At 53.5% G+C, this 230686-nt stretch carries 213 protein-coding genes, 4 tRNA genes and 3 pseudogenes (2 of these 220 running past the window's edge); 125 read left to right on the plus strand and 95 right to left on the minus strand.

Going from position 1 to position 230686, the window contains the following annotated elements; all coding sequences use genetic code 11:
• On the plus strand, nucleotides 1-362 hold the 3' end of the coding sequence (locus tag GBC03_07135) for a helix-turn-helix domain-containing protein (protein ID QFS69992.1). It extends 484 nt beyond the left edge of the window; the window shows 362 of its 846 coding nt (coding positions 485-846); its start codon lies beyond the left edge, outside the window; it ends in the stop codon at nucleotides 360-362.
• A 37-nt stretch (nucleotides 363-399) separates the two neighbouring features.
• Nucleotides 400-990 carry a LysE family translocator gene (locus tag GBC03_07140; GenBank protein QFS69993.1) on the plus strand — a complete coding sequence of 197 codons (591 nt, stop codon included), beginning with the start codon at nucleotides 400-402 and terminating at the stop codon, nucleotides 988-990.
• Here GBC03_07140 and GBC03_07145 read toward each other — a convergent pair.
• The 5 genes from GBC03_07145 to aspA all read right to left on the minus strand — a co-directional run bounded on the left by GBC03_07145 (nucleotide 987) and on the right by aspA (nucleotide 6598).
• A complete protein-coding gene (locus GBC03_07145; protein QFS73939.1) occupies nucleotides 987-1562 on the minus strand; it encodes a transcriptional regulator in 576 nt (191 codons plus the stop codon). The genes GBC03_07140 and GBC03_07145 overlap by 4 nt on opposite strands.
• 35 nt (nucleotides 1563-1597) lie before the next feature.
• A complete protein-coding gene (gene dsbD / locus GBC03_07150) occupies nucleotides 1598-3304 on the minus strand; it encodes a protein-disulfide reductase DsbD (GenBank protein ID QFS69994.1) in 1707 nt (568 codons plus the stop codon).
• Nucleotides 3280-3627, minus strand: coding sequence for a divalent cation tolerance protein CutA (gene cutA / locus GBC03_07155; GenBank protein QFS69995.1), 348 nt, complete (start codon nucleotides 3625-3627; stop codon nucleotides 3280-3282). Before cutA ends, dsbD begins: the two co-directional genes overlap by 25 nt.
• Nucleotides 3628-3745: 118 nt before the next feature.
• Nucleotides 3746-5047, minus strand: coding sequence for an anaerobic C4-dicarboxylate transporter (locus GBC03_07160; GenBank protein ID QFS69996.1), 1302 nt, complete (start codon nucleotides 5045-5047; stop codon nucleotides 3746-3748).
• A 114-nt stretch (nucleotides 5048-5161) separates the two neighbouring features.
• On the minus strand, nucleotides 5162-6598 hold the full coding sequence (gene aspA, locus GBC03_07165) for an aspartate ammonia-lyase (protein ID QFS69997.1): 1437 nt from the start codon (nucleotides 6596-6598) through the stop codon (nucleotides 5162-5164).
• A gap of 340 nt (nucleotides 6599-6938) precedes the next feature.
• Between aspA and fxsA the strand changes: the two genes are divergently transcribed.
• A complete protein-coding gene (gene fxsA / locus GBC03_07170; GenBank protein QFS69998.1) occupies nucleotides 6939-7415 on the plus strand; it encodes a membrane protein FxsA in 477 nt (158 codons plus the stop codon).
• Nucleotides 7416-7488: 73 nt separating this feature from the next.
• On the opposite strand, the gene yjeH is transcribed toward fxsA, so the two are convergent.
• Complete coding sequence (yjeH, locus tag GBC03_07175) at nucleotides 7489-8739, minus strand: L-methionine/branched-chain amino acid transporter (GenBank protein QFS69999.1); 1251 nt, start codon at nucleotides 8737-8739, stop codon at nucleotides 7489-7491.
• A gap of 272 nt (nucleotides 8740-9011) precedes the next feature.
• Between yjeH and groES the strand changes: the two genes are divergently transcribed.
• A complete protein-coding gene (gene groES, locus GBC03_07180) occupies nucleotides 9012-9305 on the plus strand; it encodes a co-chaperone GroES (GenBank protein ID QFS70000.1) in 294 nt (97 codons plus the stop codon).
• Between the two features lie 43 nt (nucleotides 9306-9348).
• A complete protein-coding gene (gene groL / locus GBC03_07185) occupies nucleotides 9349-10995 on the plus strand; it encodes a chaperonin GroEL (GenBank protein QFS70001.1) in 1647 nt (548 codons plus the stop codon).
• 54 nt (nucleotides 10996-11049) lie between these two features.
• Here the strand turns inward: groL and GBC03_07190 are convergent.
• Nucleotides 11050-11249 (minus strand): annotated as a pseudogene (locus GBC03_07190) (hypothetical protein).
• Between GBC03_07190 and GBC03_07195 the strand changes: the two are divergent.
• Entirely contained in the window at nucleotides 11248-11601 is a 354-nt protein-coding gene (locus GBC03_07195; GenBank protein QFS70002.1) for a DUF4156 domain-containing protein, read from the plus strand. The pseudogene GBC03_07190 and the gene GBC03_07195 overlap by 2 nt on opposite strands.
• Before the next feature lie 81 nt (nucleotides 11602-11682).
• Here GBC03_07195 and GBC03_07200 read toward each other — a convergent pair whose 3' ends face one another.
• On the minus strand, nucleotides 11683-12549 hold the full coding sequence (locus GBC03_07200) for a hypothetical protein (GenBank protein QFS70003.1): 867 nt from the start codon (nucleotides 12547-12549) through the stop codon (nucleotides 11683-11685).
• Between the two features lie 162 nt (nucleotides 12550-12711).
• Nucleotides 12712-13740, minus strand: a complete 1029-nt coding sequence (gene epmB / locus GBC03_07205) for an EF-P beta-lysylation protein EpmB (protein QFS70004.1) — start codon at nucleotides 13738-13740, stop codon at nucleotides 12712-12714.
• 41 nt (nucleotides 13741-13781) lie between these two features.
• On the opposite strand from epmB, the gene efp reads away from it, so the two are divergent.
• From efp to ecnB, 3 genes are all read left to right on the plus strand, one after another.
• Nucleotides 13782-14348, plus strand: coding sequence for an elongation factor P (gene efp / locus GBC03_07210; protein QFS70005.1), 567 nt, complete (start codon nucleotides 13782-13784; stop codon nucleotides 14346-14348).
• 324 nt (nucleotides 14349-14672) lie between these two features.
• Nucleotides 14673-14807 (plus strand): lipoprotein antitoxin entericidin A, encoded by a 135-nt coding sequence (gene ecnA, locus GBC03_07215; protein ID QFS73940.1) that lies wholly within the window; start codon nucleotides 14673-14675, stop codon nucleotides 14805-14807.
• A gap of 108 nt (nucleotides 14808-14915) precedes the next feature.
• Nucleotides 14916-15062 (plus strand): lipoprotein toxin entericidin B, encoded by a 147-nt coding sequence (gene ecnB, locus GBC03_07220; GenBank protein ID QFS70006.1) that lies wholly within the window; start codon nucleotides 14916-14918, stop codon nucleotides 15060-15062.
• A gap of 34 nt (nucleotides 15063-15096) precedes the next feature.
• Here the strand turns inward: ecnB and GBC03_07225 are convergent, their stop codons facing one another.
• Complete coding sequence (locus GBC03_07225) at nucleotides 15097-15687, minus strand: helix-turn-helix transcriptional regulator (GenBank protein ID QFS70007.1); 591 nt, start codon at nucleotides 15685-15687, stop codon at nucleotides 15097-15099.
• Nucleotides 15688-15943: 256 nt separating this feature from the next.
• On the opposite strand from GBC03_07225, the gene sugE reads away from it, so the two are divergent.
• A complete protein-coding gene (gene sugE / locus GBC03_07230) occupies nucleotides 15944-16261 on the plus strand; it encodes a quaternary ammonium compound efflux SMR transporter SugE (GenBank protein ID QFS70008.1) in 318 nt (105 codons plus the stop codon).
• Here the strand turns inward: sugE and blc are convergent.
• The 5 genes from blc to frdA form a co-directional block, all read right to left on the minus strand.
• Nucleotides 16258-16791, minus strand: a complete 534-nt coding sequence (gene blc / locus GBC03_07235; protein QFS70009.1) for an outer membrane lipoprotein Blc — start codon at nucleotides 16789-16791, stop codon at nucleotides 16258-16260. The two genes, sugE and blc, sit on opposite strands and share 4 nt — an antisense overlap.
• Before the next feature lie 105 nt (nucleotides 16792-16896).
• On the minus strand, nucleotides 16897-17256 hold the full coding sequence (gene frdD, locus GBC03_07240) for a fumarate reductase subunit FrdD (protein ID QFS70010.1): 360 nt from the start codon (nucleotides 17254-17256) through the stop codon (nucleotides 16897-16899).
• Between the two features lie 10 nt (nucleotides 17257-17266).
• The gene (gene frdC / locus GBC03_07245; GenBank protein ID QFS70011.1) at nucleotides 17267-17662 is read right to left on the minus strand and encodes a fumarate reductase subunit FrdC; all 396 of its coding nucleotides are present in this window, start codon (nucleotides 17660-17662) and stop codon (nucleotides 17267-17269) included.
• Between the two features lie 10 nt (nucleotides 17663-17672).
• Nucleotides 17673-18407 carry a succinate dehydrogenase/fumarate reductase iron-sulfur subunit gene (locus GBC03_07250; protein QFS70012.1) on the minus strand — a complete coding sequence of 245 codons (735 nt, stop codon included), beginning with the start codon at nucleotides 18405-18407 and terminating at the stop codon, nucleotides 17673-17675.
• Nucleotides 18407-20191, minus strand: a complete 1785-nt coding sequence (gene frdA / locus GBC03_07255) for a fumarate reductase (quinol) flavoprotein subunit (GenBank protein ID QFS70013.1) — start codon at nucleotides 20189-20191, stop codon at nucleotides 18407-18409. The genes GBC03_07250 and frdA overlap by 1 nt, the downstream gene beginning before the upstream one ends.
• Before the next feature lie 322 nt (nucleotides 20192-20513).
• Here frdA and epmA point away from each other — a divergent pair, with 322 nt between their 5' ends.
• Nucleotides 20514-21491, plus strand: a complete 978-nt coding sequence (gene epmA / locus GBC03_07260) for an elongation factor P--(R)-beta-lysine ligase (protein ID QFS70014.1) — start codon at nucleotides 20514-20516, stop codon at nucleotides 21489-21491.
• Between the two features lie 91 nt (nucleotides 21492-21582).
• Here the strand turns inward: epmA and mscM are convergent, their stop codons facing one another.
• The 3 genes from mscM to rsgA all read right to left on the minus strand — a co-directional run bounded on the left by mscM (nucleotide 21583) and on the right by rsgA (nucleotide 27116).
• Complete coding sequence (gene mscM, locus GBC03_07265) at nucleotides 21583-24909, minus strand: miniconductance mechanosensitive channel MscM (GenBank protein ID QFS70015.1); 3327 nt, start codon at nucleotides 24907-24909, stop codon at nucleotides 21583-21585.
• A 66-nt stretch (nucleotides 24910-24975) separates the two neighbouring features.
• Nucleotides 24976-25944: a phosphatidylserine decarboxylase gene (psd, locus tag GBC03_07270; GenBank protein QFS70016.1), complete on the minus strand. Its 969-nt coding sequence runs from the start codon at nucleotides 25942-25944 to the stop codon at nucleotides 24976-24978.
• A 95-nt stretch (nucleotides 25945-26039) separates the two neighbouring features.
• Nucleotides 26040-27116, minus strand: coding sequence for a small ribosomal subunit biogenesis GTPase RsgA (rsgA, locus tag GBC03_07275; protein QFS70017.1), 1077 nt, complete (start codon nucleotides 27114-27116; stop codon nucleotides 26040-26042).
• A gap of 82 nt (nucleotides 27117-27198) precedes the next feature.
• On the opposite strand from rsgA, the gene GBC03_07280 reads away from it, so the two are divergent.
• The 4 genes from GBC03_07280 to GBC03_07295 all read left to right on the plus strand — a co-directional run bounded on the left by GBC03_07280 (nucleotide 27199) and on the right by GBC03_07295 (nucleotide 28414).
• A complete protein-coding gene (locus tag GBC03_07280) occupies nucleotides 27199-27744 on the plus strand; it encodes an oligoribonuclease (protein ID QFS70018.1) in 546 nt (181 codons plus the stop codon).
• Between the two features lie 186 nt (nucleotides 27745-27930).
• A tRNA-Gly gene (locus GBC03_07285) sits at nucleotides 27931-28006 on the plus strand.
• Nucleotides 28007-28105: 99 nt separating this feature from the next.
• Nucleotides 28106-28181, plus strand: a tRNA-Gly gene (locus GBC03_07290).
• 157 nt (nucleotides 28182-28338) lie between these two features.
• Nucleotides 28339-28414 (plus strand) — tRNA-Gly (locus tag GBC03_07295).
• 270 nt (nucleotides 28415-28684) lie between these two features.
• Here the strand turns inward: GBC03_07295 and queG are convergent.
• Nucleotides 28685-29824, minus strand: a complete 1140-nt coding sequence (gene queG / locus GBC03_07300) for a tRNA epoxyqueuosine(34) reductase QueG (GenBank protein ID QFS70019.1) — start codon at nucleotides 29822-29824, stop codon at nucleotides 28685-28687.
• On the opposite strand from queG, the gene GBC03_07305 reads away from it, so the two are divergent.
• The 15 genes from GBC03_07305 (at nucleotide 29823) to GBC03_07375 (ending at nucleotide 47639) form a co-directional block, all read left to right on the plus strand.
• On the plus strand, nucleotides 29823-31370 hold the full coding sequence (locus GBC03_07305; protein ID QFS70020.1) for a bifunctional ADP-dependent NAD(P)H-hydrate dehydratase/NAD(P)H-hydrate epimerase: 1548 nt from the start codon (nucleotides 29823-29825) through the stop codon (nucleotides 31368-31370). The two genes, queG and GBC03_07305, sit on opposite strands and share 2 nt — an antisense overlap.
• The gene (tsaE, locus tag GBC03_07310) at nucleotides 31342-31803 is read left to right on the plus strand and encodes a tRNA (adenosine(37)-N6)-threonylcarbamoyltransferase complex ATPase subunit type 1 TsaE (protein QFS70021.1); all 462 of its coding nucleotides are present in this window, start codon (nucleotides 31342-31344) and stop codon (nucleotides 31801-31803) included. Before GBC03_07305 ends, tsaE begins: the two co-directional genes overlap by 29 nt.
• Nucleotides 31804-31819: 16 nt before the next feature.
• Complete coding sequence (gene amiB / locus GBC03_07315; GenBank protein ID QFS70022.1) at nucleotides 31820-33151, plus strand: N-acetylmuramoyl-L-alanine amidase AmiB; 1332 nt, start codon at nucleotides 31820-31822, stop codon at nucleotides 33149-33151.
• 9 nt (nucleotides 33152-33160) lie between these two features.
• A complete protein-coding gene (gene mutL, locus GBC03_07320; GenBank protein QFS70023.1) occupies nucleotides 33161-35023 on the plus strand; it encodes a DNA mismatch repair endonuclease MutL in 1863 nt (620 codons plus the stop codon).
• Nucleotides 35016-35966, plus strand: a complete 951-nt coding sequence (gene miaA / locus GBC03_07325) for a tRNA (adenosine(37)-N6)-dimethylallyltransferase MiaA (GenBank protein ID QFS70024.1) — start codon at nucleotides 35016-35018, stop codon at nucleotides 35964-35966. The genes mutL and miaA overlap by 8 nt, the downstream gene beginning before the upstream one ends.
• 83 nt (nucleotides 35967-36049) lie before the next feature.
• Nucleotides 36050-36358 carry an RNA chaperone Hfq gene (gene hfq, locus GBC03_07330; GenBank protein ID QFS70025.1) on the plus strand — a complete coding sequence of 103 codons (309 nt, stop codon included), beginning with the start codon at nucleotides 36050-36052 and terminating at the stop codon, nucleotides 36356-36358.
• Nucleotides 36359-36432: 74 nt separating this feature from the next.
• Nucleotides 36433-37713 (plus strand): GTPase HflX, encoded by a 1281-nt coding sequence (gene hflX, locus GBC03_07335; protein ID QFS70026.1) that lies wholly within the window; start codon nucleotides 36433-36435, stop codon nucleotides 37711-37713.
• A gap of 189 nt (nucleotides 37714-37902) precedes the next feature.
• The gene (gene hflK, locus GBC03_07340; protein ID QFS70027.1) at nucleotides 37903-39159 is read left to right on the plus strand and encodes an FtsH protease activity modulator HflK; all 1257 of its coding nucleotides are present in this window, start codon (nucleotides 37903-37905) and stop codon (nucleotides 39157-39159) included.
• Between the two features lie 2 nt (nucleotides 39160-39161).
• Nucleotides 39162-40166, plus strand: coding sequence for a protease modulator HflC (gene hflC, locus GBC03_07345; protein ID QFS70028.1), 1005 nt, complete (start codon nucleotides 39162-39164; stop codon nucleotides 40164-40166).
• An 86-nt stretch (nucleotides 40167-40252) separates the two neighbouring features.
• Nucleotides 40253-40450 carry a DUF2065 family protein gene (locus tag GBC03_07350; protein ID QFS70029.1) on the plus strand — a complete coding sequence of 66 codons (198 nt, stop codon included), beginning with the start codon at nucleotides 40253-40255 and terminating at the stop codon, nucleotides 40448-40450.
• Between the two features lie 103 nt (nucleotides 40451-40553).
• Complete coding sequence (locus tag GBC03_07355; protein QFS70030.1) at nucleotides 40554-41852, plus strand: adenylosuccinate synthase; 1299 nt, start codon at nucleotides 40554-40556, stop codon at nucleotides 41850-41852.
• A gap of 217 nt (nucleotides 41853-42069) precedes the next feature.
• Entirely contained in the window at nucleotides 42070-42495 is a 426-nt protein-coding gene (gene nsrR, locus GBC03_07360) for a nitric oxide-sensing transcriptional repressor NsrR (protein ID QFS70031.1), read from the plus strand.
• 156 nt (nucleotides 42496-42651) lie between these two features.
• Nucleotides 42652-45105: a ribonuclease R gene (locus GBC03_07365; protein ID QFS70032.1), complete on the plus strand. Its 2454-nt coding sequence runs from the start codon at nucleotides 42652-42654 to the stop codon at nucleotides 45103-45105.
• A gap of 66 nt (nucleotides 45106-45171) precedes the next feature.
• Complete coding sequence (gene rlmB, locus GBC03_07370) at nucleotides 45172-45903, plus strand: 23S rRNA (guanosine(2251)-2'-O)-methyltransferase RlmB (protein ID QFS70033.1); 732 nt, start codon at nucleotides 45172-45174, stop codon at nucleotides 45901-45903.
• Between the two features lie 113 nt (nucleotides 45904-46016).
• Nucleotides 46017-47639 carry an isovaleryl-CoA dehydrogenase gene (locus GBC03_07375; GenBank protein ID QFS70034.1) on the plus strand — a complete coding sequence of 541 codons (1623 nt, stop codon included), beginning with the start codon at nucleotides 46017-46019 and terminating at the stop codon, nucleotides 47637-47639.
• A gap of 37 nt (nucleotides 47640-47676) precedes the next feature.
• Here the strand turns inward: GBC03_07375 and GBC03_07380 are convergent, their stop codons facing one another.
• Nucleotides 47677-47964 (minus strand): DUF1471 domain-containing protein, encoded by a 288-nt coding sequence (locus GBC03_07380; protein QFS70035.1) that lies wholly within the window; start codon nucleotides 47962-47964, stop codon nucleotides 47677-47679.
• 135 nt (nucleotides 47965-48099) lie between these two features.
• Complete coding sequence (bsmA, locus tag GBC03_07385; protein ID QFS70036.1) at nucleotides 48100-48429, minus strand: biofilm peroxide resistance protein BsmA; 330 nt, start codon at nucleotides 48427-48429, stop codon at nucleotides 48100-48102.
• A gap of 182 nt (nucleotides 48430-48611) precedes the next feature.
• Between bsmA and GBC03_07390 the strand changes: the two genes are divergently transcribed.
• Nucleotides 48612-49361: an esterase gene (locus GBC03_07390; protein QFS70037.1), complete on the plus strand. Its 750-nt coding sequence runs from the start codon at nucleotides 48612-48614 to the stop codon at nucleotides 49359-49361.
• A 99-nt stretch (nucleotides 49362-49460) separates the two neighbouring features.
• Here the strand turns inward: GBC03_07390 and GBC03_07395 are convergent, their stop codons facing one another.
• Nucleotides 49461-49736 carry a DUF1471 domain-containing protein gene (locus tag GBC03_07395; protein ID QFS70038.1) on the minus strand — a complete coding sequence of 92 codons (276 nt, stop codon included), beginning with the start codon at nucleotides 49734-49736 and terminating at the stop codon, nucleotides 49461-49463.
• Nucleotides 49737-50036: 300 nt separating this feature from the next.
• Here GBC03_07395 and GBC03_07400 point away from each other — a divergent pair, with 300 nt between their 5' ends.
• From GBC03_07400 to GBC03_07425, 6 genes are all read left to right on the plus strand, one after another.
• Complete coding sequence (locus tag GBC03_07400; GenBank protein QFS70039.1) at nucleotides 50037-50801, plus strand: TSUP family transporter; 765 nt, start codon at nucleotides 50037-50039, stop codon at nucleotides 50799-50801.
• A 159-nt stretch (nucleotides 50802-50960) separates the two neighbouring features.
• On the plus strand, nucleotides 50961-51356 hold the full coding sequence (rpsF, locus tag GBC03_07405) for a 30S ribosomal protein S6 (protein ID QFS70040.1): 396 nt from the start codon (nucleotides 50961-50963) through the stop codon (nucleotides 51354-51356).
• Between the two features lie 6 nt (nucleotides 51357-51362).
• On the plus strand, nucleotides 51363-51677 hold the full coding sequence (priB, locus tag GBC03_07410) for a primosomal replication protein N (protein ID QFS70041.1): 315 nt from the start codon (nucleotides 51363-51365) through the stop codon (nucleotides 51675-51677).
• 4 nt (nucleotides 51678-51681) lie between these two features.
• A complete protein-coding gene (rpsR, locus tag GBC03_07415) occupies nucleotides 51682-51909 on the plus strand; it encodes a 30S ribosomal protein S18 (protein QFS70042.1) in 228 nt (75 codons plus the stop codon).
• Nucleotides 51910-51950: 41 nt separating this feature from the next.
• Nucleotides 51951-52400 (plus strand): 50S ribosomal protein L9, encoded by a 450-nt coding sequence (rplI, locus tag GBC03_07420; GenBank protein ID QFS70043.1) that lies wholly within the window; start codon nucleotides 51951-51953, stop codon nucleotides 52398-52400.
• Nucleotides 52401-52544: 144 nt separating this feature from the next.
• Nucleotides 52545-53474, plus strand: coding sequence for an EamA family transporter (locus tag GBC03_07425; GenBank protein ID QFS70044.1), 930 nt, complete (start codon nucleotides 52545-52547; stop codon nucleotides 53472-53474).
• Nucleotides 53475-53552: 78 nt separating this feature from the next.
• Here the strand turns inward: GBC03_07425 and GBC03_07430 are convergent, their stop codons facing one another.
• Nucleotides 53553-54197 carry a hypothetical protein gene (locus tag GBC03_07430; GenBank protein QFS70045.1) on the minus strand — a complete coding sequence of 215 codons (645 nt, stop codon included), beginning with the start codon at nucleotides 54195-54197 and terminating at the stop codon, nucleotides 53553-53555.
• Between the two features lie 72 nt (nucleotides 54198-54269).
• Between GBC03_07430 and GBC03_07435 the strand changes: the two genes are divergently transcribed.
• From GBC03_07435 to cycA, 3 genes are all read left to right on the plus strand, one after another.
• Nucleotides 54270-54407 carry a peptidylprolyl isomerase gene (locus GBC03_07435; protein ID QFS73941.1) on the plus strand — a complete coding sequence of 46 codons (138 nt, stop codon included), beginning with the start codon at nucleotides 54270-54272 and terminating at the stop codon, nucleotides 54405-54407.
• 11 nt (nucleotides 54408-54418) lie between these two features.
• Nucleotides 54419-55039 (plus strand): peptidylprolyl isomerase, encoded by a 621-nt coding sequence (locus GBC03_07440; protein QFS70046.1) that lies wholly within the window; start codon nucleotides 54419-54421, stop codon nucleotides 55037-55039.
• Nucleotides 55040-55362: 323 nt separating this feature from the next.
• Entirely contained in the window at nucleotides 55363-56772 is a 1410-nt protein-coding gene (gene cycA, locus GBC03_07445; protein QFS70047.1) for a D-serine/D-alanine/glycine transporter, read from the plus strand.
• A gap of 99 nt (nucleotides 56773-56871) precedes the next feature.
• Here cycA and ytfE read toward each other — a convergent pair whose 3' ends face one another.
• The 4 genes from ytfE to GBC03_07465 all read right to left on the minus strand — a co-directional run bounded on the left by ytfE (nucleotide 56872) and on the right by GBC03_07465 (nucleotide 60464).
• Complete coding sequence (gene ytfE, locus GBC03_07450; GenBank protein ID QFS70048.1) at nucleotides 56872-57534, minus strand: iron-sulfur cluster repair protein YtfE; 663 nt, start codon at nucleotides 57532-57534, stop codon at nucleotides 56872-56874.
• Nucleotides 57535-57661: 127 nt separating this feature from the next.
• Nucleotides 57662-58633: an EamA family transporter gene (locus GBC03_07455; GenBank protein QFS70049.1), complete on the minus strand. Its 972-nt coding sequence runs from the start codon at nucleotides 58631-58633 to the stop codon at nucleotides 57662-57664.
• A 76-nt stretch (nucleotides 58634-58709) separates the two neighbouring features.
• Entirely contained in the window at nucleotides 58710-59534 is an 825-nt protein-coding gene (locus GBC03_07460) for a helix-turn-helix domain-containing protein (GenBank protein QFS70050.1), read from the minus strand.
• An 81-nt stretch (nucleotides 59535-59615) separates the two neighbouring features.
• A complete protein-coding gene (locus tag GBC03_07465; protein QFS70051.1) occupies nucleotides 59616-60464 on the minus strand; it encodes an NAD(P)H-binding protein in 849 nt (282 codons plus the stop codon).
• Nucleotides 60465-60554: 90 nt separating this feature from the next.
• Between GBC03_07465 and GBC03_07470 the strand changes: the two genes are divergently transcribed.
• Nucleotides 60555-60935, plus strand: a complete 381-nt coding sequence (locus GBC03_07470) for a transcriptional regulator (GenBank protein ID QFS70052.1) — start codon at nucleotides 60555-60557, stop codon at nucleotides 60933-60935.
• 38 nt (nucleotides 60936-60973) lie between these two features.
• On the opposite strand, the gene cpdB is transcribed toward GBC03_07470, so the two are convergent.
• Nucleotides 60974-62917: a 2',3'-cyclic-nucleotide 2'-phosphodiesterase gene (gene cpdB, locus GBC03_07475; protein ID QFS70053.1), complete on the minus strand. Its 1944-nt coding sequence runs from the start codon at nucleotides 62915-62917 to the stop codon at nucleotides 60974-60976.
• Nucleotides 62918-63105: 188 nt separating this feature from the next.
• On the opposite strand from cpdB, the gene cysQ reads away from it, so the two are divergent.
• Nucleotides 63106-63846 carry a 3'(2'),5'-bisphosphate nucleotidase CysQ gene (gene cysQ, locus GBC03_07480; GenBank protein QFS70054.1) on the plus strand — a complete coding sequence of 247 codons (741 nt, stop codon included), beginning with the start codon at nucleotides 63106-63108 and terminating at the stop codon, nucleotides 63844-63846.
• Here cysQ and GBC03_07485 read toward each other — a convergent pair.
• Entirely contained in the window at nucleotides 63836-64393 is a 558-nt protein-coding gene (locus GBC03_07485; protein QFS70055.1) for a YtfJ family protein, read from the minus strand. The genes cysQ and GBC03_07485 overlap by 11 nt on opposite strands.
• A 323-nt stretch (nucleotides 64394-64716) precedes the next feature.
• Here GBC03_07485 and GBC03_07490 point away from each other — a divergent pair, with 323 nt between their 5' ends.
• Nucleotides 64717-64923 carry a DUF1107 family protein gene (locus GBC03_07490; protein QFS70056.1) on the plus strand — a complete coding sequence of 69 codons (207 nt, stop codon included), beginning with the start codon at nucleotides 64717-64719 and terminating at the stop codon, nucleotides 64921-64923.
• Between the two features lie 81 nt (nucleotides 64924-65004).
• Here GBC03_07490 and GBC03_07495 read toward each other — a convergent pair whose 3' ends face one another.
• The 6 genes from GBC03_07495 to GBC03_07520 all read right to left on the minus strand — a co-directional run bounded on the left by GBC03_07495 (nucleotide 65005) and on the right by GBC03_07520 (nucleotide 72554).
• Entirely contained in the window at nucleotides 65005-66342 is a 1338-nt protein-coding gene (locus GBC03_07495) for a DUF21 domain-containing protein (protein ID QFS70057.1), read from the minus strand.
• Between the two features lie 144 nt (nucleotides 66343-66486).
• A complete protein-coding gene (locus GBC03_07500) occupies nucleotides 66487-68031 on the minus strand; it encodes an MFS transporter (protein QFS70058.1) in 1545 nt (514 codons plus the stop codon).
• Nucleotides 68032-68101: 70 nt separating this feature from the next.
• Nucleotides 68102-69124: a gfo/Idh/MocA family oxidoreductase gene (locus GBC03_07505; protein QFS70059.1), complete on the minus strand. Its 1023-nt coding sequence runs from the start codon at nucleotides 69122-69124 to the stop codon at nucleotides 68102-68104.
• Between the two features lie 11 nt (nucleotides 69125-69135).
• Nucleotides 69136-70203, minus strand: coding sequence for a gfo/Idh/MocA family oxidoreductase (locus tag GBC03_07510; GenBank protein ID QFS70060.1), 1068 nt, complete (start codon nucleotides 70201-70203; stop codon nucleotides 69136-69138).
• Nucleotides 70200-71384 carry a gfo/Idh/MocA family oxidoreductase gene (locus tag GBC03_07515; protein ID QFS70061.1) on the minus strand — a complete coding sequence of 395 codons (1185 nt, stop codon included), beginning with the start codon at nucleotides 71382-71384 and terminating at the stop codon, nucleotides 70200-70202. Before GBC03_07515 ends, GBC03_07510 begins: the two co-directional genes overlap by 4 nt.
• A 15-nt stretch (nucleotides 71385-71399) precedes the next feature.
• Nucleotides 71400-72554 (minus strand): gfo/Idh/MocA family oxidoreductase, encoded by a 1155-nt coding sequence (locus GBC03_07520; GenBank protein ID QFS70062.1) that lies wholly within the window; start codon nucleotides 72552-72554, stop codon nucleotides 71400-71402.
• A 190-nt stretch (nucleotides 72555-72744) separates the two neighbouring features.
• Here GBC03_07520 and GBC03_07525 point away from each other — a divergent pair, with 190 nt between their 5' ends.
• Nucleotides 72745-73800, plus strand: a complete 1056-nt coding sequence (locus GBC03_07525; protein QFS70063.1) for a LacI family DNA-binding transcriptional regulator — start codon at nucleotides 72745-72747, stop codon at nucleotides 73798-73800.
• Between the two features lie 2 nt (nucleotides 73801-73802).
• Here the strand turns inward: GBC03_07525 and msrA are convergent, their stop codons facing one another.
• Entirely contained in the window at nucleotides 73803-74441 is a 639-nt protein-coding gene (msrA, locus tag GBC03_07530; protein ID QFS70064.1) for a peptide-methionine (S)-S-oxide reductase MsrA, read from the minus strand.
• Between the two features lie 213 nt (nucleotides 74442-74654).
• Here msrA and tamA point away from each other — a divergent pair, with 213 nt between their 5' ends.
• Genes tamA through GBC03_07545 form a run of 3 tightly spaced genes read left to right on the plus strand, consistent with a single transcriptional unit; the run spans nucleotide 74655 to nucleotide 80508 of the window.
• On the plus strand, nucleotides 74655-76388 hold the full coding sequence (gene tamA / locus GBC03_07535) for an autotransporter assembly complex protein TamA (GenBank protein QFS70065.1): 1734 nt from the start codon (nucleotides 74655-74657) through the stop codon (nucleotides 76386-76388).
• A complete protein-coding gene (tamB, locus tag GBC03_07540) occupies nucleotides 76385-80161 on the plus strand; it encodes an autotransporter assembly complex protein TamB (protein ID QFS70066.1) in 3777 nt (1258 codons plus the stop codon). Before tamA ends, tamB begins: the two co-directional genes overlap by 4 nt.
• A gap of 2 nt (nucleotides 80162-80163) precedes the next feature.
• Nucleotides 80164-80508, plus strand: coding sequence for a gamma-glutamylcyclotransferase (locus GBC03_07545; protein ID QFS70067.1), 345 nt, complete (start codon nucleotides 80164-80166; stop codon nucleotides 80506-80508).
• 162 nt (nucleotides 80509-80670) lie between these two features.
• Here GBC03_07545 and GBC03_07550 read toward each other — a convergent pair whose 3' ends face one another.
• Entirely contained in the window at nucleotides 80671-81201 is a 531-nt protein-coding gene (locus GBC03_07550; protein QFS70068.1) for an inorganic diphosphatase, read from the minus strand.
• A 307-nt stretch (nucleotides 81202-81508) separates the two neighbouring features.
• Here GBC03_07550 and ytfQ point away from each other — a divergent pair, with 307 nt between their 5' ends.
• The 5 genes from ytfQ (at nucleotide 81509) to GBC03_07575 (ending at nucleotide 87208) form a co-directional block, all read left to right on the plus strand.
• Entirely contained in the window at nucleotides 81509-82465 is a 957-nt protein-coding gene (ytfQ, locus tag GBC03_07555; GenBank protein ID QFS70069.1) for a galactofuranose ABC transporter substrate-binding protein YtfQ, read from the plus strand.
• Nucleotides 82466-82607: 142 nt separating this feature from the next.
• Entirely contained in the window at nucleotides 82608-84110 is a 1503-nt protein-coding gene (locus tag GBC03_07560) for an ATP-binding cassette domain-containing protein (GenBank protein QFS70070.1), read from the plus strand.
• 13 nt (nucleotides 84111-84123) lie between these two features.
• Nucleotides 84124-85146, plus strand: coding sequence for an ABC transporter permease (locus tag GBC03_07565; GenBank protein ID QFS70071.1), 1023 nt, complete (start codon nucleotides 84124-84126; stop codon nucleotides 85144-85146).
• Complete coding sequence (gene yjfF, locus GBC03_07570; GenBank protein QFS70072.1) at nucleotides 85133-86134, plus strand: sugar ABC transporter permease YjfF; 1002 nt, start codon at nucleotides 85133-85135, stop codon at nucleotides 86132-86134. The genes GBC03_07565 and yjfF overlap by 14 nt, the downstream gene beginning before the upstream one ends.
• Nucleotides 86135-86212: 78 nt before the next feature.
• Nucleotides 86213-87208: a LacI family DNA-binding transcriptional regulator gene (locus tag GBC03_07575; GenBank protein ID QFS70073.1), complete on the plus strand. Its 996-nt coding sequence runs from the start codon at nucleotides 86213-86215 to the stop codon at nucleotides 87206-87208.
• Between the two features lie 7 nt (nucleotides 87209-87215).
• Here the strand turns inward: GBC03_07575 and GBC03_07580 are convergent, their stop codons facing one another.
• The gene (locus tag GBC03_07580) at nucleotides 87216-88649 is read right to left on the minus strand and encodes a sucrose-6-phosphate hydrolase (protein ID QFS70074.1); all 1434 of its coding nucleotides are present in this window, start codon (nucleotides 88647-88649) and stop codon (nucleotides 87216-87218) included.
• A 217-nt stretch (nucleotides 88650-88866) separates the two neighbouring features.
• Between GBC03_07580 and GBC03_07585 the strand changes: the two genes are divergently transcribed.
• The 3 genes from GBC03_07585 to GBC03_07595 all read left to right on the plus strand — a co-directional run bounded on the left by GBC03_07585 (nucleotide 88867) and on the right by GBC03_07595 (nucleotide 92274).
• Entirely contained in the window at nucleotides 88867-89790 is a 924-nt protein-coding gene (locus GBC03_07585) for an aminoimidazole riboside kinase (GenBank protein QFS70075.1), read from the plus strand.
• Between the two features lie 62 nt (nucleotides 89791-89852).
• On the plus strand, nucleotides 89853-91100 hold the full coding sequence (locus GBC03_07590) for an MFS transporter (protein ID QFS70076.1): 1248 nt from the start codon (nucleotides 89853-89855) through the stop codon (nucleotides 91098-91100).
• A gap of 61 nt (nucleotides 91101-91161) precedes the next feature.
• Nucleotides 91162-92274, plus strand: coding sequence for a HAMP domain-containing protein (locus GBC03_07595; protein ID QFS70077.1), 1113 nt, complete (start codon nucleotides 91162-91164; stop codon nucleotides 92272-92274).
• 92 nt (nucleotides 92275-92366) lie between these two features.
• Here the strand turns inward: GBC03_07595 and GBC03_07600 are convergent, their stop codons facing one another.
• Nucleotides 92367-93365, minus strand: a complete 999-nt coding sequence (locus tag GBC03_07600) for a class 1 fructose-bisphosphatase (GenBank protein ID QFS70078.1) — start codon at nucleotides 93363-93365, stop codon at nucleotides 92367-92369.
• A 175-nt stretch (nucleotides 93366-93540) separates the two neighbouring features.
• Between GBC03_07600 and mpl the strand changes: the two genes are divergently transcribed.
• On the plus strand, nucleotides 93541-94920 hold the full coding sequence (mpl, locus tag GBC03_07605) for a UDP-N-acetylmuramate:L-alanyl-gamma-D-glutamyl-meso-diaminopimelate ligase (protein QFS70079.1): 1380 nt from the start codon (nucleotides 93541-93543) through the stop codon (nucleotides 94918-94920).
• Between the two features lie 97 nt (nucleotides 94921-95017).
• Here mpl and GBC03_07610 read toward each other — a convergent pair whose 3' ends face one another.
• Complete coding sequence (locus GBC03_07610; protein ID QFS70080.1) at nucleotides 95018-95569, minus strand: ribosome-associated protein; 552 nt, start codon at nucleotides 95567-95569, stop codon at nucleotides 95018-95020.
• Nucleotides 95570-95662: 93 nt separating this feature from the next.
• Between GBC03_07610 and pmbA the strand changes: the two genes are divergently transcribed.
• Both pmbA and cybC read left to right on the plus strand, forming a co-directional pair.
• Entirely contained in the window at nucleotides 95663-97015 is a 1353-nt protein-coding gene (gene pmbA, locus GBC03_07615) for a metalloprotease PmbA (GenBank protein ID QFS70081.1), read from the plus strand.
• Between the two features lie 53 nt (nucleotides 97016-97068).
• Nucleotides 97069-97458 carry a cytochrome b562 gene (gene cybC / locus GBC03_07620; GenBank protein QFS70082.1) on the plus strand — a complete coding sequence of 130 codons (390 nt, stop codon included), beginning with the start codon at nucleotides 97069-97071 and terminating at the stop codon, nucleotides 97456-97458.
• Between the two features lie 114 nt (nucleotides 97459-97572).
• Here cybC and GBC03_07625 read toward each other — a convergent pair whose 3' ends face one another.
• On the minus strand, nucleotides 97573-98601 hold the full coding sequence (locus tag GBC03_07625) for an alpha/beta hydrolase (GenBank protein QFS70083.1): 1029 nt from the start codon (nucleotides 98599-98601) through the stop codon (nucleotides 97573-97575).
• Between the two features lie 308 nt (nucleotides 98602-98909).
• Here GBC03_07625 and GBC03_07630 point away from each other — a divergent pair, with 308 nt between their 5' ends.
• Nucleotides 98910-99827, plus strand: coding sequence for a LysR family transcriptional regulator (locus GBC03_07630; protein QFS70084.1), 918 nt, complete (start codon nucleotides 98910-98912; stop codon nucleotides 99825-99827).
• A gap of 157 nt (nucleotides 99828-99984) precedes the next feature.
• Here GBC03_07630 and GBC03_07635 read toward each other — a convergent pair whose 3' ends face one another.
• Complete coding sequence (locus GBC03_07635; GenBank protein ID QFS70085.1) at nucleotides 99985-100503, minus strand: ClbS/DfsB family four-helix bundle protein; 519 nt, start codon at nucleotides 100501-100503, stop codon at nucleotides 99985-99987.
• A gap of 391 nt (nucleotides 100504-100894) precedes the next feature.
• Here GBC03_07635 and GBC03_07640 point away from each other — a divergent pair, with 391 nt between their 5' ends.
• The 11 genes from GBC03_07640 (at nucleotide 100895) to GBC03_07690 (ending at nucleotide 108885) form a co-directional block, all read left to right on the plus strand.
• Nucleotides 100895-101215 (plus strand): glycine dehydrogenase, encoded by a 321-nt coding sequence (locus tag GBC03_07640; GenBank protein QFS70086.1) that lies wholly within the window; start codon nucleotides 100895-100897, stop codon nucleotides 101213-101215.
• An 11-nt stretch (nucleotides 101216-101226) separates the two neighbouring features.
• Nucleotides 101227-101589, plus strand: coding sequence for a hypothetical protein (locus GBC03_07645; protein ID QFS70087.1), 363 nt, complete (start codon nucleotides 101227-101229; stop codon nucleotides 101587-101589).
• A 2-nt stretch (nucleotides 101590-101591) separates the two neighbouring features.
• A complete protein-coding gene (locus GBC03_07650; protein ID QFS70088.1) occupies nucleotides 101592-101891 on the plus strand; it encodes a DUF4312 family protein in 300 nt (99 codons plus the stop codon).
• A gap of 22 nt (nucleotides 101892-101913) precedes the next feature.
• On the plus strand, nucleotides 101914-102690 hold the full coding sequence (locus GBC03_07655) for a DUF4311 domain-containing protein (protein QFS70089.1): 777 nt from the start codon (nucleotides 101914-101916) through the stop codon (nucleotides 102688-102690).
• 11 nt (nucleotides 102691-102701) lie between these two features.
• A complete protein-coding gene (locus tag GBC03_07660; GenBank protein ID QFS70090.1) occupies nucleotides 102702-103346 on the plus strand; it encodes a DUF4310 family protein in 645 nt (214 codons plus the stop codon).
• 43 nt (nucleotides 103347-103389) lie between these two features.
• Nucleotides 103390-104523 carry an amidohydrolase/deacetylase family metallohydrolase gene (locus GBC03_07665; GenBank protein ID QFS70091.1) on the plus strand — a complete coding sequence of 378 codons (1134 nt, stop codon included), beginning with the start codon at nucleotides 103390-103392 and terminating at the stop codon, nucleotides 104521-104523.
• Nucleotides 104507-105625: a DgaE family pyridoxal phosphate-dependent ammonia lyase gene (locus GBC03_07670; GenBank protein QFS70092.1), complete on the plus strand. Its 1119-nt coding sequence runs from the start codon at nucleotides 104507-104509 to the stop codon at nucleotides 105623-105625. Before GBC03_07665 ends, GBC03_07670 begins: the two co-directional genes overlap by 17 nt.
• Nucleotides 105622-106362 (plus strand): oxo-acid lyase, encoded by a 741-nt coding sequence (locus tag GBC03_07675; protein QFS70093.1) that lies wholly within the window; start codon nucleotides 105622-105624, stop codon nucleotides 106360-106362. Before GBC03_07670 ends, GBC03_07675 begins: the two co-directional genes overlap by 4 nt.
• Before the next feature lie 18 nt (nucleotides 106363-106380).
• Nucleotides 106381-108291 carry a PRD domain-containing protein gene (locus GBC03_07680; protein ID QFS70094.1) on the plus strand — a complete coding sequence of 637 codons (1911 nt, stop codon included), beginning with the start codon at nucleotides 106381-106383 and terminating at the stop codon, nucleotides 108289-108291.
• Nucleotides 108292-108368: 77 nt separating this feature from the next.
• Nucleotides 108369-108611 carry a type II toxin-antitoxin system RelB/DinJ family antitoxin gene (locus GBC03_07685; GenBank protein QFS70095.1) on the plus strand — a complete coding sequence of 81 codons (243 nt, stop codon included), beginning with the start codon at nucleotides 108369-108371 and terminating at the stop codon, nucleotides 108609-108611.
• A complete protein-coding gene (locus GBC03_07690) occupies nucleotides 108601-108885 on the plus strand; it encodes a type II toxin-antitoxin system mRNA interferase toxin, RelE/StbE family (protein QFS70096.1) in 285 nt (94 codons plus the stop codon). The genes GBC03_07685 and GBC03_07690 overlap by 11 nt, the downstream gene beginning before the upstream one ends.
• An 8-nt stretch (nucleotides 108886-108893) precedes the next feature.
• Here the strand turns inward: GBC03_07690 and nrdG are convergent, their stop codons facing one another.
• From nrdG to treR, 5 genes are all read right to left on the minus strand, one after another.
• Nucleotides 108894-109358 carry an anaerobic ribonucleoside-triphosphate reductase-activating protein gene (nrdG, locus tag GBC03_07695; GenBank protein QFS70097.1) on the minus strand — a complete coding sequence of 155 codons (465 nt, stop codon included), beginning with the start codon at nucleotides 109356-109358 and terminating at the stop codon, nucleotides 108894-108896.
• Between the two features lie 121 nt (nucleotides 109359-109479).
• Nucleotides 109480-111618: an anaerobic ribonucleoside-triphosphate reductase gene (nrdD, locus tag GBC03_07700; protein ID QFS70098.1), complete on the minus strand. Its 2139-nt coding sequence runs from the start codon at nucleotides 111616-111618 to the stop codon at nucleotides 109480-109482.
• Between the two features lie 409 nt (nucleotides 111619-112027).
• Complete coding sequence (gene treC / locus GBC03_07705; GenBank protein ID QFS70099.1) at nucleotides 112028-113683, minus strand: alpha,alpha-phosphotrehalase; 1656 nt, start codon at nucleotides 113681-113683, stop codon at nucleotides 112028-112030.
• Between the two features lie 47 nt (nucleotides 113684-113730).
• On the minus strand, nucleotides 113731-115149 hold the full coding sequence (treB, locus tag GBC03_07710; GenBank protein QFS73942.1) for a PTS trehalose transporter subunit IIBC: 1419 nt from the start codon (nucleotides 115147-115149) through the stop codon (nucleotides 113731-113733).
• A 146-nt stretch (nucleotides 115150-115295) separates the two neighbouring features.
• Complete coding sequence (treR, locus tag GBC03_07715; GenBank protein QFS70100.1) at nucleotides 115296-116243, minus strand: HTH-type transcriptional regulator TreR; 948 nt, start codon at nucleotides 116241-116243, stop codon at nucleotides 115296-115298.
• Between the two features lie 272 nt (nucleotides 116244-116515).
• Between treR and mgtL the strand changes: the two genes are divergently transcribed.
• The 5 genes from mgtL to GBC03_07740 all read left to right on the plus strand — a co-directional run bounded on the left by mgtL (nucleotide 116516) and on the right by GBC03_07740 (nucleotide 122647).
• A complete protein-coding gene (gene mgtL, locus GBC03_07720) occupies nucleotides 116516-116569 on the plus strand; it encodes a mgtA regulatory leader peptide MgtL (GenBank protein QFS73943.1) in 54 nt (17 codons plus the stop codon).
• A gap of 146 nt (nucleotides 116570-116715) precedes the next feature.
• Complete coding sequence (gene mgtA, locus GBC03_07725; protein ID QFS70101.1) at nucleotides 116716-119424, plus strand: magnesium-translocating P-type ATPase; 2709 nt, start codon at nucleotides 116716-116718, stop codon at nucleotides 119422-119424.
• A gap of 358 nt (nucleotides 119425-119782) precedes the next feature.
• Nucleotides 119783-120760 (plus strand): DctP family TRAP transporter solute-binding subunit, encoded by a 978-nt coding sequence (locus GBC03_07730; protein ID QFS70102.1) that lies wholly within the window; start codon nucleotides 119783-119785, stop codon nucleotides 120758-120760.
• 60 nt (nucleotides 120761-120820) lie between these two features.
• A complete protein-coding gene (locus tag GBC03_07735) occupies nucleotides 120821-121330 on the plus strand; it encodes a TRAP transporter small permease subunit (protein ID QFS70103.1) in 510 nt (169 codons plus the stop codon).
• A gap of 30 nt (nucleotides 121331-121360) precedes the next feature.
• Nucleotides 121361-122647: a TRAP transporter large permease subunit gene (locus GBC03_07740; protein ID QFS70104.1), complete on the plus strand. Its 1287-nt coding sequence runs from the start codon at nucleotides 121361-121363 to the stop codon at nucleotides 122645-122647.
• A gap of 52 nt (nucleotides 122648-122699) precedes the next feature.
• On the opposite strand, the gene GBC03_07745 is transcribed toward GBC03_07740, so the two are convergent.
• The 11 genes from GBC03_07745 to arcA all read right to left on the minus strand — a co-directional run bounded on the left by GBC03_07745 (nucleotide 122700) and on the right by arcA (nucleotide 131520).
• Complete coding sequence (locus GBC03_07745; protein QFS70105.1) at nucleotides 122700-123086, minus strand: 2-iminobutanoate/2-iminopropanoate deaminase; 387 nt, start codon at nucleotides 123084-123086, stop codon at nucleotides 122700-122702.
• A gap of 76 nt (nucleotides 123087-123162) precedes the next feature.
• Nucleotides 123163-123624, minus strand: a complete 462-nt coding sequence (gene pyrI / locus GBC03_07750) for an aspartate carbamoyltransferase regulatory subunit (GenBank protein QFS70106.1) — start codon at nucleotides 123622-123624, stop codon at nucleotides 123163-123165.
• Nucleotides 123625-123638: 14 nt separating this feature from the next.
• On the minus strand, nucleotides 123639-124574 hold the full coding sequence (gene pyrB / locus GBC03_07755) for an aspartate carbamoyltransferase (GenBank protein QFS70107.1): 936 nt from the start codon (nucleotides 124572-124574) through the stop codon (nucleotides 123639-123641).
• Nucleotides 124575-124576: 2 nt separating this feature from the next.
• Nucleotides 124577-124630, minus strand: coding sequence for a hypothetical protein (locus GBC03_07760; protein QFS73944.1), 54 nt, complete (start codon nucleotides 124628-124630; stop codon nucleotides 124577-124579).
• On the minus strand, nucleotides 124611-124712 hold the full coding sequence (pyrL, locus tag GBC03_07765; protein QFS70108.1) for a pyr operon leader peptide: 102 nt from the start codon (nucleotides 124710-124712) through the stop codon (nucleotides 124611-124613). Before pyrL ends, GBC03_07760 begins: the two co-directional genes overlap by 20 nt.
• Before the next feature lie 98 nt (nucleotides 124713-124810).
• Nucleotides 124811-125290 carry an ArgR family transcriptional regulator gene (locus GBC03_07770; protein QFS73945.1) on the minus strand — a complete coding sequence of 160 codons (480 nt, stop codon included), beginning with the start codon at nucleotides 125288-125290 and terminating at the stop codon, nucleotides 124811-124813.
• Nucleotides 125291-125541: 251 nt separating this feature from the next.
• Nucleotides 125542-127017 (minus strand): arginine-ornithine antiporter, encoded by a 1476-nt coding sequence (gene arcD / locus GBC03_07775; protein ID QFS70109.1) that lies wholly within the window; start codon nucleotides 127015-127017, stop codon nucleotides 125542-125544.
• A gap of 33 nt (nucleotides 127018-127050) precedes the next feature.
• Complete coding sequence (locus GBC03_07780; protein ID QFS70110.1) at nucleotides 127051-128130, minus strand: alanine/ornithine racemase family PLP-dependent enzyme; 1080 nt, start codon at nucleotides 128128-128130, stop codon at nucleotides 127051-127053.
• A gap of 111 nt (nucleotides 128131-128241) precedes the next feature.
• Nucleotides 128242-129246 (minus strand): ornithine carbamoyltransferase, encoded by a 1005-nt coding sequence (argF, locus tag GBC03_07785; GenBank protein QFS70111.1) that lies wholly within the window; start codon nucleotides 129244-129246, stop codon nucleotides 128242-128244.
• A 110-nt stretch (nucleotides 129247-129356) separates the two neighbouring features.
• Nucleotides 129357-130289, minus strand: coding sequence for a carbamate kinase (gene arcC / locus GBC03_07790; GenBank protein QFS70112.1), 933 nt, complete (start codon nucleotides 130287-130289; stop codon nucleotides 129357-129359).
• 10 nt (nucleotides 130290-130299) lie between these two features.
• Nucleotides 130300-131520 (minus strand): arginine deiminase, encoded by a 1221-nt coding sequence (gene arcA, locus GBC03_07795; protein ID QFS70113.1) that lies wholly within the window; start codon nucleotides 131518-131520, stop codon nucleotides 130300-130302.
• Nucleotides 131521-132197: 677 nt separating this feature from the next.
• Here arcA and GBC03_07800 point away from each other — a divergent pair.
• The 3 genes from GBC03_07800 to GBC03_07810 all read left to right on the plus strand — a co-directional run bounded on the left by GBC03_07800 (nucleotide 132198) and on the right by GBC03_07810 (nucleotide 136705).
• Nucleotides 132198-132650 carry a YhcH/YjgK/YiaL family protein gene (locus tag GBC03_07800; protein QFS70114.1) on the plus strand — a complete coding sequence of 151 codons (453 nt, stop codon included), beginning with the start codon at nucleotides 132198-132200 and terminating at the stop codon, nucleotides 132648-132650.
• Nucleotides 132651-133129: 479 nt separating this feature from the next.
• A complete protein-coding gene (locus GBC03_07805; GenBank protein ID QFS70115.1) occupies nucleotides 133130-134230 on the plus strand; it encodes a cytochrome C in 1101 nt (366 codons plus the stop codon).
• A gap of 27 nt (nucleotides 134231-134257) precedes the next feature.
• A complete protein-coding gene (locus GBC03_07810; protein QFS70116.1) occupies nucleotides 134258-136705 on the plus strand; it encodes a molybdopterin guanine dinucleotide-containing S/N-oxide reductase in 2448 nt (815 codons plus the stop codon).
• A 94-nt stretch (nucleotides 136706-136799) separates the two neighbouring features.
• On the opposite strand, the gene argF (GBC03_07815) is transcribed toward GBC03_07810, so the two are convergent.
• The gene (argF, locus tag GBC03_07815) at nucleotides 136800-137804 is read right to left on the minus strand and encodes an ornithine carbamoyltransferase (GenBank protein ID QFS70117.1); all 1005 of its coding nucleotides are present in this window, start codon (nucleotides 137802-137804) and stop codon (nucleotides 136800-136802) included.
• Nucleotides 137805-137967: 163 nt separating this feature from the next.
• On the opposite strand from argF (GBC03_07815), the gene rraB reads away from it, so the two are divergent.
• From rraB to GBC03_07830, 3 genes are all read left to right on the plus strand, one after another.
• Nucleotides 137968-138393, plus strand: coding sequence for a ribonuclease E inhibitor RraB (rraB, locus tag GBC03_07820; protein ID QFS70118.1), 426 nt, complete (start codon nucleotides 137968-137970; stop codon nucleotides 138391-138393).
• A 60-nt stretch (nucleotides 138394-138453) separates the two neighbouring features.
• On the plus strand, nucleotides 138454-139218 hold the full coding sequence (gene miaE / locus GBC03_07825; protein QFS70119.1) for a tRNA isopentenyl-2-thiomethyl-A-37 hydroxylase MiaE: 765 nt from the start codon (nucleotides 138454-138456) through the stop codon (nucleotides 139216-139218).
• A gap of 81 nt (nucleotides 139219-139299) precedes the next feature.
• Nucleotides 139300-140130 carry a topoisomerase II gene (locus tag GBC03_07830; protein ID QFS70120.1) on the plus strand — a complete coding sequence of 277 codons (831 nt, stop codon included), beginning with the start codon at nucleotides 139300-139302 and terminating at the stop codon, nucleotides 140128-140130.
• A gap of 6 nt (nucleotides 140131-140136) precedes the next feature.
• Here GBC03_07830 and GBC03_07835 read toward each other — a convergent pair whose 3' ends face one another.
• A complete protein-coding gene (locus GBC03_07835) occupies nucleotides 140137-140640 on the minus strand; it encodes a GNAT family N-acetyltransferase (protein ID QFS70121.1) in 504 nt (167 codons plus the stop codon).
• Between the two features lie 179 nt (nucleotides 140641-140819).
• On the opposite strand from GBC03_07835, the gene GBC03_07840 reads away from it, so the two are divergent.
• Nucleotides 140820-142010, plus strand: coding sequence for a DUF898 family protein (locus tag GBC03_07840; GenBank protein QFS70122.1), 1191 nt, complete (start codon nucleotides 140820-140822; stop codon nucleotides 142008-142010).
• A 72-nt stretch (nucleotides 142011-142082) separates the two neighbouring features.
• On the opposite strand, the gene GBC03_07845 is transcribed toward GBC03_07840, so the two are convergent.
• The 3 genes from GBC03_07845 to pepA form a co-directional block, all read right to left on the minus strand.
• Complete coding sequence (locus GBC03_07845) at nucleotides 142083-144938, minus strand: valine--tRNA ligase (GenBank protein QFS70123.1); 2856 nt, start codon at nucleotides 144936-144938, stop codon at nucleotides 142083-142085.
• Complete coding sequence (gene holC / locus GBC03_07850) at nucleotides 144938-145420, minus strand: DNA polymerase III subunit chi (protein ID QFS70124.1); 483 nt, start codon at nucleotides 145418-145420, stop codon at nucleotides 144938-144940. The genes GBC03_07845 and holC overlap by 1 nt, the downstream gene beginning before the upstream one ends.
• Nucleotides 145421-145517: 97 nt before the next feature.
• Nucleotides 145518-147029, minus strand: coding sequence for a leucyl aminopeptidase (gene pepA / locus GBC03_07855; protein ID QFS70125.1), 1512 nt, complete (start codon nucleotides 147027-147029; stop codon nucleotides 145518-145520).
• A gap of 266 nt (nucleotides 147030-147295) precedes the next feature.
• On the opposite strand from pepA, the gene lptF reads away from it, so the two are divergent.
• Nucleotides 147296-148396, plus strand: coding sequence for an LPS export ABC transporter permease LptF (gene lptF / locus GBC03_07860; GenBank protein ID QFS70126.1), 1101 nt, complete (start codon nucleotides 147296-147298; stop codon nucleotides 148394-148396).
• Nucleotides 148396-149478 carry an LPS export ABC transporter permease LptG gene (gene lptG, locus GBC03_07865; GenBank protein QFS70127.1) on the plus strand — a complete coding sequence of 361 codons (1083 nt, stop codon included), beginning with the start codon at nucleotides 148396-148398 and terminating at the stop codon, nucleotides 149476-149478. Before lptF ends, lptG begins: the two co-directional genes overlap by 1 nt.
• Before the next feature lie 138 nt (nucleotides 149479-149616).
• Here the strand turns inward: lptG and GBC03_07870 are convergent, their stop codons facing one another.
• The 5 genes from GBC03_07870 to GBC03_07890 form a co-directional block, all read right to left on the minus strand.
• On the minus strand, nucleotides 149617-151119 hold the full coding sequence (locus tag GBC03_07870) for a DUF853 family protein (GenBank protein QFS70128.1): 1503 nt from the start codon (nucleotides 151117-151119) through the stop codon (nucleotides 149617-149619).
• Nucleotides 151120-151197: 78 nt separating this feature from the next.
• Nucleotides 151198-152196 carry a LacI family DNA-binding transcriptional regulator gene (locus GBC03_07875; GenBank protein ID QFS70129.1) on the minus strand — a complete coding sequence of 333 codons (999 nt, stop codon included), beginning with the start codon at nucleotides 152194-152196 and terminating at the stop codon, nucleotides 151198-151200.
• Nucleotides 152197-152256: 60 nt separating this feature from the next.
• Nucleotides 152257-153576 carry a gnt-II system L-idonate transporter gene (gene idnT / locus GBC03_07880; protein QFS70130.1) on the minus strand — a complete coding sequence of 440 codons (1320 nt, stop codon included), beginning with the start codon at nucleotides 153574-153576 and terminating at the stop codon, nucleotides 152257-152259.
• 63 nt (nucleotides 153577-153639) lie between these two features.
• Nucleotides 153640-154404, minus strand: coding sequence for a gluconate 5-dehydrogenase (idnO, locus tag GBC03_07885; GenBank protein QFS70131.1), 765 nt, complete (start codon nucleotides 154402-154404; stop codon nucleotides 153640-153642).
• A gap of 11 nt (nucleotides 154405-154415) precedes the next feature.
• On the minus strand, nucleotides 154416-155459 hold the full coding sequence (locus GBC03_07890; protein ID QFS70132.1) for an alcohol dehydrogenase catalytic domain-containing protein: 1044 nt from the start codon (nucleotides 155457-155459) through the stop codon (nucleotides 154416-154418).
• A gap of 217 nt (nucleotides 155460-155676) precedes the next feature.
• On the opposite strand from GBC03_07890, the gene idnK reads away from it, so the two are divergent.
• Entirely contained in the window at nucleotides 155677-156219 is a 543-nt protein-coding gene (gene idnK, locus GBC03_07895) for a gluconokinase (protein QFS70133.1), read from the plus strand.
• 24 nt (nucleotides 156220-156243) lie between these two features.
• Here idnK and GBC03_07900 read toward each other — a convergent pair whose 3' ends face one another.
• Entirely contained in the window at nucleotides 156244-157263 is a 1020-nt protein-coding gene (locus GBC03_07900; protein ID QFS70134.1) for an alcohol dehydrogenase catalytic domain-containing protein, read from the minus strand.
• Between the two features lie 199 nt (nucleotides 157264-157462).
• Between GBC03_07900 and GBC03_07905 the strand changes: the two genes are divergently transcribed.
• Nucleotides 157463-157547, plus strand: a tRNA-Leu gene (locus tag GBC03_07905).
• 198 nt (nucleotides 157548-157745) lie between these two features.
• Nucleotides 157746-158993, plus strand: coding sequence for a DUF4102 domain-containing protein (locus GBC03_07910; GenBank protein QFS70135.1), 1248 nt, complete (start codon nucleotides 157746-157748; stop codon nucleotides 158991-158993).
• A gap of 56 nt (nucleotides 158994-159049) precedes the next feature.
• Here the strand turns inward: GBC03_07910 and GBC03_07915 are convergent, their stop codons facing one another.
• From GBC03_07915 to GBC03_07955, 9 genes are all read right to left on the minus strand, one after another.
• On the minus strand, nucleotides 159050-160096 hold the full coding sequence (locus tag GBC03_07915) for an RNA-directed DNA polymerase (protein ID QFS70136.1): 1047 nt from the start codon (nucleotides 160094-160096) through the stop codon (nucleotides 159050-159052).
• A gap of 251 nt (nucleotides 160097-160347) precedes the next feature.
• Complete coding sequence (locus GBC03_07920; GenBank protein ID QFS70137.1) at nucleotides 160348-160704, minus strand: hypothetical protein; 357 nt, start codon at nucleotides 160702-160704, stop codon at nucleotides 160348-160350.
• Complete coding sequence (locus GBC03_07925) at nucleotides 160704-161564, minus strand: hypothetical protein (protein QFS70138.1); 861 nt, start codon at nucleotides 161562-161564, stop codon at nucleotides 160704-160706. Before GBC03_07925 ends, GBC03_07920 begins: the two co-directional genes overlap by 1 nt.
• Before the next feature lie 356 nt (nucleotides 161565-161920).
• Nucleotides 161921-162997 carry a DUF4263 domain-containing protein gene (locus GBC03_07930; GenBank protein ID QFS70139.1) on the minus strand — a complete coding sequence of 359 codons (1077 nt, stop codon included), beginning with the start codon at nucleotides 162995-162997 and terminating at the stop codon, nucleotides 161921-161923.
• A 35-nt stretch (nucleotides 162998-163032) separates the two neighbouring features.
• On the minus strand, nucleotides 163033-166164 hold the full coding sequence (locus tag GBC03_07935) for an HsdR family type I site-specific deoxyribonuclease (protein QFS70140.1): 3132 nt from the start codon (nucleotides 166162-166164) through the stop codon (nucleotides 163033-163035).
• Nucleotides 166165-167403: an FRG domain-containing protein gene (locus GBC03_07940; GenBank protein QFS70141.1), complete on the minus strand. Its 1239-nt coding sequence runs from the start codon at nucleotides 167401-167403 to the stop codon at nucleotides 166165-166167.
• Nucleotides 167400-168845, minus strand: a complete 1446-nt coding sequence (locus GBC03_07945; protein ID QFS70142.1) for a restriction endonuclease subunit S — start codon at nucleotides 168843-168845, stop codon at nucleotides 167400-167402. The genes GBC03_07940 and GBC03_07945 overlap by 4 nt, the downstream gene beginning before the upstream one ends.
• A gap of 26 nt (nucleotides 168846-168871) precedes the next feature.
• Nucleotides 168872-169903 carry an IS630-like element ISEc33 family transposase gene (locus tag GBC03_07950; protein QFS70143.1) on the minus strand — a complete coding sequence of 344 codons (1032 nt, stop codon included), beginning with the start codon at nucleotides 169901-169903 and terminating at the stop codon, nucleotides 168872-168874.
• 83 nt (nucleotides 169904-169986) lie between these two features.
• Entirely contained in the window at nucleotides 169987-171696 is a 1710-nt protein-coding gene (locus tag GBC03_07955) for an N-6 DNA methylase (protein ID QFS73946.1), read from the minus strand.
• Nucleotides 171697-171910: 214 nt separating this feature from the next.
• Here GBC03_07955 and GBC03_07960 point away from each other — a divergent pair.
• A pseudogene (locus tag GBC03_07960) lies at nucleotides 171911-172888 on the plus strand (TIR domain-containing protein).
• 186 nt (nucleotides 172889-173074) lie between these two features.
• On the opposite strand, the gene GBC03_07965 reads toward GBC03_07960, so the two are convergent.
• Nucleotides 173075-173281, minus strand: coding sequence for an AlpA family phage regulatory protein (locus tag GBC03_07965; protein ID QFS70144.1), 207 nt, complete (start codon nucleotides 173279-173281; stop codon nucleotides 173075-173077).
• Nucleotides 173282-173373: 92 nt separating this feature from the next.
• A complete protein-coding gene (locus GBC03_07970; protein ID QFS70145.1) occupies nucleotides 173374-173952 on the minus strand; it encodes an inovirus Gp2 family protein in 579 nt (192 codons plus the stop codon).
• 563 nt (nucleotides 173953-174515) lie between these two features.
• On the opposite strand from GBC03_07970, the gene GBC03_07975 reads away from it, so the two are divergent.
• The 14 genes from GBC03_07975 to GBC03_08040 all read left to right on the plus strand — a co-directional run bounded on the left by GBC03_07975 (nucleotide 174516) and on the right by GBC03_08040 (nucleotide 184138).
• Nucleotides 174516-175658 (plus strand): hypothetical protein, encoded by a 1143-nt coding sequence (locus tag GBC03_07975; GenBank protein QFS70146.1) that lies wholly within the window; start codon nucleotides 174516-174518, stop codon nucleotides 175656-175658.
• 101 nt (nucleotides 175659-175759) lie between these two features.
• Nucleotides 175760-176623 (plus strand): hypothetical protein, encoded by an 864-nt coding sequence (locus GBC03_07980; protein ID QFS70147.1) that lies wholly within the window; start codon nucleotides 175760-175762, stop codon nucleotides 176621-176623.
• 91 nt (nucleotides 176624-176714) lie between these two features.
• Nucleotides 176715-177536: a DUF932 domain-containing protein gene (locus GBC03_07985; protein ID QFS70148.1), complete on the plus strand. Its 822-nt coding sequence runs from the start codon at nucleotides 176715-176717 to the stop codon at nucleotides 177534-177536.
• Between the two features lie 215 nt (nucleotides 177537-177751).
• Entirely contained in the window at nucleotides 177752-178453 is a 702-nt protein-coding gene (locus GBC03_07990; protein QFS70149.1) for a WYL domain-containing protein, read from the plus strand.
• A gap of 38 nt (nucleotides 178454-178491) precedes the next feature.
• A complete protein-coding gene (locus GBC03_07995) occupies nucleotides 178492-179331 on the plus strand; it encodes a hypothetical protein (GenBank protein QFS70150.1) in 840 nt (279 codons plus the stop codon).
• A 21-nt stretch (nucleotides 179332-179352) separates the two neighbouring features.
• A complete protein-coding gene (locus GBC03_08000) occupies nucleotides 179353-179826 on the plus strand; it encodes a hypothetical protein (protein QFS70151.1) in 474 nt (157 codons plus the stop codon).
• A gap of 77 nt (nucleotides 179827-179903) precedes the next feature.
• The gene (locus GBC03_08005) at nucleotides 179904-180143 is read left to right on the plus strand and encodes a DUF905 domain-containing protein (GenBank protein QFS70152.1); all 240 of its coding nucleotides are present in this window, start codon (nucleotides 179904-179906) and stop codon (nucleotides 180141-180143) included.
• Between the two features lie 95 nt (nucleotides 180144-180238).
• Nucleotides 180239-180691, plus strand: coding sequence for an antirestriction protein (locus tag GBC03_08010; protein QFS70153.1), 453 nt, complete (start codon nucleotides 180239-180241; stop codon nucleotides 180689-180691).
• A gap of 15 nt (nucleotides 180692-180706) precedes the next feature.
• Nucleotides 180707-181183, plus strand: coding sequence for a DNA repair protein RadC (radC, locus tag GBC03_08015; GenBank protein ID QFS70154.1), 477 nt, complete (start codon nucleotides 180707-180709; stop codon nucleotides 181181-181183).
• Between the two features lie 8 nt (nucleotides 181184-181191).
• Complete coding sequence (locus GBC03_08020; protein ID QFS70155.1) at nucleotides 181192-181413, plus strand: DUF987 family protein; 222 nt, start codon at nucleotides 181192-181194, stop codon at nucleotides 181411-181413.
• Between the two features lie 18 nt (nucleotides 181414-181431).
• Nucleotides 181432-181749: a type IV toxin-antitoxin system YeeU family antitoxin gene (locus GBC03_08025; GenBank protein ID QFS70156.1), complete on the plus strand. Its 318-nt coding sequence runs from the start codon at nucleotides 181432-181434 to the stop codon at nucleotides 181747-181749.
• A gap of 20 nt (nucleotides 181750-181769) precedes the next feature.
• Complete coding sequence (locus GBC03_08030) at nucleotides 181770-182087, plus strand: toxin (GenBank protein ID QFS70157.1); 318 nt, start codon at nucleotides 181770-181772, stop codon at nucleotides 182085-182087.
• Between the two features lie 137 nt (nucleotides 182088-182224).
• Complete coding sequence (locus GBC03_08035; protein QFS70158.1) at nucleotides 182225-183061, plus strand: DUF4942 domain-containing protein; 837 nt, start codon at nucleotides 182225-182227, stop codon at nucleotides 183059-183061.
• 87 nt (nucleotides 183062-183148) lie between these two features.
• Entirely contained in the window at nucleotides 183149-184138 is a 990-nt protein-coding gene (locus GBC03_08040) for a restriction endonuclease (protein ID QFS73947.1), read from the plus strand.
• A gap of 336 nt (nucleotides 184139-184474) precedes the next feature.
• On the opposite strand, the gene GBC03_08045 is transcribed toward GBC03_08040, so the two are convergent.
• From GBC03_08045 to lsrA, 7 genes are read right to left on the minus strand one after another with little or no spacing between them, the layout of a single operon-like run.
• The gene (locus GBC03_08045) at nucleotides 184475-185221 is read right to left on the minus strand and encodes an epimerase (protein QFS70159.1); all 747 of its coding nucleotides are present in this window, start codon (nucleotides 185219-185221) and stop codon (nucleotides 184475-184477) included.
• Nucleotides 185222-185232: 11 nt separating this feature from the next.
• Complete coding sequence (gene lsrG, locus GBC03_08050) at nucleotides 185233-185523, minus strand: (4S)-4-hydroxy-5-phosphonooxypentane-2,3-dione isomerase (protein QFS70160.1); 291 nt, start codon at nucleotides 185521-185523, stop codon at nucleotides 185233-185235.
• Between the two features lie 48 nt (nucleotides 185524-185571).
• Nucleotides 185572-186447 carry a 3-hydroxy-5-phosphonooxypentane-2,4-dione thiolase gene (lsrF, locus tag GBC03_08055; protein ID QFS70161.1) on the minus strand — a complete coding sequence of 292 codons (876 nt, stop codon included), beginning with the start codon at nucleotides 186445-186447 and terminating at the stop codon, nucleotides 185572-185574.
• Between the two features lie 28 nt (nucleotides 186448-186475).
• Nucleotides 186476-187498, minus strand: a complete 1023-nt coding sequence (lsrB, locus tag GBC03_08060) for an autoinducer 2 ABC transporter substrate-binding protein LsrB (GenBank protein ID QFS70162.1) — start codon at nucleotides 187496-187498, stop codon at nucleotides 186476-186478.
• A 26-nt stretch (nucleotides 187499-187524) separates the two neighbouring features.
• The gene (gene lsrD / locus GBC03_08065) at nucleotides 187525-188523 is read right to left on the minus strand and encodes an autoinducer 2 ABC transporter permease LsrD (GenBank protein ID QFS70163.1); all 999 of its coding nucleotides are present in this window, start codon (nucleotides 188521-188523) and stop codon (nucleotides 187525-187527) included.
• Complete coding sequence (lsrC, locus tag GBC03_08070; protein QFS70164.1) at nucleotides 188523-189572, minus strand: autoinducer 2 ABC transporter permease LsrC; 1050 nt, start codon at nucleotides 189570-189572, stop codon at nucleotides 188523-188525. The genes lsrD and lsrC overlap by 1 nt, the downstream gene beginning before the upstream one ends.
• Nucleotides 189566-191119, minus strand: a complete 1554-nt coding sequence (gene lsrA, locus GBC03_08075) for an autoinducer 2 ABC transporter ATP-binding protein LsrA (GenBank protein ID QFS70165.1) — start codon at nucleotides 191117-191119, stop codon at nucleotides 189566-189568. Before lsrA ends, lsrC begins: the two co-directional genes overlap by 7 nt.
• A 249-nt stretch (nucleotides 191120-191368) precedes the next feature.
• Between lsrA and lsrR the strand changes: the two genes are divergently transcribed.
• The 6 genes from lsrR to GBC03_08105 all read left to right on the plus strand — a co-directional run bounded on the left by lsrR (nucleotide 191369) and on the right by GBC03_08105 (nucleotide 199948).
• Nucleotides 191369-192325 carry a transcriptional regulator LsrR gene (gene lsrR, locus GBC03_08080; GenBank protein QFS73948.1) on the plus strand — a complete coding sequence of 319 codons (957 nt, stop codon included), beginning with the start codon at nucleotides 191369-191371 and terminating at the stop codon, nucleotides 192323-192325.
• Nucleotides 192326-192433: 108 nt separating this feature from the next.
• Nucleotides 192434-194026 carry an autoinducer-2 kinase gene (gene lsrK, locus GBC03_08085; protein QFS70166.1) on the plus strand — a complete coding sequence of 531 codons (1593 nt, stop codon included), beginning with the start codon at nucleotides 192434-192436 and terminating at the stop codon, nucleotides 194024-194026.
• A 12-nt stretch (nucleotides 194027-194038) separates the two neighbouring features.
• Nucleotides 194039-194389, plus strand: a complete 351-nt coding sequence (locus GBC03_08090) for a cupin domain-containing protein (GenBank protein QFS70167.1) — start codon at nucleotides 194039-194041, stop codon at nucleotides 194387-194389.
• Between the two features lie 255 nt (nucleotides 194390-194644).
• A complete protein-coding gene (locus GBC03_08095; GenBank protein QFS70168.1) occupies nucleotides 194645-196612 on the plus strand; it encodes a YjhG/YagF family D-xylonate dehydratase in 1968 nt (655 codons plus the stop codon).
• A gap of 329 nt (nucleotides 196613-196941) precedes the next feature.
• Entirely contained in the window at nucleotides 196942-198321 is a 1380-nt protein-coding gene (locus GBC03_08100) for an MFS transporter (protein ID QFS70169.1), read from the plus strand.
• A 10-nt stretch (nucleotides 198322-198331) separates the two neighbouring features.
• Nucleotides 198332-199948, plus strand: a complete 1617-nt coding sequence (locus GBC03_08105; GenBank protein ID QFS70170.1) for a family 43 glycosylhydrolase — start codon at nucleotides 198332-198334, stop codon at nucleotides 199946-199948.
• Nucleotides 199949-199959: 11 nt separating this feature from the next.
• On the opposite strand, the gene GBC03_08110 is transcribed toward GBC03_08105, so the two are convergent.
• Entirely contained in the window at nucleotides 199960-200721 is a 762-nt protein-coding gene (locus GBC03_08110; GenBank protein ID QFS70171.1) for a helix-turn-helix domain-containing protein, read from the minus strand.
• 216 nt (nucleotides 200722-200937) lie between these two features.
• Nucleotides 200938-202863, minus strand: a complete 1926-nt coding sequence (locus GBC03_08115; protein ID QFS70172.1) for a PAS domain S-box protein — start codon at nucleotides 202861-202863, stop codon at nucleotides 200938-200940.
• A 235-nt stretch (nucleotides 202864-203098) separates the two neighbouring features.
• Here GBC03_08115 and GBC03_08120 point away from each other — a divergent pair, with 235 nt between their 5' ends.
• From GBC03_08120 to GBC03_08130, 3 genes are read left to right on the plus strand one after another with little or no spacing between them, the layout of a single operon-like run.
• Entirely contained in the window at nucleotides 203099-204295 is a 1197-nt protein-coding gene (locus GBC03_08120) for a CoA transferase (GenBank protein QFS70173.1), read from the plus strand.
• A gap of 11 nt (nucleotides 204296-204306) precedes the next feature.
• Nucleotides 204307-205224 carry a hydroxymethylglutaryl-CoA lyase gene (locus GBC03_08125; GenBank protein ID QFS70174.1) on the plus strand — a complete coding sequence of 306 codons (918 nt, stop codon included), beginning with the start codon at nucleotides 204307-204309 and terminating at the stop codon, nucleotides 205222-205224.
• Nucleotides 205225-205244: 20 nt separating this feature from the next.
• Nucleotides 205245-206594, plus strand: a complete 1350-nt coding sequence (locus GBC03_08130; GenBank protein QFS70175.1) for an MFS transporter — start codon at nucleotides 205245-205247, stop codon at nucleotides 206592-206594.
• 59 nt (nucleotides 206595-206653) lie between these two features.
• On the opposite strand, the gene GBC03_08135 is transcribed toward GBC03_08130, so the two are convergent.
• From GBC03_08135 to GBC03_08160, 6 genes are read right to left on the minus strand one after another with little or no spacing between them, the layout of a single operon-like run.
• Nucleotides 206654-207046: a DUF4280 domain-containing protein gene (locus GBC03_08135; protein ID QFS70176.1), complete on the minus strand. Its 393-nt coding sequence runs from the start codon at nucleotides 207044-207046 to the stop codon at nucleotides 206654-206656.
• Nucleotides 207043-207963, minus strand: coding sequence for a type VI secretion system protein TssA (gene tssA, locus GBC03_08140; protein ID QFS70177.1), 921 nt, complete (start codon nucleotides 207961-207963; stop codon nucleotides 207043-207045). The genes GBC03_08135 and tssA overlap by 4 nt, the downstream gene beginning before the upstream one ends.
• Nucleotides 207951-211514, minus strand: a complete 3564-nt coding sequence (locus tag GBC03_08145; GenBank protein ID QFS70178.1) for a hypothetical protein — start codon at nucleotides 211512-211514, stop codon at nucleotides 207951-207953. The genes tssA and GBC03_08145 overlap by 13 nt, the downstream gene beginning before the upstream one ends.
• Entirely contained in the window at nucleotides 211511-212257 is a 747-nt protein-coding gene (locus tag GBC03_08150; protein QFS70179.1) for a T6SS protein Cts2U, read from the minus strand. Before GBC03_08150 ends, GBC03_08145 begins: the two co-directional genes overlap by 4 nt.
• Nucleotides 212241-213578 (minus strand): type VI secretion system baseplate subunit TssK, encoded by a 1338-nt coding sequence (locus tag GBC03_08155; protein QFS70180.1) that lies wholly within the window; start codon nucleotides 213576-213578, stop codon nucleotides 212241-212243. The genes GBC03_08150 and GBC03_08155 overlap by 17 nt, the downstream gene beginning before the upstream one ends.
• Before the next feature lies 1 nt (nucleotide 213579).
• Nucleotides 213580-214050 carry a T6SS protein Cts2N gene (locus tag GBC03_08160; GenBank protein ID QFS70181.1) on the minus strand — a complete coding sequence of 157 codons (471 nt, stop codon included), beginning with the start codon at nucleotides 214048-214050 and terminating at the stop codon, nucleotides 213580-213582.
• Nucleotides 214051-214419: 369 nt separating this feature from the next.
• Between GBC03_08160 and tssB the strand changes: the two genes are divergently transcribed.
• The 14 genes and pseudogenes from tssB to GBC03_08230 form a co-directional block, all read left to right on the plus strand.
• Nucleotides 214420-214932: a type VI secretion system contractile sheath small subunit gene (gene tssB, locus GBC03_08165; protein QFS70182.1), complete on the plus strand. Its 513-nt coding sequence runs from the start codon at nucleotides 214420-214422 to the stop codon at nucleotides 214930-214932.
• 17 nt (nucleotides 214933-214949) lie between these two features.
• On the plus strand, nucleotides 214950-216431 hold the full coding sequence (gene tssC / locus GBC03_08170) for a type VI secretion system contractile sheath large subunit (protein QFS70183.1): 1482 nt from the start codon (nucleotides 214950-214952) through the stop codon (nucleotides 216429-216431).
• Nucleotides 216432-216449: 18 nt separating this feature from the next.
• Complete coding sequence (gene hcp / locus GBC03_08175) at nucleotides 216450-216935, plus strand: type VI secretion system tube protein Hcp (GenBank protein ID QFS70184.1); 486 nt, start codon at nucleotides 216450-216452, stop codon at nucleotides 216933-216935.
• Nucleotides 216935-217315: a type VI secretion system baseplate subunit TssE gene (gene tssE / locus GBC03_08180; protein ID QFS70185.1), complete on the plus strand. Its 381-nt coding sequence runs from the start codon at nucleotides 216935-216937 to the stop codon at nucleotides 217313-217315. Before hcp ends, tssE begins: the two co-directional genes overlap by 1 nt.
• 18 nt (nucleotides 217316-217333) lie before the next feature.
• Nucleotides 217334-219055: a type VI secretion system baseplate subunit TssF gene (tssF, locus tag GBC03_08185; protein ID QFS70186.1), complete on the plus strand. Its 1722-nt coding sequence runs from the start codon at nucleotides 217334-217336 to the stop codon at nucleotides 219053-219055.
• A complete protein-coding gene (locus tag GBC03_08190) occupies nucleotides 219019-219990 on the plus strand; it encodes a type VI secretion system baseplate subunit TssG (protein ID QFS70187.1) in 972 nt (323 codons plus the stop codon). Before tssF ends, GBC03_08190 begins: the two co-directional genes overlap by 37 nt.
• Nucleotides 219923-222439, plus strand: a complete 2517-nt coding sequence (gene tssH / locus GBC03_08195) for a type VI secretion system ATPase TssH (protein QFS70188.1) — start codon at nucleotides 219923-219925, stop codon at nucleotides 222437-222439. Before GBC03_08190 ends, tssH begins: the two co-directional genes overlap by 68 nt.
• Nucleotides 222440-222448: 9 nt before the next feature.
• Nucleotides 222449-222865, plus strand: coding sequence for a hypothetical protein (locus tag GBC03_08200; protein QFS70189.1), 417 nt, complete (start codon nucleotides 222449-222451; stop codon nucleotides 222863-222865).
• Between the two features lie 109 nt (nucleotides 222866-222974).
• The gene (locus GBC03_08205) at nucleotides 222975-223160 is read left to right on the plus strand and encodes a hypothetical protein (protein ID QFS70190.1); all 186 of its coding nucleotides are present in this window, start codon (nucleotides 222975-222977) and stop codon (nucleotides 223158-223160) included.
• Between the two features lie 137 nt (nucleotides 223161-223297).
• Entirely contained in the window at nucleotides 223298-225262 is a 1965-nt protein-coding gene (tssI, locus tag GBC03_08210; GenBank protein QFS70191.1) for a type VI secretion system tip protein VgrG, read from the plus strand.
• Entirely contained in the window at nucleotides 225262-225783 is a 522-nt protein-coding gene (locus GBC03_08215) for a hypothetical protein (protein QFS70192.1), read from the plus strand. Before tssI ends, GBC03_08215 begins: the two co-directional genes overlap by 1 nt.
• A 180-nt stretch (nucleotides 225784-225963) precedes the next feature.
• Nucleotides 225964-226309, plus strand: a pseudogene (locus tag GBC03_08220) (hypothetical protein).
• A gap of 871 nt (nucleotides 226310-227180) precedes the next feature.
• The gene (locus tag GBC03_08225; GenBank protein QFS70193.1) at nucleotides 227181-228494 is read left to right on the plus strand and encodes a TolC family outer membrane protein; all 1314 of its coding nucleotides are present in this window, start codon (nucleotides 227181-227183) and stop codon (nucleotides 228492-228494) included.
• Between the two features lie 82 nt (nucleotides 228495-228576).
• A protein-coding gene (locus GBC03_08230) for an Ig-like domain-containing protein (protein QFS73949.1) crosses the window boundary here: on the plus strand, nucleotides 228577-230686 show its beginning. Its footprint extends 10892 nt past the window's final position; 2110 of the gene's 13002 nt are visible here — the first part of the coding sequence; it begins with the start codon at nucleotides 228577-228579; the stop codon falls past the right edge of the window.

Genomic DNA, 230686 nt, shown 5'->3' on the forward strand with positions numbered 1-230686 from the left:
GTCTTCCTTCACAGATACAGAGCGCAGCGATAGCCCATCGCGCCCGTGATTATCTGCATGCGCATATGGGCGACAATATTGGCCTTTCCGATCTGGCGCGCGAAACCGGAACGGACCGTTTTACGCTGACGCGCAGCTTTAAACGCGAGTTTCACCTGGCGCCGCACGCGTGGCTGATTCAGCTTCGGCTGGCAAAGGCACGCCAGATGTTGGGGAAGGGTGCGCTGCCGGTTGATGTGGCGGCGGCGCTGGGGTTCGCCGATCAAAGCCACCTTGGGCGCTGGTTCCAGCGTGCGTATCGCATTTCGCCTGCGCACTACCGTCGTTTGTGCACAAACCTTCCAGACGGTTGCAGGAAATAAGGTCACAGTCAGAACTCAACTAAAAAGGAGTCTGCCTGTGAGTATCGCGCCATTTTTGCTGTTTGCGTTTGTTGCCTCTATCACCCCCGGTCCCACCAATATCCTCATCCTGGCGAACAGCCAGCATCATGGTGTGAAAGCGACGCTGCCTGCGTTGATCAGTGGCTGTGTGGCGGCGAGTATGATTGTGTTGATTTCAGGTGCCGGGGCAGGGGAAATACTGCGTCAGTATCCGCTGGTGCGACAGGTGATGAGTTGGGGGGGCGTGGCGTGGTTAAGCTGGATGAGCTGGCAATTATATAGCGCCCCGGCCGCGAATTTGTCCGCAAAGCAATCTCATCGTTTTACCGCGCGGGCGGCGGCGCTTTTGCAGGTGGTGAATCCGAAAACGTGGATGATGGCGCTGGCGGTGGTGAGCCTGTTTGCGCCGACGGGGAGTCATGCGCTGCGCGATATTGCGTTCATGGCGCTGTGGTTTTTGCTGATCTCTATCGGATGCCTGCTGTGTTGGGCGTGGCTGGGGAAGGCAGTGAACAGGGTGTTTCGCACCACCGTGGCGATGGTGCGTTTTCAGCGTCTGATGGCGCTGTGCCTGCTGATTTCAGCGTGGGCGGGAGGGCTGGCTTAGGTCAGCGCGCCACCCTGACGGCACTGGGCAAAGCGCAGAATATCTTCCGCCAGACGATGCGCCGTCTCTACATCCGCATGGCTGCGATTGACCAGCATGCGGCTCAGACAGCCTTCCAGCACCAGTTCCATCTGTTTGGCAACCATCGCCGGATCGTCAATCTCCAGCGTGGTCAGCAGTTCGTGGGTAAAGTCGTGCGCCGCGCTTTTCTGCTGATCCGCCAGTTGATGAATGGGGTGTGATGGATCGGGATAAAACGTACAGGCGGCGATAAACAGGCAACCCGGGTAGCGATTATTACTCACGCATTCTGCCAGCGCATTGTAGCGGGCCAGCAGCTTTTGTTCAGCACTCAGGGAGTCATCAAGCAACAGCTGGCGACGCCAGATATCCACCTGCTGGCTGAGATAGCGCAGCGCGTCATACAAAATAGCCTCTTTGTCCGGCCAGAAACGCTGCATTTCGTCGAGCGGATAATCAACGCGCTCAGCCACCATTTCCAGCGTGGTGTTCGCAATCCCATGGATCTCGAGTAATTTTAGGGCCTCTCCCAGGACATCTTCACGTTGCACGGTCATTCCTCCGTCTTTACCTCTGAAAGTGTCGCTCACGGTTGGCGATCGTGCAAATGCGCACTAAACGTCGCCGCATCCATAAAGCCCGTTACCCGTGCCTGCGGGTGCTCCTGACCTTGTGCATCAAAGAACAGGATGGTTGGCAGTCCTAATACCTGCAAATGCTTCAGCAGCGCCACATCCTGCGCGTTATTGGCGGTGACGTTAGCCTGTAACAGCACCGTATCGCCCAGCGCCTGCTTTACCTGCGGATGGCTGAAGGTGTACTTTTCAAACTCTTTACAGGCTACACACCAGTCGGCGTACAGGTCCAGCATAACCGGTTTGCCTTTCGCCTCGACCAGCGCCTGATTGAGTTCCTCAACGCTTGCCACCGGTTTGAAGTCCAGATGCGCCTGCGCCTGCGTCACCGTTGTGCCAAACGCCCAGTCCTGGAGCGGACGTACGCTGACCAGCGCCGCCGCCAACAGAATTATCTGTACGAGGCGCATCCAGCCACGTGTTGCTTGCAGACTGGTGATAAACGCCCAGCCAAAGAAGGCCACGCCCAGCAGCGACCACAGGCGTAAACCCCACGTATCACCGATGATGCGCTCCAGCAAAAAGACCGGCAGCGCGAGGATAACAAAGCCAAACGCCGTTTTGACCTGCGCCATCCACGGCCCGCTTTTTGGCAGCAGACGGTTACCAAAAACGGTGACCAGCATCAGCGGCAGCCCCATTCCCAGCGCGTAGAGGTACAGCGTACCGCCGCCGAGCCACAGGTTCCCGCTCTGGGCGATGTACAGCAAGATGGCGCTGAGCGGCGCGGTCGTACACGGCGAACAAATCAGCCCGGCAATCGCGCCCATGGCAAAAACGCCGCCCGCGGAACCGCCCTGCTGGCGGTTACTCATCAGCGTAAGGCGTGTTTGCAGCGACGAGGGCAGTTGCAGGGTGAACAGGCCGAACATCGACAGGGCAAGCAGGGTAAAGACCACTGCCAGACCGATTAAGACATAGGGATGCTGAAGGGCGGCCTGGAATTGCAATCCGGCGGCGGCCACCACCAGACCCAGAGCGGTATAGGTCAGCGCCATTCCCTGCACATAGATGAATGTCAGTAGCAGTGCGCGTCCAGTAGAAAGACGCTGTTTACCGCCAAGTACGATGCCGGAAATCAGTGGATACATCGGCAGCACGCAGGGGGTAAAGGCGATGCCAATGCCGATCAGCAGCGCCCACAGGGCGGAAAAGGGAAGTTGCGCTGGCGCGTTTTCCGGTTGCGGCGGCTGTGCCGCTGCTGGTGTAGCCGGTTTCGGATCCACACTGGCGATCACCGCGCTTAACGGCACGGTTTTGCTTTCCGGCGGATAGCAAAAACCCGCGTCGGCACAGCCCTGATACGTTACCGTTAGCGTCGCGCCTGATTGCGCCTGGTTGATGGTCACCGGGATCGTGAGCGTATTGCGATAAATTTCGCTTTTACCGTAGAACTCATCTTCATGCCAGACGCCCGCCGGCAGAGTGACTTCCGCGATTTCTGCCTGAGCAGGGGTAATACTGATCTGCTTGCGATACAGGTAATACCCGTCTTTCACCTGCCAGGTGAGATTCAGATCGTGTTGGTTTTGCTGAAAGTCAAAGGCAAAGGCCTGGTCAGCAGGGACAAAATTCGAGCGACCCGGCGCGTCGAAAAGTCCGGCAAAAGTTGATGTGCTGCAAAGAAGCAGGATCAGCGTAAGGATGCGTTGAGCCATGAGAGGTAATCACTGTCTCCATGAGTAACGGGTAAAACCAGAAGTTCGGGCGTTTGATACGGGTGATGAGACTTCAGGCAGTCGAGTAAGGCATCCTGATGTATCACCGAGGTTTTTAAGATCATCTGGACTTCGTATTCCTGCTCCAGTTTCCCCTCCCAGTAATACAGCGAGGTTGCACCGGGAATAATCGTGGCACAGGCCGCCAGTTTTTCTGCCAGCACTTTGGCTGCCAGATCCTGGGCTGTGGCTTCATCCGGCGCGGTGCAGAGCACAACAACGGCATCGGGGAGGGAGATATCCTGACGACTAACATCATGCATAAACACCTCGAATGAACAGAATGACCCGCAAAAGAGTGGTCACTATACAACGGACGAGGAAAGGATGTTAGACAAAGGGAGGGAAATGCGGGGCGCGAACACGCCCCGCAGGTAACACTTACAGCATGAAGCTGCCCAGCAGGAAGCCGAAGCAGACCGCCAGTACCACACCCAGCGTACCTGGGATGAAGAACGGGTGGTTAAAGACGAATTTGCCGATACGTGTTGTCCCGGTGTCATCCATCTGTACCGCCGCAACCAGCGTTGGATAAGTTGGCAGAATGAACAGACCAGAAACCGCAGCGAAAGAGGCAACGGCAGTCAGCGGAGAAACGTTCAGCGCCAGCGCCATCGGCATCAGTGCTTTAGCGGTTGCTGCCTGAGAGTACAGCAGCGCAGAAGCAAAGAAGAAGATCACCGCCAGCAGCCACGGGTGGCCCTGAATCACTTCACCTGCAGTGTCTTTGATCCAGTCAATGTTGTGAGAGACGAAAGTATCACCCAGCCATGCAACACCCAGGATACAAATACAGGCGCTCATACCGGCTTTGAAGGTGCTGGAGTTGAGGATAGCGTCAGTTTCCACTTTGCACAGGATAGTGGTCAGCGTCGCGACGCTCAGCATGATGATCAGGATAGCGTTAGTGGTGTTCATCAGCGGTTTCTCAACCAGACCGAGGCTCGGGCTGTTGACGATCGCATAAACGACTACGCACACTACGCCCAGCAGGAACATCCAGACGGAGTTTTTCGCCATCGGTTTGATTTCAACCTGCTTCTCACCGCGCAGTTCAACCAAACCTTCTTCCAGACGCTTGCGGTACACCGGATCGTCAGAGAGTTTGGAGTTGAACAGCATGGTCACCAGGAAAGACATCACCAACACTGCCAACAGCGTGGACGGAATGACCACGGACAGCAGGTGGATGTAGCTAATGCCATGACCTTCCATCACTGAAGACATGTAAACGACCGCTGCGGAGATTGGCGATGCAGTGATCGCAATCTGAGCGGACACCACGGCGGTAGAGAGCGGACGGCAAGGCTTGATGCCCTGTTCCTTCGCAACTTCAGCAATAACCGGCAGCGTTGCCAGGGAGATGTTCCCGGTACCTGCAAAGATAGTCAGGAAATAGGTCACGATCGGTGCAAGGATCGTGATGTATTTCGGGTTCCGACGCAGCAGTTTTTCTGTCTGGTTAACCAGATAGTCCAGACCGCCCGCAACCTGCATCGCGGAGATAGCAGCAATGACCGCCATGATGATGGAAATGACATCGAACGGGATATTACCCGGTTTCACGCCGATAGCGGCAAGAACCAGAACACCCAGTCCACCTGCAAATCCAATCCCGATGCCCCCAAGTCTGGCGCCCAAAAAGATTGCCAGCAAAACAATGATAAGTTCGACAACTATCATATTAGCCTTCCTTGTTGTTTAACAAGTTGATATTAAATTGTTGTTATTTAGTAACTTCTTATAAGAAAAAAGGCACGTCATCTGACGTGCCCTCCTTGGTACTACCCTGTACGATTACTGTTCACTTTCATCAGTATAACGTTTTGCTTTGTAAGCCGGGTGCATCAGGTTCTGTGCGGAGAAAATATCGTCCAGCTCAGCTTCAGTCAACAGACCGCGCTCCAGCACCACTTCACGTACGCTCTTACCGGTTTCGGCGCAAATCTTACCAACGATGTCGCCGTTGTGGTGGCCGATGAACGGGTTGAGGTAAGTGACGATACCGATAGAGTTGTAGACATACCCTTCGCACACTTCTTTGTTAGCGGTGATACCGTTAACACATTTCTCCAGCAGGTTGTAGCAGGCGTTGCTGAGGATGTGAATGGATTCAAACATCGCCTGACCAATCACGGGTTCCATCACGTTCAGCTGCAGCTGACCGGCTTCAGACGCCATGGTGACGGTGATGTCGTTACCGATGACTTTGAAGCACACCTGGTTGACGACTTCTGGTACGACCGGGTTCACTTTCGCCGGCATGATAGAAGAGCCCGCCTGCAGTTCCGGCAGGTTGATCTCGTTCAGGCCAGCACGTGGGCCAGAGGAGAGCAAGCGCAGGTCGTTACAGATTTTGGACATCTTCACAGCCAGGCGCTTCAGGGCACCGTGTACCATAACGTAAGCGCCGCAGTCAGAGGTCGCTTCGATCAGGTCTTCAGCCGGAACGCAGGCAAAACCGGTCACTTCAGCCAGTTTCTGTACGGCTAGCGGAGAGTACTCTTTCGGAGTATTCAGACCAGTACCGATAGCCGTTGCGCCGAGGTTAACCTCCAGCAGCAGTTCAGCGGTACGTTCGATGTTTTTCACTTCTTCTTTCAGCAGTACGCTGAAAGCGCGGAATTCCTGACCCAGGGTCATCGGAACCGCATCCTGCAACTGGGTACGACCCATTTTCAGGATGTCCTGGAACTCGACAGCTTTACGCTCGAAACCTTCACGCAGTTGGTTGATGGCGTCGACCAGTTTAACGATAGAAGCGTAAACGGCGATGCGGAAACCGGTTGGGTAAGCGTCGTTAGTAGACTGACATTTGTTCACGTGGTCGTTCGGGTTCAGGTACTGATATTCACCTTTCTGGTGACCCATCAGCTCCAGCCCGATATTGGCCAGCACTTCGTTGGTATTCATGTTGACGGAGGTGCCTGCACCGCCCTGGTAAACGTCTACCGGGAACTGGTCCATGCATTTGCCGTTATTCAGGACTTCATCACATGCGGCAATGATGGCATTCGCTACACTCTTAGGAATGGTCTGCAACTCTTTGTTTGCCAGCGCAGCTGCCTTCTTAACCATTACCATGCCGCGCACAAACTCAGGGATGTCACTGATTTTGTTATTGCTGATGTAGAAGTTTTCAATCGCTCTCAGAGTGTGAACACCATAGTAGGCTTCGGCTGGAACTTCCCTGGTACCCAACAGATCTTCTTCGATACGAATGTTGTTTAACATGTGAACCTTCTTTATTTAAAGCTGCCAATGAATGCACTAAACACACAGAATATATGTGGTTTCGATTGTTTCTTGACCGACGATTATCCCCTACATCGGTCTGGTCAACGAGATCATATTCTGCTCCAGAAATTGTGCCGTAATCTGGATCACTTTAAGTGTGGTAAATTACTCCTTAATTATTATTTTGTGAAATAGGTCACCGCTTTAGGATTAACTCTAAAAATAAGTGCGTAAACAGCTTGAAATTTTGTGAACTACCCCTACATCCGACTAATGCGAATCGCAACTATTTTCGGGCCGACGTGCGCATCACGGCGGCCGTTTGAGGAGAAACCTTTTGCGCTGGATACCGTTACTTGCAGTCTTTCTCTATGTTTATATTGAGATTTCTATCTTCATCCAGGTCGCCCATGTTATGGGTGTACTGATGACGCTCATCCTGGTGATTTTTACCTCAGTCATTGGGATGTCGCTGGTACGTAATCAGGGATTTAAGAACTTTTTGTTGATGCAGCAGAAAATGGCGGCAGGAGAGAGCCCTGCTGAAGAGATGATTAAGAGTGTTTCGCTGATCATCGCGGGCCTGTTGCTGTTGCTGCCAGGCTTTTTCACCGACTTCCTCGGTCTTCTCCTTTTACTACCGCCTGTGCAGAAGCACCTGACGATGAAGCTGCTGCCGCATTTGCGTTTTTCCCGGATGCCAGGTGGCGGCTTTAGCGCCGGAACGGGCGGTGGCGATACCTTTGACGGCGAGTTCCAGCGCAAAGACGACGAGCGTGACCGTATCGAACATAAAGACGATCGTCGCGACTGATGACATCTAAAGACATTGTAGACTTGTCGGCCCGGTAAGCATAAACGCCACCGGGCTCTTGCGTTTATCCGGTCTATCCCTGATGTTCAGCCATCTTCCGTTTCGGCAAAAACAGCCACAGTATTGCCAGCATAATCAGCGCATACAGACTCTTCCAGCCGACCATCGCCAACAAAAGAAGGCATAATAATCCACCCACCATCGCCAGCGCGCGATACCGACCTTTCAACAAGCGACAGCCTGCCAGCATGCACAACAGATAGATCATAATAAAGATGCCGTTCGCGTAGACGATGAGCGCATCGAGATTGATCGCCAACGCATAGATGCACAGCGTACTGACCACGCAACAGCCCAGCACGGCATTGAGCGCGTTGCGCGGAATATGGCGGTGAGAGAGGCGGGCAAGGTAATGGTCTGGTTTGTACTGCGCCTGTGACCACACCAGACGGGCAAAACTCTGTATATAAATGTTGAGACTGGCAAAACAGGCCAGATAACCGATCACACAGGCTACCCACAACGCCTGAACGCCAAACAGTTGCACCACGATTTTCGGCAACGAGGCCGCTGCCGCCATCGTTTCGCCATAGGCGTCAAAATGCAGAACGACAACGGTGCAGGCCCAGTAGACTGAACCGGCCAGCAGCAGACCAATCATCAGCGCACGCGGGAAATCCCGTTCGGGATCCTTGAATTCAGAGGCCAGATGGGCGAACGCTTCCAGACCGACGAAACACCAGAACATCACCGACAGCGCGGAGAACAGCCCTGACATCTCAATATCGCCTGGCGCAGGGAAAGATATTTCTGTCGGTTTGAGGTCGCCTGCCCACCAGATGGCGACAATCAGTGCCACAATTAGACCCGCAATCACCGTTTGCAGGTTTGCACTGGAGCTGGCCCCGCGTGAGCCGATGAACCACACCAGCGCCAGGGTGCCGAGCTCGGCCAGCAACAGTTGCCCGTCGTGCCAGCCAAACATCGCCTGACCAAACCCGGCAGCAATGTGCAGCGCCGCGGGAAGCCCCACGGGGATAACGGACAGAAACAGCCAGCCGGTGACCCGTTCGAGATGTGGGCCAAATGCCATACCGACGAAATGGGCGACGCCGCCTGCGCTGGGATAGTGGCGGCCTAACAGGGCAAAAACAATCGCAACGGGAAACACCAGAACAATCAAAACGGGCCAGGCCCACAGGCTGTTATTACCTGCCACCAGTGCCGCCAGGGCCGGGACGGCAAACACGCCTGTTCCTAATAATGATGTCGACAACAGGCCAATGCCCTGAGCCAGTCCAAGCTCTTGTTTCAGTCCACTCATGAGTTGTTATCCGTTTGCGCCTGGATTCCAGGCAACTGCGCAGGTTTTCGATGTTATCACAATCAGATTTGCTTATGACGCCAGCGATTAAATAGGCGAGAAATGTGAGATAAGTACGGTTTTTGCAGGATTTTTGCCTGAAGAAAATTTTTTTTCACATTGCCCCTTGAAGGGGCAAAACCCCATCCCCATCTCTCTGGTCACTAGCCGGGAACCTTAACGGGCCGGCGTCACCCATAACTGATAAAGACCTTCTCAAAGGAGAGCTATCAATGAGTATTCGTCCGTTACATGATCGCGTGATCGTTAAACGTAAAGAAGTTGAGTCCAAATCTGCTGGCGGCATCGTTCTGACCGGTTCTGCAGCGGGTAAATCAACTCGTGGCGAAATCATCGCTGTCGGTAAGGGTCGCATCCTGGATAACGGTACCGTGCAACCGCTGGATGTGAAAATCGGCGACATCGTGATTTTCAACGATGGTTACGGTGTGAAATCTGAGAAGATCGACAATGAAGAAGTGTTGATCATGTCTGAAAGCGACATTCTGGCAATTGTTGAAGCGTAATCCGCGAACGACACTGAACATACGAATTTAAGGGAAAGAGAAAATGGCAGCTAAAGACGTAAAATTCGGTAACGACGCTCGTGTGAAAATGCTGCGCGGCGTAAACGTACTGGCAGACGCAGTGAAAGTTACCCTCGGTCCGAAAGGCCGTAACGTGGTTCTGGATAAATCCTTCGGTGCACCGACCATCACCAAAGATGGTGTTTCCGTCGCACGTGAAATCGAACTGGAAGACAAGTTCGAAAACATGGGCGCGCAGATGGTGAAAGAAGTTGCCTCTAAAGCGAACGACGCAGCGGGCGACGGTACCACCACCGCGACCGTACTGGCTCAGTCCATCATCACTGAAGGTCTGAAAGCCGTTGCTGCGGGTATGAACCCGATGGATCTGAAGCGTGGTATCGACAAAGCGGTTGCGGCTGCGGTTGAAGAACTGAAAGCGCTGTCCGTACCGTGCTCTGACTCTAAAGCCATTGCTCAGGTGGGTACCATCTCCGCTAACTCCGACGAAACCGTGGGTAAACTGATCGCTGAAGCGATGGATAAAGTCGGTAAAGAAGGCGTGATCACCGTTGAAGACGGTACCGGTCTGCAGGACGAACTGGACGTGGTTGAAGGTATGCAGTTCGACCGTGGCTACCTGTCCCCGTACTTCATCAACAAGCCGGAAACTGGCGCAGTAGAACTGGAAAGCCCGTTCATCCTGCTGGCTGACAAGAAAATCTCCAACATCCGCGAAATGCTGCCGGTTCTGGAAGCCGTTGCGAAAGCAGGCAAACCGCTGCTGATCATCGCTGAAGATGTGGAAGGCGAAGCGCTGGCGACCCTGGTGGTTAACACCATGCGCGGCATCGTGAAAGTGGCTGCGGTTAAAGCTCCTGGCTTCGGCGATCGTCGTAAAGCGATGCTGCAGGATATCGCAACCCTGACTGGCGGTACTGTTATCTCTGAAGAGATCGGTATGGAGCTGGAAAAAGCGACTCTGGAAGACCTGGGCCAGGCAAAACGCGTTGTGATCAACAAAGACACCACCACCATCATCGATGGCGTGGGTGACGAAGCGGCAATCCAGGGTCGTGTGACTCAGATTCGTCAGCAGATCGAAGAAGCGACTTCTGATTACGACCGTGAAAAACTGCAGGAACGCGTAGCGAAACTGGCAGGCGGCGTGGCCGTCATCAAAGTCGGTGCAGCGACCGAAGTTGAAATGAAAGAGAAGAAAGCCCGCGTTGAAGATGCCCTGCACGCGACCCGTGCTGCGGTAGAAGAAGGTGTGGTTGCCGGTGGCGGTGTCGCGCTGATTCGCGTAGCAAGCAAACTGTCTGAACTGCGTGGTCAGAACGAAGACCAGAACGTGGGTATCAAAGTTGCGCTGCGCGCAATGGAATCCCCGCTGCGTCAGATCGTGCTGAACTGCGGCGAAGAACCGTCTGTTGTGGCTAACACCGTGAAAGCGGGTGACGGTAACTACGGTTACAACGCTGCAACTGAAGAATACGGCAACATGATCGACATGGGTATCCTGGATCCAACCAAAGTGACCCGTTCTGCTCTGCAGTACGCGGCATCTGTGGCTGGCCTGATGATCACCACTGAGTGCATGGTGACCGACCTGCCGAAAGGCGACGCGCCTGACTTAGGTGCTGCTGGTGGTATGGGCGGCATGGGTGGTATGGGCGGCATGATGTAATTTAATCTTCATACTTCAAGCCGCAGGTGCGTTGGCTGCGTTTATTCACCCCGGTCACTTACTAATGTAAGCTCCCGGGGAATCATAAACTTGCCGCCTGCCTGCAACCTGAATTATTCGATTAAATCAGCATTTCGCGAAAAATGAGAAACCCTCGGGCAGAAATGTTCGGGGGTTTTTCTTTTGGTCATCTTTTTAGTATAAGATTCAGTGACGGACAAAACGTCCAGCTCATTGATTATGGGGAATAACATGCACGCGAAATATTTTGCAGGGATTGTCGGTGCCGCGCTACTGATGGCGGGTTGTAGCTCCAGCAGCGAACTGAGTTCTGCAGGACAAAGCGTTCGCTTTGTTGAAGATAAGCCTGGCGCTGAATGTCAGCTAATTGGCACGGCAACCGGTAAGCAGAGCAACTGGCTTTCAGGTCAGCACGGTGAAGAAGGCGGCTCTATGCGTGGTGCGGCAAATGACCTGCGCAACCAGGCGGCAGCCATGGGCGGCAACGTGATTTATGGCGTCAGCAGCCCGAGTCAGAGCATGTTATCCAGCTTTGTCCCAACGGCCAGTGAGATGATTGGTCAGGTTTATAAGTGCCCTAACTAATAGACTTTGTGTCTGTGGTTGCCGGGTATTCCTCTTATCAGGCCTGTGCTCACACCTGTAGGCCTGATAAGCGTCGCGCCATCAGGCGTGTTGTGCTGTCGTATTAACGGACTGAACCCGTAAATGATGCAGCGCGCGCAGGCATTGCTCCTGGGTTAGCGTTTGCGTTTTATTCGCCGTCAGCGTTCTGACAAAGACCTGACACGGCTTACCTGCCAGCTTTTTCAGTCTCGGGCTAAAGTCGAGTAAACGCCGTAAAATGGCTTCCGTCTCCTGGCTACCAGACTGAACGCGGGTTTTCACGATGGCGCCGCTGAACTGCTCCTTTCCTGTTTCACCCGTAAAACGGTAGAGCACCGCAAGATAATGTGTGAAAAGCGAGTGCTTCCACTCTGGCTGCGTATAGGCGTCGTATTCCAGTCGCTCATGGTCCAGGCAGTCCGCATCATACAGCGGTAAAAAGTCCAGCAGCGAAGAGATTCGCAGCGCCAGCTCCCGCATGCCAGCGTTCTCTATCGCCCGAATAATGGCGTACACCAAAATCTCAATCTGCAATTCGTTCACCTGCAGGATGCAGGTATTGCCATCGTGAAGCGTGAAGGTCAGCGTTAAGGTGTCGCTGCTTCCATCGGTTAAGGCGACGGCGGTGACGCGGCGATGAATATCTGCATGTCGAAGTTCGTCTTCCACCATCGCAGGTATGTTTTCCTGCATTTTCTTGCTGATAACATCGCGCGTTTTTTCGTAATGCTGACGTTCAGCGACGCCCAGTTGCTGCTTCTGATGCAGACGACTCTCTACGGCGATCAGCAGATCGCGTAATTCCAGTGCGGGCAGAAAAAACAGCGATTCCTTGTTCCTCGGTTCTTTAATTTTCAGCGCCAGCGCTATGAATTCGTTAGCTTTACGGATAACACCCGTATTAACCCCTTTGATACTAATAGCCATAAAGGTTCTCCCTCACCAATGATAAATTCAGCGATTGGTTGTGACTTATAGATATGATTTTTAAATATATAGTTCGCAAGGCGACGCTAAAATAACATACAGGGAGGGGGGAACCGGGGGTTTTGGTAGCAGGTGTCCGGAAGTGGACACCTGTTTGAGAAGTTATTGCTGACGCAGCTGTAAATCCAGTGGCGTTTTACTGGGCTCGCCGCCAATTTCCCGCGCCAGTTTGGGCACCATATAGCCCGATATCAGCGTGAGCAGTTCGCGCATAATCTGGCGGGCTTCATCGTCTGTCACCATGAAATGCGCGGCGCCCTGAACCTTATCCAGCACATGCAGATAATAGGGCATGACGCCCGCATCAAACAGTGCGTTGCTGAGGTTCGCCAGCGTCCGGGCGTTATCATTGACGCCGCGTAGCAGAACGCTTTGATTGAGCAGCGTAACGCCTGCGGTGCGCAGTTTTGCCATCGCCTGCCGGAAGGACTCATCGACTTCGTTGGCGTGGTTGATGTGATTCACCAGCAAGATTTGCAGCGAAGAACGGGTGAAGCGGTCAACCAGCTCCCCGGTAATTCGCGCAGGGATGACAATGGGCAGGCGACTATGAATACGCAGGCGTTTGATATGGGGAATGGCTTCCAGTTGCGTGAGCAGCCAGTCCAGCTCATGATCTTTGGCCATCAGCGGATCGCCGCCGGAGAAAATGATTTCATCCAGCTCGGTATGCGCGCTAATGTAGTCCAGCGCGGCCTGCCAGTTTCGCTTATTTCCCTGATTTTCCGCATACGGGAAGTGGCGGCGGAAGCAATAGCGGCAATTTACCGCACAGCCACCTTTCACCAACAGCAGCGCCCGGTTACGGTATTTATGCAGCAGTCCCGGTACGACGCTGTGTTGTTCCTCAAGCGGATCGGTGGAGAAACCCGGCGCGGCAATAAACTCATCCTCGGAGGTAAGTACCTGACGTAAAAGCGGATCGTCAGGATTGCCTTTTTCCATTCGCGCGATAAAGGCACGTGGCACGCGCAGAGCGAACAGACGTCTGGCATCACGCCCGGCCAACAGTTTTTCATCTGCGTCTATATTCAAAAGACGCAGGAGTTCATCGGGATTGGTCACAACATCGGCAAGTTGCGATAACCAATCTTCTCTGGATGGGGTATTTAGGGTTACAATATGCGCCATTTTGTGGCTTAGCTACCAGTTAACAATTTTCAGAGGGCCTTATGGCAACGTACTATAGCAACGATTTTCGTGCTGGTCTTAAAATCATGATGGACGGTGAACCGTATGCGGTTGAAGCCAGCGAATTCGTTAAACCAGGTAAAGGCCAGGCATTCGCGCGCGTTAAGCTGCGTCGCCTGCTGACCGGCACCCGCGTTGAGAAAACCTTCAAATCCACCGACTCCGCCGAAGGCGCAGACGTGGTCGATATGAACCTGACTTTCCTGTACAACGACGGTGAGTTCTATCACTTCATGAACAACGAAACTTTCGAACAGCTGGCTGCTGATGAGAAAGCGGTAGGTGATAACGCGAAATGGCTGCTGGATCAGGCTGAGTGCATCGTGACCCTGTGGAACGGTCAGCCTATCTCTGTGACGCCGCCGAACTTTGTTGAACTGGAAATCGTTGATACCGATCCGGGTCTGAAAGGCGATACCGCAGGTACGGGTGGTAAGCCGGCCACGCTGTCTACTGGCGCAGTGGTGAAAGTGCCTCTGTTCGTTCAGATTGGCGAAGTGATTAAAGTGGATACGCGTTCAGGCGAGTACGTCTCCCGCGTTAAATAATCCGCGTTATTTCCATTTATACCCTAAATAATTCGAGTTGCAGGACAAAGCCTAAAGGGCTTTGAACAGCGCTAGCGCTGGCCCCGGAGGGGCGAAGCCGAAGGCTGAGTCACGCGGCAAGGGAGTGACAAATTCGTCGGGAACGAATTTGACCAGCCGTAGGCTGGCCTTCGGTGAGAGACAGGATGTCTCTCATTTATCCCCAGGAGCTTACATAAGTAAGTGACTGGGGGAACGAGTGCAGCCAACGCACATGCAACTTGAAGTATGACGGGTATAATGGTGCAGCAGCTTTTGCTGCGCCATTATTTCTCCAGGGCAGGAATGATGAAACGTCTTCTCGGTCTTGTAACACTGCTCCTTCTCACCAGCTCGTTGCTGGCGGGTTGCAATACTGCACGCGGCTTTGGTGAGGATATTAAGCACCTCGGTAATTCCATTTCCCACGCGGCCAGCTAATTTTCTTCTCGTCGTCCTAAAAAGCGTCTATCTCCCGCCATTGTTCGGGATCTTGTCTATGATTAAGTGGCACTACACAAACAACATAGGCTAGAAAAGGAAGACGTTATGGTTAAAAAGACAATTGCAGCGATCTTATCTGTGTTGGTACTTTCCTCCGTGTTAACTGCCTGTAATACCACGCGCGGCATGGGTGAGGATATTTCCGACGGCGGCAACGCCATTTCGGGCGCCGCAACCAAAGCTCAGCAGTAGCCGCGTAAACGGTACGGCGAGTTTTGTCGTGCCGTTAATTTTTCAGCTCGGACGGCGCAAGAAACGGCGAAAAGCGATTATCCATGTGTAATTTCATGCGGATATTGCGTTTGTAGGTGTACACCGTTTTGCCATGAATGCTGAGCGCACAGGCAATCGCGTTGTTACTCGCCCCTTCCATCCACATCGTCAGCACTTTCTCTTCCTGTGGCGTAAGCAGCGTCGAGGCGTTGCCGGGCGCTTCGGATACCGAACCGGTTAGCAGCGCGTTGTGAATATTTTCAGCCAGCTCCGCCAGAGAAACCTGTTTGGTTAATGACGCACAGACCGGATAGCGCAGCGTCTCCGCCATCGCACCACCAGACTCCAGTAATATCAACGGACTGCCACCGCAGGCGAGAAAAAACGGGGCAATATACTGGGCCGACTGGGTGTCGTTGAGAAAACCGTACAAGTCCGCGATCACCAGGTGAGGTTTCCACTGCTGGATGTGCTCTTTAACCAGTAAGAGGTTATTGAGCCCAGAGACCAGAAACGACGTATTAAAGAGTTCGGAATGATTAATCCATGCCTCGATCCCTGTGCGGGTGAAGTGGCAACGGTCAATCACTAATATTTTCAACATAGCGTTTTCGCATTCAGAAGTAAGGCAAATGGCTTCCTGACTTCAGAAAGCGTCCCATCATAGAGAAGTCGGATGAGTGCTGAATGGGCAAAATGCGCTGCGAAATGCGCCTAATTCAACCTTTTAGGTGCGAAAAGATAAAAATGTTGAAATTCACCGCCGCTCGGGCAAGAATGTTTTTTCTACCATCAGCGTTACAGGACGACCTGCTAACGCTTCTTTCACCGGGGACGGCCCCATTTCTCTGGAGCCTGATATGTCCTGGATAATCTTACTCATCGCGGGTCTGCTTGAAGTGGTTTGGGCCGTGGGTCTGAAATATACCCACGGTTTTAGTCGCCTGACGCCGAGTATCATCACCATTGCCGCGATGATCGTCAGTATGGCACTGCTTGCGTGGGCGATGAAAACGCTCCCCGTGGGCACTGCATATGCCGTGTGGACGGGGATTGGCGCCGTCGGTGCTGCCATCACCGGCATTCTGTTGCTGGGTGAATCGGCTAATCCCATGCGTCTGGCAAGTCTGGCGTTAATCGTAGTCGGTATTATTGGTCTGAAATTAAGCACCCACTAAGCACCGGGCTGCTTCACCCAGATTAGCTTACTGACATCAAACCCTTCCCGGGTCGCGACGGCCAGCATCTGCTGCTTCATTTCGTCAGAAAGCGTCGGCGTGCGAGAGAGTATCCACAGGTAGTCGCGATCCGGGCCGCAGACCAGCGCGTGCCGGTACTCTCTGTCGATCGCGATAACGTTATAGCCACCGTAGAACGGACCGAAGAAGGAGACTTTCAGCGCGGCGCGGCTGGGGTCGCCGGTGAAATACGCTTTCCCCTCGCTTTTCTGCCACATCGCTCTGTCCGGGTTCCAGCCTTTATTGATCACGTTGAGACCGCCGTCATCGCGCGGACTGTAGGTCGCTGTGACCTTTTCCAGTCCCCGTTCGAAGCGATGATCAAAACGGGCAATTTCGTACCAGGTCCCGAGATAGCGTTTGGCATCGAAGTTATTCACCACGGTGACGCCCTGTGGCGGAGTAGGGGTACTACAGGAGACCACCAGAAACGCAGTCGTCACAGCGGCAACGATAGGGAGCAGGCGCATAGGTTTATCCTTAGGGTGTTTTTCCTAAGTGTAGAACCTGGTGGAGAAAATAACGGTGGGGACGAAAAAACGCCCTCTTATCAGCAGATAAGAGGGCGGATTGCTTTAGACAGACAGAATGCCAATCGCCGTTACGACGGTCAGGATGGCTGCCAGACCGTAGAACACCCATTTGCCAGCCGGCACATGGATTTTCAGGTCATGCATCGCGTGGTGCATACGGTGTAAGCCACACCACAGTGGCAGGACAATCATCAGGAACAGGAAAGCACGGCCGATAAAGCTCTGAGCAAACGCCAGTACGCGCTCATAGCTCAGGGCATCGCCCGGGAACAGACCCAGCGGCAGCAGAATCCCCACCAGCAGAACCATCACTGGCGCGATAATCGCACCCCACATACCGCCTGCGCCAAACAGACCCCAGAATACGGGTTCGTCAGAACGTTTTGGATTTGGATTAATCATCCCGGACTCCTTACCAGAACAGGGCAACAAACAGTATGACTACGGTCGCCACCACAGTAACCGCCCAGAGACCTTTGATGATCGGCTCTGGCCCCATTTTTTCGCTTTTTACGATGATGTTGGCTGCTTTCGGCGCCAGCTCAAACCAGGTTTTGGTGTGCAGCAGTGCTGCCGCCAGGGCGATCACGTTGAGGATCACCACCACCGGGTTTTGCAGAAAACCAACGAAGCCTTCCCAGGATTCCACACCGTGCTTCAGTGCGAACAGGCCGAAAATCAGCTCAATGCTAAACCAGACTGCCGGAACGGCTGTGCCTTCGCGCAGCATGTAAAAGCGATAAAACGGCAATTTCTTCCACCAGGTGGACGTCATCGGCCGCACATAGGGTTTGCGTTTAGTCGTCATGTTGCACTCCTTAGCGTGGTTTCAGGGTGGCGATAAGAAAGTCTTTCGAGCTTTCCACTTTACCCTGCTGAATGGCAGCCGCCGGATCGACGTGCTTCGGACAAACTTCGGAGCAGTAGCCCACGAAAGTACAGGTCCATACGCCGTTCGGACTATTCAACTGCGCCATACGCTCCTTCTTACCATGGTCGCGACTGTCTTCGTTGTAACGATGCGCCAGGGTAATCGCAGCCGGTCCGATGAACTCAGGGTTCAGGCCGAACTGCGGGCATGCGGCATAGCACAGACCACAGTTGATGCAACCAGAGAACTGGTGATACTTCGCCATCTGCGCCGGGGTCTGGGTGTTTGGACCCTGATCCGGCGTACGCGGGTTACCGATGATGTACGGCTTAATCGCTTCCAGACTTTCGATAAAGTGCGTCATGTCGACGACCAGATCGCGCTCAATCGGGAAGTTGCCCAGCGCTTCAACCTTAATGCCGTTGGTGTATTCACGCAGGAAGGTTTTGCACGCCAGTTTCGGTACGTTGTTGACCATCATGCCGCAGGAGCCGCAGATCGCCATACGGCAGGACCAGCGATAGCTCAGGTCTGGCGCCAGGTTATCTTTGATGTAGCCCAACGCATCCAGCAGTGACGTTGTTTCATCATAAGGCACTTCATAGAAAGCACTGTGCGGCGCGGTGTCGGTCTCAGGGTTATAGCGCACCACCTCAACTTTCAGGTTTTTCATCTCAGCCATTACGCCTTCTCCTTCTTATCGGCTGCTTCCGCTTCCGCACCGTAAACACGTTTTGCAGGCGGCAGCGTAGTGATTTTCACGTCGCTATAGTCGAGGCGAGTCGTGCCATCAGCATCGCGGAAGGCGAGAGTATGTTTGAGGAAGTTGACGTCGTCACGCTCGGTGCAACCTTCGTCCAGACGTTGGTGTGCGCCACGTGATTCCTTACGAGCCAGCGCGGAATGCGCCATACATTCAGCGACGTTCAGACCATGACCCAGCTCAATGGTGTACAGCAGGTCGGTGTTGAATACGCTGGAGGTGTCGGTGATGCGAACGCGCTTGAAGCGCTCCTGCAATTCGGCCAGTTTATCAACCGTTTTCTGCATGAGTTCCGGCGTACGGTAGATACCGCAACCTTCTTCCATGGAGAGCCCCATTTCGTCGCGAATCTTCGACCAGTTCTCGTTACCTTCCTGGTTAACCAGGTTTTTCAGCCGTTGTTCAACGCCCGCAACCTGTGCGTCGAGCGCGGCGTCGTTAGCGGTGCCCGCTGTCGATGCACGCTCCATCGCCTGCTCACCTGCCAGACGGCCAAAGACCACCAGTTCAGCCAGTGAGTTAGAACCCAGACGGTTCGCGCCGTGCAGACCCACAGAAGAACATTCACCGACGGCAAACAGACCTTTGATGCGGGTTTCGCAATTCTGATCGGTTTCGATACCGCCCATGGTGTAGTGCGCGGTCGGACGAACCGGAATCGGCTCTTTCACCGGATCGACGCCCACGTAAGCTTTTGCCAGTTCACAAATGAACGGCAGACGTTCCAGCAGTTTCTTCTCACCCAGATGACGCAGGTCGAGGTAAACCACATCGCCACGCGGCGTGGAGATGGTGTTGCCTTTACGCCATTCATGCCAGAAGGCCTGAGAAACTTTGTCGCGCGGACCCAGCTCCATGTATTTGTTTTTCGGCTCGCCCAGCGGTGTTTCCGGACCCATGCCGTAATCCTGCAGATAACGGTAGCCGTTTTTGTTGACCAGAATACCGCCTTCACCACGGCAGCCTTCGGTCATCAGGATACCGGAACCCGGTAGGCCGGTCGGGTGATACTGAACAAATTCCATATCACGCAGCGGAACGCCGTGGCTCAGCGCCATGCCCATGCCGTCGCCGGTAACGATGCCGCCGTTGGTGTTATAGCGATACACACGGCCTGCGCCGCCTGTTGCCATCACCACCGCGTTAGCACGGATTTGCATCAGCGTGCCTTCCATCATGTTCATCGCCACCAGGCCGCGAGCATGACCATCATCGACCAGGATATCCAGCACAAAGTGTTCGTCAAAGCGCTGGATCTGTGGGAACTGCAGAGAGGTCTGGAACAGGGTATGCAGCATATGGAAGCCGGTTTTATCCGCAGCAAACCAGGTACGCTCAATTTTCATCCCGCCAAAGCGACGAACGTTGACGCTACCGTCTTCACGGCGACTCCACGGGCAGCCCCATTGTTCCAGTTGGGTCATCTCGGTAGGACAGTGGTGGACAAAATAATCCACGACATCCTGTTCACACAGCCAGTCTCCGCCCGCTACCGTATCGTGAAAATGGTAGTCGAAGCTGTCATGATCCTGGGCGACAGCGGCTGAGCCCCCTTCGGCAGCAACGGTGTGGCTGCGCATTGGGTACACTTTTGAAATCAGTGCGATTTTCGCATTAGGATTTGCCTGCGCTGCGGCAATTGCAGCACGTAATCCCGCGCCACCGGCGCCTATAATGGCAAGATCGGCTTGAAAGGTTTGCACGACATTCCTCCAGATTATTGTAATTTCGCCACCACATATCTCGTAAAAGAGCCTGAAAAAGGTGGGTAGCGAACGTGTTTCCACTGCTCCTTTATAGGTACAACAGTATAGTCGCTGCTATGTGCTGGAAATTTGACGTGTTCGATTTTTTTGGCGTGTCGGAAGGGTGAATTATCATTGATTTTGATTAATTTAATTACTAAACCATCCTTCTACGGTTTTTTAACTCTTTAGCCGCGCTTGAGTATTCCTGAGCAAAATTTGTTTCATTGCCGCGTTACGAGTAGACTTCGTGCCCTTGTCTTAAACTGGAGAAAGAACCATGAGCGAAACGGCAACCTGGCAGCCGAGCGCGTCCATACCTAACCTGTTAAAACGCGCGGCAATTATGACGGAAATTCGTCGTTTCTTTGCCGATCGCGGAGTGCTGGAGGTTGAGACGCCCTGCATGAGTCAGGCGACGGTCACAGACATTAATCTGTTCCCGTTCGAAACGCGTTTCGTCGGCCCCGGCCATTCGCAGGGGATGAACCTCTATTTAATGACCAGCCCGGAATACCACATGAAACGTCTGCTGGTGGCAGGGTGTGGTCCGGTCTTTCAGCTGTGCCGTAGTTTCCGTAATGAAGAGATGGGGCGCCATCACAACCCTGAGTTCACGATGCTCGAGTGGTATCGTCCGCATTACGACATGTACCGGTTGATGAACGAGGTGGACGATCTGCTGCAGCAGGTGCTGGAATGCCCGGCGGCGGAGAGCCTCTCTTATCAGCAGGCGTTCCAGCGTCATCTGGAGATAGACCCACTCTCTGCGGATAAAACGCAACTGCGCGACGTCGCCGCGAAGCTGGATTTAAGCAACATTGCCGACACTGAAGAAGATCGCGATACCTTACTGCAACTGCTGTTTGCGATGGGCGTTGAGCCGCACATTGGCAAGGATAAGCCGACGTTTGTTTATCACTTCCCGGCAAGTCAGGCATCACTGGCGCAGATCAGTACGGAAGATCACCGCGTGGCGGAACGTTTCGAGGTCTACTTCAAAGGTATTGAACTGGCGAATGGTTTCCATGAACTGACGGATGCGCGTGAACAGCAGCAGCGTTTTGAACAGGACAACCGCAAGCGCGCCGCGCGCGGATTGCCGCAGCAGCCTATCGATAACAATTTGATCGAGGCGCTAAAGGTCGGCATGCCGGACTGCTCGGGTGTTGCGCTGGGCGTCGATCGTCTGGTGATGCTGGCGCTGGGCGCGGAAAGCCTCGCGGAAGTGATTGCTTTTACGGTTGATCGTGCATAACGCGTTCTGATGTGATGAAAAGCGGTGCGTTGTGCACCACTTTTCATCTCTACAAGCCCGTTCCGTCTGCCCTGCCGGGTATGACGAAGACTTACAAACTCCCCGCCGGGCGACTTCTTCTGCCGGCAGAACTGAGCGTTTTCCCCGTTTGTCTGCCATTCAAACTCTCCAGACGCATCTGGAACGGTGGGAACGGCATATCGATACCGTGCTCGCGGAAGCCTGCCAGAATCAACTGGTGGATTTCATGGCGCAGCGGCATACGGTGACCCATCTCGGCGGCATAGATACGCAGCTCAAAGATCTGGATCCCTTGCTGGAGATCGACCAGGAAGACTTCCGGTGCCGGGTTGTCGATCACCAGTGAGCAGCGGTGCGCGGCGGTCAGCAGGATCTGCGTCACCTCTTCGCTGTTCACATCGGACGGTGCCGGAATGGTCAGCACCACACGCGTCACGGAATCGGACAGCGACCAGTTGATGAACTGCTCGGTGATAAACGCTTTGTTCGGCACGATGATCTCTTTGCGATCCCAGTCGCTGATGGTGGTCGCGCGGGTATTGATCTTCGTTACGCTGCCGGTCAGATCGCGAATGGTCACCGTATCGCCAATACGAATCGGTTTTTCGAACAGGATGATCAGGCCGGAGATAAAGTTGGCGAAGATTTCCTGCAAGCCAAAGCCCAGACCAACACCGAGTGCCGCCACCAGCCATTGCAGTTTTGCCCACTCAATCCCAATCATCGAGAAGCCCACCAGACCGCCAATCAGCATCAGCAGGTACTTGGTGATGGTAGTGATGGCGTAGCCGGTACCCGGCGTGAGATCGAGGTGTTGCAGCAACGCCAGTTCGAGAAGCGCAGGCAGATTACGCACCAGTTGGGTGGTGATGATAAACACCAGAATGGCGATCAGCACCGCACCCAGCGTAATGGGCTCTAAACTTTCGACCCCCTGTACCGTAGAGGTGACGTCCCACAGCGAGATGTTTTCGAGGAAGCCGAATGCGGAATGAATTTCCGACCACAGCACAATGACCGACAGCAGGGCGATCAGCATCAGAATGGAACGTACCAGACGTAGCGACTGGGTGCTGATGGCGTCAAGGTCGACTTCGCTCTCGTCAACGTCAATGGTCCCTTCCAGGCTGGTTGAATGGGCTGGTTCCTCTTCGCCACGCGCGCGCTGGGCCAGCATTTCCGCGCGACGATGCTTGGCGCGGTCAAAGGCCAGTCTGCGGCGTTGAATGAGCATCCAGCGGCGAATGACGTGGTAAATCACCAGTAGCAGGAACCAGATGGCAACGGAGGTTTCCAGTCGCGCCAGCAGCGCCTGCGATGTCGCCAGATAACCCACGGCAGCCGCCAGTATCGCGACCACCGGTGCGCCAATCATCAGGTTCCACAGCATGCTGTTCACAATATTATCGCCGCTGCCCTCTTTATCGAGATAGAGCGGAATGCCGGCTTTTTTCAGGCTCAGGGTAACCAGCGCCAGCGCACCGCAAATCAGAATAAAGCACAGACGACCGAGTGAGCCGGAGAACTCACGATCGTTCAGATTATCGAACATGATGAGCGCCATGATCAGCGGCACAATAAGCCCGATACTCATCAGGTAATAACGCATTGCGCGTGACACGCGTTCGCGCGGCCAGCCGAAGTGGGCAATAAACAGGCCATTTGGCCGGGCAAACGCCGCACAAATCATCACGACCCACAGCAGCGGTACTGTCGCCGTGACGCCATCGCCTATCGCAACGGCAAGAGGATAAGGCCAGGCTTCGCGCAGTCCATATCCCAGCGTCATCCACAGTACCGGCAGCGGAGAGGCCACCAGTATCGACCAGAACACGGTACGCAGCGTGAGCCAGAAGTGGTCCTGCGTCACCTTGCCCACTCTGGCGGCGGAACGTTCCAGAAAACGGGTGAAGTGGCGACGTGAGTAAATACTGAAACCGACCAGAATCAACGCGCCAAACAGCGGTAGCAGGGTATCCCTGCTGGTCAGCATCATCAGACTGGCCTGACCTAACTGGCTGAAGGTGTCGAGTGAGATCAATCGACGCAGATCCTGCACGATATCTATCGGCCACGAGAAAGACATTGGGCGAACATCAGAGGTCCAGAACAGATAGCGGTGGGTCGCTTCGTTCACCTCTTTCAGCGCATCCTCAAGCTGACTATTGGACACTTTCAGTTTGGTCAGCTCGAGGATTAACGTGTCGCCGCCCTGTAACAACGAATTCAGCAGTTCGCGTTGGGTGCGCAGCTGCGCTTCAAGAATACGGTTTTGTTCCGCAGTGAGCGGTTGTCCGTCCGCCTGATGGAGCTGGCGCAGCTGAGGCTGTTTGTTGAGTTGATCTTCATAGCGCAGACGCTGGACGCGCAGTTGCGCCATTTCGGTATCCAGCTGCTGGGGTTTAGGCATTTCCGGCAGACGCGCCACCTGAGCGCGTAACGCTTCGCCCAACAGGTTAGACGAACCTAACCACTGCGACTGTTCGCGAAGTGTCGTTAATGCCTGACGTACCTGCTGAGTCTGACTGGCGGCCTGACGTTGCTGAGAGGCGACGAGATCCATGCGCTGAGCCTGCTGATTCAGCGCGGCTGACAGTTCCCGGTTCACTTTGAACTGGGCAACAATGTCCGGCGGTAAATCAGCGCTGTTCTCTGCCAGGAGCTCGGTGCTTTCCAGCGCGCGTTCAGCTTCACGCTGACGCTGGCTGTTGAGCTGATTGCGCAGAGCCTGTAAATACGCATCCAGTTGCTGACTCTGTTTTTCCGCCAGTTCGGAGCGCATACGCGCCAGTTCCTGACGGTTGTTAGCCGAAAGCTGCGCCAGCTCCAGCTCATCAACCAGCGCTTTCAGGCGGGCGGATTCCGCCTGCATACTGAAATTTTGTGCCTGGTTGAGCGGGGTGTTGCCGGTGGCGGTACCGATGCGGCGCTCAATCTCATTGAGCTGTCGACGGGCATCGGTTTGCTGCTGGGGCAGTTGGCTCAGCGAGTCGGCAATCTCACGGGCGCGCTCTTGCTCCTGCTGGGCCTGACGGCTTTTTTCCAGCAGTTGACTGCTAACCTGAAGGATTTCCTGATTCAGCGCATCGGTCGTCATGCCCGGCGACACGCTGCGGGGTTCATCGCGCAGGTTGGTTAACTGCGCGCGCAGACTGGCGGACATTTTCGGGAAGTTATCGATAACCTGCTGGTATTGCTGAACGCGCTCGAGAGAACCTTTGCGTTCATCAAGCGCGTTCAACGCAGACTGAAGGGCTTCGACGACATCGGGCTGGGCAGGCTTTGCGGATTTTGCCTGCTCCAGTTCCTGGGTGATTTGTTTGGCGTCGGGGGCGGTTGCAGCGTACGCCCCCAGGCTGAGGCACCAGGCCATCAGAAACGTTATAATCAGGCGCACAGCAGCTTCCCTCTACACGTCATCATTTAAGCGGCTTGATGCTTCTCGCATGATGCTATGTATGTATTAAGTTTCGTCTTTCTTATCGTCGACCAGCGGACTGGCGTCGTGCTCGGCGTTAATTTCTTCTTCCGGTAACGGTGCAGGTTCCGCTTCTGGCATCACAAACGTTTCGGTAGATATCGCCAGCGGCTGACCAATTTTGGTCACGGAAAGGCTTTCAAGCTGCTCGACCAGATTCACTTTGCCCGGTGCGAACAGATTGATTACGGTGGAACCCAGCTTGAAGCGGCCCATTTCCTGACCTTTCAGCAGTGCAACCGAACCTTCACTTTCGCCCGCAGGCCAGGTCCAGCGTTTGATCACGCCTTCGCGCGGCGGCGTGATGGTCCCTGCCCAGACGGTTTCGATACTGCCAACAATCGTAGCACCGACCAGAATTTGCGCCATTGGGCCAAACTCAGTATCGAACAGGCAGATAACACGTTCATTACGGGCAAACAGGTTTGGGACGTTCTGGGCGGTCAGATGGTTGACCGAGAACAGATCGCCCGGCACATAGATCATCTCACGCAGAATACCGTTGCACGGCATGTGTACGCGGTGGTAGTCGCGCGGTGACAGATAGGTGGTCACAAACGAACCGTTGCGGAAAAGATCCGCCATCAGGTAGTTGCCTGCCAGCAGGGCTTCCAGACTGTAGTTGTGGCCTTTAGCCTGCAGGAGCTTATCTTCTTCGATAGCGCCTAACTGGCTGATGACGCCGTCAGCCGGCATGACCAGTACGTTTGGATCGGTATTCAGCGGGCGAACGTCGTCACGCAGTGGACGGACAAAGAAATCATTGAATGAGCGGTAGCTGGCGGTATCCGGCTTCTGCGCTTCTTTCATATCGACCTTGTAGTACTTCACGAACAGATCGATAACCAGTTTAGTCAGCCATCCCGCTCGTTTGCTCGCGCCCCAGCCCGCCAGGCGAGTGAGCCATAGTTTCGGCAGAATGTATTGTAGCGAAAGTTTAAATGAGTTTAACAAGGTAGCCTCCAGGCCATTGTTTTATCGTTCCTGATCCGGCGTTCGCACCGGATCCTGAAAAAGGGGGACGATTCTAGCGATGCTTAGCTTAGTTGTCAGTCATCGGTATCAGAAAAGTTTTTACGCGTTTTTACCTGCGACATACTTTCAAGAATACGGTGATAATTTTCGAAACGGGTTTCCGCAATTTTCCCGTCTTCAACGGCAGCACGGATGGCGCAGCCTGGGTCTGCGTCGTGCTTACAGTCACGATATTTACACCGTCCCAGATAGTCATGAAATTCGACAAAGCCGTGGGTGATTTGTTCCGGCTCCAGGTGCCACAGACCGAACTCTCGCACGCCAGGGGAATCAATGACATCGCCGCCATGCGGGAAGTGATAGAGACGGGCAGCGGTGGTGGTGTGCTGTCCCAGACCGGAGTTGTCGGAAACATCGTTGGTAAGAATGGCTTTCTGCAGCCCCAGCAGCGCGTTGAGCAGGCTGGATTTGCCGACGCCGGACTGGCCAGCAAAGATGCTGATACGCCCTGTCAGCGCTTCTTCCAACGGTTTCAGACCATCCTGAGTATGGCTGGAGACCATCAGCACGCGATAACCGATATGACGATAGATATCCATCTGCTCATTCACAAAAGCGAGGCTTTCGTCATTCAGCAGATCGATTTTGTTGAGCACGATGATGGGTTCAACCTGCAATGTCTCGCAGGCCACCAGATACCTGTCGATAATATTGAGTGACAGCTCCGGTAAAATCGCGGAGACAATGACAATCTGGTCGATGTTGGCGGCAATCGGTTTTACGCCATCGTAAAAGTCCGGGCGCGTCAGTACCGAGGTACGTTCATGTACCGCCTCGACGATGCCTTTGACGTTGACACCTTCCGCCGCCGTTTTACCGGGACGCCAGACCACGCGGTCGCCGGTTACCAGCGAACGGATTGTGCGACGAATATTGCAGCGATGAATTTCACCGTCGGCAGATTCGACGTCGGCGTGCATGCCAAAACGGCTAATGACGATACCTTCAGCGGTCTCGCCAAACAGGTTGTCATCGTAGTCTGGCTTCTCCTTAGACGTTTTAAGACGACGCTGGTGATTAGCGTTCACGCGGCGCTGTTGGCCTTTGGAGAGTTTATTTTTACTCAATCGTACTGGCTCCTGGTCGCCCATGTTGGGCAAAACATCTATGATACACACAATTCTAGATGAGAGTAGTCACACTGAATGTGACGTATGAGGGGTGGAAAATAGCATGAGTGCCAATGAAAACAACCTGATTTGGATTGATCTTGAGATGACCGGTCTGGATCCCGAGCGCGATCGCATAATTGAAATCGCCACGCTGGTCACCGATGCCAACCTGAATATTCTGGCAGAAGGGCCGACCATCGCTGTTCATCAGTCCGATGAACAACTGGCGCTGATGGATGACTGGAACGTGCGTACCCATACCGGCAGCGGGCTGGTGGAACGTGTGAAGGCGAGCACGATGGGCGATCGCGAAGCGGAACTGGCGACGCTTGAGTTTCTGAAAGCGTGGGTGCCGGCGGGTAAGTCACCGATCTGCGGGAACAGCATTGGGCAGGATCGCCGCTTTTTGTTTAAGTACATGCCGGAACTGGAAGCGTATTTCCATTACCGCTACCTGGATGTGAGCACGCTGAAAGAGCTGGCGCGTCGCTGGAAACCCGAAATTCTGGACGGTTTGAGCAAGGAGGGATCGCATAAGGCGATGGACGATATCCGCGAGTCGGTGGCGGAACTGGCTTATTACCGTGAGAACTTTATAAAGTTGTAAGTTTGCTACCCGACAGGCTTGCACTGTCGGGTTTTTGTCGCTAAATTGTGCAGCCTGCTGCTTAATTAATCACTTGAACCTGATTTCAAAAAAATCGCTTTTAGAGGGGTTGCAGGCGGGAAGATTTCTCGTATAATGCGCCTCCCGTAACGACAGAGAATTACACGTTACGACAGCAACAAATTTGCGGGAATAGCTCAGTTGGTAGAGCACGACCTTGCCAAGGTCGGGGTCGCGAGTTCGAGTCTCGTTTCCCGCTCCAAAATTTGAAAGTGCTTGTTTAGCACGGACCACCCAATCGCAGGATTTCGAATTGCGACAAGGCAGTCAACGCCGTAGCGGTTCGAAAGACAAAGATTATGCGGGAATAGCTCAGTTGGTAGAGCACGACCTTGCCAAGGTCGGGGTCGCGAGTTCGAGTCTCGTTTCCCGCTCCAAAATTTGAAAGTGCTTGTTTAGCACGGACCACCCAATCGCAGGATTTCGAATTGCGACAAGGCGGCAAGAAAACGAATCCTTGAGAGCTTACAAAAGTAAGTGACTAAGGTGAGTGAAAGCAGCCAGCACCGTAGCGGTTCGGAAGACAAAGATTAAGCGGGAATAGCTCAGTTGGTAGAGCACGACCTTGCCAAGGTCGGGGTCGCGAGTTCGAGTCTCGTTTCCCGCTCCAAATTTCTTATCTCCAGAAAATCAACCACAGTACATTTTTGTATTGGGGTCATTTTATTTTGCCTTTGTCACATTCTTGTGAACAGAGTTATCCACAGCTTAAGATTTTTCTTTGGAATAATCAGATACTTCGCCGGGTGAATAGTTTTTCTTTAACTGTCTGAAATCATAGTTAAAATTAAGATTGCAAATTGTTAATGCGATCACTTGACGATTTTCTCGTTCTTGAATAGCAATGTGTTTTTATTTTTATTCACAGCCTGTGGAAGATTCAGGCGTCCCGCGGGAGTCCCCTCTCGATAGCGTTGACCAGTCGCCTTTGCTTCGGGGATTGCACGTCAACCACGCAGGCGTTTCGCTTCGCGATTTGCTGCGCGACAGCCCATTCAATATGCTCATCAAGAAGTGGGTGCTCACCCCGACGGCTTTCCAGCGCGGAAAGGGCGGCGTCACTCCAGGGGGCATTGCCGAGGGCGACAGCAATATTACGCAGCCAGCGCAGATGACCAATACGGCGAATAGCCGATCCTTCCGTAATTTTTAAAAACGTTGCTTCACTCCAGGCAAACAGCTCAATCAACTCGGGCGCATGAAGTGCCTTGCGTGGGCTGAAATCGTCTTCGCTGGTCAGGTATGAATAGCGGTTCCACGGACAGATCAACTGGCAGTCATCACAACCGTAGATCCGGTTGCCCATGAGTGGCCGCAGGGCTTCAGGGATCGCGCCTTCCAGTTCGATGGTGAGGTAAGAGATGCAGCGACGTGCATCCACCGTGTAAGGGGCAACAATTGCACCGGTCGGGCAGGTGGTGATGCAGGCGACGCATTTCCCGCATCCTTCCTCCACGGGATCGTCAACCGGCAGGGGTAAATCAATCAGTAACTCACCGAGAAAGAAAAACGACCCCGCTTCGCGGTTCAGGATGAGTGAGTGCTTACCTGTCCATCCAAGACCGGCTTTTTCCGCCAGCGGGCGCTCAAGTATGGGCGCAGAGTCGACAAAAGGTCTAAAATTCAGCGTGACACAATGCTGCTGAATCATCTCGCCCAGCTTTTTGAGGCGGTTACGTAAAAGCTTATGGTAGTCGCGCCCCAGGGCATAGCGACTGATGTAGCCCTGTGCGGGGTTTTTCAGCGTACTGGCAAACGCGGCGTGGGCGGGAAGATAGTTCATGCGCACGCTGATGACGCGTAGCGTGCCGGGCAACAGCTCATGGGGACGCGCGCGCATCATGCCGTGGCGCGCCATCCAGTCCATTTCGCCATGGTATTGTTTGTCCAGCCACGCCTGCAGTTTGGGTTCGGACTCGCTCAGGTCGGTATCGGTAATACCGACCTGCTGAAAGCCCAGTTCCAGCCCCCACTGCTTAATTTTTCGCACTAACTGATTGAGATCGAGGGGCTCTGACATGACGGACCATACAATGAAGAAAAACCCCATCAGTATACCACACTCCATCTGGCCCGCCGATGACATCAAACGACTGGAGCGAGAGGCCGCCGACGCGCTAGGGCTCACGCTGTTCGAGCTGATGCTGCGGGCGGGTGAGGCGGTGTTTGATGTGGCTCGAGAGTCCCGGCCTTATGCCCGGCGCTGGTTGGTGCTCTGCGGTCACGGTAATAACGGTGGCGATGGCTACGTGGTGGCGAGGCTGGCGAAGGCGGCTGGGATTCTGGTCACCTTGATAGCGCAGGAGAGCGACAAACCGCTCCCCGAGGAAGCCGCACAGGCGCGAGAGGCCTGGCTGAACGCAGGCGGTGTTATTCATTCCCCGGCGATCGCCTGGCCGGAAAATATCGACCTGATTATTGACGCGCTGTTAGGGACTGGGTTAACCCAGGCGCCGCGCGAACCGTTGTCTACGTTAATCGAACGGACAAACGCCCATCCTGCACCTGTTGTCTCGATAGACATACCTTCCGGGTTGCTGGCACAAACGGGAGCGACGCCCGGTGCGGTCATCAGGGCCGAACGCACGGTTACCTTTATCGTCCTGAAACCGGGCCTGCTGACAGGAAAAGCCCGTGATGTCACCGGGCGCGTCCATTTTAATTCGCTAGGACTGGACGACTGGCTGGCGGGGCAGGATGCGCCGATTCAACGCTTCGACGCCTCGCAACTTGCGCACTGGCTCTCTCCGCGTCGTGCAACGTCGCATAAAGGCGATCACGGTCGGCTGGTGGTGATTGGCGGCGATCACGGTACGGCAGGCGCGATTCGGCTGGCTGGCGAAGCGGCGCTGCGTGCCGGGGCGGGACTGGTACGCGTGCTGACGCGCAGCGAGAATATCGCCCCGCTGTTGACCGCTCGTCCCGAACTGATGGTGCATGAGCTGACGCCGCAGTCCCTTGACGAAAGCCTCGCATGGGCGGATGTCATCATCATTGGTCCTGGGCTTGGACAGGCGGAGTGGGGCAAAAAAGCGCTGCAAAAAGTCGAGAATTTTCGTAAACCGATGCTCTGGGACGCGGATGCGTTGAACCTGCTGGCAATCAACCCCGATAAACGTCACAATCGCGTCATCACACCGCACCCGGGAGAAGCCGCGCGGTTACTGGGGTGTTCTGTCGCAGAAATTGAAAGCGATCGCTTACATTCTGCTCAGCGTCTGGTAAAACGTTACGGAGGTGTTGCGGTGTTGAAAGGGGCGGGAACGGTAGTTGCCGCACAACCAGAGGCATTGGGAATTGTCGATGTCGGGAACGCGGGCATGGCCAGCGGCGGCATGGGCGATGTGCTCTCCGGTATTATTGGCGCATTGCTCGGACAGAAGCTTACCCCGTATGATGCAGCCTGTGCTGGCAGCGTGGCCCACGGTGCGGCGGCAGATGTTCTGGCGGCGAGCGTAGGTATGCGCGGTATGTTGGCAACCGATCTTTTTTCCACGCTACAGCGTATTGTTAACCCTGATGTGATTGACGTTTATCATGATGAATCGAGTAATTCCGCTACCTGACGAACAGGCAACATTAGACCTGGGACAACGGGTAGCCAAGGCCTGCAATGGCGCGACCGTTATCTACCTCTACGGTGATTTAGGTGCGGGTAAAACCACCTTTAGTCGGGGATTCCTGCAGGCGTTAGGCCATTCCGGTAATGTAAAAAGTCCAACCTATACGCTGGTCGAACCCTATTCTCTCGATAACCTGATGGTCTATCACTTCGATCTGTATCGTCTTGCCGATCCCGAGGAACTCGAATTTATGGGGATCCGCGATTATTTTGCCAACGATGCCATTTGCCTGGTGGAATGGCCACAACAGGGTAAAGGTGTACTCCCGGACCCGGATGTCGAAATACACATAGATTACCAGGCGCAAGGTCGTGAGGCGCGCATCAGTGCTGTCTCCTCATCAGGTGATTTGTTGCTGGCGCGTTTAGCCGGTTAACCTTAAAGGTGGCGGGATGATTTATCGCATCAGAAATGGGTTGGTGGCTATGCTGGTTCTGCTGTGCGCGCAGGCCGGGGCTGCCAGCCTCTCCGATATACAGGTCTCCAACGGCGATCGGCAGGCGCGTATTACGCTCAGCTTTATTGGCGATCCTGATTATGCCTTTTCCCATGAAGGCAAACGTACCGTTGCGTTGGATATTAAGCAAACGGGGGTCATTCAGGGGCTTCCGCTGATGTTCAGCGGTAACAACCTGGTGAAGACCATTCGTTCCGGTACGGCGAAAGATCCGCAGTCACTACGACTGGTGGTGGATTTAACTGAAAATGGGAAGACCGAGGCGGTAAAACGGCAGAATGGCGGAAATTACACGGTGGTCTTTACCATTAACGCCGATACCCCCCCTCCGCCCCCTCCTGCGCCCGTTGTCGCTAAACGCGTGGAGACGCCGGTGGTGACGCCACGTCCGAGTGAACCTGCACGCAATCCGTTTAAAGCCAGTGACGATCGAACCACCGCCGTGACCAGTAGCAATACGGCAACACGCCCTGCGGCCAGGGCGACATCCAGCAGTGGTGACAAAGTGGTGATCGCCATCGATGCCGGGCACGGCGGACAGGACCCCGGCGCGATTGGTCCTGGCGGCACGCGAGAGAAAAATGTCACTATCGCGGTGGCCCGTAAACTGCGCACATTACTCAATGCCGACCCGATGTTTAAAGGCGTGTTAACCCGCGATGGGGATTATTTTATCTCCGTGATGGGGCGTTCCGACGTGGCGCGAAAGCAAAACGCCAACTTCCTGGTGTCAATTCACGCCGATGCTGCGCCCAACCGAAGCGCCACCGGTGCTTCCGTATGGGTGCTGTCGAACCGGCGCGCCAACAGCGAAATGGCGAACTGGCTGGAAGAACATGAAAAACAGTCAGAGTTGCTGGGCGGTGCGGGGGATGTGCTGGCAAACAGCCAGTCCGATCCTTACTTAAGCCAGGCGGTGCTGGATTTGCAGTTCGGCCATTCCCAACGCGTAGGGTATGATGTGGCAACCAACATGTTAGGCCAGCTCGAACGGATTGGTTCACTGCACAAACGGCGTCCTGAGCATGCCAGCCTGGGCGTTCTGCGCTCGCCGGATATTCCGTCGGTGCTGGTGGAGACCGGCTTTATCAGTAATCACAGTGAAGAACGTCTGTTGGCGAGCGATGCGTATCAGCAGCAGCTTGCCGACGCGATCTACAAAGGGCTGCGTAACTACTTCCAGGCGCATCCGATGCAGTCGGCCCCGCAGGGAAGCGCGGCGCAAACCGCGAGCGCCGCGACGCCGGGTGAGTCGTTGATCAACTAAGGAATTTGCATGCCGATTCAGGTGTTACCGCCACAACTGGCGAACCAGATTGCCGCAGGTGAGGTGGTTGAACGACCTGCATCGGTGGTCAAAGAGCTGGTGGAAAACAGTCTCGATGCCGGGGCGACGCGGATCGATATTGATATCGAGCGCGGCGGCGCGAAGCTTATCCGCATTCGTGACAACGGCTGTGGGATCAAGAAAGATGAACTGGCGCTGGCGTTGGCGCGTCATGCCACCAGTAAAATCGCGTCGCTTGACGATCTGGAAGCGATCATCAGCCTCGGTTTTCGCGGCGAAGCGCTGGCGAGTATCAGTTCGGTGTCTCGCCTGACGCTCACATCGCGCACTGAAGAGCAGCAGGAAGCCTGGCAAGCCTACGCCGAAGGGCGCGATATGGATGTGACGGTCAAACCGGCCGCACATCCGGTAGGGACCACGCTGGAAGTGCTCGATCTGTTCTATAACACTCCCGCCCGGCGCAAGTTTATGCGCACCGAGAAAACCGAATTCAACCATATTGACGAGATCATTCGACGCATTGCGCTGGCGCGTTTTGATGTGACGATCAACTTGTCGCACAACGGCAAAATGGTGCGTCAGTACCGTGCGGTAGCGAAAGACGGGCCGCAAGAGCGTCGTCTGGGGGCCATTTGCGGCACGCCGTTTCTTGAGCAGGCGCTGGCGATTGAGTGGCAGCATGGCGATCTGACCTTACGCGGCTGGGTCGCCGATCCCAATCACACCACGACGGCGCTGGCGGAAATTCAGTACTGCTACGTTAACGGACGTATGATGCGCGACAGGCTGATCAACCATGCGATTCGTCAGGCGTGTGAAGATAAGTTGGGTGCCGATCAGCAGCCCGCGTTTGTGCTGTATCTCGAGATTGACCCGCATCAGGTGGATGTCAACGTGCATCCGGCCAAGCACGAAGTGCGTTTTCATCAGTCGCGCCTGGTGCATGACTTTATCTACCAGGGTGTACTGAGTGTGCTGCAACAGCAGCTTGAATCGCCATTACCACTGGAAGCCGAAGGTGAGCCTGCGCCCCGACACGTTCCCGAAAACCGCGTGGCCGCCGGGCGTAACCATTTTGCCGAGCCGGCGCCGGTGCGTGAACCTACGGCACCACGCTACGCCTCCGCGCCGTCAGCGGGCAGTAGCGCTCCGCGCCCGACAGCGGCAAGCTGGCCGCATGCCCAACCGGGCTACCAGAAACAGCAGGGCGAAGTGTATCGCCAGCTCCTGCAAACGCCGACGGCGGCGACAAAATCGCCCGCGGCGGAACCTGCGGTGTCAGCACTGGCGGGACACAGTCAGAGCTTCGGTCGCGTGCTCACTATCGTTGGCAACGACTGCGCGCTGCTGGAACGCGAAGGGAACATTTACCTGCTGGCGCTGCCCGTTGCAGAACGCTGGTTGCGTCAGGCGCAGCTCTCTGCGCAAGAGGGAAAGGTCTGTGCCCAGCCGTTGTTGATTCCGCTGCGGCTAAAAGTCTCTGCGGATGAAAAGGTCGCGCTGGAAAACGCGCAGGGCGCGCTGGTGGAATTAGGGATTGAATTTCAGGCAGATGCCCAGCATGTGACCATTCAAGCGGTGCCTTTACCCTTACGCCAACAAAATTTACAAATCTTGATTCCTGAACTGATAGGCTACCTGACGCAGCAGCCAGCGCTTGAACCTGGCAATCTGGCGCAGTGGATTGCGCGTAATCTGATGAGCGAGCATGCGCAGTGGACAATGGCTCAGGCCATTACCCTGTTGGCTGATGTGGAGCGGCTTTGCCCGCAGCTCGTGAAGGCACCGCCGGGTGGTCTGTTGCAACCTGTTGATTTACATACGGCGATGAATGCCCTGAAACATGAGTGATATCAGTAAGGCGAGCCTGCCAAAGGCAATTTTCTTGATGGGGCCAACGGCCTCGGGCAAAACAGCGCTAGCGATTGAATTGCGTAAAGTTTTGCCAGTAGAGTTGATAAGCGTTGATTCCGCCCTTATTTACAAAGGGATGGATATCGGGACGGCGAAACCGGACGCTGAAGAGTTAAAAGTGGCTCCGCACCGATTGCTGGATATTCGCGATCCGTCGCAGGCGTATTCTGCCGCGGATTTCCGCTGCGATGCGCTGGCGCAGATGAGTGAGATCACTGCGGCGGGGCGTATTCCGCTGTTAGTGGGCGGTACGATGTTGTATTTCAAGGCATTGCTGGAAGGTCTCTCGCCGTTACCGTCGGCAGACCCGCAGGTCAGGGCCAAAATTGAGCAACAGGCGGCTGAGCTTGGGTGGGATGCGTTGCACCAGCAGTTGCAGACAATCGATCCGGTTGCTGCTGCGCGTATTCATCCGAATGATCCGCAAAGACTTTCCCGGGCACTGGAAGTTTTTTTCATTTCGGGTAAAACTTTAACGGAACTGACGCAAACGTCAGGTGATGCTTTACCGTACCAGGTGCATCAGTTTGCTATCGCCCCAGCGAGCCGTGAGCTATTGCATCAACGCATCGAGCAGCGTTTTCATCAGATGTTGGCTTCAGGATTTGAAGCAGAAGTTCGGGCGCTCTTTGCCCGCGGAGATTTGCATACGGACTTGCCTTCCATTCGTTGTGTGGGATATCGCCAGATGTGGTCATACCTTGAAGGCGAAATATCATACGATGAAATGGTTTATAGAGGTGTTTGCGCCACGAGGCAGTTGGCAAAGCGCCAGGTAACCTGGTTGCGCGGTTGGGAAGGGGCGCACTGGCTTGACAGTGAGAAACCTGAGCAGGCGCGGAACGAAGTATTACAGGTTGTTGGTGCTATCGCGAACTGAATGTGTACAATTAAGGCGTATCGTGCGCAATTTTCAGAATCGAAAGATTCAAAGTACAAATAAGCATATAAGGAAAAGAGAGAATGGCTAAGGGGCAATCTTTACAAGATCCGTTCCTGAACGCACTGCGTCGGGAACGTGTTCCAGTTTCTATTTATTTGGTGAATGGTATTAAGCTGCAAGGTCAAATCGAGTCTTTTGATCAGTTTGTGATCCTGTTGAAAAACACGGTCAGCCAGATGGTTTATAAGCACGCGATTTCTACTGTTGTCCCGTCTCGCCCGGTTTCTCATCACAGTAACAATGCCGGTGGCGGTACCAGCAGTAACTATCATCACGGTAGCAGCGCGCAGGGTTCTGCTGCGCAACAGGACAGCGAAGAGACCGAATAAGGTTTTTGACTGTTTTACACACGGGGAGCCAGAATTTCTGCGTTCCCCGCTGATCTATATCGAGGGGTTGACGCTTGTTTGACCGTTATGACGCCGGTGAGCAGGCGGTACTGGTACACATCTATTTTTCGCAAGACAAAGATATGGAAGATCTCCAGGAGTTTGAGTCTCTGGTCTCTTCCGCCGGTGTCGAAGCAATGCAGGTGATTACCGGTAGCCGTAAAGCACCGCACCCGAAGTACTTTGTTGGTGAAGGTAAAGCCGTTGAAATTGCGGAAGCCGTAAAAGCGACAGGCGCTGCCGTCGTATTATTCGATCATGCATTGAGCCCGGCCCAGGAGCGAAACCTGGAGCGCCTGTGTGAGTGTCGTGTTATCGACCGCACCGGCCTTATCTTAGACATTTTTGCGCAACGTGCACGTACCCATGAGGGGAAATTGCAGGTTGAGCTGGCGCAGTTGCGCCATCTGGCTACGCGTCTTGTCCGTGGCTGGACCCACCTCGAAAGACAGAAAGGCGGGATTGGTTTGCGCGGTCCGGGTGAAACCCAGCTCGAAACCGACCGTCGTTTATTGCGAAACCGTATATTGCAGATCCAGTCGCGCCTGGAAAAAGTTGAAAAGCAACGTGAGCAGGGGCGACAGTCGCGCATTAAGGCGGATGTCCCGACCGTCTCGTTGGTGGGATATACCAACGCCGGAAAATCCACCCTTTTCAACCAGATAACCGAAGCCAGGGTCTATGCGGCAGATCAACTGTTTGCCACTCTGGATCCGACGCTGCGACGCATTGACGTGGCGGATGTCGGGGAAACTGTGCTGGCGGATACCGTTGGATTTATCCGCCATCTTCCGCACGATCTGGTGGCGGCGTTTAAAGCGACCCTCCAGGAAACGCGTCAGGCGACGCTGTTGCTGCATGTGGTTGATGCAGCGGACGTGCGTGTGCAGGAAAACATCGACGCAGTGGATACGGTTCTCAAAGAGATCGATGCTCACGAGATCCCGTCCCTGATGGTGATGAACAAGATCGATATGCTGGATGACTTTGAACCGCGTATCGACCGGGATGAAGAGAACAAACCGATCCGTGTCTGGCTTTCCGCGCAGACAGGGGTTGGGATACCACAGCTTTTTCAGGCTTTGACGGAGCGACTTTCCGGCGAGGTGGCGCAGCACACGTTGCGTTTGCCGCCGCAGGAAGGGCGTCTGAGAAGCCGTTTTTATCAGCTTCAGGCAATAGAAAAAGAGTGGATGGAGGATGACGGTAGCGTAAGTCTGCAAGTTCGCCTGCCGATCGTTGACTGGCGTCGCCTCTGTAAACAAGAACCGGCACTGAAAGACTATGTTGTCTGACCTGACGGATATGGCCTGAAGATTTTTTCGCCTCTGTACCTTGTGGATGTTGTGCGTCAGGAAGGCGGCAAGTCCTGAAGGCCCCTGGAATATAGTCAACTATGTGACTGGGGTTGAGGGATGTAGCCAACGCATCTGTAGCGCAAAAGACACAGGTATAGCATCGCATAACAAATATGGAGCACAAACATGGCGTGGAATCAGCCCGGTAATAACGGACAAGACCGCGACCCGTGGGGAAGCAGCAAACCAGGCGGCAACTCTGAGGGAAATGGAAACAAAGGTGGTCGCGAGCAGGGGCCACCTGATCTCGATGACATCTTTCGCAAACTGAGTAAAAAACTCGGTGGTCTGGGGGGCGGTAAAGGTACCGGCTCTGGCGGCGGAAGCTCATCGCAAGGCCCGCGTCCGCATCTGGGCGGGCGTGTCGTCACCATCGCGGCGGCAGCTATCGTCATTATTTGGGCGGCAAGCGGTTTCTACACCATCAAAGAAGCAGAACGCGGCGTGGTGACACGCTTCGGTAAGTTCAGCCATCTGGTTGAACCGGGCCTGAACTGGAAGCCAACGTTTATCGACGAGGTTACGCCGGTGAACGTGGAAGCCGTCCGCGAACTGGCCGCTTCCGGTGTGATGCTGACCTCGGATGAGAACGTCGTGCGCGTTGAGATGAACGTGCAGTACCGTATCACCGATCCGCAGAAATATCTGTTCAGCGTGACCAGCGCAGATGACAGTCTGCGTCAGGCGACCGACAGCGCACTGCGTGGCGTAATCGGTAAATACACCATGGACCGTATCCTGACCGAAGGGCGTACCGTTATTCGTAGCGATACCCAGCGTGAACTGGAAGAGACCATTCGTCCGTACAACATGGGTATTACCCTGCTGGACGTCAACTTCCAGGCAGCGCGTCCGCCGGAAGAGGTGAAAGCGGCGTTTGACGATGCAATTGCTGCACGTGAGAACGAACAGCAGTACATCCGTGAAGCGGAAGCGTATACCAACGAAGTTCAGCCGCGTGCGAACGGTCAGGCACAGCGTATCCTCGAAGAGGCACGTGCCTACAGAACGCAAACCATCCTGGAAGCACAGGGTGAAGTGGCGCGCTTTGCTAAGATCCTGCCGGAATATAAAGCCGCACCGCAGATTACTCGCGAGCGTCTGTATATCGAGACGATGGAAAAAGTGTTGAGCCATACTCGCAAAGTGTTGGTTAACGACAAAGGTGGCAACCTGATGGTTCTGCCATTGGATCAGATGCTGAAAGGCGCGAGCACGCCAGCGGCAAAGAGCGATAGCGGTTCAAACCTGCTGCGCCTGCCTTCCACGTCTTCTTCCAGCAGCACCGGAGCAAGCAACACCTCGTCCACCAGTCAGGGCGATATTATGGACCAACGCCGCGCCAACGCGCAGCGTAACGACTACCAGCGTCAGGGGGAATAACGATGCGTAAGTCAGTTATTGCGATTATCATCATCGTGCTGGTAGTGCTGTACACCTCTATTTTCGTGGTGAAAGAAGGTGAGCGCGGAATCAAGTTCCAGTTCAGCAGCGTCGTGCGCGATGCTGACAAAAAACCGTTGATTTATGAGCCTGGTCTGCACTTTAAGGTTCCCTTTATTCAGTCGGTGAAAATGCTCGATGCGCGTATCCAGACGATGGATAACCAGGCCGATCGCTTTGTCACCAAAGAGAAGAAAGACCTGATTGTCGACTCTTACATCAAGTGGCGCATCAGCGATTTCAGCCGTTACTTCCTGGCGACGGGCGGCGGCGATATTTCTCAGGCTGAAGTGTTGTTGAAACGTAAGTTCTCTGACCGTTTGCGTTCTGAGATTGGTCGTCTGGATGTGAAAGACATCGTGACTGACTCCCGTGGTCGTCTCACCCTGGAAGTTCGTGACGCGCTGAACTCTGGTTCTGCCGGAACGGAAGACGAAGTGGCGACGCCAGCCGCGGATAACGCGATTGCGGAAGCCGCTGAGCGCGTGACCGCAGAAACCAATGGTAAAGTGCCGGTGATCAACCCGAACAGTATGGCGGCGCTGGGGATCGAAGTTGTCGACGTACGGATCAAGCAGATCAACCTGCCGACCGAAGTGTCTGAAGCGATCTACAATCGTATGCGCGCTGAGCGTGAAGCGGTAGCGCGTCGTCACCGTTCACAAGGTCAGGAAGAAGCGGAAAAACTGCGCGCGACAGCCGACTATGAAGTGACCAAAACGCTGGCGGAAGCTGAGCGTCAGGGTCGTATCATGCGCGGTGAAGGGGATGCTGAAGCGGCGAAACTGTTTGCCGATGCGTTCAGCCAGGATCCTGACTTCTACGCCTTTATTCGTAGCCTGCGTGCTTACGAGAAGAGCTTCGAAGGCAATCAGGATGTCATGATCATGAGCCCGGACAGCGATTTCTTCCGCTACATGAAGACACCGAGCACCGCAACGCGATAATATCGTTCCAACGGTTTTAGGTTAGACGCATAAAACCACCGGCATCCTCAGGGATGCGGTGGTTTTCTTTTTTATAAGGACGTCCAATGAACTCAACAATCTGGTTGGCACTTGCCCTGGTGTTAGTGCTTGAGGGTTTAGGCCCGATGCTCTATCCGCGAGCATGGAAGAAGATGATTTCTGCCATGACGCAGTTGCCCGAAAATACGTTACGTCGTTTTGGCGGCGGACTTGTGGTTGCGGGCGTTGTGGTCTACTACATGTTGAGGAAAACGATTGGCTGATCAAAAAGTGTGCGAAATTAGCTGATTTTTGCATGCAAAAAGTGCTGTATATCTGAAAAAGCGATGGTAGAATCCATTTTTAAGCAAACGGTGATTTTGAAAAATGGGTAACAACGTCGTCGTACTGGGCACCCAATGGGGTGACGAAGGTAAAGGAAAGATCGTCGATCTTCTGACTGAACGGGCTAAATATGTTGTACGCTACCAGGGCGGTCACAACGCAGGCCATACTCTCGTAATCAACGGTGAAAAAACCGTCCTCCATCTTATTCCATCAGGTATTCTCCGTGAGAACGTCATCAGCATCATCGGTAACGGTGTTGTGCTGTCTCCGGCTGCATTGATGAAAGAGATGAAAGGACTGGAAGATCGTGGTGTTCCTGTTCGCGAGCGTCTGCTGCTGTCTGAAGCGTGCCCGCTGATTCTGGACTACCACGTTGCGCTGGATAACGCGCGTGAGAAAGCTCGTGGCGCGAAAGCGATCGGCACTACCGGTCGTGGTATCGGGCCGGCTTACGAAGACAAAGTCGCACGTCGTGGTCTGCGCGTTGGCGACCTGTTCGACAAAGCCACGTTCGCTGAAAAACTGAAAGAAGTGATGGAATATCACAACTTCCAGTTGGTTAACTTCTACAAAGTTGACGCGGTTGACTACCAGAAAGTGCTGGATGATGTGATGGCGATTGCCGACATCCTGACCGCAATGGTAGTTGATGTTTCCGATCTTCTGGACCAGGCGCGCAAGCGTGGCGATTTCGTCATGTTCGAAGGTGCGCAGGGGACACTGCTGGATGTTGACCACGGTACTTATCCGTACGTAACCTCCTCTAACACCACTGCAGGTGGCGTGGCGACCGGTTCAGGTCTGGGTCCGCGTTACGTGGATTACGTTCTGGGCATCATCAAGGCTTACTCCACTCGCGTGGGTGCGGGTCCGTTCCCGACTGAGCTGTTTGATGATATCGGTGAGTTCCTGTGCAAGCAGGGTAACGAATACGGTGCCACTACCGGTCGTCGTCGTCGTACCGGCTGGCTGGACTCCGTTGCTGTGCGCCGTGCGGTACAGATCAACTCCCTGTCGGGCTTCTGCCTGACCAAACTGGACGTACTGGACGGTTTGAAAGAGGTGAAAATCTGTGTCGCTTATCGTATGCCGGATGGCCGTGAAGTGACCACGACACCGCTGGCGGCTGACAATTGGGAAGGTATCGAGCCGATTTACGAAACCATGCCGGGCTGGTCTGAATCCACCTTTGGCGTGAAAGAGCGTAGCGGTTTGCCGCAGGCAGCGCTGAACTACATTAAGCGTATCGAAGAACTGACCGGTGTACCGATTGATATTATTTCTACCGGCCCGGATCGTACTGAGACCATGATTCTGCGCGACCCGTTCGACGCATAATTTGGGTTCGTGGCGCAGTGCCTGATGGCGCTGCGCTTATCAGGTCTACAGAGTGTAGTAGGCCGGATAAGACGCAAAGCGTCGCCATCCGGCTTAATCGTGCGTTAAATCCTCGCTTTTTCCTTCCCGAGTGAAATAAATTGGCAGTCGGACAGATGGCTGGTTTATCATCAATATATAAGATGTATCCCGTTCCCCCCTTTTCCCTGAGGTCGATGTGCAGTTAACGAGTTTCACCGATTACGGACTACGAGCGCTAATCTATATGGCGTCACTCCCGGAGGGTCGCATGACCAGTATTTCGGAGGTGACGGATGTCTACGGCGTTTCCCGTAATCATATGGTCAAAATAATCAATCAACTTAGCCGGGCGGGCTTTGTGACTGCTATTCGGGGGAAAAATGGTGGGATCCGCTTAGGTAAAGCCGCGAATACCATTCGGATTGGCGATGTCGTGCGCGAACTCGAACCGCTGTCGTTGGTGAACTGTAGCAGCGAGTTTTGCCACATTACCCCTGCCTGTCGACTCAAACAGGCACTTTCTAAGGCCGTGCAAAGTTTTCTTACGGAACTGGATAACTACACGCTTGCCGATTTGGTTGAAGAAAATCAACCGCTTTATAAATTATTGCTGGTGGAATAATGAAGTCCGCAGTATTTCGCGTCGTATCACAGCGGCAACTGAGCGAATCCCCACGCGCTTACAAAAGCAAGTGACTGGGGAGAGCAAAAGCAGCCAACAAAGAGACGGCGAGAAAGACGACGGAATTCCACCGGAGCTGACAATGGAGGAACCTCAATGTCACAAGATCCTTTCCAGGAACGCGAAGCTGAAAAGTACGAAAATCCTATCCCAAGCCGGGAATTTATCCTCGAACATTTAACAAAACGTGAAAAACCGGCCAGCCGTGATGAGCTGGCTGTGGAACTGAACATTGAAGGCGAAGAACAGCAGGAAGCCCTGCGCCGTCGTCTGCGCGCGATGGAGCGTGACGGACAGCTGGTCTTCACCCGTCGTCAGTGCTATGCGCTGCCGGAACGTCTCGATCTGCTGAAAGGTACCGTTATTGGCCACCGTGATGGCTACGGCTTTCTGCGCGTCGAAGGACGTAAAGACGATTTATATCTCTCCAGCGAGCAGATGAAAACCTGCATCCATGGCGATCAGGTGCTGGCGCAACCGCTGGGTGCAGATCGTAAAGGCCGCCGCGAAGCGCGTATCGTACGCGTGCTGGTGCCGAAAACCAGCCAGATTGTCGGTCGTTACTTCACCGAGGCAGGCGTGGGCTTTGTCGTTCCGGATGACAGTCGCCTGAGCTTCGATATTCTGATCCCGCCGGAAGAGGTGATGGGCGCCCGCATGGGATTTGTGGTGGTGGTTGAACTCACCCAGCGTCCGACGCGCCGCACCAAAGCGGTAGGTAAAATCGTTGAAGTGCTGGGCGATAACATGGGTACCGGTATGGCTGTCGATATGGCGCTACGGACCCATGAAATCCCGTACATCTGGCCTGCCGCCGTTGAAAAACAGGTTGCCAGTCTGAAAGAAGAGGTGCCTGAAGAGGCAAAAGTCGGTCGTGTGGATTTACGCGATTTACCGTTAGTCACCATCGACGGCGAAGACGCCCGCGACTTTGACGATGCGGTCTATTGCGAGAAGAAACGCGGTGGCGGCTGGCGTTTGTGGGTGGCCATTGCCGACGTGAGCTATTACGTGCGTCCGCCGACGCCACTGGACCAGGAAGCGCGTAATCGCGGGACGTCCGTGTACTTCCCGTCGCAGGTGGTACCGATGCTGCCGGAAGTGCTCTCCAACGGCCTGTGCTCACTGAACCCGCAGGTTGACCGCCTGTGCATGGTCTGCGAAATGACCGTGTCGACCAAAGGACGTCTGACAGGGTATAAATTCTACGAAGCGGTGATGAGCTCGCACGCGCGTCTGACCTATACCAAGGTCTGGCATATATTGCAGGGCGATCAAGAGTTGCGCGAGCAGTATGCGCCGCTGGTTACGCATATCGAAGAACTGCACAATCTTTACAAGGTGCTGGATAAAGCCCGTGAAGAGCGCGGCGGTATCTCGTTTGAAAGTGAAGAAGCGAAGTTCATTTTCAACGCGGAACGTCGTATTGAGCGGATTGAGCAAACCCAGCGTAACGATGCGCACAAGCTGATTGAAGAGTGCATGATTCTGGCAAACATCTCGGCGGCGCGTTTCGTTGAGAAGGCCCAGGAGCCTGCGCTGTTCCGTATTCACGACAAGCCGACCACCGAGGCTATCACCTCCTTCCGTTCCGTTCTGGCGGAACTGGGGCTGGAACTGCCGGGCGGTAACAAGCCGGAACCACGTGACTACGCGGAACTGCTGGAATCGGTTGCCGATCGTCCCGATGCCGAAATGTTGCAAACTATGCTACTGCGCTCGATGAAGCAGGCGATTTACGATCCGGAAAACCGCGGTCACTTTGGTCTGGCGCTGCAACAGTATGCGCACTTTACGTCGCCAATCCGTCGTTACCCGGATCTCTCGCTGCACCGCGCCATTAAGTATCTGCTGGCGAAAGAGCAGGGTCATAAGGGCAACACCACCGAGACCGGCGGTTATCACTATTCGATGGAAGAGATGCTGCAACTGGGCCAGCACTGTTCGATGACCGAACGTCGTGCGGATGAAGCAACCCGTGACGTTGCTGACTGGCTGAAGTGCGACTTCATGCTGGATCAGGTTGGCAATGTCTTTAAAGGCGTGATTGCCAGCGTCACCGGCTTTGGCTTCTTTGTACGTCTGGACGAGCTGTTTATTGATGGTCTGGTGCATGTCTCTTCGCTTGATAACGACTACTACCGTTTTGACCAGGTGGGGCAGCGCCTGACCGGCGAATCCAGCGGTCAGACTTACCGTCTTGGCGATCGCGTGGAAGTGCGCGTAGAAGCGGTCAATATGGATGAGCGCAAGATCGACTTCAGCCTGATCTCCAGCGAACGAGCACCGCGTAATGAAGGTAAAACGGCGCGCGAAAGAGCGAAAAAAGGCGATGCGGGTAAAAAAACCGGGCGTCGTCGTCAGGTCGGCAAAAAAGTGAACTTTGAGCCTGACAGCGCTTTCCGCGGCGAGAAGAAAGGCAAGGCCGGGGCTAAGCCTGCGGCTGAGAAGAAAGGCGATAAAAAAGCGAAAAAGCCATCGACAAAAACGCTTAAAATCGCAGCAGCCACGAAAGCAAAACGCGCCGCGAAAAAGAAAGACGCGCAGTAAGCCACACAGTGTAAGCCGGGGACGCATAGCGTCACCCGGCATGATTAACTATTAACGAGTAATTTCATGAGTGAAATGATTTACGGCATCCATGCGGTGCAGGCCCTGCTGGAGCGTGCTCCTGAACGTTTTCAGGATGTCTTTATTCTCAAAGGCCGTGAAGATAAGCGCCTGCTGCCGCTGATTCACGCCCTCGAAGCGCAGGGTGTGGTCATCCAACTGGCGAACCGTCAGTTTCTGGATGAGAAAAGCGAAGGGGCCGTACATCAGGGCATCATCGCCCGCGTGAAGCCGGGCCGTCAGTATCAGGAAAACGATCTGCCGGATCTGATCGCCTCACTGGATCAACCTTTCCTGCTGATCCTGGATGGCGTGACCGACCCGCATAACCTCGGTGCCTGTTTGCGTAGCGCCGATGCCGCCGGCGTCAATGCGGTGATTGTGCCGAAAGATCGTTCTGCCCAACTGAATGCCACAGCGAAGAAAGTCGCCTGCGGCGCAGCGGAAAGCGTTCCGTTGATCCGGGTGACTAACCTGGCGCGTACCATGCGTATGTTGCAGGAAGAGAATATCTGGATTGTCGGCACGGCGGGTGAAGCTGACCATACCCTCTATCAGAGTAAAATGACGGGGCGTATGGCGCTGGTGATGGGGGCAGAAGGTGAGGGAATGCGTCGTCTGACGCGTGAACATTGTGACGAACTGATCAGCATTCCGATGGCCGGTAGCGTCTCATCACTTAACGTTTCTGTCGCCACAGGTATCTGTCTGTTCGAGGCCGTTCGCCAGCGTAGCTAATGTCGTATCCCCGAAGCCATCCAGCAGGATGGCTTTTTTGTGCCCTCCTTTCCAGGCATTCTCCGCTCAGACTGACCATACTTACTGAGATGCCATTGAAGGAGGGAAACATAATGCATTGGCAAACTCACACCGTTTTTAATCAGCCGTTACCCCTGAATAACAGTAATCTGTTCCTGTCTGATGGTGCGCTCTGCGAAGCGGTGGCGCGCGAGGGGGCGGGCTGGGACAGCGAACTTCTCGCCAGTATCGGTCAACAACTCGGCACCGCCGAATCTCTTGAACTGGGACGGCTGGCAAACGCCTGGCCGCCGGAGCTGCTGCGTTACGACCCTCGGGGGCAGCGACTGGACGACGTTCGCTTCCATCCCGCATGGCACCTGCTGATGCAGGGGTTGTGTACCAACCGTGTACATAACCTGCCCTGGGAGGAGGAGGCGCGCGCCGGATCGTTTGTTGCCCGGGCCGCGCGCTTTATCTTGCATGCGCAGGTGGAAGCCGGGACGCTCTGCCCCATCACCATGACCTTCGCCGCCACGCCGCTGTTGCAGCAGATGTTGCCCGCTACGTTTGCCGACTGGCAAACGCCTCTGCAAAGCGATCGCTATGATTCGCACCTCGCACCGGGTGGGCAAAAGCGTGGCCTGCTGATTGGTATGGGGATGACGGAAAAGCAGGGCGGTTCTGATGTGCTGAGCAACACCACCCGCGCCGAGCGGCTGGAGGATGGATCGTACCGGTTGGTAGGACATAAATGGTTTTTCTCTGTGCCACAAAGTGATGCCCATTTGGTACTGGCGCAGGCAAAAGGCGGCCTCTCCTGCTTCTTCGTCCCTCGCTTTTTACCTGACGGTCAGCGCAATGCGATCCGCCTCGAACGGCTAAAAGACAAGCTGGGGAATCGTTCTAATGCCAGTGCGGAAGTGGAGTTTCAGGATGCCATCGGCTGGCTGCTGGGAGACGAGGGCGAAGGCGTTCGTCATATTCTGAAGATGGGCGGTCTGACGCGTTTTGACTGCGCGCTTGGCAGCCACGGCCTGATGCGTCGCGCCTTCTCGGTTGCTGTCTACCACGCACACCAGCGTATGGTGTCTGGCAAGCCGCTGATCGAGCAACCGATGATGCGCCAGATGCTCAGCCGCATGGCGTTACAGCTGGAAGGGCAAACCGCGTTGCTGTTTCGTTTGGCTCACGCCTGGGATCGGCGTAGCCATGCCAATGAACGGCTCTGGGCGCGGCTGTTCACCCCCGCTGCGAAATTCGTCGTCTGTCAAAGCGGCATCCCGTTTGTGGCGGAGGCGATGGAGGTGCTCGGCGGGATAGGGTATTGCGAAGAGAGCGAACTGCCGCGGTTGTACCGGGAAATGCCGGTTAACAGCATCTGGGAAGGCTCTGGCAATGTTATGTGCCTCGATGTTCTGCGGGTCATCGGTAAACAAACGGGTGTCGATGAGATGCTGAGCGAAGCGTTCTCTGACGTCAGGGGTCAGGACAGACACTTCGATCGCGCGGTACGTCAGCTTTTGCCGCGACTGCGCAAGCCTTCTGAAGAACTGGGCCGCGATATCACTCAGCAGATTTTTCTGTTGGGATGCGGAACGGAAATGTTGCGACATGCGTCACCGCCTGTTGCACAAGCCTGGTGTCAGATGATGCTGGATACGCGCGGTAGGATGTTGCTATCAGAACGGGTACAGGACGCGCTGTTGCTACGGGCGACGGGGGGATTGCGCTGATACTTTGCCGGATGCGCCTGTGCCATCCGGCAATCTGTTACGCGTAGAGAATAGCCTGTACGCGCCAGTTATCGGGCTGCTGATCTTCGTACATCTGAACGATGCGATACCATGATGCACCTTGTTCATCGGCTTTTAGCGCCACGATACGCTCCACATCCTGTGGGTTTCCGGAAATATTACTGACAGAGATCAGGCCAATTTCATTGAGGCCAGTCACGCAATCCGCACTTGCGAATTCTGCAGACTGCGCCGTCGTACTCACCAGTCCGGCAGTTAACAGCAGTGAGGATAAGGCAAGAGATTGTTTCATCGTCAGCTCCATTTTATGTTTCCCCGCAATGCGCAGGGCATTCCATCGCCGAAATAAACGTCCAGCCTCCTGCTGTCGGTTTATTGTGCACAGGTAAACGTATAGAGGCGTAAAGCTACGTGAAATTGCCTTAAATTCCCTCAATGACTATTTACGATATAAGATGGCCTGTGAATACCACTGGCCCGTCACGATGGTTTCATCAACCAGGACAATAACGTAATAATCGGCTTTCGCTGCGGCGGCTTTCGCTTTGACTTCATCGACTGCATCATCCGGAGAGCCTCTGACCAGAGAGGTCACCGTTCCCATCCGTTGCAACCCTTGTGTCTGATCGCGACGAATTTCTTGCGGATGATCGGCGACGGGTGGCGCTGGCTGCGGCGTTCCCTGAAGAATGCTACATCCACTTAAGAGCATCACCAATATCAATGAGGTAAACCGACGCATCACTCTATCTCGTTTCCTGATAGCCATAGTGTAGTGCCTTATTAATTTCCCTTTGGGGGAATGTTCCCAAAATGTTACCTTCCGCGCGATTTTCGAATGAAAATGTCGCGAAAGCGTAATCCAGTTCTCAACATTATGAATCGTTGTTGAACACGCTACCTTGTTTAATAATGTGACCCGTGGCATACCAGAGCCAAAAGGGGACGCAAATGATTGAAATTGAAACACGTCAGTTGGCGGAACATCACCTGCTTCACGCCTTTCCTGCGGGGCAGCGCAATACACCTTTGCCGTGTATTGTTTTCTATCACGGATTTACCTCTTCCAGCCTGGTCTACAGCTACTTTGCCGTTGCGCTGGCGCAGGCCGGATTTCGGGTCATTATGCCAGACGCCGCCGAGCATGGGGCGCGGTTCAACGGTGACGCACAGGCGAGAATGGGGCATTTCTGGCAGATTTTGCAACAAAACATGCAGGAATTTACGGCATTACGAGCGGCTCTGGACGCAGAAAACTGGCTGCTGGATGACCGCCTCGCGGTCGGAGGCGCGTCAATGGGGGCAATGACTGCGCTGGGGATTATGACTCAGCATCCGGAGGTCAACTGTGTCGCCAGCCTGATGGGATCGGGCTATTTCACCCGTCTGGCGCGAACGTTGTTTCCCCCTTCCGCCCTGGACACACCCGCCCGGCAAGAGGCGTTCGCCCGCATTATTGCGCCGTTGGCGAAGTGGGACGTGTCGCAGCAGCTTGACCGACTGGCCGACAGACCGTTGCTGTTATGGCATGGCCAGGACGATGACGTGGTTCCGGCGGCGGAAAGTTTCCGTTTGCAGCAGGCGATGATTCAGGCCGGGCTGGACCAGAATCTGACCTGCCAGTGGCAAGCGGGCGTGCGCCATCGCATTACGCCCGAAGCCCTGAGCGCAACGGTGTCTTTTTTCCGTCAGCATCTCTGACTCCCGTCGCTAACTCACAATACGTCATCACGCAAAAAAAGCCCCCTGAACAGGGGGCAAGTCAAACTATGGCTCTCTTTTCGTTGGACTTTCCTGGTGCTAGCGATAAATATCCGCGCTGGCGTGGATGTTGCCGTTGCTACCGGGTTCCCGAATCAGGATCACGTGGTAGTACTTTGCGCCTTGCGCGTCGGTCTCTTCATTCAGGGCCTGATCTGCTTCACTTTCAGTGGCGAAGTTATGATTGATGTAAATCACGCCTAAGCTCTGCACATCATCCATGTTTCTGGCTTGCTGGTGGTCTATTTCAATGGCGGCGAGTGTATTTGCACTGAGCAACAGTCCCGCCAGAAGGGTGACAAAACGGATTCGCATACCTACCTCCTCGACAGCTGACTCTGGTGAGTGATTTCTCCTGTAAGCCGATAACGTCTGATTTAATTTTAATCGCTACTTTGTCGGTCGATAGCGACCATTTCTGATGCAGTTGTTCAAAAAAATACCGCAACCCGTTCTTCTTGTGAGTTAACAATCGGCTAACCCGCTTCGCTGTGGCTAAAAATACCTGTTTTTCTGGCAAGAACTCTTACCGAATCGTCAATATCGCTACCGGCCATCGCCGCTTATAGTGAGCCGAAACATAAAGTTAACTTTATGATAATAAGGCAAAAAGATATGGATACTTCATTCATGGATTTCAGCTACTTCGCCATCATGTTTATGGTGGCGCTGATAGCGGGTTTTATTAATGTAGTTTCAGGCGGCGGTGGGTTTTTATCAATTGGAGCGCTATTGATCTCAGGATTGCCGCCGGCCAATGCGCTGGCGACCAATAAGATTCAGGCGCTGGGCAGTTCACTCACGTCGGGGATCTACTTTCTGCGTCGTGGGCATATCAACGTTCAGCAACATAAGTACGTCTTTTTAGCGGCGTTTGTGGGATCGGCGTTGGGGACGACACTGATCCAGTTCATTGAACCGGAACTGCTGAAAAAGCTGTTGCCGGTACTCATCATTGCGGTGGCGCTCTACTTTATTTTTGCCCCCAATCTCACCGAGCCGAAAAAGAAGCAGCAGGTATCACTGTTTCTCTTCTCCCTGGTGGGGGGAGGGTGTGTCGGTTTTTATGACGGATTCCTTGGCGCTGGCGCCGGTTCCTTTTATACCCTGTGCTACATCCTGCTGTGGGGTTACAGCATCGATAAGGCGCAAATTCACTCTAATTTCATCAACCTTGCCTCCAACATCGCTTCTATTCTGTTTTTCATTTTTGGCGGCAAGATGATCTGGTCGCTGGGGCTGGTGATGTTCGTCGGACAGGCGCTTGGCGCACGTCTGGGGGCGACGGTCGTACTCACGCGCGGCAAGAAAGTTATCAGGCCGATGATCGTGATTGTTTCCATCTGCATCAGCGGCAAGATGCTGTTGGATATGTATTAAGGGCGTCCTGACAAATATTCCTGGAATCACCTTGAGTTTGCGGCCTGTCACCAGTATTATGACGCGTCAATTTTTCAGCCGACCTTTAACACGTTCCTTGCCTCCATGGGCCGCGGCTGACCCAGACAGGAGGCTGAATAATCCGTAAGGAGCAATTCGATGCGTCATTACGAAATCGTTTTTATGGTCCATCCTGACCAGAGCGAACAGGTTCCGGGTATGATCGAGCGTTACTCTGCTGCCATCACTGGTGCAGAAGGCAAGATCCACCGTCTGGAAGACTGGGGCCGCCGTCAGCTGGCTTACCCGATCAACAAACTGCACAAAGCACACTACGTTCTGCTGAACGTTGAAGCTCCGCAGGAAGTGATCGATGAGCTGGAAACAACTTTCCGCTTCAACGACGCCGTTATCCGCAGCATGGTAATGCGTACTAAGCACGCTGTTACCGAAGCATCTCCGATGGTTAAAGCGAAAGACGAGCGCCGTGAGCGTCGCGATGATTTCGCAAACGAAACCGCAGATGATGCTGAAGCTGGGGATTCTGAAGAGTAATTTCTGATGACCAACCGTCTGGTGTTGTCCGGCACCGTGTGCAGGACCCCCCTTCGAAAGGTCAGTCCATCAGGAATTCCGCACTGCCAGTTCGTGCTTGAGCATCGTTCTGTGCAGGAGGAAGCCGGATTTCACCGGCAGGCGTGGTGCCAAATGCCCGTTATTGTTAGCGGACACGAAAACCAGGCCATTACTCACAGTATAACGGTCGGTAGCGCAGTGACCGTTCAGGGGTTCATCTCTTGCCACAAGGCAAAGAACGGCCTGAGCAAAATGGTTCTGCATGCCGAGCAGATTGAATTGATAGATTCTGGAGACTAGCCATATGGCACGTTATTTCCGTCGTCGCAAGTTCTGCCGTTTCACCGCGGAAGGCGTTCAAGAGATCGACTATAAAGATATCGCTACGCTGAAAAACTACATCACCGAAAGCGGTAAGATTGTCCCAAGCCGTATCACCGGTACCCGTGCAAAATACCAGCGTCAGCTGGCTCGCGCTATCAAACGCGCTCGCTACCTGTCTCTGCTGCCGTACACTGATCGTCATCAGTAATCGGTCACGGTCCATTAATACGACTTTGAGAGGATAAGGTAATGCAAGTTATTCTGCTTGATAAAGTAGCAAACCTGGGTAGCCTGGGTGATCAGGTTAACGTTAAAGCGGGCTATGCTCGTAACTTCCTGGTACCACAGGGTAAAGCTGTTCCTGCTACCAAGAAAAACGTTGAATACTTCGAAGCACGTCGCGCTGAACTGGAAGCTAAACTGGCTGACGTTCTGGCTGCTGCAAATGCACGCGCAGAGAAAATCAACGCACTGGAAACTGTTACCATCACGTCTAAAGCAGGCGACGAAGGTAAACTGTTCGGTTCTATCGGTACCCGCGACATCGCTGATGCAGTAAATGCAGCTGGCGTTGAAGTGGCTAAGAGCGAAGTTCGTCTGCCGAATGGCGTTCTGCGTACCACTGGTGAGCACGAAGTGGACTTCCAGGTTCACAGCGAAGTATTCGCTAAGCTGACCATTAACGTTGTTGCAGAATAAGTTTTTATTCTGACAATCTCGTAAGAAACGCCGGCCTCGTGTCGGCGTTTTACTTTTCTGCTCACCTCATTTTTCGCTCTGGCTATTCCTTATCCTTTTCGGGATAATCACTAAAAATAAAACACAATTTCAATGTGGTGATGAATGGATACTCCGCACCCGCAACCTCTGTTTGCGCGTAAAAATGTCGTCTGGCTGAGCGCAGCGTTTTGTTGTTTGCTCTGGGGCAGCGCCTATCCGGCCATAAAAAGTGGCTATGAGATTTTCCAGATAGCCGCTGACGATATCCCCTCCAAAATTGTTTTCGCCGGATACCGCTTCCTGTTCGCTGGCCTGCTGTTACTCCTGCTGGCAATGGCGCAGCGTAAGCCGATAGGCCGCCTGAGTTCCCGGCAGTTTGGGCAACTGACGCTGTTGGGGGTGACACAGACTTCGCTGCAATACATCTTCTTTTACATCGGCCTGGCGTTCACTACCGGCGTGAAAGGGTCGATCATGAACGCCACGGGCACCTTCTTCAGCGTGCTGCTGGCGCACTTCATCTACCAGAACGATAAGCTGAGCTACAACAAAACGCTGGGTTGTATTCTCGGTTTTGCAGGCGTGATGGTGGTGAACTTCAACAGCGGGCTGCTGGATTTTAGTTTTACTCTGGCAGGCGATGGTTCGATTGTGCTGGCGGCATTTATTCTCTCCGCCGCGACGCTTTACGGTAAGCGAATCTCTCAGACAGTCGATCCGATGGTGATGACGGGCTACCAGCTAGGGATTGGCGGTCTGGTGTTGGTCATTGGCGGTTATGCCTTTGGCGGCACACTGGCGGTCCACGGTCTCGCGTCGGTGGCGATTCTCGGTTACCTGACGTTGCTTTCTTCGGTGGCGTTTGCGCTGTGGAGCATTTTGCTCAAGTACAACCGCGTGGGGATGATTGCGCCGTTTAACTTCCTGATCCCGGTCTCTGGCGCGGTGCTGTCCGCGATTTTCCTCGGCGAGAATATCCTGGAGTGGAAATACGCGATGGCACTGCTGCTGGTGTGCTCGGGGATATGGTGGGTTAATAAGGTGAAGCGGTAACGCCACCAGTGAAGGTGTAGGCCGGATAAGGCAAAGCCGCCATCCGGCACTGCGCTGATATGCCTGATGGCGCTGTGCTTAGCGTGCGCGGATAAAGCTGCCGTCAGGCTGACGGGTAAACAGCACCTGCTGGTTGTTTCCGGTATCGATGGTCAGCCCGGTTACCACACCATTCGCATTTTGACGAATTTGCACCATCTGCCCATTTTGCAGATTACTGAGCGGCTTGCCCGCACCTTCAACCTGCGCCATCGCGTACACGTCCGTTGGCGGCAGTCCGTGATCGCGGAACAATTGCGCCATCGTTTTACCTGGCTCGACGCGATAAGAGCGCCACTGCTGGTCAATGCCGCTGTTTTGCTGGAAAGGCTGGGTTTGCGGTTGCTGTGCCTGGGGCTGCTCTTCCGGCTGGCCTTCCTGAATGGGTTCCGGCGCGACGGGAGCGACTTGCCCCGGATCGTTTTGCGGGGTAACCAACTGGGCCTGAAGCTGTGCTTCGGTCGGCGGTTGAGACTGCGACTGGAGATCCAACTGCGCGTTGCGGGTTACTACTGGCGCATCGTTCGTGTCATTTGAGGGGAGCAGGAAACCGATGACCAGCACGATCGCCGCAATGATAATGCCGCGGCGATGCATAGACGGAAGCGGATCCATAATGCGAAAATTGTCCGGTGCATGCCAGATTTTCGCCAGGGTTGGTTTTAATTCAAAGCGCCCGGGCATGGCTTTCCTCCTGCTCCGCGTCTCGTTCCTCAATCATAGAGTATAGACAGCTAACGCTATGATGTTCGTGATATTCCCCGCTTTTGGCTCATATCCAGGGGGATATCCCTATTGTTTCTTTTTCGTCGTGATTTGTCATCCTCCCCGAGACAACATTTTACCGGGAGAGGCCTGGCTGTTATGCTGCCCGCTACTTTTTATATCCGATGAAAGGAAATACGATGGCAACCCCGACTTTTGACACTATCGAAGCGCAAGCAAGCTACGGCATTGGTTTGCAGGTAGGACAGCAACTGAGCGAATCCGGACTGGAAGGGCTGTTGCCTGAAGCGCTGGTTGCCGGTATTGCTGACGCGCTGGAAGGCAAGCAGCCAGCCGTGCCGGTTGATGTGGTACATCGCGCGCTGCGTGATATTCATGAACGTGCGGATGCCGTACGTCGCGAACGCTTCCAGGCCATGGCTGCGGATGGCGTGAAGTATCTGGAACAAAACCGTGAGAAAGACGGTGTGAACAGCACGGAGTCGGGTTTGCAATTCCGCGTGTTGACCCAGGGCGAAGGCGCTATCCCGGCCCGTACTGACCGCGTTCGCGTTCACTACACCGGCAAGCTGATCGACGGCACCGTCTTTGACAGCTCCGTTGCGCGCGGCGAACCGGCAGAATTCCCGGTAAACGGTGTTATTCCTGGCTGGATTGAAGCCCTGACCCTGATGCCGGTTGGCTCTAAATGGGAACTGACCATTCCTCAGGAACTGGCTTACGGCGAACGTGGCGCTGGTGCAGCGATCCCACCGTTCAGCACCCTGGTGTTTGACGTAGAACTGCTGGAAATCCTGTAAGCAGTCACTTCTGTTCCCCTCCACGCTGGAGGGGGACGAAAAATACGTAATAACGCTGCCTGTTTGTCTGATATCGGAATTTTATCTTGCAAATGCATGGGTTGCGTGTATTTTTGTGAGCTAATTCGCGTTGCCAGAGTGATATGACACTCACTTTAAACATATAATTAACATAATATTTAAATCTTAGTATTCATCCCGCCGATTCTTACCTAATATCGATGAGTCCTGAAAACAGGATCGTCGTATCATAGCGATACACAACAGACGCACTAAAGGCCGTAGAGCCCGCACAACACAGACAGGTACAGGAAGAATAAAACATGGTAGATCAGGTAAAAGTCGCTGCCGACGAACAGGCTCCGACTGAACAGTCGCTACGGCGCAATCTCACAAACCGACATATCCAGCTTATTGCTATCGGCGGCGCCATTGGCACGGGTCTGTTTATGGGGTCGGGTAAAACCATCAGTCTCGCCGGGCCGTCGATCATTTTTGTTTATATGATCATCGGCTTCATGCTCTTTTTCGTGATGCGTGCAATGGGAGAATTGCTGCTCTCGAATCTGGAATACAAATCTTTTAGCGACTTTGCTTCGGATCTGCTGGGACCGTGGGCAGGTTATTTCACCGGCTGGACCTACTGGTTCTGCTGGGTGGTTACCGGGATGGCGGACGTCGTTGCCATTACCGCCTACGCGCAGTTCTGGTTCCCCGGCCTTTCCGACTGGGTCGCCTCACTGGCGGTAGTCGTCCTGCTGCTGAGCCTCAACCTCGCCACCGTGAAAATGTTTGGTGAGATGGAGTTCTGGTTCGCGATGATCAAAATCGTCGCCATCGTGTCGCTGATCATTGTCGGCCTGGTGATGATTGCCATGCATTTCCAGTCGCCAACCGGTGTGGAAGCCTCGTTTGCGCATCTGTGGAATGACGGCGGCTGGTTCCCGAAAGGCATTAGCGGCTTCTTTGCCGGTTTCCAGATTGCGGTGTTCGCCTTTGTCGGGATCGAACTGGTCGGGACGACGGCAGCGGAAACCAAAGATCCGGAGAAATCCCTGCCGCGCGCCATCAACTCGATTCCGATTCGTATCATCATGTTCTACGTCTTTGCGCTGATCGTCATTATGTCCGTGACGCCGTGGAGTTCCGTGGTGCCGGATAAGAGCCCGTTCGTTGAGCTGTTCGTGCTGGTGGGCCTGCCTGCCGCTGCGAGCGTGATTAACTTCGTGGTCCTGACGTCTGCCGCTTCTTCAGCAAACAGTGGCGTGTTCTCCACCAGCCGTATGCTGTTTGGTCTGGCGCAGGAAGGTGTGGCGCCGAAAGCGTTCGCCAAGCTGTCTAAACGCGCGGTACCGGCAAAAGGGCTGACCTTCTCCTGTATCTGCCTGCTGGGTGGCGTGGTCATGCTGTATGTCAATCCGAGCGTGATTGGCGCGTTCACCATGATCACCACCGTGTCGGCGATCCTGTTCATGTTCGTCTGGACCATCATCCTGTGCTCATACCTGGTGTATCGCAAACAGCGTCCGCATCTGCATGAGAAGTCGATCTACAAAATGCCGCTGGGTAAGGTGATGTGCTGGGTCTGCATGGCGTTCTTCGCCTTCGTTCTGGTGCTGCTGACCCTTGAGGACGATACCCGTCAGGCGCTGATCGTCACGCCGCTGTGGTTCATTGCGCTGGGTCTGGGCTGGTGGCTGATTGGTAAGAAGCGGATGGCAGGCGTTCGTTAATTTGATTGCCGGATGGCGCTGCGCTTATCCGGCCTACAAAACGTCTATACGGTGAGTTCCCGTAGGCCCGGTAAGCGTTAGCGCCACCGGGCATTTTATTTACTCCCCCGCTAACGCCCGAGGAAACAATACATTATTTTCCAGGCTGATGTGTTCCATCAGATCATCAATCATCTCATTGATGCCGTTGTACATCGCTTTCCAGGTGGTGCACGCTTCTGGCGGGATCGTCACATTCTGGGTGGTATGTTTAATCACTTCCAGCAGTTCCCCCGCGTCATCATGTTCACTTTCCATGACGCTGATCGGCCCCATCGCCTGGCTGCCCATGCCCTGTTTGATCATCGGGAACAGGATCTGCTCCTCTTTCATCATGTGGTTTGAAAGCTCCTGATGCAGCATGGTCAGATACTTCGCCAGACCTTTCGGTACATTGGGCTTATCGGCATGAACGCGTTCAACTTTGGTGGCCTGTAGGATCAGTTCCGGCAACTGCTCGCGGTGTCTGTCGTGATAGCGCACGATGATGTGGTCGATAATGTCGGCCAGCGGCGCGCTGCGCCAGTCCTTATCGACCGGCTGTTGTGCCAGTTGTGCCAGTTGCGCTTCGATGGCGTCAACATCCAGCTCTTTACGGGCGGCAGCACGCGCCAGCGTCTGCTTACCGCCACAGCAGTAATCCATGTCGTACTTACGAAACAGTGCCGAAGCGCGAGGAATAGAAAGCGCCAGTTCACCTAAAGGTTGATCGCGATAAGCCATAGCCGTTACCTCATTCTCAATAATATAAGGTGTATTTTAAATGCACCTTTAATCGGGCGCTATAACTCTTTCGGGGCAGGACCTTTTGTGATGGCGCAATGACGAACGAGAATGCGGGGGGGAAGGGTTAACTGCCCGGCTCAGAAAGTGGAATGACGCGCGGTTTTTCCGGTTTTGCTTTGACCGCCACCACCACGCCGACCATCAGCAAGGCGATACCGCTGAGAGTCAGCGCGGGGGGAAGAGTCTGGCGTAAGATGAAGGTATACAGCAAACCTGCCAGCGTTTCGAACACGATCAACGGGCCGAGGATCACCGTCGGTAACCGCTGGCTGGCAATATTCCAGCATAGCGCACCCACCCATGAGCACAGCACCGCAATCGCCACCATCAGGCCGACAAACACCGCCGGGCGCGGCCCGAACGGTAGGGTGAAGTCGGGCGTTTGCCCGTGCAGCCAGAGACAGGCGGCGAGGTAGCCCAGCAGCGACACGGGCAGCGTCACCAGCGCCTGCGCGGTCGCCCACATCATCGGGTGTTTATCCGGATTCTCCCGCAGCCAGCGGGCGTTGCGCAGCGCATACCAGGCCCAACACACCACCGACACCAGCGCCAGCGCAATACCGGAACCGTAACGCCAGCCGCTGAAATCAGGCAAGCCCTGGTTGAGTTCCGCAATGTTCACGCACAACAACCCGATGCCAATCAGCACCAGCGCGGGCGCCAGTCGTCGCCAGGAGAGCCTGCCGTCGCGATGGCTGTACAGCAGGTTTGCAAACACAGGAATGACGACCGGCAGCGTACCGATGATCATCGTTGAGACCGGCGCGCCGGTACGCTGAATGGCGCTGGCAAGGCAGACGTAGTAAATCAGGTTGCCCATCATGGTTAGCGTCAGCGCGGTCAGCCAGTCTTTCGGTGACAATTGTCGCAGGCGCACGCGCCCGAACCATGCCAGCGGCAGGGCAATCAAGCCTAATGCCAGGTAGCGCCCCATCGACTGCAGCACTGCCGGATATTCCGGCACGATCAACGGCCCGACAAAAATCAGTCCCCACATCAACCCTGCCAGCAGGGCGTACAACACACCGCTAATCATGCTTTACATCCACAACGTTAAACATGACGAAAAGTGTAGGCGGGGAACAGGCTTGCGTATTGTATGAGCTTGCGCATTAGCGCGAATAAACCTGCTTTTGATAGCGTACAGGAGTAATGCCATAGCGATGGGTAAAGGCGCGGGTGAGGTGGGACTGATCGGTCAGGCCGGTCGCGGCGGCAACATCCGCTGCCGGCATGCCGAGAGTCAGAAAACCTTTCGCTCGCCACAGGCGGATTGCCATCAGCATCTGATGCGGCGTCACGTGGAAATGGGCTTTGAACTGACGTTGAAAATGCCAGGGGCTTAGCGAGGCAACGCGTGCCAGTTCGTCGAGAGCGATCGGACGCATGTAGTTGTCATGCAAATAGTCGCGCACGCGATCAAAGCGATGCGCACCTTCCCGCGACACCGGAGCATGGCGCGCCAGCGGCTGGAAGGTGTCTATCAGATCCAACAGCAACCCTTTTTGCGCTAAGGGATCGTCGGTGTGCCACAGGCCGTGGATTAGCGAACAGATCTGACGCGAGCGGAGCGGATCGTGACGCGTGACGTCATGAAACCACCAGTGACGGACCCCGGTCACTTTTTCCAGCAGGTCGGGCTCCAGATAGATCATCCGGTAGCGCCAGCCGTCGGCGGTTTCGGCCTCGCCGGTATGCAACTCATCCGGATTCATCGTCACGACCGAGTGGGCAGGGGCAACGTATTGTGTGCCGCGATAGCGAAAACGCTCGGCGCCAGCTTCTATCGCGCCAATGCCGAACGCTTCGTGGGTGTGCGGTTCAAAGGCGTAGCGTGAAATGTGCGCGTGATACAGCTCAACGCCCGGTACCTGCGCCAGATGGCGAAAGCGGGCTCGGTCTTTTTCATCGCTAAACTGCTCAGGTACACCTTGCACGTTTTCTCTCCCCACGCATCATCCTGTCATTATCAGAGAGGATGCGCGGGGATGCCACCATAATTAACCGATTTGTAACACTTACAGAATGCCTTTGATGCTTTCGGCCAGCGGAGTGGTTGGGCGACCGATCAGTTTGCTCAGCGTGTGGCTGTCATCGAACAGACCGCCTTTGGATGCCCCGGTGTCTGAATCGGCCAGCATATCCGCCAGACCCGCTGGCAGGCCAGCGCCCTTCAACGCGGCGGCGAAATCAGCTTCGCTCAGGTTCTGATAGACGACCTGTTTACCGCTTTGTTTGCTCAGTTCAGCGGCCAGCTGGCTCAGCGTCCAGGATTCATCGCCTGCCAGTTCATACACGTTACCGGCATGACCTTCTGTACTGATGACCTGTGCGGCGGCTGCGGCGTAGTCAGCGCGGGTTGCGGAGGCAATTTTGCCTTCGCCTGCGGCACCGATAAACACGCCATGCTCCAGCGCGGGGGGGACGCTGGCAAGATAGTTTTCGGTATACCAACCGTTACGCAGCAGCGCGTGGGCAATACCGGAGTCTGCCAGCATCTTCTCGGTTTCGACGTGTTCGACGTGCAGGCCCAGCGGAGAACGGTCGGCATGCAACAGGCTGGTGTAAGCGATAAATTTCACTTTCGCCGCCTTTGCCGCATTAATGACGTTACGGTGCTGAGCGGCACGCTGTCCCACTTCACTGGAGGAAATCAGCAGCAGCTTGTCGACACCCTGCAACGCCTGGGTAAATGTGGTTTCGTCGCGGTAATCCGCCTGACGTACGGTGATTCCCTGCTGGCTTAATGCGGTGGCTTTCGCCGGGTTACGAACTATCGCAACAATCTGGCTGGCTGGAACGGTTTTTAGCAGATTCTCAATAACGTGTTGGCCCAGTTGGCCCGTCGCGCCGGTAATGGCAATCATGGGATGACTCCTTAATGTGTCGCTTGTGTTTTATAAAGCTAGCACTTAAACTTACTTTTAGTAAGTACGCACAAAAAGGTAAGTATAAAGATGAGTGCATCAACCCTTTCTCAACAACTGCGTGACGGCAATTTGTTTGCCGAGCAGTGTCCGTCGCGTGAGGTGTTAAAGCATGTGACCAGCCGCTGGGGCGTGTTGATTCTGGTGGCGCTACGCGACGGCACTCACCGTTTCAGCGATCTGCGCCGTAAAATGGGCGGCGTGAGCGAGAAGATGCTGGCGCAGTCTTTGCAGGCGTTGGAGCAGGATGGGTTTATCAACCGGGTATCGTATCCGGTTGTGCCGCCGCACGTGGAGTACAGCCTGACTCCGTTGGGCGAGCAGGTCAGTGACAAAGTTGCCGCACTGGCGGACTGGATTGAGTTAAATTTGCCACAGGTGTTAGCACAACGGGAAGAACGGGCGGCGTAAAACGTTGCCGGATGGCGGCGTGCCCTCCGGCATTAACGTTATTTGCTTAAATCTATCTGATAAATCGCGAAACCAATATCATCGGTGGCGACGTGCTGCATAGGGTATTGCCCTTTCTCTTTGATAAACGCGGTGGCTTTATCACTCGGCGACGTTTCGAAACGGATATCCAGTTTCGTCTTGCTGTGAATCGGTGCCAGACGCCAGTTGTTATCGGCAGCCGGATGAATTTCCCCGGCGCGTTTAGACTCCGCGCCAATCCATGCCGCCAGCACCGAGCGGTTCTCATCCGGTGACGCAAAGGCAATATGATTGTCACCGGTTCCGGCAAACTTACCGCCATAGGCGCGATAGTTATTGGTGGCGACCAGGAAGGTGGCATTGGGATCAATCGGCTTGCCGTTGAAGGTCAGATTTTTAATCCTTTCCGCTGTCGGATTGACCGTCTGGCATTCGCCGTCATAACGTGCGGGCTGCGAGACATCAATCTGGTATTCCACACCATCGATGACATCGAAGTTATAGGTGCGAAAACCCTCCCAGTTAATGAGCGACTGCGGCTTGCTGCTGGTGCTATCGATTTGATTAAACTGTCCGGCTGAGCACTCAAGCCACTCTTTCACCTCTTTGCCGCTGGCTTTAACAACCACCAGCGTGTTCGGGTACAGATAGAGGTCGGCAGCATTACGGAAGGTCAACTGGCCTTTTTCGACCTCGACAAAACTGGCCGGATCGTTCTTGCGCCCGCCGACTTTAAACGGCGCAGCGGCGGAAAGCACCGGCAGTTTCGCCAGGTCCGGGTCGCCCTGAATGAAGTGTTCGACATAGGCTTTCTGCGCGTTGTTGACCACCTGAACGGTCGGATCGTCCTGCACCAGCGCCAGATAGCTGTACATATTATCGGCGGATTTACCGATAGGCTTACTGACGAATTCACGGGTGGCGTCGTGGTCGGCTTTCAGAATATCCACCAGTTTGCTGTCTTCGGCAGCGAGTGATTTCTTCGCGGCCGCGTCGTAAATGGGGCGCGCTTCGGCTTTGGCCTGCGTCACCTGCCATTTGCCGCTGTCGTTATTGAGCACCAGATCCACCACACCCAGATGATCGCCCCACATGCCTGGCATCACCGCCGGTACGCCGTTCAGCGTCCCTTTCGCGATATCTGCGCCTTTGATGCTGGCAAAGTCTTTACCGGGGAAGACCGCGTGGGCATGACCAAACATGATTGCGTCCACGCCGGGCACGTCGCTGAGATAATAAACGGAGTTCTCCGCCATGCTCTGGTAGGGGTCAGCAGAGAGCCCTGAATGCGCAATCACTACCACCACATCGGCCCCTTTTTCGCGCATTTCCGGGACATACTGGCGCGCGGTGGCGGTAATGTCGTTAACCGTCACTTTACCGCTCAGGTTCGCTTTATCCCAGGTCATGATCTGCGGAGGAACAAACCCGATATAGCCGATGTTCAGCGTCTGCTTGTGGCCTTCCTGATCGACGACGTCAGTCTTTTTGATGAGATAGGGGGTAAACAACGGCTTTTTGGTCTTAACGTCGATGATATTGGCGTTAACGTAGGGGAACCTGGCGCCAGCCAGCGCCTTTTGCAGATATTCTAGTCCGTAGTTAAATTCATGGTTACCGAGGTTACCCACTGCGTAATCCAGCGTATTCAGCGCCTTGTAGACCGGATGGATATCACCGTCTTTCAACCCTTTGGCCGCCATATAGTCGCCCAGCGGACTGCCCTGAATCAGATCGCCATTATCGACCAGCACGCTGTTTTTTGCTTCATTGCGCGCGGCGTTAATCAGGCTTGCGGTACGTACCAGTCCGAATTTTTCGGTTGCGGTATCTTTGTAATAATCGAAATCCATCATGTTGCTATGTAAATCAGTGGTTTCCATTATCCGCAGGTCGACGGTTGCGGCATTCACGCTGGCCGCGATCAGCGTGGCCAGGAGCGTTGCACTAAACTTAATCATCAGGGGGCATCCTTTTCAGATCTAAGCCACAAAAGAAAATGTATATAAATCTTCTTGCTTACAGAACTGTGAATCATGCATCAGTTTAGCAAGCAAAACCGCAGGCACTATCACAGTTGGCGGATTCGCCTCTGATCGGGTATAAGTAAAACAATGAGTTAACGCCACTGCCACAAACGAGGTGGAGAATGTTAGAACACGTATGCCAGCTTGCACGGAACGCGGGCGATGCCATTATGCAGGTCTATGATGGAGTCAAACCGATGGAGATTGCCAGCAAGCAGGACGATTCTCCGGTAACCGCGGCCGATCTCGCCGCGCACGCAGTGATTCTCGAAGGCTTAACGACGCTGACGCCGGATATTCCGGTCCTCTCAGAAGAAGATCCGCCGGCCTGGGAAGTACGCCAGCACTGGCAGCGCTACTGGTTAGTCGACCCGCTGGATGGCACCAAAGAGTTCATCAAACGTAACGGTGAGTTCACCGTGAATATTGCGCTTATCGAGAAGGGTAAGCCGGTACTGGGCGTGGTCTACGCACCGGTCATGAAGGTGATGTACAGCGCGGCAGAAGGTAAAGCCTGGAAAGAAGAGTGCAACGTGCGCAAGCAAATTCAGGTCCGCGACGCCCGCCCGCCGCTGGTGGTAATTAGCCGTTCCCATGCCGATAACGAACTGAAAGAATATTTGCAGCAACTGGGTGAGCACCAGACGACGTCGATTGGTTCGTCGCTGAAGTTCTGCCTGGTGGCGGAGGGACAGGCGCAACTGTACCCGCGTTTTGGACCGACCAACGTCTGGGACACGGCGGCAGGCCATGCCGTTGCGGCAGCCGCCGGGGCACACGTTCACGACTGGCAGGGTAAGCCGCTGGACTACACCCCGCGTGAATCGTTCCTGAACCCCGGCTTCCGGGTCTCTATTTATTGAGCAACTTGTGCAGCAGGGCAATCACCTGCTGCACCTCTTCCTGGGTCAGCGCCCCGTCCTTCGCCCACTGTACGCGACCGTCTTTATCGAGCACCGCGATAGCTGAACTCTCTTCATCCAGTTGCCAGGCCTTACGGGCCACGCCGTCACTGTCGACGATAAACTGCGACCATGGGTAGAGCTTCTTATTGCTCTCGAGGCTGCTGCGCACAAACATACCGGAGCCTGGAATGGCATCGTCGGTGTTGACGACAGTCGTGGTCTGGTAAACGTCATGGGGCAGTTTTGCCGCTTTGATGGCTTCAATCAGCGTCGCATTTTTTTCTTTGGCGGAGGTGCGTCCGGCGATGTGCTGAAGGATGCGCACCTTCCCGGGCAACTGCGCGCTGTTCCAGCTTTTATAGCTGAATTTATCATTTTCAAGAATCAATTCGCCGCGATCGGCAATCCCTACCGGCGGGACGCGCTGGCCCGTTTCGAAGCTATGCGCGGAGGCCATCATCGGCGCTAACAGGCACGCCAGCGCCAGAATCTTACGTAAGGTCATGGTGTTTCCTTCTTATTGTTTGCAGGTGATCCGACCACTTGGGTCTGATTTTTAATCATATGTGCGAATGATGCTTTTTCCCGCAAGAGCGATGCCAGTTTGCGGACGGGCGCACAAATCCTGCGAAAAACGAAGGCTTATACTGAGGACAGCGCCGTGATTCAGAGATGATTCTGATTAACTGTAATGAAAAGGTAAATAAACTTATACGCGCTGGAAACATCGTACAGATAGTCTATAGTCAAATGGCATTAAATTTTGCGCCTTAGAACGGTTGGACCGATTGTGGAGCCACAAGGGCGTGACTTAAGCAGGAGATAACAATGAAAATTTTCCAACGGTACAACCCACTGCAAGTGGCGAAGTACGTGAAGATCCTGTTTCGTGGACGGTTATATATCAAGGACGTTGGCGCTTTTGAGTTTGATAAGGGCAAGATTCTTATCCCAAAAGTGAAGGATAAACAGCATCTGTCTGTGATGTCCGAAGTCAACCGTCAGGTTCTGCGTCTGCAAACTGAGATGGCTTAACCAAAGTGCTATGCAGTAGTTTAAAAAACGGCTCCCACTGGGAGCCGTTGATGTTTCTGAAGCAGGCCTGACGGGCGCAAACTACGCTTTCACGTCTTCCTGCGCATCCGGCAGTTTTGGTACCAGTACGCTCGGTTTACTGTCAAGACGGGTCACCAGCAACTGATCGATACGGTAGTTATCAATATCCACCACTTCGAATTTGTAGCCCGAGAACTTCACGGAATCGGTACGTTTGGGGATTTTACGCAGCATGAACATCATAAAGCCGCCAATCGTCTCGTAGTTGCCCGACTGCGGGAATTCATCGATATCCAGCACTCGCATCACGTCATCGATCGGCGTACCGCCGTCAATCAGCCAGGAGTTCTCGTCGCGCGCCACAATCTGTTCTTCCAGCCCCTGGCCGACCAGATCGCCCATCAGCGTCGTCATGACGTCATTCAGGGTGATGATACCCACGACCAGCGCGTATTCGTTCATGATTACCGCGAAGTCTTCACCGGCCGTTTTGAAGCTTTCCAGCGCTTCTGAAAGGGTCAGCGTGTCTGGAACAATCAGGGTGTTACGGATCTGCACGCCGCTGTTCAGCGCCATGCTCTGATTCGCCAGGACGCGATTCAGTAAATCTTTCGAGTCGACATAACCAATGATGTGGTCAATATCTTCGTTACAGACGAGGAACTTGGAGTGCGGATGTTCCGCCACTTTATTCTTCAGACTCTGCTCGTCTTCATGCAGATCGAACCAGATCACGTTTTCACGCGACGTCATGGATGACGGTACGGTACGCGACTCCAGCTCGAACACGTTCTCAATCAGCTCATGTTCCTGTTTACGCAACACGCCTGCGAGCGCGCCAGCTTCCACCACGGCATAGATATCATCAGACGTGATGTCATCTTTGCGCACCATCGGCAGCTTGAAGATGCGGAAGATCACGTTCGCTAACCCATTGAAGAACCACACCAGCGGCGTGAAAACAAACAGACAGAAGCGCATCGGGTTGATGATACGCAAAGCCACAGCTTCTGGCGCAATCATACCGATGCGTTTCGGGGTTAAGTCCGCGAAGAGGATAAACATACCGGTGACCAGCGAGAAGGAGAGGATAAAACTCAACTGCTCAGAGAGCTCTGGCGATATGTAGCGAGAAAATAACGCGTTGAAGGCGGGAGAAAATGCGGCGTCGCCCACGATACCGCCAAGAATAGCGACCGCGTTCAGACCGATTTGCACCACCGTGAAGAACATCCCTGGGTTTTCCTGCATTTTCAACACGCGTTGCGCATTGAGATTGCCTTCATCGGCCAGCAGTTTGAGCTTAATTTTACGTGAAGCGGCAAGTGAGATCTCGGATATCGAGAAGAACGCACTCACGGCTATCAGGCAAAGAATAATGAAAATACTGTTTAACATATTTTATCTAACCGTTCAGGTCAGATCCTCGGAAGGGAAATTGATAAATCCATGTGGTAATGCTTATTGAAAACCGGCTCGTAGAGGTGAGCCGGTAAGTTCAGGGGCTAGTATAGCGTAAGGGACTGTAAAGCCGCCAGAGGGTTAATTTTCAGCGGTAGCCGTCCGATGCTTATTTCGTGCGCCAGGCGCGGCATCCCATATTTCATCGTAGGCGAAGCCGGTGAGTGACTTAATGACGGCGCGGGTCTCTTCGTCGCAGTCTTCACATTTACCGCCGAGTTTGCGGCGCGCCACCTCTTTGATCAGGATTTTGTGCGTCTTTTGCGTCAGCTTAAAGCGGAACGTGGTGTAAAAGCTGACGGCCAGCAGGGCTGCGGTCGCAAATATCATCAGACCAATAATGGCATGTAGCGCACTGATGGGTTGCGAACCGCCGCCTTTGACAAAGCCGCTCTCTTCCAGCACCACGCCAATCAACATAATCGCCAGCGCAACGGTGCTTTTTCGGGTCAGCACCATCACCCCGGCAAAAATGCCTTCCCGACGCTGACGAGTGACTATCTCATCCACATCCGGAATAAAGCTGTAGATATTCCACGGGATGTAATACAACCCGGCTTTTGCCAGGCCGAACAGGACAAATATTGCGGAAAAGAGCAGGGCCGGGAGCTGGATATCGCCCAGATAAAGGGTAAAAAGACAGGCCAGGACGAAGAAAATACTGCCATAGGAGAGGCGCAGTGCCGCAGAAGGCGTCATGTTGAGCTTATTCATCAGCAGCATAAAGCCGAACGTGCCAGGGACCGAAACAAACGCCGCAATACTTAACAGTCCGGAAACTGTGGCCGCATCCTGTTTTAATCCATAGATCACGTAATAAGTGAAAACGGAACCAAAGACATCCAGGGCAGTGAATGAACAAATATAGATAAGAATATGCTGGCGGAAAATACGCAGTTTAAAGGCAGAAAAAAGATCCACGACCAAATACTTCAGGTGGTTTAATAATCCGGTACTGCGCTGCGTGTCCGGTGTGAATTCATATTCTTCCCGCACATCTTTTGCTTCCCAGGTCGTTGCCCAGGTTGTGAATACGGCGACACAATAAATAATCGCAAACACGATCCCGGTCAGGGTATAGGTCAATGAATTATCTTTACCCGTATATTGCATAATAATGCCGGGTACGGAAACCGCTAAAAAGCCGCCCAGTTGTGAACACATCATGCGCACGCCAGAGAGGCGCGTACGTTCGCTGAAGCGGTTGGTCATCTCTGCTGACAGCGTCTCCCAGGGCACCAGCACCATCGCCGAGAGCAGTTCGATGGAAAGATACGTTCCCAGGTAATACCAGTAGCTCATGTCGGTAATCCACACCAGCGCATAGAGAAACATGAGCGGAGCGCTTATCAATAAAAAGAAACGCCGACGGCCAAATTTTCTGCCAAGCCAGGTGTTGCCGAAGTTGTCGGTAATATAACCCATCACCGGGCTTAATATTGCATCGATGATACGTGCAATAGCAAATATAGAACCGGCTTCCAGTACAGACAGTCCACAGTAGGTGGTGTAAAAAAATAACAGCCAGGTGCCAATAACTGCGAATGCACCGCCACCAAATAAATCGGTTACGCCGTAGCCAATTGCTACGCCGTAACCTACTCTACGTTCAGTAGGTTTCGCCATATGATTATTCCTGTAGTATGACTTGATTGCCGGATGTGCCTTATCCGGCCGGGATTCACTTTCTGCGGATTTATTTCTCCAGGTTTATCCAGGTATGTAATTGCGACGAACGATAAATGGCATCGACGATCTGCAATGATTTAGCGGCTTCGTGAATGTTGCATACGCTCCCGGTGGTGGGATGGTGTAGGGCATAATAGAACTGACGGATCGCTTCACGATGACCGACGCCCCAGTAGCTTTTGCCGCTGCCGTCAGGGGCTGCGTCGGTTGCCAGCTTTTGTCGCGTCTCCCCGTTGATATGCCACAGCTCGCTCCCCTCAAGAAGCAACGTGCCTTTTTCACCGTGTATTTCCAACTGGAGCGGTGAGTTGGTGGTGTGGCAGTTGCTGGCATAAAACAGTCCACGCGCGCCGTTGCGAAAGGCAAAGGTCGCCATGGCGCTGTCTTCACCGTCGATGGTACTGGCAAGCCAGGTGCTGTCGACCACTCCCTTGACCCGCGTCACGCCCTCGGCAAACCATTGCATCAGATCGAGCGTGTGGATCGCCTGGTTGATGAGCAGACAGCCGCCTTCGGTGGCGGCTTTTCCACGCCAGGGACTGGCGGTGTAATAACTGCCGCCACGCGACCAGGTCAGCACGGCTTTAATGGCGAGCATCTTGCCTATCGCGCCCTCCTGCAACTGCTGCTTAATGGTGAGACTGGTGGGATTGAGCCGGTTCTGATAACAGATCCCAAGCGTGCCCCGCGCATGGGCGAGGGCCGTCTCGACTTCTGCCACGTCCAGCGCGCGCATCACTGCCGGCTTTTCGCAAAACACATGTTTCCCTGCCGCCAGCGCGGCAAGGATCATCGGTTTATGCAGATAGTGCGGGGTGCAAATATGCACAACGTCGATCGCGTCATCCCAGAGCATTTCGCGGTAGTCATGATAAAAATGGCAATCATAAAGCGCCGCCAACTGTCGTCCTTTGTTGATGTCCGTTTCGGCAATCGCGCGCAGCCTGACGTTGGGCAACTGCTGCAGCGCCTCAGCGTGGATGGCATGGATAGCACCCCCGCCGATAATGGCGGCATTCACTGTGTTCATGGTGCCTCCCGTCACGCGCTCGCGTTTGCCCGCATCTGCGCCTTAACGCACAGCTCCGCCGCCTTAAAGGCGTGCTCCTGCGTCATGGCGTTTTCAGTACGCCGGATACAGTCGAGGATGAGCTGGCCAAAGTACGGAAAGCCCACCTTACCGGCGACGGGATAACGAAATTCCCCCTCTTTGTTGACCAGATAAACCACATCCTGCTCGCCGCGAGTGATATCGACATATTTGCGGATTTCGATATAGCCCTCGGTGCCGAGCAGCGTCAGGCGTCCATCGCCCCAGGTCGAGAGGCCGCCTGGTGTGAACCAGTCGCAACGGAAGTAGCCCGTTGCGCCGTTATCGCCTGCCAGCATGGCGTCGCCAAAATCTTCGAACTGAGGATATTGCGGGTGATTCACGTTGCGTACCTGGCTTGCCACAATATGCGCGTCGCTGTTGCCGGTATAGAACAGAAACTGTTCGATCTGATGGCTGCCGATGTCGCAGAGAATGCCGCCGAAATAGCGTCGCTCGTAGAACCAGTCCGGGCGACCGCTGCCTTCACGGTGCGGGCCGGTGCCGAGGGTTTGTATCACCCGGCCAATTGCGCCCTGTTTGATCAGATCACCCACAAAGACGGCGCTTTCCACATGCAGACGTTCGCTGTAGTAGACCGCGTATTTACGTCCGGTTTTTGCCACCATTGCTCTGGCGTCTTCCAGTTGCTCCAGCGTGGTCAACGGTGCTTTGTCGGTGAAATAGTCTTTCCCGGCGGCCATCACCTTCAGCCCCAGCGGGCAACGTTCCGAAGGGATCGCCGCACTGGCGACCAGGTCAACCGTTGCGTCAGTGAGGATCGTTGCCAGTGAGTCAGCGACCTGCGCCTGAGGATACTGTTGTAGAAAGCTTGCCACTTTTGCCGGATCCGGGTCGTATACCCATTTCAGCGTCGCGCCGGCCTCAATCAGCCCGTTGCACATGCCATAGATATGGCCGTGATCGAGCGCTGCAGCGGCAATGATAAATTCGCCGGGCTTGACGACCGGCTGTGGTTTGCCGGTCGGGGCGTAGTTCATTCCGTCATGCTTGTTCATTCTTCCACTCCTGAATCTAAATCTTTACCCAGCGGGATCGCGCCCACTTCTGCAAAGTTGCTCACCGAGGCGGATTTCTCATAAAAATGTGGGGCCTTCTCGAGCAGGCCTCCCGTGCGATAAAACGCGTCGTCGCGCTGAACAGGTAGGGTCACGACCGACCGGGTGATCGCCGATTTGTAGATAGCGGCGATCAGTTCCAGCGAGCGTTTGCCCTGTTCGCCATCTACCAGCGGTTCGATTTGTTGCTCAATAGCGGTTAGCACATTGTCAATTTGCCCGGTATGCAACGTCCATTGCAGGGCCGGAGTGGCGTGAAACCGCGTTGTCAGACTGTCTTCTCGCGCAGAGTCGTTTCCTGCCTGTGGGAAACCATTGTCTGCGGACTGGCTGGCGAACACGTTCCATGGCGCGGAAATACGCGCCTTCTCACCCTGAATCACAATTTTCTGATCTTCACCGTGATGTACCACGGAGGCGGTCAGTTGGGTCAGCGCGCCATTGGGATACCGGAAGATGGCGGCGCTGAGATCTTCCACTTCCGCATTGTCATGGGCGACGTTGGTCATCATTGCCACCACTTCGCTGGGAAAACCGAGCATCCACTGGATGGCGTCGATATGGTGTACCGCGTGATTGAGCGTGCAGCCACCGCCTTCCTTCTCCCACGTGCCGCGCCACCACAGGTCGTAGTAGCAGTGTCCACGCCACCAGAAGGAATCCACCTGAGCGTGACAAATCTTGCCCGCCAGGCCGGAATCCACCACCGTTTTCAAACGCCAGAAGGCGTCGGTAAAACGGTTTTGCGCGATGATCGACAGCGTTTTGCCGCTGGCCTGTTGCGCAGCAATCATCGCGTCACACTCTTCCAGCGACGCTGCCATCGGTTTTTCACAGAGGACGTGTTTGCCGCGGTTCAGGGCATCAATGGCGATTTCCGCGTGAACATAGGGCGGCGTGCAGACATCCACCAGGTCAACCGTCGTCCCGGCCTCCAGCATTGCCTGATGGCTGGCGTAAACCCGTGCGTCGTGCAGTCCGTAACGCGCTTTTTTCTCTTCGGCCTTTTCGGGAAAAATATCCACCAGGGCGACAATCCGACAGCGCTCAGGAAACGTCAGATAGCCCTGAATGTGCTGATGAGAGATATTCCCCGTTCCGATAATTGCGATGTTCAGCATGATCACTCCTCGCCGTTACCAGGTTCCGGAGGCGTCCAGCGTGCGGCTGGCAACCGTTTTTTCGACCGATGACGCAATACGTTCCTGCAACAGCTGGTAATAGCGCTGCTCGTCAATGGGCAGCGCGACCCAGTCATCTATCCAGGTGGAGAGATGCATAGCATTGGAAAGCGTCAGGCCGTGAATGCCCTCCAGACCGGGGGCGATGAGTGGTTCGCCATGCAGAATGGCGGCGGTGAAATTGCGGGTAATAACAACGTGTTCGCTACACTCCGGGGCGGTGGGGATGGAAACTTCCCAGCACTTCGGTTCGCCGAAACCGTTTTGCCAGCGAGCGTTAAATTCTGTTTCGGATTCACGTAATCGCCAGAAACGCAGGCGACCCTCTTCGACAACCACTTTGCCGCGATCGCCGACAATTTCCAGACGGTTGGTGCCCGGCGCTTCGGCGGTGGTAGTGATGAAAACCCCCGTCGCCCCGTTCGCGTACTCGGCATACGCCGTCACCTCGTTTTCGACTTCAATCTGCCGATGCTTACCGAACTGGCAGAAAGCGCGCATCCGCACGGGCATACCGACCAGCCACTGCCAGAGATCGAGTTGGTGCGGATCCTGGTTCAGCAACACGCCGCCCCCTTCGCCTTTCCAGGTTGCGCGCCAGCCGCCGGAGTTGTAGTAACTCTGCGAGCGATACCAGTTGGTGATAATCCAGTTGGAGCGTCGCAGTTCGCCCAGCTCACCGCTGTCGATCAGATCTTTCACCTTCTGATACAGCGGGTTAGGGCGCTGGTTGTACATCATGCTGAAGACCACGTCGCACTCGCGGGCGCAGGCGTTCATCTCCTTAACCTGAGCGGTGTAGACGCCAGCGGGTTTCTCACAGAGCGTGTGGATCCCCAGACGCATGGCCATGATGGACAGCCCAGGATGATCATAGTGCGGCGTCGCGACAATGACGGCGTCAATCAGTCCACTCTCCAGCATGTCGCGCGCATCGCTGAACAGCGTCACGGATTCGCCCACCAACTGGCGGATGGCGACATGCTTAGCGGCGTTGTTGTCGCAGACGGCGGTCAGGCAGGCGTCATTCACGGTTCCCGCCAACAGATAACGGGCATGGACGGTACCGATGTTACCCACGCCAATAATGCCAAAACGTACTTTTTTCATGTCATGCCTTATTCAGGAACAAGGAGGGATAAGCGGAACATAAGAAACGCCTGGAAGGTCGACAACGTGATTTTGTGAGAGCGCTTGCAGGACGCAAAAGAAGTTAGCGTGCTAATTAAAAAGGTGTTTTAGAATCAACGAAGTATGTCTGCAAAAATTTGCAAAGATACATTGCGAGCGAGGTCACAGAATGCCGGGCAAGCTGAAAATGGATGAAATTGCCGCCTTAACGGGCTTCTCAGTGAGCACCGTTTCGCGGGTGCTAAGCGGGAAGTCCTACACCAGCGACAAGGCGCGTGAGGCAATAGTGAAATGTGCGCGACAACTGGGCGTTCTCGACTCACTCGCCAGTGGACGACTGTTGATTAACGGCATCGCCGTCTTCGCCCCGCAGCGTACGTTCACGGCGCAGGGTGATGCTTTCTACCTTGAAGTGACGCGCGGCATTGCTGAGGCGGTCGCGTCACACGATGTTTGGGTGAGCTATTGTGGCCTGGATGAGCAGCGTGCGGATATCAAAGCTTTTCTGGAAAAAGCCAACCATAAGAACATCAATGCCATCATTTTGATCGGCATTGATGATCCGACGATCCACAAGCTGGCGCTGTCGCTGGAGAAGCCCTGTGTGTTGATCAATACGCAGGACAGGGAAGGGCTGCTGGATTCGGTGTCGCCGGACCATCGGGCAATTGGCAACCGGGCGATGCAGTATCTGTTCGATCAAGGTCACCGGCGCATTCTCAACGTCACCAGCCTCCGGCGGGAGACGATGTACTGGCGGCTGGAAGGCATTAAAGAGGTCTATCGTCAGTACCAGATCCCGTTTGATACCCATTGCGATCTGCTGGTGACGGAAGGGTTCACTGCAGAAGAGTCGGAGCAGGCGATGGGCGAATGGCTGCGCGATACGCCGCGTCACGACTGGCCGGAAGTGATTTTCTGCGCCGGCGCGTCGATGTCCACCGGCATCCTGCAGGTACTGAACGCCCACGGGGTGCGCGTTCCGCAAGAGATGTCGCTGATGACCACGGGCGTACAGGAACTGGATGCCCGCATCGTGGCGACGGTGAGCAGCATGACCATTCCCTGCCGGGCGCTGGGCGTGGAGGCGGTGCATCTGCTGCAACATCGCCTGAACCGGCCCGACGCGCCGGTATTTAATCTGTTGCTGAAAGGGATGCTTTCACAGAGAGGGACTGTCGCCAGCGCCACGCGGCATGCGGCCCGCGTGACGGTGGAACGCTGATCTTACGCGTCAGGGGGTAAACAGACGCCAATCCCGCCGATACCGCAGTAGCCGTACGGGTTTTTGTGCAGATACTGCTGGTGGTCGTCTTCCGCGTAATAAAACGGTGTCGCGTTGCTGATTTCGGTGGTGATGTGGCGATCGTCCCCCGCCGCGCGCATGGCGGCCTGGAAGCGCTCAACACTGGCGCGAGCGGCGCTGTCCTGCTCCGGTGTCAGCGGATAAATAGCCGAACGATATTGGGTGCCGTGGTCGTTGCCCTGTTGCATGCCCTGTGCCGGATCGTGGTTTTCCCAGAAAACCTGCAGCAACTGTTCATAGCTGATGACCGCCGGATCGTACACCACGCGCACCGCCTCGGCGTGGCCAGTTTCACCGGAACAGACTTCCCGGTAGGTGGGATTCGGCGTGTAGCCGCCGGTGTACCCCGCAGCCGTGCTGTAAACGCCGGGCAACTGCCAGAACAACCGTTCTACGCCCCAGAAACAGCCCATCGCGAAAATCGCGATTTCCATCCCTTCAGGGACGTTCGTCATCGAATGTTCGTTGACGGCATGCAGCGTCGCCACGGGCATCGGGGTATTGCGCCCAGGTAATGCATCCGACGGTGAAATCAGGTGCTTTTTATCAAATAGACTCATGGTGCGGTTCTCCCGAAAATCAGTAATTGGGGTTAAGGTTGTAACAAGACGCGTATTTGCACACAATAACCGTTAGGAATGCGTCTACAGTAAACATAAGAAATATTTGGGTAGTCGTCTGTTTTTCAATCCCAGTTGTTGGGTTTTTGTTAAGCCGTGGATCGGCGTTATGATTTTTTCCAGGGTGGAAATAAGGGATATTCAGGAGAAAAAGTGCCACATATCCGTCAGTTATGTTGGGTGAGCCTGTTGTGTTTAAGCAGTTCTGCCTTTGCCGCGAACGTCCGTTTACAGGTCGAAGGGCTATCAGGAGAACTGGAGAAAAACGTCCGGGCACAACTCTCAACCATCCAGGGTGATGAAGTCACGCCGGACCGGCGTTTTCGCGCGCGCGTGGATGACGCCATTCGCGAAGGATTAAAGGCACTCGGCTATTACGAACCGACTATTGATTTCGATCTGCGTCCGCCTCCGGCGAAAGGGCGTCAGGTGCTGGTGGCCAAAGTGACGCCCGGTGAACCGGTGCGCATTGGCGGAACAGAAGTCATTTTACGCGGCGGCGCGCGTACCGACAGAGATTACCTGGATCTGCTGAAAACGCGTCCGGCGATCGGTACAGTGCTCGATCATGGGGACTATGACAGCTTCAAAAAGTCATTAACCAGCGTGGCGCTACGTAAAGGGTATTTCGACAGCGAATTTAATAAGAGCCAGTTGGGTATTGCGCTTGATAGACATCAGGCGTTCTGGGATATCGATTACAACAGCGGTGAACGTTATCGCTTTGGTCACGTCTCTTTTGAAGGCTCGCAGATCCGCGAGGAGTACCTGCAAAACCTGGTGCCGTTTAAAGAAGGGGATGCGTACGAGTCGAAAGATCTCGGCGAACTGAACCGTCGACTGTCGGCGACCGGCTGGTTTAACTCCGTGGTTGTCGCACCCGAATTCGATAAAGCGCGAAAAACCAAAGTGTTGCCGCTGAAGGGGGTGGTGTCGCCGCGAACGGAAAACACCATTGAGACCGGGGTGGGTTATTCCACCGACGTGGGGCCGCGCGTGAAGACCACGTGGAAAAAACCGTGGATGAACGCTTACGGCCACAGCCTGACGACCAGCGCCAGTATCTCGTCACCAGAACAGCAACTGGATTTTAGCTATAAAATGCCGCTGCTGAAGAACCCGCTGGAGCAATACTATCTGGTGCAGGGCGGTTTTAAGCGTACCGATCTCAACGATACCGAACAGGACTCCACCACGCTTGCGGTTTCCCGCTACTGGGATCTTTCCAGCGGCTGGCAGCGCGCCATTAACCTGCGCTGGAGTCTCGACCACTTTACTCAGGGGGAGGTGACGAACACCACCATGCTGCTTTATCCCGGCGTGATGATCAGCCGTACCCGTTCGCGTGGCGGCCTGATGCCCACCTGGGGCGACTCTCAGCGTTACTCCATTGATTACTCCAACACCGCCTGGGGCTCCGACGTCGATTTCTCGGTCTTTCAGGCACAAAACGTCTGGATCCGTTCTCTGTACGATCGTCATCGCTTCGTGATGCGCGGTAATCTCGGCTGGATCGAAACCGGCGATTTCGACAAAGTGCCGCCAGACCTGCGTTTCTTTGCCGGGGGCGACCGCAGTATTCGCGGCTACAAATACAAATCCATCTCACCAAAATACAGTAACGGCGACCTGAAAGGGGCCTCAAAACTGGCGACCGGGTCGCTGGAATACCAGTACAACGTCACCGGTAAATGGTGGGGGGCGATGTTTGTCGACAGTGGTGAAGCCGTCAGTGATATCCGTAAAAGCGATATCAAAACCGGTGCCGGGGTGGGCGTACGCTGGCAGTCTCCGGTCGGGCCCATCAAGCTCGATTTTGCCGTTCCGGTCGGCGACAAAGATGAACACGGTTTACAGTTTTACATCGGTCTGGGGCCTGAATTATGAGTTTATGGAAGAAGATAAGCCTCGGCGTACTGATTTTTATCCTGCTGTTGCTGGGGACGGTGGCGTTTCTGGTTGGAACGACAACCGGTCTGCATCTGATCTTCAATGCCGCGAATCGCTGGGTGCCGGGGCTGGAAATCGGCCAGGTTACCGGCGGCTGGCGCGATCTGTCTCTGAAAAATATCCGCTTTGACCAGCCCGGCGTGGCGGTTAACGCGGGTGAAGTGCATCTGGCCGTGGGGCTGGATTGCCTGTGGAACAGCAGTCTGTGCGTGAACGATCTGTCGCTCAAAGACATTAATGTGGCGATCGACAGTAAAAAAATGCCGCCGTCCGCGCCGGTCGAAGAAGAAGAGAACGGGCCGCTGAATCTCTCCACGCCGTATCCGCTAACGCTTTCCCGTGTGGCGCTGAACAACGTCAATATTAAAATCGATGACACTACCGTGTCGGTGATGGCGTTTACCTCCGGACTGCACTGGCAGGAGAAGGACCTGACCCTGAAGCCCACGTCGTTACAGGGATTGCTGATAGCGCTGCCGAAAGTGGCGGAGGTCGCTCAGGAAGAGGTGGTCGAGCCGAAGATCCAGAACCCGCAACCGGATGAAAAGCCGCTTGGCGAAACGCTGAAAGATCTGTTCTCGAAGCCGGTTCTGCCGGAGATGACGGACGTGCATCTGCCGCTCAATCTCAATATTGAAGAGTTCAAAGGCGAGCAACTGCGCATCACCGGCGATACTGACCTGACGGTGCATAACCTGCTGCTGAAGGTGAGTAGCATCGATGGCAACATGAAGCTCGATGCGTTGGACGTTGACTCTAATCAGGGCACGGTGAACGCCAGCGGGTCGGCCCAGTTAACCGACAACTGGCCGGTAGACATCACCCTGAACAGCACGCTGAACATGGACCCGTTGAAAGGCGAGAAAGTGAAGCTGAAGGTAGGCGGTGCGCTGCGTGAACAGCTGGAAGTGGGCGTGAACCTCTCCGGACCGGTGGCGTTGGATCTGCGTGCCCAGACGCGTCTGGCGGAAGCCGGGCTGCCGCTGAATCTGGAAGTGGTCAGCAAGCAGGTTTACTGGCCGTTTACCGGCGACAAACAGTTCCAGGCCGACGATATCAAACTCAAGCTCACCGGCAAGATGACGGACTACCGGCTCTCGATGCGTACGGCGGTGAAAGGACAGGATATCCCACCGGCGACCATCACGCTCGATGCGAAGGGCAACGAACAGCAGATTAACCTCGACAAGCTTAGCGTGGCTGCGCTGGAAGGGAAAACCGAGCTGAAGGCGCTGGTGGACTGGCAGCAGGCGATCAGTTGGCGAGGCGAATTGACGCTGGACGGCATCAATACGGCGAAAGAGGTGCCGGACTGGCCGTCGAAGCTCAATGGTCTGATTAAAACCCGGGGCAGCCTGTATGGCGGCAGTTGGCAGATGGAGGTGCCGGAGCTGAAGCTGACCGGTAACGTTAAGCAGAACAAGGTTAACGTTAATGGGTCGCTGAAAGGCAACAGCTACATGCAGTGGACCATTCCAGGGCTGCACCTGGAACTGGGGCCAAACAGCGCCGACGTGAAAGGTGAACTGGGCGTTAAAGATCTCAATCTGGATGCGACCATTGACGCGCCGGGACTGGACAACGCATTGCCGGGACTCGGCGGTACGGCAAAAGGGCTGGTCAAAGTACGTGGTACGGTTGACGCTCCGCAACTGCTGGCGGATATCACCGCCCGTGGGCTGCGCTGGCAGGAACTGTCGGTTGCCCAGGTGCGCGTGGAAGGCGACATTAAATCGACCGACCAGATTGCCGGTAACCTCAACGTGCGGGTTGAGCGCATTTCGCAGCCTGACGTGAACATCAGCCTCGTGACGCTGAACGCCAAAGGGAGCGAGAAGCAACATGAACTGCAACTGCGCGTTCAGGGCGAGCCGGTCTCCGGTCAACTGGATCTGACCGGGAGCTTTGATCGTAAAGAAGAGCGCTGGAAAGGCTCGCTGAGCAATACGCGTTTCCAGACGCCGGTAGGGCCGTTAACCCTGACCCGCGCCATCGCGCTCGACTACCGTAACCAGGAGCAGAAAATCAGCATCGGGCCACACTGCTGGGCAAACCCGAATGCTGAACTGTGCGTGCCGCAAACTATCGATGCTGGCGCCGAAGGGCGGGCAGTGGTGAATCTCAACCGCTTTGATCTGGCGATGCTGAAACCGTTTATGCCGGAGGCGACTCAGGCCAGTGGCGTATTCACCGGTAAAGCGGACGTGTCGTGGGACACCACCAAAGAGGGGCTGCCGCAAGGCAATGTCACGCTTTCCGGGCGTAACGTGAAGGTGACGCAGACGGTCAACGACGCGCCGCTGCCGCTGGCGTTCGATACCCTGAACGTGACGGCCGATCTGCGCAACAATCGTGCGGAACTGGGCTGGCTGATCCGCCTGACCAATAACGGCCAGCTTGACGGACAGGTACAGGTCACCGATCCGCAGGGCCGTCGTAACCTGGGCGGTAACGTCAACATTCGCAACGTCAACCTTGCGATGGTGAACCCGATCTTCGCGCGTGGTGAGAAGGCCGCAGGTATGCTGAGCGCCAATTTACGTCTGGGCGGTGATGTGCAGAGCCCGCAGATGTTTGGTCAATTGCAACTGAGCGGCCTGGATATCGACGGCAACTTTATGCCGTTTGATATGCAGCCGAGCCAACTGGCGATGAATTTCAACGGTACGCGCTCGACGCTTACCGGGGAGATACGAACCCAACAGGGGCAGATCAATCTGAGCGGCGACGCCGACTGGAGCCAGATCGACAACTGGCGCGCGCGCGTGGCGGCGAAAGGGAGTCGGGTACGTATCACCGTGCCGCCAATGGTGCGCCTCGACGTTTCTCCGGATGTGGTCTTCGACGCGACGCCGAGTCTGTTTACGCTGGACGGACGGGTAGACGTACCGTGGGCGCGTATTGTGGTACACGACCTGCCAGAGAGCGCCGTGGGCGTGTCGAGCGACGAAGTGATGCTCAATAATGACCTGCAGCCAGAGAAGCCGCAGAGCGCCGGGATCCCTATCAACAGCAATCTGATTGTACACGTCGGTAATAACGTGCGGATGGATGCGTTTGGTCTGAAAGCCCGTCTGACGGGCGATCTGAAAGTGGCGCAGGATAAACAGGGACTGGGTCTAAACGGACAGATCAACATTCCGGAAGGTCGCTTCCACGCCTACGGTCAGGATCTGATTGTGCGTAAAGGCGAGCTGTTGTTCTCGGGGCCGCCGGATCAGCCGTTGCTGAATATCGAAGCCATTCGTAACCCGGAGGCGACAGAAGATGAAGTGATCGCCGGCGTTCGCGTTACCGGAACGGCAGATGAGCCAAAGGCTGAGATCTTCTCTGACCCGGCGATGTCGCAGCAGGAAGCGCTCTCTTATCTGCTGCGTGGCCAGGGCCTGAGCAGCGATCAAAGCGACAGTGCGGCGATGACCTCAATGCTTATTGGTCTGGGGGTTGCACAAAGTGGTCAGGTTGTGGGTAAAATCGGGGAGACATTTGGCGTAAGCAATCTGGCACTGGACACGCAGGGGGTGGGCGACTCCTCCCAGGTCGTGGTCAGCGGATATGTACTGCCAGGTCTGCAGGTGAAATATGGTGTGGGTATATTTGACTCACTGGCGACACTCACGTTACGTTATCGTCTGATGCCTAAGCTATATCTGGAAGCCGTGTCTGGCGTAGATCAGGCACTGGATTTGCTCTATCAGTTTGAGTTTTAGCAATGCGAATATTTGTCTACGGCAGTTTACGAACCAAACAAGGCAACAGCCACTGGATGACCAACGCCCAGTTGCTGGGAAATTACAGTATCGATAACTACCAGTTGTACAGTCTGGGCCACTATCCAGGCGCAGTTCCGGGGAACGGAACGGTACACGGTGAGGTTTATCGTATTGATAATGCGACTCTGGCCGAGCTGGATGCTTTGCGCACCCGCGGCGGTGAATACGCACGCCAGTTGATCCAGACGCCGTACGGCAGTGCATGGATGTACGTGTACCAGCGCCCGGTGGACGGATTAACGCTGATCGACAGCGGTAACTGGTTAGACAGAGACCAGTACTGAAACCTCCGCGCCACCTTCGGGTGGCGTTGTTTTATGCGATGTCACTCGCATTCCGGATTGCCAGCCTTCCGGTGCTCTTTTTCCCCTTTTGCCAAAACGCAGGCATAAAAAAACCCTTACTGACCGGTACCCGGCGTTCAGGGTTTTCAGCGTTCAGCGAACTTATTTCTTCGCGGCGCGCTCGAAGGAGGCAATGATTTCAGCTTTAGCGGCTTCAGCGTTGTCCCAACCGTCCACTTTCACCCACTTGCCTTTTTCGAGATCTTTGTAGTGCTCGAAGAAGTGCGTGATCTGTGCTTTCAGCAGTTCCGGCAGGTCGTTCACATCTTTGATGTGATCGTACTCTTTGCTCAGTTTGGTGTGCGGCACGGCAACCAGTTTCGCATCTTCACCGGATTCGTCGGTCATTTTCAGTACGCCAACCGGACGGCAGCGGATAACGGAGCCAGGTTCCAGCGGATACGGGGTCGGGACCAGAACGTCAACCGGATCACCGTCCAGAGACAGTGTGTGGTTGATGTAACCGTAGTTGCACGGATAGAACATCGCGGTGGACATGAAGCGGTCAACGAACAGTGCGCCGCTCTCTTTGTCGACTTCGTATTTGATCGGATCTGCGTTAGCCGGGATCTCGATAACAACGTAGATATCTTCCGGCAGGTCTTTACCTGCTGGGACGTTGAGTAAGCTCATGTCTGTTTCCTTTAACTGTGTCGTAAACAAGTGGCGAGTATTATAGCGATCTCGCGACGAATGTCTTCGCCTGATTTTGTTTTCACTCGCCTCGTACCGGTCTTTTCAGACCACTTGCATGACAGGAAAATCCATATCTTCAGCCGCTTTTTTCATAGGGAAATGGAAGCGATTACAAACTTGTGATTAACGTTCTATTTACTTTTTTGAAGTGTGATGTAACGCAATCCGTTACATGCTCGATTGTCTATAGTTTTTTCGCGACTGTTTCTTAACCAACAATAACCTACCCTACGAGGACACAGTTATGTGGAAGCGCTTACTTATCGTCACAGCAGTTTCGGCAGCCATGTCGTCTATGGCCATGGCCGCCCCATTAACCGTAGGATTTTCGCAGGTCGGCTCTGAGTCCGGCTGGCGCGCCGCAGAGACCAACGTGGCGAAAAGCGAGGCCGAGAAGCGCGGCATTACGCTGAAAATCGCTGACGGTCAGCAAAAGCAGGAAAACCAGATTAAAGCCGTGCGTTCATTTGTCGCTCAGGGCGTTGATGCCATCTTCATTGCGCCGGTGGTGGCGACAGGATGGGAGCCGGTGCTGAAGGAAGCGAAAGATGCCGAGATTCCGGTCTTCCTGCTTGATCGTTCCATCGATGTAAAAGACAAATCTCTCTATATGACCACCGTCACCGCCAACAACGTGCTTGAAGGCCAACTGATCGGTGACTGGCTGATCAAAGAGGTTAATGGTAAGCCGTGTAATGTGGTTGAGTTACAGGGCACCGTCGGCGCCAGTGTGGCCATTGACCGTAAGAAAGGGTTTGCTGAGGCCATTGCCAAAGCGCCAAACATCAAAATCATCCGTTCCCAGTCCGGTGACTTCACCCGCAGTAAAGGTAAAGAGGTCATGGAAAGCTTTATCAAAGCGGAGAACAACGGCAAGAACATCTGCATGGTTTACGCCCATAACGATGACATGGTGATCGGTGCTATCCAGGCTATCAAAGAAGCGGGGCTGAAGCCGGGCAAAGATATTCTGACCGGTTCTATCGACGGCGTACCGGACATTTATAAAGCAATGATTGACGGTGAAGCGAATGCCAGCGTTGAACTGACGCCGAACATGGCGGGTCCAGCCTTCGACGCACTCGAGAAGTTCAAGAAAGATGGCACGATGCCTGAGAAGGTCACTATCACCAAATCGACGCTGTACCTGCCGGATACCGCGAAAGAAGAGTTAGAGAAGAAGAAAAACATGGGCTACTAAGTTCAGACCCGTTCTGGTGGCATACCTTACACCGTAGGCCTGATAAGCGAAGCGCCATCAGGCAAATGTTCTGCCGGATGGCGGCGTAACGGCCTTATCCGGCCTACGGGCCTACGGCCACGCTTTGTACCGGAGGAAGATCATGACGACTGAACAACACCAGGAGATCCTCCGTACAGAGGGGTTAAGTAAATTCTTTCCTGGCGTCAAAGCGCTGGATAACGTCGATTTCAGCCTGCGTCGCGGGGAAATCATGGCGCTGCTCGGCGAGAACGGCGCCGGAAAATCCACGCTCATTAAAGCGCTGACCGGCGTCTATCACGCCGATCGCGGTACCATCTGGCTGGAAGGCAGCGCCATCTCCCCCAGAAATACCGCTCATGCTCAACAGCTGGGCATTGGCACGGTGTATCAGGAAGTGAACCTGCTGCCGAATATGTCGGTGGCGGACAATCTGTTTATTGGTCGTGAGCCTAAGCGCTTTGGCCTGCTGCGGCGCAAAGAGATGGAAAAGCGCGCCACGGAACTGATGGCGTCTTACGGCTTTTCCCTCGACGTGCGCGAACCGCTGAACCGCTATTCGGTGGCGATGCAACAGATCGTGGCTATCTGCCGGGCGATCGATCTTTCCGCTAAAGTCCTGATCCTCGATGAACCCACCGCCAGCCTCGATACGCAAGAGGTTGAGATGCTGTTCGGCCTGATGCGTCATCTGCGCGATCGCGGCGTGAGTCTGATCTTCGTTACCCATTTTCTCGATCAGGTCTATCAGGTTAGCGATCGGATCACCGTCCTGCGTAACGGCAGTTTTGTCGGCTGCCGTGAAACCCGCGAGCTGCCGCAGATAGAACTGGTCAAAATGATGCTGGGACGCGAGCTGGACACCCATGCGCTACAGCGCGCGGGACGCACCTTGCTTAGCGACAAACCGGTTGCCGCGTTCAAAAATTTCGGTAAGAAGGGGACTATCTCCCCGTTCGATCTCGACGTTCGTCCCGGTGAGATCGTCGGTCTGGCTGGACTGCTCGGATCCGGACGCACCGAAACGGCTGAGGTGATCTTCGGCATCAAACCGGCGGACAGCGGCAGCGCACAGATCAAAGGCAAAGCGCAGACGCTGCGATCCCCTCACCAGGCGTCATGCCTGGGAATCGGTTTTTGCCCGGAGGACCGGAAAACGGACGGCATTATTGCCGCCGCCTCGGTGCGGGAAAATATCATCCTGGCGCTACAGGCCCAGCGCGGTTGGCTGCGGCCGATTGCGCGCAAAGAACAGAATGACATTGCCGAGCGGTTTATCCGCCAGCTTGGCATTCGCACCCCCAGCGCAGAACAGCCGATCGAATTTCTCTCCGGCGGCAACCAACAAAAAGTACTGCTGTCGCGCTGGCTACTGACCAAACCGCAGTTTCTGATCCTCGACGAACCGACGCGAGGGATCGACGTGGGGGCGCATGCCGAGATTATCCGCCTGATCGAAACCCTGTGCGCTGATGGTCTGGCGTTGCTGGTGATCTCCTCGGAGCTGGAGGAACTGGTGGGGTATGCGGATCGGGTGATCATCATGCGTGACCGCAAACAGGTGGCGGAGATCCCGCTGGCTGAACTGTCCGTACCGGCGATCATGAACGCCATCGCGGCGTAAGGAGACTCTTGTGATGCCCCAATCTCTCCCGCAAACCACGCCGCCGAAGCGACGCTTTCGCTGGCCGACCGGCATGCCGCAACTCATTGCGCTGCTGCTGGTGCTGCTGGTGGACAGCCTTGTCGCCCCCCACTTTTACCAGATTGTGTTGCAGGACGGGCGTCTGTTCGGCAGTCCAATCGATATCCTGAACCGCGCCGCCCCCGTCGCATTGCTGGCAATAGGGATGACGCTGGTGATTGCCACAGGCGGCATTGACCTTTCCGTTGGCGCGGTGATGGCGATTGCCGGGGCCACGACCGCCGCGATGACCGTCGCGGGTCACAGCTTGCCGGTGGTGCTGCTCGCCGCGTTGGGGACCGGCGTTCTGGCCGGCCTGTGGAACGGCGTTCTGGTGGCAATCCTCAAAATTCAGCCCTTTGTCGCCACGCTGATCCTGATGGTGGCGGGGCGCGGCGTGGCGCAACTGATCACCTCCGGACAGATTGTCACCTTCGACTCGTCCACGCTCTCCTGGTTTGGTAGCGGTTCGCTGCTGCTGTTTCCCACACCGGTCATTATCGCGCTGATCACGCTGGTGCTGTTCTGGCTGCTGACCCGGCGAACGGCGCTTGGGATGTTTATTGAAGCCGTAGGGATCAACATCCGGGCGGCGAAAAATGCCGGGGTGAACACGCGGGTCATCGTCATGCTCACCTACGTGCTGAGCGGGCTGTGCGCGGCGATTGCCGGGATTATCGTCACGGCGGATATTCGCGGTGCTGATGCCAACAATGCCGGATTGTGGCTGGAGCTGGACGCCATTCTGGCGGTGGTGATCGGCGGTGGTTCCCTGATGGGCGGGCGTTTTAATTTGCTGCTGTCAGTGGTGGGTGCGCTGATTATTCAGGGGATGAACACCGGGATCCTGCTGTCCGGATTCCCGCCGGAGATGAACCAGGTGGTCAAAGCCATCGTGGTGCTGTGCGTACTGATTGTGCAGTCACAGCGCTTTATCAGTCTGCTAAAAGGAGTGCGTGGTCGTGATAAAACGTAATTTACCGTTAATGATCACCCTCGGGGTTTTCGTGCTGGGCTATCTCTACTGCTTAACCCAGTTCCCCGGCTTTGCCTCCACGCGGGTTATCTGCAACATTCTGACCGATAACGCCTTTCTGGGGATCATCGCCGTGGGGATGACCTTTGTGATCCTCTCCGGTGGGATCGATCTCTCCGTCGGATCGGTCATCGCCTTCACCGGCGTATTCCTGGCGAAGGCTATCGGCTACTGGGGGATCTCGCCGCTGCTGGCGTTTCCGCTGGTACTGGCGATGGGCTGTGCGTTTGGCGCTTTCATGGGGTTGTTGATTGATGCGCTAAAGATCCCGGCCTTTATCATCACGCTTGCCGGTATGTTCTTCCTGCGCGGGGTCAGCTACCTGGTGTCGGAAGAGTCGATCCCGATTAACCATCCCATTTACGACACGCTTTCCAGTCTGGCGTGGAAAATCCCCGGTGGCGGTCGCCTGAGCGCGATGGGTCTGCTGATGTTGGCGGTGGTCGTTATGGGGATTTTCCTCGCGCATCGCACCCGGTTTGGCAATCAGGTGTATGCCATTGGCGGAAATGCGATTTCGGCGAACCTGATGGGGATTTCCACCCGCAGCACGACGATTCGCATCTATATGCTGTCGACCGGGCTGGCGACGCTGGCCGGGATTGTCTTTTCTGTCTACACCCAGGCCGGCTACGCGCTGGCGGGGGTTGGTGTGGAGCTGGACGCCATCGCGTCGGTGGTGATCGGCGGTACGTTGCTGAGCGGTGGGGTGGGTACGGTTCTTGGAACGCTGTTTGGCGTGGCGATTCAGGGGCTGATCCAGACCTACATTAACTTCGACGGTACGCTCAGTTCATGGTGGACGAAAATTGCCATTGGCGTTTTATTATTTATTTTCATTGCGTTGCAGCGTGGCCTGACGGTGCTCTGGGAAAATCGACAGAGTTCGCCGGTGACGCGTATTGCTGATTCAGGGAGCAGGAATTGATATCTGTTTGCCGATGCAGTCCAGGACAGAACAGACGGTTTTTGCTACAGTGCCTGTTTTACGGCAAGTGGGTTGGATATGGCTTCATTAAAGGATGTTGCGCGCCTGGCGGGGGTGTCGATGATGACTGTCTCCCGGGTAATGAATAATGCGGAATCAGTACGCCCTGCAACGCGTGACAGCGTGTTGCAGGCTATCCAGACCCTGAATTATGTTCCCGATCTTTCCGCCCGTAAGATGCGTGCCCAGGGGCGTAAGCCATCGACTCTTGCCGTGCTGGCGCAGGATACGGCCACAACGCCTTTCTCAGTCGATATCCTGCTTGCCATTGAACAAACAGCCAGCGAGTTCGGCTGGAACAGTTTTTTAATCAACATTTTTTCTGATGATGATGCCGCGCGTGCGGCGCGCCAACTGCTTGCTCACCGGCCTGATGGCATTATCTATACCACGATGGGGCTACGGCATATCACGCTACCTGAAGTTCTGCATGGCGAAAATATCGTTCTGGCGAACTGTGTGGCGGACGATCCCGCATTACCCAGCTATATCCCTGATGATTACACCGCACAGTATGAGGCAACCCAGTATTTGATCGCGGCGGGATATCGTCAGCCATTATGCTTCTGGTTACCCGAAGGCGCGCTGGCGACAGGGTACCGTCGACAGGGATTTGAACAGGCCTGGCGTAATGCCGGACGGGATCTGGCGGATGTGAAGCAATTTCACATGGCGATGGGTGACGATCACTATACCGATCTTGCAGGTTTACTGGACGCCTGCATTCCATCGGGTAAACCCGATTTTGATGTTCTGATTTGTGGTAACGATCGCGCCGCCTTTGTGGCTTATCAGGTTCTTCTGGCGAAAGGGATCCGCATCCCACAGGATGTTGCTGTTATGGGGTTTGATAACCTGGTGGGCGTCGGGCATCTGTTTTTACCCCCATTAACCACAATGCAGCTTCCACACGATATTATCGGGCGGGAAGCGGCATTGCATGTGATTGAAGGACGTACCGGCGGCGGCCAGAAACGGATCCCTTGTCCGCTGCTGATCCGTTGTTCCGCCTGACCGTTGATTACCCCAGTAGCCAGAGTTCGCCTTGCAGCAATATGGCTTCTCCATGAGCGGCATAGAGAGACAGTTCACGTTCCTCTGGCTGCGGATAGATTCGGCTGCTCATGACCGCTTCCCCACCATTAATGAATACCTCAATGGATGACTTATCGATAAAGATCCTCAGATCAAGTGGTTCACCTTGCGTAAGAGGAATACTACGGTAACCATCTATGTTTTCTTGCGGGTAATACCGCCACAAAACGAGCCGTCCGGACTGATTATCGATATACAGTCGCATCCCTGTGCCGAGCTGTAACCCGTAATGCTCGGCATGACTATTCTGACAATCCCACCGTAATTGAATTTCGATCGCTTGTGCGTTTTCCTGCAAAACGCATTTGCTGACGACGTTATTGGCAGGAATAGGTTGATACCGCTGGCGTAACGACTCTGCTTCCCGCACCGGGCGCTGGATGAGTTTGCCGTTGCTCTCAGAGAGCTCTCGAGCCAGCGTCATGCAACCTGCCCAACCCTCACGTTTTGATGGCATTGATGATTCCCACATATCCATCCAGCCGATGATGATGAGCCTGCCATCTTTAGCGGTAAAACTTTGCGGCGCATAAAAATCATGCCCGTGATCGAGTTCAGTAAAAGGGCCTGACTGGGCAAAGATCCGTCCAGGAGACCAGACCCCAGGTATGACTCCGCTCTGAAAGCGATTCCGGTTACAGTATCCTTCCGCCTTCATTCCTTGTGGTGAAAACATCAGGTAATGGTGTTCACCAGGACGGAAAAAGTCCGGACACTCCCACATATAGCTTTCGCCTGCGTTGGCATGCGCCAGTACGCGATCGAAGGTCCATTCACGCAATGATTTACCACGATAAAGTAAGATCTGCCCGGTGTTACCAGGATCCTTTGCACCTACCACCATCCACCAGGTGTTTGCTTCTCGCCAGACTTTAGGATCGCGAAAATGCATAATCCCTTCCGGCGGGGTCAGCACCACACCCTGTTTTTCAAAATGGATCCCATCCCGACTGGTTGCCAGACACTGTACTTCACGAATGGCGTCATCATTGCCTTCTCCTGCAAGCCAGACATGACCGGTGTAGATGAGCGATAGCACACCGTTGTCATCGACGGCACTGCCCGAAAAACATCCATCTTTGTCATCTTCATCGCCTGGTGCCAGCGCAATAGGCTCATGGCGCCAGTGAATCATATCTTCACTGGTGGCATGTCCCCAGTGCATAGGCCCCCAGTGTTCGTTGAATGGGTGATGCTGATAAAACGCGTGATAGCGATTATTAAACCAGATCAGCCCGTTGGGATCGTTCATCCACCCTGCTGGCGGGGCAAGGTGGAAATGGGGATAAAAGGTGTTTCCACGGCGGGTGTGAAGCTTTTCCAACGCTTTTTGCGCCATGTGTAATCGAGATTGCGTCATCTTAGCTCTTCCTGGTTTAGCAATAATTGTTGAATTGTTAACGTTAACTTTTGCAAAAATAAAGATCTTAATTTCGTCTAATGTGATGATTATCGCAAATGTTAACGTTAACTATGCGGTTTTGTGATCGATTATGCATGTTGGGGCAAATTTATGACGGTTTTGAGAAAAAGCGGTTTATCAATGTGCGTAAGCCAGATGAAGTCGAGGGAGAAACATGTCAGCCAAAGTATGGGTTTTAGGTGATGCGGTTGTAGATCTTATGCCTGAATCAGATGGAAGGTTATTGCCTTGCCCTGGTGGCGCGCCGGCTAACGTTGCGGTGGGGATAGCCAGATTAGGTGGGGCAAGTGGATTTATAGGTCGGGTGGGGGATGATCCTTTTGGCGCTTTGTTAAGAAGAACGCTGAAAGCGGAAGGGGTTGATACTTCACGGTTGAAGCAGGATGAATGGCACCGGACATCGACTGTGCTTGTCGATCTTAATGAACAAGGAGAGCGTTCTTTTACATTCATGGTTCGCCCCAGCGCCGATCTTTTTCTGGAGGCAACCGATTTGCCCGAATGGCGGCACGGCGAATGGTTACATCTCTGTTCAATTGCCCTGTCTGCCGAACCTTCACGTACCAGTGCTTTTATTGCGATGTCAGCGCTTCGACGCGCAGGCGGCTTTGTCAGCTTCGATCCCAATATCCGTGACGATCTCTGGCAAGACAAACAGTTGTTGCGCTTGTGTTTGTTGCAGGCGCTTCAACTGGCAGACGTGGTTAAGCTGTCGGAAGACGAATGGCGGCTTATCAGTGGAAACGCTCAGTGTGATCGGGATATCTGCGCCCTGGCAACGGAGCATGAAATTACCATGCTGTTGGTGACGAAAGGGGCTGATGGTGTGGTGGTCTGCTACCGCGGGGAGGTTCACCACTTTGCCGCGATACCCGCGAATTGTGTAGACAGCACCGGGGCGGGGGATGCGTTTGTCGCCGGATTACTGGCAGGTCTGGCTGCTGAAGGCTTCCCTGCGCATGAGGGCGAATTACAACACATTATAGAACTCGCTCAACGCTGCGGAGCGCTTGCGGTAACGGCAAAAGGGGCGATGACAGCGCTGCCGCATCGACAAGAGCTGGAACGGTGTAAGTAAACAACGAGGCCGATTTTGCCTCTGAACAGGACGTGATTTTTGTTAACGACAGGCAGGTAATTATGGCATTGAAGATTCCATTCAGAAATGCGTACTATCGTTTTGCATCCAGTTATTCATTTCTCTTTTTTATTTCCTGGTCACTGTGGTGGTCGTTATATGCCATTTGGCTGAAAGGACATCTGGGTTTAACAGGGACAGAATTAGGCACACTTTATTCGGTTAACCAGTTTACCAGCATGCTGTTTATGGTGGCCTACGGTATTATTCAGGATAAGCTTGGCCTGAAGAAACCTCTCATCTGGTGTATGAGTTTCATCCTGGTCCTGACGGGGCCGTTTATGATTTACGTTTACGAACCGCTACTGCAAAGCCATTTTTCTGTTGGGTTGGTTCTGGGATCTCTCTTTTTTGGCCTGGGGTATCTGGCGGGCTGCGGCCTGCTTGACAGTTTCACCGAGAAAATGGCGCGGAGTTTTCATTTTGAATATGGAACCGCGCGTGCCTGGGGGTCATTTGGTTATGCCATTGGCGCATTTTTCGCTGGCATCTTTTTCAGTATTAATCCCCATATCAACTTTTGGCTGGTCTCGCTATTTGGCGCCGTGTTTATGATGATCAACATGCGCTTCAAAGATCAGGAGCAGCAGTGCGTAACGGCTGAAGCGGGTGGGGTAAAAAAAGAGGATTTTATCGCTGTCTTCAAAGATCGTAACTTCTGGATCTTCGTTGTGTTTATTGTGGGGACGTGGTCTTTCTATAACATTTATGATCAACAGCTCTTTCCGGTGTTTTATGCCGGTCTGTTCGAATCACACGATGTTGGAACGCGCGTATATGGATATCTGAATTCGTTCCAGGTCGTGCTTGAAGCACTGTGCATGGCGAGTATTCCCTTCTTTGTTAATCGGGTGGGGCCAAAAAATGCATTACTCATCGGCGTGGTGATTATGGCACTGCGCATCCTCTCTTGCGCCTTGTTCGTTAATCCCTGGGTCATTTCGCTGGTGAAGCTCCTGCATGCTATTGAAGTTCCACTTTGCGTCATCTCCGTATTCAAATACAGCGTAGCGAACTTTGATAAGCGACTGTCATCGACAATCTTCCTGATTGGCTTTCAGATTGCCAGTTCGCTGGGGATAGTATTGCTTTCAACGCCAATAGGGATTCTCTTTGACCTCGCAGGCTACCAGACCGTGTTTTTCGCCATCTCGGGTATCGTCTGCTTGATGTTGCTTTTTGGCATCTTCTTCCTGAGTAAAAAACGAGAACCGTCCGTGCCAGAACCTTCACTGAATTCAGCGACATAAACCTAAACTTTTTCCGGTTGTTGTCGATAGTTTCTGTATATCTTACAACCGGAAAATAACGATGCCAAAATCCCTCTCTCTACGAAATACCCTGTTGGTTTTATTGTCGCTTATTACCCTGTTACTACTGCTAACAGGCGGCATGGGGATTTACGCCTCCACGCGTATTATTACCTCATGGGTCTATTACGGGGTGATGACGGCGACGACGCTGACGGCCATCGCTCTGCTGGCGGTGGTTTGGCTGTTATTGCGCAATAAGCTCCTGAAACCGCTCGATAATGTCGTTGAACAACTCGAACGCCTGGCGACAGGGGATTTATCGGCGGCGGAAAGCCGCTATGCCAGCGCCGAGTTTAATCGCCTGCAGGCTGCGCTCGAAGGGATGCGCGTGGCGCTGAGCGAGTCCGTCAAACGCGTCCGCGATGCCAGTTCGCAGATAGACACCGGCAGTCGTGAACTGACGGCGGGTAATATTCATCTGGCGACACGCACCGAATCGACCGCGACCTCGCTGGAACAAACCGCCGCCAGCATGGAGGAGCTCACCGCGACGGTGAAACAGAATGCGGAAAACGCCGATCAGGCGCATCAACTGGCGAAATCAGTTTCTGATACCGCCGATCGCGGCAGTGAAATGGTGTGTTATGTCATTGAAAAAATGCGCGATATTTCCGGTAGTTCTAACCGTATTGCCGATATTCTTGGCGTGATCGACGGGATTGCGTTCCAGACCAATATTCTGGCGCTGAACGCCTCGGTTGAAGCGGCGCGCGCGGGAGAGCAGGGACGCGGTTTTGCCGTGGTGGCAGGCGAAGTGCGCAATCTGGCCAGCCGCAGCGCGGAGGCCGCGAAAGAGATCCGCACGCTCATTGGCGACTCGCAGTCGCAGGTGGGGGAGGGCAGCGACCTGGCAATGCAGGCGGGTGAAACGATGGATGAGATTGCCAGCGAAGTGATGCGGATGACCAAACTGATGCGGGAAATTGCCAGCGCGTCGCAGGAGCAGAGTCGCGGTATCGAACAGGTGAATATCGCGGTGAGCCAGATGGATGAAACGGCGCAGCAGAATGCGGCCCTGGTACAACAGTCCTCCGCGGCAACGCGATCGCTTGAAGAGCAGTCGCACGCGCTTATCGAAGCGATGGCGTCGTTTAAATTGCAGACCGCCTGATGTGAAATGCCGGATGACGACGTTGACACGTCTTATCCGGCCTACGCAGCTATTGTAGGCCGGATAAGCGCTAGCGCCATCCGGCAAGGGTTTTACGCGTCCGGGAACTCCCGGATAAAGCGTTCCACATCTTCAACCATATGGTTGTTACCAACGAAGAACGAACGGCGCTGGTGCAGGCTTTCCGGGGTGATATCCAGAATACGCTCTTTCCCGTCGCTCGCTTTCCCGCCGGCTTGCTCTGCGAGGAATGCCATTGGGTTGCACTCGTACAGCAGACGCAGTTTTCCTTCCGGGTGGCTGGCGGTGCTTGGGTAAAGATAAATCCCGCCTTTCAGCAGGTTACGGTGGAAGTCAGCAACCAGTGAGCCGATGTAGCGCGAGGTGTACGGGCGCTGCGTGGATTTATCCTCTTCCTGGCAGAACTTGATGTACTTCTTCACGCCGTTCGGGAATTTAATGTAGTTGCCTTCGTTAATGGAGTAAGTGTTGCCTTTCTCCGGGAAGCGCATGCGCTCCTGACACAGGCAGAACACGCCCAGCGACGGATCGTAGGTAAAGGCGTGGACACCGCAGCCGGTGGTGTAAACCAGCATCGTGGAGGAGCCGTAAACCACGTAACCCGCAGCAACCTGTTTGTTGCCCGGTTGCAGGAAATCTTCTTCAGTGACCGGCGTGCCAACAGGCGTCACGCGGCGGTAGATAGAGAAAATGGTCCCGACAGAGACGTTAACATCGATGTTGGACGATCCATCCAGCGGATCCATCAGCACCACGTATTTCGCGTGTTCACAGCCTTCGAAAACGACGATTTCATCTTCTTCTTCAGAGGCAATACCCGCGACGATATCACGCGCCTTGAGTGCAGCTTTCAGTTTTTCGTTCGCGAACAGGTCGAGTTTCTGCTGAACCTCGCCCTGTACGTTCTCAGCACCGCTGGCACCCAGGATATCGACCAGACCGGCCTTGTTGATATCGCGGTGGATGATCTTGGCGCCCAGCTTTATTGCCGACAACAACGCAGTGAGCTCACCTGTAGCATGAGAGAACTCGTGCTGCTTCTCGACAATAAATTCACCTAACGTTTTCATAACACTTTCCCTGCAATTAATATGGAGTAAAGCGACCGTAACAATCTTAACAAATATTTCAGTGGCTGCGCTCAGGTGAATCGCGCCAGCAAACTACGGATTATCCTGAAATGCGTTTCTCACTTGCCTGACATATGCGTAAAATGCCCCCTGGGTTAAATTAGGATAGTGACGTATGCGCATTCATATTTTGGGAATTTGTGGCACGTTCATGGGCGGTCTGGCGATGCTGGCGCGCTCGCTCGGTCATGAAGTAACGGGTTCGGACGCCAATGTGTATCCGCCGATGAGTACCTTACTTGAGAACCAGGGGATCTCCCTGATTCAGGGTTATGACCCCAGTCAGCTTGACCCGCAACCGGACCTGGTGATCATTGGCAATGCCATGACCCGTGGAAATCCGTGCGTTGAGGCGGTGCTGGAAAAAAACATTCCGTTTATGTCCGGTCCGCAGTGGCTGCATGACTTTGTGCTGCGCGATCGTTGGGTGCTGGCCGTTGCGGGAACGCACGGTAAAACCACCACCGCGGGCATGGCGACCTGGATTCTTGACGTCTGCGGTTATAAGCCAGGTTTTGTGATTGGCGGTGTGCCGGGGAATTTTGACGTTTCTGCGCGTCTGGGCGAAAGCGACTTCTTCGTGATTGAAGCGGATGAGTACGACTGCGCCTTCTTCGATAAACGCTCCAAATTCGTACATTACTGTCCGCGTACGCTGATCCTCAACAACCTTGAGTTTGATCATGCGGATATCTTTGACGATCTGAAAGCGATCCAGAAGCAGTTCCACCACCTGGTCCGCATCGTGCCGGGTCAGGGGCGGATCATCTATCCGGAACACGACATCAATCTGAAGCAGACGATGGCGATGGGTTGCTGGAGCGAACAGGAACTGGTGGGCGAGCAGGGTCACTGGCAGGCGAAAAAGCTGAATGTTGATGCCTCGGAATGGGAAGTGTGGCTGGACGGCGAGAAGGTCGGCGAAGTGAAGTGGTCGCTGGTTGGCGAACACAACATGCACAACGGCCTGATGGCCATTGCTGCGGCCCGTCACGTTGGCGTGCAGCCGGGCGATGCGGCCAATGCGCTGGGATCGTTCATCAACGCCCGTCGCCGTCTTGAACTGCGCGGCGAAGCGAACGGCGTCACGGTCTATGATGATTTCGCGCATCACCCGACGGCGATTCTGGCAACGCTTGCGGCGCTGCGCGGCAAAGTAGGCGGCACGGCACGCATTATCGCCGTACTGGAGCCGCGTTCTAACACCATGAAGATGGGGCTGTCCAAAGACGATCTGGCACCGTCATTAGGCCGTGCGGATGAAGTGTATCTGCTGCAGCCGCCGCATATCCCGTGGCAGGTGGCGGAAGTGGCGGAAGCCTGCATCCAGCCTGCCCACTGGAGTGGTGATGTGGATACGCTGGCAGAGATGATCGTGAAAACGGCGCAACCTGGCGATCACATTCTGGTGATGAGTAACGGCGGGTTTGGTGGTATTCACCAAAAACTGCTGGATGGCCTGGCGAAAAAAGCCGAAGCGCAAGCCGAAGAGTAATAAAAAGGCCCGGTGGCGCTGACGCTTACCGGGCCTACGTGCTTGTAGGCCGGATAAGACGCTTCGCGTCGCCATCCGGCATTCACGCCGGGTTACATTACGCTTCGTTTTCCGCCAGTTCGCGCAGATACTGGAAGATCTGTCGCGCGGATTTCGGCGGCTTATTCCCTTCTTTCTCTTTCTTCGCGTTGCGGATCAGCGAGCGAAGCTGCTGGCGGTCGGCGTTTGGCCACAGGTTCAGCACTTCCTCTACCGCGTCATCCCCTTCGTCAATCAGACGATCGCGCAGATGCTCAAGCTTGTGAAACAACACCACCTGCTGGTTGTGGCGGTTTTTCAGCTTGTCCAGCGCCTGGCGAATAGGATCAACCTCACGCTGGCGCAGCATTTTACCAATCAACTGCAACTGGCGGCGGCGACCTTCCATTTTGATCCGCTGGGCCAGCTCAATGGCGGCACGCAGGTCCGCATCAAGCGGGATTTTGTCCAGCGCGTTTTTCCCCAGATCCACCAGTTCCGCGCCCAGGCGTTTGAGCTCCTCGGCGTCGCGTTTAATTTCACTTTTACTGACCCAGATAATTTCATCGTCTTCGTCTTCGATGTCATCACCGGGAACGTCGTCGAGCCAGTCTTCGGGCTGCTTAGTCATGTCAGGCTCCTTAAAAAAAGAGGCTAATGTTACCAGTTAAGATGCGCACTGAAAAACGGTTCTCTGTTAGACTTCAGAGAAACTCTCTACATTATGGCATTTGCGATGAAAGTAATCTCACAAGTTGAAGCGCAGCGTAAGATTCTGGAAGAAGCGGTCTCGACAGCGCTGGAGTTAGCCTCAGGCAAATCGGACGGGGCGGAAGTCGCCGTAAGCAAGACGACCGGCATCAGTGTCAGCACCCGTTATGGTGAAGTGGAGAATGTCGAATTCAATAGCGATGGCGCGTTGGGAATTACCGTCTACCATCAGAACCGCAAAGGCAGTGCCTCATCGACTGATTTAAGCCCGCAGGCGATTGCCCGTACCGTCCAGGCGGCGCTGGACATCGCGCGCTACACCTCGCCGGACCCTTGCGCAGGTGTGGCAGACAAAGAGTTGCTGGCTTTTGACGCACCGGATCTGGATCTGTTCCACCCGGCAGAGGTTTCTCCGGATGAAGCCATCGAACTGGCGGCGCGTGCCGAACAGGCTTCTTTGCAGGCCGATAAACGTATCACCAATACGGAAGGCGGCAGCTTTAACAGCCACTATGGCATTAAAGTGTTCGGCAACAGCCACGGCATGTTGCAGGGCTATTGCTCCACCCGCCATTCACTTTCCAGCTGCGTGATTGCCGAAGAAAACGGCGATATGGAGCGCGATTACGCCTACACGATTGGTCGGGCGTTGGGCGATCTGCAAACGCCGGAATGGGTTGGCGCAGACTGTGCTCGCCGCACGTTATCCCGCCTGTCACCGCGTAAACTCTCGACGATGAAAGCACCGGTAATTTTTGCCAACGAAGTGGCGACCGGGCTGTTCGGTCACCTGGTTGGCGCGATTGCAGGGGGCTCGGTGTATCGCAAATCCACTTTCCTGCTGGATTCGCTGGGAAAACAAATTCTGCCTGAATGGCTGACCATTGAAGAGCATCCGCACCTGTTAAAAGGACTGGCTTCCTCACCGTTCGACAGCGAAGGTGTACGTACGCAACGTCGTGACATTGTGAAAGACGGTGTGCTGACTCAGTGGCTGCTAACCAACTACTCTGCCCGTAAGCTGGGGCTGAAAAGCACCGGTCATGCAGGCGGCATTCATAACTGGCGCATTGCCGGGCAGGGGCTGAGCTTTGAGCAGATGCTCAAAGAGATGGGTACCGGACTGGTGGTCACCGAACTGATGGGCCAGGGCGTGAGCGGCATCACCGGGGATTACTCCCGTGGCGCAGCCGGTTTCTGGGTCGAAAACGGGGAAATTCAATACCCTGTAAGCGAAATCACCATCGCCGGAAACTTAAAAGAGATGTGGCGCAATATTGTTACCATCGGTAACGATATTGAAACACGTAGCAATATACAGTGTGGTTCAGTTCTGTTGCCGGAGATGAAAATCGCCGGACAATAATCCCGGATGGCGCGACCTGCCGCGCCAAAACAATAAAAAAGAGGAAGTGAGCAATGCGTAAAAAACTACTGGCGATGCTGGCGGTCTCCACTCTGGTATTGAGTTCGGCAACGGCGTTTGCCGCCGAACTCGAAGACAATATGGAAACGCTTAACGATAACCTGAAGGTGGTCGAAAAAGCGGATAACGCAACACAGGTGACAGAGGCGTTAACCAAAATGCGCGCTGCCGCGCTGGATGCCCAAAAAGCGACGCCGCCAAAGCTGGAAAGCAAAGCCTCCGACAGTCCGGAAATGAAAGATTTTCGTCATGGTTTTGACGTCCTGGTCGGTCAGATCGACGGTGCGTTGAAGCTGGCGAAGGAAGGGAAGGTCAAAGAAGCGCAGGCCGCCGCGGAAGAGTTCAAAACCACCCGCAACGCCTACCACAAGAAGTATCGTTAATGGTCTCCCCTGATGCCTTCAGCCGGGGCTTCAGGGGAAATAATAAAAATAACGGTCTTTTCAACCAGACTCTCCTGAACCAGGCCGCCCTCTTTACAAGGGCGGCCTTAATCATTACTTCAGATTCGTTTTGAAGAACGATGTCAGCTTTTCGAACGGAATCAGGTCGGTACGGTCATACAAATCGACATGACCAGCCCCGGGAACGACATACAGCTCCTTCGGTTGAGCCGCACGTTTCCAGGCATCTTCGCTGAATTCTTTCGAATGCGCCTGGTTCCCGGTAATAAACAGCATGGGGCGCGGTGAAATCGTTTCTATATCGTTGAATGGATAGAAATTCATAAATTTACCAATGCTGCTTAACAGCGGTTTGGTGGTCAGTTCTTCTTTCTCACCCTGCGGGGTGTAGCCGCCTCGCTCGGTACGGTAAAAATCAAAGAACTCACGCTGAATGGCCGGCGTTGAGTCATCCAGTTTGTTAACGGTCCCCGGGATATACGCCTTCTCTGCGCCTTTAAATTCTGCAAATCGCTGCTCGATAGCCGATTTAATAAAGGCCTGACGCTGTTCTGGCGTCTGGGAATGATTCAGACCATGACGGAACGCCGAGCCCATGTCGTACATGCTGACAGTGGCAATCGCCTTCATACGTGGATCGATTTTGGCTGAACTGATTGCAAAGCTCCCGCTGCCACAGATACCCAGTACGCCGATGTTCTCTGGGTCAACATACGGCTGGGTACTGAGGTAATCGACCGCCGCGCTGAAGTCATCTGCATAAATTTCCGGTGAAACCAGATGCCCCGGCTTTCCTTCACTTTCCCCCCAAAAAGAGAGATCGATCGCCAGCGTCACAAAACCCTGCTCTGCCAGTTTTTGGGCATACAGGTTCGAGCTTTGCTCTTTTACCGCGCCCATCGGATGTCCGACGACAATGGCTGGGTTTTTCGCATTCTGATTCAGCGTCTTTGGAATAAACAAATTTCCCACGACGTTCATCTGGTACTGATTCTTAAACGTGACCTTTTGCTGGGTAACGTTATCGCTTTTATAGAAGTTGTCCGCGCCTTTTGACATATCCGCCGCGGTGGCGGCGAATGAACTGATTAACAGCCCCAGCGCCAGTGTCATATTTTTCATGAATTTCATCCTCTCGTGTGCGTGGTGTGTTTTACGTGATGTCAGAATGGTCATCCCTGTTGCGGCGATCGGTCGTCTATCTCCTGCCTCGGCATTATCCGACAACGTGTGCGCTATACAGGTCAGCCATCTTCAGGCAAGCCGGGGCCGGACGTTATTCATGGGAATAACGACAAAAAGTGCATAAATAAACATGCAGTTCACGATGATCTCTTGCGGAAAGTTTTACACGGCAGGCGTAGGTTGACTAGCTAATGAATGCTTAATAGGCTTATAAGATTACCTTATTAATCGGGAAAGCCTGACAGATGAAACGCAATCTCAATGACCTGCTTTATTTTGTCACCGTTGCCCGCGAAGGAAGTTTTACCCGCGCGGCGGCACATCTTGGTGTCACACAGCCGGCTCTCAGCCAGGCGATTTCCGCTCTTGAGAATCGCCTGCAAATTCGACTTCTCACCCGCACCACCCGCAGCGTGTCCCCCACCGCTGCCGGAGAACGGTTGTTGCAGTCCATCGGCAACCGCATTGATGAGATTGAAGCCGAACTGGATATGCTCACTGAGCTGCGAGACAAACCCGCCGGTACGGTACGAATCACCTGTGGGCCGAACGTTTTGCGTACCACACTGTTACCTAAACTGACGCCACTGTTGCGTGAATACCCTGATATTCATATTGAGTTCGACGCCAATCACGGTTTTCGCGATATTGTCGCCGACCGTTTCGACGCCGGAGTGCGACTGGGCGACACGATTGATAAAGACATGATAGCCATACCGATTGGACCAGAACTCCGTATGGCGGCCGCAGCCTCACCGGATTATTTTTCGCGTTATCCCATTCCACAAACCCCCCATGAACTGACGCAACACTGCTGTATAAATCAGAGAATGGTGAGATCGGGTGGGCTGTATGTCTGGGATTTTGATCAGGACGGCGGCGACTTGAACGTGCGGGTGAGCGGGCAAGTGACGTTCAACACGTCAGAACACATTGTCTATGCTGCTCTGGAGGGGATGGGAATCGCTTTTTTACCGGAGGAAGAGTTCGGTGAACATATTGAGAAAGGTCGATTAATCCGTGTGCTTGAACCGTGGTGTAAGCCTTTTCCTGGGTACTATTTGTATTACCCCAGCCGCAAACAAGTCTCTCCCGCGTTTTCACTGGTGATAGATGCTCTGCGCGTTAACCGTAAGCGCCCATCCGTAGAGAAGAAAAAGTGATTCAGGAAAACCAGCCTGTCGCATTGATATAATCCGGATGGCAGCAATATATTTTTATGCCCTAATCTGTCCGCTTGTGGTTCGACGCTACCTGTGACATGTAGACCTGGCAGCGTCGAATAAGAAGGGGGGCAGATTTATAATTTCACTTTGATGATTACTTTAAACTGATATTTTTATTTTTCGCCCACTTTCTTAATCTTCCATTCGCATTGGCGTAAGGCGAAGAGGTGTTAAATGAGATCATTCGCCCCATCGTCCATTTTGTGTACCACGGTTTACCGTACAAAACATCATCAGTACGTTCATTAATAAGCCGCACAATTTCATTTTTTACAGCCTGTAATTCAGCGATCAGGGAGTCATAGCTTAACGCGCTGTAATCCTTGTAAAATTTTTGAGCAAGGAGGCCAAGCTGGTTCCATTTATAACCTGTTTCCGGAAAATCGACCGGCTGACCTTTCGCATCAAAAGTGATCCACTTTACAACCAGAGAATTCCATCCAAGTAGATACGAAACAAGGTCACGAACGCTCATCTCTGTCCCTTTGGCGTGCCCATCCATTGAGTCATCGGAAGTCATTTCGTTCGGGATTGAATTAAGGTAACCGATTAATTTACTGAAATTTTTATCAATGGCTAAAAGTAATTCAGCTTTTGTTTGAGGCACACTCATAAGGAATTCCTTCTCATTTAAGAAAATGACACCATGATGAAACGGTGTGGTGTTTTAACATCGGGCCGTTATTTTCTCTCTCCTTGCGTCATGTCTTGCAAGGATTCGTCATAACTCTTTTCGATAATACGGCTCAAAAGCGCGCTCTGCTCACAGTTTCAGACTTTCTTCTCTGCTGGCGTCGCCACGAAACACCCTCGATATCTGTGAATAAAATCACACTTTCCCAGCGATAAATCATCAAAACCCCCTTTTTTGTGGAACAGATCACTATTGCCACTCGCCTTTCCACTTCGAAGTGGAAAACAACTCGCTACAAACTTTTGACCCCCACCGCTAGTTTTAACTCAGAGCCATTAACGGGGTAAGACGAGTGAATAACGGAGCAGTAATGAACGACATGGGGGACCAGGTGGCGCAGATTGGTGAACTGGCCGATCGCATGCTGGCGCAAGTGTATGCCTTGCTGCGTGAACATCACATCATTCCCAACGCCGTACAGGAACAAATGCTGACGTCTCACGTTCGCGCCATGGCGCACCGGTCGGTGACCGGAGAGCCTTTGCCGGAAGTGGAAGCCAGTTTGTTTGATGAAATTTCAGCCGATTCAATGGCGCTTGCCCGCGACGTGGTCGCAGCGTTTGGCAATCTTCCCGAGGAAGAGGCCTGGCTGCTGTCCGTCCACTTTGAAGTCGCGAAAGACAACCTTTAAGGAGCAACAACATGGAACAGATTACAGTCGTGATTGGCGATCGTCTGGGGAAAGGCCAGAAAGTGGCAGCAGGCGTCGAGAAAGCCGGTGGCCGTGCGGTGGTGGTACCGGGTGTCGCCGCGGATATGAAACTGGGGGACGTGATGAAAGCGGAAAACGCCACGTTCGGCATCTCCTTTTGCGGCAGCGGCGGCGCGGGCGCTATCACCGCACAGAACAAATACGGCTACAAGGCTAAATACGGGATGCGCTCTGTGGATGAAGGCGTAACGGCGATTAACGAAGGCTGCAACGTGCTGGGGTTCGGCTTTATGGATAAAGAAGAGCTTGGCGAGCGTCTGGTTCAGGCGTGGCAGAAAAAATACGGCGCCTAAGTATGAAAGAACAATTCACCACAACGGTGAGAGTCACCGGTAAAGGCGAAGCCAAAACGCGCGCCTTTGCCGATGCCCTGAACCACGTTCAGGCCGCGGTCATGAAGGCATCGCCGCATATTTTACTGCGTATTGAGCCACAGGATGTGCAGGTTGTTCAAGCGCGTGAAGCGGTGCGCAAAGAAGCGTTTTTGTTCTTCTTTCTGCGCCGGGAACGACGCACTTACAGCGTGGAGCTGGATGTGACCGTCAACGTGACAGCCATCAATCTGGACAAGGTGGATTTTGTCTCGCAACGCTGATTCTTGTTAAGAAGGCATAATTATGTTCCTGATAATTTTAATAAAATCGCTCATCATCGGTGCCCTCGTCGGCGTGGGTGTGGGGGCCGGGGCTGCACGCATGTTTCATGCGCCTACCACACAGGGGATGGGTGCGTTTCGAACTCTGGGGGAACTGAACTCCTGTGAAGGGGATCCGGCTTCTCACTTCTCGTTTGGCCTGGGCTTTTTCTTCAACGCCTGGGCCTCATCCGTTGCGGCGGGCTCGTTCACACAGGACGTGGATCACCGCATTATTCCTAACTGGGGCGCGGCAGCGCTGATGATCAAAAACCGCAACGTCGGTGAAACGCTGCATGACCCGAAAAAGATGGCGATTGCCTGCGGCATCATCGGCATGATCGTCGTGACCTTCCTGAACCTCACGGCCTCTTCCGTACCGGAAGCGTTGCAGGTGACCGCCGTTAAGGTACTGGTTCCTGCGGCAAACCTGCTGGTCAACACCGTGATGCCAGTGATCTTCTGGCTGGCGGCAATCGATGCCGGTAAGAAATCGGGCTTCTGGGCAACCGTTTTCGGCGGCGCGGCGCAGTTGATCATGGGTAACGCCGTTCCGGGTCTGGTACTGGGCATCCTGATCGGTAAAGGCGTTGAAGAGAGCGGCTGGAACCATGTGACCAAAGTGATGATGGCGGCGATTGTTCTGCTGTTCGTCCTGAGCGGCTTCTTCCGTGGCTTCGACATGAAGATGATCGAATCCTTCCACATGACCGTGCCGAACTGGCTCGAACTGATCCACAACTCGCTTAGCGGCAAATAACGGAGGCCACAATGGAACAGAATAAAGGTTTTTGGTTTGCCGACTGGTCTTTCCCGATCTTCGTTGGCCTGCTCTCCTCCGGCGTATTTGCCGGGACGCACATGTACTACCTGTACGGGATTGGCGCGTTCAACGAAGTGGCTTTCGTGGCCATGCTGAAAGCGGGAATTGATACCGGATCGTACGGCGCGGTGGCGGCATTTGGCGCCAGCTTCCTGTTCGCCCGTATTATCGAAGGTTCTCTGGTGGGGATTCTGGATATCGGCGGCGCGATTCAGACCGGTGTGGGTCTGGGGGTTCCGGCGCTGCTGCTGGGCGCGGGCATTATGTTCCCGGTTGAGAACTTTATCGCTTCTCTGGCTACGGGGCTGGCGATTGGTCTGGCGATCGGTTACGTCATCATTCTGGCGCGTAAGTTCACCATCAATCAGAGCGATTCGACCTACGGGGCGGACGTGATGATGGGGGCTGGTAACGCCTCGGGTCGTTTCCTCGGTCCACTGATCATCCTCAGCGCGATGACGGCGTCGATCCCTATCGGCGTGGGTTCTTTGGTCGGCGCACTGCTGTTTTACATCTGGCAGAAACCGATCACCGGTGGCGCGATCCTTGGCGCAATGATTTTAGGTTCAATCTTCCCGATTGCGATTAGCTAACCCTCGGCGGGCGTGAAAACGCCCGCACTAACAGGAGAGAGACATGTTTGATTTACTCCTGCGCCGTGCGCGTCTGGTTGACGATACGGTCTGTGACATCGCCCTGAAGGACGGCAAAATCGCCGCGTTAGGTGAGATAAATGACCCGGCGGTGAAAACCGTTGAGCTCAACGGCGAGTGTTACGTCAGCGCCGGATGGATTGATTCCCACGTCCACTGCTATCCAAACTCCCCGATTTATCACGACGAACCGGACAGCGTAGGCATTGCCACCGGCGTGACAACCGTTGTGGATGCGGGCAGCACCGGTGCCGACGATATTGATGATTTTTATACCCTGACGCGCGAAGCCGCGACGGAAGTCTATGCCCTACTGAACATCTCCCGTGTCGGATTGATTGCGCAAAACGAGCTGGCGAATATGGCCAACATCGACGCCGACGCGGTGAAGCAGGCGGTAAAACGTTATCCCGATTTTATCGTTGGCCTGAAGGCGCGAATGAGCAGCAGCGTGGTGGGTGAAAATGGTATTACACCGCTGGATCGCGCCAAAGCGATGCAGCAAGAGAACGGTGATTTGCCCCTGATGGTTCACATCGGCAATAACCCGCCGGATCTGGATGAGATTGCGGAGCGACTGACGGCGGGCGATATCATCACCCACTGCTACAACGGAAAACCCAATCGTATCCTGACGCCGGAAGGCGAACTGCGCGCGTCGGTCACCCGGGCGATTCAGCGCGGCGTGCGTCTGGATGTAGGACACGGCACGGCCAGCCTGAGTTTCGCGGTGGCGAAACGCGCCATCAGCTTAGGCATTCTGCCGCAGACCATCAGCTCTGATATCTATTGCCGCAACCGTATCAGCGGCCCGGTGTATTCACTGGCGAATGTGATGTCGAAATTCCTCGCCATCGGAATGTCGCTGCCGCAGGTCATCGACTGCGTGACGGCCAATGCCGCCGACGGCTTGCGCCTGAAATCTAAAGGTCGCCTCCAGCCTGGTCTGGACGCTGACTTAACCCTCTTTACGCTGAAGCATCAGCCAACCGTGCTGATGGATGCCGAAAATGACAGCTTACAGGCTGAGAAGCTGCTGGTGCCGCTTGCCGCAATACGTGCGGGCAAGGGCTATATGACCGAACAAGGGAGCGCGGAACATGCCTTCGATTTTTGAGAAATACCATTTAAAGCAGGTGATTAATACCTCTGGACGTATGACGGCGCTGGGCGTTTCCACGCCGCGCCCGGAAGTGGTGGAAGCGGCGATGGCCGGCATGAACCAGTACTTTGAAATGAAAGATCTGGTGAATAAAACCGGGGAATACATCGCGAAGCTGCTGGATGTAGAGGGCGCGACGGTGGTCTCCTGTGCGTCTGCGGGTATCGCCCAGTCGGTGGCTGCCGTGCTGGTTCAGGACAGCGACTGGCTGTTGGAAAACCTGCATGTCACGCCGATTGAAAATAACGAAATCGTGCTGCCGAGAGGTCATAACGTCAACTTTGGCGCGCCGGTCGGCACGATGGTGGCGCTGGGCGGCGGCAAGCTGGTGGAAGCGGGTTATGCCAATGAGTGCTCTGCCGCACAACTGGCCGCGGCGATCACCCCGCGTACGGCGGCGATCCTGTACATCAAATCCCACCACTGCGTGCAGAAAAGTATGCTCAGCGTTGAGCAGGCCGTCGTGGTGGCGCGTAAACATAATCTGCCGTTGATTGTCGATGCGGCGGCGGAAGAAGATCTGCAGTGCTACTACCGTTCCGGCGCGGATCTAGTGATCTACAGCGGTGCGAAGGCCATTGAAGGGCCAACCAGCGGACTGGTCATCGGTAAAACGCAGTACGTCGAGTGGGTGAAACGCCAGACAGCGGGCATTGGCCGGGCGATGAAGGTCGGCAAAGAGGGCATTCTCGGTCTGACCTGCGCCATTGAACTCTATCTGCATGCTCAGAAAGAGAGCGGCGCGGAGATGGTTGAAAAAATGACGCCGTTTATTGACGCACTCAATGCACTCAACGGGGTGACCGCTCGCGTGGTGTGGGATAGCGCCGGACGGGATATCGCCCGTGCAGAAATTAAGTTCGATGAAGCCGTTACCGGCATCGCAACGGGCGAACTGGTGGAAGCGCTCAAGCAGGGCGAATACGCGATTTACTTCCGTGGCTACAAAGCCAACGAAGGGATTATTGAAGCGGATGTGCGCAGCGTAGACCGCGCACAACTGGATATTGTGGCGCGCCGTATTGGCGACGTAATTAATCAGGAGAAACAAGCATGAAACTGACCCCGAACTTTTACCGCGATCGCGTCTGCCTGAACGTATTGGCTGGCTCGAAAGAGAACGCTCGAGATATTTACGATGCGGCGGAAGGTCATGTGCTGGTCGGCGTGCTCTCCAAAAATTACCCGGATGTCGAAAGCGCGGTGGCGGATATGCGCGACTACGCGAAGCTTATCAACAACGCGCTGTCTGTCGGGCTGGGGGCGGGCGATCCGAACCAGTCGGCGATGGTCAGTGAAATCTCCCGCCAGGTTCAGCCGCAGCACGTCAACCAGGTGTTCACCGGCGTGGCAACCAGCCGCGCCCTGCTCGGGCAGAGTGAGACGGTGGTTAACGGTCTGGTATCGCCAACCGGCACGCCGGGTCTGGTGAAAATTTCCACCGGACCGCTGAGCAGCAAAGCGGCGGACGGCATTGTCCCGGTCGAAACGGCTATCGCATTGCTGAAAGATATGGGGGGGAGCTCGATCAAATACTTCCCGATGGGGGGGCTGAAATGCCGTGACGAATATAAAGCGGTGGCAGAGGCCTGTGCGCGTCATGATTTCTGGCTGGAACCGACCGGTGGCATCGATCTGGAAAACTACGCTGAGATTTTGCAAATTGCCCTCGACGCTGGCGTCAGTAAAATCATTCCTCACATTTATAGTTCTATTATTGATAAGGTAAGTGGGAACACCCGTCCGGACGATGTGCGCCAGCTGCTTGCGTTTACCCGGACGTGTGTAGGTTAAAATAACGAGGAGAGTGATGTGCGATTCCCCAACCAACGTTTGGCGCAACTGTTTACTATGTTGCAAAACGAGACGCTGCCACAGGATGAGCTGGCGCAGCGGTTGTCGGTTTCCACACGTACTGTTCGTGCCGATATTACTGCGCTCAACGCCCTGCTGACTCAGCATGGCGCGCAGTTTATCCTCAGCCGGGGCAACGGTTATCAGCTCAGGATCGATGACCCGGCAAGCTATCAGTCCCTGCAATCGCAGCAGCCCAGCGCGCTGCGAATTCCGCGAACCAGTCAGGAACGCGTGCACTATCTGATGGTGCGCTTTCTGACGTCCGCTTTTTCTCTCAAACTCGAAGATTTAGCTGATGAATGGTTTGTCAGCCGGGCGACGTTACAAAATGACATGGCGGAAGTACGTGAATGGCTGCAACGCTATCATCTGACGCTGGAAACCCGCCCTCGCCATGGCATGAAACTGTTCGGCAGCGAGATGGCGATCCGCGCCTGCCTGACCGATCTTCTCTGGACGCTGGCGCAGCAGGATCCTGCTAATCCGCTGGTGACTGAAGAGGCGCTGTATGCCGGTGTGCCGTCGCAGCTTCAACCTCTCCTTGAGGAGATCTTCAACCGCTTCCATATTCGCCTTACCGACGAAGGCGAACTGTTTTTGCGGCTGTACTGCGCGGTCGCGGTACGCCGCATCAGCGAAGGGTATCCGCTGTCGGAGTTCACCACCGAAGAGGTGGAAGAGAACGTATGCCTGGCGGCGCGTGAGATTGCCGCTGTGGTGCAGCATCTGGCAAATCATCCGCTCTCGGTATCGGAAGAGAACTGGCTGAAGGTGCATATCGCGGCGCGGCAGGTGCAGGAAATTGCCCCCAGCGCGATCAATGCCGACGATGAAGAAGCGCTGGTCAATTACATTCTGCGGTTTATCAACAGCCAGTACAACTATAACCTGTTGAATGATAAACAGCTTCACGCGGATTTACTCACTCACATCAAAACGATGATCACACGGGTGCGCTATCAGATAATGATCCCGAATCCGCTACTGGAAAACATCAAGCAGCACTATCCAATGGCGTGGGATATGACCCTGGCGGCGGTTTCCAGTTGGGGCAAATACACCCCTTACGCCATCAGCGAAAACGAGATCGGCTTTCTGGTGTTGCACATCGGCGTTGGACTTGAACGTAGTTACAACATCGGTTACCAACGCCAGCCAAAAGTCCTGCTGGTTTGTGACGCGGGAAATGCGATGGTGCGCATGATTGAAGCGGTACTGGCACGCAAATATCCGCAGATTGAAATTGTGCATACGCTGACGCTGCGCGATTACGAACAGCGCGAGAGCATCGCGGAGGACTTTGTGATCGCCACGGCGCGGATCGGTGAGAAAGACAAACCGGTCGTGCAGATCGCCCCGTTCCCTACTGACTATCAACTGGAACAGATCGGTAAGTTGGTGCTGGTGGACAGAACCCGTCCGTGGATGCTGAACAAATACTTCGATGCCGCACATTTTTGTATTATCGACGGTGAGATGGATCAGCAGACGCTGTTTAAAACCTTGTGCGATCGGTTGCAGAGTGAAGGATTTGTCGATGCGGAATTCCTCGACTCGGTAGTTGAGCGTGAGGCGATCGTCAGCACGATGCTTGGTGACAGTATTGCGCTGCCGCACGCCCTCGGACTGCTGGCGAAAAAAACGGTGGTCTATACGGTGCTCGCCCCACAGGGCATCGCCTGGGGTGACGAGACCGCGCACGTGATCTTTTTACTCGCCATCAGCAAAAGCGAGTACGAAGAGGCAATGGCTATCTACGATATCTTCGTCACGTTCCTGCGCGAGCGCGCCATGACGCGGCTGTGCAGCAGCCAGAACTTCGCCGAGTTTAAAGCGGTGGCGATGGAGTGCGTGAGTCGTTTTTGAGAGCCATTATCCAGATATGAATGTAATGCAGATGTAATGCTATAATGCATTACATTTCTTTTTTCTCTGGAGGCATAATGGCCACATTGAACGTCCGTCTGGATGACAAACTCAAAAACGAGGCGTATGCCGTGCTGGAAAAACTCAATATTACGCCTACTGAAGCGGTAAGACTGCTGTTTCAGTATGTGGCTGAAAATGGACGCATGCCGGTAAAGACACTCACTGTCAGTGATAGCGAAGAAGCGTTATTGCGTACTGTCAGGGAGCGACTGGCCGATCCGCAAGAGGCCATTAAGGTCAGACTGGATGCGCTATGAACTGGCGTTTGATCCGCGGGCGCTGAAGGAATGGCAAAAGTTGGGTGAAGCGGTGAAAAACCAGTTCAGGAAGAAATTGGCTGAGGTGCTTTCACATCCACGGCTCTCCTCCGCCCGGCTTCATGACTTTCCTGATTGCTACAAGATAAAACTCAAGGCGTCGGGTTTCAGGCTGGTTTATCAGGTGAAAGGCGCACAGATTCTGGTATTGGTGATTGCGATCGGTAAGCGGGAAAAATCGGCCGTTTATCAGGACGCTGACAAACGGCTTTGACGGGGACGTTACCGCAAATGGTGCACAACCTGGTTGCTGCTGCCGCGCCAGATCAGCGCCGGGTCTTTCAGATCCTGCACATACTTACCGTCGACCAGCACGTTGATGAGATCCACAACCTGCATTTGCGCGGCATTGAGTTCATCCAGCTTATAGCCGGTCCACACCCAGATATCTTTGCCCGCACATTCAGCGCGAATGCGTTGCACCAGTTTCAGAATATCCGGTACGTTCTGCGGATGAAGCGGATCGCCGCCGGAAAGGGAGATCCCCTGGCGGTGGATCCGCGTATCGTTCAGATCGTTAATGATCTGGTCTTCCATTTCTTTCGTGAACGGCTGGCCTGAATTCAGTCGCCAGGTGCTTTTGTTGTAGCAGCCCGGGCATTCGTGCACGCACCCTGAAACAAACAGGGTGCAGCGAGTTCCGGGGCCGTTAACGATGTCGACAGGATAATATTGATGATATTGCATAGAGGATGTCCAGAAAGAATGTAGGCCGGATAAGGTGCTTGCACCGCCATCCGGCAACATTGTGATGCCTGATGGCGACGCGATTGCGTCTTATCAGGCCTACGGCCTTTGCAAACGGAAATTAACCGATCTGCCCATTCCCTAAATGCTTAACGCGACGTTTCACTTCTTCCTGTTTACCGGCGTTAAATGGGCGTGCGTCCGGGCTGCCTAAATAACCACATACGCGGCGGGTAACCGACACGCGTGCGGCGTCGTGGTTACCGCACTTCGGACAGGTGAAGCCTTTACTGGTGCACTCGAACTCGCCGGTAAAGCCACACTCATAGCATTCATCGATTGGCGTATTGGTGCCGTAATACGGCACATGCTGATAGCTGTAGTCCCAGACGTCTTCCAGCGCTTTCAGGTTGTGCTGGATGTTCGGGTACTCGCCGTAGCAAATGAAGCCACCGCTCGCCAGCGGCGGATAAGGCGCTTCGAAATCGATTTTGTCGTACGGATTTACCTTCTTCTCTACGTCGAGGTGGAAACTGTTGGTGTAGTAGCCTTTATCAGTGACGCCCGGCACAACGCCAAACTCGGCGGTATCCAGACGGCAGAAACGGTCACACAGGTTTTCACTCGGCGTGCTGTACAGGCTAAAGCCGTAACCCGTCTCTTCTTTCCACTGATCGACGGCCTGACGCAGATGCGCAACAATGGCGACAGCTTTCGCGCGCAGTACTTCGCTGTCATACAGATGCGTATCGCCAAACAGGGCGTTGATGGTTTCGTGGATACCGATATAGCCTAGCGAAATTGACGCGCGACCGTTTTTAAAGATTTCCGCAATGTCATCATCGGCTTTCAGACGTACGCCGCAGGCCCCTTCCATATACAGGATCGGTGCGACGCGGGCTTTGACGCCTTCCAGACGGGCGATTCGGGTCATCAGCGCTTTACGCGCCAGTATCAGACGATCGTCCAGCAACTTCCAGAACGTCGGCTCATCACCGCCCGCTTCCAGTGCGATACGTGGCAGGTTAAGGCTGATCACGCCGAGGTTATTACGCCCATCGTGAACCTGTTCGCCCTGTTCGTTTTCCCACACGCCGAGGAAGCTGCGGCAGCCCATCGGGGTTTTGAACGAACCGGTGACTTTCACGACCTGATCGTAGTTCAGGATGTCCGGATACATACGTTTGCTGGCACACTCCAGCGCCAGTTGTTTGATGTCGTAGTTTGGATCGCCAAATTTGTGGTTCAGACCGTCACGAATCGCAAACACCAGTTTCGGGAACACGGCGGTCTTGCGATTTTTGCCCAGGCCAGCGATACGGTTACGCAGAATGGATTGCTGAATCAGGCGCGATTCCCAGCTGGTGCCCAGACCGAAACCAAAGGTGACGAACGGCGTCTGGCCGTTGGCGGTATGCAGCGTATTGACCTCATACTCCAGAGACTGGAATGCGTCGTAGCACTCTTTCTCGGTACGGGAATGCGCATAGCCGTCGGCATCCGGAATTTGCCACTCTTCCGCCGTTTTACGGTGCTTTTTGAAGCTGGCGGTCACGAACGGCGCCAGCACTTCATCAATGCGGTTAATGGTGGTGCCGCCGTAAATATGGCTGGCGACCTGCGCGATGATTTGCGCGGTCACGGCGGTGGCGGTAGAGATCGATTTTGGCGGCTCGATCTCCGCATTACCCATCTTAAAGCCCTGCGTCAGCATCCCTTTCAGATCGATCAGCATGCAGTTAAACATCGGGAAGAATGGGGAATAGTCGAGATCGTGATAGTGAATGTCACCGCGCTCGTGCGCCTGCACGACATCACGCGGCAGCAAGTGCTGACGAGCGTAGTGTTTGGCCACGATACCGGCCAGCAGGTCGCGCTGGGTCGGAATGACTTTGCTGTCTTTGTTGGCGTTCTCATTGAGCAACGCGGAGTTGGTTTGCTCCACCAGGCCGCGAATTTCCTGGTTCAGGCGACCGCGTTTTTCACGCTGAATATCACGGTCATGACGGTATTCAATGTAGGCGCGTGCGAGTTGCTTGTAAGGACCCGACATCAGTTGGTTCTCAACCGCAGTCTGGATCTCATTAATATCGACCTGGCTACGCGCGTCCATCTGGCTGCTTACGACTTCTGCGACGGTGGCGCAGTAATCTGCGTCATCGACTCCCGCTGCTTTAGCTGCACGCAGAATGGCTTCTTTGATGCGCTCTGATTTAAACGGCACTTTACAGCCATCTCGTTTCATCACATGCGGTGTCATGATCACTCCATAATTTGTAAGAACAGGTTATCCACAGAGGCTCGGGAAGCATTGATATGGTTATTCATCTCTCTATCCAATCACTTCCCGCAGTCCAGTCCCATGTTATCCACAATGTCACCCTGACTGTGGACATCATCGTTGTTGTAAATGTAGTTGATTAATACAACATGTTGGGGCGGATTGCATTTTAAGTTCTATATATAGTGATTTGCATCAAAAGTGTTTGCGATTTTTTTGATATAGCGCAAAGTAAAAATCAGAGCGTACAGTTGGCGGGCGTTATAGCGATTGTAAATTGTGACATAGAAAAATCTGATTATTTATTCAGCAAAAACAGTTAGCTAAGGCGGGGAGAGGGATTTTGCCCGGGAAGTCTTCCTTCTCCGGGCAAGAGGGGACCAACCGATTACTTCTGAAGCCACCAGATGGCTTCGAAAGGACGCAGCGTCATTGCCGTCGGCTGCGGTGAAACTTCCTCATAGTTGTGCATCAGTACCTGCCAGCTACCACGGCACGACTCCGGTTGCCAGGCCTGACATTCGCCGCTCAGGTTGGCAATGACCAGCAGCGTTTGCCCCTGCCATTCGCGGCGATAGCACCAGAGATACGGGCTGTCTGGCAACAGATCCTGATAGTCGCCCCAGGTGAGTACCGGTTCTGATTTGCGTAGCGCGATCAGCCGTTGGTAGGTGTAAAACACCGACGCGTTATCGCCGAGCGCGTTCTCCACGTTGATGTCCGTGTAGTTATCGCACAACGGGATCCACGGTTCGCCCTGGCTGAAGCCTGCGTTTTTGCGGTTATCCCACTGCATCGGCGTACGACTGTTGTCGCGGGATTTACTGGCCAGGATTGCCAGCAGTTCATTGGCATCGCGACCTTCAGCCCGCAACTCAGCAAACATGTTATGGCTTTCCACATCACGGTAGTCGGTGATCCGGGTGAAGTGCGGATTGGTCATGCCGATCTCTTCACCCTGGTAGATGTATGGCGTCCCCTGCATGCCGTGCAGCACCATCGCCAGCATTTTCGCTGCCGGCACCCGATATTCACCTTCGTCGCCGAAGCGCGACACGATGCGCGGCTGATCGTGGTTACACCAGAACAGCGCATTCCACGCGACGTTGTGCATCCCTTGCTGCCAGTGGCGGAACAGGGTCTTCAGCGCGATAAAATCGGGTTTCGCCAGTGTCCATTTTTCTCCGTCAGGATAATCAACCTTCAGGTGATGAAAATTGAAGGTCATCGACAGTTCGCTACCGTCCAGCGCGGCGTAGCGCTGGCAATGTTCCAGCGTGGTAGAGGACATCTCGCCGACCGTCATCAGCTTGCGCGGCGTAAAGACGTCGCGGTTCATCTCATGCAGAAATTCATGCGCCCGCGGCCCATCGGTGTAAAAGCGGCGACCATCGCCGTCAAGGTCATTGGGGAAGCTCTGATCTTTGGAGATGAGATTAACGACGTCCAGGCGCAGGCCATCCACGCCGCGATCGGCCCAGAATTCGCAGACTTTTTTCAGCTCGGCGCGAACGGCAGGGTTTTCCCAGTTCAGATCCGCCTGTTCCGGGGCGAAGAGGTGCAGGTAATACTGTTCGCTCTGCGCATGCCATTGCCAGGCGTGACCGCCAAACTTGGAACGCCAGTTGTTGGGCAGCGTATCGGGCGTGCCGTCGCGCCAGATGTAAAACTCGCGATACGGGCTGTCTTTGTCGAGCGCCTCACGAAACCAGGCGTGCTGCGTGGAGGTGTGATTAAACACCATATCGAGAATAATGCGGATCCCGCGCGCTTTTGCCTGGGCGACCAGTTCGTCGAAATCGTCCAGCGTACCGTAGGCGGGATCGATTGCCATGTAGTTGGCGACATCGTAGCCATTATCCACCTGCGGTGAGATATAGAACGGCGTCAACCAGATGGCATCCACGCCCAGTTTATGCAGATAGTCGAGGCGCTGAGTCACGCCACGTAAATCGCCGGTGCCGGAGCCGGTCGTATCCTGAAAACTTCTGGGGTAGATCTGGTAGATGACGCCGTTTTGCCACCAGTGGGGAAGGGTATTCATAGTCATTTCCTGGTTATGCGAGGGGCGCAATTGCGCCCCGAATAAAATCAAACAATCTGTAACGTGCCCTGACGGTATTTACGCTGGTAGACCACGGAGGTCAGCACGATCGGGATGACAATGGCGATCGCCATCGCGACGGCGTACACCTGCCAGTAAGTCGGTTGGATAGAGAGGATGCCCGGCAATCCGCCGACGCCGATGCCGTTAGCCATCACCCCGTACAGGCCGCAGAGTAGCCCGGCAAGGCCGGAGCCGATCATCGCGCAGAGCATCGGGAAGCGGTATTTCAGGTTGATACCGTACATTGCCGGCTCAGTGACCCCCAGATAGGCGGAGATCGCGGCAGGAACAGAGATCTCGCGTTCGTTCTGTTTACGGCTGGCGATAATAATGCCCACCACCGCAGAAGCCTGCGCGATGTTGGAAAGGGCAATCAGCGGCCATACCGGGGTTCCCCCCATGCTCTGGATCATCTGCATATCAATGGCGAGCGTGGTCTGATGCACGCCGGTAATCACCAGCGGGGCGTACAGGAAGCCGAACAGCGCAGCGCCAATCGGGGCGAAGCTGCCGGTCATCAGATGGCGAACCGCAAACGCCACGCCGTCGCCAATCATGCGGCCAAACGGACCGATCAGCGCATGGGCGAGGAATACCGCGAGGATCAGCGAACACACCGGTACCACAACAAGGTACAGGTAATCCGGCACGATGCGCTTCAGACGCGTTTCAATCATGCCCAGCGCCAGACCGGCCAGCAGCGCCGGAATGACCTGTGCCTGATAGCCCACTTTGGCGACGCTGAACAAGCCAAAGTTCCACACGTCTGGCACCTGTTGTCCCAACAGATAAGCGTTCATCAACTGCGGAGACACCAGCGTAACGCCAAGTACGATGCCGAGGATCGGCGTGCCGCCCATTTTTTTCACCGCCGACCAGCAGATACCCACCGGCAGATAGAAGAAGATGGCTTCGCCAATCAGCCACAGGAAGTCATAAATGGTTTTCAGCGCCGGATACATCTGCGCCAGCGTCTGGCCGTTGTTCATCGGCAGGTCGCCAATGACGTTACGAAAACCTAAAATCAAGCCCCCGCTGATCAGCGCCGGCAGCAGCGGAAAGAAGATTTCAGCGAAGTGGGAGATCAACTGCTCATGCCATTTCATGTTCTGGCGAGCCGCTTTTTTCGCCTGCTCTTTATCGGCGTGTGCCTGTCCGGTGGTCGCCAGCAGCGCTTTGTAGTAATCGCCGACCTCGGTGCCAATCACCACCTGGAACTGACCGGCGTTGGTAAAGCAGCCTTTGACCATCGGTAATTCTTCGATTTCTTTCGGTCTGGCGTTTGCTGGCTGATTCAGCACAAAGCGCAGGCGCGTAATACAGTGACTCACTGTGGCGATATTCTCTCGCCCACCTACCAGCGCTATCAGCCGGTCAATATCCGCTTGTTTAACTTTGCTCATCATGAAGCCTCGTGGCGATGACTGTGAAAAGGGGGTTGTTGTGCGATGGCCACAGAGTATATCCGGGATAAAAAATTAAAAATGGGAACGTTCCCGAAACGCAGTGAAGATCACAAATTATCGTTCAGAAAGCGATCGACAATGATTCAGGAAAGGGTGGAAGGAATGACGATCTGGCGCAGATCGCTGCGTCCGTTGATCTGCTCGATCAGTTGGGCCGCCGCCTGGCGTCCGGCTTCGGCATAGCCGGGATCGACCGTGACGATCTCCGGATGCAGGAATTTCATCAGCGGCGTATTGCCGACACTCGCCAGCTGCAGGTTATCGATCCGCTGCTCCTGCAAATACTTACTGGCGCCGAGCGCGAGGGTATCAGTGGCGCATACCAGCGCGGTAGTGTCCGGTGTAATGACACTCGCGGCATGCTCATAGCCTTGCTTCATCGCCAGACCTGGCAGGGCTGCGACGGGATGTAACTTATGTTGTTTGCAAAAGCTGAGATAGGCGTCATGGCGGCGCTTGCCGGTGGTGACGTCACTGTGCGGAACGCCGAGGAAACTGATGTGGCGATGCCCCTGATCGTACAGGCGCTGCATCAGGATTTTAATCGCTCCATCGTCGTCATAGCAGACGGAAGCAAAGCCTTTCGCATCACGTGCCAGCAACACCAGCGATGCCTGCCACGGGGCGATCATCGCGTCGGGGATGCCGGTAAAGCCAAACAGCACCACTCCGTCGATGTTGCGGCGTTTCAACATTCCCAGGTGCTCTTCCACTTTTTCTGGGGAAAACTGGCTTTCCATCATGATGGGATCATAACCCTGCTCATAAAACACCGGCAGCATCGTCTGTACGGCAAGGTTTTCCGACAGTGAATCGAGACGAGTCACAATGATGGCGACCACTTTATCGCTTTGGCCGCGCATGGCGCGGGCCGAACGAGAGGGGGAAAATCCGTGCTGATTCATTACTGCTTCGACACGTTCGCGAGTCCGTTCACTGACGCCACTTTCGTTGTTGAGCACACGGGAAACGGTGGATTTCCCCACGCCGCTTAAGCGGGCAATGTCTTTGATTGTCAGCCGATTTTGCATCCTGTTTTCCCGTGGTACGCTGCAAAAGATGATAAGAGGGTAACTTTACTCGTAGAAACCTCAATGGGCAAAGTCTGGTTTATACACGTCATCCTTCACGCTGCCTCTGCGTTGGCGTCGTTCATTCCTTTTCCGCCGGGATGCAAGCCGAATGGTTTTGTGTATATGTTTTGTTTAATTGCCGGGAGTTATTATAACGCCATAGATGCCACAAATATTATGATCTACAACTTATAATCTGCGGGCTAAATCATTCACTTACCGGAGGCTTTATGGATCCCGATCCCACCCCTCTCCCGAAATGGAGAACACGTTCTTTCCGGTAAGCCTGCCCTTCGCTGTCTTACCGGTGATGTAAGACAGTGACGCGTTAACGTCCCTGTTTAAGAAAATCATGTTACCTGCCAGGTAAGGCTTTGCCGCGCCTGAAGGATATTTCTGCGCCCGTCTTGTTGGCGCGGAGGGACTGCCTATGTTTAAAAATATCACTCGCCAGCTGTTTGCCCGGCTTGGCCGCCATCTGCCCGATCGCCTGGTGCATCGCGATCCGTTACCCAATGCACAGTCGATTGTCAGCACCCCGATGCCTGCTTCCCTGAGCGAACACTGCCTGAAAGTGGCCGCGATGGATGAAAAGACGTTGTGGAAAACGTTCAATGCGCATCCGGAAGGACTCACTGCGGCAGAGGTGAACGCCGCCCGCGAACAACACGGTGAAAACCTTCTGCCTACCCAGAAACCGTCGCCGTGGTGGAAGCATCTGTGGGTCTGTTATCGTAACCCGTTCAATATCTTACTGACCCTCCTGGGGGCTATTTCGTATGCCACAGAGGATCTGTTCGCCGCCGGGGTGATCGCCCTGATGGTGATAATCTCCACGCTGCTTAACTTTATCCAGGAAGCGCGTTCCACCAAAGCGGCAGATGCGCTGAAAGCGATGGTCAGTAATACTGCGACAGTGCTGCGGGTCATCAATGAGAAAGGGGAAAATGGCTGGGTTGAGCTGCCAATCGATCAACTGGTGCCCGGCGACATTATTAAGCTGTCGGCCGGGGATATGATCCCGGCCGATCTGCGGGTGATTCAGGCGCGAGATCTGTTTGTCGCCCAGGCATCGTTAACCGGGGAATCGCTGCCGGTGGAGAAAGTGGCGCGCACCCGAGACGTCAATCAAAGCAACCCGCTTGAGTGCGACACCCTCTGCTTTATGGGGACCAACGTGGTGAGCGGCACGGCGCAGGCGATGGTGATCGCCACCGGAGCCCATACCTGGTTTGGTCAACTGGCGGGGCGCGTCAGCGAACAGGAAAGTGAGCAGAACGCCTTTCAGAAGGGGATCAGCCGCGTCAGCATGCTGTTGATTCGCTTTATGCTGGTGATGGCACCAGTGGTATTGCTCATCAATGGTTATACCAAAGGCGACTGGTGGGAAGCGGCGCTGTTTGCGCTCTCCGTCGCCGTGGGCCTGACGCCGGAAATGCTGCCGATGATTGTCACTTCGACGCTGGCGCGCGGTGCGGTGAAACTGTCGAAGCAAAAAGTGATCGTCAAACATCTGGATGCGATTCAGAACTTCGGCGCGATGGATGTTTTGTGCACCGATAAAACCGGTACGCTGACCCAGGATAAAATTGTGCTGGAGAATCATACGGATATCTCCGGTAAGCCCAGTGAACGCGTCCTGCATGCCGCGTGGCTGAACAGCCATTATCAGACCGGGCTGAAAAACCTGCTGGATACCGCCGTGCTGGAAGGCGTTGATGAAGGGGCCGCGCGCGAGTTGTCTACCCGCTGGCAGAAAATTGATGAGATCCCGTTTGATTTTGAGCGCCGCCGGATGTCGGTGGTGGTGGCGGAAGAGACGAATGTCCATCAACTGGTGTGCAAAGGCGCGTTGCAGGAGATCCTCAGCGTCTGTACGCAGGTGCGCCATAACGGCGAAGTTGTCCCGCTGGATGACAACATGCTGCGACGGGTGAAGCGCGTGACTGACACGCTGAACCGTCAGGGGCTGCGCGTCGTTGCCGTGGCGACCAAATATCTGCCGGCACGGGAAGGCGATTACCAGCGTATTGATGAATCCGATCTGATCCTTGAAGGCTACATTGCCTTCCTCGATCCGCCGAAGGAGACTACCGCGCCCGCCCTGAAGGCGCTTAACGCCAGTGGCATCACCGTGAAGATCCTGACCGGTGACAGCGAACTGGTGGCTGCGAAGGTGTGCCATGAGGTGGGCCTGGACGCCGGAGAAGTGATTGTCGGGAACGAGATCGAAGGCATGAGCGACGACGCGCTCGCCGCATTGGCCCAGCGTACCACGCTGTTTGCACGCCTGACGCCGATGCATAAAGAGCGGATCGTCCGGCTGCTCAAACGCGAAGGGCACGTGGTGGGTTTTATGGGCGACGGCATCAATGACGCGCCGGCGCTGCGCGCGGCGGATATCGGCATCTCGGTTGACGGTGCGGTAGACATCGCCCGTGAAGCGGCCGATATCATCCTGCTGGAAAAGAGCCTGATGGTGCTGGAAGAGGGCGTGATTGAAGGGCGCCGTACGTTCTCCAATATGCTGAAGTACATCAAAATGACCGCCAGTTCTAACTTTGGCAACGTCTTTAGCGTGCTGGTGGCGAGCGCTTTTTTGCCGTTCCTGCCCATGCTGCCGCTACACTTGCTGATTCAGAACCTGCTGTACGATGTATCCCAGGTGGCGATCCCGTTTGATAACGTTGACGATGAGCAGATCCAAAAACCACAGCGCTGGAATCCGGCGGATCTCGGTCGCTTCATGCTCTTCTTCGGCCCCATCAGCTCCATCTTCGACATTCTGACGTTCTGCCTGATGTGGTGGGTATTCCATGCCAATGTGCCAGAAGCGCAGACGCTGTTCCAGTCAGGCTGGTTTGTGGTGGGCCTGCTCTCGCAAACGCTGATTGTGCATATGATTCGTACGCGCCGCGTGCCGTTTATCCAGAGTCGTGCCGCCTGGCCACTGATGCTGATGACGCTGGTGGTCATGGTTGTGGGAATAGCGCTACCGTTCTCACCGCTGGCAGGTTATCTGCAATTGCAGGCGTTACCGCTGAGTTATTTCCCCTGGCTGGTGGCGATCCTGGTGGGATATATGACGTTAACGCAACTGGTGAAAGGATTCTATAGCCGCCGCTACGGCTGGCAATAAGCGAAAATAATGGCTGCTTCGGCAGCCATTTTTCTTTTCACCCTGCAAAAGAATATATTCTTTCATCCGTCGTGTTTTATTTTTTTTGAAAAACCAAAGAGGTGTGGTCGATCACAATTTTAGGCCTCTTCAGAACATCTTTTTTCCAGGAAAAAGACCTTCATTGCAAAAATGAAACAGCGTGCTAAAAAAAATTCCATCCCGCATCATTTTATGAACATAATCATCGTAATAATTTGTTACACCGACTCGTCTGTTCGGGCAATGTCATTCCTTACTGTCCCTTTTAATTAAGGTGGCCCTCTATCCTGCAAGTCGTTTGTATTAATGAAAATTATAAACCTCTGGAGATGGAAAAATGAAACTGACTAAAACCTTGTTAAACCTGTGTATGGGTTCCGCCTTAGTGCTGGCCGCTCAGGCGGCGTCTGCGCAAACGCTGCGTGCGGCAGATGTCCATCCGGCGGATTATCCGAACGTGGTTGCTGTGAAGCATATGGGCGAAAAACTCAGCGCCGCTACCGACGGGCGTCTGGATATTAAAACCTTCCCGGGCGGTGTGCTGGGCGATGAAAAGCAGATGATTGAACAGGCGCAACTGGGTGCGATTGATATTATCCGCGTGTCGATGTCTCCGGTTGCCGCAATATTGCCAGAGATTAACGTCTTTACGCTGCCCTATGTCTTCCGTGATGAAGATCACCTGCACAAAGTACTGGACGGGGCAATTGGTCAGGAAATTGGCGACAGGTTGACCGCGAACAGCCAGTCCCGACTGGTGTTTCTCGGCTGGATGGATGCCGGCACGCGCAACCTGATTACCAAGGATCCGGTCGTGAAACCGGAAGACCTGAAGGGGATGAAAATTCGTGTTCAGACCAGCCCGGTATCACTCGATACCTTAAAAGCCATGGGCGCGAATGCGATCGCAATGGGGACCAGTGAGGTGTTCAGCGGGATGCAGACTGGGGTCATTGATGGCACAGAAAATAACCCGCCGACCTTTGTCGCGCATAACTATCTGCCGGTTGCCAAAAATTATACCTGGAGTAAGCATTTCATTATTCCTGAGCTGTTCCTGTTTTCAAAAGCCAAGTGGGACAAGCTGAAAAAAGAAGATCAGGAATTAATTATTAAACTGGCGAAAGAAGCACAAATGGAACAGCGCCAACTCTGGGAAGCGTATAACGCGAAATCGCTGGAGACGATGAAAGCGAATGGTGTGAATTTTCATGATATCGATACGAATTATTTCTATAAAGCCACACAGTCCGTCCGGGATCAATATGGTAAAGACCACCAGGATTTGATCAAGCGGATTCAGGATGTGAAGTAATTCATCAGGCGGGTGACGGAGGTCATCCGCCTGAATCGGTTATTAGTTGAGGTGATGATTATGGGTGAATGTTATTCATCGGTAATGGATGTGCTGTATCGAATTTCAATGTGGATTGCCGGGCTGGCTTTATTGGTGATGGTGGCGGTTATTCCCGTGGGGATATTCGCGCGTTATGTGATGAACAGCGCGCTGTCATGGCCTGAACCGGTCGCCATATTATGCATGGTGACATTTACCTTTGTCGGTGCGGCGGTCAGTTACCGCGCGGGTTCGCATATTGCTGTCAGCATGGTGACCGATCGTCTTGGCGAAATGGGGCGTCGGATCTGCTTTATCGGTGCCGATCTGATGCTGCTGGCGATCAGCATTTTTATTCTTTGGTACGGTTCGACGCTCTGTTACGAGTTGTGGCAACAGCCCGTGGCGGAATTTCCCATTTTAACTGCCGGGGAAAACTATCTTCCGCTCCCTATCGGTTCAGCGATCACGCTGCTTTTCATCATCGAAAAGATCTGCCGTGGCGCTCAGTATCAACGTCCTGTCGTCATGCTGGGTTCAACCAGTTGATGACCGAACCGACTTCATAGGGGAAAGCAGATGGATGCATTTATTCTCGTTTTTACGCTCGGCATCATGCTGGCGATTGGGGTGCCGGTGGCGTACGCGGTAGGGATCAGCGCGATCGTCGGGGCGTGGTATATCGATATCCCGCTGGAAGCGGTGATGATCCAGTTGACCAACGGTGTGAACAAATTCTCGCTGCTGGCGATCCCGTTCTTTATTCTGGCCGGTGCCATTATGGCGGAAGGTGGGATCGCGCGGCGCTTAGTGAACTTCGCCTACATCTTTGTTGGTTTTATCCGCGGCGGCCTGTCGCTGGTAAATATTGTGGCATCGACTTTTTTTGGCGCGATCTCTGGTTCGTCGGTGGCGGATACCGCGTCCATCGGTTCGGTGATGATCCCTGAAATGGATAAGAAAGGGTATCCGCGCGACTTCGCCGCGGCGGTCACCGCCAGCGGTTCGGTGCAGGCAATCCTGACGCCGCCCAGCCATAACTCGGTTATCTACTCGCTGGCGACGGGCGGTACGGTGTCGATTGCCGCGCTGTTCATTGCCGGGATCCTGCCAGGGCTGTTGCTGAGTTTTACCCTGATGGTGATGTGTGTTGGCTTTGCCCATAAGCGCGGCTACCCGAAAGGGGAACGCGTACCGTTCCGACAGGCGCTGAAGATCTTTCTCGATACGCTGTGGGGACTGATGACGGTCGTCATTATTATGGGCGGGATCCTTTCCGGTATCTTTACTGCAACAGAATCAGCGGCGATCGCCTGCCTGTGGGCGTTCTTCGTCACCATGTTCATCTACCGCGACTACAAATGGTCTGAACTGCCGAAGCTGATGTATCGCACCGTGAAGACTGTGACCATCGTGATGATCCTGATTGGTTTCGCTGCGGCATTTGGCGCCATCATGACGTACATGCAACTGCCGATGCGCATTACCGAAGCCTTCACCAGTATCTCGGATAACAAGTATGTCATCCTGATGTGCATTAACATCATGTTGCTGCTGATCGGTACGCTGATGGACATGGCCCCGCTGATTCTGATCCTGACGCCCGTGCTGCTGCCGGTTACCAACGCGCTCAGTATTGATCCGGTACACTTCGGGATGATTATGCTGGTGAACCTGGGGATTGGCCTGATCACGCCGCCGGTAGGGTCGGTGCTGTTTGTTGCCAGTGCGGTGAGTAAACAGAAGATCGAACAGGTGGTGAAGGCGATGCTACCGTTCTACGCGGTGCTGTTCCTGGTGCTGATGCTGGTGACCTATATTCCGGCGATTTCGCTGTTCCTGCCGAAATTCTTTGGCGTGATGTGAGGGGACTGCAGTAACGAAAATCCGGGCATTGATGCCCGGATTTTTTTATCGCTTAGCGACGAACGGCGATCGCTTCGATCTCGATCTTCACGTCTTTTGGCAGACGCGCCACTTCCACGCAGGAACGTGCCGGGAAGGTGGCGTTGTGCTCGGTGAAGAACGCTTCGTAGGTGGCGTTGACGGTTGCGAAATCGTTCAGATCTTTGACAAATACGGTCGTCTTCACGATGTCGCCCACTTTCAGACCAGCGGCTTCAACGATAGCTTTCACGTTTTCCAGCGACTGACGCGCCTGCGCGGAGACGTCTTCTGCCACGCTGCCGGTTTTCGGGTCAACCGGGATCTGACCGGAAGTGATGATCATGCTGCCCAGATCTACGCCCTGAACATATGGACCGATTGCTGCGGGTGCATTTTCCGTCGCGATAGTTTTGCTCATGATTTCTCCTGAAGTACAGCGGTAAAAGAATTTTCCCAGGTATTATAGGTAGCCAGGAATTTATAACCAACCCCAATTAGTTGGCCAGCACCACATAATGAGAAAACTCTTTTTCACAGTATTTGCATTTGAGAGCAATGTCATCTACGCGTTTTTTCACTGCGAAGCTGGATGAAACCGGCTCGGCGTGACTGATACAGTTACTGTTCGGGCAGACCAGCACGCTGTCGATGCGATCCGGCAGGCTTGGGCGCGATTTACCCACCACTTCGTAGTTGTCGATACGGTTAACGGTGGCCTGCGGCGCGTACAGTGACAGTTGGTTAACCTGTTCGGCGGTCAGGAAGGTATTCTCGATTTTAATCAGGTCTTTACGCCCCATTTCACCGGAAGGCAGGTTCAGGCCGATGGTGATGCGCTGATCGGTTTCGGTCAACTTAAACAGGGTCAGCAATTTAAAGCCAACCTGCGCGGGAATATGGTCGATTACGGTGCCGCATTTGATCGCTTCAACCTGCAGTTTATTATCGTGTGTCATCTCGTTATCTCCCCTTACAGTGCCAGATCGCTAGTCAGAACCAGTGCCAGTAACGCCTGGCGGGCGAAAATCCCGTTGCCTGCCTGCTGGAAATACCAGGCGTGAGGCGTTTTATCCACATCCGTGGCGATTTCATCAATACGCGGCAGTGGATGCAGTACCTTCATGTTTTCCCGTGCTCCCGCCAGGTCGCTGGCGCGCAGAACAAACTGGGCCTTAACGTTGGCGTATTCAGAAGGGTCCAGACGTTCTTTTTGCACGCGGGTCATGTACAGAATGTCTACTTCCGCCATCACCTCTTCAATAGAGGAGTGCAGGCTCCAGGCAATGCCTTTTTCGTCAAGCATATCGAGAATGTACTGCGGCATCGCCAGCGCATCCGGGGCGATGAAGTAGAAGCGGTTGCCGTCGAACTTGGCCAGTGCCTGCGTCAGTGAGTGTACGGTACGGCCATATTTCAGGTCGCCGACCATCGCCACGTGCAGGTTATTCAGACGACCCTGCGTTTCCTGAATGGTGAACAAATCCAGCAGCGTCTGGGTCGGATGCTGATTCGAACCGTCGCCCGCGTTCAGTACCGGCACCTTACCGGAGAATTCCGTCGCCAGACGTGCCGCGCCTTCCTGTGGGTGGCGCATCACGATCGCGTCAACGTAGGTGCTGATAACCGAGATGGTATCCGCCAGCGTTTCGCCTTTCTTGCCCAGCGACGTGTTGGCGCTGTCGGAGAAACCGACCACGCTGGCACCCAGGCGGTGCATTGAGGTTTCAAACGACAAGCGGGTACGAGTAGACGCTTCAAAGAAGCAGCTGGCAATCACCTTGTGCTTGAGCAGTTCCGGTTGTGGGTTAGCTTTTAATTTCGCCGCGGTCGCCAGCACCAGATTGAGGTCGTCGCGACTGAGGTCGTTTATGGAAATGATGTGTTTTTGATATAGCGGGTTAGCCATGTTTATCTCCTGACGCCTGGGCAAAAAAAAAGCCCCTCATTTGAGGGGCTGGGAATAGGTTAGCAACGGAAAGAAAAACGGCAGGCCAGCGTCTGTTTTCAGACGCGGTAAGACAGAATGTCGTACACACTGGACCATACTTCCTCCCGGCAAATTGTCCGCGATTATACTCAGCTCCGTTTGCGGATCAAGCAAATAATGCCATTTTTATTCAACGCAAACGGTTTTAATGAATATTAATTCATTTTTAGTAAGTAGTTAATCTGTTTGTGGACAAGGCCAGTCCGCTGTACAACCCGTGGGGCAACCCAGACAATACTGCTACCCGCGATCACTCCCAGAATCTCCGGCAGGGCATGGTAATCGAGGATCCTGGCGACGGCACGACCATAGCCGGCGGCAGTATGGATAAGGATAAATTCGCTGTTGTGCTCCACGCTCACTACCATTTCAGCAATCGAACGGGCGGCATCGGGGGCAGGGCGCAATTGCGGATTTACGGAATAAATTTTTTGTCCTTTCGTATTTCTAATTTTTATGACGCCAAGAATTTTCAGCAGGCGGGAAACCGTCGATTGGCTGATGGTTTCAAAGCCGTAGTTTTGCAGATCGCGGCGGATCTCCTCCTGCGAGAGATAACTTTTTTCGCCAATCAGGCGCTGACAAACAGAGAGCTGTAGTTCTTCTTTTTCTGAAGCGGGTTGGTAAAGTTTCATCATCAGTTAGTCCAGTGTAATCAGCCGAAGATAACAACCAATAGGTCTGCCCAATGTTTCTATTTTTAATTGATGACGCACTAAGCAAACGTTCTCCATTTCAACCGGGATGTATTTGATCGGCTTATTGAAATTCTACTGGAGCTCGCTTCAGCATCCTGACGGATGGCATCTCCATGAGAAAATATTCCACTTAGTCGTCTAAGGGAAGGCGGAGTTTTGCCGCTTCGTCTTCCCTGTGTTGACGTGCATCAACTGAGCGTGAGCACGCCTGTCGCCAACAGGTAGACGGCATAGATCCCCGCCGCCACCACCATAATAGCCAGAACGATCTCTATTGGATTGAAAAGTCTCCCATTTTTCTCTTTCCGCGCCCAGACATAAAAAATGATGCCGAGGGCGTAGAGGATCATCGACATCAGCAGATATTCCATCCCGGCGGCGTAGACCAGCCAGGCGCCATAGAGTGTTGCCAGCGCGCCGATGATGATGTCGCGGGTGATGGAACGCTGTTCATCACTACTGTAACCGTCTCTCTGCCACGCCACTTTCAGGGCATACAGACCACTGAGAAAATAGGGGATCAGGATCATTGAGGTGGCAAGCAGCAGCAGCGCAAGATACCCCGCCTGTTGGAAATGGGCGATGATCAGGAACAGTTGGGTCAGGACATTGGTCAGCAGCAGCGCGTTAACTGGTGCTTTATTGGCGTTTTCTTTGCCCAGAAATTTGGGCATGGTGCCGTCTTTACCGGCCATGTACGCCGTTTCCGCAGATAATAACGTCCAGGCCAGCAGCGCGGCACCGACGGAAACGATAAGGCCGATGTTCATCAGAGCGGCACCCCACGGCCCGACCGCCGCAGCCAGTACGCCCGCAGTCGAGGGGTTCTTCAACTGGGCGAGCTCGGGCTGGGAAAGGACGCCCAGCGACAGAACCGAAACGGCGACGAACAGCAGAATCGAGATGAAAAATCCAATCATGGTAGCTTTACCCACGTCTGATTTTTTCATCGCCCGGCCTGAGTACATGGCCGCGCCTTCAATGCCGATGAAAACCCAGGTGGTGACCAGCATGATGTTTTTCACCTGGTCCATGACGGAGCCGAGCTGTTCATTGCCCCAGAATTCGATCTTAAAGGTGCGAACCTGAAAGGCGACGCTGACCAGTACAACAAACATGATCAGAGGAACCACTTTCGCGACCGTGCCGATCAGATTGAGCAGGGCTGCACCCTGCACGCCGCGACAGATCAGGAAATGCAGGCTCCAGAGCAGAATTGAACCCACAATCAGCGCAGAAAGGGTGGTGCCATCACCAAAGAAGCCGAGCGCGCTGAATGAGCCGAGGGCGGAACAGATCACCACATAGTACGAAACGTTGCCGATCCACGCCGAGATCCAGTAACCCCAGGCGGAGTTAAAACCGATGTACTCACCAAAGCCCGCGCGGGCATAGCCATACACGCCGCCTTCAACGTCGCTTTTACGATGCGCCAGGGTCTGGAAAACAAAGGCGAGGGTTAACATCCCGATAAAGGTAATTCCCCAGCCGATCAGGATCGCGCCGGCGCCCGCTTTGGCCGCCATGTTCTGCGGCAGGGAAAATACCCCGGCGGCAATCAGCGCACTGACCACAAGCGCCGTTAGTGCCGGAAGTTTGAGCTTACCTTCGGACAGGGAGGCCGAAGCGTCCGCAGCCGGTTTGCTGGTATCAAGAGTAGTCATGAAGAGAGTCCTCAATCTGACAGAGAGTGATTTTTAGAAGTAGCTGTATTGCTTGCCGACGTATTCGGAGGTCATGCACTGCAAGACGCCGCTGTATCCCAGGGAGAAATAGACGATGTCGCCCACCTGATATCCCGATGCGGTGTGGGTGACATCGAGGATCAAGTGATCGGAACTGGCGCCGAGCACTTTGACGCCGGGGTCAAATGGCCGGAGCTGGGAGAAGGAGACGTCCTGCTCGCCGAGTGCGGCGAGCGCCCGGTGGTGTACGCCAAGATCTTCGAATACCGGCTTTCTCCCCATGGCATCCAGCGCCGTGGAGTGTCGCGGAACGGAGGGTTTATCTTTCAGCTCGATGATCTCCACGCCGAGCTTGATGGCATCCTGGCGGGTGTCGGGGATCGGCTCGTCATTCAGGCCGAATCCCATAATCAGCGATGCGCCAAGCCGCAGTTGGTTAACGCCCGTCGGTAGCCCACCGTTGATCAGCAGGAACAGGGCAGCGGAACTGGCGCCAGAAATCGTGCGCAGTTCAATACCCAGTTCGTCTTCTATCTCATGGGCGAGATCGACCAGCGCCTGCTGGTTTTCGGTAGTAGGTTCCACCCCGCCGTAGCAGGCGAGATTGGCGCCAAGGCCTTCCAGCGTCAGTCCCGGCAGTTCCTTGTGTACCAGGCGCGCAAGACGTCGCGTCTCCTGTGGATCCATGCAGCCTTCGCGCAGATCGCCCAGGTCGTGCATCAAAATGACCCGATGCGTTTTGTTCTGCGCCGTTGCAGCTGCGGAGAGCGCCTGCAACGTATGCTCTTCGGAATTCAGCGAAATATCCGCATAGGCCACGATGTCGTGCGCCAGGCTTATCTGCGGCAGACGCAGCAGTAGTTTGTCGACGGGCAGATCGGCTATTTTTTTGAGATTCTGGATCCGGGAATCCGCAATCGTGCTGATACCCGCATCAATCATGGCTCTGGCGACATTCGCTGCTTCACAGCTCAGCTTATTGACGCCGACAGGCTCTACGCCGTGCTGGCGGCACAGTGCGATCAGCGTGCGGGTGTTGTCACGAATGACCGAAAGATTAACGAAGAGGCATGGAAAATCCTGGTTTCGCATAATGGGTCTCCTTACGTGAGACGCGGGTCAGGGGGCACCCGCGCCCGGTTCGTTCGGTCCAGTAGCTACCGTGGAGAAAGACGCCGTCCCGGACGGCGCTTTCCGTGTGGGTTAGTCGCCGAGCGTCGCCACCATCACTGCTTTGATGGTGTGCATGCGATTTTCTGCTTCGTCGAACACGATGGAGTGAGCGGATTCAAAAACCTCTTCCGTGACTTCCAGCCCTTTCAGGCCGTAGGCCGCTTCGATTTCACGTCCCACTTTGGTGTGTTCGTTATGGAAGGCGGGCAGGCAGTGCATGAATTTCACGTTGGGATTGCCGGTGGCGTCGATAACCTTCTGGTTGATCTGGTACGGCGTCATTAGGCTGACGCGCTCAGCCCAAGCCTCTTTCGGCTCACCCATGGAGACCCAGACGTCGGTGTACAGAAAATCGACGTCGTAAACGCCCTCTTCAACATCGTCCGTCAGCGTAATGCGCGCCCCGGTGGTGCTGGCGATGTTGCGGCACTGGGCGACCAGCGCTTCATCTGGCCAGAAGGATTTTGGCGCGACGAGGCGAATATCCATGCCCATCTTCGCGGCACCGACCATCAGTGAATTGCCCATGTTGTTACGCGCATCGCCAAGGTAAGCGAAGCTCAGTTCGGGCAGCGTTTTTCCAGGCGCGTGCTCCAGCATGGTCATCAGATCCGCGAGGATCTGCGTAGGATGGAATTCGTCAGTCAGGCCGTTCCACACCGGCACCCCGGCGTATTGCCCCAGTTCCTCAACGATCTGTTGACCGAACCCGCGGTACTCGATGCCGTCATACATCCGGCCCAGTACGCGAGCGGTATCTTTCATCGACTCTTTATGCCCAATCTGCGATCCACTTGGGCCGAGGTAAGTGACCTGCGCGCCCTGGTCAAATGCCCCGACCTCAAAGGCACAGCGGGTGCGGGTGGAGGTTTTTTCGAATATCAGCGCGATATTTTTCCCGGTCAGCGTTTGCTTTTCGCGCCCGGCTTTCTTCGCCGCCTTCAGTTCAATCGCCAGATCGATCAGGAACTGAATTTCCGCCGGAGTAAAGTCGAGAAGCTTCAAAAAGTTGCGATTTTTCAGTGAAATAGCCATCAATGTATCCTTGTTAAAATGAACTGCCTGATGACGCTGCGCTTATCAGGCCTACGGACGTGAATCGGTGTAGGCCGGATAAGGCGAGGCCGCCATCCGGCAAAAAAGCCTTACGCGTCAACATCGGCGGTTTCGCGCCGAATCAGGGTGCCTTTATCTCCGGCGAGAATGGCCGGACCATCGGCCAGCGAACCGATGCCCGCAATGCCGTGGCAGCGGCTGACAAATTCAGCGCAGGCGCTGACTTTGGGTCCCATTGAGCCTGCATCAAACTGCATTTCGCTCAGCAGTTCCGGCGTCACCTGCGCCAGCGGACGTTGGGTGGGTTTGCCCCAGTCGAGGTACACCGCGTCGGCATCGGTCAGGATCAGCAACGCGTCGGCGTGGATCTGGCTGGCAAGCAGCGCGGCGGAGAGGTCTTTGTCGATCACCGCTTCGAGGCCGTGGTAACCGTCCGCTCTCTCGACGACCGGCACACCGCCGCCACCGTTACAGATGACCAGGTGATCGCGGGCGATCAGTGCCTGGATGGCGTCGCTCTCAACAATGCGTTTCGGCTGTGGTGAGGGCACCACGCGGCGAAAGGCTTTACCGTCAGCTTTGAAAACCCAGCCTTTTTCCGCCTGTAACGCATCGGCCTGTGCGTGGTCATAAACCGGGCCGATATACTTGGTGGGGTTGCGAAAGGCCGGATCGTTTGCGTCCACTTCCACCTGAGTAAGCAGCACGCTGATTTCCCGCTGCGGCAGTTGATTTTTCAGCGCCTGTTGCAGCATGTAGCCGATCATCCCCTGGCTTTCCGCCCCGAGAATATCCAGCGGGTACGGGGTGACGCGGTCATAGGCGCTGTTCTGCAATGCCAGTAGACCCACCTGCGGCCCGTTGCCGTGAACCAGCACCACCCGCCATTGCTGAGTGAGTTGGGCGATCGTTTTCGCCGCCAGGATGATGTTCTTGCGTTGGATATCGGCTTCCAGCGGTTCGCCGCGCTTGAGCAACGCATTGCCGCCCAGAGCGACAACCAAAGTCGGTTTGTTTTGCATGGTGGGTTCCTTAAATGCCATCGCGTTCCAGTGGGCAACTCATGCAGCGCGCGCCGCCGCGCCCGCGCCCCAGTTCGTCGCCGGGGATGGGCAGCACGGTGATGCCGGCTTTGTCGTATTTCTCGTTGGTCCAGATGTTGCGTTCGTAGCCCACGACCACGCCGGGGCGCAGCGTGAGGACGTTGTTGGCGTCGTTCCACTGTTCGCGTTCGGCTTCAAAGGCGTCGCCGCCGGTGGTAATCAAGCGCACTTGATCGATGCCGAGTGCTTTCTCAATGGCGTTAACCAGCGTGCGTTCTTCGGTACGTTTCAGGCCGCCGCGGCCGTCTGGCGTCAGGGTCCAGCACTGCACGTCCTGGCGCACCACTTCCGGGTAAACGGAGAAGGTGTCGATATCGATGTGGGTCATGACGGTATCGAGGTGCATACAGGAGCGGTGTTTGGGGAGCTCAACGGCGATCACCCGTTCAGCCTGGCGATGTTTAAACAGAGACTGGGCAAGAAACTCGATCCCTTGCGGGGTCGTGCGTTCAGACATCCCGATCAGCACGGCCCCGCGCCCGATCACCAGTACATCACCGCCTTCTAAGGTGGCATGGTCGTAATTAATATTCTCGTCGCCGAAATATTTAATAAAGTCGCCGTCGGCAAATTGTGGATGCCAACGATAGATGGCTCGCAGATTATTGGTTTCGCGCTGGCGGGCCGGTTTAGCCATTGGGTTAATGGAGACGCCGTTATATATCCAGCAGGAAGTATCACGGGTAAATAAATGGTTCGGCAATGGCTTCATAATAAAGTCATTAATATCGTGGGTATCGACCACCATATTTTTAATTGAGGCGGGAATTTCACCGTAGGTGAGTCCACCGCTTAAATGACGGGCCAGTTCACGATGCGACATATCGGCAAGCCAGGCACGGATATCGGTGGCGAAAGTAGGGCCAAGTCGGTAATCCGAGATTTGTGTTTCCAGCAGCCAGCTTTTCGCATCCGCGATATCCAGCGTTTGTGTCAGTAAATCAGTCAGTAACAGGACTTCGATACCCTGCTCGCGTAACGTGTTGGCGAAAATATCATGCTCTTCACCCGCGCGTTCAACCGACAGTACGTCATCAAACAGGAGCTCCTGGCAGTTAGACGGCGTGAGGCGTTTCAGGCTGAGATTAGGGCGATGCAACATCACACTGCGTAGTTGGCCGATTTCAGAACCGACATAATGTTTTTCCATTACGATACCTTTCACTCTATTTCAGGAATAAAAAGGGGGTGGCTGCGAATAATAAAAATGCTCGCAGTCATAACTGTTCCGATATTTTTCGAGAGGCATCATTGAATTATTAAGACGTCGAGAATGTGATGGGTTTCACATCCATTCGGTTATTTGTTTTTTCTTAATTAATATATGACAGAGGTCTGAGAAATAACAAAAATAAAAAGTATAAAACTGAATTACTACGCAGTTATACGGCAGGTTATTCTTCAGTGTTAATTATTTGTTGGCGAGATCAAATAATGAAAGTAATGTAACACTATGATTTGTATCAAATAATAATGATTCGATGCATAGATATGCGTATTGTGAATTATATTATTTTTACCATAAAGTAAATCGCGCAATAACTATGGTGATTATCATTGATTGAGTAAGGGAAATGAATTGTGATCGCCTGGCGGTTTTTCTTATAACTCTTTTTATAACAGTATGTTATGAAAATTTACCCTTGGTTGAATTTACATTTTATGCACTAAATATGCATAGAACACTGTTTGGTGTTAACAGATAGTCAACAACTTCAGCGATAAACATGCGCTGACGCAAAACTTTGCAAGATAGCGATGGCACGGCAGGGCATTTTTTCGTATAACAATTAAAATTGAAACGCTGTTTTGAATGAGGGGTATAAGATGATCGTTGGTAACATTCACCATCTGCAATCCTGGCTTCCTGAAGAACTTCGCCAGGCGATTGAGCACATCAAGGCAAACGTCACCGAAACGACGGAGAAGGGGAAACATGAGATCGACGGCAGCCGTCTGTTCTATCTGATTTCTGAAGATATGACCGAGCCGTTCGAGAAGCGTCGGGCGGAGTATCACGCGCGCTATCTGGATATTCAGATCGTGCTGAAAGGGCAGGAAGGGATGACCTTCAGCGTTCTGCCTGCCGGTAAGCCGGATACCGACTGGCTGGCTGATAAAGACATCGCGTTTTTAGCGGAAGGTGAGCAAGAGAAAACGCTGATCCTGAATGAAGGCGACTTTGTCGTCTTTTATCCGCAAGAAGTGCACAAACCGCTGTGTGCCGTCGGCGCACCCGCGCCGGTGCGTAAAGCGGTGGTTAAACTGCTGATGGCCTGAAACAGTCAAGGCCGGGACTGAGCAGCCGCTCCCTGAATCGGAGCGGCTGTACCTTTTATCCCTTATCTTAAATTCGGCCGTAAAGTTCCTTGCTCCTGCGAAAGCGGTAAAAAATATCAAAACGGCTGCCTGCATTCATCATTCAGAAGAGAGCCAATCTGTACAGGTCGGTTTATTTCAGCCATTAATAGCGCACCGCGATCACATTATTTCCTTATGTATTTAAATATATAACGAGGGCTCGATTTCAGTTAGTCGTTGTATATTTAATTTTATATCGCTATCGCCATAACTTCAGTCACAACATACGGTTAGCGGTAACCTTTTCGGTTAACTTTCAAAAACTCGATCAATAGCACGTTTAACTCTTTCTGGTTAATAACACTTTTGTGTTACATCAATTCTTGTTTAAAAAGCATCCCGCAAAATATATCCCACAAAATTAAATATTAACTTTTGAATTAATTTCAGGGCAAGGTATGAATAAAAAATGGAAGTGGATAGCAGGTCTTGTTTTCGTGGGCATTATCCTGGGGGGAACTCTCGCGCTGTCATCCATGTGGATGATGCATAAAACGTCTGACACCTCGTTTTGTCTCTCCTGTCACACCATGCAAGCACCCTATGAAGAGTACCAGGGGTCTGCGCACTTTATGAATCAAAAAGGTATCCGCGCTGAGTGCCAGGATTGCCATATTCCGCAATCGGGTATGGATTACCTGATCACGAAAGTTCGGGCCAGCAAGGATATCTGGCATGAGTTTGTCACCGGCAAAATTGATACGCCGGAAAAATATGAGGCGCACCGCCTTGAGATGGCGGAGACCGTCTGGGATCAAATGAAAGCCAACGATTCGGCGACCTGCCGCTCGTGTCACCAGTTTGACGCCATGGATCTGCAAAAGCAGAGCGCCGACGCGCAGAAAATGCATGCGCTGGGCATCAAAGAAAAACAAACCTGTATTGATTGCCATAAAGGTATCGCGCACTTCCCACCTGAAATCACAATTGACTCCAAAGCCCATGATGCACTGATAGAAAGCGCACGCCAGACGCCGGTTGATGCAAAAGAAGTGTACCCCGTCGCGCCTACCTCACTGGGCAATCTGGGCACGGTTTACCCGGCCACCAAACTGAACGTGGTGGGTCAGTCTGGCGATGCGCGTGAAGTGGAGATAATCGGTAGCCAAATGCAGGGAGCCGAGCAGGTGATTTACTTTGCGGCGGGCCAGCGTTTAGTCCTTGCCACGCTTACCGATGAAGGACAAAAAGCACTCAAAATCTCCAGTGACTGGGAAAAAGATCCTTACGGAAACGCGTGGCGCACGGTTTCTCTACGCGCGCCACTGGCTGAACCCGCACTGGGTAAACCCGACGCTATCTGGGACTACGCCAAAACACTCGACAAAACGTATTGCTCCGGATGCCATGCGCCGATTTCTTCTGAACATTACACCTTAAATGCCTGGCCTTCCGTAGCAAAAGGGATGGGCGCGAGAACGGACATCAGCGCTGAGGATTTAGACATCCTTACTCGCTGGTTCCAGTATCACGCCAAAGATTTTACCTCTAAGGAATAACTGAAAATTACGATTAAAGGAAACCCCATGAATCTTACACGACGTAACTTTATAAAGTATGCCGGCGGTTCCGCTGGCGCAATGATGATTACCTCGGCAATCCCGATGCCGACGTGGGCCGCAGGCGCGCCGGGTAACGCGATCCTGACTGCGGGGCGTTGGGGAGCGATGTACATTGAGGTTAAAGACGGCAAAATTGTTTCGTCTCGTGGCGCGCTGGCGAAAACGATTCCCAACGATCTGCAAACTACCGCACCGGATCAGGCACATACCCCGTGCCGTATTCAATCTCCGATGGTACGTAAAGGCTTTCTGAATGCGCCGGGCAAACCGGACGGCAACCGTGGTAAAGACGAGTTCGTCAAAGTGTCATGGGAAGACGCCCTGAAGCTCATTCACGAACAGCACGCCCGTATCCGTGCCGAGCATGGCCCTTCTTCCGTATTTGCGGGGTCTTATGGCTGGCGCTCCAGTGGCGTACTGCACAAAGCGCAGACGCTGCTTCAGCGTTACATGAGCATGGCGGGCGGCTACACCGGACATACCGGCGACTACTCTACTGGCGCGGCACAGGTGATCATGCCGCACGTAGTCGGTTCGGTAGAAGTTTACGAGCAGCAGACGGCATGGCCGCTGCTCCTTGAACATAGCCAGGTGGTGGTCCTGTGGGGCCTTAACCCACTGAACACCCTGAAAATTGCCTGGACCAGTACTGATGAGCAAGGCCTCGAGTACTTCAATAAACTGAAAGCCTCCGGCAAAACCGTTATCGCCATCGATCCGCAACGCTCAGAAACCATCGATTTCTTCGGTGATAAAGCGCAGTGGATTGCGCCGAATATGGGTACCGACGTGGCGCTGATGTTGGGTATTGCGTCCGTGCTGGTAGAAAAAGGCCTGCATGACAAAGCCTTCCTCGATAAATACACCACCGGCTATGGCGAATTCGAAGCTTATCTGACGGGTAAAAGCGACAACACGCCGAAAAATCCGGCCTGGGCCGAGAAGATTTGCGGCGTTCCGGCGAAGCAAATGGAAATTCTGGCGGAAATCTTTGCCAAGAATAAAACCATGCTGATGGCGGGCTGGGGCATTCAGCGTCAGCAGTATGGCGAACAGCGCCACTGGATGCTGGTCACCCTGGCGGCGATGCTCGGCCAGATTGGTACCGAGGGTGGCGGTTTTGGTTTCTCTTACCATTACTCTAACGGCGGCAACCCAACCCGTAGCGGCGGGGTGCTGTCGGCGATTTCAGCGACAATCGCAGGCGGCTCGTCTGCTGGCAACGACTGGGCAACTTCCGATGCGGTTGAAGCGTTCCCGGTTGCGCGTATTGTTGAGGCCCTGGAAAACCCCGGTGGCAAATATCAGCATAATGGTAAAGAACAAACCTTCCCCGATCTGCGCATGATCTGGTGGGCCGGCGGTGGCAACTTCACTCATCATCAGGACACCAACCGCCTGGTAAAAGCCTGGCAAAAACCGGAACTGGTGGTGATCTCCGAGTGCTACTGGACGGCTGCTGCCAAGCACGCTGATATTGTTCTGCCGATCACCACATCGTTTGAACGTAACGACCTGACCATGACCGGCGACTACAGCAACCAGCATCTGGTGCCGATGAAACAAGCTATCCCACCGCAATTCGAGGCCCGCAACGATTTTGACGTGTTCGCGGATATGGCGGAGTTGCTGAAACCAGGCGGTAAAGCTGCCTATACCGAAGGCAAGAGCGAAATGGACTGGCTGCGCGAGTTCTACGACGTGGCGCAGAAAGGCGCTCGCCAGCAGCGCGTCAATATGCCGCAGTTTACCGCCTTCTGGGACGCGAACAAGCTGATCGAAATGCGTAAGAACCCGAAAGAAGAAGCATTTGTGCGCTATGCCGATTTCCGTAAGGACCCGGTGATGAACCCGCTGGGTACGCCGAGCGGCAAAATCGAGATCTACTCGAAAACCATCGAAGGCTTCAACTATAAGGATTGCCCGGCGCATCCGACCTGGCTGGAACCAGACGAGTGGGCTGGCAACGCTAAAGAGGGTGAACTGCAACTGCTGACCGCGCACCCGGCGCATCGTTTACACAGCCAGCTTAACTATGCGTCGCTGCGTAAACAGTATGCGGTGGCTAACCGTGAGCCGTTCTACATCCATCCGGAAGATGCGAAAAAACGTGGCATTGCCGACGGCGATTTGGTGCGTGTCTGGAACGCGCGCGGCCAGGTGTTGACCGGCGCGAAAGTTACCGACGGCATCAAGCAGGGCGTGGTGTGTATCCATGAAGGCGCATGGCCGGATCTGGATTATGCTGGCACCGGGATCTGTAAAAACGGCGGGGCCAACGTGCTTACCAAAGACATCCCGACCTCGCGTCTGGCGAATGGCTGTGCTGGCAACACTGCGCTGGTGATGGCGGAGAAATACACTGGACCGGAGCTGGAACTTACCGCGTTTACGCCACCAATGGGCGCGTAATTCACGGTTGTAATACTGAGCGGAAACGGTGATTTCGTCTCAGACTACTCATGAACCCCACATTGTTATGTGGGGTTTTTCTTTGCAGATAACATTATTGTGCCAGCGTTGCCACCATCACGGCTTTAATGGTATGCATCCGGTTTTCGGCCTGGTCGAACACAATACTGGCCGGGGATTCAAATACCTCATCGGTGACTTCCATCCCGCCATGCAGACCAAATTCCTCCGCCATTTTTTTACCGAGCGTGGTCTGGTCGTCATGAAACGCGGGCAGGCAGTGCAGGAACTTCACCTGCGGATTCCCGGAAAGCGTCATCATCTGGCTGTTGACCTGATAGTCACGCAGCATGGCGATACGCTCCGCCCACTTCTCTTTTGGTTCGCCCATCGACACCCAGACGTCGGTGTAGATAAAGTCCGCACCTTTCACTCCTGCCGCGATATCTTCGGTGAGCGTAATGTTGCCGCCATTTTTCTTCGCCATTGCGCTGCATTCTGCGACCAGCGATGCTTCTGGCCAGCAGGTTTTTGGCGCCACCAGACGCAGATCAAGCCCGGTGAGTGCGGCGGCTTCCAGCATTGAGTTACCCATGTTATTGCGCGCATCACCGGCGTAAACCAGCGTCATGTCGTTGAACGCTGTGCCCGGTAAATGTTCCTGCATTGTCAGCAGGTCGGCCAGCAACTGGGTGGGATGGAACTCATTGGTCAACCCGTTCCATACCGGTACACCGGCATAGTCGGCCAGCGTTTCGACCACTTCCTGACCGTAACCGCGATACTGAATGCCGTCATACATCCTGCCCAGCACGCGTGCGGTGTCCTTAATTGACTCTTTATGCCCAATCTGGCTCCCGCTGGAACCGAGATAAGTGACGCGAGCGCCCTGGTCGTAAGCGGCAACTTCGAAAGAGCATCGTGTACGGGTCGAGTCTTTTTCGAAGATGAGCGCGATGTTTTTGCCTGTAAGTTTTTGTTCTTCTTTGCCATTTTTCTTATCGGCTTTCAGTTTTGCGGCAAGTTGGATAAGTGCGTTGAGTTCAGCAGAGGTGAAATCGAGTAACTTTAAAAAATGCTTCTGATAAAAACCTGACATAGTTCCCTCCCATGGCTGATGCCATCTATTGAATTAAAATTCAATTTATATGGATGATTATGCATTTGCAACCCCGTTTAACAAATCTTTTCTGGAAAGGTGGAGGCAACGACGGTGGTATGTGACAATAAGAGTATCGGCAGGACATTATGAGGAACGAGCCATGGCAAACCCGGAACAACTGGAAGAGCAGCGTGAAGAAACGCGCCTGATTATTGAAGAATTACTGGATGATGGCAGCGACCCGGACGCGCTGTATACCATCGAGCACCATCTTTCCGCAGACGATTTCGAAACCCTGGAAAAAGCCGCGGTTGAAGCGTTTAAACTTGGCTACGAAGTGACCGAGCCGGAAGAGCTGGAAGTGGAAGAAGGCGACACCGTCATTTGCTGCGATATCCTCAGTGAATGTGCGCTGAAAGCCGATCTTATCGACGCGCAGGTTGAGCAACTGATGAACCTGGCAGAGAAATATGACGTTGAATACGACGGCTGGGGCACCTACTTTGAAGATCCGAACGGTGAAGAAGGTGAAGAGGGCGACGACGAAGACTACGTCGACGAAGATGACGACGGCGTGCGTCACTAAGATCCCCGCACGTTAAAAGAGTACGGCAGTTTGCTGCCGTACTCTTTCGACAGGTTACACATGGACTATCCGCAAATTCTCTCCCCGGTACGCCAGTTTCTACACTGTCCTACCCCGCAGGCCTGGATTGACCAGGCGCGCGATCCGCAAAACCTTCCTCTGCTGCTCACCGATCATTTGATTTGCGAACTTAAGGCGGCGCAAACGGCGATGCTGCTGGTGCGTAAGTACGTGGCGGATAAACCGGGTGCGGATGCGCTGCTCGCCTGGCTGCAGCCGTATGAAGCCTTTGCCTTCCGCGAAGGGCCGGAACCGGACTTTGTCGCGCTCCATAAACAGATTGGTAAAAGCGTGATGCCAGAAACGGACGATCCGTGGGGCCGCCAGCTTATCGACAGCATGGTGCTGTTGATAAAAGAAGAACTGCACCACTTCTGGCAGGTGCGCGAAGCGATGCAGGCCAGAAATATTCCTTACGTGAAGATCACCGCCAGTCGCTACGCAAAAGGGATGCTGAAAGCGGTGCGCACGCATGAACCGCTGACGCTGATTGATAAGCTGATTTGTGGGGCTTACATCGAAGCACGCTCCTGCGAACGCTTTGCCGCGCTGGCCCCGTTTCTCGATGACGACCTGCAAAAGTTCTACCTGTCGCTACTGCGCTCCGAAGCGCGCCACTTTCAGGACTACCTGGCGCTGGCGCAACAGGTGTCGCAGGAGGATATTTCTCCCCGCGTCCGTCATTTTGGTGAAGTGGAAGCCGTGCTGATAGCCTCACCGGACAATGAGTTTCGCTTTCACAGCGGCGTCCCCGTCGCCTCTTAATTTCGGTAGTTCTGCCTGCTGTAAGGTGACATCCCGTCGCGAGCAGGGAAAAATGTCTCCTTTTCAGGGCAAGGAATACCGATGAACTGGACACATGTACTTCTCGCAGGCTACGTCGGCGCGGTTATCGCTGCGGTGATTGGGCTGATGCGTAAAAAAGGCTGGGTGGGGAAAGCCTCTGGCGCGGTGCTGATGATTGTGGCGATCGTCGCGTGGAACCTCTTTGACGTGCACTACCTGATCCCGCGAGAAAAAGCGGCATCCGGTCAAACGGAAGAGCAGCAGTTTGATGCCGTGCTACTGCAAATGCCGACGTTTCAGGTACTGAAGGAACAGGAGCCGACATTCTGGATCCATCTTCGTACACAGGCGCTGCAGCTAAAAAATGAAGGTAAAACCGAGCAGCAAATTATCGATACCATTCAACCGCAGGTGCTACAAATTCAGATGTCGCGTTTACAGCAGGCGCCGGACAGCAACGTCGTTGACTATATGAAGATCAATCTCGAACAGATTGCCGCGGTGCAGAAAAAAGGCGACGACGAGTGTTTCCGCTTTCTCTTCCCGCAGGTCAAAGGCGGGATTAACCCGACGCGTCTGATCTCGCAGGATATTCTGAAACGGCGTATGGAAGGCGATGCCACGATGATGCGCGCGGCGTATGGTGTCAATAAACACACGGTGACAGAGGCTGAGAAACAACAGGCCATGGAGGATCTGCAAAACGTCGTACCGGTGCTGGTGCAGCGTTACGGGCAGGATGTACAGCTTATGGCTGAGCCGCAGAAGGGCGTGGGGAAAGAAAAGGTTGTCTGCGATCTGGTGCAGGATATGTGGGTGGAAGTGCTGAAATTGCCAGCCGCTCAGGCCGCTGGCGTGATTCGACTTTCGGTATCGCCTGAGATGCAATAACCTGCTTTACAGGGGTTTGAGCATGCGCACTTCGCAATCGACGTGCCCGGTGCAGCCCAGCGGTTCGCTGATATGCTCAAACCCTAAATGTTCGTACAGGCCAATCGCCTCGCGTAAAAAGGCAGTGGTTTCCAGATAGCAGTGTTTAAATCCCTGCGCGCGAGCGTGGTCCATCGCCATCAGCGCCAGCTTTTTCGCCATGCCTTGTCCGCGCGCCGCGGGCAAAAAGTACATTTTTTGCAGCTCGCAAATATCGGGTTCGCTACACGTTAACGGGGCAATTCCGCCACCGCCCACGATTTCCCCATTACGCTCCACCACCCAATACGCATGGCCTGGCTGAGAGTAGAGCTGATACAGTTCGTCCAGATTCGGATCGGCAACCGTATAGCCTTTGTCAGCGGAGAGACCATATTCGGCGGACACCTGACGGATAACCGCCGCGATGACAGGATTATCCTGTACGCAAAGGGGACGGAGAGTGAGGGACTGATGCTGTTGATTACTCATATTTTCGTTTAATTAAATCTACATATATATAATTATAATTGATATCACTGTCTGTGAAAGCATGCAAGCAGTACGTAAAAAAACAAGCGTTTCTTCACTGAACGGGTTATTCTGCGTTTTCTGATAGTGATATTATTTAATAGTTTTCATTTTTATATTTGGCAAACAAAGGAATTGTTATGGACTCAGTAGTAAAAAACGGGCAGCAGTCTCGTTGGCAGTTTGACTTTCATGGTCGCGCCGGAGAATATTTTATGATCTGCCTGACTAATATCATTCTATGTATCATTACTCTTGGCATTTATACACCATGGGCGATGGTGCGCAGTCGTCGCTATATTTATGAAAATATGGAATTGAACGGTGCGCGTTTTGGCTACCATGCGACGGGACTGGCAATTTTCTTAAGCTGGTTGTTCCTGGTTTTTGTTATTATCTTGATCTCTTTCTTCGCCGCCGTGCCCGCGCTTGAACTGGTGTTACTGTTGGTATTTTTCCTGGTATTACCCCTCTTTATGGTCAAAAGCATAAAATATAATGCCATGATGACCACACTGAATAATGTGCGCTTTAACTTTCACAGCCCATTGGGACGTGCATGGTGGGTGATGATGGGATTACCCGTTGTGCTTTATATTCTGCTGACGGTGATTATTCTCCTGGTGGTGAATATTCCTGGTGACAGCGTTACGGCTATTATTACAAAAGTCCTGTTAGCATTCGTTATTTTCCTGGCAGGCGCCGGCGTTATTGCCGGTGTCGTGTATGCGAAATGGATTACGCTGCTCGGTGAGGGCGGTCAGTTTGGTATTCATCGTTTCGCTGTTGCTGTAAGCGTAAAACAGTGCATTAAAGTGTGTTTCCTGTCGATGCTGATCGTTGTGCCTTTCCTGGCGATGATTGCCTGGCTCTTTTCCGGCATTTTCAGCGCCATCATGATGGCCAGCATGATGGGCGGGATGAGTGAGGAGGCGCAGCTTGCACTGATCCTTGAGTACCAGGGACAAATCATCGCCTGCTACCTGCTCTATTTCGCTGCCATTCTGCTTTCCACTGGGTATATGTGGATGGGTTTGCGTAATCATTTTATGAACAGTCTGACGCTCGCGAACGGCGGTATCCGTTTTCATTCCGGTATCGCATTTCATGCGCTGGTGGTGCAGTGGGTGCTGATTGCCGTGGTATCGTCCATTACGCTGGGGCTGGCCTATCCGTTAATGAAGATGCGCTATCTGCGTTTCCTGGCGGCGAATACCTGGGTTGATGGCGATCTGGATACTCTGGAACTGACTGACCATGATGAACAACCCGAGACAGGGCCGATTGCGGTGCTTTCACGCGGTATGATGCCGCAGGTTCCATTTATTTGATACAACAAGCCTGATACAAAAAGGCCGGAGCATGCTCCGGCCTTTTTACATTACCGTTATCCGGTTATTCGATTACAGCGCGGCGATGACCGCCTGCTGCTCAACCAGCTTCGTTTTCGCTTCGGCGTAGCCTTCCAGCTTCTCACGCTCTTTAGCGATGACCGCTTCCGGCGCGCGCGCCACAAAGCCTTCGTTAGCCAGTTTGTTTTCGATACGGCTGATTTCACCTTCGATTTTCGCCACTTCTTTTGCCAGACGCGCCAGCTCATCTTCTTTGTTGATGAGGCCTGCCATCGGGATCAGCAGTTCGGCACCGTCGATAATTTTGGCGACCGATACCGGACCTTTGTCGTCGGCAGGCAGCACGGAGATGCTTTCCAGACGCGCCAGATTCAGCAGGAAGCTGCGGTTGTCGTTCACGCGACGAATCGCGTCATCGCTGCAACCACGCAGCAGCAGTTCCAGCGGTTTGCCCGGCGCGATGTTCATTTCCGCACGGATATTACGCACAGCGGCGATCGCCTGCTTCAGCCATTCGGTATCGGCAAGGGCTGCTTCATCAACCTGAGACGCGTCATAGGCCGGGAACGGTTGCAGCATGATGGTGTCGGCGGTAATCCCACAAATCACTTTCACGCGCTGCCAGATGGTTTCCGTGATAAACGGAATGATCGGGTGCGCCAGGCGCAGCAAACCTTCCAGAACGGTAACCAGCGTGTGGCGAGTGCCGCGCAGTTCAGCTTCCGTCCCACCGTTCATCACCGGTTTCGTCAGTTCCAGATACCAGTCGCAGAACTGGTTCCAGGTGAACTCGTACAGAATGCCCGCGGCGATATCGAAGCGGAAGTTGTCCAGCGCTTCACGATACGCTTTCGTGGTCTGGTTGAATTCCGCCAGGATCCATCTGTCCGCCAGCGACAGGGTCATTTCGCCGCCGTTGAAACCGCAATCCTGGTCTTCCGTGTTCATCAGCACAAAGCGGCTGGCGTTCCACAGCTTGTTACAGAAGTTACGGTAACCTTCCAGACGCTTCATATCCCAGTTGATGTCGCGACCGGTAGAGGCGAGCGCGGCCAGGGTGAAGCGCAGGGCGTCGGTGCCGTGCGGCTCAATGCCGTCCGGGAACTGTTTCTCGGTACGCTTAGCAATCTTCTCTGCCAACTGCGGCTGCATCATGTTGCCGGTACGTTTCTCCAGCAGGTCTGCCAGGGAAATCCCGTCGACCATATCCAGCGGGTCAATGACGTTGCCCTTGGATTTGGACATTTTCTGCCCTTCGTCGTCACGAATCAGACCGGTCATGTAGACGGTATGGAACGGCACCTGCGGCTTGCCGTTTTCATCTTTGATGAAGTGCATGGTCATCATGATCATGCGGGCAATCCAGAAGAAGATGATGTCGAAGCCGGAGACCATCACAGAAGTCGGATGGAACTGACGCAGCGCGTCGGTGTTTTCCGGCCAGCCGAGCGTGGAGAAGGTCCACAGCGCGGAGGAGAACCAGGTATCCAGTACGTCGTCGTCCTGACGCAGCGCAACGTCGGCACCCAGGTTGTTTTCCTTGCGTACTTCGTCTTCGTTGCGGCCCACATAGACGTTACCGTCGTTGTCGTACCATGCCGGAATACGGTGGCCCCACCACAACTGACGGGAGATACACCAGTCCTGAATATCACGCATCCAGGAGAAGTACATATTTTCGTACTGCTTCGGTACGAACTGAATGTCGCCATTCTCAACCGCTTCCACCGCCGGTTTTGCCAGCACGTCGGCACGGACGTACCACTGGTCGGTTAGCATTGGTTCGATGACCACGCCGCCACGGTCGCCGTACGGGACGGTCAGATCGTGTGGTTTAACCTCTTCCAGCAGGCCCAGTGCGTCGACGGCGGCAACCACCGCTTTACGTGCGGCAAAGCGTTCCAGTTTCTGGAACTCAGCCGGGATCTCGCTTGAGTAAACGTCAGATTCTTCGCCTTTGGTGTCGTACACTTCCGCCGTTTCGCGGATATCGCCATCAAAGGTGAAGATGTTGATCATTGGCAGGGCATGACGACGACCGACTTCATAGTCGTTAAAGTCGTGTGCCGGGGTGATCTTCACGCAGCCGGTGCCTTTTTCCATGTCGGCATGTTCGTCACCGACGATCGGAATGCGGCGGTTTACCAGCGGCAGCACCACGAATTTGCCAATCAGATCTTTATAACGCGGATCTTCCGGGTTGACGGCAACGCCGGTATCGCCGAGCAGGGTTTCCGGACGGGTGGTCGCAACCACCAGGTAATCTTTACCGTCAGCGGTTTTTGCGCCGTCGGCCAGCGGGTAGCGGATATGCCACATCGAGCCTTTAGACTCGCGGTTTTCCACTTCCAGGTCAGAAATGGCGGTGCGCAGTTTTGGATCCCAGTTCACCAGGCGTTTGCCACGGTAAATCAGATCTTCTTTGTACAGGCGGACAAACACTTCTTTCACGGCATTGGAAAGACCTTCGTCCATGGTGAAGCGCTCGCGCTCCCAGTCAACGGAGTTACCGAGGCGGCGCATCTGGCGAGTGATGGTGCCGCCGGATTCCGCTTTCCACTGCCAGATTTTGTCAATGAAGGCATCGCGACCATAGTCGTGACGGGTTTTACCTTCTTCTGCGGCAATTTTACGCTCAACCACCATCTGGGTCGCGATACCGGCGTGGTCGGTACCGACCTGCCACAGGGTATTTTTCCCCTGCATGCGCTGGTAGCGAATCAGGGTGTCCATGATGGTTTGCTGGAAAGCATGACCCATATGCAAACTGCCGGTGACGTTCGGCGGCGGGATCATGATGCAGAAGGACTCTTTGCTTTCATCGCCGTTAGGCTTGAAATAGCCCTGCTTTTCCCAGTGCTCGTAAAGCGGCTGTTCGATATCTTGGGGGTTGTATGTCTTTTCCATTATTTCCAGGTTGCCGTATTCAGGTTAAAACCAGCCACGCGGTAGGCTTTGTAGCGTTCACGCGCCGATTGTTTCAGAGAATCTTCGTAAGGAACGAAGTCTATCACTTCTGTGAAAGCGGTGGCAAAATCTGCAAAGCCAACGCGCAGACTGATGAGCAGATCGCGCGGGCTGCTGTTGCGTTTTTCCGGCCAGGCGATTTCCACCGGCGAGCCGCCGCGCGGTCCTTCACCTGCCAGATTGTGCGGGACGAAACTGTCAGCCGGTCTGGCCCACAGTGCTTCATCCAGGCGAATCGCCTGTTTTTCGTCTTCGCAAGCAATCAACACGCGTTTACCACTGCGCCAACGTTCTGCGGCAATCTCACACACCAGTTGCTCGACGGCACTTAAGCCATCGACGGTGTTTTCGTTGTCCAGAAGGTAGAACGTTGCATTCTTCATATATGGGGCTTCTTGTGGTGGATTTAAACGCGTTGCCATGTTGCACACCGTAGGCCTGATAAGGCGCATTAGCGCCGACATCAGGCATTTTGCCGGATGGCACTGCGCTTATCCGGCCTACGGGGCAATCTCTAACTTACTCTTCGCCGGAAAAACCCGCACGATTGAGCAGGAACTGTGACAGCAACGCCACCGGACGACCGGTTGCGCCTTTGGCTTTCCCGGAGCGCCAGGCGGTACCGGCGATATCAAGGTGCGCCCAGTTGTACTTGCGGGTAAAGCGCGACAGGAAGCAGCCTGCGGTGATCGCACCGCCAGGACGGCCGCCAATATTCGCCATGTCCGCAAAATTGGACTCCAGCTGTTCCTGATACTCATCACCCAGCGGCAGACGCCATGCGCGGTCACCGGCTTGTTCAGACGCGCCGATCAGCTCGTGCGCCAGCGGGTTATGGTTCGACATCAGACCGGTGATGTGGTGGCCCAGCGCAATCACGCAGGCACCCGTCAGGGTCGCCACGTCGATCACGGCTTCCGGCTCAAAACGCTCAACGTAGGTTAAGACGTCGCAGAGTACCAGACGGCCTTCGGCATCGGTGTTCAGCACTTCGACCGTCTGACCGGACATCGTCGTCAGCACGTCGCCCGGACGATAGGCGCGACCACCCGGCATGTTTTCACAGCCCGCCAGCACGCCGATGACGTTGATCGGCAACTGAAGCTCCGCCACCATGCGCATCACGCCGTAAACGGCTGCGGCACCGCACATGTCGTACTTCATCTCGTCCATGCCTTCGGCAGGCTTGATGGAGATACCGCCGGAATCAAAGGTGAGCCCTTTACCGACCAACACGATCGGGCGGACGTCTTCGGACGGACTGCCTTTGTACTCGATTACCGACATCAGCGATTCGTTCTGCGAACCGTGACCGACGGCGAGGTAAGAGTGCATTCCCAGCTCTTTCATCTGCTGTTCGCCGATGACGCGGGTGACCACATTCTTACTGTAGCTGTCAGCCAACTGGCGCGCCTGAGAGGCCAGGTAGGCGGCGTTGCAGATATTCGGCGGCATGTTGCCGAGGTCTTTCGCAGCCTTAATACCGGCGGCAATGGCCAGTCCGTGCTGGATAGCACGCTCGCCGCTGGTCAGTTCACGGCGGGTCGGCACGTTGAAGACCATTTTACGCAGCGGGCGACGCGGCTCGCTTTTGGTGGTCTTCAACTGATCGAAACTGTACAGCGTCTCTTTGGCCGTCTCGACAGCCTGACGTACTTTCCAGTAGTTGTTGCGGCCTTTGACGTGCAGTTCGGTCAGGAAGCAGACGGCTTCCATCGAGCCGGTATCATTCAGAGTGTTTATCGTTTTCTGAATAACCTGCTTATACTGACGTTCATCCAGCTCGCGCTCTTTGCCACATCCGATGAGGAGGATACGCTCGGACAGCACGTTGGGAACATGGTGCAGCAACAAGGTCTGACCTGGTTTGCCTTCCAGTTCGCCACGGCGCAGCAGGGCACTGATGTACCCGTCGCTGATTTTATCGAGCTGTTCTGCAATCGGAGAAAGGCGGCGTGGTTCAAAGACGCCCACGACGATGCAGGCACTCCGCTGTTTCTCCGGGCTACCGCTTTTTACACTAAACTCCATGCACTACGCTCCTGAATCTTAAAGACAACGGCGGCGCCTGCGGTTAGAATTGCAAGCTTTCGTAACTCATGTCCGCAGTTGCGGTGACTTCGTGTTAATCTTAACGTTATTACGGCATTGGCACATCAGAACGCGTTCTGAGTGGCGAATCCGCTGAGTATAATAATTTTAGCGACGATTTCGACGACTCAAGAGAATAAATGACGTTTAAGCCATGAAACAAGCTAAATTCCTGCAAAAGACGAGTTTTTACGGGCGTATTTAAAGTGATAATCATAAGATATCTGGTGCGGGAGACGCTCAAAAGCCAGCTTGCCATCCTCTTCATCCTGCTTTTGATTTTCTTTTGTCAAAAGTTAGTGAGGATCCTCGGCGCAGCGGTTGACGGTGACATTCCGGCAAATCTGGTGCTCTCGTTGCTGGGCCTCGGCGTGCCTGAAATGGCGCAGCTCATCCTGCCGCTCAGCCTGTTCCTCGGCCTGTTGATGACTCTGGGCAAACTGTATACCGAAAGTGAAATTACGGTGATGCATGCCTGCGGTCTGAGCAAGTCCGTGCTGGTGAAAGCCGCCATGATCCTGGCGCTGTTCACCGGTATCATCGCCGCCGTTAATGTCATGTGGGCGGGACCGTGGTCGTCAAAGCATCAGGATGAGGTACTCGCTGAGGCGAAAGCCAATCCAGGAATGGCTGCACTGGCGCAAGGGCAGTTCCAGCAGGCCACCAACGGCGGTTCGGTACTGTTCATTGAAAGCGTTGAGGGTAGCCATTTTAAAGATGTGTTCCTCGCGCAGATTCGCCCGAAAGGTAACGCCCGTCCTTCCGTGGTGGTTGCCGATTCCGGACATTTATCGCAACTGCGCGACGGCACGCAGGTGGTCACCCTGAACAAAGGTACCCGCTTTGAAGGCACCGCACTGCTGCGTGATTTCCGCATCACCGACTTCCAGGACTATCAGGCGATTATTGGTCATCAGGCGGTAGCGCTGGATCCTAACGATACTGACCAGATGGATATGCGTACGCTGTGGTCCACTAATACCGATCGGGCCCGTGCGGAGCTGCACTGGCGCATCACGCTGGTATTCACCGTATTTATGATGGCGCTGATGGTCGTACCGCTGAGCGTGGTCAACCCACGTCAGGGCCGCGTGCTGTCAATGCTGCCTGCGATGTTGCTGTATCTGATGTTCTTCCTGATCCAAACCTCCCTGAAATCCAACGGCGGGAAAGGTAAGCTGGATCCGGTTATCTGGATGTGGGTCGTCAACCTGCTGTACCTGGCGCTGGCAGTGGGCCTGAACCTGTGGGATACAGTGCCGGTGCGCCGTCTGCGCGCCAGTTTTTCGCGTAAAGGAGCGGTGTGATGCAGCCATTTGGTGTCCTTGACCGCTATATCGGTAAAACTATTTTCACCACCATCATGATGACGTTGTTCATGCTGGTGTCGCTTTCCGGCATCATCAAGTTTGTTGACCAGCTCAAAAAAGCCGGGCAGGGGAGCTACGATGCGCTGGGCGCGGGGATGTACACCCTGCTCAGCGTGCCGAAAGATGTGCAGATTTTCTTCCCAATGGCGGCGCTGCTTGGCGCGCTGCTAGGCCTTGGGATGCTGGCTCAGCGCAGCGAACTGGTGGTGATGCAAGCGTCGGGTTTTACCCGTATGCAGGTAGCGCTCTCGGTGATGAAAACCGCGATCCCGCTGGTGCTGCTGACCATGGCCATCGGCGAGTGGGTTGCGCCGCAGGGCGAGCAAATGGCGCGTAACTACCGTGCGCAGGCGATGTACGGCGGTTCGCTGCTTTCCACCCAGCAGGGGCTGTGGGCGAAAGACGGCAATAACTTTGTTTACATCGAACGGGTGAAAGGCGATGAAGAGTTAGGGGGGATCAGTATCTACGCCTTTAACGATCAGCGTCGTTTGCAGTCCGTGCGCTATGCCGCGTCTGCGAAGTTTGATCCGGAACAGAAGGTCTGGCGTCTGTCGCAGGTGGATGAGTCAAATTTGACCGATCCGAAGCAGGTAACCGGTTCGCAAATCGTGAGCAGTACCTGGAAAACTAACCTCACGCCGGACAAACTGGGCGTGGTGGCGCTGGACCCGGATGCGCTTTCCATCAGCGGTCTGCACAACTACGTGAAGTACCTGAAGTCGAGCGGCCAGGAGGCCGGACGCTATCAGCTCAATATGTGGAGCAAAGTTTTCCAGCCGCTGTCCGTTGCGGTGATGATGCTGATGGCGCTGTCGTTCATCTTTGGCCCACTGCGTAGCGTGCCGATGGGCGTGCGTGTGGTGACGGGGATAAGCTTTGGTTTTGTCTTCTACGTGCTGGACCAGATCTTCGGCCCGCTGACGCTGGTGTACGGCATCCCGCCAATTATCGGCGCACTGCTGCCGAGCGCCTCATTCTTCTTAATCAGCCTCTGGCTGATGATGCGTAAGTCATAATCTCCGGCACGTTCTGGCGCAGTGCCTGATGGCGCTGCGCTTATCAGGCCTACTCGCGAATTATGATGCGTAAGTTGTCATCTCTTGTAGGCCGGATAAGGCGGTTACGCCGCCATCCGGCAAACTGCGGCGCAATGCCTAGCGTCTTCTGCCGCCCATCAAACTGCCTAACATCCCGCGAATGATCTGATTGGTCACCTGACGCGCGGCGCTTTTCGCCACGCTCTGCACGACGCCATCACGCTTACCGCCGCGTGGCCCGGTAGTGCCGAACAGAATATCTTTCAGACCGCCAAGAATACCGTCGTCAACGGCCACTTCTTTACCTTTCGCGGGGGGATTACTCTGTTGTTCAGTAGCCACTTGTATGCCTTTTTGCAGCATTTCAAACGCGGATTCGCGATCCAGGTCGTCTTCATATTTACCATAAAGCGCAGAGTGGTTGATCAGTCCGTTGCGCTCATCATCCGTCACCGGTCCCATACGTGAGCACGGGGCAATTACCATCGCCCGCTCAACGACCGACGGGCTGCCTTTAGCATCAAGAAACGAGACCAGCGCTTCGCCGGTACCCAGTTCCTGAATCGCTTTCTCCGTATCAAACGCCGGATTGGCGCGCATGGTTTGTGCGGCGGTTTTCACCGCTTTCTGATCTTTCGGCGTGAAGGCGCGTAGGGCGTGCTGAACGCGGTTGCCCAACTGACCGAGTACGTTATCCGGAATATCCGCCGGGTTCTGCGAAACAAACCAGACGCCAACCCCTTTAGAGCGGATCAGACGGATCACCTGTTCGATTTTATCCAGCAACACCTGCGGTGCGTCGTTGAACAGCAAATGCGCTTCGTCGAAGAAGAAGACCAGCTTCGGTTTTTCCAGATCGCCAGCTTCCGGCAACTGTTCGTAAAGCTCGGAGAGCATCCACAGCAGGCTGGCGGCGTAGAGTTTCGGCATCTGGTAGAGCTTCTCGGCACTGAGAATATTGATGATCCCTTTGCCGTTGGCATCGGTGCGCATCCAGTCTTTGATGTCGAGCATCGGCTCGCCAAAGAAGTGCGTTGCCCCTTGCTGTTCAAGCGTCAACAGCCCGCGCTGAATAGCCCCGACTGAAGCACTGCTGATGTTGCCATACTGATTCTGGAAGGATTTGGCATTGTCGCCGATGTATTGAGTGATGGCCCGCAGGTCTTTGAAATCCAACAGCAACAGACCCTGGTCATCGGCAATGCGGAAGATAATGTTCAGTACGCCGGACTGTACCTCGTTAAGGTTCAGCAGACGCGCCAGCAAGAGCGGCCCGAGGTCAGAGACCGTGGCGCGAACCGGATGGCCTTTTTCACCGAAGATATCCCACAGCACCACCGGGTTGCTGTGCGGTTGCCAGTCGGTAATACCAATATTTTTCAGTCTGGCGAGCAGTTTCTCGGAGGCTTGTCCCTCAGCGGCGACGCCCGTTAAATCACCTTTCACATCGGCCATAAATACCGGCACGCCAATTTCCGACAGCGATTCGGCCAGTTTTTGCAGCGTAACGGTTTTTCCGGTACCGGTCGCGCCAGTAATCAGTCCATGACGGTTTGCCATACCGGGGAGTAAAAACACTTCAGTGTCTGGCGTGCGGGCAATCAGCAGGGGTGAGCTCATTAGATTTCCTCCATTTATCCTGCGTCGAGTATAGGCAATGTGAAGGAAAGAGAATATGCGCAGGGGAGAGAAAATCACTTATAGCGTATTGCCGTGATAAATCTGGTATCCCAAATCGATCGTATTGTGGTTGTGGTCGTTGTTCTTGATTTTACTCAGCAACATCTGCGCCGCCATGCGGCCAATATCAAAACGGGGCGTAATGACGCTGGCAAGGCTTGGGATCATCTGTCGGCCCATCTCCAGACCGTGGAAACCCGCAATGGAGATTTGCTCCGGTACGGACAGTTCGCGCTCCCGGCAAAACAGCAGCGCCCCCATTGCAATATCATCATTGGTGCAAAAAACGCCGTCTAAATCCGGGTGGGCGACGAGCGCGTCGCGCATCAGTTGCGTGCCCAGATGAATCGACGAGATCGCCCGAGGGTTAACGCGCAGAGGCGTCAGGTTTCGCTGCGTCATCGCGTCGCAGTAGCCACAAAAACGTTGTTCATCACGGATATCGTCTTTCGAACCGAGATAGAGAATTTTGCGCCGCTGGCGTTTATCCAGCATGGTGCTGACCATATCAAACGCCGCCTGACGGTTATCAAACCCGACTTCCATATCCAGACGATCGCCCTGGATATCCATCAGCTCGATAATGGGAATCGCGGCCGATCGCAGGAATTTCACCGTGCGCAGGGTGTGATATTTCTCGGAAAGAATGATGCCGTCGATATTGTAGGAGAGCAGATTGATCACCGACTCTTCTTCTGATTCGCGGTCGTAGTTATAGTTGGCAATCAGAGTCTGGTAGTTGTGGTCAGAAGTAACAGATTCAATACCGGCAAGAATGTCGGCGAAGAGCTGGTTCTGAAATGAAGGAATTAACACGCCAAGCGTGTAGCTTTGCGCGTTCAACAGCATGGCGGGCGCACGGTTCGGGATGTAGTTAATCTCCTCCATGATCTGCGCGATACGCTCGCCGGTTTCCTTTGCGACTTTTTTCGGCGAGCGGATATAGCGGCTCACCGTCATTTTGGTCACGCCCGCGAGCGTGGCAATGTCCTGCAAAGAAATTCTGTGGTTCCTCATCTTCTCTCCCGTACCGGGGAGCGGCGGCGACATCGCCCCCCGGTGGTTAATCCCGCCTTCTTAATGCAGAACGGCGTTTAGCGCCAGCACGCCCAGCAGTCCCATAATCGAAATCAGGGTTTCCATCACGGTCCATGTCCGCAGCGTTTCACCGACGCTGAGGTTAAAGTAACCCTTAAACAGCCAGAATCCAGGATCGTTAACGTGCGAAGCGATCACGCTACCGGCCCCGGTTGCCAGCACCATCAACGCCGGATCGGCATGAGTGACGTTAATGATCGGCAGCACCACGCCAGCGGTCGTGATCGCGGCAACGGTCGCTGACCCCAGCGCAATACGCAGCAATGCTGCTACCGTCCAGCACATCAACAGCGGCGACAGCGACGTGCCGGTCATCAACTGCGAAATATACTGGCCCACGCCGCTGTCCACCAGTACCTGCTTAAACGCGCCGCCGCCGGCGATAATAAACACAATCATCGCGATGGCGCCGATAGAATCACCGACGATATCCATGATTTGTTCAATCGTCCGTCCATTGCGTCGGCCAAGGGTGAAAATCGCCAGTACGATAGCGATAAACAGCGCGACGGCAGGGTTACCGATAAACTCAAAGAATACCCGCACTGAGTTGGTTTTTGGCAGCGTAATTTCACAGACTGCGGCAACAGCCATCAGTATGACGGGGATCACCGCCGCAAAGATACTGTTCCAGAAGGACGGCATCTCCTCTTCGGTGAACAGGTGCGGGTTAAACAACCCTTCCGGCGGCGCTTTTTCAAAGCGGGTCAGCAGTTTTGAAAACAGCGGGCCTGCGACAATCACCGTAGGGATGGTGATAATGAACCCGTACAGCAGCGTGGTGCCGAGGTTGGCTTCAAAAATCGTCGCAATGGCGGTCGGTCCCGGATGCGGCGGCAGGAAACAGTGGGTCACCGAGAGGGCGGCGACCATCGGCACGCCGACGTACAGCAGCGGCAAACCGGAAGAGGCCACTACCGTAAATACCAGCGGCAGTAGCAGCACAAAGCCGACCTCGAAGAACATCGCCAGCCCGACGACCAGTCCGGTGACGACCAGCGCCCACTGCACGCGTTTTTTACCAAACGTACCGATCAGGGTAGTGGCAATGCGTTGTGCGGCCCCCGTGTCAGAAATCAATTTACCCAACATTGCGCCAAAACCGAGGATCATCGCCAGTCCGCCGAGCGTACCGCCGATCCCGTTTTGAATGGAATGTAAAACTGCCTGTGCGTCCATCCCTTCGGCGAATCCCACGACGGCAGCGACCAGGACCAGGGCGATAAAGCCATTGACTTTAAAGCCAATCATCAGGACCAGAAGCAGCGCGACGCCTGCCGCAATTATGATTAATGGCATAATCTTATCTCTTATCTGTGCCAAAAAGGCAGCGCTTGCGCGCTGCGTAGGGTTGTTCAGTGGTTACACCGCGACCAGCATGCCGCCATCGACGAACAGCAGGTGCCCGTTAACGAAGTCCGAGGCTTTGGAGGAGAGGAATACCGCTGCGCCAATCAGTTCCTGCGGATCGCCCCAGCGGGCGGCAGGCGTACGTTTGCACAGCCATGAGGTGAAAGCTTCATCTTCAACCAGCGCTTTGGTCATCTCGGTTTTGAAGTACCCTGGCGCGATGCCGTTAACCTGAATGTTATGGCGCGCCAGCTCAACGCACATACCGCGAGTCAGCATCTTCACAGCACCTTTCGATGCGGCGTACGGCGTGATGGTGTCGCGACCCAGTTCGCTCTGCATCGAGCAGATGTTGATCACTTTCCCGGCCTGGCGCTCAACCATCCGACGGGTTACCGCCTGGGAGACGAGGAACACGGCGGTCTGGTTGACCGCAATCACGTCGTTCCACTCCTGCTCTGGAAATTCGGTAAATGGGTGACGGCGCTGGATCCCGGCGTTATTGACCAGTACATCAATCGGGCCAATATCCTTTTCGATATGCTCTATTGCTGCGTCGATATCCTGTTTATGCGTCACGTTAAAGGGGGCGGCAACGGCGCGGATCCCTTCCTGCTGTAGTTTTGCGACGGCGGCTTCTGCCCGTTCCGACGTAATATCGTTAACGATAATCTGCGCGCCATATTTGCCAAGACCCGTTGCCAGCAAATACCCGATCCCTTGGGCGGAGCCGGTGATCAGTATATTTTTACCTGCCAGTGAAAAAAGATCGTTCATGATGTTGCTCCTTATTTTTCATTCTCAAAGACGAGCTGAACTTTCGCCGCCTGGGTTTTGTCGCTGGCGAAAATCAGCGCCTGTTCCAGATCGGTAAACGGATATTCCGCACTCAGCAGCGGCAGCGGATCGATAACGTTATGCGCCAGCCAGGAGACCGCGGTGTTAAATTCGGTGGTAAAGCGGAAAGAGCCTTTCAGGGCGATTTCTTTGCCGATCAGCATCATCATCGGGAAGTCCGGAACGGCGCCGCCCATCCCGACCTGCACCATCACCCCTTTTGCCCGGGTAACTTCCAGACAGGTAGTGATAGAGGAAGGATGGCCTGAGACCTCGAAGCTGATATCGAAATAGCCTTTTTCCGTTTTCCACTGATCGAGCGAGTCATGCAGAGGATTCACCAGCGTATCCGCGCCCATTTGCTGAGCCAGCGACAGCGATCGGGGGCTGACGTCGGCACAGACCACTTCCGCGGCGCCCAGCGTTTTCACCGCGCTGACGATCAGGCAGCCGATGGGGCCGACGCCGGAGATAAACACTTTCTTACCCTGTAGGTCGCCAGCCTCATGCGCGGCATGGATGGCCACCGCCAGCGGTTCGGCAAAGGCCATAACCTTTTCGTCCGCCTGTTCCGGGTAAGGAATGCACTGGGCGGTATCGACCGTTTTAAACTGGGTAAATCCCCCATCGACGTGCGGAAAATACATCGCGCTGCCAAAAAAGCGCATTTCAGTACATTGGTTTTCTTCATGCTGAAGACAATATTTACAATGGCCGCACGGTTTAGACGGATTAATAGCAATTGACTGTCCTTCGCGTAATGTTTCTGAATCGCTGTGGACCACTTTGCCAATAACTTCATGACCTAAAATCATCGGGGCTTTGACGGTGAAATTACCGACTTTGCCTTCCTGATAATAATGTAAATCAGAGCCGCAAATTCCTCCGCGAGTTATTTTTACGAGCGTGCCTTTATTATTCCATTCGATATTCTGTTGTGTAACGGCAACAGAATGCTTACCCGCGACAACGCAGGATTGAGTTTTCACTTCCATAAATGCCTCACTGGGTCAGGTCTTCATCTCCGGTGCATTTAAGCGGTTTTCATTGCCCTTATTTGTGATCAGTGTCACGCTGGAAAATTGTTACACTACAATGTTACGCATAACGTGATGCGCTTTATAATTCTTATCTATGGAAATAAAAAAACGTGAAATTGCCGATTGTGCAGGCGTAGTATCGCGCCATGGAATATGACGCAGAGGGTTTTACATGGCCGGGGAAAGCTATATTTTGATGGGCGTTTCAGGAAGTGGTAAATCGTTAATTGGCAGTAAGGTGGCTGCATTATTATCGGCGAAGTTCATTGATGGCGACGATCTCCATCCTGCCAAAAACATTGATAAAATGTCTCAGGGAATACCGTTAACCGATGAAGACAGGCTGCCGTGGTTAGAACGCTTAAATGATGCGTCCTATAGTCTGTATAAAAAAAATGAGACGGGATTTATTGTGTGTTCATCATTAAAAAAACAGTATCGCGATTTTTTACGCAAAGGCAGTCCTAACGTGCATTTTCTCTGGCTGGACGGCGATTACGACATTATCCTGGCGCGGATGCAGCGTCGGGCAGGGCACTTTATGCCGGTCGGCTTGCTGAAAAGTCAGTTTGAGGCGCTGGAATGTCCGCTGGCAGAGGAAGCCGATATCGCGCGTATCGACATTAATCATGATATTGAGAACGTGACGGCGCAGTGCCAACAGGCGGTGCTGGCGTTTCGCCAGGCGCGGGAGCGACTCAGCGCCTCAATCTGAGCAAGGAGGCGCTGGGTCAGACCGTCAGAAATCGGCTTTTAGCACCACGCGGTAGCGGGCTTTGCCGTCACGCACGTGCTGAATAGCCTCGTTGATTTGCGACATCGGGAACAGTTCGGTGGTCGGCGAGACCTTGCTGCGTCCGGCAAACTTCATCAGCTTACGCAGCTCATATGGCGTACCGGTCGCCGAACCGGAGATGCTGCGATCGCCGGCAATCAGCGTGAATGCGGGTACCGGCAATGGTTTCAGCACCGCGCCGACGGTGTGGAAGTTACCGCCGTAGGCCAGCGCTTCGAAGTAGGGCTGCCAGTCGAGATCGACATTGACGGTGTTGATGATGAGATCGAACTGGCCTGCCAGCGCGGTTAATGCCTGCGGATCTCGGCTGTTCACCACTTTATCGGCACCCATCGCCAGCACTTCTTTCTCTTTCGCCGGGTTAGAGCTGAACGCGGTGACTTCACACCCCATCGCATGCAGCAACTTAATCGCGATATGCCCCAGCCCGCCAATACCAATCACTCCGACGCGGCTGGTGGCGGTGATGTGGTGCATCAGCAGCGGTTTAAACACCGTGATGCCGCCGCACAGCAGCGGACCGGCGGATTCAATATCGATGCTTTCCGGAAGCGGGATCACCCACTGCCAGTCTGCGCGCAGCTTCTCAGCAAAGCCGCCGCGATTGAGAATGGTTGGCACAGCGCCTTCCAGACAGTTGATCTGATTGCCGCTGATACAGGCATCGCAGTGCCCACAGCTGCGTGCCGTCCAGCCAATACCCACGCGCTGGCCGATCTTCAGCCCTTTCCCCTGTGCCGCGCTGCCGAGAGCGACCACGCGACCAATCACCTCATGCCCGGCAACCAGTGGATATTGAGAGAATCCCCACTCGTTGTCGATCATCGACAAATCGGAATGGCAGATACCGCAGTAATCGACCTGTACCTCGACATCTTCCGGCTTGAGTTCGCCCGCATCGTATTCAAAGAGTTCGAGTTCGCTGCCCGCCTCTTTTGCAGCATAGCTTTTTATCATCGACATCGTGTTTCCCTCATGTGGTGTTGAACAGAAAAGTGTAGAGCATGGAAAACGGCGTCGCTTTGCAGAAGAGGGGATAGAGAAGAGGAATAGGGGAAGCGTGCTGATTTTTTCGACACTTAACGGAGAAGACACACGCTAGCGCTTGCATGGTTGCGTGCTACAGGTATAATCCACAACGTTTTCCGCGTACCTCTTCAGTGCCGAAGTGGCGAAATCGGTAGACGCAGTTGATTCAAAATCAACCGTAGAAATACGTGCCGGTTCGAGTCCGGCCTTCGGCACCATCGGAACATCAATAGACGTCAACGGACGTCTTTTTTTGTGCCTGAAATCCAGTATCCGCAAGGCTTTCCTCGCTTTTTCACTCTTCCTAAGTCAACCTGATTCAATCTACATCAACTTACTGTTGCGGGTACAACTGCGGGTATATCCCGGTTCGATAATGTTTGTACCCACACCGAACCCTTGAAAGGATACTCATCATGGCTCTGAGTGATGTGAAGGTTCGTTCGGCTAAACCTGAAGCAAAAGCCTATAAACTAACTGACGGTGAAGGCATGGTTTTGCTGGTTCACCCTAACGGTTCCAAATATTGGCGTCTTCGTTACCGCTTCGGCGGTAAAGAGAAGATGCTGGCGCTGGGGAAATACCCTGAGGTTTCGCTAGCAGATGCCAGGGCACGCAGGGATGAGGCCCGTAAGCTATTAGCTAATGGCGTCGATCCCAGTGAAAACAAGAAAGCCGTTAAGGTAGAGCAGGAGCAAGAGGCGATAACGTTTGAAGTGGTTGCCAGAGACTGGCACGCCAGCAATCAGAAATGGTCTGCATCGCATAGTGCTCGTGTATTGAAAAGCCTGGAAGATAATCTTTTTGCTGCTATCGGTAAGCGGAATATTGCGGAGCTGAAGACACGAGATTTGCTTGTACCCATTAAGGCTGTGGAATCATCCGGACGACTCGAAGTTGCCGCCCGTTTACAACAGCGAACTACCGCAATTATGCGCTTTGCTGTGCAGAGCGGTTTAATCGACTACAATCCTGCCCAAGAAATTGCCGGTGCGGTTGCTACGGCAAAAAGACAGCATCGTGCGGCTCTGGAGCTTAACCGCATACCTGAATTACTTCATCGCATTGATCACTATTCTGGAAGACCGTTAACCCGACTTGCTGTCGAACTAACCTTGTTGGTTTTTATCCGTTCAAGCGAGTTGCGTTTTGCCCGTTGGTCAGAAGTAGATTTTGAAACAGCTATGTGGACGATTCCGGGAGAGCGTGAACCGCTGGAAGGTGTTAAGCATTCTCAACGTGGTTCGAAGATGCGGACTCCACATCTTGTTCCCTTATCGCGGCAGGCTCTGGCTATTCTGGAAAAGATCAAAAGCATGAGTGGGAATCGAGAGCTGATTTTTGTTGGTGATCATGATCCACGTAAGCCGATGAGTGAGAACACAGTGAACAAGGCTCTGCGAGTGATGGGCTACGATACGAAGGTGGAGGTTTGCGGGCATGGTTTCAGAACCATGGCGTGTAGCTCGTTGATAGAGTCGGGATTATGGTCGAGGGATGCGGTAGAGCGGCAGATGAGTCACCAGGAGCGTAGCTCTGTGCGAGCAGCTTACATTCATAAGGCGGAGCATCTGGGGGAGAGGAGGCTGATGTTGCAGTGGTGGGCTGATTATCTGGATGTGAATAGAGAGGTGGGGGTTAGTCCATATGATTTTCGTAATTAAGATTAACCCCAGAAAATTATCAATGTAACTTAACACTAAAGAGAATTATAACAGGATTATATGTTCTTTAAAGTTCGGATGAATACTATCGCTTGTTTTGCATATTCATTATCAGGTTCAACTTGAAGCCAAAAATTCAGTTTACCTTCAAGCACACTTAGGTAGGCCGGATTTCTAATTTTCATTTTTGAAGCATGTGAAAGATATCCAAATTTTTTGATGTAATGTACTTCCTTCCTTATTTCTCTTTTTTTATCTCTTGGTAATGTCATTTTAGAACCAGCTACAGAAACTCCAGTTATTATTCTTTTTCCAGGTTTTGTAATCAGTTGCGTTTTGTCATTGTTAATATGAAGTCCGAAATTATCAATTATTTGAGATACAATTTCTGAGAATTTTAACGGAATATAGTCGCCAGAAAAAGTCATATCATCAGCATATCGAGTGTAGTCCAATTTATATGATTTTGATAAGTTTGTTAACCTTCGATCAAGACTTACTAGCAATATATTTGACAAGTATGGACTAGTGGCACCTCCTTGAGGAAGCCCGTTGTTTAGACAGCAGATAGATGATAAGTAGAATGAAACATTATTAGAGTAACCTAAAGAATGAAAGAAGTTAATAACCCAGTTAATTGGAATGGATGGGAAGAAATCTGACATGTCCATTTTTAAAATACATTTTTTTTCTACGTGCTTCTCTGCATTAGACATAATGGAACGTTTCTTTATGAAACCGTGTGCGGCATCATGAATAGCTATTTTGGATAGTATATTTTTATATATCCATTTTTGGCAATGGAGTAAAGAAGGATATGGAGAAAGAATATTTCTTGTCCCACCTTTTCTTTTGGGAATGTTAAACTCTCTGTAATAGTTTTCCGGTGAATTTATTATTTTTAATAATTCAATGTAATTAATAGAAAGTAGTTTAGATAAATGCTCGAGTTCGAATATTATAGGAAGATTTTTATCTATTAAGGAGATAATGTAAGAAATATATTCATCAATCAAGTCAGATGGTAATCCTCTATTTTTTAAGTAGAGATACCATGAGTTGATTTTTAATTCTTGAACTTTATCTAACTTTTGAAATGTCATGATATGAAATCCGCATTCGTTAAAAAAGCTTACAGAAGATACCTTCAATACTTTGCAACAGATCAGAATGCAATAAAATTTGCGATACGCTAATTTTATTGTGTTCTGATCCCGACACAAAGGACGCAGTCCTTTTGTCAACTCAAGGATGAATTTGGTACAAAATCATCCTTGAGTGTTGGCTATCGCGAACCTTAGTTCGGGGAGCGACTACACTCCAACATACTAGCTTCTGTAAGCTTATAGATATTTTAGCGATTTATTTTGCTTTTTGCAATAGGGAATTTTATAGGGTCAAGTAATCGAAGGTTTGGTAAATATGGTTCATCGATATCATATTCGTTCAATTTAAATGTCGATGGTACTTCTCTCCACTTTTTATCAGTTTTTGAGCTGTACTCTGTGAATGCTCTTACATATCCTGTTTTTGTAAGTTTGATTTTTTTATCTAACTCCTCAATAAGCTTTAACTGTTTGAGGTTGTAAAGTGTCTTGGAAAATTCAGCAAAGCTTATGCGCATTCTTTTAAATGCCGTGAAAGAATCAAGCTGGTTGTGTGATTTTAATAATAAATATAATAGTTGTAGTTCTACGTTATTAGTTTTCATTAAGCATCACCCATTGCTCTAATTAAGAGAACTTTTCTGCCATTTTCATTATTTAGTTGTGGCCACCAGAATATAGGGAAGACATTATTAGGTGTGTTCCCACCCTCTCGAGCATAAAGAGATTCAGCTTCCCCATACCCCATACTAGGTAAGCTTCTATTGTTGAAACTAGTTGAAAGAATACTTTCTAGTTCGAGCATTGTATTTTTTTTATTTTGTATTAAGATTTCATCTTCGTAGAAATCAGTAATCCCTTTTTTTATCCTTATTAAGGATTCAAAGTCTATCCCTGTTTCTTTTATCCTTTTGAACCCTTCATTTGTAGAAACAAGTACCTTTACAAAAATATTATAATCTGTGATTCCTGCTGAAGAAAACTGAGAATTAATAAAACGCACTCTGTTTATTACTGTATCACCAGAACCTACAAATTCATCTACAAGAATAATATTTTTGAGATTAATGTTGTTTCGGTAATTTGAAAATGCCTTTCCACAAACATTAACATGAGAGTATTTGGTCCAGTTGTATTTCTGTAAAATAGGTTTGAGTCCATATAAAATGTATTGAGAACTATCAGCTGAGCCGTCCATAGCCATCGCTACGATTTGCGTATCTCCATCATCTATATTAGGCGTGGTAATTATTGACTCGGCTAAACTTTCAAGCATCGAGAGGAACTCTGAGCTATTAAGATAATTAAATCTATTTAATAGCTCAATAATTAGCGCTCTTTTTTCACCAGAGTCACATTCTTCCGATAATAATGAATGTAATTCCTCTGTCTTATTATTCAACCAAGGTTGACTTTGTGTCAGCTTTAGCAGTGTATGAAATGATTCTGAATCGAAATCAACCATATTAGAAAGTACCTGTTATTAACAAATCAAGGCAACTAATATATTTATTCCGTTAACTTATAATAAAAAAATAGTTATAATTAATTAGAATAAATGGGGTTTGACGTTGGATAGTAAGTATGCTACCGCACGAGATTTACTAAAAAACCTCCTTTTAACGTAAAAGATCAACTAAATTTATGTTATATTGACAGTGTCCTAGAATTAAAGCATATTTACTCTTGAATGTATATCATCTTCATTTTCTAAAATTGTTTTAAAAGTAGATCTATATCACCATTCCCTGATATTTAACTGTGCAAATGTTAAATAGCATATAGTTTTTTTTGATATTACATGAAATGTTATTATGTGCTTTAAAATTTATTAATAAGGCTATCCCAACTTTCTAATCGAATAGGTGGGGATGATGTTATCTCTACATTATGACGCTGTTTACTTTCTTCAAGATCATTATTAGAGCGACCAGCAATAACAACGCTTCTGATGTTAATGTCTTTGTTAGGGTCAACACTTAATTTTCCTCTTGGTCCAAGTAATGCGTTTGAGAAGCCAGAACCAGTTTCGACCTGTTCTCTTATCTCATGAAAGTAGTTTCTATATTTTTCATAATCCCCTCTATATATTACACTAATTCTCTCTCTAACTTGTTGTATCGCCTCATTTGTTTTTTGTGACAAATTACCGTATCCAGATTGGTTCATGAGATTAAAATTAGCACCTTTGATTTCTATGAGAGTAACATCCATTCGTGATCGACCGGAAAAGATGACATAATCAACGAAACCATTAGCAATTTTTAATTCTGATAAAACAATATACTCTTCTTTAGGATTAGCATAAAAACTAGCGAAAAATGATAAATCCTTCTTCAGAAACTCTGCTATTTCACGTTCAGTTGGATTAGTTTTAATGAAATCAGAGATTTCTTTTTTTAATATTGAATGTTCTTTAATTAATAATCTTCTGGTGATTATATTGCTATCTTCAACATATGTTTTTTTAGTATAAGGATAAAGTTGTTGATAAAAATACTCTATTTTTTTAAAAAGCCTTTCATTTTTCAATGTGCCATCTAATAATTCTTCGTAAGAACAGCCAAGCATTAATTGTGCTTTTTTCAGTGTTGTTTTCTCCCAATTAGGAGAGTTATTATGGTCAAATGTTACGATATCAAAGCTTCCGTAGCCAGAAAAGCCCTCTTCATAATGTTCAATGATTTTAGTGTCATTGTAGATAAATCCCTCATCAATTAGCTGCTTACGGATATGTTCCACGGAATTGGTTACACTCGTCGGGCTTTTATCATCTAGATCAGTTAGTAATGAGAATTGAGTGTTCGCATGCAAAAATATCCTGACTCGGCATAAGGAATATTCATGTGAATAGTCATTAGGTTTGAATTTAAAAATAAAGTCACTTACTTTCATCATATTTCCTTATGTGATCAGTTTGTATCTAAATTGCTTCACATCGTCCAATGATTCGAAATAACTTCCGCTTGTTTTAATATTAACTCCACCGCTTCCGGCGTTTTATCTGGCGGATACTTATACCTCCGCAGAGTCTGGCGAACTAGGATACGCAATCTTGCACGAACGCTTTCCCGTACCTGCCAGTCTACGGTTGTAGATTGCCGCAGCTTCAGCGTCACTTCTATCGCCAGTTTCTTAAGTACCTCATCCCCTAACTCTCGGACAGCGCTTTCGTTTTCTGCCAGTGCGTCGTAGAAGGCGATCTCGTCAGGATTCAGGCCAAGCGCATCATCACGCGTCATTGCGGACTGAAAATCCTTCGCCATCTGGATCAGCTCTTCAATCACCTGCGCCGTCTCAATAGCCCGGTTGTTATATTTAATCAATACGGCCTGAAGACGTTCCGAATACTTCTTCTCCTGCACTACATTATTTTTTGTGCGGGACTGGATACCATCATTAATCAGTTTTTCCAGCAACTCTACCGCCAGGTTGCGATATGGCATATCGTGGACTTCCTGTAAGAACTCATCAGAAAGTAGGCCAATATTGGGCTTATCCAGCCCGGCCAGCGTAAAAATATCATCCACGCCATTAGCAATTACGGCATTATCCAGAATCTGTTTTAGCGCAGAGTTCTTCTCGGCCTGGCTTATTTTTTTGTCCACACTTGTAAATTTGCTGATAGCGGCCTTCACTGCAGATAAGAAAGCAATCTCCAGTTTATAAGGCTGTGCCGCATCCAGCGTACAGCAAAGCGACCAGGCTTTAGTAATTGCCAATATGTTATCAAGAAAACGCTTCTTACCATCTTCAAGGCCGAGCACGTAGTTTGCAACGGGCACCAACAGCTTTTGTGCGTGAGCTTCAAAGCCGGTGTAGTCAAAACCCACTGACGTTGCTGTTTTGGCAAACATACCGTGGATGATGTCCAGCTTTTCCAGCATGATTGCCAGCGCTTCTTCGGCATTAATGGTCGCATCGCCTTTACCGTTTGCATCGGTATAGGTTTTCAGTGCCAGTTTCAGTTCATTGGCGATTCTGATGTAATCCACCACCAGCCCGCCGGGTTTATCTTTGAATACCCGGTTGACGCGGGCAATGGCCTGCATCAGGTTATGGCCGCGCATCGGCTTGTCGATATACATGGTGTGACAGCAAGGGGCATCAAAGCCGGTCAGCCACATATCGCGCACAATCACCAGCTTCAGCGGATCGTTCACATTCTTGAAGCGGGATTCTAGTCGTTTTTTAGTTCGCTTGTTGTAGATATGCGGTTGCAGCATGGCCTTATCAGACGCTGTACCGGTCATCACAATTTTGATTTGTCCTTTTTCAGGAGCGTCATCGTGCCACTCCGGGCGTAGCGCGATAATTTCATCGTAAAGATGGACGCAGATTTCTCGGCTCATCGCGACAATCATCGCCTTGCCGTCCATTACGGTATTGCGCTTCTCAAAGTGAGAAATAAGATCGGCGGCAACCTGCTGGAGACGAGGTTTCGCACCAACCAGTTTCTCCAGACGGCTCCATTCACCTTTGGTTTTTTCACGCAGGTCCAGTTCATCATCTTCAATCAGTTCATCAACCTGGTCAGAGAGCGCCGCCAGTTCTTCATGATTGAGATCGAGTTTCGCCAGCCGGGATTCATAGTGAATAGGCACCGTTGCGCCATCATCCACCGCATCCTGAATATCATAAATCGAGACATAATCGCCAAATACAGCGCGGGTATCGCGATCCTCTGCCGAAACCGGTGTTCCGGTAAACCCAAGAAACGAGGCGTTGGGCAATGCGTCGCGCATATGTTTGGCGTAACCGTATTTATAGATACCCGTTTCCCGGTCCAGGTTAGCTTTCATGCCGTACTGGCTGCGGTGCGCTTCATCGGAAATAACAACGATATTGCTGCGTCCATTGAGTACCGGATGGGCGTTTTCTCCTTCTTCCGGGGAGAACTTCTGCACAGTAGTAAAGATAATGCCGCCTGTGTCGCGAGTTGCAAGCAGTTCCCGCAGTGCTTCACGGTTATCCGCCTGTACCGGCATTTGCTTGAGCAGTTCCTGCGCCTGACAGAACGTACCGTAAAGCTGACCGTCCAGATCGTTACGATCGGTTACGACCACAATCGTCGGATTGCCCATTTCCGGCTGTTGTAACAGTTTGCCGACGTAACAACACATGGAGATACTTTTACCGGAACCCTGCGTATGCCAGACCACGCCCGCCTTCTTACTGCCAGGCTGAATGTTGCTGTGCAGGACCAGTTGCTTACCGGTAGCAGCGACGATCGTCGCCTGCACGGCCTCACGCACCGCGTGGAACTGGTGGTAACCAGCTATTTTTTTAATCAGCCTTTCATCGTTGTTCTCGAACAGGACGAAGTAACGGATATAGTCGAGCAGCAGCTCCCGGTTAAAGAACCCCCGCACCATAGTTTCCAGTTGCCATTCCAGCAACGGCTTATCATTTTCATTGCTGATGGTCTTCCACGGCATAAAACGTTCTTCCGTGGCCGTCAGAGAACCCACTCGCGCCAGATAGCCATCGCTGACAATTAGTGCTTCATTGCTGATAAACAGATCGCGGATTTCGTCTTTATAGGTCTGTAACTGATGGTACGCATCCCAGATATCTACTTTGTCGTCGATGGGGCTTTTCAGTTCCACCACCGCCAGCGGAAGCCCGTTAATAAAGCAGATGATATCCGGGCGACGAGGCTGTTTCGTTCCGCTGATGGTCATCTGATTGACCACCATAAAACGGTTGTTTTGCGGCTGGTTAAAATCCACCAGCAGGGCGTGGTCGTGGATAAGTTCTTCGTCTCGGCGGTACTGTACCGGAACACCTTCCAGCAGCCAGTGATGGAAGGTTTTGTTACTGGCAATCAGATCCGGGCTTTCAGCACGGGTAATACGGGAGATAACCTGTTCGATGACGTCAGCGGGCAGATGTGGGTTGATTTTTAGCAGGCAGGAGGTCAACACGGGCGTCAGGAATACATCATGATAACTGGCGCGTTGCGGGTTACTGCCCTCGGGGGCAATATCCGGCCCGTGGTGTATTTCCCAGCCTTGTTCGGCAAACCAGCCCAGACATAATGTTTCAAGCGTAGACTCGTTCATTTATGCCTCCTTGTCATCACTATCTTCAATAGAAAGTATATTTTTAATAACATACTCACGTGCAGACTCTGGATAACCTGCTTTTCTCAATATGATTCTTGTTTTTGCAAGCATACTTTCTTTCAATGAGTCACGCTCTTGCCAGTCTATTAATTTACCTTTTGCAAGAGTGTTAGCTATTTCATTAGCCATGAAATGCAACTTTTCAATATCTATGCCTTTGGCTTCGCTTGGTGTTAATAATAGATCCATTATCGAGTTGGAAGTATTTATTTTGGGGGTGGTACTTTCAAATGAGAGGTGTGGTGCTTCTTGGTGGAACTCTGTGACATCAGGGTTAATCGTTTTAATTACTTTGCTTTTCTCAATTTCAGAAATAAATACGTTGCAATAATCTGCTGCACCAATTAAATCTGGGAAAAGGCTGGCATGGTGTACATTCATGCGACGGAGATATTTTAAGCACTCACCTTGGTTTTCATTTTTGACATAAATTTTGCAGATGTATTTTGCTAAAATATAAGCTTCCTCATCCTCTGAAGCATTAGAAAAATCTTCGCCATGAACTTCTTCGTTGCTTAATATTTCGGCCAGCTTATTTTCAATGGTTGCGTCATGCGGTGAGTAAGTAAATAACCCAGCTTGGCTTACTAACCGACCGTGATCATCTTTTTTTGGCTCAAATAGCCTGATGTCCTGACATATTTCATTGTCTGTGATAAATGTTTTGTTCAAAATATAAATTGAACGATATGGGTTGTCATCCTCCTCAATTTGATCTTCTTTGCAAAAAGCAAAAAAAAGAGCAACATATGGAGAGTATGTCCAATCTAATAAAGGAGTCATTAATCCATGATGCTGACCAATTGACCATAATTCATCATCTTCCGGGCCATCATCTAGTAAACTATGATCTTTTATTCTTCCCCTAATAGCTTTCCTAAAGAGAGTGAGTTGGCGTTCTGCAAGCTCTTTAGTGACAATGCCATTTGACGTGACCCTTCCTAATGTTGGAGTCATACTCCAATCGAAACGCCTGTGGCCTCGGAAAACTAATTGCACATCATGTTGATTAAAAAAATCACTTTCTAATAAATGAGTAAAATCATGCCAGTCATCGATCCGGGTTACAGGTATTCGTCCGCTAAATTCGTCAGCAGTAATAATAAAACTCTGCTTAGGTAAATCGCTGACCCATTTTGGAATCTTATCCCAGTAATTATCTGGTAATTGACTCATTTTATGCTCCTTCCGTACTTATGTTGAGAGTTTTGATCTGCTAAATCAATCTCACCAAATATAAGTTTGGGAAGTAACTTGTCACGGAGTTGAGATAAATAAGCATTACTTACCAAATTGTTTTTAATGCTATTAAATAAAGGTGTGATAATCTCTTCGAACTTATCATTTATTGTTTTATGCGCAGTAAGTATATTTACCGTTTCAAATGTATTTGTTGTTATTGTGTCAAATACAGCACCGTGAGTATTCCGCTTTAATACATCAATACATTGTTTTACTCTGAGATAGGTAAGAAATGGCCCTGAGAAATCCTGTCCAGAGATTCCGTAACATGACTGGTTCATAGCCATCTCCACAGCGACCAACGCTAACTTTCCAACGGTCCCTCTTGCCGAAATTATTGTTGTTCCAACTGGGAGTAATTTTGTAGAACTATTATTTAGCCCCTTTGCGGTAATTTTTTCAACCGTATCAATAACAAATACATCCCCATCACGAGGTGCATCTTTTACTGAGTACCAGCAGATGTCACCTCCCCAATAATCTGATTCAGAACGCTTTGGTGTTCCCCCTCCAATTATTTTAATTTTTTCAGCTAAAGTGGTCATTTCCCATCCATCAGGGATATTACCCAACTTGCTTTCTTGCATAGCAAACGGAAACAACTCTGCGGTTGCCCTAAGCTCAGCATATTTTTCAGGTTGTTCACACTCAAACTCAGCCAAGGAAGCCATATCTTTACCAGAAATAGATGACATAGCAGCAAGTGTCGCATCTACCTGCGAACCACCTGCTTCCAGTACCGCAATTTTGGCTTTTACCGGTTCAAAATCAACAAACCAGCTTTTGAAAAGGGCTTGTGCCATTCGTTCTAGCGTTTGATTAATCTTCTGATTAATATGTATTTTTTCATCTAGGCTGCTAAGGATTTTAGCTATATTTTCTTGTGTCTTTAAAGGTGGCAGAGATAATTCGATAGATTTAAGAGAGGATAATGGTTGTCCGATACCCGGAGTACCAACTTGAGAAGCATTTTTAAGCAATTCATGTCTACCAGTACTACTTTTAAAAAAGTAGTATACAAATTTGGGACATGCTTTATCAGTAGCACAAGTCAGTTTCATCAAGCTGCTGGAAAGGACGTAGCGTTGTTCACGTTCTACAATGCCTACTTCACCTATAGAACCTCTGTGAGGAAATACCAAGTCATTTTTATAAACGTTACATGATGCTAATTCATCAGCTTTTTCTTCTGTTATATATACGAAGTCATTTATAAAATGAGATGTTGGGCCAAGGTTTGTCCCTCGAATTACCGCAATACCCGACTCGGTATAGCAATCACTCTTCATTCGAGACCCAAAAGGACCAATAGTGATAGCATTTTTTCTATCGGCTTTAATGTCATCGATCCGTACAATAGGCCAGTTAGAACTCATATCCTAAATAGCTGTGCCTAATACCGCTACACTTTTGCCTGACCATGTTTTCCTCCGGGGAATGGGCTGGCGGTTTCCATAAAATGGCGGACCTTTTTCAGTAACTGCCACATTGAGCGGCACTGATGATTACGGGTTATCGTGTCATGAAGTGCCTGCCATAGCCGTTCCACATGATTCACCCACGGCGAGTAAACCGGCTGGTAAATTACCCTGAACTTGGGATTTGCTTTCAACCAGCGCTGTGTTTCGCGGCTTTTATGGATAATGTAGTTATCAACGATCAGCGTGATTGTTTTCGCCCGCCGGTAAGTGGCTTTCAGGTGCTTCAGCAGAGCGATAAACAGCGCTGAACTTTTGCTGTTGCCGCCCACGTAGCTGACTTTACCCGTGCCACTGTGCAGTGCGCCGGCCAGATAGTATTTTTCGTTCTGCCCCGGCGTCACTACCCGTTTCTGCTGTCCGCGCAACTGCCAGTCCGCACCGATTTTAGGATTAAGGTGGATATCCACTTCATCTTCATAAAATACCGGATGCTCTGCGCTGCATTCATCCAGCGCTTTGTGGATTACCGCCATCTTTTCATCTTTATGTGGGTCACGGATACGCAGAGTTGGCGCGGCCCTGCGCCATACAAGCCCCGCAGATGGCAACCAGCGGCGAACGGTTCCTGCATGTAACTGGCAACCGGTTATCTCATTGATTTTTATTGCCAGTAATTCGGTGCTCCAGCGTGAACGTTGATAACCAAAATCGCCGGGAGAATGCTTTATCAGCTCACGTAACAGGGTGCAGATATGTTCAAAAGGCCAGCGTCGGGAGCGCCCTGCGGGTAAGGATTTCAGGCCTTCAATACCTGAGTGCGTAAACCAGTTAATCCAGCGACCAACGGATGAACGGGCACAACAGAGAGTTCTGGCAACATCGCTGACCCGTTCACCCCGATGAAGCATCAGCATGGCCGTGAGTCTGCGGGCATGATTTTTATCGCGCGTTTTATGAATAGCTTTCTGCATCAGGCGTCGTTCGCCACGGGGTATTGGTGCTATGATCGGCATCGCTCAGTCCGGTTGGTGGTTTTGGTTGGTTTGGCGATTGATCAGATCGCACAATCCGGGCTGAGTTCCCTTTCAGTGATCTACTATTCCGCGCAGCTATTTAGCCCTCCCAGATTCATCTTTATTTGCTTCTCCAGCTCCGCATTTTCTGCCAGTTGATCTTTTAGTATCGCTGTCAATTGCGCCATCTTCTCTGCAAACGGCTCATCATCTTCTTCTTGTTCAATTGCACCAACATAACGCCCAGGAGTCAGGACAAAATCATTTTTCTTTATATCGTCCAGCGTGGCAGTAAAGCAGAATCCGGCTATGTCTTCGTAATCTTTAGCTGTCTGCCAGGCATGGAACGTATCGGAAATCTTACGAATATCATCCGTTGAAAAATCACGTAGTACGCGATCTTTCATAAAGCCAATCTGGCGAGCATCAATAAATAGAACCTCACCTTTACGATGAGCCTTACCATTACCGCCTGATTTGTCTTTGGTCAGTAGCCAGATGCAGGCCGGGATTTGGGTGTTGGTAAAGAGCTGCCCCGGCAGTGCTACCATACACTCCACCAGATCAGCCTCAATAATCGCCCGGCGAATTGCACCTTCGCTGCTAGTATTGGAGCTCATAGAGCCGTTTGCCAGCAGCAGTGCCATTGAACCTTTCGGTGCCAGATGGTGGATCATATGCTGCATCCAGGCAAAGTTGGCGTTGCCCTGTGGCGGGGTACCGTATTGCCAGCGGACGTCATCTTCCAGCTTCGCATTCCACCACTCTTTCATATTGAACGGTGGGTTAGCCATAACAAAGTCGGCACGCAAATCCGGGTGCTGATCGTTCAGGAATGTATCGGCATTTTGTTTACCGAAATTAAAATCGATGCCGCGAATCACCATGTTCATTGCAGCCAGACGCCAGGTGGTAGGGTTGGATTCTTGCCCGTAAACGGAGATATTGCGCTTTTGCTCGGCAGCGTTGTAATGCTTTTCATCTGCATGCGCTTCTATAAACCGATCGCTGGAAACGAAGAATCCGCCGGAACCCATCGCCGGATCATAAACACGGCCATTATAGGGCTGGAGCATTTCAACAATCAGCGTGACGATGCTTTTTGGCGTGTAATATTGGCCACCCTGTTTGCCTTCCGCCAGCGCGAACTGACCGAGGAAATACTCGTAAACGTGACCGAGAATATCTTTGCTCTTCAAATTGAGCTTCACGCCATTGTATTTAGGTTCGCTGAAACTGGTATCGGAGAAAACGTTAATCAGGCTGATTAACAGGTCATTGCCAAGCTGATAGTGGCCGATACGGTTAAGGATATTTTTCAGTTTAGGATTGCTGTTTTCGATAGTATCCAGAACAATATCAATCAGCTTGGATACTGACGTCATTACGATATCTTTACCGCTATCGTCTTTTCCCAAAACCGTCCCTACAGGCAGGGCTGCGTTGGTTTTGAGAGTTTCCCAGCGAGCCAGTTTTGGTACCCAGAAGACGTTTTTCTCAGTGTAGTAATCCTTAACTTCCAACTCTTCTGTGATCGCCTGCTGGTACGCCTCTTCCGTGTCGTAATCATCACGAGAAAGTGTGTAAATGTTGTCCGGGTTGGACTTGTCTTCAAACAGCCCTCTCAGTTCCATCTGACGGGCATCAAAGGCATCTGAAACATACTTCAGAAAGATAAGCCCCAGTACCACATGCTTGTAGTTGGCCGCGTCCATATTGGCGCGTAGCTTATCTGCGGCTTTCCAGAACTTAGTATCCAGATCGTTAAGAAATTGCTGCTCAGCGTTGTCCATCATAACCTCAAAAAATCATCTGCGTCTGGTTCGGTATCCAGGTTGCGTAAAGTCAGGGTAATTGCCAAGGATCATACCCTGACGTCAGCGCGATACCAAGATGAAGGACTGATTTCCGTATCAATACTTTGTGGCAAGGGGGGATTACTCTTTTACACTTATCGGTGCAAAATGACGGTATTTTTCATTTCCCTACAGGAGCTTCTTACGCGCTATGACCACTCTCGTTTTTTCCTATTCTCATGCAAACGAAGCACTGCGCAATGAGCTTGAGAAGCATCTTTCACCTCTGAAGCGCATGGGCAAAATCACGACATGGCACGATCGCCGCATCGTTCCAGGACAAGAGTTCGAGAACCAAATAGACCACTACTTTTCGCAGGCAGATCTCATCCTGCTGTTAATTAGCAGTGATTTCATCGCTTCTGATTATTGCTATCAGGTAGAAATGACCAACGCCCTGGAGCGACATAAGCGTGGCGAAGCGGTGGTCATTCCGGTGATCCTATGAGAGTGTGCCTGGCATCAGCTACCGTTCGGCAGCATTATGGCTGCGACTACTGACGGTAAACCCATCACCAGATTTACCAGCTATGATGAAGGCTATGTTCAGGTTGTTGATGCCGTTTCCCGCGCGATTGCCAATTTGGAAGCGAAGAAACCACAGCAGAGTGCTTATGTTTCTTCTCCTGCGCCAGTAAACCCAATGTTTCAGGCAACGGATACCGTTTTTATTCCTCGCTCCAGCAATCTTTCACTGCCAAAACGTTTTACCGACCTTGATAAGGATCGTGCCTGTCGTGACGGTTTTGAATATGTCGCCCGTTATTTTGAAGGATCGCTGGCTGAACTCAAAAAACGCCATGCCGGGGTAGAGATCGATTTCCATCGGCCTGATGCAGAAGCTTTCACTTGTGCCGTGTATATCAACGGTAGCAAGGTTGGTCAGTGCGGAATCTGGTGTGGCAGTCGTAATATGGGATTCGGGGATATCTGCTACAGTCAAAGCGGTGTGACTCACAATAGTTGCAATGAAAGTCTTAGTGTTGCGGATAATGGGCAAACACTTGGATTCCGCACCTTGATGGGATTGGGTTACAGCAACTTAAGGGATTCGTTATTGACTAACGAAGGTATGGCAGAGCATTTGTGGGATATGTTCTTTAGTCCTATTCAGCAGCGTAATCGTTAAATGTAATCCGTATCAGTTCTGCTTATACGGGTCATGCTTCTGAGCGGTTAGGTAGTGCCCAGCCAGAGGTAATGGTTGATTTTTAGTATCCTTCGAAGGATTGATATTGACGTATCCCGCTGAGGATATCAGTACTGAATGAAGAACAGCTTTGAATAGAATAAGAATTATAAGGCTGAATTTGATTCATGATCGGGATTCACAAATGCGATAATACAACCACTCTTCTACATCGCTTTTTAACCATCGGGAAGCTCTGCCCAACTTAATTGGCTTCGGGAATAAACCATCCTGTATCAGCTTGTAAAACCATTTGTCGCTCAGGCCAGTAAGATGGGTAATGAATTTCATGTCAATAAACTGATCTTCCAGTAAAGTAGGTTTAGTAATCATATTGATGTGTTCCAGTAAGGTATATTAACCGGAGCGGTAGCAAACGATTTTACTACCGGCTCCTCCACATCAAGGGTTTGTCCTGTAAAAAATCAGAACTGACGCGGTCTGCCTCGATTACTTCTTGCAGATATGTTGTTTCTGTCCACATACACACCTATGTCTTTTTGACTGGTTTTCGCCAGATAACTAATAATGTATCTCAGGTTGTTTATATCTTCCGGGTTGCGATGATCGACAACACGCTCAACGCTGGCAACAAACTCTTTTTTATTTCTGCAATGATGGAAGTATCCCTCATTATCGGTACATACTGCCCACTCATCTCCAATCATCCGAACCAACATGTAAGAATTATTGTGTTTTTGTCCGTTTAGATAAAATACAGTATGGACATGTAACCCTTTATCAGATGAACATTCGATAACCCAGTAATAGCCTGTTATTGATTTGTTGGCTTTAATCCCATTAATCAGGTTATGCATGTCTTTTGCCATTACATCGATACTCTGTTTTTGATATCGCACACTGTTCTTTCTCCAGCCGAAATCAATTCTTACAGCCAAAAGACGTGAGTAACGATTAAACATCGCATCAAGATGCTCATTAATATCACTGATAATTAACGGGTGCATTTCGTAGTTAGGGTTTGCATTGTAGGTAGTTGTCATGATTTATCCTCTGTAGTGTTCAATAGACAGGGGCATCATGTTTATTGTCAGAAGCTAGTTTCTTCAGAGATGAGTTTCATTCAAGCGGGATATATCTGGAATGGAGTAAGCAGGGTAAGAGAGACTACGTTAACACTTCTATAGATAATATTAAAAAACCTTAATTCGATTATCTCCACAGATTGTCCCCCCTTATCAGTTTTCTGACCGTTAAGTAAGGCATTAACTACTCTTGCACCGCCTGCTTAATGGCTCGTGCTTCTACGCTAAAACCCTCCTGCTTAATGACAATGTCACCTTTGATCTCAGATGAAGGCTCTGTCTTGTATAAAAAATTTTCTTTAGTTAGTAAGCTTCACTATTGGCAATGCAGAAATTTCGATTTTGAAGCATCGTTAACCCTATGAAACCACCAGTTATGAACAAATACTGATCATTTTTAATTACCAAAACATTACGATTTTAGCTGTTATTTATTAGTAATAAATTGACATTTTATCGTATGATTGATGTAGTGGTTCTTGATAGTTTTAAGCCTTCTAGTGACGTGACAGGGGAACATAATGACGTTGATGGAGTATGAGCGTTGCAGGAAGTATCATCAGTATGTGAGGTATCTGAGTGAGCATCTCGGTGTGTCTGTTGATATGAAAACCGTCAATTCCTTCTGTTCACCGGCGCAGTACGCACAATTGATTCATTCGAAATTAGATCAGCTTTTTGATAATTCATCTCAGAAAAGAAAAACTATAAGAGAGATGAAACTGTATGCCACAATGCATATTGTGTCTGAAAAACATTTTGACTGGATGAAATCAAACAGGCGCATTGCCTGTTTTGCATGGTTCTGGATTTTTAGCAAACCTAGTTTAGAACAGAGAAAACTTAACTTAACAAATAATAACACTGCAGCATCTAATGCAATACCTTCATTCCTCACTGAGGAAATATTGGGGCAGTATTCAAGCGATGTAGACTTTGAAGCATTAAAGAAACATCAGATCAAAACGTCAGGTGAAAAGAACGTTAAACTCAATGACAGGACAAACGTGAATGATGTTAGCGCGTTGGACACACATGAGGTGATCACTGTATCCCACAGCGCAAACGGTATGAATTTCGAAAGACTTACCCCTGTATATGATTCAAAAGAAAGTTATGTGCTGTCACTGATGAAGGAAATTGATAGCTTCAGCTGCGATGTAAATGAAAAAATTAGTATCATTAATGAGCTCTATCATTCGTGGGTAAATACCTTTAATGAATTCCCTTTACCATTTTCATGGATTGATCTGGATGAAGAAGAAAATGTCTACTGGTTATGGAATTATATGTATAAGGGCTATGTCGGTTGTGATGTACAGCCAGCCACCAGCAGGCAAATGAAGGACTTTGCTGTTGCAACCTTTGATTGTTGGAATGGCTGGAGTGCAGAACAGGCTGTTATTATGAATGTTAAGGATGGTGATTTTACGCCAGGAAGGGAGATGAGCAAGCAGGAGTTTCTCGTGCGAGCACGCAATTCCTGGATACAAAAACGCCATCGGGATAAAAAATCCAAAGACAGTTCAGGTATTAAACTGACAGCGCAATCTAAAAAGAAATTAATGTCTTTGCATAAAGCCACTGGCATTGAGTCAAATGTATTACTTAAATCCTTTATTGATGAAGCATGGAAAAAAATGACATCCGATGGAAAGGAGTAATTAAAAATATTATAGATATATATCATCTCCCTGAAGACTAATCAGTTAAGGCAGAGCCACGAGGTTCTGCCTAATTATTTTATTTCTCCGGAGATGCTTTCATGCATAACTCAGATAATGTTCAAGCAATTCAACAAACACTGTCAGCTCTGCCTGATTGGGTATCGGAACGTATTTTACAACACATAAATAACCTGACAAATTACGAGCCGGTTATAGGGATTATGGGTAAAACAGGAGCCGGTAAATCCAGTCTTTGCAATGCACTCTTTGCTGGGGAGATATCGCTGGTCAGTGATGTGGTCGCCTGTACGCGTGAGGCACTGCGCTTTCGTCTGCAGGTCGGTGAACGTCTGATGACAATCGTTGATCTGCCCGGCGTGGGAGAAAGCAATGCCCGCGATGCCGAGTATGCTGCGCTGTACCGTGAACAACTACCCCGACTCGACCTTGTTCTATGGCTGATTAAGGCTGATGACCGTGCTCTGGCGGTGGATGAACACTTTTATCATCAGGTAATTGATGAGACTTACCGGCATAAGGTGCTGTTTGTTATCAGCCAGTCAGATAAGACTGAACCCACCAGCGGTAGTGGTCAACTGTCCACGGAGCAAAAGCAGAATATCAGCCGCAAAATCTGCCTGCTGCATGAACTGTTCCGGCCTGTACATCCTGTGTGCGCCATTTCAGTTCGGGCTAAGTGGGGATTGCGGATGATGACTGAGCGGATGATTAAGTGTCTGCCGCGAGAGGCCAGCAGCCCGATGGTCGCGCAACTGCAACATCCCTTTCGTACACCAACAGTCCAGAAAAAAGCGCGTGACGATTTTGGTGAAACGGTCGGCGCGGCACTGGATGCGGTGAGTGCCCTGCCGCTGATCCCGGCCCCGGTGCGGGCAGTTATCAGGGCGGTACGCGATACAGTGGTATCGGTTGCCCGTACCGTCTGGAATTTTTTCTTCTGAGTATTTAATCCCGCCTGTTGTTTCCCGAGCCCTGTCGCCTTCATGCGACAGGGCTTTCTTTTATTTGTTTTCCGTTATGAGGAGTCTGCTTATGACCCGTCTGGCTTCGCGCTTTGGCGCTGCAAATCTTATTCGTCGTGACCGTCCGTTAACCCGTGAAGAGCTGTTTCGCGTGGTACCCAGCGTATTCAGCCAGGACAAACACGAATCCCGTAGTGAAAGATACACATATATACCCACCATCTCTTTGCTGGACAGCCTGCAGCAGGAGGGCTTCCAGCCGTTCTTTGCCTGTCAGACCCGCGTGCGTGACCCCGGTCGTCGTGAACATACAAAGCATATGCTGCGCCTGCGTCGGGAGGGGCAGATTACCGGTAAGCAGGTACCGGAAATTATTCTGCTCAACTCCCATGATGGCACCAGCTCGTACCAGATGTTGCCGGGCCTGTTCAGGGCTGTGTGTCAAAATGGACTTGTCTGCGGTGAGTCGTTTGGCGAGGTAAGGGTGCCACACAAGGGGGATGTGGTGAGTCAGGTGATTGAAGGGGCCTATGAGGTGCTGGGGATTTTCGACCGTGTGGAGGAGAAGCGGGATGCCATGCAGTCGCTGATACTATCACCACCTGCTCAGCAGGCACTGGCAAAAGCCGCACTGACGTATCGCTTTGGTGAAGACCACCTGCCTGTTACTGAATCGCAGATACTCTCCCCGCGCCGCTGGCAGGATGAAAGCAATGACCTGTGGACCACTTATCAGCGTGTGCAGGAAAACCTGATTAAGGGAGGAATCAGTGGCCGTAATGCTAAAGGTGGACGGACGCATACCCGTGCTGTGCGTGGCATTGATGGGGATGTGAAGCTTAACCGTGCGCTTTGGGTGATGGCAGAAACACTGCTCACGCAACTGCAGTAGACGTTTCATGTTGCCATATTGTTAATGTCGGACATTACCTGTCCGCATTGCGACGTACTAGCGGTCCTCACTCCCCGGGGATGGCCTGAAACTCCCGTCACATCTGGCTTTTGCAGAAATGAAAAATAGTTACTGCGGTGTCCATACCCTGACCGCGCCCCTCTTTAAAGTAATCACATCATTTTCAGTCAGTTAACTTTCCCGGAGAACTTCTCATGACACAGGCAGAACGTCGCCATGACCGACTGGCGGTCAGGCTGTCGCTGATAATCAGCCGCCTGGTTGCCGGGGAAACGTTGAGTGTGCGTAAGCTGGCGGCAGAGTTTGGCGTATCGGTACGCACGCTGCGACGGGATTTTCGTGAACGTCTTATGTACCTCGACCTTGAGTATCAGTCCGGCTATTGCCGCCTGCGCACCGCTGGCAGTGAGATGCAGATGGTGCCTGATGTGCTTATCTTTGCCCACCGCAGCGGGCTGGCCGGGCTTTTTCCGGGCCTTGACCGCCGACTGGTGAATGCGTTGTTGATGTGTGATGAAGCTCCATGCGTTATACCACCTGCCAGTCCGGCATCCTCACCGTCAGAACCTCTGTCATTCTGGCGACTGGTTCAGGCAATTACTGACCGCAGAAAAGTCACACTGCTTGCTGACGGGCAGCGCTGCGAGCGATTGGCTCCGTGCCGGTTACTCATCCACCAGCAGACCTGGTATCTGATTGCCGAGCATAACGGACATATTGCCGTGTTCACGCTGGATGAAATTCATCTGGTTCAGCCCCTGCAGGAGTCTTTCAGACGTAACGACAATTTATGCCGTCTGGCTGAAGACCCGGTGTTCATTCAGGCCTTACCCCATTTTCGATTTATTCAGCAGTCACTGCTTGCGTTTGTTCCGGTTGATAACAGGCCGGAATAGCGCAACTTTTTATCCACCGGGCAGCAAAGAGGAGTCCGATGCTGTTATCGCCAGAGTTGTCAAAAACCGGGGTATCCAGCCGACTCCTCGCCCTAACACTGCCCACTGATGTACCGGTGGGTATTATCCGGGGCATTTATGTATTCACAAAAACTATTCATCTGATTTCAGTAAGGAAAAAAATGAAACTGATTAAATTATTACCTCTGCTGGCAATGGTTGCTGGCTCCAGCTTTGCTGCATCACCGGAGAGTACGGTCAAAGCATCAGGCTGTCTGGCGGTAAACGATATGCTTGAGAACCTCAATTCGCGGGAGTCTTGTGTTTCAGTCGATATCACCAGAACATTATCTGAAGGCCGTTATCTGGCGGTTGCTAACCTGAGTAACGGCAACATCTACCCGGTCCGCATAACCCTCAGTGAGGGTGTCATTACCGCACGTCCGGATACGGATGAAATTGATAAGCTCAATCAGCAGCAGGCGCAGAAGCGCCGGGAAGAGCAGTTACAGAAAAAGCGCGATTATTACAAAGCTCATCCACAAAAAGAGAGCGACTTCGATAAAGCGAAAAAGGCACATCTGAACCTTACTCAATATCACTCAGCCGCCTGCAGGGCCATTGGTCAAAAAGTATGGGATTCCATTAATGAAGATGTGTCGTGCCTGATGATTGAGAATGCACAGCCGATCAGTGATAACACTCAAACAGGAACAGCCATTCTGAGCGGGCCAGGTGCGAGCAAATTTAAGCTCCCGGTGAAGTTCAGCGTGTTCAGCGAGGATTTTATCCGTGTTGACGCCGATATTGCTCCAGCTGCGCTGGCACAGCTAAAGGCACAGATAGACACATATAAAGAAAAACTGAACCAGCGCTAATGAACTAAAAAGGATAACAGTATGAAAATTAAACACTGTTTGCCTGTCCTGCTGTCTCTGCTGACCCCGGCCATCACTCATGCAACGGTAACTGAACAACAGTGGGGCGAATGGTACGGTAATACGGGCGGTATGGAGTTTGCACTCAGCAGCGACAATCAGGCCGGAGAGAAGCTGACCATCAGTTGCAGCAATAAAAAGATGGTTGTGGCCTGGCAGCTCCCGAAGGAGGATTACCGCGCCACCTCTGATGAAGGAATGAGCGAGGTGTACCTTCTGATAAACGATGAAAAATACTCGCTTGAGAATGAAACTCTGCTCCCGGGCGAGACTGTTCCGGCTCAGGTGGCTTTTGAAGCACTGAAGCACACAGGAGCAAAAGACACACTGGCTTTCACCGCCTTTCAGTCAGGGGAATCGAAACCGTTCAGTGCCCGTGGCTTGCACGATGCGCTAAAAGATATCACCTGGCAGGATTGTCTCGATCAACCCTGACGGCTTTTCACATTAGTCATTCGACCAGCCCTGTTGCACATGTGCAACAGGGCTTTTTACTTTTTAAGGTCTTCAACATGCCTGAATCCCCGTTACTACCACCTGGTTCTTTTACCCGGCAGCAGGCCAAAGTCATTATCAGTCTGTACCACAACGTCACCATCGAAGATGACCAGAACACGCATTTTCGTCTGGTTGTGCGCGACGATGATGGCGGCATGGTCTGGCGTGCATGGAATTTTGAGCCCGATGCCGGTGCAGGACTCAACCCAAATATCCGGCGCTATGGCATCCGCAGGACGTTACTCACCGACTGACAAACCCCATTCCCGACGGCCATTTCCTGACCATCCTTTATTACCCCACACGCCAGCCCTCGCCGCTGGCGTTTTTTATTAACGGAGACATTTACATGACAACGCAGACACAGCACGACCTCGTACTCGCTAACCAATCCGAATTTGAACTGACCGTCACGCAGGTACCCGACGAACAGCGTATCGATTTCTGGCCTCGGCACTTTGGCACCATTCCGCAGTGGATAACCCTGGAGCCACGTATTTTTGCATGGATGGACCGCTTCTGTGAGGCCTACAGCGGCGGTATCTGGTCCTTTTACACCCTCAGCAATGGCGGCGCGTTTATGGCCTCTGACGCTGACGATAAATGGCATATGTTCAACAGCATGAACGGCAATGGTGCCCAAATGAGTGCAGAAGCCGCAGGTATCGCTGTCTGCCTGATTGAATACAGCCATCACGCCTGTCGCACCGAATGCGATGCCATGACGGAGCACTATCGCCGCCTGCGGGACTATGCCCTGCAGCATCCTGAAGCCCACGCCATTTTGCGCATCATTGACTGACCAGAGGAACAACGAATGAAACAGCTGTCCTTTTTACCCGGTGAGATGACGCCACAGGACCGGCGTCTCATTCAGCGTGCTCTCAGGGCTCTGGACCGACACCTGCATGAGCCCGGGGGGGTCTTCACCACCACACATGCTGTCCGTGAATGGCTGCGACTGCATATGGCCGCGCTTGAGCGGGAAGAGTTCCGGGTGCTGTATCTGGACAACCAGAATCAGCTTATTGCCCATGAGACGCTCTTTAGCGGCACGATTAACCGCACCGAGGTGTATCCCCGGGAGGTCGTTAAGCGTGCCCTGTATTTCAATGCCGCAGCGGTGATACTGGCGCATAACCATCCTTCCGGTGAGACGACGCCCAGCCAGGCTGATAAAGCCCTCACGCAGCGACTGGTGCAGGTACTTCAGCTGGTGGATATCCGTGTCCCTGACCATCTGATTGTCGGTGGCAGGCAAATCTATTCGTTCGCGGAACACGGTCTGCTGTGAGGTATGACATGAAAATTATCAGTAAACGCCGGGCGATGACGATTTACCGCCAGCATCCTGAGTCCCGAATCTTTCGATACTGCACCGGCAAATACCAGTGGCACGGTAGCGTCTGTCATTACACAGGCAGGGAAGTTCCGGATATCACAGGAGTGCTGGCGGTATACGCCGAACGCCGCCAGAACCGCAACGAACCGTATGTCTGTCTGATGAGTATCACCCTGAACTGATAATAAAGGAGGTTATAAATGAGCAACATCACATGGGGCCTGCAGCGGGATATCACGCCACGCCTGGGAGCCCGTCTGGTACAGGAAGGAAACCGGCTGCATTATTTAGCTGACCGGGCCAGCATCACCGGCAAGTTCAGTGACGCCGAATGCCAGAAGCTGAATGAAACATTCCCGCACTTTATCAGCCAGATGGAATCGATGCTTACCACCGGGGAGGTGAATCCCCGACAGGCCCACTGCGTCATCCTATACCACAACGGTTTTACCTGCGAAGCCGATACCCTTGGCAGTTGCGGCTACGTATACATCGCAGTTTATCCCACTCAACGCTAACTAATTTCACGAGAGCAAGCATGAAACCTCAACCTGCTACAATTTCGCGGGCGACGAAGCCTTCTCTGTCGCCCCTGACTGTCTGGCAAATCTTACTGACACGCCTGCTTGAACAGCACTATGGCCTGACACTGAACGACACGCCATTCAGTGATGAAACTGTGATTCAGGAACACATTGATGCCGGTATCACACTGGCTGATGCCGTGAATTTTCTGGTGGAAAAATACGAGCTGGTCCGTATCGACAGGAAGGGATTTAGCTGGCAGGAACAATCTCCTTATCTACGGGCTGTAGATATTCTGCGGGCAAGACAGGCAACTGGCCTGTTGCGATAAAGCCGTAATATTTCGACATGCTGAATCTTGCGAACCTCCTTCCCGAATTACATTCCTGATCTGTCTTCCTTATTTACTCATTTCAACATGCGCCTGCTACTCCCGGCAGGCGTGTTTGCTTTTATATGGAAAAAATCATGCAAACAGAAGCTGAAGTCTTAACTGACCATAATGAGCTAATTTGCTCGACCAGTATTGAACGTATCGTCACAGGACGTGATGCTGCGCTGAGCGAAATAGAAGTCCTGATCCATCAGCTTGATGACATCTCTCGGCTAACCTCCAGCATCGGTGGTGATGTGGCAGAGCATTGGGCGATGCGACAGGGCCATTCCTTTGACTGCTGGCTGATGCAACCCGTGGACAAAGCGATGCCGATTATAATCCGCAATATCGATCGCAGCATCTGGCGCGATCTGATGCTGAAGTCCGGGATGTTGACCTTAATGGATGCCGAGGCTCGTAGTCAGTGGGCTAAAAACCTCGAAGAGGGTGATCTTCCGGCCATCAGCGAAGCCAACATCCTGAGTACCTTTGAACAACTCCACCACAATAAACAGGATGTTTTCGAACGAGGGATTATCAACGTATTCAAAGGGCTAAGCTGGAACTATAAAACCAACAATCCTTGCTGTTTCGGTAGGAAGATCATCATCAATAATCTGGTGAAGCATAACCGATGGGGCTACAGCCTGAATTGGGGCTGGCGGCTCGATCAGTTAGCCGATCTGGAGCGGATGTTCTATTTGTTGGATGGTAAAACTCTTCCCGATAATCGGCATGATGTTTCCATCCGGTTTATGGAATTTGTGCGTGATAATCCGGATCAGCAAGTTTTCGAGGACGAACTTTTTATCATTAGATATTTTCGGAAAGGCAGTGGGCATATTACTTTCAAACGCCATGATTTAATTGAATGTATGAACGATATCATCGCAAAACACTATCCTGGATTACTAGGTAGCCGTTATTGAAGATTTTGACGCTTGAGGCTAACAAGCTTATGATCCAGCTTAATTTCTTTTCCTCATGAAGGGACTGGTATGGGCAACAGAATGTGGATGATTCGTGGCGATGGCGGCAAGCTCTATGACGATTTTCGCGATAAGCAAATTGTAGGCATCGGTTGGTCTCAGCTGGCTCCATTAGTCAAACCCGGCCTGTCCCGAGCCCAGTTACTCGCCTTATACCAGGAGGCAGATCCCTTAACAAAGCTGGGAACAGCCCGTTCTGGTGCATCGCAGGTCTGGCGTTTTGTGAATGAGATCCAAAAGGGTGATTGGGTTATTACCTATTCGCCAGCCAATCGTACTTATCTGCTAGGTAAGGTTACATCTGATTTCCAGTACCACCCTGAATGGGTAGAAGAGGGGATGGGAATCGCTCGACAGGTTAAATGGAATACTGAAGAAATCGATCGCGATCGATTGTCTGTTGCTACCAAAAACACATTGGGCTCCACGCTGACGGTTTTCCAGCTTCCAGAATATGCTCTAGAAGAGCTTTTGCAGGATAAGAAACCTACGGTAGATGTGATTACTCAGAATCCAATTGCGATGGATGAAGATGAGGTCGTTTCTGATCCGCTCCGCGATATGGAAATGCTCGCGTTTGAAGGTATCAAAGATCGCATCAACTCTCTTGACTGGGACGAGATGCAAAATCTGGTTGCCGGAGTTTTACGCAGTATGGGCTATAAAACGCAGGTGTCACCTGCGGGAGCCGATCGGGGTAAAGATATCATTGCTTCACCTGATGGATTCGGTTTTGAAAATCCACGTATTATCGTTGAGGTAAAACATCGCAGGGAGCAAATGGGAAGCCAACAGATCCGCAGCTTTATCGGAGGTCGCCATAAAGACGATCGCGGGCTTTATGTCAGTACCGGTGGTTTTACAAAAGATGCTCGATATGAAGCCGACCGTTCTACGATACCACTAACGCTCTGGACGCTTGATGATCTCGTCCGTGCGCTTATTGAGAACTATGAGCAAGTGGATATTGAGACCAAACTTTTGGTACCTCTGAAGAAAACTTTCCTGCCTGCCTGAATCTTGCTTTGACTGCCATATCGGTGTTTTACTGGTATGGCTTTATACCTACTTGCGATGTCTGTTTTTTGTACGGATTTTAACTTGTGGGTACAAGTGCGGGTATAACCATTTATGCCTGTTTATAAATTACATTTGTATCAGTCTATTAGGTGTGAAATTCGAGTCCGGCCTTCGCACCAAAAACGAAAAATAAACGTCAACGGGCTTGCCGGAAACCGCGCCACACAAGATTTGCCATTTCAACAATAGATCGCCTCGCCCTGACTCCCGAACCTCAACTAATTCAACAAGGTAATGCCGAAAATCACGCCCACCCAACAGAACTCCCCCTCATCACCTCTTTGCTGAATGTATCGTCGTTAGCCAGCGGGTGGTGTTTTCAGCCAGAGCATCGTTCCTGAAGAGGGCGCTGCCGGATACCACGCGATCGACGCCGCTGGCAATGATCTCCGGGAGTTCTTCCAGGGTTAGCGAACCGTCAACGGCCAGCAGAATGGAATCTCGCTTGCCGGATGCATTGAGTAATGCGACAACCTGGGCGATGCGCCTCAGCAAGGCTGACCTGCTGAGCTTGCTACCGTAGCCAGGATTCACCGCCAGAATTTGCACGATCTCAACGTCTTCAATAACCGGCAGAATGTGTTCCAGTGGTGTTGCCGGGCACAGGCTAATCCCTCGCAACACCGGCATCGTACCACCGGAGACTTCTGCAGTTTGCTCACCAAGCCAATGGAGCATATGGTGCAGATGCGGCGCGTTTTCCACCTGTAACGTGACGCAGTGCGCGCCCGCCTTTACGCTTGCCTGCACGACGGGCCAGGGATTATCCACCATCAGGTGAACATCCTTAATCATCTGCTGTGGCAGTTGCGCGATAGCCCAGGGACCAACGGTGAACTGAGGGCAAAAATGGCCGTCCATCAGATCCAGGTGAAGAACAGGTTGTTCAAGCGCGCGAAGATGTTGCTGGTACTCATTGAGTTTGAGCCACTGGCCGGCAAGAATACCGATGCTTAACGGGTAGCGCTTCATCAACGATACGCACTCTGCGCGATTCAAACCGGAAAAGGGACGGTTCATTTTTGAGATCCTTATGGCATCAGTCCATTGAAGACGCGTTTTTTTCGTGGGCAGCTCATCAGCGATTCCAGTTTTTCAACGCAGGCGAGGTAGTGGGGCGTTGTTTTATGGAACGCCACGGCGGCTTCATCCTTATAGGCTTCATAAATATAAAAGCGGCTCTTAACCTCCGGATCCTGCAACACATCAAAACGCAGATTCCCCTCTTCACGCACAGACCCCAGATGATTGAGGCGAAATACGTCGATAAATTCGTCAACCTTATCGTCGTGGACGTTAATTTCCACCAGAGTGACATGCATACTGTTCTCCTTGAAACGCATGGGCCCGCCAGGCAGGCCCATGACCTTTTAGTTTTTCTCGCTCAGATAGAGTTCATACGCGCGTTCAGCGGTTTCATTGCGATGTACCACCGCGTGGACGGCCTTCATCATGGCGACAGGGTGATCGGACTGGAAGATGTTACGTCCCATATCCACACCGGATGCCCCCTGGTCGATGGCCTGCCAGCACATCTCAAGCGCTTCACGTTCAGGTAATTTTTTACCGCCGGCGATAACAATCGGGACCGGGCAACCCGCGGCGATGCGCTCAAAACCTTTATCGACATAGTAGGTCTTGATGATCTGCGCCCCCATTTCTGCGGCGATACGGGTGGCGAGTGAGAAGTAGCGCTGATCGCGCACCATGTCTTTCCCCACGCCGGTTACCGCCATCGTCGGCATACCGACTTTGATGCCGGCATCGATCAACTGAATGATATTTTTGATCGACTGGTGCTCGTACTCACTGCCGATATACACCTGTGCCGCCACGGCGCAACTGTTGAGACGAACGGCATCATCAATGGAAAGTGCGACCGCCTCATTGCTAAGCTCGGTGAGAATAGAGTTAGCGCCTGAGGCGCGCAGGACCACCGGCTTGTTGGTGGCGGGTGGCACGACACTGCGCAGGATGCCACGTGTGCACATCAGCACATCGGCGAGCGGGAACAGCGGGGCGATATTGATATCAATACGCTCCAGTCCCGTCGTCGGCCCCTGAAAATAGCCATGGTCAAACGCGAGCATGACCGTTCTTCCCGTCTCAGGATTAAAAATGCGCGACAGTCGGGACTGCATCCCCCAGTCAAGCGCGCCGCATCCCTTAAGCGTGAACGGGGTGTTGCGCTGCGGCGTATCGGTATGGAAATCCTTGCCATCTTTGATGTCATCTAAATCAGCCATTTTTTACTCCATGGTTAAGGAATGAAACTCAGAAATCGTATTTGTCGATGTTCTCTTTGGTGAACACCACGCGTTCAGGCAGAAGCACAATGCCGTTGCCTTTCGCTTCATAGCTGTAGCCCTGAACGCTGTTCGGCGAGACCTCGACCTGGCCCACGCCCGGAATGTCCAGCTTGTCGCCGGTATTCATGTCGCCTTTTTTCAGCAACGCGTCAGCCACGTATACGGAGATCTTGCCCTGCTGGACCACGTCCCAGAGGCCAAACTCTTTCACCGTGCCGCGTTCAACATAAGGACGCATCACGTTTGGCGTACTGAAACCGACAATCGCCACGCTGGTGTTTTTCAGGTTTTCAGCGGCCTGAGCGGCGGCGGGAAGGGCGTTGGCATCCGGTGCGATGATGGCGTCAAGATCGGCATACGCTTTAATGATGCCTTCTGCGGTTTGCAGCGATTTGGTGGCGTCGTTATAGCCAAACTGAGTGGTGACGACTTCCCAGCCCGGATGATCTTTGGCGATTTTGTCTTTTGCCTCTTTCACCCACTGGTTCTGATCGGTCACGGTCGGGCTGGAGTAGAAGAAGGCTACTTTGGCTTTCTCTTTTTTGACCTGGTTTGCGGCCATATCGACCAGCATGCCGCCTAACTGAGCAGGCGTGCCCTGGTTGATATAGTACGAACGGCATTCCGGCTTGGTGTCAGAATCCCAGGTCAGCACTTTCACGCCGCGCTGCATGGCGCGTTTTAACGCCGGACATAAACCATCCGGCGACACGGCGGAAACCACAATGGCGTTATACCCCTGGTTGACGAAGTTATTGATGAGCTGAACCTGACCGGACACGCTGGGCTCCGTCGGACCGTCATAGGTGACATCGACGCCCAGCGCTTTGCCCGCCTCCAGGGCACCGTTACCGCCACTGGTAAAGAATCCCACGCCAACCAGTTTGGGGATAAACGCGATTCGCTCTGCGGCATAAGCGTTGAGGGTGAACGCCGCCAGGCTAAGGGTACTGATTACGGCAATTTTTTTAATGCTCTGAATAGTCATGTACTTTTCCTTTAGGGCAATGGGTTTCAGGCCTGCCGGATAGCGCGACGACGCGCCAGCCAGTCTTTAATTTGCTGACGATGCAGGCTGACGGAACGACCTACGACAACGACAATAAGTAATGCGCCGGAGAGGGCGCTGGATACCTGATTGGGCACGCCAGCCATCTGCAACCCCTGCTGCAGATAGCCCACTAACAGCGCGGCGATGGCAGTACCGAGAATGGACCCGGAGCCGCCGTAGATATTGGCACCACCGAGAACGACCGCCGTGATGGCCGGCATCAGGAAGGAGGCGCCCAGATCGGAACGCGCAGAGCCAAAGTAAGAGACCAGCAGCACCGCGGCGACCGCCGAGGCAAAACCGGTCATCGCGTACAGCGCGTACAGCGTCCGGTTCACCGGGATAGCGCTATACAGCGCCACGCGGGGGCTCTGCCCAATCAGAAAGACATTTCGTCCGGCGTGGGTTCGATGCATCAGTAACCAGAAAAAGAGCACGCTGACGAGAAAGAAGATCAGCGGCACGGGCAGGCCCAACACATCGAGGTTGGCAAAATCGGTGAAGCCCTGTGGGAAGCCGCCGATACCTTCATAACCGGTCGCCCCTGCCATCCCCGAAAGCAGCAATGCGCTGCCGCCGAACAGGTATAACGTTCCCAGGGTGATGACCAGAGGGTTTACGCCCGTGTAGATAATCAGCCCGGCGTTGATCAGTCCGCACAGCGCGCCCAGCGCGAGCGTCAGGACAATGGCCAGCGGCAGCGGGATGCCGCCCTGGAACATCACGCCCAGCGCGATGGCGCACAATCCCATTGTGGAACCAAAAGAGATATCGATCCCACCGCTGACGATCACCATGGTTAAAGGCAGGGCGACAATACCAATGCAGATAAAGTCGCTGGTGCTGAACAGCAGAACGTTCAGATCCAGCAGGCGTGGGTTCAGGGCGCCGAATCCCAGAATTTCAATCACCAGTAGCGCGGCGAGCGCCAGTTCCCAGCCGTAACGATGTAAACGAGTCATCAGGCAACCTCACGTTTTTTGGCGGTGCGCACGGTATCCGCTGCGCTTTTTGCCGACGGATGCGGCTGGGGCGGCGGAGTGAAGCGGGCATATTTTTGCCGGCGGATATTACGTTCCAGCGCGCAGCGCAGGCGGCCATCAAATACCAGCACTGCCAGCAGAACCAGACCGGCAATAAAGTCATTCCACCAGGCCGGAATGCGCAGCAGGACCAGTACGCTATCGATTTGCGTCAGGAAATAGGCACCGAGCACGGCACCAACGATCGTCCCGGAACCGCCCAGCAGGCTGATTCCCCCCAGCACACAGGCGGCAATGGCTTTCATTTCCAGCCCGGTTCCCGTCTGATTAGGGATAAAGCCAATCTGTGAGGCAAAGACGATCCCGGCCAGCGCCGCCATGCAGCCATTGAGCGAGAAGGCCAGAATACGGATGGCTTCGGTACGCACGCCCAGTTGCCGCGCGCCCTGCAAATTATCTCCGGTGGCATAAAAACAACGGCCAAAAGCGGTTTTTGCCAGCAGCCAGGCCATCAGCAGCATCAGCAGCAGGGTCAGCCAGCCGATGGCGGAGATCCCAAGGAAAACCGGAGCAGAGAGTTGCTTAAGCTGCGCCGGCAGTCCTTCAATCCATTTACCGCCCGTCCAGAGCAGCATGACGCCGCGATACAGGCCCAGTGTGCCCAGCGTGGCGACAATCGCCGGGATTTTCAGCCAGGCGACCAGCACACCATTGATAAATCCTGCCAGCAGTCCCAGTAACAGCGTCGCGACGCAGGCCACAGGCAAGGGATATCCTGCGTTCAACAGCAGCCCCAACAGTACGGCGCACATCCCGGTTATCGATCCGACCGATACGTCGATATTGCGGGTCAGCATCACCAGCGTCGCCCCCATCGCCAGCAGCATGAGGATTTGGGCGCTGCTGAAGATCATCGTCAGCGTCTGAACGCTGAGGTACTGGCTGTCAAGCATCCCCGGTAGAACGAACAGCAGCAGCACAGCCAACAGTGCGGTTGCCTCGCGGTTATTCTGGATAAATTTCAACATGGCGCTTCCCCGGAATGTGGTGTAGTCCCTGACGTGCGGTCGCCAAACGCTACGTGCATGATGGTGTCGACATTAATCTCGTCGCCTTGCAGGGCATCGTCGCCCGTTTCCCCCTGGTGCATGACGTAAACGCGATCGGCCATCTGTTCGATCTCTTCCAGGTCAGACGAGATGAACAGCACCGCAACATTCTGCGCCGCAATACTGCGGAGCAACTGATAGATGTCGTTACGGGCAGAGACGTCCACCCCGCGCGTCGGCTCATCGACAATCAGCACCTGCGGCGAGGCTTCGAGGCATTTGGCAATCAGAATTTTTTGCTGATTACCGCCGGAGAGCGTACGGGCAGGCTGTTCGGAATCGTTCAGCTTAATATTGAGCGCGCGACGATAGCGTTCGAGCGTGGCGCTGTCTTTTGCCGGATTTGCCCAGAAACCGCTGTGGTTGTGGGTTAACGCGCAAACATTCCACGCCAGCGAGGCGTCCAGATTCAGCCCTGACGATTGCCGATCTTCCGGCAGATACACCAGGCCGTGTTGCAGACGTTCGCGCGTGGAAAGCGCGGAGATATCTTTGCCGCCGAGCACCACGCTTCCGGCTCGCAGAGGCCGTAGCCCGTAAAGCGTTTCGGCAAGCTCGGTGCGCCCGGCACCGACCAGACCGGCCAGACCTAATATTTCCCCGGCGCGGACCTCGAAGCTGATGTTCATAAACCCTTCGCCGGTCAGATTCTCGAGGCTCAACACCGGCGTGCCCGCGTCGTGCTGCGGACGGTTGCCGGGTAGTTCCAGCCACAGTTTCTGTGTCGCACTTAGCGCGTTTGTGCGTGAGGCGGGCGTGATGGCCTGGATAATCTCGTCAGTGGTCAGTTCCGCCGTTTTCCCGGAAAGCGCAATGGTGCCGTCCCGCATCACGCTAATGTAATCCGCTATCTGGCGTATCTCTGGCAGCTTGTGGGAGATAAAGACGATCCCCACGCCGGTGCTCAACAATTCACGCAGGCGGCTGAATAAGCGATCGGTTTCCGCAGGCGTCAGCGAGGCGGTGGGTTCATCGAGGATCAAAATTCGCGAATCACGCATCAGCCCGCGCATGATTTCGACCATTTGTCGGTCGGCCACATCCAGTGAACCTGCCGGGCTGTTGATATCAAACTGGCAGCCCAGCGCGGCCAGCATTGCGCTCATTTTTTGCGTCGAGCTCTGGTGTTTGGGCAGACCAAAGAGAATGTTCTCTTTTACCGTCAGGCTGGGGAAGAGCAGCGGCTCCTGCGGCACAAGATAGATGCCTAACTGATGCGCCAGGATGGGCGTCAGTTTGGTACAGCGGGATCCCTCAATCTCAATGATCCCGCTATCCGCTGGGGTAATACCGGCGATGATCTTCATCAGCGTGGATTTCCCGGCGCCATTCCCCCCCAGGAGCGCATGGACTTCGCCTTTGCGCAAGACAAAGTCAATGCCTTTCAGTACTTTGACACCAGAGTACTGCTTACAGACAGACTGTGCGCTGAGCAGTGGTGCGATCTTTTCTTGACTCATTTGCATGCCACCTCCGTTCGGCCTGGGTAGAATCAGGTTGAACAAATGTATTGTGCGATTCGAATTGTTCATAACCTTATGACCTAACTGCTCATAAAACCGACGAATAGATCACGTTTTATGCTAAAATGATCATCAATATTAAATTTGTTCAAACGAAAGCCCCTGAAATGTGGGTTTAATCACAGTTATTAACGACCAATGAATGAACAATTGTGTTCAGAAATTCGATATGTTCAAAGTGAAGACAGAATGATGACTATTAATGACCCGATGATTTCCGAGCAAGGGATGTGTGAAGAAGAGCTGGTGGCGCGCATTGCGTGGTTCTATTACCACGACGGTATGACGCAGAGCGACATCAGCAACAGACTGGGGCTGACGCGGCTGAAGGTGTCGCGGCTGCTGGAGAAGGGGCATCAGTCCGGGATTATTCGCGTCCAGATTAATTCTCGCTTTGAAGGCTGTCTGGAATATGAAACCGAATTACGTCGTCGCTTTGACCTGAACAATGTGCGGGTCATCCCGGGACTTCCCGGCGCGGATGCCTGCGTTCGCCTGGGGATCGGCGCGGCGCATATGCTGATGGAGTCACTCCAGCCGCAGCAGATTCTGGCGGCGGGCTTCGGTGAGGCGACCATGAATACCTTAAAGCGGCTGAGCGGATTTATCTCTGCTCAGCAAATTCGCCTGGTGACGCTGTCGGGTGGCGTGGGGCCATACATGACCGGGATTGGACAGCTCAACGCGGCCTGTCCGGTCAGTATTATTCCGGCGCCGCTTCGCGCCTCCTCAGCGGAGATTGCCCAGACGTTAAAAAATGAAAACAGCGTCCAGGATGTCCTGCTGGCCGCCCAGGCTGCCGATGCGGCGATTGTCGGCATCGGCGCAATCAACCAGAAAGATGAGGCCACCATTATTCGCTCAGGCTATATCACTAAGGGTGAACAACTGATGATTGGCCGCAAAGGGGCCGTGGGCGACATTCTGGGTTACTTCTTCGATGGCGAAGGGCAGGTGATTTCGGAGATGAAGATCCACGATGAACTGATCGGGTTAACCCTCAATACCCTGAAGACGATCCCGACCGTGATCGGTGTCGCCGGGGGCGTGAATAAAGCGGAAGCGATCGCTGCGGCGATGAAAGGGGGTTATATCAACGCATTGGTCACCGACCAGGAAACTGCCGCCGCCATTGTCAGCGGGCAGTAATGCGTATCTGCCGTGCAGGCGCCCGGCAGGGGAGTAACAGAATTTCCGTTTGTACCGTGGAGAAAGCATTGACGACCTGACAGATATAATAAGCCGAGGACAAAAACGATGGCCCGACCCTGTACCCTCTCTGAATCAGCACATTACCTGATGGCACTGGACGCCGGAACCGGAAGCGTCCGTGCCGTGATTTTCGACCTTGAAGGCAAACAAATCGCGGTGGGACAAGCGGAATGGCGGCACCTTGCCGTACCGGATGTTCCCGGCTCAATGGAGTTTGATCTGGGGAAAAACTGGCAACTGGCCTGTGAATGCATCCGTCAGGCATTACACAACGCCGGGATTGCGCCGGAAGCGATTGCTGCTGTCTCCGCCTGTTCGATGCGCGAAGGCATTGTGGTTTATGACGCAGAGGGAACGCCCGTCTGGGCCTGTGCAAACGTGGATGCCAGAGCGGCACGGGAAGTCAGCGAACTGAAGGAGATCCACGACTACACCTTCGAAAGCGAGGTTTATCGCAGCACCGGTCAGACGCTGGCGTTGAGCGCCATCCCGCGTCTGCTCTGGCTGGCGCACCATCGTTCGGATATCTATCGTCGCGCTTCGACGGTGACGATGATCAGCGACTGGATGGCCTACATGCTCAGCGGCGAGCTGGCGGTGGATCCTTCCAATGCCGGAACCACGGGCCTGTTGGACCTCAAAACGCGCGACTGGAAGCCGTCATTGCTACAGATGGCCGGACTGCGCTCGGATATTCTCTCACCGGTAAAAGAGACCGGGACGCTGCTGGGAAAAGTGACGGCCCAGGCCGCCGCACAGTGCGGGTTAAAAGCAGGCACACCGGTGGTTGTCGGAGGCGGAGATGTTCAGTTGGGCTGCCTCGGCCTTGGGGTCGTACGTCCGGCGCAAACCGCCGTATTGGGCGGAACATTCTGGCAGCAGGTAGTGAATTTACCCGCGCCGATTGTTGATCCTGAGATGAACGTGCGCATTAATCCACACGTCATTCCGGGGATGGTACAAACCGAATCCATCAGCTTTTTTACCGGTCTGACGATGCGCTGGTTCCGCGACGCTTTCTGCGCCGAAGAAAAGCTGATTGCCGAGCGTCTGGGCGTCGACACCTACACGCTCCTGGAAGAGATGGCCTCCAGGGTACCGGCAGGCGCATGGGGAGTGATGCCGATTTTCTCCGACCGGATGCGTTTCAAAAGCTGGTATCACGCAGCCCCTTCATTTATCAACCTGTCCATCGATCCAGAAAAATGCAATAAGGCCACGCTGTTCCGCGCGCTGGAAGAGAATGCGGCCATTGTGTCGACCTGCAACTTACAGCAAATCGCTGATTTTACGGGGATCCATCCCACGTCGCTGGTGTTTGCGGGAGGAGGCTCGAAGGGCAAGCTCTGGAGCCAGATTCTGGCGGACGTTTCAGGGCTGACGGTCAACGTTCCGGTGGTCAAAGAGGCAACGGCGCTGGGCTGCGCCATTGTCGCCGGCGTCGGGGCAGGGATCTGGTCATCCATGGCTGAGACCGGTGAACGACTGGTGCGCTGGGAGCGGGAGCATGTGCCAGACAAAGAGAAACATGAGCTTTATCGGGAATCACGAGAAAAATGGCAGGCGGTATATCAGGAACAGTTAGGTCTGGTCGATCACGGGTTGACCACCTCGCTGTGGAAAGCGCCGGGTTTATAACAGGAGATCGTCATGATTAAATCGAATGAAGCGCAGCATGAGTACCGTTTTGGCGACAGTGGTCCGAAGTATCTCATTCGCGGTCCGGTATGTGACATGGGCGTCGTCATGCTCCAGCCCGGTCAGTCTTTTCCCAATCATCAGCACATCGAAGCCTGTGAAATTTTTTATACCCTGGCAGGCGAAGTGACGCTGTACCTGAACGGTGAGCCCTACACGTTAGGCTCAGGGGATGTTCTGCACTGCGATCCCGGTGAAGCGCATTTTCTGGTGAACAACGGGGATGTGCCGTGGAAGGGCGTCTTTGTGAAATCCCCCCATATACCGGGTGACAGCCATCCCGTCGAGCCTGCCGGGTATTAGCTTCCGGGATTTGTTAATAGACATCAGCGGTCGGATAGTCATTTGTTATCCGACCGTTTCGCTGCGATTTCCTCCTCGTTACATCTCGTTGCTCACCATTTTGTGATCAAGGCTAAAAAACACACAGACTGCCGCTCTCTCTGATTTACCTCTACGCACGGCCTGCATTACAGTGAATTTATAAATAAGAACGTTGTTCTATAATGTAGAACAACACTGGAGCGCCTGAACCCCGTCGCTCGGGAGAGTGAGAAGATGTCTATCAACACCATTTTTACGCCGCAGGACGAACAGTTCTATGCGGTGAAAACCCACGCAGCCGGCCCCCAGGGCGCGTTGCCGCTGACGCCGCAGATGTTACTGGAATCCCCCAGCGGCAATCTTTTTGGCATGACGCAAAATGCCGGAATGGGCTGGGATGCTAACAAGCTCACGGGCAGAGAAGTGCTATTGATTGGCACCCAGGGGGGGATTCGCCATTCGGATGGTCGTCCCATCGCACTCGGTTATCACACCGGGCACTGGGAGATTGGCCTGCAAATGTCGGCGGCGGCGAAGGAGATCACCCGCCTTAGTGGTATTCCGTTCGCGGCGTTTGTCAGCGACCCGTGTGACGGTCGCTCGCAGGGGACGCACGGGATGTTCGATTCACTGCCTTATCGTAACGACGCGGCGATTGTCTTTCGTCGTTTGATTCGTTCACTGCCGACACGGCGGGCGGTAATTGGCGTGGCAACCTGCGATAAGGGCTTACCCGCGACGATGATTGCGCTGGCGTCAATGCACGATCTGCCGGTGATCCTCGTGCCGGGCGGGGCGACACTGCCGCCAACCTTTGGCGAAGATGCCGGAAAGGTACAAACCATCGGGGCGCGTTACGCGAATAACGAACTGAGTTTGAAAGAGGCGTCCGAATTGGGGTGTCGCGCTTGCGCGTCGCCCGGCGGCGGATGTCAGTTCCTGGGCACCGCAGGGACCTCGCAGGTGGTGGCGGAAGCGTTAGGACTGGCGCTGCCGCACTCGGCGCTGGCGCCATCAGGCCAGGAGGTGTGGCTGGAGATTGCGCGTCAGTCGGCACGGGCAGTGATGGCGCTGGATGAGAAGGGGATTACCGCCCGCGACATCCTCACCGATAAAGCGATAGAGAATGCGATGGTGGTGCACGCGGCCTTCGGGGGATCGACGAATTTGCTGCTGCATATACCGGCTATCGCCCATGCCGCCAGATGTCGCCTGCCGGATGTAGCGCAGTGGAGCGCCATCAACCGCAAGGTGCCGCGGCTGGTCAGCGTGCTACCTAACGGGCCGGATTATCACCCGACGGTGCGCGCATTCCTGGCGGGAGGTGTGCCGGAGGTGATGCTGCACCTGCGTCGACTGGGGTTACTGCATGAAGATGTGATGACGGTGACCGGGCAGACGCTCGGTGAAAATCTCGACTGGTGGGAGCACTGCGAACGACGGGTGAAATTCCGCCAGTGCCTGCGCGATCGGGACGGTGTGGATCCGGATGACGTGATCCTGTCGCCGGAGGGGGCAAAAGCCAAAGGGATGACCTCCACGGTGGCATTCCCGGTGGGCAATATCGCGCCTGAAGGTTCAGTTATCAAAGCGACGGCTATCGATCCGTCAGTGGTGGATGAGGACGGTGTGTATCGCCATACGGGCGAGGCACGCGTCTTTGTCTCCGAAGAGGCGGCGATCAAAGCCATCAAACAGGGGCAGATCCAGCAGGGCGATATCATGGTAATCATCGGTGGCGGGCCATCCGGCACCGGCATGGAGGAGACTTACCAGCTCACCTCGGCGCTGAAGCATATCTCATGGGGGAAAACCGTATCGCTCATTACCGATGCCCGTTTTTCCGGCGTATCCACCGGCGCTTGCCTGGGGCACGTTGCGCCGGAAGCGCTGGCGGGAGGGCCTATTGGCAAACTGCGCACGGGGGATGTGATTGAAATCGTGGTCGATCGCCTGTCATTGAAAGGCAGCGTGAACTTTATCGGCAGTGCGCAAGCACGATTGACGCCGGAGGAGGGCGCGACGGTACTGGCGGCGCGCGAGTTACATCCCGACCTGAAGGCCCATGACTATCTGCCAGATGATACGCGACTGTGGGCCGCGCTGCAGGCAGTCAGTGGTGGCACCTGGAAAGGGTGTATCTATGATACAGATAAAATTATTGAGGTGATTAACGCCGGGAAAAAAGCACTTGGGCTTTGAATAATTAAAATTAATTTACCCGATCGCCGAAAAATTATTTCGGCGACTCATAATATGAACATGAAATATATTATCCTTTACGGGAGGGGTGCCTTTTTTTATTTTTCGGGAAAGTGAATCGTTATCACAGAAGTTAAAATACATAATCACTAAAGCAAATATGACAATTGTTGCCTCATCTAATCTCTCTCTACAATCTTCCTCGTAAGCATCATCTGATAAGCACACGGATAAAGGGTGTATTCCTCACAAAGTTCTCGTTCAGATATTTAATTTTGTAGGTCCCGGTCATTCGGAACGTATTTCTCTCATATGATCTGGAGGTAGAAATGCAGTTAACAATGAAAGATAAAATTGGTTATGGACTGGGGGACACCGCCTGCGGGTTTGTCTGGCAGGCCACGATGTTTTTACTGGCCTATTTCTATACGGATGTCTTTGGCCTGTCGGCAGGCGTGATGGGCACATTATTCCTGATTTCGCGCGTGCTGGATGCGATAACCGATCCATTAATGGGGTTAATGGTCGATCGAACGCGTACCCGCTACGGCCAGTTTCGCCCCTATCTGTTGTGGGGGGCGATCCCGTTTGGCATCGTCTGCGTATTAACGTTTTATACGCCTGATTTCTCCGCTCAGGGTAAAATTATCTACGCGTCTGTCACCTATATTTTACTGACTCTGGTTTATACCTTCGTTAATGTCCCCTATTGTGCAATGCCCGGCGCCATTACCGCCGATCCAAAAGAGCGTCATGCTTTACAATCGTGGCGTTTTTTCCTGGCCGCTGCCGGTTCATTAGCCATTAGCGGCATTGCTTTGCCGTTGGTGAAAATTATCGGCAAGGGGGATGAACAAGTCGGGTATTTTGGCGCGATGTGTGTGCTGGGCATTTGCGGTGTGATACTGCTGTTTGTGTGCTTCTTTACGACCAAAGAACGTTATACGTTCGAGATTCAACCTGAATCCTCTGTTAAGAAAGACCTTAAATTGCTAATGGGGAATAGCCAGTGGCGAATTATGTGCGTCTTTAAAATGATGGCCACCGGTTCGAACGTTGTTCGCGGTGGCGCAACGCTCTATTTTGTAAAATACGTGATGGACCATCCTGAACTGGCAACGCAGTTTCTGCTCTATGGTAGCCTGGCGACCATGTTTGGCTCCCTTTGTTCGTCTCGTCTGCTCGGTCGCTTTGACCGCGTCACGTCGTTTAAGTGGATTATTGGCATTTACTCACTGATCAGCCTGAGTATTTTCTTTATTCCGTCGGACAATATCGCGCTGATATTTGCGCTGAATATTTTGTTCCTGTTTGTCTTTAATACCACCACCCCGTTGCAATGGTTGATGGCCTCTGATGTGGTGGATTACGAAGAGAGCCGAAGCGGGCGTCGCCTCGATGGCCTGGTATTCTCCACCTATCTCTTCAGCCTGAAAATCGGACTGGCCATTGGTGGCGCGCTGGTGGGCTGGATCCTTGCCTTCTCCAGCTACTCGGCAGGTAACGCCGTGCAGCCAGATAACGTCCTGACAACCATCAAAATCCTCTTCTGTATCGTACCGGTCGTACTTTACGTCGGTATGTTTACGCTGCTTTCGTTCTACAAACTGAGCAGCAAGCGTGTGGAAGAGATCAGCCAGCAACTGCAACGTCAGCGCACCGCGCAGCCTGAGAAAAACCCTGCCGATGCCGCTGTGGCGGTGAACTGAGGAGAGAACCATGTATCAGATTGAAAACCCGATCCTGACCGGCTTCAACCCGGACCCGTCTCTGTGCCGCGTGGGGGAAGATTATTATATTGCCACCTCAACCTTTGAATGGTTTCCTGGCGTGCGTATTTATCATTCTCGCGACCTGAAACACTGGTCTCTGGTCAGTACACCGCTCGACAGCGTGGCGCTACTGGATATGAAAGGTAATCCGGACTCTGGCGGCATCTGGGCACCTTGCCTGAGCTATGCCGATGGCAAATTCTGGCTGCTGTATACCGACGTTAAAATCGTTGATTCGCCATGGAAAAATGGCCGCAACTTCCTGGTTACCGCCCCGTCTGTTGAAGGGCCGTGGAGCGCACCCGTTTCAATGGGCAACGGCGGGTTTGACCCTTCACTCTTCCATGACGCGGATGGACGAAAATACTATATCTATCGCCCGTGGGGACCACGCCATCACAGTAACCCCCATAACACCATTGTGCTGCAGGAGTATTTCGCTGACACACAAACGCTTTCGCCGCATCGTTCAACGCTCTTTACCGGTACACCGTTAGGCTATACCGAAGGGGCACATATTTATCACCGCGAGGGCTATTACTATCTGGTGGTCGCGGAAGGAGGAACCAGCTACGAACATGCCGTGGTGGTATTGCGGGCGAAAAATATTGATGGGCCATACGAGCTGCATCCTGATGTGACGATGATGACCAGCTGGCATCTGCCGGAAAATCCGTTACAGAAGAGTGGTCATGGTTCATTGCTGGAGACGCATACAGGCGAATGGTATCTGGCGTATCTGACCAGTCGCCCGCTGCATCTTCCGGGAATCCCGCGATTAGCGGCGGGCGGGCGGGGATACTGTCCGCTCGGGCGTGAGACAGGGATTGCGCGTATCGAGTGGCGTGACGGCTGGCCCTATGTGGAGGGGGGTAAACATGCCGCGCTGACGGTGCCGGGGCCGCGGATGGCGGAGCAGGCCGCCGCCGGAACGGGGGCGTGGCGGACGGATTTTGACAGTGAAAGGCTCGACCCGGAACTGCAGACCCTGCGTATCCCGTTTGATGACCAGCTTGGGTCGCTTACCGCCAGACCCGGATTTTTACGTCTGTATGGCAATGATTCACTGAATTCCACCTTTACCCAGTCAACGGTCGCCCGCCGCTGGCAGCATTTCTGTTTCCGTGCTGAAACGCAGATAGCTTTTTCCCCTCGCTACTTTCAACAAAGCGCAGGGCTAACCTGTTACTACAACAGTAAAAACTGGACATACTGCTTTGTGGACTGGGAAGAGGGGCGTGGGCGGACGCTGAAGATTATTCAGCTCGACCACAACGTGGCGCACTGGCATCTTTACGATAATCCGATTCTGGTGCCGGAGAATGCGGAAAACGTCTGGCTGCGCGTGGATGTGGACCATCTGGAATACCGCTATAGCTACTCATTCGATGGCGATCGCTGGCAGACCATTCCGCTAACGTTTGAGGCGTGGAAACTTTCGGATGATTACATTGGCGGCAGAGGCTTCTTTACCGGGGCATTTGTCGGTTTGCACTGTGAGGATATCAGCGGCGACGGCTGCTACGCCGATTTCGCGACATTCTCTTATCAGCCCAACGTATAGCGAGACGCTGGCTAGGGTTGACGGTAGCCCAGCGTTATCGACAACCCCAGCCCGGCATCCATCAGTTTCTGGCGCCAGGCTGTCAGCTCATTGTCGTTAACGCGAGAAGTGAGGGTTGAGAGGCTCAGGGCCGCGATAACCCGCGATTCATGATTCCAGACCGGTACCGCGACGCAGCGCACGCCGGGCTCATTCTCTTCGTTATCCAGCGCATACCGGTTGCGGCGGGTTTCTTTCAGCTCGGCAAGCAGCGAGGCACGATCGGTAATGGTGGAGGGCGTAAAGCCGTTGAACTGATACCCCTCTAACACCGCGGCAAGTTCTTCATCATCCAGCCAGGCGAGCAGTACCTTACCGATAGCCGTGGCGTGAACGGGCAAACGTCGACCAATTCGCGAGTAGGCGATGGCAGCCTGCTTACCTTCAATTTTCTCTATGTAGACGCCTTCGCTGCCGTCCAGAATACCCAGATGCGTGGTCTGTCCCGTTTCCTGCGAGAGACGGGTCAACCAGCTTTTTGCCTTCTGGCGAATATCCATCGTGCCCACAACAAAATGGCCACGCTCGACCAGCTTCATCCCCAGACGGTATTTCCCGTTTTCCGGGTTCTGATCGATATAGCCATGCAGCTGAAGCGTTTTGAGGAGCGAGTGGAGGGTACTTTTGCTCAATCCCATCAGTTTGCTTATCTCGGTGATTTTGAGTTCCGTCGCCTGTTCATTAAACAAGTCGAGGATCTGCAAAGCACGTTCAACAGACTGAATTATTGGCATAATTTTCCACCGTCCACGAAGGATTTTTCTTGTGTGACCGTACTATTTTCGTTGCGGAAAAGCAATGCCGGACACGCTTGCATGATGCACGTTTTTGGCCGGATAAGCGCAGGATTGCCCGATGCTTGTGTAGTCTACGGGTGGGGCAACTCTCGCTACCCTGGCTGCGTTGAAGGCATCTCGTTGCAAACTTATCCTTCAAGTCTGCAAATTCTCTCATTCCCCCAACTCAAAGACATTCTGATTATACTTGCGCCATAAACTCATTTTGCTGATCCCCAGATGGGCGGCGACTTTCTCCTGATCCTGTTCAAAAAGATCCATATAAAACGCAATAATCTGTCGCTCAAGATCTTTAATCACGGCTTTCAGTTGCCCCTTACTCAGATCCGCGACGATCGTTCCGGTCGCCTGTGACGAGTTGAAGGATTTAAGCGCGTTAAAACCGGTGAGATTTAATATTTCAAACAGCGAAGCGTCGGGGAATCCGGCGGATAATAGCGCCAGCCGTTCAATGATAAAATTCAGTTCGCGCACGTTTCCCGGCCAGTTGTAGGTGGAAAACAGGGCGATGAACTGCGCCAGCTTATGCCCACAGCCCGATTTTTCGAGGAAGTGGTCAGCCAGAAAACGGACATCGCCCTCTCTTTCCCGCAGCGGAGGTACCATCAGCGGTAAGACGTTTAGACGATAATAGAGGTCGCCGCGAAACGAGCCTTCCTCCGCCATTTTCTCCAGCGACCGGTTGGTGGCGCCAATAATCCGCACATCGACAGGAATAATGTCCTTTCCCCCCACGCGCATAATTTCGTATTCCTGTAAGACGCGTAATAAACGGCTCTGAATGGGGAGCGGCAGTTCGCCAATTTCATCGAGAAATAAAGTTCCCTGGTGCGCCAGTTCAATCAGACCTTCTTTTCCTTCGCGCCGCGCCCCGGTAAAGGATCCGCCTTCATAACCAAACAGTTCGCTTTCCAGCAGGGTTTCCGGGATGGCGGCGCAGTTAATGGCGACAAAAGGACCCCGGTGGCGTTTACTCTGGTTATGAATACTTTGCGCGAATAACTCTTTACCGGTGCCGGATTCTCCATAAATCATCACCGGGGAGTGGGTATTCGCATAAATTTTTGCCAGATGAATCACCGACTCCATGTGTTTATTTTGCGTGAGGATATGCTCAAACCGGTAACGGGCGGTGAAGCCTTTTTTCATCAGCTTGCCACGAATAATCCGTTCCACTTTTTGAATTTGCGGCGTATCGGTAAACGAGCACACCACTCCGATACACTGCGTTCCACGAAATATCGGCACCCGACTGGTAATGATGGACGTATTATCCAGATCCATAATCTCCCGAATTTCGGGGGATTTTGTCAGCAATACCTGATTAATCCGCGTATTTTTGATGACGGTATCCACCGGTTTGCCAATCACCTGCGAGGCCATCAGGCCAAATATGTTTTCTGCGGATTTATTGAAAATCTGGATCTCGTTATTTTCATTGGTGACGATGATCCCTTCCGTAATCGAGGAGAGGATGATCTCCAGGCGCGCCATATCCTGCTGCTTGCGGTGAGTTGTCTCAACGATAGCCATCGCCTCGCGCAGGGCACTATTCACCGATTCCAGGCCATTTTCGATCAAAATTCCCTGCATCGCATAGTGCTCCGCCGTGTCTGAGACCGGTAATCCTCCCGCTACAGTCTGGAAATTTCTCGCGCGGCATTTTTTGAGTTTATCGACCATATCGGCGTGCGACAGAAAGATAAATTCTTCAATCTCCACTTCCAGTGCGGTCGCTACCAGATTTACGTCAGATAAATAGTTCTGATAATTAAAAAAAGCGATTTTATGCGGATGTTTTTTCAGCGGTGTGAGCGATTTAAGTAAATCCAGCGCGGACGTGAGAATACGCACCACGGGAATTTTGGTCACGCGATCGATATAGTCCGCCGTACCGCCACGACTAATAATGATGTCATAAAAATCAGGATCGAGATTGCGGGCGATCCCCGCCGCTTTTTCCAGACTGCCGTGAAAGACATGGCAATTAAAAATACCGGCGCATTGTTCAGTAACAACGGCTGCCAGTGCCGGATAGGGGGTAATCAAGGCCAGGTTGGGTAATGTTTTGTGTGACATAAATCACCATGTAAAATTTGTGGCTATCACAAATCAATATCACAACTGTTATAGATTTCAAAATTGAAAGGCGTTTTTCCCTCTTTCAGATAAATAATAAAAATCAATAAGGTCAGTAATATCATCTGGTTATGATGTTCATTTCTGTTTTATTCATTTCTGGCACGCATCTTGGATTGCACAGGGTACAGGCGAGCAGCCTTGTTGCACTATCCAATAAAAAGTGAGGGAAAGAATGAATAAACAGTCTGGTGTATTAAGTGGGGTTCGCGTTCTGGATTTAACCCGGGTACTGGCTGGCCCCTATTGCGGGATGATGCTGGCGGATTTCGGCGCAGATGTCATTAAAATCGAATTGCCGGGAAAAGGGGATGATTCGCGGGCTAACGCGCCGCAGATTAATGGCGAAAGTGCCTATTTCATGAATTTAAACCGCAATAAGCGCGGGATGACGCTGAATCTTAAATCGGAAGAAGGTCGACAGATATTCCTCGATTTAGTCCGCGACAGCGACGTGGTGCTGGAAAACTATCGTCCAGGGGTGATGGAAAAACTGGGGCTCGGTTATGAGGATTTACGCAAAGTAAATCCGGCGATTATTTACGGCGCGGTTTCCGGCTTTGGTCATACCGGACCGTATTCGAAACGCGCGGGCTACGACATTATCGGCCAGGCCATGAGTGGATTGATGAGCACCACCGGTTGGCCTGATACACCGCCTACTCGTACCGGAACAGCCATTGCCGATGTGGTTGGCGGAATGAGTTGCGCCATCGGCGTCCTTGCCGCTTACGTTAATCGTCTGAAAACCGGTGTCGGTGAAAAAGTGGATATTGCGCTGGTCGACTCGATGGTATCGTCACTGGAAATTATCAACATTATTTACCTTAATACCGGACGTATTCCGACGCGTATTGGTAACCGCTATGAAGCGATTTATCCGTATGACTCTTTCCAGGCGCGTGATGGCTACGTCATTATTGCCTGCGGTAATGACAAATTATACGGTCTACTGAAACACGTCCTGCAAATAAGCGCCCTGGAAGATGAGAAATTTAAATCTAACCTCGACCGTGTCGCCCACCACGCCGAACTGAAAGAAATAATCGAATGCTGGACCCGCGATTTAGATATCGACACCATTGTGACGTTGCTGCTGGATGCCGGTATTCCTTCTGCGCCGATCAATACCATCGACCGCGTGACGCAGGATCCACATATTGCCGGAGCCCGCGAAATGTTTGTCGATATTGAACACCCGGTCGCCGGGAAAATTACCATGACTGGCAATCAGGTTAAATTCACGCATAACAAGGCAACCATCAGAATGCCTGCGCCAACGCTCGGTCAACACAATTACGAAGTGCTTAAAGAACGTCTGAACTATTCAGATGAAAAAATTGAGCAACTCATTCGTTCAGGCATTCTGTAAGGGATTTCACCATGTCGACATTTATCCAGATTACGGAAGTGGGACCGAGAGACGGCTTTCAGAATATCAAAACGTTTATCCCCACCGATTTAAAAATAAAAATTATCGATCGTCTGGTTGAGGCGGGTATCGGTGCGATGGAAATCACCTCGATGGTCAGCCCGAAAGCGATCCCGCAAATGCGTGATGCCCGTGAGGTTATTCAGCATGTTCTGACCACGCATCCGCATATTATTCCCTCCGTGTTAGTACCGAACATAAAGGGGGCCAGCCTCGCTAATGAGGCGGGTATTAAAAATATTAACTATGTCGTTTCGGTCAGCCCGGCGCATAACAAGGCCAACATTAACCGGACCCATGCCGAATCGCTGGAGGACCTTTATAACATTCGCCAGACCTTTGCGGATATGACCATCACGCTGTCGCTGGCGACGGTATTTGGCTGCCCGTTTATTGGCGAGACGAGTCGTGAAACGTTGATGGATATGATCAAGTTTGCGGATGACCTCGGGATTTCGGCGATCACCCTGTGCGATACCATCGGCGTCGCCAACCCGACCCAGACGTTGTCCGTGCTGCACGGGATCCAGCAGAAATTCCCCAAAATGGATATTGGTTTGCATCTGCATAATACCCACGGCATGGCGCTGGCCTGCATGTTTGCTGGCGTTCAGTCCGGGATCACGCGCTTTGAGACCGCCGTCGGCGGACTGGGCGGGTGTCCTTTTGCGCCAGGCGCCGCCGGCAATGCGGCGACCGAGGATGCGGTGAATATGTTTAACCGAATGGGGCTCGATACGGGGATTTCCCTGCCTGACCTGCTGGATATCGCAAACCTGATCCGCAGCACGATCGAGCCGATATTGTTGAGCAGTCTTTCGCGTGCCAGAACCTACGGTGAATTTAATTTTTGCAGCGAACAATTCTGACCTCTGATACGGAAACAGACATGATGAATAATAATATCGGGAAACCGAAGATGACCCATTACAGATGGTGGGTCATGAGTTTTATCTTTGTTACCTACACCGTGGCGAACGCCGACCGCGCGAATATCGGCTTTGCTATTCCGTTTATTCAGGAAGAGTTTCAAATCTCGAATACCATGGCCGGGTTGTTGATCAGCCTGTTCTTTGCCGGATATGCTTTTTTTCAGATCCCTGCCGGGTATTTAATTAAGAAATTCGGGATGCGTAATGCCTTTGCGATGGGGATGTTATTAACCTCCGTGTTTACGGGGTTGATGGGGATGGTGAATAACATTTTCCTGCTGAAGATCCTGCGTTTTATGGTGGGCGTTTGCGAGTCGCCGGTGGTCATTGGCTCGACGGTGACCATTAACCAGTGGTTCCCGTCGAAGGAGAAAGGGACGGCGACCGGGCTGTTTCTGGCGGGATCCAAGTTTGGTCCGCTGATTGTCCCGCCGCTGTGCGCATGGATAATCACCGTCTGGGGCTGGCGTTATATCTTTGTCTTCTTCGCTATTCCGGGCATGCTGCTGGCGATCTTCTGGTATCTGATGGTTCGCAATAAGCCGGAAGAAAGCCGCTTCGTTAATGAGCAAGAAGTCGCTTATATCCGCGAAGAACAGCTTCCGGCGACGACCCAGGAAGCTGCCGCACCGGTCGCGCCAGAGTTCAATTATTGCTGGCTCGACAAACTGATTCGCACAAAGCAGGTGGAAGAACTGTCCTGTTCGAAGCAGGTTTTCCGCTGCTGGGATATTTACGGCGTCGCGCTGGGATACTTTTCGATGGTGGGGATCGTCAGCGTGCTGATGTCCTGGCTGCCCAAGTATCTGATCACCGAGCGCGGATTCGATCTGACGAGTTCTGCCGCACTGGCAGCGGCACCGTTCCTCGGGACGGTAATGGGCAACTTTATTGGCGGCGTTCTTTCCGACCGGGTGCTGAACAAGCGGCGTAAACCGCTGATGTTGCTCAGTGCCGGGGCGACGATTTTCACCATGTACTCGCTGGTTTATGCGCCGGAAAGCAAAATCGTTCTGTCGCTGATGCTGTTCCTGTTGGGGCTGATGCTGTCGCTGGGCTATTCGGCTTACTCGGTCTACGCGATGGGACGGGCGAATAAAGACATTTACCCGATCGCTTATAGCGTAATCAACATGGGCGGACAACTGGGCGGAATGTGTATGCCGCTGATTGTGGGCATAATTCTGGATGCCTACAACTGGGATGCGGTGTTCATGGCGATGACCGGGTTCTGTGTTCTGTGCTTTATTCTGGTCTCCACGGTCATTGAACCCTTGTCGAAAAATATGAAGGTCAACTACCGGTAACCGGCGTGATGAAGTGCGGGTAAGCATATGGGCTAACCCGCACTTCGCCGTCCGCGTGTTTAACTCACCATCGTCGTCATCTGTCCCGGAAAACTGATTTGAATCACCCCGCCCCAGGCGCACATAAGTCTGGACTGCGCATTCAGTGCCGGAGCGTTGCCGACCATGATTGTTGGTGAACCGGGCGCCCACGGCGCAACGGTTGCGGGAATACACGGCATGGGGGTAAGCACGCCCAGCGCAGCAGCGGTGGCCGCCGCCACCGTAGGGTTAGCCAGGCTGCTGCACATGCCAAAGGGCAGAATATTAACGAACGGTCGGTTATCCATAATATTTGCCATCGGCAGGCTATTGACCAGCGTACGGTTGACGGGCAGGACGTTCAGCGTCGAAGGCGCAATGCCAAACGAGCACTGCATCATGGCCCCGGTACAAACGGCGGGACAACTCATGGTAGCACCCCCAGTTGCCGCCAGAGTCGGCGGGCGGATTCATCTCCGCTGATTAATTCCTGAAGTAGCTCCGGCAAGGGCGTGTGTCCCCAGGCCCAGGCGCGCTCAAGCAGATAAGGTACCGGACTGTGCGGCTCCGTTCGTTGCAGATAGCTGGCAACCTGGCGAAGCATCTGATAGGCCTCCTCGCGACTGGCGAAAGTGACGGGGGACGATATCGTCGGCGGTTCATTGACGGCCGCCGTCTGCGTGTTTTCAGGTGGTGCGCTGCCCAGCGCCTGTTGGCAGGTTTTGATCTTTTGTTCCAGCACGCGAAAGGAGGGCGCGGACGCTTCCGGCCAGTGCTGGCAGACCGCGTTCAGGCGCTGCAGCCAGTGCAGACTGGCCTCCAGCGCTTCGGCGACAGGGCGGCTGGCCTCGCTGAACGGTGGGCTGGGATGATGACCCTGCTGCCACTGGCCGAGCGTGATGCTTTCGCCGTTGACCGCAAACAGCGGGGCATTGGCAACCAGCATGGCATAATGCTGTGCCACCCAGCTAAGCGGTGCGGCGCGATAATCATAATCCCCGTCTCTGATCTGCGGATGCAACTCGCCCGGGTAATGTTCCAGCGCCAGCGTCAGCAGCGCCAGCGCGCGCGGCAGGGCCGACACTCCGTGCAGGCGAATCCAGGCATCGCCAAGCCAGGCCATCACCACCAGATCTTTACTTCGTGTGGTGGTCAGGTGGCTGGCCAGTCTGGCGACCTCCTCCCAGTCGGCGCGCCGTGGTGCGCTCTGCCAGACGCCGGCGGGCAATGACTCATCGTCCTCCTGGCGCGCGCTGACCAACCGATCGAACTCGGGCGAATAGCGGATGGACTCCCCACAGGGGCTGTCCGGACTAATGGGAATAAGTAACGCGTCTATCTGTTCCATTGATGTTCTCCCGAAAATCCCTGTTCAGTCAGGATGACCCAGGGCAGCGGTGCATTGTCTTGCGCATTCAGTAACGCAAACTGGATATTGACGGTTGTACGCGAGCGCTGTTGTCCGTCGCTCACGGGCAGTGAAAAACGAAGCGGCACAGGCTGCGCCAGTGCGCCGCCGATGCGCTGCTGGTCTGTCATACGCAGCAGCGCCCATGCCCCTTGCCAGCGCCAGCGTGCGGTGTCGCCCGCCACGCTCAGGCCGACGACGGCGGTATCCGGTACGGGACGCCACGCAGAATTTGCCGCCCAGCGCAGGCTGAACGTCAGATTATCGCCGCTGCGCCAGTGCAGATCGGCGCTGGTGCCGCCGGGCCAGATCAGGGTCTGCTGATTACCGCTTAACCGCCAGTCGACGATTTGCTCCGCACCGGCTTCCTGATTGCGCTGCGTCCGCCAGTTCACCCGTACCACCACACCGTCTGGCGAGACCAGTGCGGAAAGCAACGGCTGTGCGGCGGCTAACTGGCGAATCAGCGCGGGTTGGTCTGCGAGCGTTTCCGGCGGCAGTTTCACCAGCAGCGACACCAGTTCGCGAACCCGATCCACATCCGCATCCGGGGCATGGGGTAACGCCGTGAAAGGGAAACGCCCGGCAAGCCAGTTGTTATACAACGTGAAGATGTTTTGCACCACGCCGATGCTGCCCTGCTGGCGCAGTTGCTGACAGTTTTGCGCCGAGGCGCTGAGCAGCGCGTTCAGCGAGGCGCTGTAAAAATCCTGCTGACCCGCTGCATGAAACGAGGCCAGTTCGCTCTGACAATTTTGGACGGTTAATGTGGGTAACGTTGCGGCGAGGGTTTGCAGTTGCGCCGGTGCGCTGGTGGGATCCTGCTGTTGCAGACGCATTAACGTCTCCTGCGAACTGACCCAGCGGGCGATTTGCTGATTTTGCGCGGCGGTCAGCCACGGACGCTGCGTGCTGAGCCATTCTATCGGTTGCTGGTAGCGGGTGAGCGTCGCGGAAATTTGCTCCGTCTGGGCGGCGACCCAGCCCATCACCTGCTGTCCGCTCGCCTGTGCCTGCTCCGGCGTCGCCGTGTTGACCGACGGCGGGCGGATGCCGGGCAGACGTGCGCCGCCTTCATCATTGACCCGCGCAATGATCTGTGCGGCAACCTGCTGGCGCAGCGCGCTGGCGAGGGCCGGGCGATTGATCTGCGTCAGCGCCGCGATGACGCGATCGGCGTTTTCCGTGTTGAGCTCTCGCGCCGGTGCGGTGCCAGGAACGCCGCGGTAGAGCGTCTGACGAATGGCGCGCTCGACGGCATTCTGCGCCAGTTCATTGAGCCGGGGTCGCCAGAGGCTGTCGGGGAGCTGTTCACTATACCGCTGATAGCCGGCAAACAGCGTTGCAGCCTGCTGAATCTGTGGATCGCCGGGATAGCCTAAGCTCTCAGGAGGCGGCTGCCCCGCGCCTCGCTGCCAGAACGGTTGATTCAGCAGATCGCGTAAACTTTTTTGCAGCGCCAGAATGTCGGGGGAAACATGGAATTCGCCCTCTGTGGATTGCGCGGTCAGCGTGGAAAAATGCAGTAGAGAGCGATCAATCTGAGCCACCAACCGCTGACGCAGTTGTTCCTCATCGTTAAGTAGATTATGAATGGCCGTCCGGTCGAGCAGGCGCCGCGCCTGCGTCTGGGTCTGCAAGGTGTTCAGAGCAAGCCGTGCAGGGGAGTGCGCCGCGTCCTGACTGAGACTATTGAGCGTGGTCAGGGCGTTCTGCAGCCGACTTATCTGCCGCATCAGCAGGCGTACGAAATCCGCGTTAATCTCTTCGTTACTGCTGAATGTCAGCAGCAGCTCGTCGAGTTGCCTGGCATAGATTTCCAGGCTGGCGTTATCGTAGATTTGCGCCAGCCAGCGCCGGGTCTCGCGGGTAAACTGTTCGCTGTTGCGCTGGGTCAGTTCGCTGGCATCGGGCAGGTTCATCTGGCTAACGGGGAGTGTGGCGAGCATCTCATTAAGCTCAGATGTGGCGGGCAGGGCAGCGACTTCCACGTTAACCCCCCAGACGGTTGAAGAGACCTCGGCCAGCGTCTGCACCGTGGGGCGTTTGACCTGTGTCAGTTGCAGCAACGGCAGATACTGGGTCTCCATCTGCTTCGTCTGCTCGAGTAAAAACAGGATCTGCCGGTAACGCTCTTCCGCCAGCAGATCGTCCCGCTCGCGCAGGCCATCGCCGCGCGTTGCGCTCTGATGTTGCAGGCAGATGCTGTTCATCGCCGGCACCAGCAGGCTGCGCAGCGTTGCATCATGAAAGGTGGTGCTCAGTTTGCTGTCAGTCCGGCTGAACAGCGATCCTGGCCAGATGAGCGAGCGAAAATGCCACTGCGGGACATCATTCACCATCCGCCAGTACCGCGTGGCAGAACGTTCACCTGGCGTATCGCTGGGGGCAATTTGCGTCGCGAGACTCTGCAACTGGTTATGCAGCAACAGGGCGTTGGTATGCTGAGACGGCCAGCGCCAGAGCATCACCGCCAGCCAGACGACGCACAGCGCGCTGTAGCCCGCGAGGACAATAAAATGGCGGCGCAGATTAAGCCGCAGCAGGCGACGTACCGGCAGCGCCAGCCCTCGTTCCGCGGTGATTTTGTCATGCAGAAGCGTCTGACAGAACGCCATCTGCGGCTTTTCGTCCACCACGTGATGTGCGACAAACCAGATCCCACGCAGTAGCGGCGGTTCATCGCGGGCATTGCTGCTCAGAAGCCCATCGAAACTGGCGTGAAGCGCCGTCGCCAGCGACGGAAAAAACTCCGGCAGACGAAACAGCGATGCTGGCGTACTACCACTGAGCGCGCCAAGTTCAGTGACCGCCTGGCGCAGTGAGAAGCGGGTGTTCTCCAACGCATCGTCAATCCACTGTGGTTTCCAGACGGCTTCCCGGGGACAAGAAATCGCGCTCCCGATGGCGCTTCCCTGAGCCAGGGACGGGAGCTGGCGCAGCAGCGTCCGCACGCCGTCCTGCGCCTCCATACCGCTGATTAACAGATAAACAGGCAGGCTGAGGCCGCACACCTGCTGGATCTGCTGGCAGCGTTCTGACAGATAAGCGTATGCATCACTCTCTAAATCCGCGAGCGGAAGCGTCAGGATCAGCGCATCCAGCGGGCGCTGAGGGCGACTTTTCACCAGTGCCGCCATCATCTTTTGCCAGTCGTTCTGCCGGATAAGCCGTTTTTTCCCCGTGGTTTGCAGCGAATGCGGCACGCAGAGCAGGCTGCACTGTGCATCAAACCACCACTGCCCGAACCAGGACTCCGCGCCGTCGGTTAATGACCAGGTGCGGCACAGCAGACGGTTGTCCTCCTCGTTGCCCAGCATCAGGATCCGGGTGCTGTCGTAAGGATCCTGTCCGCCATTGGCGCGCTGGATCTCCTTTTGCGCGCGGATAAAGGTGTCGTTACGATATTGCCATTGCCACCAGACGCACCACAGCGTGATCGCCAGCAGCACCAGCACGAGGATCGTAAGCGACAGCCACGGCTGCGTCATGGCGTCTCCTCCGGGCAAAGTTGCGTCGCGGAAAAGTTCGGTAGCGTATTCACGCCAATGGCCTCTTCGAGGCCCAGCCACAGATGTTGGCTGAGCAATAACAGCGCCAGCAGCACGATCAGCGCGACCAGATGCAGACGAGAGTGATCGGGCAGACGGCGGCGGGGAGGCAGTTGCAGTGGTGCCCCCAGCGAGTCGGCATTCAGGCGTGCGGCAATGTCATCGGCCCGGGGATCCTGCTGAAAAGCAAAATGCCACAGTAACCGACAGGTCTCCTGATGCGTGGTTTCATTGAAATCGTCGCGGTTGATGCCAAAGCCCAGCGTCAGGCAGCGTAAATAGAGTGCGGCGACATCGCGCTGGCCCGGTTGACGTTCGCTGAGCAGGGTTTGAATACGCTGCGGTAACGCATCCCCCGCGCGATGCGTTTGCCAGAGGTGGTATTCCAGCGGGCACGCCTGCCACTGGAGGTGCGCTGGCCATGACGTGTAGAGCACCGTCTCATCAATCAGCGCGACCAGCGCATACACGGCGGCATCGATCTGCGCCTGAAACGGACTCCCTAACACCCGGTTCAACCGCTGCGTGTAGTCCGCGACGACCTGATTACTCCAGTCGAACGCCTGTTGATACAGCATTTCCGGTGCCAGCGTGCTGGTTTTCCAGTGTTCAAATTGCGCCAGCCAGCGGGTAAAAACCGTATCAAACAGACGGCTTGCGGGCATGTCAGCCGCCATCGGCATGATGTTGCGCCTCCTGCCGATAAAGCATGATCCGCTCAGGTCTGACGCTGGTCTCATGCAGCGGGGCGATGACCAGTAGGGCGTCGTGCTCAAACCATTGCGTGGTGAGCGTAAGGGTAAACAGCGCGATGGTGCTGTCGGTTTCCCACTCCGTCCGCTGTTGTGCCGCAAGCGGTACGACGGACATGCCGTGCATGCGCTGGCGGCGTAAGATCGGCAGAAACGGCTGGCAGGCAATCAGTGACGCCTGTAGCCAGTCGACTGCCGACAGCGGGCTACCGTCGGGCATCAGGATACCTATCACCACCTGCTCACCCGCGCGTGTCCCGCCAGGCAGCGTCAGGGAGAAGTCGTCCTCCCCGGCAGTAAAATTCAGCCGCAGTCGACGGCGATGGATATGTGCCAGTTGCGTGCGCAGCAGCGTAAACAGCGCGGTAAATCCTGGCTGCATATTTTCGTAGTCGAAACCGGGAAGCCAGGGCAAGGGTTTATCCTGAGTCAGGACAGCGGTCTGACCGCAGAATAAACACAGTGTGCGAAACAGATCCGCCGGATGGGTCTTTCCGCTGTTTACCAGACATTCCAGCAGCGGCAGCACTCCCTGAATACTTTGCAGGCAAAGCGTCAGCCAGAGCCAGTTGTGGGTATTGTCGTTCTGCCTGGCAAGTTGCGCTTCACGGCTGAGAAACAGGATCTTCTCTCTGGCCAGCAGACAAAGTTCACGAGCCTGTTGGCAGAGCGTACTGCCCTCGATCACCTGAGGCGACGGGGGAAGCCAGTCGTTGCGGCGAAATCCCCCTTCGGTATAGACCACCTGAATCAGCGGCAGGCAGAGGAGATCGGCGCGTTCATGCAGACTGACCAGACGCGGTGCCGGCTGCCAGCTGGCAATGGATTCGGGAAACTCTCCGCTGGTTAAATCGGGCAGCGGTGCGCTGGTGACGGAACGAAAGCGGGTGGTAAACGGCTGCCACTGACCACCGCGGTTTGCCGACGGCAGCGCCAGCCAGAGCGTGTGTTCGCTGTCAGCGGCAGCCGGAAGCAGGCGAGTGCAGTCAAATTCCAGCGGCGGATCGCGTTGGATATCGTAGTCAATGGGTAAGCCATCGGGCATGATCGCCGTCAGGCGTAAGAGTCGCAGAGTACCGGCGCAAAGCGCGGCATCGTCAATCTCCAGATGGTTCACGCCCCAGAACCACGGGTTAGCATGACCGGCAAGCGCGGCGGCGAGGGCGTCATGGCGCAGCGACTGCAACTGGAAATGCTGCGGCAGCATCGCCATCCCTTCATACCAGCAGACCATTGCCGGAATTGTCGTCATATTACTTTCCTTGTTCAGGAGCCAGTACCGCCTCGTCCGCCATCAGTTGCAGATGCAGGGCGGTGGTTTTGTCCAGTCGCAGGCGGTGCTCGCCTTCGCTGCGATAGCGGGCAAACAGCAGCGTGGCTTCTGCAGGAGCGCCGCTCAGCGGATTGTCATCAGCGGTAAAGCGGGAGCCGGGAACCAGTTCCAGAGACCACACGTGCAAACCGCCAGGGTAATCGCGCTGTAGTTGCGCTCTGGCGTTAAACCACTGCGTTGCCGAAAGCGTCTGCACCACAGGCACAAGTGAGGCATCGGCAATGGCGACAATATCCACGGCGACAGGGGTGTTATCATTCGCTTCCGCGACGGTATCGATGACCACCGTCTTTAATTCCACCTGATTTGACCAGAATGAACAGCCATTATTAAGCAATGCTAAACAAGTAATAAATATTATTCGGGCCAAATGGCATCTGCCGTTAGTCATATAAATTCCTTTTATATCCCCGTTAAGAAAATAATTAATGGTGAGGTTTGTTTAGTTGATTTAAATCATTATTCGGCGTTAATCATTAAATAAACAGGTGAAAATAGGGTGTGCCCGTAGAGTGAATATACCGTATGGAATATTCACTCTATCATCTACTTTTCAGTATCTTATTGAATAATGAATCTTTTGTTCTTTGCATGTGATATTGATCAACCAGGAAGATTCTCATCCAGAAAACAAAAATTGGTTGATATTTATTTTCCATTGTGTTTTTTATAATGGCGATTGATTATTCTGAAATAACGTTTTCAAATAAAGGTGCACGCAAGATTGCACTCGGGATTTTTATTGCGAAAAGGACAAGTTATGGCAGAGAGTATTCAACATAAACTCAGTCGTATTAGACCACCGCGGGTGCAAATTACCTATGACGTGGAAACGGGTGGAGCAATAGAAAAAAAGGAATTGCCTCTTGTTGTCGGTATTTTAGCCGATTTATCCGGCCAGCCGGCGACCCCACCTGAAAAGCTACGTGACCGGCGGTTTGTCGATATCGATCGTGATAACTTTGATGATGTGCTCGCGTCGATCGCCCCCCGCCTGGCGCTCCAGGTGGAGAATCGGCTGGCGAATGATGACAGCAAATTCAACATCGAGCTTCATTTCAAAACCATCGACGATTTCTCTCCTCTCAACATTATCGATCAAGTGAAACCCCTTCAGCGCCTGTTTCTTGCTCGTCAGCGCCTGCGCGATCTGCTGACCAAACTGGATGGCAACGACGATCTGGATGCCCTGCTCCAGCAGGTGGTCAATGACAATGCTGAACTTCAGGCGTTGCGGCCAACAACCGAAGGCAAGCCGGCAGAAAACGCCTAACCGAAGAGGAACGAACAATGGAAACGGTTCAGGAACAGGCTGAAACGGGCGGGCAAACGGTCACGCTGAGCGTATTGGATCGCATCATTCAGGAAGGGCGCATGGCGCGCGATGAGCTGCAGCAGACCTACGCGCGCGACATGCTGGAAGAGCTGGCAACGCAGATCCTTGATGAAGGCATGACGGTGGAAAGCGACACCGTCGCCATGATCAACCACCGTATCGCACAAATTGACGCGCTCATTAGCGCTCAGCTTAATGAGGTGCTGCACCATCCGGATATGCAGCGGCTGGAGGCGTCCTGGCGTGGGCTTCATCAGTTTGTGATGAACACCGAAACCAGTTCCCGACTCAAGCTGCGCCTGCTTAACGTCTCGCGTAAAGCGCTGCAAAACGATCTCGAAAAAGCGGTGGAGTTCGATCAAAGCACGTTGTTCAAAAAGCTGTATGAAGATGAATACGGCACCTTTGGCGGCAACCCCTATAGCGTGCTGGTCGGCGATTATGAATTTGGTCGCCATCCGCAGGATGTGGCGCTGCTGGAGAAAATTTCGCAGGTCGCGGCGGTGGCTCATGCCCCCTTTATTGCCGCAGCCAGCCCACGTCTGTTTGATATGGGATCGTTCGCTGAGCTTGGCGTGCCGCGCAGTCTGGCGAAGATCTTCGAAAGTGCTGAGCTGATCAAATGGCGGGCATTCCGTGAAAGCGATGAGTCCCGCTATGTGACGCTGGTTTTACCCCATGTATTACAGCGCCTGCCCTATGGCCCGGATACCGTACCCGTGGAAGGCGTCAACTTCGTTGAGGACGTCAACGGCCTGGATGCCAGTAAGTACCTGTGGGGTAATGCGGCGTGGAAGCTGGCAAACCGGATCACCGATGCCTTTGCGTTGTACGGCTGGTGCGCGGCGATTCGCGGAGCGGAAGGCGGCGGGCTGGTGGAAGATCTTCCGGCGCATACCTTCAGCACGCCTTCCGGCGACATCAGTTTGCGCTGCCCGACGGAGATTGCCATTACCGATCGCCGCGAGAAAGAGTTGAACGATCTGGGGTTTGTTGCCCTGTGCCACAAAAAGAACAGCAACTCGGGCGCATTTTTTGGCGGGCAAACCACTAATCAGGCACGGATCTACAACACGCCGGAAGCGAATGCCAACGCGCGCATTTCCGCGATGCTGCCTTACATCCTTGCCGCCTCCCGCTTTGCCCACTATCTCAAGGTCATTATGCGCGACAAAGTCGGCAGTTTTATGAGCCGCGACGAGGTGGAAAGCTATCTCAATAACTGGATTGCCGACTACGTTCTGCTGCGCGACAGCGCGCCGCAGGAGATCAAAGCCCGCTACCCGCTGCGTGAAGCGCGGGTTGACGTCAGCGACGTTCCCGGTAAGCCGGGAGTTTATCGCGCCGTCGTTTTTCTGCGCCCGCATTTCCAACTGGAAGAGTTGACGACCTCAATTCGTCTGGTTGCTGAGCTGCCGCCACCGGCAGTCGCCTGATTAATAAGGAGATAAATCATGGATGCTATTTTTTTAAAACTGGACGATATCAAGGGTGAAAGTCAGGCAGATGGCTTTAAAGATCAGATTGAGATCATGTCCTTCAGCCACAACGTGGCGATGCAGGTGACCAACGATGTCAGTAACACCGAGCGTACCTCCGGGCGCGCGCACGTAGGGGAGATGTCGCTAACCAAGTTTGTCGATCTCGCCACCCCGGTGCTCAACGAATACTGCTGTAGCGGCAAAATGATTAAAGAAGCAAAGCTGACGCTGTGCCGCAATGATGACGGCAAAATGCTGCCTTTTATCGTCTACACCCTGAGCAATGTCATCATTTCTCACCTGAGCGTAAGCGGCGGGGACGGTGGAAAACCGGTCGAAACGATGTCGCTGAATTTCACCAAAATCAAATGGGAAATTACCGCGCAGAAATCGGAGGGGACCCAGCAGGGAACCAGTTCTTCGGTCTGGGATATGACGATGAATAAGAAAGGGAGCTAATGATGAGCTCCTCCATACCGGTTGCGCTACTCGACAGGCTGGCGGATGAGGCTATCTCACCACGCGAGTCGGTCTACCGGGAACTGCGCAGGTTGTTCAACACCCGCGCGCCGAAAGACGCCGCGTCGCTCCCCGCGCTGCTCGCCTGGGGCGTTCCCGAATGGCACGGCATCAATGCGGATGATGATCGGGTGCTCGACTGGTTTTGTCGCCAGCTCAGACGCACGATTTTGCATCTTGAACCCCGCATTAAAGCGTTGACGGTGAGTGTCAAAGAGGCGCGCCACACCACGCTGGCGCTCCATCTGGAAGCGCAACTGTGGGATGACGATGCGCTGCTGGCGCTGGATCTGGCGTATCAAAATGGTCGTTGGCGGTAAAGCCAACAGGAGAGAACGATGGACGACAGGTTGCTGGAGGATTATTTGCAGGAACTCCGGTGGTTGCGTGCCGCCAGCGGTGAATTTTCCCGCCAGCATCCGAAGATCGCCGCCCGCCTGCGTTTAAGCGAATTTGACTGTCCCGACCCGCACGTCGAGCGGCTGCTGGAAGGGTTCGCGCTGCAAAGCGCGCGCCTGAACCAGCGGCTGGACGAAGGGTTTAGCGAACTGAGTGAATCGCTTCTGGAACTGCTCACCCCGCATCTGCTGCGCCCCTATCCCTCATTTGCCACCGCCCGTTTTACGCCCGATCCGCTGGCAGGCGATCTGACGCAGGGCTACACGCTGCCCGCCGGTACGCCGCTGTACGCGCTGACGGCAGAGGGCGAAACGGTCTGGTGGCGTACCGCATTGCAGCATACGCTGTGGCCGGTCGCGATCGATGACCTCACCTGGCTCGACGCGAGTGCGGCTCGTCAGGCATGTGGGCTAAGCCAGGCGCGGGGCGCATTGTCGCTTCGGCTTCGTTGTTTACCACCCTATAAGTTTTCCACGCTGACGATGCGCACGTTGCGCATTTACCTGGGGGGTTCTGCGCAGGTTAACGCCGCGCTTTTCGACCTGCTCTATGCCCACACGATAGGCCCACTGCGCCCGCAGCCGGTAGGGCTCGAAAATGCGGAGCACCTGTTGGCGAGCGAGCCGGGCGTCGAGTCGAGCGGGCTGGCGTTGAGCGCCTGGATGCACTGCCCGCAGGCGCTGATGTATTTCGATTTGCCGATCCCGCAGACCCCGCACGGCGACACGATGACGCTCTGCATTCCTTTTCGTCGCGCCCCGGACACGGCGCTGAATCTGACTCGGGACGATGTGCGTCTCAACTGCGTACCGGTGGCGAATCTGTTTACGCGAACCTCGGAACCGCTGCCCGTCGGGCACACGCACAGCGAATACCGGCTGGTCGCCGATCTCTACGACAAAGAGATGCAAATCTACCGCATTGTTCAACTGTGGATGAGCCGACGCGATGAAGCCTGGCCGGTGCCGCCCTATTACGGCGCGCAACAGCATGCTGATGCTCGATGGTTCTGGCATGCGCGGCGACATTATCGGCAGGAGAACGATCTCTGGCTGACGCTGGTGGACAGCCGTTTTGATCCCTTTGCCGCCGATGAAGCGTCCACGCTGACGGCAACGCTTCTGTGTACCAACGGTGAGTGTGCGTCGTCGCTGATGGCCGGAACCCCTCTGGCCTTTGAGTTTCCGGGGCCGATAGCGCAGGCGTGCTTGCTGGGCACGCCGACGAGTCCGGGTCAGTCCGTAAGGCAGCGGAACGCACGCTGGAAGTTGGTTTCCTCGCTGGTGCTCAATCATGTGTCGTTGACCGAAGGCGACGAGGCGCTGGCGTCACTGAAAGAGATGCTCTCTCTGTATGCCTCTTCGGGGGAATCGGCGGCGGTCTGGCAGCAAATCGACGGCATCCGTGCGATGCGCTGCGAACGGGCCAGCGAACATTCTGGTCGTGATGCTTGGCGTGGCTGGCGTAACGGTATTCGGGTCACGCTGACGCTGGATCCTCAGGCGTTCACCGCCAGCAGTCGCCTGCTTTTTGCCGCGATCATCGCCCGTTTTCTGGCGCGTAACGCCACGGCAAACTGCTTTGTACATACCGTGTTGCAGGATGACAGCGAGGAGATCCCGCTATGGCGCGATACCGATCCCAGCCTGCCGATAGTGTGATAGCGCAGCTTCGGCGCGAACCCTGGCGCTTTTCGCTGGAGCAGTGCGTCCGGTTGCTCGAACTGAGCGGCGTGTCGCCTGAACTGCGCGGTGAGCTGGGGCTGACCTTTGCCCCGGCGGAGATTGGCCGTTTGCAGGGGGCGCGCGTAGAAGTGCGAAGCCTCGGCCTGGGCGGAGCGGACGGCGTTTTACCCTACGAGGAACTGGAGGCGCTGCCACAGGCGGCACAGGATTTCCTCAACCTGTTTGAGCAGCGGATGATTGAACACGACTGCCGAAGCCGAAGCGTATATCGGCTGGCGACGCCTTATGCCCGACGAGAGCAGGCGGCAGGCGGCGAACTCATGCAGGCGCTATGTGGATTTTTGACCACGGCGCGTCCGGCGCAGGTGCCGTTATCGCTGATCCAAAGCGGTCTGTTGGCAAACCGCAGGCGCGGTGCCGCAGGATTTGTCGCACTGGCGGCGGCGATGATGAACATCAGCGTGTCGGTGGAAGCGTTTGTGGGGCGCTGGCAGGGATTACCCGCCGATGCGCAGAGCCGCACCGGCTGTCGGCTGGGGCGCAACAGCGTGGCGGGCCGCCACGCCTGGCATCAACACGCGGGCATCCGGCTCCATCTGATCGTCAGCAGTGCCGCGCAATGGCGCACATTTTTACCCGGTGGCGAAGGCTTCACCACGCTGAGCCTGGCCGGACGCCTCTGGTTTGGCGCGGCGATTTCGCTGGAGCTGGTCATGCGCGGGACGTTGACGCTTGACACGCATCTGTCCCGCGCGCGGCCTCCGCGCCTGGGGCGTACTGCACAGCTACAGGGGCGCAAAGCGTCGCCGTGCTGCTGTCGTCTGTTTTTCAGGGAGGATGAACATGGATTTAAACGCGTTGGTACAACGACTGAACCCGAATTGCTTTCGCGCGCTGGAACTGGCGGCTGAACGGAGCCGGGGACAGGGACACTGGTTTGTTGAACCCGAACATTTGTTGTTAGCTCTGCTGGATGAGGAACAGGGCGATCTGGCCTGTTGCCTCAGCGAGGCGGCGATCCCTGCGGACAGGCTGCGTGAAGAGATTCAGCGCACCCAGGCGCAGTTTAAAACCGGCTGTACGCGCATGCCGGTCTTTTCCGTCCAGCTAGTGGAACTGCTGGAAGGGGCGATTCTGCTGGCGACCTTCCAGCGTCTTGCACAGGTGCGTTCGGCGTTACTGTTGCTGGCATTGCTGACCCGCGAACGGCTGCGTAGCCAACTGGCACAGGGGATGCCGTTGTTGCTCGGCATTCAGGCCATGACGCTGGAAAATCAGTGGCGGAACTGGTGCCGACTTTCCGTGGAGGAACAAAACGGGCCGCAGTCTGATGATCGCCCTGACCATGAAAGCGGCGTACTGGAGCAATTTACCCACGACCTGACCCGCGATGCGCGCGAGGGACGGATCGACCCGATCATCGGTCGCGATAGCGAGATCCGCCAGTGTATCGACATTCTGCTACGTCGTCGGCAGAACAACCCGATTCTGGTTGGTGCGCCTGGCGTCGGGAAAACGGCCGTCGCCGAAGGGCTGGCGCGACGCATCGCTGAAGGCAGCGTGCCGCCGCCGCTGCGCGACGTGTCGCTGCTGGCGCTCGATCTTGGCCTGTTGCAGGCCGGCGCGGGCGTAAAGGGCGAATTTGAGCAGCGGCTGAAAGGCGTGATCGACGCGGTCAAAAAATCCTCTCAGCCGATTATTTTGTTTATCGACGAAGCCCATACGCTGATTGGCGCGGGTGGCGCCGAGGGCGGCAGCGACGCCGCCAACCTGCTGAAACCGGCACTGGCGCGCGGTGAGCTGCGAACTCTCGCGGCGACCACCTGGCAGGAGTACAAAAAATATTTCGAGAAGGATCCGGCGCTGGACCGGCGCTTTCAGCGTATCCAGATTGAAGAACCGGACGAGCATCGCGCGGTGGTGATGCTGCGGGCGGTCGCCGATAAGCTGGAAGCGCATCACGGCGTGCAGATCCTCGACAGTGCAATCCACGAAGCGGTGCGCCTGTCGCAGCGCTACATCTCCGGACGACAGCTGCCGGACAAAGCCATCAGCGTACTCGACACGGCCTGCGCACGCGTGGCGCTGGCGCAGCATGACGTACCGCCTGCGCTCGAAGAGATCCGCCAACAACGGGCGGCCATTGAGGAAGAGGGGCAACGGCTGAATCGCGAGCTGCTGATGGGCGTTGATCATCACGACCGGCTGTGCGAGCTGGAGGCGCAGGCGGAGAAACTCCAGATTCAGGCGCGGGAAGTGGAAGGGCGCTGGCAGGATGAGCGCCAGCGGGTCGGCGAGCTGCTCTCCGCCCGTCAGCGGATGCTGAATCTTAGCGAACGACTCGATGAGGATGACGAAGAACTGGAGCAACAGTTGGTGGAATGCGCGGCGCTGATTGGCAAGCTGGAAACCGCCGCCGCGCAGCTGCGCGAGGAAGTACCGCTGGTGGCCGATTGCGTAGACGCCGCCACCGTCGCCGCCGTGATTAGCGGCTGGACGGGGATCCCGCTCGGGCAGATGCTGACCGATGAAGCCCACGCCCTGCGTACGCTGGTTGAGCGGATGAGCGAACGGGTGATGGGACAACAGGCGGCGCTGGAAACCATCGTCCAGCGCCTGCGCGCGTATCGCAGCGGCCTGACCGACCCGCAGAAGCCGGTCGGCGTGTTCCTGCTGGTGGGGCCAACCGGCGTCGGCAAAACCGAAACCGCGTATGCGCTGGCCGATGCCCTGTACGGCGGTGAACGTAACCTCATCACCATTAATCTTTCCGAGTATCAGGAAGCGCACACCGTCAGCCAGCTCAAAGGCGCACCGCCGGGTTACGTCGGCTACGGCAGCGGTGGGGCATTAACCGAAGCCGTGCGCCGTCGCCCCTATTCGGTGGTGCTGCTCGACGAAATCGAAAAGGCGCACCCGGACGTGCTGGAGGCGTTCTATAACGTTTTCGATAAAGGCGTGATGGAGGACGGCACCGGGCTGATTGTCGATTTTAAAAATACGGTGATGCTGGCAACCAGCAATATCGGGGCGGAACTGATTCTGGAGACGCCGCTTTCTGAATTAAATAGCGAGTGGTTTAACGGGGAATTACGGGAGACGCTACTACGTCACTTTCGTCCGGCGTTTTTAGCAAGGATGACCACGGTGGCCTATCGCTCGCTGGATGAAGAGATATTAAAAGGGATTGTGCTGACGAAGCTGGAGAAATTAGCGCAGCGGTATTTAGTGGCGACCGGGGAGCGGTTAAATATGGATGAGGGGTTAATTGCGCGCGTTATGGAGAAATGCCAGGGCGCAGGAGCCAGGGATGTGGAAAACCTGGTGGTAGGGGAAGTGATGGGGATATCTTTTCAGTAAGGATAACGAATGTTGATAAATGATTTTTGTGCATGCGTTGAGGCATGGCGAGCGTCAAAAGCGGGGCAAATTGCACTCCTGGACTCTGCGGGCAATGGCTGGGAAACGTGGGCTCAAAGCGAGATTTGGTTATATTGCATCACCAATCCACTGTTTGTGGTTCACAGAGAAAAACCGGCTTATGGTGCAGCTCACCTCGATACCCGACGGGTAGATTTTGTGGTTACAGGTAAAATTCCGTTTATGAGGCCAACAGGAATCAGTACCGTTGAGCAGATATTTGTGGAATTAAAATGCGGCGCATATGCAACGCCTGCGGCTATCCATGCAGATATCACTAAGTTTAGCAGTTTTTATTATTACTCCACCTTTTCAAGGTATGTCATGTCCATTACCCACGCCGGAGTGGCCTATTACTCTGTGTGAATGACCGCATCAGCCTTATCCGGCCTACAACGGTCGCAAATTCTGTAGGCTCGATAAGCGCAGCGCCATCGGGCATTACATACCCTACAAACAGAAAAGGAATTTCCCGATGCAAGACACCGCCCTCATCAAACTCACCGCCCCGGTCCTTACCGCCACTCTCGCGCAAACCGACTCCCGGATTAACGAAGTGACAACCGCTACAGTCGAGCAAACAGAAGACACCGAACTGAACCGCATTGCCGACGAGAACGAAGGTAGAAAGCGAGTAAAGGTGTCTTTAAACGATCTGTAATTACGTTATTTTGGATGCAGAACTGCCGGATGGCGGCTTCGCCTTATCCGGCCTACAACGGCTGAAAATCCTGTAGGCCCGATAAGCGAAGCGCCACCGGGCATTACATACCCTACAAACAGAAAAGGACTTTCTCTATGCCAGACACCACCCTCATCACACTCACCGCCCCGGCGTTTACCGGCCTGACCGCCGCGACCGTTAATACTGAATCTCAACTTAACGGACTGACCACCGCCACGGTTACCGTCACCACCTCTGCGCCGTTAACGCTTGATACCGCGCTGGCGACCCATCTTACTGCCACAGTCAACAACGCCGACTATGACGGGCTGATTGCGGAGATTCACCAGCTGCCCGCGACGCGTAACGCCGACTGCTATCAGTTTGTGCTGCGTCCCTGGCTGTGGTGGCTGACGCTTTCCAGCCATAATCGCGTCTTTCAGAACCTCAGCGCGCAGGAAATTGTCGAGAAGGTGTTTAAGGACGGCGGCTTTACTGACTACACATTTCAGCTCAAGGCCAAACCGGCAAAGCGCGAGTACTGCCTGCAATACAACGAGAGCGACTTTAACTTTGTATCGCGACTGCTGGAACAGGAGGGGATCTTCTGGTTCTTCACCCATGTCGCGGGCAAGCACACGCTGGTGCTGGCGGATGACAACAGCGCGTTTCCGTCCATCCCCGGCGAGAAAAAGGTGAAGTATCTGGCGGCGCAGAGCGGTGAGCGGGAAGCCGGGGCGATTCGTTCGGCGGCGCTGCGCGTGCAAGCTACCGCGCAAGGATTTCAGACCAGCGATTTCAACTACGAGCAGCCGAAGGCCGCGCTCTTTTCGCAGGCGGGTGAGAAGAAAGGCGGGGTGCATTATCAGCATCCAGGGCGGTTTAGCGTCAAAGTCGACGGTGACGCGCTGGCGGCGTGGAAGGTTAACGCCCTGACGTCGCAGGCGAAGCAACTGGTCGGCGAAAGCGACTGCGCGACGTTAACCGCGGGCCACTGGTTCACCCTGACCGATCATGATGATAAGACACTGAATACCGACTGGCTGGTCACCGCCGTCACCCACGACTACGACGGTGAGCACTACCGAAACCGCTTTACTGCCATCCCGAAAGCCACGCTCTATCGACCGCAAAGCAGCACGCCGAAACCGTTTATGCACACGCAAACGGCAACGGTGGTCGGCAAGCAGGGAGAGGAGATCTGGACCGATAAACTCGGCAGGGTAAAAGTGCAGTTTGCGTGGGATCGGGAAGGCAAACGTGATGAAACCAGCTCCTGCTGGCTGCGGGTGGTGACTGCCTGGAGCGGCAACGGCTTCGGTACACAGTTTATCCCCCGCGTCGGCCAGGAGGTCGTGGTGAGCTTTATCGACGGCGAGCCGGACAAACCGCTCGTCACCGGCTGCGTCTATAACGGCGTCAACGCGCTGCCCTATCCGCTTCCGGCGAATCAGACCCAGTCCGGCGTTAAAACGCAAAGCAAAGCAGGCTTTAACGAACTGCGTTTCGACGACAAAAAGGATGCCGAACTGCTGGCGATGCAGGCGCAAAAGGATTTCCAGCTTACCGTGCTGAACGACAGTAACACGACAGTCGGCCACGATGACATTCAGAGCGTGAAAAACGACCGTACACGCACCGTTGAAGAAGGCAATGAAACCGTCACGCTGAAGAAGGGCAACCGGGTGGTCAACATTGAAAAGGGTAGCGATACGCTGACGGTCAAAGATAAGCGTAGCGTGACGGTGAAAGGCGATCAGGAACACGCGGTGGACGGCAATGAGACGCACAAGGTCAAAGGCGACTACACGCTGAACGTCGACGGCAATCTGACGATTAAGGTCAGCGGTACGCTCACGCTGGAAAGCGGTAAAACGTTGACGGTGAAGAGCGGGGCGGATCTGAAAGCCAGTGCGGCTGCGAGCCTGAATCTTGACGCTACCAGTATTGCCAGCGAAGCGAAGAGTTCGCTCACCCAGAAAGCCGCAACGATAAGCCAGGAGGCGAAAGCCACGCTGACCAGCAAAGCCAGCGCGATGCAGACCCTGGAGGGCGGCGGAATGCTGACGCTCAAGGGCGGGTTAGTGAAGATCAACTAATGAGCGAGCGACTGGACTATCAGCAGGACACCACCCGGCTACAGGCTGGCCTGACGGACGGCCAGCTCAGTGGCGAGATGCGTATTGAGGAGCATGGGCGTCGGCTGATGGCGATGCACTATCAGCAGGGCGTTTTGCACGGCGTCACCGAAAGCTGGTACCCCAACGGTCAACTGGCAATGCAGCAGGAATATCATCACGGCAGGTTGCAGGGCGTGGCGCGCTACTTCAGCGAAGAGGGCGTGTTGATCCGTGAGGAGCACTGGCGGGAAGGGCAATTGCACGGCGAGTGCCGCTGCTTTTATCCGTCCGGGCAGATGCAGATGCGTGAACAGTGGCAGGACGGCCTGCGTCATCAACAGAGTGAACAGTTCTATCCCGATGGGGCCTGTGCCATGCGACAACAGTATGTCCTCGGTCGCCTGGCCCACGAACCCGAGCGCTGGCTACCGGATGGCCGTGCCATCAATGCGTGGGGGCAACCCCAGTCGCGGTTCAGTAAATGGACGGAGCATCTGTAGGCGCGATCGCGGCAGGTCAATGAAAGGTATGAAACTGCACGCGCTGACTACGACTTTCCTGTTATGGAGCGCGGGCACAGAGTTCATAAAAATTAGTGTTACTTCCCTCCGGTTCGTCATCGTTTTACACGAGCGGCTTTCTGTACCTGCATAACGGTGTTTGCGCAAAGGTGATGATGTATGGTTGATCGAATGTACGTTCCGCCACTGGCTTCACGACGGGTGAAGCGAACCCAAATTCGCTCACGCGACAAATGGGTTGAAACGGATCTGTTTGTTGAGCAGGGGGTCAGGTATTTTTTTCGTGTGACCGGTAAGTGGTGCGATATGAACCATTGCTGCGACGCGAATGGTTATACCGCCGACTATCTTAATTTTGCCCGAATCTGGCTGCGTTGCCGCCACGAACCTGCGACCTGGTTTACCTTAATTGGCACTATCGATAAATCAACCGATACCATGTTTGTGATTGGTGACGGTGCCCGACTAAATAACGGCTGGATTGCGCCTCGCAGCGGTGAGTTAGTGGTCTTTGCGAATGATATTTCGGGGATGTACTGGAATAACTTTGGTTCGGTAGTGCTGGAAGTCTGGCGATGAAAAATGTAAGCGCATCGGAGGGTATCAATATGAAAGCTATTTAAGAAAATAAAATATTCTCCTGCTTATTATATTTTACAGAGAATGACGGGAGTTTGTTAAGATGTGCCGAAATCGTGAAATTGTGATTGACCTTTTATTTAAAGCAGTGACCGTTATTTTTTCTTTGTTTTTATTTGGTGAACCAATTGTTTATTAATTGATCTTTTATTGTTTTTTATTTGTACTAATACCCATGCTATTTTTGTGCTATTAGTCACGCTTATTGCTCGTTTTTGCCTCTTAAAAACACATCTGTGCCTTTTTTTTGTACAGATTGTGCGATTTCAAAGTGTTTAAGATATTTTGTTTGTTTCTTAACTTATTGTTTTAATTGTTAATTATTGGCAATGCTAACATCTGGAAATCATTTAAGATGAATTAAGCTTTTTTTTCTTTCCACTCCTCGTCGTAATACTCAGAATATTCCCTATCCAGTGATGTCCGCATTCCTGATAACGCTTACTGCGAATACCCGGGTAAGTGTCATTTTTAGGCTCTGCGAAAGGAAAAGAAAGCACGCTAATAATAGCGTTTTCTAAACAGGTCAACTCTGGAATATATATATCATTATCAGTGTGAGCGTGATTGTCGCTCAGGATGGCGTGAGCCGGAAAAATTGGATATCAGGTCTGCAATAGCACATTGATAATTGTATATCTCATTACAGGTATGTTTACCCCGTATTCTTCCTGGCGGATGTAATACGGTTGCCTGGTATAGCCGAAAATCGTCATTATATTTTTAGGATATTTGTTTTGAGCACTCGTATTGTTTTTTCATGGGTTACTCTGGCTCTTTCTCTCTGGGTAGCCACAACGCCATGTTTCGCCGCATTAGCCAATGTCGAAGAAACGAATCTGAAAGAAAGTATTTTATTTGCTTTTGATCGTGACCCTTCGGTAAGCAGCCAGGCCGCACAAATGGGTATTGGCCAGGCAATGACCGATGAAGCGAAAAGCGGCTGGATGCCACAAATTGGTTTAACCGCCAGCACCGGTCAAAATAAGACCACGGATTCCAGCGGTTCTCTCAATAACTCCGCTGCATGGGGCATTAGCGTCACACAGTTAGTTTATGACTTCGGTAAAACCAACAGCGCGATTGCCCAGTCAGAAGCCCAGTACGAAAGCTATCGCTATCAACTGATGAGTACGCTGTCTGATGTCGCGTCAAAAGCGGCGCTGGGCTACGTTGAAGTAAAACGCTATAGCGCATTGGTTGACGCCGCACGCGAGAATATCGTCGCGCTGGAGAAAATTCAGCATCTGGCGCAACTTCGCGCCAGTGCAGGTTTGAGTTCGACTTCAGACGATTTGCAAACGCAGACCCGTATTGCCGGAATGCGCGCCACGCTGGAGCAGTACTCCGCCGCGCTGCAGAAAGCGAAAGCGGTCCTCGCCGTACAAACGGGTGTCAGTGCTAACCGTTATGCCCGCCTGCCTGAAAACCTTGAAGTTAAACAAGTCACTGTTGAAAACATCGACTACGCGAAGATCCCCTCGGTACTCGCGGCACGGGCGATGGTGACCTCCGCACAACACGGCGTCGAGCGCGCAAAAGCACAGCATATGCCGACGGTGAGCCTGAAAGCGGGCCGTACTCGTTATGAGTCAGACAACCGCGGTTACTGGGACGACCAAATTCAGTTAAGTGTGGATGCGCCGCTGTATCAGGGGGGGGCGGTCTCCGCTCGTGTTGACCAGGCAGAAGGCGCGAAAGCGATGGCCGCCTCCGAAGTGGATCAGGTGCGTTACGAGATTCTGCAAAAAGCCTCTGCGGCGATGGCGGACTGGAAAGGTGCACGAGGCCGTGAAGATGCCGGCAAGTTCCAACTGGTCAACGCCGAACAAACCCGTCGCGTTTATAAGCACGAATACACCCTGAGCAAGAAAAGTATCAATGACCTGTTGAGCGTCGAACAAGACGTCTGGCAGGCGGAGTCTTCACGAATCAACGCTGAATTTGATGGCTGGAATGCGGCTATCAGTTACGCGACGGCAATCGACAACCTGCTGCCCCTGATCGGGATAGAAAAACAGGCGTCGAAAAAGCTGCCTGATCTTCAGTAGCGACGCGAACCCCACTCAACCGACTCTCTCCGGGAAAACACCGGACGACTATTACTGATTAACTGACCTTATGAGCCAGATGATGAATACCTTAAAAACCGCAAACATTATTAATCGTCACACCGCAAAGAAAACCGTACTGTCCGGCGAAGGCAACCTTTCCGTAGCTGTCTCTGGTGCATCTATCATTGAAATCCTGGGTTCCGCTCAGGATGTGGCGCGTTATGTCCGCCAGGGTAATGACCTGCTGATTTACATGAAAGATGGCAGCGTGATCCGTTGCAGTGGCTATTTCACTGAAGAGCCGGAGTCAAAATTGCACTCCGAGCTGGTATTCAGCGATGAAACGGGCCTGACACATGTGACGTTTGACGAGATTGGCGATGTCGCCAGCCTTGATTCCGTGGAACTGACGGCGCACGCGACGCCTGTCGACAGCCTTGAGCCTCTGATGGCGGAAGCGGCCAGCGACGATAATGATTTCCCGTGGGCGTGGCTCGCGGGGGCAGGACTGGGTGGCGGCGCAATTGGCGCACTGCTGGCTAATGATGATAGCGGTAAAACCAAAACTGTCACTGAAACCCAAACCGAAGTGGTTGATAACACCAAAAATACGCCGACGTATATGGTCACCGATAAGAAAGGGGACAAACAGGGCGGACTGTCAGCCAATGACACGACCGATGACAACACCCCAACCTTCAGCGGGACGGGTCATCCGGGCGCCACCATTCAGATTAAAGACAGCCACGGCAACACCATTGCCAGTACGATGGTGGATGCCAATGGCGTCTGGACCGTGCTGCTGCCAGTGCAGACCGACGGGACTCACACCTGGTCTGTTGTGCAGATCAACGGCAACGACACCACTTCCGCCGGTAGCATTACGATCAATGTAGATACCACCATTGCCACATTGACGCTGGCAACCACCGCCGGCGATAACATCGTTAATGCCAGTGAACAGTCCGCTGGTTTTACACTTTCTGGTGCCAGCAGCCATTTGGCACAGGGCACAACACTGACGGTAACGCTGAACGGTAAAACGTACGTCACCACCGTGGGTGCAAACGGCGAATGGCAGGTTAACGTGCCGGCCGCCGATGCGAACGCGCTGGCAGACGGCAGTTGGACCGTCGCGGTTAGCGGACAAAATGCGGCGGGTAATGCGGTCTCGGGCAGCCAGGTTATTACGGTAGATACTCAGCCACCGCTGCTGTCGATGGACAACATCGCCATCGACCAGATTATTAACGCCGCTGAGCATAACGCGTCTCTGGTTTTGAGCGGGAAAACCACGGCTGAAGCCGGGCAGACGGTAACGTTGATGTTCAATGGCAAAACGTACACTGCGACCGTGGCAGCCGATGGCACCTGGTCTATGACGCTGGATGCGGCTGATGTGCAGGCGCTGGCGGACGGTAACCACTCCCTGACGGTATCGGTAAACGATAAAGCCGGAAACGCGACAAACATTTCTGAATTAGTGACCGTTGATACCACGGCGCCGATTCTGACGGTCAACACTGTTGCAGGCGATAACATACTGAATGACGATGAACAGGATGTCGCACAACTGATCTCGGGGATGGCGAATGGTGCCGCGCCTGGCGACGTTGTCACCGTTCAGTTTGGTAACCAGACCTTTACCGGCGTTGTACAAGCGGACGGTAGCTGGAGTGTCGGCGTTCCGGCGTCGGTGTTCAATTCCATGAGTAACGGCCAGCATACGATCACGGTGACCGTGACGGATGCGGCAGGCAATACCAGCACCGCGACTCATGATGTGACGCTCAACAGCATGGCTGTTGGGATCACCGTGGACCCTATCAGTGTTGATAACGTGCTGAATGCGCAGGAGTCTATGCAACCGCTGACCCTCAGCGGCACCAGCACCCTGGCTGACGGCAGCACGGTGACCGTGATGCTCAACAATATCGCCTACACCGCGACGGTCAATAACGGTACCTGGTCTGTTCAGGTGCCGGTTTCTGACGTGCTGAATCTGGCGAACACAATTTATAACGTGACCGTCAGCGGGACAGATTCCATTGGCAACAGTGGGACGACCACCGCATCATTCCTTGTCGACACGACGCTGCCGCAGGTGATTATCAATAATTTCGCCACGGACAACCTGGTGAACAACACCGAAGCCAATAGCGATCAAATCTTAAGCGGTCGCGTGACAA

Origin of the sequence: Citrobacter telavivensis (assembly GCA_009363175.1) — a bacterium.
Taxonomy (GTDB): Bacteria; Pseudomonadota; Gammaproteobacteria; order Enterobacterales; family Enterobacteriaceae; genus Citrobacter_A; species Citrobacter_A telavivensis.

Coding starts and splice junctions, on each gene's coding strand:
- GBC03_07805 (QFS70115.1), top strand. CDS start 133,130: ATGAATAAAAAATGGAAGTGGATAGCAGGTCTTGTTTTCGTGGGCATT.
- GBC03_07595 (QFS70077.1), top strand. CDS start 91,162: ATGCCAAAATCCCTCTCTCTACGAAATACCCTGTTGGTTTTATTGTCG.
- GBC03_07675 (QFS70093.1), top strand. CDS start 105,622: ATGAAACTGACCCCGAACTTTTACCGCGATCGCGTCTGCCTGAACGTA.
- GBC03_08005 (QFS70152.1), top strand. CDS start 179,904: ATGCCTGAATCCCCGTTACTACCACCTGGTTCTTTTACCCGGCAGCAG.
- miaE (QFS70119.1), top strand. CDS start 138,454: ATGGACTATCCGCAAATTCTCTCCCCGGTACGCCAGTTTCTACACTGT.
- mutL (QFS70023.1), top strand. CDS start 33,161: ATGCCGATTCAGGTGTTACCGCCACAACTGGCGAACCAGATTGCCGCA.
- GBC03_07490 (QFS70056.1), top strand. CDS start 64,717: ATGAAAATTTTCCAACGGTACAACCCACTGCAAGTGGCGAAGTACGTG.
- GBC03_07305 (QFS70020.1), top strand. CDS start 29,823: ATGACGGACCATACAATGAAGAAAAACCCCATCAGTATACCACACTCC.
- GBC03_07940 (QFS70141.1), bottom strand. CDS start 167,403: ATGAGTCAATTACCAGATAATTACTGGGATAAGATTCCAAAATGGGTC.
- GBC03_07990 (QFS70149.1), top strand. CDS start 177,752: ATGACACAGGCAGAACGTCGCCATGACCGACTGGCGGTCAGGCTGTCG.
- GBC03_07545 (QFS70067.1), top strand. CDS start 80,164: ATGCGAATATTTGTCTACGGCAGTTTACGAACCAAACAAGGCAACAGC.
- GBC03_07520 (QFS70062.1), bottom strand. CDS start 72,554: ATGAAAAAAGTACGTTTTGGCATTATTGGCGTGGGTAACATCGGTACC.
- GBC03_08025 (QFS70156.1), top strand. CDS start 181,432: ATGAGCAACATCACATGGGGCCTGCAGCGGGATATCACGCCACGCCTG.
- GBC03_07665 (QFS70091.1), top strand. CDS start 103,390: ATGTTTGATTTACTCCTGCGCCGTGCGCGTCTGGTTGACGATACGGTC.
- cutA (QFS69995.1), bottom strand. CDS start 3,627: ATGCATGATGTTAGTCGTCAGGATATCTCCCTCCCCGATGCCGTTGTT.
- amiB (QFS70022.1), top strand. CDS start 31,820: ATGATTTATCGCATCAGAAATGGGTTGGTGGCTATGCTGGTTCTGCTG.
- mgtA (QFS70101.1), top strand. CDS start 116,716: ATGTTTAAAAATATCACTCGCCAGCTGTTTGCCCGGCTTGGCCGCCAT.
- GBC03_08030 (QFS70157.1), top strand. CDS start 181,770: ATGAAACCTCAACCTGCTACAATTTCGCGGGCGACGAAGCCTTCTCTG.
- GBC03_07250 (QFS70012.1), bottom strand. CDS start 18,407: ATGGCTGAGATGAAAAACCTGAAAGTTGAGGTGGTGCGCTATAACCCT.
- GBC03_07730 (QFS70102.1), top strand. CDS start 119,783: ATGAAACTGACTAAAACCTTGTTAAACCTGTGTATGGGTTCCGCCTTA.
- GBC03_07225 (QFS70007.1), bottom strand. CDS start 15,687: ATGTTGAAAATATTAGTGATTGACCGTTGCCACTTCACCCGCACAGGG.
- GBC03_08115 (QFS70172.1), bottom strand. CDS start 202,863: ATGTCACACAAAACATTACCCAACCTGGCCTTGATTACCCCCTATCCG.
- GBC03_07965 (QFS70144.1), bottom strand. CDS start 173,281: ATGATTACTAAACCTACTTTACTGGAAGATCAGTTTATTGACATGAAA.
- lsrD (QFS70163.1), bottom strand. CDS start 188,523: ATGACTCGTTTACATCGTTACGGCTGGGAACTGGCGCTCGCCGCGCTA.
- GBC03_07970 (QFS70145.1), bottom strand. CDS start 173,952: ATGACAACTACCTACAATGCAAACCCTAACTACGAAATGCACCCGTTA.
- cpdB (QFS70053.1), bottom strand. CDS start 62,917: ATGATTAAGTTTAGTGCAACGCTCCTGGCCACGCTGATCGCGGCCAGC.
- tssB (QFS70182.1), top strand. CDS start 214,420: ATGGCAGAGAGTATTCAACATAAACTCAGTCGTATTAGACCACCGCGG.
- rlmB (QFS70033.1), top strand. CDS start 45,172: ATGAGTGAAATGATTTACGGCATCCATGCGGTGCAGGCCCTGCTGGAG.
- GBC03_07395 (QFS70038.1), bottom strand. CDS start 49,736: ATGCGAATCCGTTTTGTCACCCTTCTGGCGGGACTGTTGCTCAGTGCA.
- GBC03_07900 (QFS70134.1), bottom strand. CDS start 157,263: ATGTCGATGATAAAAAGCTATGCTGCAAAAGAGGCGGGCAGCGAACTC.
- GBC03_07525 (QFS70063.1), top strand. CDS start 72,745: ATGCCGGGCAAGCTGAAAATGGATGAAATTGCCGCCTTAACGGGCTTC.
- GBC03_07400 (QFS70039.1), top strand. CDS start 50,037: ATGGATACTTCATTCATGGATTTCAGCTACTTCGCCATCATGTTTATG.
- GBC03_07430 (QFS70045.1), bottom strand. CDS start 54,197: ATGCCCGGGCGCTTTGAATTAAAACCAACCCTGGCGAAAATCTGGCAT.
- GBC03_07735 (QFS70103.1), top strand. CDS start 120,821: ATGGGTGAATGTTATTCATCGGTAATGGATGTGCTGTATCGAATTTCA.
- hfq (QFS70025.1), top strand. CDS start 36,050: ATGGCTAAGGGGCAATCTTTACAAGATCCGTTCCTGAACGCACTGCGT.
- lsrR (QFS73948.1), top strand. CDS start 191,369: ATGACTATTAATGACCCGATGATTTCCGAGCAAGGGATGTGTGAAGAA.
- GBC03_07685 (QFS70095.1), top strand. CDS start 108,369: ATGGCCACATTGAACGTCCGTCTGGATGACAAACTCAAAAACGAGGCG.
- cycA (QFS70047.1), top strand. CDS start 55,363: ATGGTAGATCAGGTAAAAGTCGCTGCCGACGAACAGGCTCCGACTGAA.
- GBC03_07975 (QFS70146.1), top strand. CDS start 174,516: ATGACGTTGATGGAGTATGAGCGTTGCAGGAAGTATCATCAGTATGTG.
- GBC03_08035 (QFS70158.1), top strand. CDS start 182,225: ATGCAAACAGAAGCTGAAGTCTTAACTGACCATAATGAGCTAATTTGC.
- rpsR (QFS70042.1), top strand. CDS start 51,682: ATGGCACGTTATTTCCGTCGTCGCAAGTTCTGCCGTTTCACCGCGGAA.
- rpsF (QFS70040.1), top strand. CDS start 50,961: ATGCGTCATTACGAAATCGTTTTTATGGTCCATCCTGACCAGAGCGAA.
- pyrB (QFS70107.1), bottom strand. CDS start 124,574: ATGGCTAACCCGCTATATCAAAAACACATCATTTCCATAAACGACCTC.
- GBC03_08120 (QFS70173.1), top strand. CDS start 203,099: ATGAATAAACAGTCTGGTGTATTAAGTGGGGTTCGCGTTCTGGATTTA.
- GBC03_07195 (QFS70002.1), top strand. CDS start 11,248: ATGCACGCGAAATATTTTGCAGGGATTGTCGGTGCCGCGCTACTGATG.
- GBC03_07625 (QFS70083.1), bottom strand. CDS start 98,601: ATGAAAAATATGACACTGGCGCTGGGGCTGTTAATCAGTTCATTCGCC.
- GBC03_07910 (QFS70135.1), top strand. CDS start 157,746: ATGGCTCTGAGTGATGTGAAGGTTCGTTCGGCTAAACCTGAAGCAAAA.
- GBC03_07645 (QFS70087.1), top strand. CDS start 101,227: ATGGAACAGATTACAGTCGTGATTGGCGATCGTCTGGGGAAAGGCCAG.
- arcD (QFS70109.1), bottom strand. CDS start 127,017: ATGACTACTCTTGATACCAGCAAACCGGCTGCGGACGCTTCGGCCTCC.
- treB (QFS73942.1), bottom strand. CDS start 115,149: ATGAGCAAAGTTAAACAAGCGGATATTGACCGGCTGATAGCGCTGGTA.
- mpl (QFS70079.1), top strand. CDS start 93,541: ATGCGCATTCATATTTTGGGAATTTGTGGCACGTTCATGGGCGGTCTG.
- GBC03_07875 (QFS70129.1), bottom strand. CDS start 152,196: ATGAGGAACCACAGAATTTCTTTGCAGGACATTGCCACGCTCGCGGGC.
- hcp (QFS70184.1), top strand. CDS start 216,450: ATGGATGCTATTTTTTTAAAACTGGACGATATCAAGGGTGAAAGTCAG.
- tssF (QFS70186.1), top strand. CDS start 217,334: ATGGACGACAGGTTGCTGGAGGATTATTTGCAGGAACTCCGGTGGTTG.
- GBC03_07945 (QFS70142.1), bottom strand. CDS start 168,845: ATGAGTTCTAACTGGCCTATTGTACGGATCGATGACATTAAAGCCGAT.
- lsrA (QFS70165.1), bottom strand. CDS start 191,119: ATGCAAATGAGTCAAGAAAAGATCGCACCACTGCTCAGCGCACAGTCT.
- groL (QFS70001.1), top strand. CDS start 9,349: ATGGCAGCTAAAGACGTAAAATTCGGTAACGACGCTCGTGTGAAAATG.
- queG (QFS70019.1), bottom strand. CDS start 29,824: ATGTCAGAGCCCCTCGATCTCAATCAGTTAGTGCGAAAAATTAAGCAG.
- ecnA (QFS73940.1), top strand. CDS start 14,673: ATGATGAAACGTCTTCTCGGTCTTGTAACACTGCTCCTTCTCACCAGC.
- GBC03_07660 (QFS70090.1), top strand. CDS start 102,702: ATGGAACAGAATAAAGGTTTTTGGTTTGCCGACTGGTCTTTCCCGATC.
- aspA (QFS69997.1), bottom strand. CDS start 6,598: ATGTTAAACAACATTCGTATCGAAGAAGATCTGTTGGGTACCAGGGAA.
- GBC03_07505 (QFS70059.1), bottom strand. CDS start 69,124: ATGAACACAGTGAATGCCGCCATTATCGGCGGGGGTGCTATCCATGCC.
- rplI (QFS70043.1), top strand. CDS start 51,951: ATGCAAGTTATTCTGCTTGATAAAGTAGCAAACCTGGGTAGCCTGGGT.
- ecnB (QFS70006.1), top strand. CDS start 14,916: ATGGTTAAAAAGACAATTGCAGCGATCTTATCTGTGTTGGTACTTTCC.
- GBC03_07655 (QFS70089.1), top strand. CDS start 101,914: ATGTTCCTGATAATTTTAATAAAATCGCTCATCATCGGTGCCCTCGTC.
- GBC03_07635 (QFS70085.1), bottom strand. CDS start 100,503: ATGAGTGTGCCTCAAACAAAAGCTGAATTACTTTTAGCCATTGATAAA.
- argF (QFS70117.1), bottom strand. CDS start 137,804: ATGTCAGGTTTTTATCAGAAGCATTTTTTAAAGTTACTCGATTTCACC.
- GBC03_07390 (QFS70037.1), top strand. CDS start 48,612: ATGATTGAAATTGAAACACGTCAGTTGGCGGAACATCACCTGCTTCAC.
- frdC (QFS70011.1), bottom strand. CDS start 17,662: ATGACGACTAAACGCAAACCCTATGTGCGGCCGATGACGTCCACCTGG.
- GBC03_08205 (QFS70190.1), top strand. CDS start 222,975: ATGCAAGACACCGCCCTCATCAAACTCACCGCCCCGGTCCTTACCGCC.
- GBC03_07670 (QFS70092.1), top strand. CDS start 104,507: ATGCCTTCGATTTTTGAGAAATACCATTTAAAGCAGGTGATTAATACC.
- efp (QFS70005.1), top strand. CDS start 13,782: ATGGCAACGTACTATAGCAACGATTTTCGTGCTGGTCTTAAAATCATG.
- GBC03_08095 (QFS70168.1), top strand. CDS start 194,645: ATGTCTATCAACACCATTTTTACGCCGCAGGACGAACAGTTCTATGCG.
- GBC03_07870 (QFS70128.1), bottom strand. CDS start 151,119: ATGAGCTCACCCCTGCTGATTGCCCGCACGCCAGACACTGAAGTGTTT.
- bsmA (QFS70036.1), bottom strand. CDS start 48,429: ATGGCTATCAGGAAACGAGATAGAGTGATGCGTCGGTTTACCTCATTG.
- lptG (QFS70127.1), top strand. CDS start 148,396: ATGCAGCCATTTGGTGTCCTTGACCGCTATATCGGTAAAACTATTTTC.
- lsrG (QFS70160.1), bottom strand. CDS start 185,523: ATGCATGTCACTCTGGTGGAAATTAACGTCCACGACGATAAGGTTGAC.
- GBC03_08135 (QFS70176.1), bottom strand. CDS start 207,046: ATGAGTTGTCCCGCCGTTTGTACCGGGGCCATGATGCAGTGCTCGTTT.
- arcC (QFS70112.1), bottom strand. CDS start 130,289: ATGCAAAACAAACCGACTTTGGTTGTCGCTCTGGGCGGCAATGCGTTG.
- blc (QFS70009.1), bottom strand. CDS start 16,791: ATGCGCCTGCTCCCTATCGTTGCCGCTGTGACGACTGCGTTTCTGGTG.
- GBC03_07925 (QFS70138.1), bottom strand. CDS start 161,564: ATGGTTGATTTCGATTCAGAATCATTTCATACACTGCTAAAGCTGACA.
- sugE (QFS70008.1), top strand. CDS start 15,944: ATGTCCTGGATAATCTTACTCATCGCGGGTCTGCTTGAAGTGGTTTGG.
- GBC03_07280 (QFS70018.1), top strand. CDS start 27,199: ATGAGTGCCAATGAAAACAACCTGATTTGGATTGATCTTGAGATGACC.
- GBC03_08000 (QFS70151.1), top strand. CDS start 179,353: ATGAAAATTAAACACTGTTTGCCTGTCCTGCTGTCTCTGCTGACCCCG.
- GBC03_07985 (QFS70148.1), top strand. CDS start 176,715: ATGACCCGTCTGGCTTCGCGCTTTGGCGCTGCAAATCTTATTCGTCGT.
- pyrL (QFS70108.1), bottom strand. CDS start 124,712: ATGGTCCAGTGTGTACGACATTCTGTCTTACCGCGTCTGAAAACAGAC.
- GBC03_07350 (QFS70029.1), top strand. CDS start 40,253: ATGAACTCAACAATCTGGTTGGCACTTGCCCTGGTGTTAGTGCTTGAG.
- GBC03_08155 (QFS70180.1), bottom strand. CDS start 213,578: ATGACGACAATTCCGGCAATGGTCTGCTGGTATGAAGGGATGGCGATG.
- GBC03_07585 (QFS70075.1), top strand. CDS start 88,867: ATGTCAGCCAAAGTATGGGTTTTAGGTGATGCGGTTGTAGATCTTATG.
- GBC03_08215 (QFS70192.1), top strand. CDS start 225,262: ATGAGCGAGCGACTGGACTATCAGCAGGACACCACCCGGCTACAGGCT.
- GBC03_07650 (QFS70088.1), top strand. CDS start 101,592: ATGAAAGAACAATTCACCACAACGGTGAGAGTCACCGGTAAAGGCGAA.
- GBC03_07610 (QFS70080.1), bottom strand. CDS start 95,569: ATGACTAAGCAGCCCGAAGACTGGCTCGACGACGTTCCCGGTGATGAC.
- tsaE (QFS70021.1), top strand. CDS start 31,342: ATGATGAATCGAGTAATTCCGCTACCTGACGAACAGGCAACATTAGAC.
- GBC03_07500 (QFS70058.1), bottom strand. CDS start 68,031: ATGGCGAAACCTACTGAACGTAGAGTAGGTTACGGCGTAGCAATTGGC.
- tssE (QFS70185.1), top strand. CDS start 216,935: ATGATGAGCTCCTCCATACCGGTTGCGCTACTCGACAGGCTGGCGGAT.
- holC (QFS70124.1), bottom strand. CDS start 145,420: ATGGCAACGCGTTTAAATCCACCACAAGAAGCCCCATATATGAAGAAT.
- GBC03_07915 (QFS70136.1), bottom strand. CDS start 160,096: ATGACATTTCAAAAGTTAGATAAAGTTCAAGAATTAAAAATCAACTCA.
- GBC03_07440 (QFS70046.1), top strand. CDS start 54,419: ATGGCAACCCCGACTTTTGACACTATCGAAGCGCAAGCAAGCTACGGC.
- tamB (QFS70066.1), top strand. CDS start 76,385: ATGAGTTTATGGAAGAAGATAAGCCTCGGCGTACTGATTTTTATCCTG.
- epmB (QFS70004.1), bottom strand. CDS start 13,740: ATGGCGCATATTGTAACCCTAAATACCCCATCCAGAGAAGATTGGTTA.
- GBC03_07690 (QFS70096.1), top strand. CDS start 108,601: ATGCGCTATGAACTGGCGTTTGATCCGCGGGCGCTGAAGGAATGGCAA.
- GBC03_07830 (QFS70120.1), top strand. CDS start 139,300: ATGAACTGGACACATGTACTTCTCGCAGGCTACGTCGGCGCGGTTATC.
- GBC03_07465 (QFS70051.1), bottom strand. CDS start 60,464: ATGATTGCCATTACCGGCGCGACGGGCCAACTGGGCCAACACGTTATT.
- epmA (QFS70014.1), top strand. CDS start 20,514: ATGAGCGAAACGGCAACCTGGCAGCCGAGCGCGTCCATACCTAACCTG.
- GBC03_07590 (QFS70076.1), top strand. CDS start 89,853: ATGGCATTGAAGATTCCATTCAGAAATGCGTACTATCGTTTTGCATCC.
- GBC03_07565 (QFS70071.1), top strand. CDS start 84,124: ATGCCCCAATCTCTCCCGCAAACCACGCCGCCGAAGCGACGCTTTCGC.
- groES (QFS70000.1), top strand. CDS start 9,012: ATGAGTATTCGTCCGTTACATGATCGCGTGATCGTTAAACGTAAAGAA.
- yjeH (QFS69999.1), bottom strand. CDS start 8,739: ATGAGTGGACTGAAACAAGAGCTTGGACTGGCTCAGGGCATTGGCCTG.
- GBC03_07375 (QFS70034.1), top strand. CDS start 46,017: ATGCATTGGCAAACTCACACCGTTTTTAATCAGCCGTTACCCCTGAAT.
- idnT (QFS70130.1), bottom strand. CDS start 153,576: ATGCCATTAATCATAATTGCGGCAGGCGTCGCGCTGCTTCTGGTCCTG.
- GBC03_08150 (QFS70179.1), bottom strand. CDS start 212,257: ATGCCGATGGCGGCTGACATGCCCGCAAGCCGTCTGTTTGATACGGTT.
- lsrF (QFS70161.1), bottom strand. CDS start 186,447: ATGGCTGATTTAGATGACATCAAAGATGGCAAGGATTTCCATACCGAT.
- GBC03_08110 (QFS70171.1), bottom strand. CDS start 200,721: ATGCCAATAATTCAGTCTGTTGAACGTGCTTTGCAGATCCTCGACTTG.
- GBC03_07845 (QFS70123.1), bottom strand. CDS start 144,938: ATGGAAAAGACATACAACCCCCAAGATATCGAACAGCCGCTTTACGAG.
- ytfE (QFS70048.1), bottom strand. CDS start 57,534: ATGGCTTATCGCGATCAACCTTTAGGTGAACTGGCGCTTTCTATTCCT.
- GBC03_07840 (QFS70122.1), top strand. CDS start 140,820: ATGGACTCAGTAGTAAAAAACGGGCAGCAGTCTCGTTGGCAGTTTGAC.
- GBC03_07640 (QFS70086.1), top strand. CDS start 100,895: ATGAACGACATGGGGGACCAGGTGGCGCAGATTGGTGAACTGGCCGAT.
- ytfQ (QFS70069.1), top strand. CDS start 81,509: ATGTGGAAGCGCTTACTTATCGTCACAGCAGTTTCGGCAGCCATGTCG.
- GBC03_08190 (QFS70187.1), top strand. CDS start 219,019: ATGGCGCGATACCGATCCCAGCCTGCCGATAGTGTGATAGCGCAGCTT.
- arcA (QFS70113.1), bottom strand. CDS start 131,520: ATGGAAAAACATTATGTCGGTTCTGAAATCGGCCAACTACGCAGTGTG.
- GBC03_08130 (QFS70175.1), top strand. CDS start 205,245: ATGATGAATAATAATATCGGGAAACCGAAGATGACCCATTACAGATGG.
- GBC03_08100 (QFS70169.1), top strand. CDS start 196,942: ATGCAGTTAACAATGAAAGATAAAATTGGTTATGGACTGGGGGACACC.
- nrdD (QFS70098.1), bottom strand. CDS start 111,618: ATGACACCGCATGTGATGAAACGAGATGGCTGTAAAGTGCCGTTTAAA.
- GBC03_08145 (QFS70178.1), bottom strand. CDS start 211,514: ATGACGCAGCCGTGGCTGTCGCTTACGATCCTCGTGCTGGTGCTGCTG.
- GBC03_08160 (QFS70181.1), bottom strand. CDS start 214,050: ATGACTAACGGCAGATGCCATTTGGCCCGAATAATATTTATTACTTGT.
- GBC03_07550 (QFS70068.1), bottom strand. CDS start 81,201: ATGAGCTTACTCAACGTCCCAGCAGGTAAAGACCTGCCGGAAGATATC.
- tssA (QFS70177.1), bottom strand. CDS start 207,963: ATGGAACAGATAGACGCGTTACTTATTCCCATTAGTCCGGACAGCCCC.
- GBC03_07485 (QFS70055.1), bottom strand. CDS start 64,393: ATGACCTTACGTAAGATTCTGGCGCTGGCGTGCCTGTTAGCGCCGATG.
- GBC03_08040 (QFS73947.1), top strand. CDS start 183,149: ATGATTCGTGGCGATGGCGGCAAGCTCTATGACGATTTTCGCGATAAG.
- argF (QFS70111.1), bottom strand. CDS start 129,246: ATGGCTATTTCACTGAAAAATCGCAACTTTTTGAAGCTTCTCGACTTT.
- GBC03_07200 (QFS70003.1), bottom strand. CDS start 12,549: ATGGCTATTAGTATCAAAGGGGTTAATACGGGTGTTATCCGTAAAGCT.
- GBC03_07355 (QFS70030.1), top strand. CDS start 40,554: ATGGGTAACAACGTCGTCGTACTGGGCACCCAATGGGGTGACGAAGGT.
- GBC03_07580 (QFS70074.1), bottom strand. CDS start 88,649: ATGACGCAATCTCGATTACACATGGCGCAAAAAGCGTTGGAAAAGCTT.
- GBC03_07455 (QFS70049.1), bottom strand. CDS start 58,633: ATGATTAGCGGTGTGTTGTACGCCCTGCTGGCAGGGTTGATGTGGGGA.
- GBC03_07745 (QFS70105.1), bottom strand. CDS start 123,086: ATGAGCAAAACTATCGCGACGGAAAATGCACCCGCAGCAATCGGTCCA.
- GBC03_07800 (QFS70114.1), top strand. CDS start 132,198: ATGATCGTTGGTAACATTCACCATCTGCAATCCTGGCTTCCTGAAGAA.
- pyrI (QFS70106.1), bottom strand. CDS start 123,624: ATGACACACGATAATAAACTGCAGGTTGAAGCGATCAAATGCGGCACC.
- GBC03_07380 (QFS70035.1), bottom strand. CDS start 47,964: ATGGAGCTGACGATGAAACAATCTCTTGCCTTATCCTCACTGCTGTTA.
- radC (QFS70154.1), top strand. CDS start 180,707: ATGAAACAGCTGTCCTTTTTACCCGGTGAGATGACGCCACAGGACCGG.
- idnO (QFS70131.1), bottom strand. CDS start 154,404: ATGAACGATCTTTTTTCACTGGCAGGTAAAAATATACTGATCACCGGC.
- GBC03_08045 (QFS70159.1), bottom strand. CDS start 185,221: ATGAACCGTCCCTTTTCCGGTTTGAATCGCGCAGAGTGCGTATCGTTG.
- GBC03_08010 (QFS70153.1), top strand. CDS start 180,239: ATGACAACGCAGACACAGCACGACCTCGTACTCGCTAACCAATCCGAA.
- GBC03_07950 (QFS70143.1), bottom strand. CDS start 169,903: ATGCCGATCATAGCACCAATACCCCGTGGCGAACGACGCCTGATGCAG.
- GBC03_08020 (QFS70155.1), top strand. CDS start 181,192: ATGAAAATTATCAGTAAACGCCGGGCGATGACGATTTACCGCCAGCAT.
- GBC03_07600 (QFS70078.1), bottom strand. CDS start 93,365: ATGAAAACGTTAGGTGAATTTATTGTCGAGAAGCAGCACGAGTTCTCT.
- lsrC (QFS70164.1), bottom strand. CDS start 189,572: ATGTTGAAATTTATCCAGAATAACCGCGAGGCAACCGCACTGTTGGCT.
- hflK (QFS70027.1), top strand. CDS start 37,903: ATGGCGTGGAATCAGCCCGGTAATAACGGACAAGACCGCGACCCGTGG.
- GBC03_07575 (QFS70073.1), top strand. CDS start 86,213: ATGGCTTCATTAAAGGATGTTGCGCGCCTGGCGGGGGTGTCGATGATG.
- hflC (QFS70028.1), top strand. CDS start 39,162: ATGCGTAAGTCAGTTATTGCGATTATCATCATCGTGCTGGTAGTGCTG.
- frdD (QFS70010.1), bottom strand. CDS start 17,256: ATGATTAATCCAAATCCAAAACGTTCTGACGAACCCGTATTCTGGGGT.
- GBC03_07810 (QFS70116.1), top strand. CDS start 134,258: ATGAATCTTACACGACGTAACTTTATAAAGTATGCCGGCGGTTCCGCT.
- GBC03_07890 (QFS70132.1), bottom strand. CDS start 155,459: ATGGAAGTGAAAACTCAATCCTGCGTTGTCGCGGGTAAGCATTCTGTT.
- GBC03_07770 (QFS73945.1), bottom strand. CDS start 125,290: ATGAAACTTTACCAACCCGCTTCAGAAAAAGAAGAACTACAGCTCTCT.
- GBC03_08125 (QFS70174.1), top strand. CDS start 204,307: ATGTCGACATTTATCCAGATTACGGAAGTGGGACCGAGAGACGGCTTT.
- GBC03_07495 (QFS70057.1), bottom strand. CDS start 66,342: ATGTTAAACAGTATTTTCATTATTCTTTGCCTGATAGCCGTGAGTGCG.
- GBC03_07995 (QFS70150.1), top strand. CDS start 178,492: ATGCTGTTATCGCCAGAGTTGTCAAAAACCGGGGTATCCAGCCGACTC.
- GBC03_08105 (QFS70170.1), top strand. CDS start 198,332: ATGTATCAGATTGAAAACCCGATCCTGACCGGCTTCAACCCGGACCCG.
- treC (QFS70099.1), bottom strand. CDS start 113,683: ATGAATACCCTTCCCCACTGGTGGCAAAACGGCGTCATCTACCAGATC.
- rraB (QFS70118.1), top strand. CDS start 137,968: ATGGCAAACCCGGAACAACTGGAAGAGCAGCGTGAAGAAACGCGCCTG.
- nrdG (QFS70097.1), bottom strand. CDS start 109,358: ATGCAATATCATCAATATTATCCTGTCGACATCGTTAACGGCCCCGGA.
- dsbD (QFS69994.1), bottom strand. CDS start 3,304: ATGGCTCAACGCATCCTTACGCTGATCCTGCTTCTTTGCAGCACATCA.
- lsrK (QFS70166.1), top strand. CDS start 192,434: ATGGCCCGACCCTGTACCCTCTCTGAATCAGCACATTACCTGATGGCA.
- GBC03_07780 (QFS70110.1), bottom strand. CDS start 128,130: ATGCGAAACCAGGATTTTCCATGCCTCTTCGTTAATCTTTCGGTCATT.
- rsgA (QFS70017.1), bottom strand. CDS start 27,116: ATGGGCGACCAGGAGCCAGTACGATTGAGTAAAAATAAACTCTCCAAA.
- GBC03_07920 (QFS70137.1), bottom strand. CDS start 160,704: ATGAAAACTAATAACGTAGAACTACAACTATTATATTTATTATTAAAA.
- GBC03_07515 (QFS70061.1), bottom strand. CDS start 71,384: ATGCTGAACATCGCAATTATCGGAACGGGGAATATCTCTCATCAGCAC.
- cysQ (QFS70054.1), top strand. CDS start 63,106: ATGTTAGAACACGTATGCCAGCTTGCACGGAACGCGGGCGATGCCATT.
- GBC03_07955 (QFS73946.1), bottom strand. CDS start 171,696: ATGGACAACGCTGAGCAGCAATTTCTTAACGATCTGGATACTAAGTTC.
- GBC03_07510 (QFS70060.1), bottom strand. CDS start 70,203: ATGAACAAGCATGACGGAATGAACTACGCCCCGACCGGCAAACCACAG.
- tssC (QFS70183.1), top strand. CDS start 214,950: ATGGAAACGGTTCAGGAACAGGCTGAAACGGGCGGGCAAACGGTCACG.
- GBC03_07365 (QFS70032.1), top strand. CDS start 42,652: ATGTCACAAGATCCTTTCCAGGAACGCGAAGCTGAAAAGTACGAAAAT.
- GBC03_08090 (QFS70167.1), top strand. CDS start 194,039: ATGATTAAATCGAATGAAGCGCAGCATGAGTACCGTTTTGGCGACAGT.
- GBC03_07835 (QFS70121.1), bottom strand. CDS start 140,640: ATGAGTAATCAACAGCATCAGTCCCTCACTCTCCGTCCCCTTTGCGTA.
- treR (QFS70100.1), bottom strand. CDS start 116,243: ATGCAAAATCGGCTGACAATCAAAGACATTGCCCGCTTAAGCGGCGTG.
- miaA (QFS70024.1), top strand. CDS start 35,016: ATGAGTGATATCAGTAAGGCGAGCCTGCCAAAGGCAATTTTCTTGATG.
- GBC03_07935 (QFS70140.1), bottom strand. CDS start 166,164: ATGAACGAGTCTACGCTTGAAACATTATGTCTGGGCTGGTTTGCCGAA.
- idnK (QFS70133.1), top strand. CDS start 155,677: ATGGCCGGGGAAAGCTATATTTTGATGGGCGTTTCAGGAAGTGGTAAA.
- msrA (QFS70064.1), bottom strand. CDS start 74,441: ATGAGTCTATTTGATAAAAAGCACCTGATTTCACCGTCGGATGCATTA.
- pmbA (QFS70081.1), top strand. CDS start 95,663: ATGGCATTTGCGATGAAAGTAATCTCACAAGTTGAAGCGCAGCGTAAG.
- GBC03_07560 (QFS70070.1), top strand. CDS start 82,608: ATGACGACTGAACAACACCAGGAGATCCTCCGTACAGAGGGGTTAAGT.
- GBC03_07160 (QFS69996.1), bottom strand. CDS start 5,047: ATGATAGTTGTCGAACTTATCATTGTTTTGCTGGCAATCTTTTTGGGC.
- lsrB (QFS70162.1), bottom strand. CDS start 187,498: ATGACTATTCAGAGCATTAAAAAAATTGCCGTAATCAGTACCCTTAGC.
- GBC03_07930 (QFS70139.1), bottom strand. CDS start 162,997: ATGATGAAAGTAAGTGACTTTATTTTTAAATTCAAACCTAATGACTAT.
- GBC03_07980 (QFS70147.1), top strand. CDS start 175,760: ATGCATAACTCAGATAATGTTCAAGCAATTCAACAAACACTGTCAGCT.
- GBC03_07470 (QFS70052.1), top strand. CDS start 60,555: ATGAGTGCATCAACCCTTTCTCAACAACTGCGTGACGGCAATTTGTTT.
- GBC03_07630 (QFS70084.1), top strand. CDS start 98,910: ATGAAACGCAATCTCAATGACCTGCTTTATTTTGTCACCGTTGCCCGC.
- GBC03_07740 (QFS70104.1), top strand. CDS start 121,361: ATGGATGCATTTATTCTCGTTTTTACGCTCGGCATCATGCTGGCGATT.
- GBC03_07425 (QFS70044.1), top strand. CDS start 52,545: ATGGATACTCCGCACCCGCAACCTCTGTTTGCGCGTAAAAATGTCGTC.
- GBC03_08200 (QFS70189.1), top strand. CDS start 222,449: ATGTTGATAAATGATTTTTGTGCATGCGTTGAGGCATGGCGAGCGTCA.
- pepA (QFS70125.1), bottom strand. CDS start 147,029: ATGGAGTTTAGTGTAAAAAGCGGTAGCCCGGAGAAACAGCGGAGTGCC.
- priB (QFS70041.1), top strand. CDS start 51,363: ATGACCAACCGTCTGGTGTTGTCCGGCACCGTGTGCAGGACCCCCCTT.
- tssI (QFS70191.1), top strand. CDS start 223,298: ATGCCAGACACCACCCTCATCACACTCACCGCCCCGGCGTTTACCGGC.
- tssH (QFS70188.1), top strand. CDS start 219,923: ATGGATTTAAACGCGTTGGTACAACGACTGAACCCGAATTGCTTTCGC.
- cybC (QFS70082.1), top strand. CDS start 97,069: ATGCGTAAAAAACTACTGGCGATGCTGGCGGTCTCCACTCTGGTATTG.